This window comes from Shouchella oshimensis (assembly GCF_002019765.1).
GTDB classification, from domain to species: Bacteria; Bacillota; Bacilli; order Bacillales; family Bacillaceae_D; genus Shouchella; species Shouchella oshimensis.
Genome location: NZ_KV917380.1, coordinates 300,707 through 531,392, shown reverse-complemented (window position 1 = coordinate 531,392; position 230,686 = coordinate 300,707). Strand labels below are relative to the sequence as shown.

General features: G+C 40.7%; 224 protein-coding genes (1 of these 224 only partly in view). 67 read left to right on the top strand and 157 right to left on the bottom strand.

Features of this window, described 5'->3' with window-relative positions:
- A protein-coding gene (locus BK583_RS02535; RefSeq protein ID WP_055735359.1) for an extracellular solute-binding protein crosses the window boundary here: on the bottom strand, positions 1-1,142 show its 5' portion. Its footprint begins 154 nt before the window's first position; 1,142 of the gene's 1,296 nt are visible here — the first part of the coding sequence; it begins with the start codon at positions 1,140-1,142; the stop codon falls past the left edge of the window.
- Positions 1,143-1,334: 192 nt separating this feature from the next.
- On the opposite strand from BK583_RS02535, the gene BK583_RS02530 reads away from it, so the two are divergent.
- Entirely contained in the window at positions 1,335-2,516 is a 1,182-nt protein-coding gene (locus BK583_RS02530) for an ROK family transcriptional regulator (RefSeq protein WP_055735489.1), read from the top strand.
- Between the two features lie 159 nt (positions 2,517-2,675).
- Entirely contained in the window at positions 2,676-4,283 is a 1,608-nt protein-coding gene (locus BK583_RS02525; RefSeq protein WP_055735360.1) for a glycoside hydrolase family 43 protein, read from the top strand.
- 262 nt (positions 4,284-4,545) lie between these two features.
- Here the strand turns inward: BK583_RS02525 and BK583_RS02520 are convergent, their stop codons facing one another.
- The 3 genes from BK583_RS02520 to BK583_RS21245 form a co-directional block, all read right to left on the bottom strand.
- Complete coding sequence (locus tag BK583_RS02520) at positions 4,546-5,232, bottom strand: DUF1129 family protein (RefSeq protein ID WP_055735361.1); 687 nt, start codon at positions 5,230-5,232, stop codon at positions 4,546-4,548.
- Positions 5,229-5,561 carry a PadR family transcriptional regulator gene (locus BK583_RS02515; protein WP_139366156.1) on the bottom strand — a complete coding sequence of 111 codons (333 nt, stop codon included), beginning with the start codon at positions 5,559-5,561 and terminating at the stop codon, positions 5,229-5,231. The genes BK583_RS02520 and BK583_RS02515 overlap by 4 nt, the downstream gene beginning before the upstream one ends.
- A gap of 297 nt (positions 5,562-5,858) precedes the next feature.
- Positions 5,859-5,993, bottom strand: coding sequence for a hypothetical protein (locus BK583_RS21245; protein WP_269083159.1), 135 nt, complete (start codon positions 5,991-5,993; stop codon positions 5,859-5,861).
- A 95-nt stretch (positions 5,994-6,088) separates the two neighbouring features.
- Between BK583_RS21245 and BK583_RS02510 the strand changes: the two genes are divergently transcribed.
- The 6 genes from BK583_RS02510 to BK583_RS02485 all read left to right on the top strand — a co-directional run bounded on the left by BK583_RS02510 (position 6,089) and on the right by BK583_RS02485 (position 14,426).
- Positions 6,089-7,135 (top strand): LacI family DNA-binding transcriptional regulator, encoded by a 1,047-nt coding sequence (locus BK583_RS02510; RefSeq protein ID WP_038483817.1) that lies wholly within the window; start codon positions 6,089-6,091, stop codon positions 7,133-7,135.
- Positions 7,136-7,259: 124 nt separating this feature from the next.
- A complete protein-coding gene (locus BK583_RS02505; protein WP_055735363.1) occupies positions 7,260-8,522 on the top strand; it encodes an extracellular solute-binding protein in 1,263 nt (420 codons plus the stop codon).
- Positions 8,523-8,592: 70 nt separating this feature from the next.
- Entirely contained in the window at positions 8,593-9,525 is a 933-nt protein-coding gene (locus tag BK583_RS02500) for a carbohydrate ABC transporter permease (protein WP_078440008.1), read from the top strand.
- Between the two features lie 22 nt (positions 9,526-9,547).
- Complete coding sequence (locus BK583_RS02495) at positions 9,548-10,384, top strand: carbohydrate ABC transporter permease (protein ID WP_055735364.1); 837 nt, start codon at positions 9,548-9,550, stop codon at positions 10,382-10,384.
- 16 nt (positions 10,385-10,400) lie between these two features.
- Entirely contained in the window at positions 10,401-13,493 is a 3,093-nt protein-coding gene (locus BK583_RS02490) for a beta-galactosidase (RefSeq protein WP_055735365.1), read from the top strand.
- A 471-nt stretch (positions 13,494-13,964) separates the two neighbouring features.
- Positions 13,965-14,426 carry a hypothetical protein gene (locus BK583_RS02485; protein ID WP_139366155.1) on the top strand — a complete coding sequence of 154 codons (462 nt, stop codon included), beginning with the start codon at positions 13,965-13,967 and terminating at the stop codon, positions 14,424-14,426.
- 18 nt (positions 14,427-14,444) lie between these two features.
- Here BK583_RS02485 and BK583_RS02480 read toward each other — a convergent pair whose 3' ends face one another.
- The 3 genes from BK583_RS02480 to BK583_RS02470 form a co-directional block, all read right to left on the bottom strand.
- Positions 14,445-16,928, bottom strand: coding sequence for an N-acetylglucosaminidase (locus BK583_RS02480; RefSeq protein ID WP_139366154.1), 2,484 nt, complete (start codon positions 16,926-16,928; stop codon positions 14,445-14,447).
- A gap of 182 nt (positions 16,929-17,110) precedes the next feature.
- A complete protein-coding gene (locus BK583_RS02475; RefSeq protein WP_055735368.1) occupies positions 17,111-18,907 on the bottom strand; it encodes a glycosyltransferase family 2 protein in 1,797 nt (598 codons plus the stop codon).
- Positions 18,908-19,179: 272 nt separating this feature from the next.
- Entirely contained in the window at positions 19,180-20,940 is a 1,761-nt protein-coding gene (locus BK583_RS02470) for an N-acetylglucosaminidase (RefSeq protein WP_055735369.1), read from the bottom strand.
- 237 nt (positions 20,941-21,177) lie between these two features.
- Between BK583_RS02470 and BK583_RS02465 the strand changes: the two genes are divergently transcribed.
- Entirely contained in the window at positions 21,178-21,666 is a 489-nt protein-coding gene (locus BK583_RS02465) for an NUDIX hydrolase (protein WP_055735370.1), read from the top strand.
- A 127-nt stretch (positions 21,667-21,793) separates the two neighbouring features.
- Here BK583_RS02465 and BK583_RS02460 read toward each other — a convergent pair whose 3' ends face one another.
- The 7 genes from BK583_RS02460 to BK583_RS02430 form a co-directional block, all read right to left on the bottom strand.
- The gene (locus tag BK583_RS02460; protein ID WP_055735371.1) at positions 21,794-23,998 is read right to left on the bottom strand and encodes a sensor histidine kinase; all 2,205 of its coding nucleotides are present in this window, start codon (positions 23,996-23,998) and stop codon (positions 21,794-21,796) included.
- Positions 23,976-24,665, bottom strand: a complete 690-nt coding sequence (locus tag BK583_RS02455) for a response regulator transcription factor (RefSeq protein ID WP_055735372.1) — start codon at positions 24,663-24,665, stop codon at positions 23,976-23,978. Before BK583_RS02455 ends, BK583_RS02460 begins: the two co-directional genes overlap by 23 nt.
- Before the next feature lie 191 nt (positions 24,666-24,856).
- Positions 24,857-26,365 (bottom strand): tripartite tricarboxylate transporter permease, encoded by a 1,509-nt coding sequence (locus BK583_RS02450; RefSeq protein WP_055735373.1) that lies wholly within the window; start codon positions 26,363-26,365, stop codon positions 24,857-24,859.
- Between the two features lie 12 nt (positions 26,366-26,377).
- On the bottom strand, positions 26,378-26,836 hold the full coding sequence (locus BK583_RS02445) for a tripartite tricarboxylate transporter TctB family protein (RefSeq protein WP_038483851.1): 459 nt from the start codon (positions 26,834-26,836) through the stop codon (positions 26,378-26,380).
- Positions 26,837-26,847: 11 nt separating this feature from the next.
- Positions 26,848-27,849: a tripartite tricarboxylate transporter substrate binding protein gene (locus BK583_RS02440; RefSeq protein ID WP_055735374.1), complete on the bottom strand. Its 1,002-nt coding sequence runs from the start codon at positions 27,847-27,849 to the stop codon at positions 26,848-26,850.
- Between the two features lie 103 nt (positions 27,850-27,952).
- A complete protein-coding gene (locus BK583_RS02435; protein ID WP_078440006.1) occupies positions 27,953-29,593 on the bottom strand; it encodes an AMP-binding protein in 1,641 nt (546 codons plus the stop codon).
- Between the two features lie 300 nt (positions 29,594-29,893).
- Positions 29,894-30,502, bottom strand: coding sequence for a TetR/AcrR family transcriptional regulator C-terminal domain-containing protein (locus BK583_RS02430; protein WP_055735375.1), 609 nt, complete (start codon positions 30,500-30,502; stop codon positions 29,894-29,896).
- Between the two features lie 160 nt (positions 30,503-30,662).
- On the opposite strand from BK583_RS02430, the gene BK583_RS02425 reads away from it, so the two are divergent.
- On the top strand, positions 30,663-31,445 hold the full coding sequence (locus tag BK583_RS02425; RefSeq protein WP_055735376.1) for an SDR family oxidoreductase: 783 nt from the start codon (positions 30,663-30,665) through the stop codon (positions 31,443-31,445).
- Positions 31,446-31,597: 152 nt separating this feature from the next.
- Entirely contained in the window at positions 31,598-32,413 is an 816-nt protein-coding gene (locus BK583_RS02420) for a MurR/RpiR family transcriptional regulator (RefSeq protein WP_055735377.1), read from the top strand.
- Between the two features lie 37 nt (positions 32,414-32,450).
- On the opposite strand, the gene BK583_RS02415 is transcribed toward BK583_RS02420, so the two are convergent.
- From BK583_RS02415 to BK583_RS02360, 12 genes are all read right to left on the bottom strand, one after another.
- The gene (locus BK583_RS02415) at positions 32,451-33,137 is read right to left on the bottom strand and encodes an N-acetylmannosamine-6-phosphate 2-epimerase (RefSeq protein ID WP_055735378.1); all 687 of its coding nucleotides are present in this window, start codon (positions 33,135-33,137) and stop codon (positions 32,451-32,453) included.
- 5 nt (positions 33,138-33,142) lie between these two features.
- A complete protein-coding gene (locus tag BK583_RS02410) occupies positions 33,143-34,678 on the bottom strand; it encodes a PTS transporter subunit EIIC (protein ID WP_055735379.1) in 1,536 nt (511 codons plus the stop codon).
- Between the two features lie 139 nt (positions 34,679-34,817).
- Positions 34,818-35,480: a response regulator gene (locus tag BK583_RS02405; protein ID WP_307188666.1), complete on the bottom strand. Its 663-nt coding sequence runs from the start codon at positions 35,478-35,480 to the stop codon at positions 34,818-34,820.
- Positions 35,464-37,080, bottom strand: coding sequence for an ATP-binding protein (locus tag BK583_RS02400; protein ID WP_055735381.1), 1,617 nt, complete (start codon positions 37,078-37,080; stop codon positions 35,464-35,466). The genes BK583_RS02405 and BK583_RS02400 overlap by 17 nt, the downstream gene beginning before the upstream one ends.
- 131 nt (positions 37,081-37,211) lie before the next feature.
- Positions 37,212-38,054 (bottom strand): sugar phosphate isomerase/epimerase family protein, encoded by an 843-nt coding sequence (locus BK583_RS02395; protein WP_055735382.1) that lies wholly within the window; start codon positions 38,052-38,054, stop codon positions 37,212-37,214.
- Entirely contained in the window at positions 38,051-39,043 is a 993-nt protein-coding gene (locus BK583_RS02390; protein ID WP_055735383.1) for a Gfo/Idh/MocA family protein, read from the bottom strand. Before BK583_RS02390 ends, BK583_RS02395 begins: the two co-directional genes overlap by 4 nt.
- 18 nt (positions 39,044-39,061) lie before the next feature.
- Positions 39,062-40,078, bottom strand: coding sequence for a Gfo/Idh/MocA family protein (locus BK583_RS02385; RefSeq protein ID WP_038483866.1), 1,017 nt, complete (start codon positions 40,076-40,078; stop codon positions 39,062-39,064).
- A 28-nt stretch (positions 40,079-40,106) separates the two neighbouring features.
- The gene (locus BK583_RS02380; RefSeq protein ID WP_038483869.1) at positions 40,107-40,916 is read right to left on the bottom strand and encodes a carbohydrate ABC transporter permease; all 810 of its coding nucleotides are present in this window, start codon (positions 40,914-40,916) and stop codon (positions 40,107-40,109) included.
- Between the two features lie 21 nt (positions 40,917-40,937).
- On the bottom strand, positions 40,938-41,867 hold the full coding sequence (locus BK583_RS02375; RefSeq protein WP_038483871.1) for a carbohydrate ABC transporter permease: 930 nt from the start codon (positions 41,865-41,867) through the stop codon (positions 40,938-40,940).
- Positions 41,868-41,886: 19 nt separating this feature from the next.
- On the bottom strand, positions 41,887-43,143 hold the full coding sequence (locus BK583_RS02370; RefSeq protein ID WP_055735384.1) for an ABC transporter substrate-binding protein: 1,257 nt from the start codon (positions 43,141-43,143) through the stop codon (positions 41,887-41,889).
- A 24-nt stretch (positions 43,144-43,167) separates the two neighbouring features.
- Positions 43,168-44,376 (bottom strand): ROK family transcriptional regulator, encoded by a 1,209-nt coding sequence (locus BK583_RS21050; protein WP_269083160.1) that lies wholly within the window; start codon positions 44,374-44,376, stop codon positions 43,168-43,170.
- A 282-nt stretch (positions 44,377-44,658) separates the two neighbouring features.
- Positions 44,659-45,204: a phosphatase PAP2 family protein gene (locus BK583_RS02360; protein WP_055735386.1), complete on the bottom strand. Its 546-nt coding sequence runs from the start codon at positions 45,202-45,204 to the stop codon at positions 44,659-44,661.
- A 458-nt stretch (positions 45,205-45,662) separates the two neighbouring features.
- Between BK583_RS02360 and BK583_RS02355 the strand changes: the two genes are divergently transcribed.
- Positions 45,663-46,277, top strand: coding sequence for an alpha/beta fold hydrolase (locus BK583_RS02355; protein ID WP_055735387.1), 615 nt, complete (start codon positions 45,663-45,665; stop codon positions 46,275-46,277).
- A gap of 130 nt (positions 46,278-46,407) precedes the next feature.
- Here BK583_RS02355 and BK583_RS02350 read toward each other — a convergent pair whose 3' ends face one another.
- The 3 genes from BK583_RS02350 to BK583_RS02340 form a co-directional block, all read right to left on the bottom strand.
- Positions 46,408-47,226, bottom strand: a complete 819-nt coding sequence (locus BK583_RS02350; protein WP_055735388.1) for an STAS domain-containing protein — start codon at positions 47,224-47,226, stop codon at positions 46,408-46,410.
- A gap of 138 nt (positions 47,227-47,364) precedes the next feature.
- On the bottom strand, positions 47,365-47,832 hold the full coding sequence (locus BK583_RS02345; RefSeq protein ID WP_055735389.1) for a helix-turn-helix transcriptional regulator: 468 nt from the start codon (positions 47,830-47,832) through the stop codon (positions 47,365-47,367).
- A 290-nt stretch (positions 47,833-48,122) separates the two neighbouring features.
- Entirely contained in the window at positions 48,123-48,989 is an 867-nt protein-coding gene (locus BK583_RS02340; protein WP_038483883.1) for a helix-turn-helix domain-containing protein, read from the bottom strand.
- A 150-nt stretch (positions 48,990-49,139) separates the two neighbouring features.
- On the opposite strand from BK583_RS02340, the gene BK583_RS02335 reads away from it, so the two are divergent.
- A complete protein-coding gene (locus BK583_RS02335) occupies positions 49,140-49,748 on the top strand; it encodes a DUF1541 domain-containing protein (RefSeq protein ID WP_055735390.1) in 609 nt (202 codons plus the stop codon).
- Positions 49,749-49,788: 40 nt separating this feature from the next.
- Here the strand turns inward: BK583_RS02335 and BK583_RS02330 are convergent, their stop codons facing one another.
- The 4 genes from BK583_RS02330 to BK583_RS02315 form a co-directional block, all read right to left on the bottom strand.
- Complete coding sequence (locus BK583_RS02330) at positions 49,789-51,177, bottom strand: catalase (protein ID WP_055735391.1); 1,389 nt, start codon at positions 51,175-51,177, stop codon at positions 49,789-49,791.
- A gap of 84 nt (positions 51,178-51,261) precedes the next feature.
- Positions 51,262-51,735 (bottom strand): GNAT family N-acetyltransferase, encoded by a 474-nt coding sequence (locus BK583_RS02325; protein ID WP_055735392.1) that lies wholly within the window; start codon positions 51,733-51,735, stop codon positions 51,262-51,264.
- A gap of 21 nt (positions 51,736-51,756) precedes the next feature.
- Complete coding sequence (locus BK583_RS02320) at positions 51,757-52,488, bottom strand: nucleotidyltransferase domain-containing protein (protein WP_055735393.1); 732 nt, start codon at positions 52,486-52,488, stop codon at positions 51,757-51,759.
- A gap of 378 nt (positions 52,489-52,866) precedes the next feature.
- Positions 52,867-53,346: a hypothetical protein gene (locus BK583_RS02315; protein WP_169836822.1), complete on the bottom strand. Its 480-nt coding sequence runs from the start codon at positions 53,344-53,346 to the stop codon at positions 52,867-52,869.
- Between the two features lie 20 nt (positions 53,347-53,366).
- On the opposite strand from BK583_RS02315, the gene BK583_RS02310 reads away from it, so the two are divergent.
- On the top strand, positions 53,367-54,005 hold the full coding sequence (locus BK583_RS02310) for an SGNH/GDSL hydrolase family protein (RefSeq protein ID WP_055735395.1): 639 nt from the start codon (positions 53,367-53,369) through the stop codon (positions 54,003-54,005).
- A 23-nt stretch (positions 54,006-54,028) separates the two neighbouring features.
- On the opposite strand, the gene BK583_RS02305 is transcribed toward BK583_RS02310, so the two are convergent.
- Together BK583_RS02305 and BK583_RS02300 are read right to left on the bottom strand one after the other, a co-directional pair.
- The gene (locus BK583_RS02305) at positions 54,029-54,229 is read right to left on the bottom strand and encodes an acyl-CoA thioester hydrolase/BAAT C-terminal domain-containing protein (RefSeq protein ID WP_055735396.1); all 201 of its coding nucleotides are present in this window, start codon (positions 54,227-54,229) and stop codon (positions 54,029-54,031) included.
- 82 nt (positions 54,230-54,311) lie between these two features.
- The gene (locus BK583_RS02300) at positions 54,312-55,496 is read right to left on the bottom strand and encodes an MFS transporter (protein ID WP_055735397.1); all 1,185 of its coding nucleotides are present in this window, start codon (positions 55,494-55,496) and stop codon (positions 54,312-54,314) included.
- 269 nt (positions 55,497-55,765) lie between these two features.
- On the opposite strand from BK583_RS02300, the gene BK583_RS02295 reads away from it, so the two are divergent.
- The 4 genes from BK583_RS02295 (at position 55,766) to BK583_RS02280 (ending at position 57,815) form a co-directional block, all read left to right on the top strand.
- Positions 55,766-55,966, top strand: coding sequence for a hypothetical protein (locus BK583_RS02295; RefSeq protein WP_038483903.1), 201 nt, complete (start codon positions 55,766-55,768; stop codon positions 55,964-55,966).
- Positions 55,967-56,083: 117 nt separating this feature from the next.
- Complete coding sequence (locus BK583_RS02290; RefSeq protein WP_055735398.1) at positions 56,084-56,572, top strand: ferritin; 489 nt, start codon at positions 56,084-56,086, stop codon at positions 56,570-56,572.
- Between the two features lie 147 nt (positions 56,573-56,719).
- Positions 56,720-57,154 carry a MarR family winged helix-turn-helix transcriptional regulator gene (locus BK583_RS02285; protein ID WP_055735399.1) on the top strand — a complete coding sequence of 145 codons (435 nt, stop codon included), beginning with the start codon at positions 56,720-56,722 and terminating at the stop codon, positions 57,152-57,154.
- 13 nt (positions 57,155-57,167) lie between these two features.
- Complete coding sequence (locus tag BK583_RS02280) at positions 57,168-57,815, top strand: YczE/YyaS/YitT family protein (RefSeq protein ID WP_078440002.1); 648 nt, start codon at positions 57,168-57,170, stop codon at positions 57,813-57,815.
- 67 nt (positions 57,816-57,882) lie between these two features.
- Here BK583_RS02280 and BK583_RS02275 read toward each other — a convergent pair whose 3' ends face one another.
- Positions 57,883-58,464 (bottom strand): TetR/AcrR family transcriptional regulator, encoded by a 582-nt coding sequence (locus BK583_RS02275; RefSeq protein ID WP_055735401.1) that lies wholly within the window; start codon positions 58,462-58,464, stop codon positions 57,883-57,885.
- Positions 58,465-58,665: 201 nt separating this feature from the next.
- Between BK583_RS02275 and BK583_RS02270 the strand changes: the two genes are divergently transcribed.
- The 5 genes from BK583_RS02270 (at position 58,666) to BK583_RS02250 (ending at position 64,243) form a co-directional block, all read left to right on the top strand.
- Complete coding sequence (locus BK583_RS02270; protein WP_055735402.1) at positions 58,666-59,871, top strand: MFS transporter; 1,206 nt, start codon at positions 58,666-58,668, stop codon at positions 59,869-59,871.
- Positions 59,872-60,140: 269 nt separating this feature from the next.
- Positions 60,141-61,457 carry a sugar ABC transporter substrate-binding protein gene (locus BK583_RS02265; RefSeq protein ID WP_055735403.1) on the top strand — a complete coding sequence of 439 codons (1,317 nt, stop codon included), beginning with the start codon at positions 60,141-60,143 and terminating at the stop codon, positions 61,455-61,457.
- Positions 61,458-61,524: 67 nt separating this feature from the next.
- The gene (locus BK583_RS02260; RefSeq protein WP_055735404.1) at positions 61,525-62,826 is read left to right on the top strand and encodes a carbohydrate ABC transporter permease; all 1,302 of its coding nucleotides are present in this window, start codon (positions 61,525-61,527) and stop codon (positions 62,824-62,826) included.
- A complete protein-coding gene (locus BK583_RS02255) occupies positions 62,823-63,731 on the top strand; it encodes a sugar ABC transporter permease (RefSeq protein WP_055735405.1) in 909 nt (302 codons plus the stop codon). The genes BK583_RS02260 and BK583_RS02255 overlap by 4 nt, the downstream gene beginning before the upstream one ends.
- Positions 63,732-63,802: 71 nt before the next feature.
- Positions 63,803-64,243 (top strand): ferritin-like domain-containing protein, encoded by a 441-nt coding sequence (locus tag BK583_RS02250; RefSeq protein WP_236702341.1) that lies wholly within the window; start codon positions 63,803-63,805, stop codon positions 64,241-64,243.
- Between the two features lie 32 nt (positions 64,244-64,275).
- On the opposite strand, the gene BK583_RS02245 is transcribed toward BK583_RS02250, so the two are convergent.
- Positions 64,276-65,826 carry an alpha-amylase family glycosyl hydrolase gene (locus tag BK583_RS02245; protein WP_055735406.1) on the bottom strand — a complete coding sequence of 517 codons (1,551 nt, stop codon included), beginning with the start codon at positions 65,824-65,826 and terminating at the stop codon, positions 64,276-64,278.
- 233 nt (positions 65,827-66,059) lie between these two features.
- Here BK583_RS02245 and BK583_RS02240 point away from each other — a divergent pair, with 233 nt between their 5' ends.
- Positions 66,060-67,223: an MFS transporter gene (locus BK583_RS02240; RefSeq protein WP_055735493.1), complete on the top strand. Its 1,164-nt coding sequence runs from the start codon at positions 66,060-66,062 to the stop codon at positions 67,221-67,223.
- Between the two features lie 129 nt (positions 67,224-67,352).
- Here the strand turns inward: BK583_RS02240 and BK583_RS21365 are convergent, their stop codons facing one another.
- The gene (locus BK583_RS21365) at positions 67,353-67,505 is read right to left on the bottom strand and encodes an HIT family protein (protein WP_160319267.1); all 153 of its coding nucleotides are present in this window, start codon (positions 67,503-67,505) and stop codon (positions 67,353-67,355) included.
- A gap of 108 nt (positions 67,506-67,613) precedes the next feature.
- On the opposite strand from BK583_RS21365, the gene BK583_RS02230 reads away from it, so the two are divergent.
- On the top strand, positions 67,614-68,102 hold the full coding sequence (locus tag BK583_RS02230; protein WP_055735407.1) for an ASCH domain-containing protein: 489 nt from the start codon (positions 67,614-67,616) through the stop codon (positions 68,100-68,102).
- Between the two features lie 61 nt (positions 68,103-68,163).
- Positions 68,164-68,547, top strand: coding sequence for a GNAT family N-acetyltransferase (locus BK583_RS02225; protein ID WP_158318560.1), 384 nt, complete (start codon positions 68,164-68,166; stop codon positions 68,545-68,547).
- Between the two features lie 237 nt (positions 68,548-68,784).
- Here the strand turns inward: BK583_RS02225 and BK583_RS02220 are convergent, their stop codons facing one another.
- From BK583_RS02220 to BK583_RS02210, 3 genes are all read right to left on the bottom strand, one after another.
- On the bottom strand, positions 68,785-69,933 hold the full coding sequence (locus tag BK583_RS02220; protein ID WP_055735408.1) for an oxidoreductase: 1,149 nt from the start codon (positions 69,931-69,933) through the stop codon (positions 68,785-68,787).
- Positions 69,934-70,002: 69 nt separating this feature from the next.
- On the bottom strand, positions 70,003-70,464 hold the full coding sequence (locus BK583_RS02215; RefSeq protein WP_038483936.1) for a hypothetical protein: 462 nt from the start codon (positions 70,462-70,464) through the stop codon (positions 70,003-70,005).
- An 85-nt stretch (positions 70,465-70,549) separates the two neighbouring features.
- Entirely contained in the window at positions 70,550-72,295 is a 1,746-nt protein-coding gene (locus BK583_RS02210) for a glycoside hydrolase family 2 protein (protein ID WP_055735409.1), read from the bottom strand.
- 141 nt (positions 72,296-72,436) lie between these two features.
- Here BK583_RS02210 and BK583_RS02205 point away from each other — a divergent pair, with 141 nt between their 5' ends.
- The 5 genes from BK583_RS02205 to shc all read left to right on the top strand — a co-directional run bounded on the left by BK583_RS02205 (position 72,437) and on the right by shc (position 78,584).
- Entirely contained in the window at positions 72,437-72,961 is a 525-nt protein-coding gene (locus BK583_RS02205) for a tubby C-terminal domain-like protein (RefSeq protein ID WP_055735410.1), read from the top strand.
- A gap of 210 nt (positions 72,962-73,171) precedes the next feature.
- Positions 73,172-74,500, top strand: coding sequence for an ABC transporter substrate-binding protein (locus BK583_RS02200; RefSeq protein ID WP_055735411.1), 1,329 nt, complete (start codon positions 73,172-73,174; stop codon positions 74,498-74,500).
- 20 nt (positions 74,501-74,520) lie between these two features.
- Entirely contained in the window at positions 74,521-75,456 is a 936-nt protein-coding gene (locus BK583_RS02195) for a carbohydrate ABC transporter permease (RefSeq protein ID WP_055735412.1), read from the top strand.
- Positions 75,457-75,473: 17 nt separating this feature from the next.
- Positions 75,474-76,340, top strand: coding sequence for a carbohydrate ABC transporter permease (locus tag BK583_RS02190; RefSeq protein ID WP_038483947.1), 867 nt, complete (start codon positions 75,474-75,476; stop codon positions 76,338-76,340).
- Between the two features lie 360 nt (positions 76,341-76,700).
- Positions 76,701-78,584: a squalene--hopene cyclase gene (shc, locus tag BK583_RS02185; protein ID WP_055735413.1), complete on the top strand. Its 1,884-nt coding sequence runs from the start codon at positions 76,701-76,703 to the stop codon at positions 78,582-78,584.
- A 129-nt stretch (positions 78,585-78,713) separates the two neighbouring features.
- On the opposite strand, the gene BK583_RS02180 is transcribed toward shc, so the two are convergent.
- The 10 genes from BK583_RS02180 to BK583_RS02135 all read right to left on the bottom strand — a co-directional run bounded on the left by BK583_RS02180 (position 78,714) and on the right by BK583_RS02135 (position 88,770).
- Positions 78,714-79,118, bottom strand: a complete 405-nt coding sequence (locus tag BK583_RS02180; protein ID WP_055735414.1) for a gamma-glutamylcyclotransferase family protein — start codon at positions 79,116-79,118, stop codon at positions 78,714-78,716.
- 75 nt (positions 79,119-79,193) lie between these two features.
- Positions 79,194-80,705 carry a tripartite tricarboxylate transporter permease gene (locus BK583_RS02175; RefSeq protein WP_055735415.1) on the bottom strand — a complete coding sequence of 504 codons (1,512 nt, stop codon included), beginning with the start codon at positions 80,703-80,705 and terminating at the stop codon, positions 79,194-79,196.
- Between the two features lie 4 nt (positions 80,706-80,709).
- Positions 80,710-81,174, bottom strand: coding sequence for a tripartite tricarboxylate transporter TctB family protein (locus tag BK583_RS02170; RefSeq protein ID WP_055735416.1), 465 nt, complete (start codon positions 81,172-81,174; stop codon positions 80,710-80,712).
- A gap of 15 nt (positions 81,175-81,189) precedes the next feature.
- Positions 81,190-82,158: a tripartite tricarboxylate transporter substrate binding protein gene (locus BK583_RS02165; RefSeq protein ID WP_055735417.1), complete on the bottom strand. Its 969-nt coding sequence runs from the start codon at positions 82,156-82,158 to the stop codon at positions 81,190-81,192.
- Between the two features lie 243 nt (positions 82,159-82,401).
- Positions 82,402-83,094: a response regulator gene (locus tag BK583_RS02160; RefSeq protein ID WP_055735418.1), complete on the bottom strand. Its 693-nt coding sequence runs from the start codon at positions 83,092-83,094 to the stop codon at positions 82,402-82,404.
- Positions 83,091-84,641, bottom strand: a complete 1,551-nt coding sequence (locus tag BK583_RS02155; protein ID WP_160319268.1) for a sensor histidine kinase — start codon at positions 84,639-84,641, stop codon at positions 83,091-83,093. The genes BK583_RS02160 and BK583_RS02155 overlap by 4 nt, the downstream gene beginning before the upstream one ends.
- Positions 84,642-84,790: 149 nt before the next feature.
- Positions 84,791-86,401 (bottom strand): long-chain fatty acid--CoA ligase, encoded by a 1,611-nt coding sequence (locus BK583_RS02150; RefSeq protein ID WP_038483966.1) that lies wholly within the window; start codon positions 86,399-86,401, stop codon positions 84,791-84,793.
- A 160-nt stretch (positions 86,402-86,561) separates the two neighbouring features.
- Positions 86,562-87,335: a tyrosine-protein phosphatase gene (locus tag BK583_RS02145; RefSeq protein ID WP_038483969.1), complete on the bottom strand. Its 774-nt coding sequence runs from the start codon at positions 87,333-87,335 to the stop codon at positions 86,562-86,564.
- A 20-nt stretch (positions 87,336-87,355) separates the two neighbouring features.
- Positions 87,356-88,051 carry a CpsD/CapB family tyrosine-protein kinase gene (locus tag BK583_RS02140; protein ID WP_055735420.1) on the bottom strand — a complete coding sequence of 232 codons (696 nt, stop codon included), beginning with the start codon at positions 88,049-88,051 and terminating at the stop codon, positions 87,356-87,358.
- Between the two features lie 20 nt (positions 88,052-88,071).
- Complete coding sequence (locus BK583_RS02135) at positions 88,072-88,770, bottom strand: YveK family protein (RefSeq protein WP_038483976.1); 699 nt, start codon at positions 88,768-88,770, stop codon at positions 88,072-88,074.
- A 282-nt stretch (positions 88,771-89,052) separates the two neighbouring features.
- On the opposite strand from BK583_RS02135, the gene BK583_RS02130 reads away from it, so the two are divergent.
- Positions 89,053-89,973, top strand: a complete 921-nt coding sequence (locus BK583_RS02130) for an LCP family glycopolymer transferase (protein WP_038483979.1) — start codon at positions 89,053-89,055, stop codon at positions 89,971-89,973.
- A gap of 42 nt (positions 89,974-90,015) precedes the next feature.
- Here BK583_RS02130 and BK583_RS02125 read toward each other — a convergent pair whose 3' ends face one another.
- Positions 90,016-90,330, bottom strand: a complete 315-nt coding sequence (locus BK583_RS02125; RefSeq protein ID WP_055735421.1) for a DMT family transporter — start codon at positions 90,328-90,330, stop codon at positions 90,016-90,018.
- Positions 90,327-90,662 (bottom strand): DMT family transporter, encoded by a 336-nt coding sequence (locus BK583_RS02120; protein ID WP_055735422.1) that lies wholly within the window; start codon positions 90,660-90,662, stop codon positions 90,327-90,329. The genes BK583_RS02125 and BK583_RS02120 overlap by 4 nt, the downstream gene beginning before the upstream one ends.
- A 101-nt stretch (positions 90,663-90,763) precedes the next feature.
- Between BK583_RS02120 and BK583_RS02115 the strand changes: the two genes are divergently transcribed.
- Together BK583_RS02115 and BK583_RS02110 are read left to right on the top strand one after the other, a co-directional pair.
- Positions 90,764-91,351: a TetR/AcrR family transcriptional regulator gene (locus tag BK583_RS02115; protein ID WP_055735423.1), complete on the top strand. Its 588-nt coding sequence runs from the start codon at positions 90,764-90,766 to the stop codon at positions 91,349-91,351.
- A 76-nt stretch (positions 91,352-91,427) separates the two neighbouring features.
- Positions 91,428-92,075, top strand: coding sequence for an SDR family oxidoreductase (locus tag BK583_RS02110; protein ID WP_055735424.1), 648 nt, complete (start codon positions 91,428-91,430; stop codon positions 92,073-92,075).
- A 38-nt stretch (positions 92,076-92,113) separates the two neighbouring features.
- Here BK583_RS02110 and BK583_RS02105 read toward each other — a convergent pair whose 3' ends face one another.
- Positions 92,114-93,337 (bottom strand): FtsW/RodA/SpoVE family cell cycle protein, encoded by a 1,224-nt coding sequence (locus BK583_RS02105; protein WP_055735425.1) that lies wholly within the window; start codon positions 93,335-93,337, stop codon positions 92,114-92,116.
- 143 nt (positions 93,338-93,480) lie between these two features.
- On the opposite strand from BK583_RS02105, the gene galE reads away from it, so the two are divergent.
- The 3 genes from galE (at position 93,481) to BK583_RS02090 (ending at position 96,314) form a co-directional block, all read left to right on the top strand.
- A complete protein-coding gene (gene galE, locus BK583_RS02100; RefSeq protein WP_055735426.1) occupies positions 93,481-94,494 on the top strand; it encodes a UDP-glucose 4-epimerase GalE in 1,014 nt (337 codons plus the stop codon).
- Between the two features lie 188 nt (positions 94,495-94,682).
- Positions 94,683-94,952, top strand: coding sequence for a GNAT family N-acetyltransferase (locus BK583_RS02095; RefSeq protein ID WP_038483997.1), 270 nt, complete (start codon positions 94,683-94,685; stop codon positions 94,950-94,952).
- A 96-nt stretch (positions 94,953-95,048) separates the two neighbouring features.
- Entirely contained in the window at positions 95,049-96,314 is a 1,266-nt protein-coding gene (locus BK583_RS02090) for a hypothetical protein (protein WP_055735427.1), read from the top strand.
- Positions 96,315-96,327: 13 nt separating this feature from the next.
- Here BK583_RS02090 and BK583_RS02085 read toward each other — a convergent pair whose 3' ends face one another.
- The 5 genes from BK583_RS02085 to fabZ all read right to left on the bottom strand — a co-directional run bounded on the left by BK583_RS02085 (position 96,328) and on the right by fabZ (position 103,979).
- Positions 96,328-97,572: a DNA polymerase IV gene (locus BK583_RS02085; protein ID WP_038484001.1), complete on the bottom strand. Its 1,245-nt coding sequence runs from the start codon at positions 97,570-97,572 to the stop codon at positions 96,328-96,330.
- Between the two features lie 237 nt (positions 97,573-97,809).
- Complete coding sequence (locus tag BK583_RS02080) at positions 97,810-99,309, bottom strand: peptidoglycan-binding protein (protein ID WP_038484004.1); 1,500 nt, start codon at positions 99,307-99,309, stop codon at positions 97,810-97,812.
- 286 nt (positions 99,310-99,595) lie between these two features.
- A complete protein-coding gene (locus BK583_RS02075) occupies positions 99,596-100,546 on the bottom strand; it encodes an agmatinase family protein (RefSeq protein WP_038484007.1) in 951 nt (316 codons plus the stop codon).
- A gap of 96 nt (positions 100,547-100,642) precedes the next feature.
- The gene (locus BK583_RS02070; protein ID WP_055735428.1) at positions 100,643-103,321 is read right to left on the bottom strand and encodes a YhgE/Pip domain-containing protein; all 2,679 of its coding nucleotides are present in this window, start codon (positions 103,319-103,321) and stop codon (positions 100,643-100,645) included.
- 235 nt (positions 103,322-103,556) lie between these two features.
- A complete protein-coding gene (gene fabZ / locus BK583_RS02065) occupies positions 103,557-103,979 on the bottom strand; it encodes a 3-hydroxyacyl-ACP dehydratase FabZ (protein ID WP_038484013.1) in 423 nt (140 codons plus the stop codon).
- 129 nt (positions 103,980-104,108) lie between these two features.
- On the opposite strand from fabZ, the gene BK583_RS02060 reads away from it, so the two are divergent.
- Entirely contained in the window at positions 104,109-104,873 is a 765-nt protein-coding gene (locus BK583_RS02060) for an alpha/beta hydrolase (RefSeq protein WP_055735429.1), read from the top strand.
- Positions 104,874-104,924: 51 nt separating this feature from the next.
- Here the strand turns inward: BK583_RS02060 and BK583_RS02055 are convergent, their stop codons facing one another.
- From BK583_RS02055 to prfA, 38 genes are all read right to left on the bottom strand, one after another.
- Positions 104,925-105,551 carry an FMN-dependent NADH-azoreductase gene (locus tag BK583_RS02055; RefSeq protein WP_038484019.1) on the bottom strand — a complete coding sequence of 209 codons (627 nt, stop codon included), beginning with the start codon at positions 105,549-105,551 and terminating at the stop codon, positions 104,925-104,927.
- 103 nt (positions 105,552-105,654) lie between these two features.
- On the bottom strand, positions 105,655-106,731 hold the full coding sequence (locus BK583_RS02050; RefSeq protein WP_038484022.1) for a Ger(x)C family spore germination protein: 1,077 nt from the start codon (positions 106,729-106,731) through the stop codon (positions 105,655-105,657).
- Positions 106,728-107,825, bottom strand: a complete 1,098-nt coding sequence (locus BK583_RS02045; RefSeq protein ID WP_038484025.1) for a GerAB/ArcD/ProY family transporter — start codon at positions 107,823-107,825, stop codon at positions 106,728-106,730. The genes BK583_RS02050 and BK583_RS02045 overlap by 4 nt, the downstream gene beginning before the upstream one ends.
- A 16-nt stretch (positions 107,826-107,841) precedes the next feature.
- Positions 107,842-109,356, bottom strand: coding sequence for a spore germination protein (locus tag BK583_RS02040; protein ID WP_055735431.1), 1,515 nt, complete (start codon positions 109,354-109,356; stop codon positions 107,842-107,844).
- A gap of 169 nt (positions 109,357-109,525) precedes the next feature.
- Complete coding sequence (locus BK583_RS20385; protein WP_139366148.1) at positions 109,526-110,131, bottom strand: DNA-directed RNA polymerase subunit beta; 606 nt, start codon at positions 110,129-110,131, stop codon at positions 109,526-109,528.
- Between the two features lie 20 nt (positions 110,132-110,151).
- Positions 110,152-110,931, bottom strand: a complete 780-nt coding sequence (locus BK583_RS02030; protein WP_051667678.1) for a flagellar hook-basal body protein — start codon at positions 110,929-110,931, stop codon at positions 110,152-110,154.
- 14 nt (positions 110,932-110,945) lie between these two features.
- Positions 110,946-111,788 (bottom strand): flagellar hook-basal body protein, encoded by an 843-nt coding sequence (locus tag BK583_RS02025; protein ID WP_367576362.1) that lies wholly within the window; start codon positions 111,786-111,788, stop codon positions 110,946-110,948.
- Positions 111,745-112,749: a rod shape-determining protein gene (locus BK583_RS02020; protein ID WP_055735433.1), complete on the bottom strand. Its 1,005-nt coding sequence runs from the start codon at positions 112,747-112,749 to the stop codon at positions 111,745-111,747. The genes BK583_RS02025 and BK583_RS02020 overlap by 44 nt, the downstream gene beginning before the upstream one ends.
- A 163-nt stretch (positions 112,750-112,912) precedes the next feature.
- Positions 112,913-113,188, bottom strand: coding sequence for a sporulation transcriptional regulator SpoIIID (gene spoIIID / locus BK583_RS02015; RefSeq protein WP_035394300.1), 276 nt, complete (start codon positions 113,186-113,188; stop codon positions 112,913-112,915).
- Between the two features lie 189 nt (positions 113,189-113,377).
- The gene (gene spoIIQ, locus BK583_RS02010; RefSeq protein WP_038484034.1) at positions 113,378-114,196 is read right to left on the bottom strand and encodes a stage II sporulation protein SpoIIQ; all 819 of its coding nucleotides are present in this window, start codon (positions 114,194-114,196) and stop codon (positions 113,378-113,380) included.
- Positions 114,197-114,373: 177 nt separating this feature from the next.
- Entirely contained in the window at positions 114,374-115,393 is a 1,020-nt protein-coding gene (spoIID, locus tag BK583_RS02005) for a stage II sporulation protein D (RefSeq protein WP_055735434.1), read from the bottom strand.
- Positions 115,394-115,555: 162 nt separating this feature from the next.
- Entirely contained in the window at positions 115,556-116,854 is a 1,299-nt protein-coding gene (murA, locus tag BK583_RS02000; protein ID WP_038484040.1) for a UDP-N-acetylglucosamine 1-carboxyvinyltransferase, read from the bottom strand.
- Positions 116,855-116,895: 41 nt separating this feature from the next.
- Positions 116,896-117,651, bottom strand: a complete 756-nt coding sequence (locus BK583_RS01995) for a YwmB family TATA-box binding protein (protein WP_051667679.1) — start codon at positions 117,649-117,651, stop codon at positions 116,896-116,898.
- Positions 117,652-117,753: 102 nt separating this feature from the next.
- Positions 117,754-117,987 (bottom strand): DUF1146 family protein, encoded by a 234-nt coding sequence (locus BK583_RS01990; RefSeq protein ID WP_051667680.1) that lies wholly within the window; start codon positions 117,985-117,987, stop codon positions 117,754-117,756.
- Between the two features lie 386 nt (positions 117,988-118,373).
- Positions 118,374-118,775, bottom strand: coding sequence for a F0F1 ATP synthase subunit epsilon (locus BK583_RS01985; RefSeq protein WP_038484048.1), 402 nt, complete (start codon positions 118,773-118,775; stop codon positions 118,374-118,376).
- A 60-nt stretch (positions 118,776-118,835) separates the two neighbouring features.
- Positions 118,836-120,251 carry a F0F1 ATP synthase subunit beta gene (atpD, locus tag BK583_RS01980; RefSeq protein ID WP_038484051.1) on the bottom strand — a complete coding sequence of 472 codons (1,416 nt, stop codon included), beginning with the start codon at positions 120,249-120,251 and terminating at the stop codon, positions 118,836-118,838.
- Positions 120,252-120,278: 27 nt separating this feature from the next.
- The gene (gene atpG / locus BK583_RS01975; RefSeq protein WP_038484054.1) at positions 120,279-121,142 is read right to left on the bottom strand and encodes an ATP synthase F1 subunit gamma; all 864 of its coding nucleotides are present in this window, start codon (positions 121,140-121,142) and stop codon (positions 120,279-120,281) included.
- Between the two features lie 39 nt (positions 121,143-121,181).
- Positions 121,182-122,696, bottom strand: a complete 1,515-nt coding sequence (atpA, locus tag BK583_RS01970) for a F0F1 ATP synthase subunit alpha (RefSeq protein ID WP_038484057.1) — start codon at positions 122,694-122,696, stop codon at positions 121,182-121,184.
- A 27-nt stretch (positions 122,697-122,723) separates the two neighbouring features.
- On the bottom strand, positions 122,724-123,269 hold the full coding sequence (locus BK583_RS01965; RefSeq protein WP_055735435.1) for a F0F1 ATP synthase subunit delta: 546 nt from the start codon (positions 123,267-123,269) through the stop codon (positions 122,724-122,726).
- Positions 123,266-123,760: a F0F1 ATP synthase subunit B gene (gene atpF, locus BK583_RS01960; RefSeq protein ID WP_038484063.1), complete on the bottom strand. Its 495-nt coding sequence runs from the start codon at positions 123,758-123,760 to the stop codon at positions 123,266-123,268. The genes BK583_RS01965 and atpF overlap by 4 nt, the downstream gene beginning before the upstream one ends.
- 105 nt (positions 123,761-123,865) lie before the next feature.
- The gene (atpE, locus tag BK583_RS01955) at positions 123,866-124,096 is read right to left on the bottom strand and encodes a F0F1 ATP synthase subunit C (RefSeq protein ID WP_274273190.1); all 231 of its coding nucleotides are present in this window, start codon (positions 124,094-124,096) and stop codon (positions 123,866-123,868) included.
- A gap of 71 nt (positions 124,097-124,167) precedes the next feature.
- Entirely contained in the window at positions 124,168-124,914 is a 747-nt protein-coding gene (gene atpB / locus BK583_RS01950; RefSeq protein ID WP_038484066.1) for a F0F1 ATP synthase subunit A, read from the bottom strand.
- On the bottom strand, positions 124,911-125,327 hold the full coding sequence (locus BK583_RS01945) for an ATP synthase subunit I (RefSeq protein WP_051667681.1): 417 nt from the start codon (positions 125,325-125,327) through the stop codon (positions 124,911-124,913). The genes atpB and BK583_RS01945 overlap by 4 nt, the downstream gene beginning before the upstream one ends.
- The gene (locus BK583_RS01940; protein WP_051667682.1) at positions 125,317-125,553 is read right to left on the bottom strand and encodes an AtpZ/AtpI family protein; all 237 of its coding nucleotides are present in this window, start codon (positions 125,551-125,553) and stop codon (positions 125,317-125,319) included. The genes BK583_RS01945 and BK583_RS01940 overlap by 11 nt, the downstream gene beginning before the upstream one ends.
- A 654-nt stretch (positions 125,554-126,207) precedes the next feature.
- Entirely contained in the window at positions 126,208-128,481 is a 2,274-nt protein-coding gene (locus BK583_RS01930; protein WP_281248492.1) for a S8 family serine peptidase, read from the bottom strand.
- A 111-nt stretch (positions 128,482-128,592) separates the two neighbouring features.
- Entirely contained in the window at positions 128,593-129,222 is a 630-nt protein-coding gene (gene upp / locus BK583_RS01925; RefSeq protein ID WP_038484072.1) for a uracil phosphoribosyltransferase, read from the bottom strand.
- A gap of 179 nt (positions 129,223-129,401) precedes the next feature.
- Positions 129,402-130,655, bottom strand: coding sequence for a serine hydroxymethyltransferase (gene glyA / locus BK583_RS01920; protein ID WP_038484075.1), 1,254 nt, complete (start codon positions 130,653-130,655; stop codon positions 129,402-129,404).
- A 107-nt stretch (positions 130,656-130,762) separates the two neighbouring features.
- On the bottom strand, positions 130,763-131,305 hold the full coding sequence (locus tag BK583_RS01915; RefSeq protein WP_055735437.1) for a TIGR01440 family protein: 543 nt from the start codon (positions 131,303-131,305) through the stop codon (positions 130,763-130,765).
- The gene (gene rpiB / locus BK583_RS01910) at positions 131,305-131,751 is read right to left on the bottom strand and encodes a ribose 5-phosphate isomerase B (RefSeq protein ID WP_038484081.1); all 447 of its coding nucleotides are present in this window, start codon (positions 131,749-131,751) and stop codon (positions 131,305-131,307) included. The genes BK583_RS01915 and rpiB overlap by 1 nt, the downstream gene beginning before the upstream one ends.
- 53 nt (positions 131,752-131,804) lie before the next feature.
- Positions 131,805-133,124 carry a methyl-accepting chemotaxis protein gene (locus BK583_RS01905; RefSeq protein WP_055735438.1) on the bottom strand — a complete coding sequence of 440 codons (1,320 nt, stop codon included), beginning with the start codon at positions 133,122-133,124 and terminating at the stop codon, positions 131,805-131,807.
- Positions 133,125-133,144: 20 nt separating this feature from the next.
- Positions 133,145-133,576 carry a low molecular weight protein arginine phosphatase gene (locus tag BK583_RS01900; RefSeq protein ID WP_055735439.1) on the bottom strand — a complete coding sequence of 144 codons (432 nt, stop codon included), beginning with the start codon at positions 133,574-133,576 and terminating at the stop codon, positions 133,145-133,147.
- Between the two features lie 64 nt (positions 133,577-133,640).
- A complete protein-coding gene (locus tag BK583_RS01895) occupies positions 133,641-134,183 on the bottom strand; it encodes a manganese efflux pump MntP (RefSeq protein WP_038484090.1) in 543 nt (180 codons plus the stop codon).
- A gap of 147 nt (positions 134,184-134,330) precedes the next feature.
- On the bottom strand, positions 134,331-135,134 hold the full coding sequence (locus tag BK583_RS01890) for a ribonuclease E inhibitor RraB (RefSeq protein ID WP_055735440.1): 804 nt from the start codon (positions 135,132-135,134) through the stop codon (positions 134,331-134,333).
- Positions 135,135-135,340: 206 nt separating this feature from the next.
- Positions 135,341-136,363 (bottom strand): L-threonylcarbamoyladenylate synthase, encoded by a 1,023-nt coding sequence (locus BK583_RS01885; protein ID WP_236702342.1) that lies wholly within the window; start codon positions 136,361-136,363, stop codon positions 135,341-135,343.
- A gap of 223 nt (positions 136,364-136,586) precedes the next feature.
- Complete coding sequence (locus BK583_RS01880; RefSeq protein WP_055735441.1) at positions 136,587-137,033, bottom strand: GNAT family N-acetyltransferase; 447 nt, start codon at positions 137,031-137,033, stop codon at positions 136,587-136,589.
- A 55-nt stretch (positions 137,034-137,088) separates the two neighbouring features.
- A complete protein-coding gene (gene spoIIR / locus BK583_RS01875; RefSeq protein ID WP_038484099.1) occupies positions 137,089-137,694 on the bottom strand; it encodes a stage II sporulation protein R in 606 nt (201 codons plus the stop codon).
- A 79-nt stretch (positions 137,695-137,773) separates the two neighbouring features.
- Positions 137,774-138,613 carry a peptide chain release factor N(5)-glutamine methyltransferase gene (gene prmC, locus BK583_RS01870; protein WP_055735442.1) on the bottom strand — a complete coding sequence of 280 codons (840 nt, stop codon included), beginning with the start codon at positions 138,611-138,613 and terminating at the stop codon, positions 137,774-137,776.
- The gene (gene prfA / locus BK583_RS01865) at positions 138,613-139,683 is read right to left on the bottom strand and encodes a peptide chain release factor 1 (protein ID WP_038484105.1); all 1,071 of its coding nucleotides are present in this window, start codon (positions 139,681-139,683) and stop codon (positions 138,613-138,615) included. Before prfA ends, prmC begins: the two co-directional genes overlap by 1 nt.
- A gap of 155 nt (positions 139,684-139,838) precedes the next feature.
- Between prfA and BK583_RS01860 the strand changes: the two genes are divergently transcribed.
- The gene (locus BK583_RS01860; protein ID WP_055735443.1) at positions 139,839-141,158 is read left to right on the top strand and encodes an FAD-dependent oxidoreductase; all 1,320 of its coding nucleotides are present in this window, start codon (positions 139,839-139,841) and stop codon (positions 141,156-141,158) included.
- Positions 141,159-141,203: 45 nt separating this feature from the next.
- Here the strand turns inward: BK583_RS01860 and BK583_RS01855 are convergent, their stop codons facing one another.
- From BK583_RS01855 to BK583_RS01815, 9 genes are all read right to left on the bottom strand, one after another.
- Complete coding sequence (locus BK583_RS01855) at positions 141,204-141,629, bottom strand: membrane lipoprotein lipid attachment site-containing protein (RefSeq protein ID WP_038484110.1); 426 nt, start codon at positions 141,627-141,629, stop codon at positions 141,204-141,206.
- Between the two features lie 84 nt (positions 141,630-141,713).
- The gene (locus BK583_RS01850) at positions 141,714-142,286 is read right to left on the bottom strand and encodes a thymidine kinase (protein WP_038484113.1); all 573 of its coding nucleotides are present in this window, start codon (positions 142,284-142,286) and stop codon (positions 141,714-141,716) included.
- Positions 142,287-142,352: 66 nt separating this feature from the next.
- Complete coding sequence (locus BK583_RS01845; protein WP_035394274.1) at positions 142,353-142,595, bottom strand: type B 50S ribosomal protein L31; 243 nt, start codon at positions 142,593-142,595, stop codon at positions 142,353-142,355.
- 99 nt (positions 142,596-142,694) lie between these two features.
- On the bottom strand, positions 142,695-143,963 hold the full coding sequence (gene rho, locus BK583_RS01840) for a transcription termination factor Rho (RefSeq protein ID WP_038484117.1): 1,269 nt from the start codon (positions 143,961-143,963) through the stop codon (positions 142,695-142,697).
- 261 nt (positions 143,964-144,224) lie between these two features.
- Positions 144,225-145,190 (bottom strand): class II fructose-bisphosphatase, encoded by a 966-nt coding sequence (gene glpX / locus BK583_RS01835; RefSeq protein WP_035394268.1) that lies wholly within the window; start codon positions 145,188-145,190, stop codon positions 144,225-144,227.
- A gap of 29 nt (positions 145,191-145,219) precedes the next feature.
- Positions 145,220-146,506: a UDP-N-acetylglucosamine 1-carboxyvinyltransferase gene (murA, locus tag BK583_RS01830; RefSeq protein WP_038484120.1), complete on the bottom strand. Its 1,287-nt coding sequence runs from the start codon at positions 146,504-146,506 to the stop codon at positions 145,220-145,222.
- A gap of 84 nt (positions 146,507-146,590) precedes the next feature.
- The gene (gene fsa, locus BK583_RS01825) at positions 146,591-147,226 is read right to left on the bottom strand and encodes a fructose-6-phosphate aldolase (RefSeq protein ID WP_055735445.1); all 636 of its coding nucleotides are present in this window, start codon (positions 147,224-147,226) and stop codon (positions 146,591-146,593) included.
- 88 nt (positions 147,227-147,314) lie between these two features.
- Positions 147,315-148,178, bottom strand: a complete 864-nt coding sequence (fba, locus tag BK583_RS01820) for a class II fructose-1,6-bisphosphate aldolase (RefSeq protein ID WP_038484126.1) — start codon at positions 148,176-148,178, stop codon at positions 147,315-147,317.
- 229 nt (positions 148,179-148,407) lie between these two features.
- Positions 148,408-148,749: a response regulator gene (locus tag BK583_RS01815; RefSeq protein WP_038486291.1), complete on the bottom strand. Its 342-nt coding sequence runs from the start codon at positions 148,747-148,749 to the stop codon at positions 148,408-148,410.
- 146 nt (positions 148,750-148,895) lie between these two features.
- On the opposite strand from BK583_RS01815, the gene BK583_RS01810 reads away from it, so the two are divergent.
- Positions 148,896-149,408 (top strand): DUF2529 family protein, encoded by a 513-nt coding sequence (locus tag BK583_RS01810; RefSeq protein ID WP_055735446.1) that lies wholly within the window; start codon positions 148,896-148,898, stop codon positions 149,406-149,408.
- Positions 149,409-149,564: 156 nt separating this feature from the next.
- On the opposite strand, the gene pyrG is transcribed toward BK583_RS01810, so the two are convergent.
- From pyrG to BK583_RS01775, 7 genes are all read right to left on the bottom strand, one after another.
- Positions 149,565-151,175, bottom strand: coding sequence for a CTP synthase (gene pyrG, locus BK583_RS01805; protein ID WP_038484132.1), 1,611 nt, complete (start codon positions 151,173-151,175; stop codon positions 149,565-149,567).
- A 343-nt stretch (positions 151,176-151,518) separates the two neighbouring features.
- Positions 151,519-152,037, bottom strand: a complete 519-nt coding sequence (gene rpoE, locus BK583_RS01800) for a DNA-directed RNA polymerase subunit delta (RefSeq protein ID WP_055735447.1) — start codon at positions 152,035-152,037, stop codon at positions 151,519-151,521.
- Positions 152,038-152,177: 140 nt separating this feature from the next.
- On the bottom strand, positions 152,178-152,810 hold the full coding sequence (locus BK583_RS01795) for a TetR/AcrR family transcriptional regulator (RefSeq protein WP_236702343.1): 633 nt from the start codon (positions 152,808-152,810) through the stop codon (positions 152,178-152,180).
- Positions 152,811-152,874: 64 nt separating this feature from the next.
- Entirely contained in the window at positions 152,875-154,017 is a 1,143-nt protein-coding gene (locus BK583_RS01790; RefSeq protein WP_055735448.1) for an acyl-CoA dehydrogenase, read from the bottom strand.
- Positions 154,010-154,861 carry a 3-hydroxybutyryl-CoA dehydrogenase gene (locus BK583_RS01785; RefSeq protein WP_055735449.1) on the bottom strand — a complete coding sequence of 284 codons (852 nt, stop codon included), beginning with the start codon at positions 154,859-154,861 and terminating at the stop codon, positions 154,010-154,012. Before BK583_RS01785 ends, BK583_RS01790 begins: the two co-directional genes overlap by 8 nt.
- Positions 154,861-156,048, bottom strand: a complete 1,188-nt coding sequence (locus tag BK583_RS01780) for an acetyl-CoA C-acetyltransferase (RefSeq protein ID WP_055735450.1) — start codon at positions 156,046-156,048, stop codon at positions 154,861-154,863. The genes BK583_RS01785 and BK583_RS01780 overlap by 1 nt, the downstream gene beginning before the upstream one ends.
- 73 nt (positions 156,049-156,121) lie before the next feature.
- Positions 156,122-158,212 (bottom strand): (Fe-S)-binding protein, encoded by a 2,091-nt coding sequence (locus BK583_RS01775; protein WP_055735451.1) that lies wholly within the window; start codon positions 158,210-158,212, stop codon positions 156,122-156,124.
- A 139-nt stretch (positions 158,213-158,351) separates the two neighbouring features.
- Here BK583_RS01775 and cls point away from each other — a divergent pair, with 139 nt between their 5' ends.
- Positions 158,352-159,545 carry a cardiolipin synthase gene (gene cls / locus BK583_RS01770; protein WP_055735452.1) on the top strand — a complete coding sequence of 398 codons (1,194 nt, stop codon included), beginning with the start codon at positions 158,352-158,354 and terminating at the stop codon, positions 159,543-159,545.
- A 62-nt stretch (positions 159,546-159,607) separates the two neighbouring features.
- On the opposite strand, the gene BK583_RS01765 is transcribed toward cls, so the two are convergent.
- From BK583_RS01765 to speE, 5 genes are all read right to left on the bottom strand, one after another.
- Positions 159,608-160,090 carry a DUF456 domain-containing protein gene (locus tag BK583_RS01765; protein ID WP_055735453.1) on the bottom strand — a complete coding sequence of 161 codons (483 nt, stop codon included), beginning with the start codon at positions 160,088-160,090 and terminating at the stop codon, positions 159,608-159,610.
- A 2-nt stretch (positions 160,091-160,092) separates the two neighbouring features.
- Positions 160,093-161,763, bottom strand: coding sequence for an arginine--tRNA ligase (gene argS / locus BK583_RS01760; RefSeq protein WP_055735454.1), 1,671 nt, complete (start codon positions 161,761-161,763; stop codon positions 160,093-160,095).
- A gap of 71 nt (positions 161,764-161,834) precedes the next feature.
- Positions 161,835-162,269: a YwiB family protein gene (locus BK583_RS01755; protein ID WP_038484159.1), complete on the bottom strand. Its 435-nt coding sequence runs from the start codon at positions 162,267-162,269 to the stop codon at positions 161,835-161,837.
- A 181-nt stretch (positions 162,270-162,450) separates the two neighbouring features.
- Positions 162,451-163,329, bottom strand: a complete 879-nt coding sequence (speB, locus tag BK583_RS01750; RefSeq protein WP_038484162.1) for an agmatinase — start codon at positions 163,327-163,329, stop codon at positions 162,451-162,453.
- 12 nt (positions 163,330-163,341) lie between these two features.
- Positions 163,342-164,169: a spermidine synthase gene (gene speE / locus BK583_RS01745; protein WP_055735455.1), complete on the bottom strand. Its 828-nt coding sequence runs from the start codon at positions 164,167-164,169 to the stop codon at positions 163,342-163,344.
- A gap of 141 nt (positions 164,170-164,310) precedes the next feature.
- Between speE and BK583_RS01740 the strand changes: the two genes are divergently transcribed.
- A complete protein-coding gene (locus tag BK583_RS01740) occupies positions 164,311-166,413 on the top strand; it encodes a transglycosylase domain-containing protein (RefSeq protein WP_236702345.1) in 2,103 nt (700 codons plus the stop codon).
- Positions 166,414-166,456: 43 nt separating this feature from the next.
- Here BK583_RS01740 and BK583_RS01735 read toward each other — a convergent pair whose 3' ends face one another.
- Complete coding sequence (locus BK583_RS01735; protein WP_051667685.1) at positions 166,457-167,278, bottom strand: GNAT family N-acetyltransferase; 822 nt, start codon at positions 167,276-167,278, stop codon at positions 166,457-166,459.
- 681 nt (positions 167,279-167,959) lie between these two features.
- On the opposite strand from BK583_RS01735, the gene pepF reads away from it, so the two are divergent.
- On the top strand, positions 167,960-169,747 hold the full coding sequence (gene pepF / locus BK583_RS01730; protein ID WP_055735457.1) for an oligoendopeptidase F: 1,788 nt from the start codon (positions 167,960-167,962) through the stop codon (positions 169,745-169,747).
- A gap of 115 nt (positions 169,748-169,862) precedes the next feature.
- On the opposite strand, the gene BK583_RS01725 is transcribed toward pepF, so the two are convergent.
- Positions 169,863-170,408 (bottom strand): YwhD family protein, encoded by a 546-nt coding sequence (locus BK583_RS01725; RefSeq protein ID WP_055735458.1) that lies wholly within the window; start codon positions 170,406-170,408, stop codon positions 169,863-169,865.
- Between the two features lie 240 nt (positions 170,409-170,648).
- On the opposite strand from BK583_RS01725, the gene BK583_RS01720 reads away from it, so the two are divergent.
- The 3 genes from BK583_RS01720 to thmT are packed head-to-tail and all read left to right on the top strand — an operon-like array spanning position 170,649 to position 172,655.
- Positions 170,649-171,734 carry a processed acidic surface protein gene (locus tag BK583_RS01720; protein ID WP_055735459.1) on the top strand — a complete coding sequence of 362 codons (1,086 nt, stop codon included), beginning with the start codon at positions 170,649-170,651 and terminating at the stop codon, positions 171,732-171,734.
- 3 nt (positions 171,735-171,737) lie between these two features.
- Positions 171,738-172,415 (top strand): class D sortase, LPxTATN-specific, encoded by a 678-nt coding sequence (gene srtD, locus BK583_RS01715; RefSeq protein ID WP_078439997.1) that lies wholly within the window; start codon positions 171,738-171,740, stop codon positions 172,413-172,415.
- A gap of 54 nt (positions 172,416-172,469) precedes the next feature.
- The gene (gene thmT / locus BK583_RS01710; RefSeq protein WP_035394240.1) at positions 172,470-172,655 is read left to right on the top strand and encodes a 2-hydroxymuconate tautomerase; all 186 of its coding nucleotides are present in this window, start codon (positions 172,470-172,472) and stop codon (positions 172,653-172,655) included.
- A 310-nt stretch (positions 172,656-172,965) separates the two neighbouring features.
- Here thmT and BK583_RS01705 read toward each other — a convergent pair whose 3' ends face one another.
- The 3 genes from BK583_RS01705 to BK583_RS01695 all read right to left on the bottom strand — a co-directional run bounded on the left by BK583_RS01705 (position 172,966) and on the right by BK583_RS01695 (position 176,105).
- Positions 172,966-173,466: a hypothetical protein gene (locus BK583_RS01705; protein WP_055735460.1), complete on the bottom strand. Its 501-nt coding sequence runs from the start codon at positions 173,464-173,466 to the stop codon at positions 172,966-172,968.
- A gap of 11 nt (positions 173,467-173,477) precedes the next feature.
- The gene (locus BK583_RS01700) at positions 173,478-174,758 is read right to left on the bottom strand and encodes an HD domain-containing protein (RefSeq protein WP_055735461.1); all 1,281 of its coding nucleotides are present in this window, start codon (positions 174,756-174,758) and stop codon (positions 173,478-173,480) included.
- A gap of 111 nt (positions 174,759-174,869) precedes the next feature.
- Positions 174,870-176,105: a dicarboxylate/amino acid:cation symporter gene (locus BK583_RS01695; RefSeq protein WP_055735462.1), complete on the bottom strand. Its 1,236-nt coding sequence runs from the start codon at positions 176,103-176,105 to the stop codon at positions 174,870-174,872.
- 196 nt (positions 176,106-176,301) lie between these two features.
- Here BK583_RS01695 and BK583_RS01690 point away from each other — a divergent pair, with 196 nt between their 5' ends.
- Positions 176,302-177,129, top strand: a complete 828-nt coding sequence (locus BK583_RS01690) for a lipoate--protein ligase family protein (RefSeq protein WP_245804409.1) — start codon at positions 176,302-176,304, stop codon at positions 177,127-177,129.
- A gap of 36 nt (positions 177,130-177,165) precedes the next feature.
- Here the strand turns inward: BK583_RS01690 and pta are convergent, their stop codons facing one another.
- A complete protein-coding gene (gene pta, locus BK583_RS01685) occupies positions 177,166-178,161 on the bottom strand; it encodes a phosphate acetyltransferase (RefSeq protein ID WP_038484180.1) in 996 nt (331 codons plus the stop codon).
- 186 nt (positions 178,162-178,347) lie between these two features.
- Between pta and BK583_RS01680 the strand changes: the two genes are divergently transcribed.
- Both BK583_RS01680 and hemQ read left to right on the top strand, forming a co-directional pair.
- On the top strand, positions 178,348-179,097 hold the full coding sequence (locus BK583_RS01680; RefSeq protein WP_055735463.1) for an enoyl-CoA hydratase/isomerase family protein: 750 nt from the start codon (positions 178,348-178,350) through the stop codon (positions 179,095-179,097).
- 72 nt (positions 179,098-179,169) lie between these two features.
- The gene (hemQ, locus tag BK583_RS01675) at positions 179,170-179,919 is read left to right on the top strand and encodes a hydrogen peroxide-dependent heme synthase (protein WP_055735464.1); all 750 of its coding nucleotides are present in this window, start codon (positions 179,170-179,172) and stop codon (positions 179,917-179,919) included.
- 39 nt (positions 179,920-179,958) lie between these two features.
- Here hemQ and yidC read toward each other — a convergent pair whose 3' ends face one another.
- From yidC to BK583_RS01655, 4 genes are all read right to left on the bottom strand, one after another.
- Positions 179,959-180,753 carry a membrane protein insertase YidC gene (yidC, locus tag BK583_RS01670; RefSeq protein ID WP_038484191.1) on the bottom strand — a complete coding sequence of 265 codons (795 nt, stop codon included), beginning with the start codon at positions 180,751-180,753 and terminating at the stop codon, positions 179,959-179,961.
- Between the two features lie 44 nt (positions 180,754-180,797).
- Entirely contained in the window at positions 180,798-181,058 is a 261-nt protein-coding gene (locus BK583_RS01665; RefSeq protein ID WP_055735465.1) for a hypothetical protein, read from the bottom strand.
- Positions 181,059-181,142: 84 nt separating this feature from the next.
- The gene (locus BK583_RS01660; RefSeq protein ID WP_055735466.1) at positions 181,143-182,396 is read right to left on the bottom strand and encodes an ABC transporter permease; all 1,254 of its coding nucleotides are present in this window, start codon (positions 182,394-182,396) and stop codon (positions 181,143-181,145) included.
- Positions 182,389-183,291, bottom strand: a complete 903-nt coding sequence (locus BK583_RS01655; RefSeq protein ID WP_055735467.1) for an ABC transporter ATP-binding protein — start codon at positions 183,289-183,291, stop codon at positions 182,389-182,391. The genes BK583_RS01660 and BK583_RS01655 overlap by 8 nt, the downstream gene beginning before the upstream one ends.
- Before the next feature lie 344 nt (positions 183,292-183,635).
- Between BK583_RS01655 and BK583_RS01650 the strand changes: the two genes are divergently transcribed.
- Both BK583_RS01650 and gerQ read left to right on the top strand, forming a co-directional pair.
- The gene (locus BK583_RS01650; protein ID WP_038484203.1) at positions 183,636-184,067 is read left to right on the top strand and encodes a cell wall hydrolase; all 432 of its coding nucleotides are present in this window, start codon (positions 183,636-183,638) and stop codon (positions 184,065-184,067) included.
- 20 nt (positions 184,068-184,087) lie between these two features.
- The gene (gerQ, locus tag BK583_RS01645; RefSeq protein WP_055735468.1) at positions 184,088-184,594 is read left to right on the top strand and encodes a spore coat protein GerQ; all 507 of its coding nucleotides are present in this window, start codon (positions 184,088-184,090) and stop codon (positions 184,592-184,594) included.
- A gap of 294 nt (positions 184,595-184,888) precedes the next feature.
- On the opposite strand, the gene BK583_RS01635 is transcribed toward gerQ, so the two are convergent.
- Entirely contained in the window at positions 184,889-185,263 is a 375-nt protein-coding gene (locus tag BK583_RS01635; RefSeq protein WP_038484209.1) for a DUF423 domain-containing protein, read from the bottom strand.
- 107 nt (positions 185,264-185,370) lie between these two features.
- Between BK583_RS01635 and BK583_RS01630 the strand changes: the two genes are divergently transcribed.
- Positions 185,371-185,976: a GNAT family N-acetyltransferase gene (locus BK583_RS01630; protein WP_038484212.1), complete on the top strand. Its 606-nt coding sequence runs from the start codon at positions 185,371-185,373 to the stop codon at positions 185,974-185,976.
- Positions 185,977-186,040: 64 nt separating this feature from the next.
- Here BK583_RS01630 and BK583_RS01625 read toward each other — a convergent pair whose 3' ends face one another.
- The 4 genes from BK583_RS01625 to BK583_RS01610 all read right to left on the bottom strand — a co-directional run bounded on the left by BK583_RS01625 (position 186,041) and on the right by BK583_RS01610 (position 189,301).
- Entirely contained in the window at positions 186,041-186,334 is a 294-nt protein-coding gene (locus BK583_RS01625) for a YwdI family protein (RefSeq protein ID WP_038484215.1), read from the bottom strand.
- A 64-nt stretch (positions 186,335-186,398) separates the two neighbouring features.
- Positions 186,399-187,112: an exonuclease domain-containing protein gene (locus BK583_RS01620; protein WP_038484218.1), complete on the bottom strand. Its 714-nt coding sequence runs from the start codon at positions 187,110-187,112 to the stop codon at positions 186,399-186,401.
- Between the two features lie 12 nt (positions 187,113-187,124).
- Positions 187,125-188,000, bottom strand: a complete 876-nt coding sequence (locus BK583_RS01615; RefSeq protein WP_055735470.1) for a DUF294 nucleotidyltransferase-like domain-containing protein — start codon at positions 187,998-188,000, stop codon at positions 187,125-187,127.
- A gap of 20 nt (positions 188,001-188,020) precedes the next feature.
- Complete coding sequence (locus BK583_RS01610; protein WP_038484224.1) at positions 188,021-189,301, bottom strand: ammonium transporter; 1,281 nt, start codon at positions 189,299-189,301, stop codon at positions 188,021-188,023.
- 186 nt (positions 189,302-189,487) lie between these two features.
- On the opposite strand from BK583_RS01610, the gene BK583_RS01605 reads away from it, so the two are divergent.
- On the top strand, positions 189,488-190,126 hold the full coding sequence (locus tag BK583_RS01605; RefSeq protein WP_038484227.1) for a spore coat protein: 639 nt from the start codon (positions 189,488-189,490) through the stop codon (positions 190,124-190,126).
- 40 nt (positions 190,127-190,166) lie between these two features.
- On the opposite strand, the gene BK583_RS01600 is transcribed toward BK583_RS01605, so the two are convergent.
- From BK583_RS01600 to BK583_RS01585, 4 genes are all read right to left on the bottom strand, one after another.
- Complete coding sequence (locus BK583_RS01600; protein WP_055735471.1) at positions 190,167-191,201, bottom strand: AbrB family transcriptional regulator; 1,035 nt, start codon at positions 191,199-191,201, stop codon at positions 190,167-190,169.
- Positions 191,191-191,892, bottom strand: coding sequence for a uracil-DNA glycosylase (locus BK583_RS01595; protein WP_055735472.1), 702 nt, complete (start codon positions 191,890-191,892; stop codon positions 191,191-191,193). Before BK583_RS01595 ends, BK583_RS01600 begins: the two co-directional genes overlap by 11 nt.
- A 98-nt stretch (positions 191,893-191,990) precedes the next feature.
- A complete protein-coding gene (locus BK583_RS01590) occupies positions 191,991-193,343 on the bottom strand; it encodes a YjiH family protein (protein ID WP_055735473.1) in 1,353 nt (450 codons plus the stop codon).
- 60 nt (positions 193,344-193,403) lie between these two features.
- Entirely contained in the window at positions 193,404-194,792 is a 1,389-nt protein-coding gene (locus tag BK583_RS01585) for a methyl-accepting chemotaxis protein (protein ID WP_139366147.1), read from the bottom strand.
- Positions 194,793-194,930: 138 nt separating this feature from the next.
- Here BK583_RS01585 and pdxK point away from each other — a divergent pair, with 138 nt between their 5' ends.
- The gene (pdxK, locus tag BK583_RS01580) at positions 194,931-195,740 is read left to right on the top strand and encodes a pyridoxine/pyridoxal/pyridoxamine kinase (protein ID WP_055735475.1); all 810 of its coding nucleotides are present in this window, start codon (positions 194,931-194,933) and stop codon (positions 195,738-195,740) included.
- A gap of 26 nt (positions 195,741-195,766) precedes the next feature.
- On the opposite strand, the gene hutH is transcribed toward pdxK, so the two are convergent.
- Positions 195,767-197,254, bottom strand: coding sequence for a histidine ammonia-lyase (hutH, locus tag BK583_RS01575; protein ID WP_055735476.1), 1,488 nt, complete (start codon positions 197,252-197,254; stop codon positions 195,767-195,769).
- Positions 197,255-197,467: 213 nt separating this feature from the next.
- Between hutH and BK583_RS01570 the strand changes: the two genes are divergently transcribed.
- Positions 197,468-198,295 carry a hypothetical protein gene (locus BK583_RS01570; RefSeq protein ID WP_055735477.1) on the top strand — a complete coding sequence of 276 codons (828 nt, stop codon included), beginning with the start codon at positions 197,468-197,470 and terminating at the stop codon, positions 198,293-198,295.
- Positions 198,296-198,335: 40 nt separating this feature from the next.
- On the opposite strand, the gene glnA is transcribed toward BK583_RS01570, so the two are convergent.
- The 5 genes from glnA to BK583_RS01545 all read right to left on the bottom strand — a co-directional run bounded on the left by glnA (position 198,336) and on the right by BK583_RS01545 (position 203,549).
- A complete protein-coding gene (gene glnA, locus BK583_RS01565) occupies positions 198,336-199,694 on the bottom strand; it encodes a type I glutamate--ammonia ligase (RefSeq protein WP_055735478.1) in 1,359 nt (452 codons plus the stop codon).
- Positions 199,695-200,161: 467 nt separating this feature from the next.
- Entirely contained in the window at positions 200,162-200,635 is a 474-nt protein-coding gene (locus BK583_RS01560; protein ID WP_055735479.1) for a DUF4064 domain-containing protein, read from the bottom strand.
- A 127-nt stretch (positions 200,636-200,762) separates the two neighbouring features.
- Entirely contained in the window at positions 200,763-202,250 is a 1,488-nt protein-coding gene (cshA, locus tag BK583_RS01555) for a degradosome RNA helicase CshA (protein ID WP_139366146.1), read from the bottom strand.
- A 400-nt stretch (positions 202,251-202,650) separates the two neighbouring features.
- Positions 202,651-203,124, bottom strand: a complete 474-nt coding sequence (locus tag BK583_RS01550) for a thioredoxin family protein (protein ID WP_038484260.1) — start codon at positions 203,122-203,124, stop codon at positions 202,651-202,653.
- Complete coding sequence (locus BK583_RS01545; protein ID WP_038486311.1) at positions 203,121-203,549, bottom strand: disulfide oxidoreductase; 429 nt, start codon at positions 203,547-203,549, stop codon at positions 203,121-203,123. The genes BK583_RS01550 and BK583_RS01545 overlap by 4 nt, the downstream gene beginning before the upstream one ends.
- A 186-nt stretch (positions 203,550-203,735) precedes the next feature.
- On the opposite strand from BK583_RS01545, the gene BK583_RS01540 reads away from it, so the two are divergent.
- The 4 genes from BK583_RS01540 to BK583_RS01525 all read left to right on the top strand — a co-directional run bounded on the left by BK583_RS01540 (position 203,736) and on the right by BK583_RS01525 (position 207,415).
- On the top strand, positions 203,736-205,253 hold the full coding sequence (locus BK583_RS01540; protein WP_055735480.1) for an FAD-dependent oxidoreductase: 1,518 nt from the start codon (positions 203,736-203,738) through the stop codon (positions 205,251-205,253).
- A 97-nt stretch (positions 205,254-205,350) separates the two neighbouring features.
- Positions 205,351-205,530 carry a hypothetical protein gene (locus tag BK583_RS01535; RefSeq protein ID WP_055735481.1) on the top strand — a complete coding sequence of 60 codons (180 nt, stop codon included), beginning with the start codon at positions 205,351-205,353 and terminating at the stop codon, positions 205,528-205,530.
- Between the two features lie 253 nt (positions 205,531-205,783).
- Complete coding sequence (locus BK583_RS01530; RefSeq protein WP_055735482.1) at positions 205,784-206,359, top strand: histidine phosphatase family protein; 576 nt, start codon at positions 205,784-205,786, stop codon at positions 206,357-206,359.
- Between the two features lie 126 nt (positions 206,360-206,485).
- Positions 206,486-207,415, top strand: a complete 930-nt coding sequence (locus tag BK583_RS01525) for a hypothetical protein (protein WP_055735483.1) — start codon at positions 206,486-206,488, stop codon at positions 207,413-207,415.
- Between the two features lie 297 nt (positions 207,416-207,712).
- Here the strand turns inward: BK583_RS01525 and BK583_RS01520 are convergent, their stop codons facing one another.
- The gene (locus BK583_RS01520; protein WP_055735484.1) at positions 207,713-208,405 is read right to left on the bottom strand and encodes an RraA family protein; all 693 of its coding nucleotides are present in this window, start codon (positions 208,403-208,405) and stop codon (positions 207,713-207,715) included.
- Between the two features lie 14 nt (positions 208,406-208,419).
- The gene (locus BK583_RS01515; RefSeq protein ID WP_055735485.1) at positions 208,420-209,349 is read right to left on the bottom strand and encodes a hydroxyacid dehydrogenase; all 930 of its coding nucleotides are present in this window, start codon (positions 209,347-209,349) and stop codon (positions 208,420-208,422) included.
- 121 nt (positions 209,350-209,470) lie between these two features.
- Between BK583_RS01515 and BK583_RS01510 the strand changes: the two genes are divergently transcribed.
- The gene (locus BK583_RS01510) at positions 209,471-210,361 is read left to right on the top strand and encodes a LysR family transcriptional regulator (protein WP_055735486.1); all 891 of its coding nucleotides are present in this window, start codon (positions 209,471-209,473) and stop codon (positions 210,359-210,361) included.
- A gap of 40 nt (positions 210,362-210,401) precedes the next feature.
- On the opposite strand, the gene BK583_RS01505 is transcribed toward BK583_RS01510, so the two are convergent.
- From BK583_RS01505 to BK583_RS01495, 3 genes are all read right to left on the bottom strand, one after another.
- Positions 210,402-211,721: a 2-hydroxycarboxylate transporter family protein gene (locus BK583_RS01505; RefSeq protein ID WP_051667688.1), complete on the bottom strand. Its 1,320-nt coding sequence runs from the start codon at positions 211,719-211,721 to the stop codon at positions 210,402-210,404.
- A 445-nt stretch (positions 211,722-212,166) separates the two neighbouring features.
- Complete coding sequence (locus BK583_RS01500; RefSeq protein WP_055735487.1) at positions 212,167-213,267, bottom strand: response regulator aspartate phosphatase; 1,101 nt, start codon at positions 213,265-213,267, stop codon at positions 212,167-212,169.
- Positions 213,268-213,491: 224 nt separating this feature from the next.
- A complete protein-coding gene (locus tag BK583_RS01495; RefSeq protein WP_169836821.1) occupies positions 213,492-213,890 on the bottom strand; it encodes a DUF3021 family protein in 399 nt (132 codons plus the stop codon).
- A gap of 367 nt (positions 213,891-214,257) precedes the next feature.
- Between BK583_RS01495 and BK583_RS01490 the strand changes: the two genes are divergently transcribed.
- Together BK583_RS01490 and floT are read left to right on the top strand one after the other, a co-directional pair.
- Positions 214,258-214,776 (top strand): NfeD family membrane protein, encoded by a 519-nt coding sequence (locus BK583_RS01490; protein WP_055736448.1) that lies wholly within the window; start codon positions 214,258-214,260, stop codon positions 214,774-214,776.
- A gap of 19 nt (positions 214,777-214,795) precedes the next feature.
- On the top strand, positions 214,796-216,250 hold the full coding sequence (gene floT, locus BK583_RS01485; RefSeq protein WP_038484289.1) for a flotillin lipid rafts scaffold protein FloT: 1,455 nt from the start codon (positions 214,796-214,798) through the stop codon (positions 216,248-216,250).
- A 46-nt stretch (positions 216,251-216,296) separates the two neighbouring features.
- Here floT and BK583_RS01480 read toward each other — a convergent pair whose 3' ends face one another.
- The 3 genes from BK583_RS01480 to BK583_RS01470 form a co-directional block, all read right to left on the bottom strand.
- Positions 216,297-217,628 carry an alkaline phosphatase gene (locus BK583_RS01480; RefSeq protein ID WP_055736449.1) on the bottom strand — a complete coding sequence of 444 codons (1,332 nt, stop codon included), beginning with the start codon at positions 217,626-217,628 and terminating at the stop codon, positions 216,297-216,299.
- 146 nt (positions 217,629-217,774) lie between these two features.
- A complete protein-coding gene (locus BK583_RS01475; RefSeq protein WP_055736450.1) occupies positions 217,775-219,955 on the bottom strand; it encodes a DNA topoisomerase III in 2,181 nt (726 codons plus the stop codon).
- Between the two features lie 14 nt (positions 219,956-219,969).
- Complete coding sequence (locus tag BK583_RS01470; RefSeq protein WP_055736451.1) at positions 219,970-221,166, bottom strand: class I SAM-dependent rRNA methyltransferase; 1,197 nt, start codon at positions 221,164-221,166, stop codon at positions 219,970-219,972.
- A gap of 149 nt (positions 221,167-221,315) precedes the next feature.
- Between BK583_RS01470 and BK583_RS01465 the strand changes: the two genes are divergently transcribed.
- The 4 genes from BK583_RS01465 (at position 221,316) to BK583_RS01450 (ending at position 222,995) form a co-directional block, all read left to right on the top strand.
- A complete protein-coding gene (locus BK583_RS01465) occupies positions 221,316-221,495 on the top strand; it encodes a hypothetical protein (protein ID WP_055736452.1) in 180 nt (59 codons plus the stop codon).
- 99 nt (positions 221,496-221,594) lie between these two features.
- Complete coding sequence (locus tag BK583_RS01460; protein WP_038484299.1) at positions 221,595-221,882, top strand: DUF3817 domain-containing protein; 288 nt, start codon at positions 221,595-221,597, stop codon at positions 221,880-221,882.
- A gap of 138 nt (positions 221,883-222,020) precedes the next feature.
- Positions 222,021-222,365, top strand: a complete 345-nt coding sequence (locus BK583_RS01455; protein WP_038484302.1) for a YflT domain-containing protein — start codon at positions 222,021-222,023, stop codon at positions 222,363-222,365.
- 84 nt (positions 222,366-222,449) lie between these two features.
- Positions 222,450-222,995: a YpiB family protein gene (locus BK583_RS01450; protein ID WP_038484304.1), complete on the top strand. Its 546-nt coding sequence runs from the start codon at positions 222,450-222,452 to the stop codon at positions 222,993-222,995.
- A gap of 17 nt (positions 222,996-223,012) precedes the next feature.
- On the opposite strand, the gene BK583_RS01445 is transcribed toward BK583_RS01450, so the two are convergent.
- From BK583_RS01445 to BK583_RS01420, 6 genes are all read right to left on the bottom strand, one after another.
- A complete protein-coding gene (locus BK583_RS01445; RefSeq protein WP_038486323.1) occupies positions 223,013-223,903 on the bottom strand; it encodes a metal ABC transporter permease in 891 nt (296 codons plus the stop codon).
- Positions 223,903-224,826, bottom strand: coding sequence for a metal ABC transporter permease (locus tag BK583_RS01440; RefSeq protein ID WP_055736453.1), 924 nt, complete (start codon positions 224,824-224,826; stop codon positions 223,903-223,905). Before BK583_RS01440 ends, BK583_RS01445 begins: the two co-directional genes overlap by 1 nt.
- Positions 224,804-225,562, bottom strand: a complete 759-nt coding sequence (locus BK583_RS01435) for a metal ABC transporter ATP-binding protein (protein ID WP_055736454.1) — start codon at positions 225,560-225,562, stop codon at positions 224,804-224,806. Before BK583_RS01435 ends, BK583_RS01440 begins: the two co-directional genes overlap by 23 nt.
- A 40-nt stretch (positions 225,563-225,602) precedes the next feature.
- The gene (locus BK583_RS01430) at positions 225,603-226,544 is read right to left on the bottom strand and encodes a metal ABC transporter solute-binding protein, Zn/Mn family (protein WP_078439991.1); all 942 of its coding nucleotides are present in this window, start codon (positions 226,542-226,544) and stop codon (positions 225,603-225,605) included.
- A 238-nt stretch (positions 226,545-226,782) separates the two neighbouring features.
- Positions 226,783-227,577: a Cof-type HAD-IIB family hydrolase gene (locus BK583_RS01425; RefSeq protein ID WP_055736455.1), complete on the bottom strand. Its 795-nt coding sequence runs from the start codon at positions 227,575-227,577 to the stop codon at positions 226,783-226,785.
- A 149-nt stretch (positions 227,578-227,726) separates the two neighbouring features.
- Positions 227,727-229,109, bottom strand: coding sequence for a dipeptidase (locus tag BK583_RS01420; protein ID WP_180316893.1), 1,383 nt, complete (start codon positions 229,107-229,109; stop codon positions 227,727-227,729).
- Positions 229,110-229,199: 90 nt separating this feature from the next.
- Between BK583_RS01420 and BK583_RS01415 the strand changes: the two genes are divergently transcribed.
- On the top strand, positions 229,200-230,354 hold the full coding sequence (locus BK583_RS01415; protein WP_055736457.1) for a GNAT family N-acetyltransferase: 1,155 nt from the start codon (positions 229,200-229,202) through the stop codon (positions 230,352-230,354).
- Positions 230,355-230,686 lie beyond the last annotated feature (332 nt).

Here is a 230,686-nt window from a genome sequence, read left to right as displayed (position 1 = left end):
AAATCATTCAAGACGTCTACGTACATATCAGGTAAGTCTAGAGCATCACTGTCTACTGTTGTGGCAGGAAGTACGCCAGCTTCAGAAACTGCTCGCTCTCCCCATTGCTCTACAAAATACGTAGCAAACTGCTTCGATTCTTCTTTTACATCTGAGTCTTCACTGATAAACAAGCCAACGCCAGGACCACCTACATAGCTCTTTGGATCACCAGCACCCTCTACAGTTGGAAACGTAAAATACCCAACACTGTCTCTAAATTCTTGAGGAATGTCTTCATTTGTTGTAAAATTCGGTAAATCCCACGTCGCAATCATGTACATGGCTGCTTGCTCGTTCATAAACATACTCTTCGCTTCCTCATCCGCTAATCCGTTAAACCCACTTACAAATGAATCGTTCTCAACCAATTCTTGTATTTTTGCGGCTGCTTCGACAAGGGCTTCGTCTTCAAATGAACCAGAACGATCAATGGCGCTCGTCAAGGTCTCACTACCGCCAATTCGATCGGCAAAATACATGTACCACATAGAACCGGTCCAGCGATCGCCATTACCTAAAGCAATTGGATTCACATTCTCATCTTTTAATGTATGAATGACTTGTTCGAATTCTTCATACGTTTCAGGCACTTCTAACTGGTAGTCATCAAAAATGGATTTATTATAGTAAATGTACACTGTATTTAATTCAAGTGGTAAACCGTATGTTTCCCCTTCTTTTTCATAGGCTTCAAGTGTGCCTGCAACAAACTCTTCTCTTAATCCGTCGTCTAATAAGTCATCTAATGGTGCAAATTTATTTCCCTCAACAAAAGGGTCTAAATAACCTGCTGCCCATGTCATTCCAACATCTGGTAGGCTATTGGAAGCAGATAAGATCGTAATTTGATCTTTGTACTGCTCGTTACTTAGTACTTGCATATCAACAGAAATACCGCTCTCTTCCTCAAAATCAGCTACGATCTCATTGACAATACGATGATGTTCAGCGGAACTCCCTTGTGGCCATAGATGCATAAATTCAATTGTTTCCGAGCTCCCGTTGCTTGCTTCACCACCAGAACCATTTGAACACCCTACTGCAAGAAGTGATACTAAACTACAAGTCGATATTAATGTAATCGCTTTCTTTTTGTTCATGATCTTCCCCCTTAACGTATTTTGAGATGGTGGAACGAATGTCAAAATTAGAATAGCATGCAAAACTTAGTTTGTCTAGTAGATAAACTAAGTGTATAATGAGTAAACAAAGTATCCTAATGAATGGCGTTTCCTGTTTCAGTACTTTATAGTGTACCTAATAGTACACGATATCTTGAAGGGATTGATTTTTTGATTAAGACGTACAACCAGCATGTGGTGAAACAACGAAACAAATCCATTATTTTGCAACTCATTAAGGAATCTTCCCCGATTTCAAGGGCTGATATTGCAAATCAAACCGGCCTTAATAAAGGAACCGTCTCATCGTCCGTGAGTGAACTCCTTGATCATGAACTCATACTTGAACTAGGTCCGGGTTTATCAAATGGCGGTCGTAAACCCGTTATGCTCTTGTTTAATCAAGAAGCAGGCTACTCTATCGGGATTGATATTGGCGTAAACTACATACTTGCCATTCTAACGGACCTACAAGGAACAATTGTTTATGAAAAGCAAATTGATATTGACGAGTTCCCATTTCCAACGGCAACACAAGTCCTTTTCTCTTTAATTGATGAGTTACTCTCTGTTACGCCTAAAAGTCCGTACGGGGTTATTGGGATTGGGATTGGTGTCCCAGGCATGATAAACAAAGACGGTGAGATCTTACTTGCTCCAAACCTGAATTGGAAAAACGTCACAATTAGTAAACTCATTGAAGAGAAGTACAACATACCTGTTACGATTCATAATGAAGCTAACGCCGGTGCTTATGGAGAGAAACGATTTGGTGCTGGACAAGAGCATCGAGATGTTATTTATATCAGTGTAGGCATCGGGATTGGCGTAGGGCTCATCTTAAATAATCAGCTTTATTTAGGACAACATGGGCTTTCTGGTGAGCTTGGACATATGACCATTGATAAAGATGGGCCGATTTGTACCTGTGGCAATAAAGGATGCTGGGAACTATTCGCTTCCGAAAAAGCGTTAGTACGTAAAGGAAAAGAAGCGGGACTCACCCCTCTTAACAAAAAACCACTCTCACTTGAGACTATTGTCCAACTAGCTGAAAAAGGGGATCAACAAACAATTGAGCTTATCCAACTCATTGGAAAGAATTTGGCTATCGGTATTAATACCATCATTAATGTCTTTAATCCAGAGCAAATCATTATTGGGAACCGTTTAGCTGTTTTGCACAAATGGCTTTCAGATGACATTCAGAATCATCTCGAACAATCGTCTCTCTCTAATCAATCATCAGCTACCCAGCTACAATTTTCTAAATTAGAGAAGCGTTCAGCTGCGCTAGGTGTTGCTGCTTTTTCCAGTGAACATTTTATTAAACATTTTCTAGAACACAACTAATTCGTTTATCTAACATAACGGATGGAGGTGATGGATCGTTTTTTGCTATGAAAACAGAAGGAGTATAACTTGTTCATGCAGCAATGCATAGAGCTGGTTCATTCCTGTTACCCGTATTGTTAGCGCTTACAACTATTATGAAAAGGTGGCATGATCGCTATGACAACGATTCAAAACCCTATTTTAACTGGATTTAATCCTGACCCTAGTATTTGTCGAGCTGGAGATGATTACTATATTGCCGTCTCGACTTTTGAATGGTTCCCAGGTGTGGGCATTTATCATTCAAGGGACTTAAAAAACTGGAAGCTTGTTTCAAGACCCCTTAATCGATTATCCCAGCTAAATATGATTGGAAATCCTGATTCAGGCGGTGTATGGGCCCCTGCCTTGTCCTATTCTGATGGGACATTTTGGCTCATTTTCACAGATGTAAAGGTTGTAGCAGGACAATGGAAGGATTGCCATAATTACCTCGTTACGTGCGATACAATCGATGGTGATTGGTCTGATCCCATTCACTTAAACAGTTCTGGCTTTGATCCATCGCTGTTCCATCATGAAGACGGTAGAAAATATTTCGTTAACATGGTATGGGATCACCGTATACCCAATCATTCTTTCTACGGCATTGTTCTACAAGAATATGATCCAGTAAAACAGAAATTAGTCGGAAAAAAAGACGTTATTTTTAAAGGAACGGACATAAAACTAACAGAAGCTCCTCATCTTTATTTCATTAATGGCTATTACTATTTGTTAACGGCAGAAGGTGGGACGCGTTTCGAACATCAGGCAACGATCGCTCGGTCAAAAGATTTATGGGGTCCTTATGAAGTGCACCCAGAAAATCCATTACTGACGTCGTATCCATATCCTAAAAACAAGCTTCAAAAAGCTGGCCATGCGTCCATCGTCCACACCCATACGGACGAATGGTTTCTTGTTCACCTTACTGGCCGACCATTACCTAGGAATGGTCAACCCTTACTGGCACCGAGAGGCTATTGCCCGCTAGGAAGAGAAACAGCGATTCAACGCCTAGAATGGAAAAACGATTGGCCTTATCTGGTCGGGGGACATGAGCCCTCCCTTCAGATTGAAGGACCTGCTATGACGGAATACCCGTTTGAACAAGAAGACCAAACCGATCATTTTGACAAGGATACGTTACCTATGAATTACCAAACGTTACGCATCCCTCTAGACCAAAAGTGTCTTTCTCTGCAAGATCGTCCTGGACACTTGCGTCTGTATGGAAAAGAATCGTTAACATCAAAATTCACACAAGCATTTGTAGCAAGAAGATGGCAACATTTCCACTTTAGAGCTGAAACAAAAGTCCGTTTTCAGCCAGACACCTTTCAACAAGCTGCCGGACTTGTAAACTATTACAACACAGAGAATTGGACCGCTCTGCAAGTGACCTACCATGAAGAAAAAGGCAGAGTGCTTGCACTTACAGCCTGCGATAATTTTTCATTTTCACAACCATTAAGGAATCAAGAGATCCCCATCCCAAATGAAGTGGAAGATGTCTATTTACGTGTTACTGTCGAAACCGAAACCTATGCTTATTCTTACTCGTTCGATGGTGTTCATTGGAAGAAACTAGACATACTCTTTGATTCTTATAAACTATCGGACGATTATGTTCGTGGGGGAGGCTTTTTCACTGGCGCTTTTGTCGGAATGCAATGCCAAGATACATCAGGCGAGAGTCTTCCAGCTGACTTTGATTACTTCACTTATGAGCCACTCGACTAATAAAGTGGAAGAGGCTGGGACATAACGAAAAGTAGTAGTTGAAAAGACGAATAGTCTAAAATATGCTGAGTAGCACGGCTACAGGAGAATCCTTCGCTTTCCGGGGACACGGCCTCAGCCTCCTCCGTGGAAAACCACCACTCCAGAGTCTTCAGACACGTGCTGATCCCCCAGGAGTCTTCGGATTCTCCTTCCGCTCATTTTCATATAAAAAAAACGACGAACGTTCCTATTTTCAGGAATGTTCGTCATTTTGGTCTGTCTATCTACTTTTGTCCCAGCCTTTTATGAATTTTAGAATAAGGTACAAGAGACCACCGACTACGACATAAATCCACCAGTCTAAAGAGAGCTCAGGCCCGAAACTCGGAACAAATGTATAAAACAAAAACAGCGGGACAAACCAAACCATGCCATATAAGCCACCTTTTAGGATCATCCATGTATCGCTTTTCTTCTGGTCTGGTTTAAATAAAGACTGTCGAACGAAACCAAACACCATACTAATTGCCAAAGGAATCGAGAACCCTACATAGATGGCAATGACAAGTGCATTTCCAACTGAAATCGCCTGATTGTAGTCAAAAAAGAGTGGCAAGAGGCCATTCGCCGCAGCCTGTATGATTAAGATAAAGGCAAGTGTACTGAAGAAGGCATCAGCGACCACCGCTAGCTGATGCTTCTTTTTCTCACGCGGTAAATGAGCAATGAGTTCTTCTGCATAGGCTTTCGGATTTTCACCAAATAGATCAGAAGCGGTCTTTCCTTCTTTCTCCGCTTCTAGTAAATGATCTAATATATCCATTAACAATTCCTCTGCTTGCTGTTCAGCTATTCTTAAATCCGTTCGAAAATACAAGAGGAAATCTTCATAAACCTGTTGATTCCTTTCAGACAACGCTTCTCGCTTTTCGTTGTTCAGTTTAATTAATTCTTCTGTATACGTCATGTTTCATCCTTCCTTCCAAGAAGCTCGTTCACAGGGGTAACAATCGTGTTCCATTGTTGAATAATACTGTTCAATTCCTCTTCCCCCTCCTTCGTTAAGTAGTAATACTTTCTTTTTGGTCCTGATGGGGAATCTTTTAATTCACTAAAGATAAAGCCTTTCTTCTGTAGACGAAGCAGCACAGGATAAATGGTCCCATCGCTAATTTCAGGTAGCCCCACTGCTTGTAACCTCACTGCTAATTCGTAGCCATAAACCTCATCTTCTTTAATAATCGTCATTACACACGCGTCTAAGATTCCTTTTAGAATTTGTGTTCTTGACATCAAGTCACCTACTAACTACATGGTATAACCAAGTAGTAATGATTTTAGTAGCTACCCGGTATTACCAAGTAGCTGTCTTTATCTTATATGAGCGGATCAACATATGCAAGGAGAAGTTTGGTTTTTTACCTTTTACGATATAAGAAATGATTAAAGAGTTATCGTTCTTTTGTTTTTCACTCTCGCAAAATCGCAGTTACTCCTTCTATTCCCTTTTTTCTCTTTATGCAAATGCTTGCTTAAACCGATTAACTCTGCTATCTTCTAACTAAGTTGCGTCTATCGAAAGAACTAGTTTATCTATAAAGAGATTGGTAGAATCGGATCTACAGGCATCTGATTGTCCCAATGAGCGTAACCACCCTTCGATAGGGCAATCGATTCGGGGTGGTTCTTTTCTGCCTTTTTACCCCCATTTTGAAACAAATGACTCAACCTTTCGTTCTCCATTCCTACATATGAACAGCTAACAAAATTTGATATAATACTAACATAACTAACAAAATCAGACAGGTTCAGGCGGTGTAAATATGAGTCAACGGAAAGTTACAATGCAGGTCATTGCCGATACTGTAGGTGTGTCTAAATACGTAGTATCAAAAACATTAAATAATAAGCTTGGTGTAAGCGAGGCGACTAGACAGAAAATTTTATTCACCGCGAAACAACTCGGCTATTCTAAAGATGGCCCCTCAGAAGGTCCAAGTCTACCATTAGAGACGGAAATTGAAAATGGTTATATTCTAGTTGTGCTGCCAAACTATGAATACCAAAGCATCTCTTACACATATTGGGGCGCTGTATTCCAAGGCATATCCCTTCATATTCAAAGTAAGAAAGCTGGAATGATTGTCATTACAAGCGAAATGGATTTATCGAAAAAAGTGGATGTCCCAAATTTAATCGGCATCATTACAGTCGGAACAGTAGACGAGCAAACTTTACTTGCGTTATCCACTTACAACCTACCTATAGTTACTCTAGATCACGAAGCTAGAATCATTCGTGCCGACAGCATCTTTATGGATAATCTCGGCGGCATTGAACGGATGACCGATCACTTAATTGGTCTAGGACATAAACAGTTACTGTTTGTAGGGAATATCCATTATTCCCAAAGTTTTTACGAGCGTTGGATCGGTTTTCGTAACTCACTAGAAAAAGCAGATATCCCGCTTACACAAGGCAACCAGAAAATTCTAACCATCCCTTACGACGATAATATGGAAGCAAATCTCCAACAACACTTTGAAGAACTCAGAATTCATTCAACTGACTTCCCTACTGCTTTCGTATGCGCAAACGACCACATCGCAAGACGCATGATTGTTTTATTAGAACAGAACGGGTTGGCATGTCCAACAGATATTTCCGTTACCGGCTTTGACTCTCTCGAAGAGGATAAACATTTATCCCCTGCACTCACCACAGTTCAAGTCTTGAAACAAGTGATGGGTCGACGCGCTGTTGATCGCCTTGTCTGGCGTGCTAAAAATAGAGATTACCCATCTGAAAAAATCTTGATAGTCGGAGATATCACTTTTAACGAATCAATAGATGCACCGAAAAAACGATAAGCCTTGTCTTATCGTTTTTTTAATAGTTAGAAATAAAGCGTTTACATATTGATTAGGAAGTGATATGTTTAACAACAATAACAAAATAAACTAACAAAGATAACAATAATCTGGAGGGGTTTATATGGTTCGTTCTGTACTTAAATCTTTGGTAGCCGTTGGAAGTATCGGTTTGGTGGCAGCTTGTTCTTCCGGCTCTAGTTCAAGTGAGTCGACTGGAGGAGACATTACATTAACAATGTGGCTTTGGCCTGGGATGGGTTTTGCAGAAAAAGCTGCCCAATATGAAGACGAAAACCCAGGAATCAACATTAATATTCAAGAGGCTGAGTACGCTGATGCCCATCAGAACCTTATTACCGCACTTGCTGCTGGTTCTGGTGCTCCGGACATTTCTGGTGTTGATGAAGGGTATCTTGAGCGTATTAAAGAAAGCAGTCACTTGTTCTACGATCTATCCGACTATGGGGCTGCCGATTTAGAAGGCGACTATCTCGACTGGAAATGGAACCAAGCCTCTTCTGATGACGGTTCCGTTATCGGCATCCCTACCGATATTGGTCCAATGGCCATGGCCTATCGCGTCGATTTATTCGAGGAAGCAGGCTTACCTACAGATCCTGATGACGTTGCTGAAGCGATGGGTACATGGGACGATTACATTCAAGCTGGTAAGCAGTTAAAAGAAGAGACAGGGAGCTTTATGTTTAGCGATGTAGCAGATATGTATTCTGCGATTCGTGAGCAAGGGGATAAACAATATTTTGAAACAGACGGCACCTTAATCATTGATGATAGCCCTCAAATTTTAAAAGCGTGGGATAAGTCGATTGAAGCGATGGACATTCAAGCCAATATTGAACGGCAGACACCTGAATGGGGTGCAGCCATTGCAAATGGCGATTTTGCGACGGTCTTCCTTCCACCTTGGATGCTGCAAAATATTAAAAACGATGCACCTGATACAGCCGGTTTATGGGATATCGCCTTAATGCCTGAAGGCTCAGGGAATTGGGGTGGTTCTTTCTTAACGATTCCATCTCAAAGCGATCATCCGGAAGAAGCCTATGACTTTATTACTTGGCTCATGTCACCAGATAATCAACTCGATATTTTTGAAGTAAACGGGAACTTCCCTTCCACTCCTGGGATTTATGACGAACCAGCTGTGAAAGAACTCGATGACGGTTTCTTTATTCGTGATGATATTGGTGCTATTTTTGCAGAGGCCGCTACACTCGTTAAAGATGTATACCGGGCTCCAGATACCGCCCCAATAAACACAATCATGCAAGATGCTCTGGGTACTGTAGCCGATGGTGTAGCAGAACCTGAAGCAGCATGGGACAATGCCATTCAAGAAGTGAATCGTCAAACGTCGCGTTAGGTAACAGTGGAGACAGCGTAGGTCATCTTACGCTGTTTCTTATGAACATTCATCAGAAGGGATGGACTTTATGAGTACAGAAGTGCGCCAGCAATACCCACCTACACCACAGAAAAAACAGAAGAAATACAATCAGCGGACGAGAGATCGTATTTCGGGTTACCTTTACATTTCTCCTTTCTTTCTCTTGTTTGGTGTTTTCGGGATGTTCCCCCTTATTTTTACTGCTTATTTGTCTTTTCACCGTTGGAATATTCTTGGTGAAAGAGAATTTATTGGTTTCTCAAATTACATCGGTTTATTCACAAACGATCCTCTGTTTTGGAAAGCAGTTGGAAACACGTTTAGCATATGGGCGCTGTCCACCATTCCTCAGCTATTTGTCGCCTTAGTGCTCGCCTTTATTTTGAATCAGGCGTTTTTAAAAGGAAAAAGCTTCTTTCGCTTAAGTATTTTCATGCCCAACGTAACATCAATCGTCGCCGTAGCCATCGTCTTCTCTGCTATATTTGGTACCCAGTATGGAATCATCAACTACTTCCTTAGCTTAGTTGGTCTTGATCCTATTAACTGGAAGGGTTCTTACTTCGGCACGCATGTGGCGATCTCCTCCATGGTGATGTGGCGCTGGGTTGGCTATAACACCATTATTTATTTAGCTGGTCTTCAGAGTATTTCGAAAGACTTGTATGAGGCCGCTACAATCGATGGTGCGAATAAAATTCAACAGTTCTTTTATATAACCATTCCTATGATTCGCCCTATCATTATTTTCACTGTACTCCTTTCATCCATTGGAGGCATGCAAGTCTTTACTGAGCCACTCCTCTTTGGTGTTGGTTCCGATTCACAGGGCTTAACGATGACACTATACCTTTACCAGGAAGCATTTGAACGATTCTCCTTTGGTTATGCAGCCGCCATTGCATGGGTTCTGTTTTTAATCATTATGATTGTCTCACTCATTAACCTCATCGTTACACGTCGAATTAAATCAACCTAAAAAAGAAGGGAGACCGTTTGAAATGAAAGAAGTTGGTCAAAAGAAACTACCCAAGATCTTCTTGTATCTTTTTCTCATTGTGAGTTCACTCGTATCTTTATTTCCGTTCTACTGGATGTTCGTCATTGGGTCCAACTCCACGACGTCTGTCAATCAATTTCCACCTGCAATGATTCCAGGAACACAGTTTGTTGAAAACGCTAGAAACGTATTTGAGCGAATCGATTTCTTTGGCTCGATGTTTAATTCCTTTATTATCTCTGGGACCGTCACGTTGTCTGTGTTGTTTTTTTGTTCCTTAGCTGGGTTCGCATTTGCAAAACTAAATTTTGAAGGCAAAAATATGCTGTTCGTTTTCTTACTTGCTACCATGATGATTCCACCACAACTTGGGCTTATTCCTTCTTTTATGATCATTAGTCAGTTAGGCTGGATTGATACCCTTCAAGCAGTCATTGTTCCTGCTATGGTTAGTGCGTTCGGTGTGTTTTGGATGCGTCAATATATCTCATCTGCCATTCCTGATGAGCTCCTGGAAGCAGCAAGGATGGATGGATGTAGTACGTTTCGCACGTATTGGAACATTGTTCTTCCAACAGTCAAACCTGGTCTTGCTACACTCGGGATTGTTACGTTCATGAATACGTGGAACGATTTTCTATGGCCTCTTGTCGTATTAAAGGACCAAAGTGTTCACACGATTCAAATTGCCTTACGGACATTAAACGATGTGTTTTATACCGATTATTCCATGATTTTGGCAGGCACATTTATGGCTACTGTCCCTATCTTAATTGTCTTTCTCTTATTTAGCCGCTATTTCATTGCTGGTTTAACAGAAGGTGCTGTTAAAAACTAATACAAAGGAGCCCGTTATGTCTTATTTATTTTTTTACGATTCCACATTTCCATTTGATGGAGAGCGTCCATCATCTACACAACTAACCGCTCTCACTCAAGTAGTCGATGCAAACGAAGTAGAGGACGCACTAACTAGCGGACAATACGACACGTTTATTAATTTACATGGTTCTTATTTTCCTAAGGCTATGTGGTCATCTCTGCTCCGTTTTCTTGAAACAGGTGGTGGGCTTGTACATATTGGCGATATTCCATTCCGATACCCTGTCTACAAAGACAATCATGAATGGAAAATAGAAGTGGAACAAACCGCTTACCACCAGCAACTTCAAATACATGAAGCGTTAGCAGTTCGGACGGATCATGTCCAAACGCTCGTACCATCAAGCGAACGACCGCTTTTACAGCCGTTTATTAAAACCATCAGCATACAACCTACCTATGGATTTGTGCTTCACGTGACGAAACAGGATGATCATCCATTAGAGAACGGATCAAGTGGACCGATGGATGCTCACATCTATCCTCTTCTTGTAGGACAGACAGCTGATAACAGGAACGTTTCGGCACCTGTTGTCTTAATTGAAAATACGAAAGGCTCCTTCGCAGGCGGACGATGGATTTTCTTTAACCAACGAATTGATCAGTTGTTTTGGGACCAAGGAATGGATTTACTGAACAAGCTTGCTTGGTATACTGCTGAAGGGGTTACAGAAATTTGGGTTAAACCCGGCTATGCCAGTTACTACCCACAAGAGGTACCGACTCTGACCATTCAAGTACAAAGTCTTTCTTTGCATCATCGTCCTGATCAAAAGAAAGAGTGGACGCTTCACTTACGTGTAAATAAGGATAAGGATTGCCTGTACGAAGACGTTATCCATGTTACACAATCCCTTCACTTATCATTCCTAAAACGAACGCTTCCTTTTCAAGTTCAAGAAGGATTTTACACGATCGACGTGAAAGCGACATCCACCGCAGGAGAGAGCATTGAACTGAATCAAGGCTTTTGGGGTTTTTCAGAAGCTTTGCTAGCATCTGGTACGCCGTTAAAAGCCAATCGAGATTATTTTGAAAAAGACGGTGAACCGTTCCCGATTGTTGGGATGACCTATATGACGTCAGACGTCGCACGCAAGTTTCTATTCCTTCCTAATGCTCATGTCTGGGATCGCGATATGGAACAAATGAAGAACGCTGGAATTAACCATATTCGTTCAGGTATATGGACTGCATGGCGCCAAATCATGTTTGTCGACGGACATCCGTATGAAGAAGTCCTTCGTGCCATTGACGCCTTCGTACTAACAGCAAAAAAGCATGAACTTGATCTGTGCTTTACCTTTTTTGCCTTTACTCCTGAGACGTGGGAAGGAAGCAACCCATACTTAGATCCACGAAGCCTTGCAGCCCAAAAGCGATTTATTGCAGCGATCGCTTCGCGCTATTCAGAAGCGACTCATTTACACTGGGATTTAATTAACGAGCCTTCTATGTTTGATCCAAAGCGTATCTTTTCCGGACCACGTTCGGCACGGGACCCTTATGAGATAAAGGCTTTCCAAGATTGGACCCGAGAAAAATACGGAACGATCCGTCGTGTACAGGAAGCATGGAATTATTCATCAGCAGAACTACCTGATTTCCATCACATCGCAACACCGGAACAGGAAGAGATGAATATGGACGTTCAAGATATGCGTAACCCAAGTAAAAACCTAATTTGGCTCGACTATACGTTATTCACCATGGATATGCATAATCGTTGGGCCTCGGATTTATCGTCAGCATTGCATGCCATAAACCCAAATCGTTTAGTAACAGTTGGCCAAGATGAAGCATTGTGTTCACAACGACCTACACCATTCTTCTATGCATCAGCCGTTGACTATACGACGAATCACACTTGGTGGCAGCAAGATCATCTAGTCTGGGATGGAGTATTCACGAAAACAAGTGGAAAGCCAAATCTTGTGCAGGAAACAGGCATTATGTATCTCGAGCAACCTGACGGATTAGCGAAACGGACTGAAGATGAATTGCGCACTATTTTAGAGCGCAAGTATGCCTATGCCTTCTCTACTGGTGGAGCAGGAGCCGTACAGTGGCTGTGGAATACGAACTTCTACATGGACAACGTGAATGAGTCCAATATCGGAGCGCTACGTGCTGACGGAACCGAAAAACCAGAAGCAGATGTCTCTTATGACTTCGGAGCTTTTATTGCTGGTGCGAAATCGCTCTTTGTCGATCGAACTCTTGAAGAAGTCGCAGTAGTTTATCCGTATTCAAATGATTTTTCTACACGAAAACTTGCCTTTGCTGCAACGACGAAGGCCATACGTACGCTATCCTATGAATTAAACACTCACGTAAGAGGGTTGAGTGAATATCATTTACATGACTTAATGGAACATCCACCTAAACTCGTTATCGTGCCAAGCGCCCATAATTTTAGTGATGAAGCCTTTGAACAGCTCATCACTTACACGCAACAAGGAGGTACACTCCTCTTCTCCGGACCGTTACGGCTGAATGCAAGCTGGAAACATTCGGAGCGACTAACGAAAGCAATCGGACAAACAACACAACGTAATGTTCTACGTGAAGAAGCACTAACGATGAATGGCAAGACTTACCCAGTTAGCTTTGGCGCAAGACGCATTGCAGAATTAGTAAAAGAAAAGGTCGATGGTTTAAACAAAAACGAAGTGACATCCATTTCAATCGGACATGGAACCTTTATTTGGAGTCCCTTACCAGTTGAGTTAAACGATCGATCGGAAGTGATTGAGGCGCTTTATCGCTATGCTCTTCAACAGGCCAATGTGACGAGTGAACTTATTTGGCATAAAGGTGGAGAAAACCCCGGCGTCTATGGTCGCAAACTTTCATTTAAAGAAGGAGAACTATTCATTTTCGTCTCTGAATTTGCTGAAGATGTAGAGGTTGAAGTGACAAACCCTATTACAGGTAAAACTTATGCTTTCATCCTTGAACAAGAACGATCTGTTCTTTATCATACTGATTTAACAGGTACTATAATAAACAGCTATCGAGACGTTTCTATAAACAAACGAAGAACAACTGTCCACTCATCGTGATGGAAACAGTACGAATAAGTGTTGGAATGAGGCTGGGACAAAAGTAGATAGACAGACCAAAATGACGAACATTCCTGAAAATAGGAACGTTCGTCGTTTGTTTTATATGAACATAAGCGGAAGGAGAATCCGAAGACTCCTGGGGGATCAGCACGTGTCTGAAGACTCTGAAGTGGCGGTTTTCCACGGAGGAGGCTGAGGCCGTGTCCCCGGAAAGCGCAGGATTCTCCTGTAGCGGTGCTACTCAGCATATTTTAGACTATTCGTCTTTTCAACTACTACTTTTCGTTATGTCCCCGCCTCTTTTTGGATGAAATGAGAAAGAATGATCCACTAATTCTTAAGTTTTTCTAAACTCTTCGCCCGTCATATTGACGTCAATTTGCTCCATTGCTTATGATAAAACTATAGACTCTGCTCTTGATTCATTCATCTATATTAAAGAGCGTTGTGGTAATAGGAGCGTTGATTATGAAAAAGAAACGATTGTTCATCCCGTTAGCCATTCTCCTCACACTCAGTTGCTGGGTACTCATTTCCATTACCTTGCCACCTAAGTGGGTTGGCATGTCTGAAACAGAATTATGGGTGGCAGACTTCAATCAAGAACCTCTTGCAAAAACAGCTAACTGGTTTGGTCAGGTTTATTGGCATGGGCATTTGAACGTATCTCTTATTGGAGTTGAATTATACCATCACGGTAAGCTATTATCGGAGACACGTAAGAAGAATACATACCTTGGGCATAATGATGCCATTGACTATATGCATACAGCCGATGCTGCGTTTGATCGTGATGATCAGCTTGAATTAATTGTCAAATGGGAAGCCAATAGTCACGTGTACGAAGAATCAATCCCTCTTCAATCACGCAAACGCTTTTTTGCTCTTCCTTCATTTTTAAACCCAAAAACCTCCGCTTACAGTATGTAAACGGAGGTAGTACTTGATTTAGCCATTGTAGTCTGGGATATCAAGTGTTAAAGAATACGAACCGATTTCTTGGTAAAGGTTGTACATAGTGTGGACTTGTTTTGACGCCCAACCAATATCTGTAGCGTATTGGTGGGTTGGTCTACCATTGTTTACAAGGCCAGCAGGATTCCAGCGCATTTTGTATAAAGTGTTCTGTCCACTTTTTATATAACTGTTCCCTATAAAACTTGCCCCACCAACTATGGCTTTGTATGGAGTATCCCAACCTTGATCGTATGCATATTGAGAGCCACATTCGATTGGACAATGGTCACGGGCTCCTATACCGTACATGTTGTATACAACCGTCCCATTAACCTCAACGCCTCGGGCTAATGTAGATGTACCATGACCGGTTTCAAGCAGGGCATGTGACAATAGATAAATGTCATTTACACCATGTGTCATTCCAGCGTCTATAAAAGCCTGTCCTTGGTTACTTAAAGTCCCTTTTCCAGTTAAATAATTATTTAAGACATTGGCAGATGCACCACTAGGCTTAGATAAGTCAAGAAATTGAAAACGTTGGCGAGCATCGTCAAGAAAATTAAATGGATTCATGTAATAAGAAATATCTTCTTTTTTTGCATTTACCCACATTAATTGATACCAACCGTTTGTTGAACGTCGAATAGACAATCTCGTTCCTTGAACGAGCTGATCAACAACAGCATATGCTGTTCCAGGACCGCTACGAACATTTAATACCGGTGTGTCTACATAATAGAAACCGCCATTTGCACTTGAATAGCTAACGTGTTCTGCTGAAACATACTGTGTATATGTATCAGTAACTGCATATGGTCCAAATTGTCGATTAACAGCTTCTTCCAATGCAATATTGTAACGTGTGAAATTTTCAATCGGCACTACATCCGTCGTTACATGATTTGCTTGAATCCAAACTTGTTGACCCTCAATCGTGCCTCGATGCCACGTTGCATTTCCAACTCTTTCAGTAAGGTTGACCAAAAACTGTTTCCCTTTGCGGTTAGAAAGGTTGTAAACTAAGTCTTGAGAACCTCCCCACGCTTTCGAATAGGCATTTCCACTTCCAATAACATACATCGTACTGGCATTACGATTTACAAGGACGTGGTCACGCACACTTAAGTCTGAGGCTTTTGCCCAGCCTACCACTCCTGTTCCATTCCAATTTTTGCTCAATTCATAATAGCGTTCACCATTGTACGTCGCTTGTTTTTTCACATAGTACACCGCGTGCAACAAGTTGCTTGTACTAACTGTTTCAGTTTTTCCTAGTTCTTTATAAATTGTAGCTGTACGATTAATGTGCCCTAATTTATTCGTTGCTTCTTCCACTATCTTTGGTTTTTCTACATGCGTACTCTGTATCCAAACTTGTTGACCATCTAGTGTGCCTCGATACCATGTGTGATTTCCTACTTGTTCTGTTAAATTGATTTTAAAGATTGTTCCTCGTTTTCCAGAAAGGCTCGCTACCAAATCTTGAGAGCCACCCCACGCTTTCGTATATGCGTTTCCAGTTCCTTTTACTTGCATATCGAATTGGTCACGATTAATCAAGACGTGGTCACGTACACTTAAATCTGAAGCTTTTGCCCAGCCTACCACTCCTGTTCCATTCCAATTTCTGCTCAATTCATAATAGCGTTCACCATTGTACGTCGCTTGTTTTTTCACGTAGTACACCGCGTGCAACAAGTTGTTTGTACTGACTGTTTCAGTTTTTCCTAGTTCTTTATAAATTGTAGCAGTGCGATTAATGTGTCCTAGTTTGTTTACTGACTGTTCAGCAAAGGCTTGTATACCAGCACTCCAAAAAAGAGTTGATTCCAAATCTTCTTCTTTCTTTTCTTCACTTTTTTCTGTTTCTAGAGTGTCTTTTTCTAGTTCTTGCTCTTCTCTAACATCGTTCTCGTCGAGCTCTTCTGTACTGTCTTCTTCTTGCTCTTCTCTAGCACTGTCCTCTTCTTGCTCTTCTCTAGCATCGTCCTCGCTGAGCTCTTCTGTACTGTCTTCTTCTTGCTCTTCTCTAGCATCGTCCTCGCTGAGCTCTTCTGTACTATCTTCTTCTTGCTCTTCTCTACTGTCCTCTTCTTGCTCTTCTCGATTCTCTTCTTCCTGTTTTCCTAACTCTTCGTTTGATTCATTTACCGTCTCATATTCATCTTCATTCAATAATTCATTATTTGATTCGAGCTCTAGTTGTTTGTTCAATACTAAACAATCAACCAAAGATTGATGTTCTTCTTTGTGAAAATATTCCTTTACTCCATTAGTTTCTAGAAATTCTTTATAACTGAGCCCATACTCATCAATAAAGCATTTATCAACTAATTGGGTATCCTCCATAAGATCAATTCCGTTGTTCTCAAAGATATTATCTTCAGGAATGGTTTTTACAAATCCAACAGATGGAAGAGTCATGTTAATAAGAATTGTAAAAATAAGGGTTAACATACATATCCGTTTCACTCTATTCCTCCTAAAAATTTAATACTGACTACATAGATTTTAATAGATTTTACACTTTTTTCATAGTTTAATTTCATATATTAATAACAAATTCCGACAGTTTTCATGAAATTCCGCTAAAGTCCTTATTCATAGACAACGTAAAAAAGGGTTGGCATTCGTACCAACCCTTCTTAAAAAACTTATATAGTCACTTCAAACGCATGTGATTTCTCCCCTAATGCAATTTCAATTTTACAGTTGCCTTTCAGGTTGTTCACGTTATCTATTTGTAAATAAGCTGAACCGCCGTCCACGATAATGCTCGCTTTTGAATCAATAAACGCTTCTGTTTTATCATTATAAATGGATGCAATATAGGAGACTTCGCTTTGACCGTATGCATACACATTTTCTATGGGGATTAAGATTAACCCTTCTCGATTTTGAATGGCATCTAGATTAAGTGTAGCGACAGCTAGAAAATTATGAACGATTGAGTTTAAATCGATTGAAACTAATTCAGATTTGTTTTTGTAGACGACGTACGTATTTCCATTAATGATTGCAGCTTTTTTAAAGTTCTGCTTACTTGCTATTGCCCGGTGAGCCCCCAAATCCATGTAGTTAAATTTCGTAGAAAGGTCCCATGGTTGATGCGCATCATCGTAATCTTGAATAAAATCATCTAGTGTTAGTCTAAATGTAAGCTCGCCACGAACATTAAAATAGGAGTCATGCTGATCAAAGTGGAATTTAGAATCTATCACGTCTTGAACTTCCCAAGTAGTTCTTGTAAAACGTCCTTTTATAGAAGGTGAATATTGATTTCCCTTTGAATCTAATTCATTCATGTAAAGTAATGTTGAAGGTAAAACCGACTTAATTTCTTCTTCGCAATCAATTTGTACCTCGTTAGGACTTCCATTTAAATTCACAATTTTTTCTTCATCATACGTAACCGTTGCATCTGTAGTGATAATTAATGAACCTTCTTCAAACGCGAGATTCCTTAAATAACTTCTTGCTGTAGTCTCTGCCTTTGACTGGGAGAATTTTCTTACAAAATCTAACCGACCTTTTCCCAGCAAATAATCAATAATCTTATGTCGAGTATCTAGACGCTCCACAATCCGAGAATCAACAAAACGATCTTTCCACTCCATAGCTTTGTCGAACTCTATTTGTTGAGTATCTTTACTTTTTTTGTGGAAATTCCCTCTCAATGCCCCTAAGACTCTGGTTCTGTACCAATGAGTTATCATGTAATCCAAATCTTCACCTTCAAGGTTTTCTTTAAATGAAGACGCCACATTGTTAATCTGCTCCCACTTATATTCAAGATCTTTCCCAAAACCAGCAGAATGATTTTGTTCACGCCAATGGTAAACAGGATAATCGGCTAATATGCCTATTCGTGGTTTTTTGCTAAAGACGAGACAAGAGAACATTACGTCTTCCCACCAAACTTTATCTCCTTCATAGAAGTAAAGATTGTGCTGCTCAATAAACGTTCTTCTATATAATTTGGGTACCGTCATAGGACCCATTGCTTGTACACCTATTGTTTCAGCACCAACAACATTTTCTTTAAATTGTTCCCAACCCCAACCCCAACCTTTTGTGCGGATTACTTTTGGATTAACAACATCTAAGTCATTGTCTTTTGCAAAATTGTACATTCGCTCTAAAGCTTGAGGGAAAATAGTGTCATCATCATCGCAAAAGAAAACATACTCTCCTTCTGCCACTTTCGTACCTTTATTTCTCGGCCTACTTCCCCAACCGGATGGGGAAATTCTATGAACTTGATAATGAGTATACTCTCTTGTTTTTTCTTTTAATCGGCTGAATGCAGAAAAATCGTCCGACCCCTCATCTATAAACAGGACTTCAAACTCATTGGAACTTAATGTTTGTTTATTCAAAGACTCTACTATTCGGTTCAACTTATCTTCTTTGTTGTTATAAGTTGGGATGATGACACTCACTTTAATCATAACTTGGTCCTCCATGTTGTTCTATCCATTTATAAATCCTGTCCTCACAATATTCTCGAGTTTCCTCATCCTAACACATTTAAATTGAAAAGTTGAATGAAGATCGTGTTATATTTTTTTGATAAATAATGATGCTTTTCTATACATTGTCAAAATCAACTCGTTATTTTGTGAAAGAATAAGTCTTTTCTAAAAAAGCACATTTTATATGGTTACCCCAAAATGCATAAAGAAAACCTCCGCTTACAGTATGTAAACGGAGGTTTTCTGTACTATCCATCAAATCTTGGAATCTCTAATACGAGATTATAAGACCCAATTTCTTGATAAAGATTATACATGTTATTCACTTGCTTAAACGCCCAGCCAATATCCGTCGCGTATTGATGAGTAGGTCGACCATTCTCAATCAGCCCATCAATGTTCCAACGCATTTTGTACAGCGTATTTTGTCCTGCTTTTACGTAACTGTTTCCTATATAACCAGCACCACCAACAATCGCTTTATATGGTGAGTCCCAGCCTTCATTGTAAGCACGCTCTAGTCCGCATTCGTTTGGACATGCATCAACAGCACCAATTCCAAACATATTGTAGACAATTGTACCATTGTATTCATTTCCTGATGCAAGAAACGAAGTGCCGTGACCCGTTTCAAGTAGTGCATGAGAAAGCAGATAAATTTCATTCACGCCGTGCATGCGTCCAGCGTCAATAAATGCTTGACCTTGACCGCTTAGCGTTCCCTTTCCTTGCAAATACTGATTTAACACTTCTACCGTTACACCACTCGACTGAGCTAAATCAAGAAACTGAAATTGTTGTCTCTCATCATTTATAAAGTTATTCGGATTCATGTAGTACGTTATATCCTCTACAGATGCTCGAACCCAGTGGAGTTGGTACCATCCATTTTGCGGATTGCCACGAACCGTTACCCTTGTATCTCGTGTTAAACGATCCACCACTGCATAAGCCGTGCTTGGTCCACTTCGCACATTTAATACATCTGCATTTACATAGTAATAATTTCCAGTACTGTTATAAGAAATATATTCTGCCGAAACAAATTGACGATACGTATCCGTAACAGCGTAAACACCATGCTGACGCTGAGCCGCTTCTTCTAGGGAGATGTTATACGGAATATACGTATGATCGTTCACATTTTTTTCATTTATCCACACTTCTTGTTCTTTAAGCATCCCTTGATACCAAACCTCTTCACCTTTTTGCTCCGTTAAATGAACATCAAAGCGTGCGTTTTTATGACTATTAAGATCAAACAGCTTGTTTGCACTACTGCCCCAAGCTGTATCATACGCTGCACCTTGCCCACTAATGTAACGTACTTTACTCGTTCGATCAATCTGTACGTCAGGTTCAAGAGCAATGTCTTTATCATTTATGTCATCCGCTTGTTCATCTTCTTCTGGAGCTATCAACTCTACTTGAACTTCTTCGTTTTCAATCTTTTCCGATATATCTCCGTTTACTTCCTCTTCCTTAATAGTTTCATCTGTCGTGGTATCCACGTCTTCCTGGTTTGCTTCAGTTGTCGGTTTTTCAATCGTACCTTCTTCTACTCGTTGTTCTTTTTCGTCCTCAACAAAGTCCTTGTCTACTGCATCTTCGCTTGTTTCTTCTATTGCGTGATCAGTATTTAACTGTTCGTCGGAGATCAAATCATTTTCATCATTTGAAATAAGGTCATCTTCCTCTAAAAGGTTCTCTTCTTGATGGAAAGACAAATTCTCTTGTATGTACACTTTTAGCTGCTCACGGATTTCTGGTTCTTCCAAATCAAATTGGCTTATAAGAAAAGAAATGGATTGCTCTTCAGATAAACCTTCCGATTCAATGATTGTATATAGACAATCACTTGCTAAAAGCTGTTCAAATGATTCTTCCTCCCCCTCTGCTAGGCATTGTTTAATGACATGTGTACCTTCCTGCATCGCTAGAGTCACATACGGTAAAGTTAAATTTGACGTAAACAAAAGAATGAATAATACTAAACCGATTTTCTTCATTCCGATCTCCCTCATTTCTTTTTATTAGCAAAAAAGAGCGAGTTAATCACTCTTTTTTTACCTTTCCTACACTATTCACTTGCGCAAGTCCACATGTCTTTCCTGTAAGAACAACTTTTCACCACCCTATTTAATACTTTTTTCAGAATAATACGTTAAACTAAAAAAAGGAGGCGATAGAATGTCATCTATTCGTGATTTAACAGGAATGATTGAAGAGATAAAGCAGTTAAAGGAATGACTAGCTTAGACGTTTGTTGGGGGAATGGTTTCGTTCAGCTGACTTGGATACCAATGAGTGCTCTCCCTTTTGCTGAGAAGGTCACAAGTGCCCACGGATTTTGCTTTTATCAAAAACAGGCGATGCTCGTCTATTTAAAAAAGAGAGGCTGGGATTTACCTGGAGGACATGTGGAAAAAGGAGAGACACCAACAGCTGCTTTTCAACGAGAATGCTTTGAAGAAGGATATGTTTCAGGTGAATGCACATTAATAGGTTGCATTGAAGTGAATCATGAAAAAAATAGTGCTTGGAATGAAACAAGCCCGTACCCTAAAATCGGCTATCAAGCTTTTTATCGAATGAATGTATCAATACTCCACCCATTTAATGGAGATTTTGAAGCAACGAAACGAACGTTTGTGAACCCCAATCAATATGGAGATTGGCACCACGGCTGGCATCGTGTGTATGCGTCAGCGCTCATAGAAGCTCTACGAAACTGATGCCTGATCATGTCATCCGTTAAAAGAAGATGTGGTATTAGAAATTGTTTTGCCACTTGAATATAAAATTAGAGCGCATACGATTAGCGCTCTAATCAAAAGACATGGTTAAGTAAGTTAGGATTGCTTAAAGCGGAGGTAAGAGAACTGTCGCTTTAAATAGATCGCCGTCTACTTCAAGCTGCACATCTCCACCATGTAATTGGGCAATCGATTTAGCAATAGCGAGTCCGAGACCTGATCCTTCTGTTTGGCGTGATGAATCACCACGCTTAAACCGCTCAAATAATTCGTCTACATTATCCCCTAATTCATATTTTGTGACGTTTTTAAAACTGATTTTTATTCGATTTTCTTCTTTTCGTGCGTGTATATACACTCGGGTTTCAGGTAACGCATAACGCAGGATATTCGTCAGCAGATTATCAAACACACGCCAAAGCTTTTGCCCATCCACTTTTGCATATAATGGTTCGCTCTCCTCTTGTACGCGAAAATGGAGAGAAGAAGCTTCAATCGCTTGATTACTTTCCGCTAACGCTTGCTTAAGCAATTGATTTAAATCTATGGTTTCAGTTTTTAACTCTACGTTCCCACTCGCCATTTTTGATGCTTCGAATAAATCCTCTATTAACAGTTTTAGACGCTGTGATTTTCGATCAATAATATCAATATACGAAGCTCGTTCTTCATGGCTAAGGTTATCGTTTTTTAAAAGCTCTGTGTACGTGATAACTGAGGTAAGTGGTGTTCGTAAGTCATGGCTAACATTTGTAATTAATTCTGTTTTCAAGCGCTCACTTTTAAGTTGTTTTTGCTGTGAGTGCTGTAAGCCTTCTTTTAGTTGGTTAAGGGTTTGCGCTAACTCACTAAGCACAGCGCCTCCTTTAATTGGAAGGGGCTCAGTGGCTTCGCCTGCAACAATTTTTTTAGACTCTTTTATCAGGTTGTTTAAATAACCAACTCTTTTTAAAAGAAGGATAAACAGCGGCAATCCGACTAGTAACAATGCGATAAGATAGAAAAGAAGAAAACTAGCTTCTATAAAAAGGAGTGGCAACCCTACTCCAAATAAAAAAACTGTACCGAGTAATAAGCTCAATTGTATACTAACCGACCGATGTTCAAACGCCTCTTTTGTCACCGTAGTGAAACGGTACGTCATTGAACGCTTGGCTAATTCTTTAAGTGTACCCCGCTTCTTCATTGTCAAAAATCGATAGACGACGATGAAAAGCAGTCCAATGCTCAAAAGAAACATCGCTAGTGAAAAAAGAGTTGAAGCAGTTGAATACTCACTTAAATAGAGCAGATTGTTGCCTAACTGATCCCCAAAAATAACCAACAAGATACTTAAGATGATGGCAACTCCAAGTAAAAGATCTGTCGGAACACGTTCTAACTTTAACCTCTTCGTTGATTCAGCTAACTCGTTTTGAACCCTTCTAAACGATATGCCTGCTGTTGTGACCAACCCGACGCCTAAAAGAGCGAAACCTACTAAGGTAAGCTGTCTTTTTCTATAATCATCAGCCGCTGATGTTATGGCACTTGTTCGTTCAGATGGAATGCCAATTGCTCCTTCATAGCTCATGTTTGTCTCTTCATTAGTAGTAGCAGTAGCCTCACTTAAAAACCAGCCTTCAGAATTGTAGAACGGATAGTCACTCTCCATTAACCCATTCACATCCGCATAAGACTGGTACATTTCCATACTATCTTCACTGAACGATTCCTCCCAGCGACTTTTGACAACGTGATCCATATTCGTGTAGACATCACCTGTTCCGTGAGAAATAAAATAATAGTGAAAGGTTGATTCTAATCGAAGGAAAATTTGACGTTCTCTTTCAAGATAGCCAAAATGATCTTTTAACTGCTGTTCTTTTTCTGCTTGAATTCTAGCGGTAAGGATCTCATCATCAAAGATTTCACGGACTGTTGCAACGTCTTTATCTCGTTGTTCCCTTAAAACTTGAGCCATCTCACTATCTTCGTCAAGCTCATTCCACTCTAGTTCATCTTGGTAGTGCTGATGAATGGATTGAATGTCTCCAAACTCTGCCCCATACTCATAGCGGTACTCTTCCAAGTCTTCATCCGTCACTTTAATTGCTTCTATCTCTTCTTCCAACATACGGTCTTTAAATTCAAACTGAACCACTTTGGTCAGAAAATCATCCAATTCATGTTGAAATGTTGGTGTTTTATAATAGTTTTTATATGTATAGGTGTCGCTATAATAAAGAACAACAAACAATGATCCAATTCCTGCGCTGAGAAGAAAAAGCCAGCCAATTTGTTTCCATCTACTTTTCCATTTTGTAGCCAATACCCCATACCACCTTTATATACGTTGGATTTTTTGGGTCTAATTCAATTTTCTCGCGAATGCGACGAATATGAACAGCGACCGTATTTTCAGATTGGTAATGTGGTTCATTCCACACTCGTTCATAAATCTCTTCAATTGAAAAGACGCGCCCAACATAGGTAAGCAATAGTTCTACAATTCGAAATTCAATTGGAGTAAGTTTGATTAGCCGATCATCAACACATACTTGTTTTTCGCCTTTATCTAGTGTGAGGCCTCGTAAATGAAGGGCTTCACTCTTTATGTATTGATCGAATCTTACATAGCGGCGTAATTGTGACTTTACTCGTGCAACTAGTTCAAGGGGGTTAAATGGTTTGGTTACATAGTCATCTGCTCCAACCTGTAGTCCGAAAATTTTGTCTGTATCTTCACTTTTTGCACTTAATAGAATAATAGGGATGTGCTGCTTGTCTCGAATTTTTAGCGTCGTTTGTATCCCGTCAAGTTTAGGCATCATGATGTCTAATATAATTAAATGGATGGCTTTCTCTTCTAGTATTTGAATAGCCTCAAGTCCGTCACCTGCATGAACAACGTCAATGTTTTCATGTCGTAAATAAATGCTAATTGCTTCTCGAATTTCAACTTCATCATCCACTACTAGTACTTGATAACGATCCATTTGAATCTACACTCCCTTCCCTCTCTTAGTATAGCGTGTCTTTATTCTTAACGTTAGTATAGCTGGTAAATCTTACTACAAAGTGAGGTTTTTTCTTAAGAATTTCTTACGAAGCTGATGCCTCACCTTTTCTTGAAAGCTATCCCAATGGAAAAACCTTACGAGCTCAACGCTCATAAGGCTTTTCATTCCTACATTCCAATTGATTGATCATTGCTTTTGCGTCGTTTGATTGCATTTCTCCACGTCGGAATCACAAGCGAGAGGATCGTTAATACAATTAATGATAGAGCAAGCGGACTTTGTGCAAAGATTACTAATGAGCCATCCGAAATGGTTAAGGATTGACGCAACATTTGTTCCATCATCCCACCAAGAATAAAGGCTAAAATGAAGGGTGCTGCTGGAAAAGCAAAAATGCGCATAAGATAGCCAAGGATGCCAAACAAGACAAGCAAATAAAGATCAAACGTACTAAAGCTAACTGCGTACACACCCACTAAGCTAAAGATCACAACAAGTGAAATCAGCAATGGTCGAGGAACAGCTAAAATCTTCACGAAATATGGGATGAGGGGTAGATTTAAAATTAATAGAAAGACGTTCCCAATGTACATACTGGCAATAACACCCCAAAAAACAGTTGGGTTTTCTGTAATTAAAAGGGGTCCCGGCTGTAAGCCTAACACGAGAAATGCACCTAGCATGACAGCGGTTGTTCCTGAACCTGGAATCCCTAGTGACAGCAGCGGTACGAACGCACCGCTAGTAGCAGCATTATTGGCCGTTTCAGGTCCAGTCAGCCCTTTAATGGACCCCTTGCCAAACTCCTCCGGATTCTTCGCTAGCTTTTTCTCGGAAATATAAGCAATAAATGAAGAAATCGTCGCACCTGCTCCTGGTAAGATACCAAGGAGGAAACCGAGAAAGGATTGTCTTGTCATTGGTCCTTTCATTTCATTTAAATCTGATTTACTCAGCTTCAAACTGCCAATGTTTTTAAAACCACTCATGGATTCTCGTCGATTTAAAATGAGGAAACACACTTCAGCCAGAGCGAAAACGCCAAGGGCAATAATGAGGAAGTCTATTCCATCCAATAAGTTAACACTTCCAAAGGTAAAACGTGTTGTACCTGTCTGTGAATCAATCCCAATGGTTACGACCATGAAACCTAGAACAGCGGAAGTTAGTGCTTTTAACGTTGAGCCTTCGCTTAAACTGGCGATTGCCGTAAGCCCGAGCAACATAAGCGCGAAGTACTCAGGTGGTCCAAAATAAATCGCGACACTTGCAAGCATAGGTGCAAACAACATAAGTAAAATAACACTTACTGTCCCACCAACAAAGGAAGCGATTGCGGAGATCGCAAGAGCTTTTCCAGCTTTCCCTTGCTTCGCCATTGGATAGCCATCAAATGCCGCTGCTACTGTGCCCGCTACCCCTGGCGCATTTAACAAAATGGAAGAAGTCGATCCTCCATACATTGACCCGTAATACACACCTGCCATCATTACGAGCGCTATGGTAGGGTCCATACCGTACGTAATCGGAATCATGATAGCGATGGCACTAATAGGGCCAAGTCCCGGTATCATACCGATAATGGTTCCAAGCAGTACACCAACAAAAACAAACAAAATGCCTTCCCAACTAAAGGCCGCTGAGAACCCTTGCATTAATCCATCAAATGAACCCATTACACATCCCCCTTAAAACGGCAGGATTCCAGCCGGTAGGCGGATCGCTAAGCCATAATTAAACAAACTATAAACACCTACTGAGAAAATGAGTGCGGTTAAAACCGTCACAACCCATTTTCTGTAGCCAAGAATACGTGAAGAGATAAGAATAAATAAAGCCGTCATAATAACAAATCCAACTACTTCTAAAACAGTAATATACATAAGAACAAGCCCCATCATTCCAAACAGCATATAGGCCTCTTTTTTCGGGATCGTCCGCTTCTTTTTCTGTTCCTCCGTATCTACATCTTTCGCAAAGAAAAAACAAATGCCAAGCACTAGCAAGCTAGCACCGAGTAATTTTGGAATTAAGTCTGAATCAACAGGTACAAAAGCATACTCAGGTAGTTGAAACGCCATGATTAAATACGAAGCTGCAACAACAATTAATACAAGCGATATTCCGCGGTTTACGGTTAGTTTCATACGCGCTCCTCCTAATTTCCACCAAATCCAAGTTCATCTAATGCTGCTTGCAAGTCAACAGACTGCTCATCTAAGAATTCCTTAAATGCTTCATGCCCCATGTACAGTTCATCCCATCCGTATGCTTCTCGGACTTCAGCAAAAGAATCCGAGAGAGAGGCTTGCTCAAACACATCCTCATAATAGGCAAGTTGTTCGTCTGTCATGTCTGGCGGGCCAAACACGCCTCGCCACACGACAAATTCTGCGTCAATTCCTTGCTCAATCCCTGTTGGTAGGGTGGAGAGATAGTCACCTTCTAATCGTTCAGGTGCTGTAATGCCTAATATTTTCATCTTACCTGCCCGTGCCTGCTCAGCTGCTTCTGAAACACCTGTCGAAATCACGTCAACACTTCCGTTTAAGACTGATGTCATGGCGCCACCATCTTGATCTGACACATAACGAATTTTCGCAATATCCACGCCAGCAGCTTGTGCAAACAGAATAAACTGCATGTGATCCATACTGCCTGGAGAGGATACACCTATCGTTGTCACTTGTGATGGGTCTTCTCGCATATCAGCAAACAGTTCGTCTAACGTATCCCACTTTGCATCGTCTCGTACGGCAAAAGCACCATAGTCTGCTATTAAATTAGCAATCGGTGTAAAATCTTTGTAGCCGTACTGGGACTGTCCAGCTAACTCAACAAAGTGAAGTGGAGGCGAGCCAATAAAGATGTTGTGAGGGTCATTTCGCTTATGGATGTAGGCCCAGGCAACAGCTCCTCCACCACCTGGCTTATTGACAACCCCAAAACTTTGATTCGCAAGATCATTTTCATCAATCGTCTTTGAAAGCATTCGAGCTGTTGTGTCCCATCCTCCTCCAGCTGCGGCCGGAGCAATAAATTCAATGGGACGATCAGGCTTCCAGTTCCCACTCGCATCGACGGACCCATGTTGAACAGGCATGGAGCAAGCTCCTAAAAGAACCGTACACCCAAGCGGAAGTAGCCATGATTTTTTCATATGAAACACCCTTTCTACGATATAATAGGTCTGTAATAGCGATAATAGTTTTAGAAAGTCTATTGAATTGGTAGCTGCTTTGTCAAAAACAGCTACCGTTTCATTAAAGCGTTTTCATTTTGTTAATCGCTTGTTCCTTAAGTTTAAACTTTTGAACCTTTCCTGACGCTGTCATCGGAAATTCCTCGCACATTTCGATATATCGAGGAATTTTATAATGAGCAATCTTGCCTTTGCAATAAGCGATTAACGCTGATTTTTCGATTTCCATACCTTCTTTCACCCGAATCCAAGCCATCACTTCTTCCCCGTATTTCTCATCAGGAACACCGATGACTTGCACATCTAGAAGAGCAGGATGAGTATAAAGAAATTCCTCGACCTCACGGGGATAAATATTCTCTCCTCCACGGATAATCATATCTTTCAGTCGCCCTGTAATCGTGCAATTCCCAGCTTCGTCCATAACTGCTAAATCACCTGTATAGAGCCAGCCGTCTTCGTCGATTGTGTTATCCGTTGCTTCTTGATTTTTGTAATAGCCTTTCATGACATTATAACCACGACAACAAATTTCACCTTGTACACCTAGTGGTACCTCTTGTCGAGTCGAAGGGTCAACAATCTTCACCTCGATCTGTGGCATGGCTCGACCAACGGTCTGCACACGTACATCTAGTGAATCACTTGTGCGTGTTTGCGTAATACCAGGGGATGTTTCTGTTTGCCCGTAAACAATCGTTAATTCGTTTGCGCCCATATCATCTGATACTTTTTTCATCACTTCGATTGGACACGTTGAGCCTGCCATTATCCCTGTACGTAATGAGGATAAATCATAGGATGAGTAAGCAGGATCGTTTAATTCAGCGATGAACATTGTTGGTACTCCATGAACAGCTGTACAGCGTTCCTTTTCAATCGAGGTTAGCACATCCGCTACATTAAACTCTTGTACAGGGACCATCGTTGCTCCACTTGTGACACAAACCAATGTCCCTAATACACAACCGAAACAATGAAAGAAAGGCACCGGAATACACAAGCGATCTTTATAGGTGAAATTCATCCCTTCTCCAGCATGCTTGCCTGTATTAATAAGGTTATGGTGCGTAAGCATAACGCCTTTTGGAAAACCGGTTGTGCCTGACGTATATTGCATATTAATGACATCATTAGGGTCAAGCTGTTTGAGACATTGATCAAGCGTTGCATCTGTCACTTGATCTGCATACGAGAGGAGGTCTTGCCAATTGAGCATACCAGGGTAATGCTTCTCACTTAGAACAATGACGTTTTTTAAGTGAGGGAATGTTTCCGATTGTAGCTGTCCTGGTATCGCTGTTTTTAATTCAGGAAGGATGTCATAAATGATATCTAAGTACGATACGCTTTTATACGATTCCATTAAAATAAGCGTTTTTGAATCAGACTGCTTTAAGAGATACGCTAGCTCCCTTGCTTGATAATTCGTATTAACCGTAACAAGTACCGCACCCATTTTACCTGTTGCAAATTGCGTTGTCACCCATTCTGGCATATTTGACGCCCAAATAGCTACGTGATCTCCTTGTTTTACTCCGAGACCAATGAGTGCTTTCGCCACATGTCTGCACGTTTCATTAAACTCGCTATAAGACAGACGTAACCCTCGATCCACATAGACAAGTGCATCATTGTTTGGAATGTCTCTTGCTTTCGTTTCAAGCAACATTCCGATAGTCGTATTCATCAATTGGCTCATGCGTGTCATTCCACCTCTTTTTGAAGACTAAAAAGACAGCATCTAACTGAAAAGTCGGAAAATAAATGACCTTCCTTCACGTAAAGCTGCTCTCTTTTACCTTTTACAGTTCTCCCCTTACCCTTTAACTCCTTCTAGAAATAAGTAGTGAGAGTATTAAGATGATGAATGCACTTCATTTGCATGACTGAGTTTTATTTATCTTACACAAACTCCCCTTAAATGTAATCGTTTTCAATTTAATGTTCATTTTGTTCATAAAGTTCACACAAGTTGCAGAGGCAAAGGAAATACATCCCTCTAGCCTCTACTCGTTACTTTAAACTCTTTTGCAAATGATTCGAGTATATGGATAAGACGCTCAGCCATATCATTCGGACTAATAGGATATCCTTTTTCAATCCAATCGACTAATAAGCCTGCTGTACCATGAGCCATATATAGCTTATGTGCATCATAGTTAATATCTCGGTCTTGATTTACAGATACCAGCTGAAAATGTTCCTTCAACACCTCATAGATCGCTTGCGGCAAGCCGCGATGCAGGCTCGGTATTGTATCTTCAATGGTGTATAAGTTAAAAAAAGCCTGGTTGGCATACATGAAATGGGTCAATTCAAATGACCCAGCATGCATGGTACCTGTTGTCACGCTTTTTCCTTTTTCGTATTTATTCATACTCGTCTCTTTAATTTGTTGATACATCTGTGCTTTCAATTCATCTGAAAGACAATACTTGTCCTGATAATAAAGATAAAAAGTGGTTCGGTTGTAATCTGCTTTTTTCACAATATCTGTAACAGACACATGGCTGAATCCCTTTTCATGAACGAGAGTAATAAAAGCTTCCTTAAAGTTGTTTTTTGTCCGCTCACTTTGTTTTGACGAACGTTTTTCACTTGAAGTCATGTATGATTCCTCCAAAAATCAACATAATAACCAAAGGTGTAGATTCTATCGACAGATCCGACCTGATTAACGATTGTTGTACACAATGAATCCGTTTACACTCGAGATAGAAGTTCCTTCCCTTGTTTTTATTATAGCATCGCTAAAAGGAGACGTTTTTATGAATCGATTTGAAGATAAGGTCATTATCATTACAGGTGGTGGCTCTGGATTAGGAAGAGCAGCAGCGAAACAGATTGCATCAGAAGGAGCCAAATTAGTTCTTGTAGATTTAAATATGGCAGGTCTAGAGGAAACAAAACAAGTCATTTTAGACGAGTTCCCTCAAGTCACTGTGGAATTAGTCGAAGCAAATGTTGCAAAAGAGGATGACGTTAAGAAGTATGTTCAGTTCACCAAAGACACATTTGGACAAATTGATGGCTTCTTTAATAATGCTGGCGTTGAAGGAAAACAAAACCTTACAGAGGATTATGGCATTGAAGAATTTCAGAAGGTGGTTGACATTAACCTAAATGGTGTCTTCTACGGAATGAAGCACATCTTAAAGATTATGAAAGAACAAGGCTTTGGATCGATTGTGAACACAGCATCCGTTGGTGGTATTCGTGGTGTCGGTAACCAATCCGGCTACGCAGCAAGTAAACACGGAGTTGTCGGTTTAACAAAAAACTCAGGCATTGAATACGGTCAGTTCGGTGTCAGCATTAAAGCCATTGCTCCAGGTGCCATCATGACCGCTATGGTAGAAGGTTCTTTACGTCAAATTGGCGGGGATAACTGGGAAGACGCTGGTAAAGAATTTGTTAAAGCGAACCCTATGCTTCGCTTTGGTAAGCCAGAAGAGGTTGGTTACCTTGTTGCTTTTCTTCTATCACATCAAGCAGACTTTATTAATGCAACTGTTATTCCAATTGATGGTGGTCAATCATATAAATACTAACTGCGAGAACTAGTTAAAAACGAACCCATGAACAATCGTGTAGGTTCGTTTTCTTTTTGTTTCACCTATAGCTATGATTCCCATTACATTTCATTCCGTATCTATTTTCCTGTATGATAGAGAGAGAAAGATGTGAAAGGAATTGAGATCTTATGGCGTCAATTATCAATCACATTCAACTTGCTTATCACACGCTAAGTACCGCGGAAAAACAAATTGCCGATTATGTCACTTCTCATAAAGAAGAACTTGCCAACATTCATATTCGTGATTTGGCTAACAAAAGCAATACTTCCATTGCCACCATTACGCGTTTTTGTAAGAAGCTTGGTGTAAAAAGCTTTGTTGATTTTAAGATTCTGTTAAGGGATGAATTAATTAGAAGCGAAGCCAGTGACCACTTGATTGAGGAAATGGCGCACATGTATAAAGTCATTATAAACGGCAGTAATTCCCTTTTATCTGAAGCCCAAATCATTGGGGCTTGCCAGCTTATTGAGGCTGCAGAAAGGATTGAAATTTACGGAATTGGTAGTTCTTCACTTTCTGGACAAGAACTTAAGTTCCGTTTAATGCGCATGGGATTTCGGGTAGATGCACATTCCGATTCTCATACTATGTTGATGAACGCTTCTCTTCTTAGCTCAAAAGATTTAGTTATTGCGATTTCCAACTCTGGTCATACACAGGATATCATTGATGCTGCTGCACTTGCGAAAGAAAACAAAGCAAAAATTCTTTTATTAACAAATCATGAATCGACCCCACTTAGTAAATTGGCAGATTATTTACTGCTTAGCTATAGCCCAAAGGCTTTTTACAATAAAGGGTTTTTAAATGCACAACTATCAATCTTACATATCCTTGATCTAATAAGTATGGTTTTGCTTAAAGAGAAGGAACGAGAAGATAGTCGGATCAAAACGTTAGATGCACTGAACAAGTTAAAAAAACTTGGTCCATCTTAAAAAAGCGGACTCTCTAAAAAGGAGAGTCTGCTTTTTTTCATTTTAAACCATTTACAAAATTCCTTGTAATCTGTTGCGGTCGAGTGATAGCTCCTCCGACAACGACGCAATATGCGCCTGAATCTAGGGCTCGTTTCGCAAGTTCTGGCGTGTCCATTTTTCCTTCAGCAATAACTGGTTTACTCACAGCAGCTACGATTTCTTTTAAAACTAAGAAATCATCAGCCGCTGTAAGTACTCCCTTTGTGTATTCCGTATATCCGACAAGCGTAGTTGAAACACAGTCAAACCCAAGTTGTTCGGCATGAATTGCTTCTTCCACTGTTGATACATCCGCCATTAATGCTACGTTTGGATAAGTGGCTTTTATCTCCTTAACAAGTGTAGCAAGTGTTAATCCGCCAGGTCGCTTCTGCTTCGTCGCATCCATGGCAATCATGTCAGCTTCTGCCTCCATTAATTCATCAATTTCTTTCATGGTCGCAGTGATATAAACATTGCTATCGGGGTAATCTCTTTTTACAATCCCAATGACAGGCACATCCACGTGTGCTTTGATTTCTTCTATATCTTGTTTTGAGTTAGCTCGAATTCCCGCTGCTCCTCCTACTTGGGCTGCTATAGCCATCCGTCCCATAATATACGAAGAGTGGAGTGGTTCTGAATCAAGCGCTTGACAAGATACAACTAATTTTCCTTTTAAGTTTAACAAGATGTTGTGCATCCTTACTATTCTCCCATCCATTCATCAACTTCATTTCGAATGACCGTTACTTCAGGTCCATAGATTACTTGAACACCGTTTCCATTCACGATCACACCTTTTGCCCCGGTAGCTTTTAACTTTTCCTTGTTTACTTGATCGCCATTGTAAACGCTAATCCGAAGGCGAGTCGCACATGCATCAACGTCTTTAATATTTGCTTTCTCTCCAAGTCCAGCAACAATAGCTTTTGCTCGCTCTGTTCCTTTAATCGTAATGTTTGTTAATTCCTCATCTTCACGACCAGGCGTTTTAATGTCAAGCTTTGTAATGAGAAAACGAAAAGCAACGTAATAAAGGCAAAACCATACGGCTCCAATAATTGGTACGATCATCCAATTGGTTTTTTCATTCCCTTGCAAAACACCAAATAAGATAAAGTCAATGAAGCCTCCTGAAAACGTTTGTCCAATTGTTACTGAAAAGATATGAGCCAACATAAAAGCTAATCCATCAAATACAGCATGAACTACGTAAAGCAATGGTGCAACAAACAAGAACGAGAATTCAAGGGATTCTGTAATACCCGTTAGAAAAGACGTTAACGCTGCTGACAGCATTAACCCTCCAACGATTTTCTTGTTTTTTGGTTTTGCTGTATGGTATATGGCTAATGCTGCTCCCACTAAACCGAACATCATTGTAATAAACCGCCCAGACATAAAGCGAGATGTTCCTTCGTAGAAGCTCTCTACCGATGGATCGGCAAGCTGAGCAAAAAAGATGCGTTGCGTCCCTTCAACTAAAGTACCGTCAACAAGTAGTGAACCCCCTAAGCTTGTTGTCCAAAAAGGAATATAGAAAATGTGATGAAGACCAAAAGGTCCAAGTAGCCTTAAAATCGTTCCATAAATAAAGGTTCCGATATAACCTGTAGCCTCAACTATTCCTCCTAAAGAAAAAATTCCTGATTGAATAAAAGGCCAAATATAAAACAATAGAACGCCTAAAATCATGGCACCAAACGAACTAATAATAGGAATAAATCGAGAGCCACCAAAGAAACCAAGAAAACGAGGAAGCTCAATTTTATAATAACGTGCATGTAAAAGATAAACTAAAATACCAACAAGTACACCACCAAATACACCCGTTTCAAGGGTTTGAATACCTACGGCCATACCCTGTCCAGCATCAGATAGCTGACCTTCAGCCAAATCTCCCGTAATCACAAGCATAGCGTTAATTGTTGCATTCATCACAAAAAAAGCTACCATTGCTGCCAAACCTACTGTACCTTTATCGGCTCGTGCTAATCCAACTGCCAAACCTACAGCAAACAATAAAGGTAAATTAGCAAAGACGATATTTCCTGCTGAACTCATTATTGTGAATATAGCTTGGAGAAAAGCCTGATCTAAGAAAGGATATGCAATAATGGTATTTGGATTGCTTAATGCACCACCTATTCCCAATAGCAAACCTGCTGCTGGAAGAACCGCTATAGGGAGCATAAATGATTTACCAAATCGTTGAGCTTGTTCAAAGAAAACGTTTTTCATACAAACCTCCTTTAAGAAAACTATTTTCATAAGTATAACTAAACCGTTTACAATTTTCAACAGGTCATTTATTTCCATCTAATCAACAAAAACGCCTTTCACTTTGAAAGACGTTTACTATACTGTACGAATGATCACGCTACAGCTTCCAATATTTCCGCTCTGGCCTTCCTACTATGCCATACTCCAACTCTGCTTTCGCTTCATCTATTGAAATCAAATATTCTAAGTAACGGCGGGAGGTTGTTCGTGATGCACCAAATTCCTTGCCAAGGGCCTCCGCTGTTATCCCGTCTTGCTGTTTACTGAGAAGATGGCGAACCTTTTCTAATGTGAGCCTGTCAATTCCTTTAGGCAATTCACTTTCTTTGTCACTATTGTCTTTTACGCGGAGAAAAAAGGAGTCCGCGAGAGCTTGGGTTATTCGAGGGGACTGCTTTAATTGTTTACTCTGCGCCTGCGCTTTTTCAATGGCTTCCTTCAAGCGTTCAAAGGCAATCGGTTTGATGAGGTAATCGATCACTCCAAGGTGAAGGGCTTCTGTAAAGATGTCTTTTTCTGTAGCAGCTGTGATAAGAATAATTTGCACATGAGGGGCTACTTCATATAACTGCTCGACTACATCGACGCCTAATTGATCTGGTAGATAAACATCTAATAAAACTAAATCAGGTTGATACCGGTTAACGAGCTGAATGGTTTCATTAGCTGTCTGAGCTTTTGCAACGACATGGATGTCTTGGAGCTGTTGCAAAAACTTCTCGTGGATACCTGCTACATGATAATCATCTTCTGCTATCATTACGTTCACTTCGTTCTCCCACCTTTTCTTTTGGAATGTATAAACTCATAATTGTTCCTGATGGTTGATTGTCTTCGATTTCAAGTGTCCCGTTCAATTCTGTAAGCGCCGCTTTCACAAGTGCTAGACCATAACCCCTTTGACCACATTTTGTTGTCGTGCCTCGCTCGAATAACTGAGTTTGGATCGATTCAGCGATTCCTGATCCATTATCTGCCACTTCAACAATTAGTTCTCTGCCAATATCGGTTAAAAACACTTCCACAGTTGGCTTGTCACGTCCTATCACTGCATCAAATGCATTGTCAACAACATTCCCAATAATGGTCACGAGAGGGGCCGCTGCTTCTGCCGGCCATTGCCATTCAACTGTGCTCGAAGAATCAAGTGTAAAGCTAATTTTTTTCTCAGAAGCTTTTGAGCGTTTACCTATTAGTATGGCTTGAATAGTAGGATCTTGAATTTGTTCAAAAACAATCTGGTCATCACGCGTTTGGGTGCCTGTTTCTTCTTCAATAAAATCAATTGCCTCATCATAGTAGCCTAATTGAAGATAGCCAGATATAGCGTACAATTTATTCGTATATTCATGAGTTTGCGCCCGAAGATCCTTTGAATACTGTTGAATCTCCGATAAAGCGTTTACTAACTCCTGTAATTCAGTTCGATTTTGAAAGCGGGCGACTTTCCCTGCATATTGCCCATCTTCATTTATAATTTGATAATAAATAATAAGACGTTTTTCATTTACGATTACTTCGTTTTGACCTGTGGCTTCTTCGTCTTGTAAGACAGCCGCAATCTCTGAATTTGGCAAAACATGATGAATCTTCTGCCCGATGGCCTGCTCATCGATTTGAAGTACCTCTTTGGCAAGTGCATTTAGAAGTGTGACTCTTCCATCCTGGTCCGTTGCTAACAATCCTTCACTCACCGCTTCAATGACAGCATGACGCTCTTTATACAAACGTGCAATTTGATAGGGCTCCAACCCGAATGTATCGCGGCGAATACTTTTAGCAAGTGCATTACTCCCTACCATACCTATCAAGAAGATAACGAGAATGGCGGAGGCAAATACGGTAAATCCTTTTAAAAACGTTGCGTTTATGTATTCAACCATGTAGCCAACCGAGACCACTCCAATAATAGAGCCGTCTTCCCCACGAATCGGTGTTTTTCCACGTACCGCTTCACCAAGTGATCCCTGAGCCAGAGACGTATAGCTTCGTCCATAAAGGAGCGCATCATCGTTATCCCCACCTACCATCTCTTTGCCAATTTGTTCACGGTTTGGATGGGTTAAGCGTACGCCGTCACGATCACCAATGACAATATATTCTGCACCCGCATTACGTTGAATCTGATCAATCAGCTCTCTTACCTGTTCTCTATTTCCAGTACCACTTAATGCTTGTTTTACCTCTGGTATTTCTGCCACTGTTAAAGCGGTTGTTAGCGCTTGCTCGCCGATTAAGTTTCGTGCTTGCTCTCGTTCTAAATAGATATAAACAACTGTTATGAGTAGCATAATAAGAGCAATTAGCGCAGTGACGTACCTTCTAAACTTTTTTTCAAGGGTTCTTTTATTCGTTGTCATACTTTCACCTATTATCTTAAAAGTGATCCTTTTCCGTATAGTTTACTATAGATTCGAGTTGAATGACTCTCTTTTAAAGCGCTTTTTTGGAAAGGCCCCATTAAAAAAACGACCAGTATGGTCGTTTTTTCCTAAGTAGGATAAGGCGTTATTTGCGATGCTAACAAAAGATCCATCTGTCTAGACGTATCATAAGCAAGGGCTGCGGGATCGTAGGCATAGGGGGTTAATTCCGCTATCAATTCTCCATTATAGCCAATTTCCTGAAGTTCCTTCATCACAGCTTGCCAGTTGACGTCTCCTGCTAATAGATTTGTGAAGCCAGTAATCGTACCGACACTTGTTTTAAAATCTTTTACATGTACTTTAAAAATGCGCTCTCCTAATATCCGAATCCACTGCTCTGGGTAGCCAAATTGTAGTACATTTCCGACATCAAAATACGCACCTACGTGAGTTGAATTCACCTCATCAATATATTGGGCCATTTCAAGAGGTGATAACAAAAAGCGGTTCCAGACGTTCTCAATTCCAATTCTGACATTTACCTCTTCCGCTAAAGGGGCAAGCTCTTTCAGTGCCGCGATGCTGCGCTCATAACATTCATCGTACCGCACATCTTCCGTCACCATTCCTGGGACGACAAGGATCGTACTGACGTCTAAATCATGAGCGAATTCCAGCATTCTTCTTACAACGCGTTTCCCTTGCTCTCGAATTTTTTCATCGCCAGAAGAAAGGGGTGTTTGCCATAATAACGAGGTAGATAGGCTATCCATTTCCAGTCCTGCTGCTTTTATTTGCGTTTTTATCGCTTTAGCTTCTTCTACCGTTGTATCAAGGGTTAATCCCACTTCCCCTGGCTTAGCCACGTTTAATTCAATTGTTGAGAATCCGGCCTGTTTCGTCCATTCTAGCACGCGATCAAGTGGTGTTCCCTCTGGATAGCACCATTGGTTTATGCCCTTTTTCATCGCGCTACCTGCTCTCCCTCACCTATTGCAACAACGTCCCCTTTTGCTGCAGAAGCGTAAGCACCAATTGCTACTTCTAACGCTTTTAAACCATCGGTTCCTGTCACAGAAGAACTGCGCTTTTGTCGAACACTTTCAATAAAATCACGAACAAGGCTATCATCCATGTTGTCGCCCCAGAAATTGTACTGAAGACCACCACTATGGTAAAGATCCAATTTCTGCGCTTGTGCATCGACTTTCAATGTCCCTTTCGTTCCGATAAACTCTAGCGTAACATCTCCCCAAGTAGGGAAATTCGAATTTCTTGACCAGCTACAATCTAGTGTAGCAAAAACACCGTTTTGAAACGTTAGTGACAATATGCCTGCATCATCAATGGCTTTTGCTGAGAAATGTTGATCGATCTCAGCGTACACATCTGCAACGTCTTCTTGTAAAATCCAGCGCATTATATCCACAACATGGACAGTATGGTCAATAACAGCTCCACCACCTGCTAGCTGCTTATCATTAAACCAACCTCCAGGATTCTTGCCTCGGTTCGTCCCTTTCATTGCTAGGATATCACCAAATTCACCTGCATCAATACGTGCCTTTGCTCGTTTAATGGCTTCGTTAAAGCGGACTGGAAAAGCCGTTTGCAGGAGAACGCCAGCTTCTTCGCATGCAGCAATGATGGCCTGTGCGTCTTCAACTGTATGGGCAAGCGGTTTTTCACATAAAACGGCGGCTCCTGCTTTCGCTGCGGCTACTGCATGTTCTTTATGGCGGGCATTTTCGGAAGTCACAACGACTGCATCAAGCCCTTGAGCCAACAATTCATGGTACGATTGATAGTAGTCCGCTTGATACTGTTGAGCCGCTTCTTTGCCCCGCTTTTCATCATCATCCGCTATTCCCACTACTGTAACCCCATCAATGGCCACTAAACTAGATGCATACGCATGGGCATGACCATGGGCAAAACTAATTATTCCTACTTTCATAACGTCTCCTCCTTCAAATTAATGGGCTACTTTCTGAGAATGAATGGTGACAGGCTTCTTTTTCTTAATGGACTGTAAAGCAGCCATCCCAATTTCCACTGCTTTAAGCGCATCCTCCGCAGTCACGATCGGCTCTTTTCCTGATTGAATACACTGGATAAAGTGACTCAATTCCGTATAGTAAGGGGAGTTCTTTAAAGGACTTTCAGGAACCGCTACACCTGGCTTCCCATCTGGACTTGCTTTTTCCGCTACAAGCGCTTGGTTTTTTTGACTATCATAGTGGAGGATACCCTCTTTACCAGCAAGTTCAAAGGATGTACGGAAGCCTTCATGCGCCCACGTACCTTCAAGGTGAGCAATGACGCCGTTTACAAAACGAAGGGTCACAAGAGCGTAATCCTTTCGTTCTTCATTTATACCCGCGACACCTGCAAGATTCCTGGCATATACCCGTTCCACCTCTCCAAAGCACCACCGTAAGAAGTCAAAATCATGAACCAGTAAGTCAAGAACGAGTCCACCACTCCGGTCCGTGTTTGCATACCAATCTTCCGTCGCAACAGGATACGATCCTCCTCTTGTTGTTCGAACAACACCAACCTTTCCAACCACACCTTCATCCAATGCTTGCTTTGCTTTTTGATATTCTGGAAAGAAGCGGACAACATGACCCACGTAAAGGGCAACACCTTGTTTTCGGCAATAGGTAATCATTTCTTCTGCAGCTTCCAGTGAACGGGCTAATGGCTTCTCACAAATAATGGCTGCCTTTACATCGGCCGCTTTTTTCACAAATGCCGGATGAAGGTCTGTAGGGACACAAATTGAAATAACGTCAATATCCTCCCCTACTTCCTTAATCGCTTCATCAAACGAATAGAAAGACTTAGCGCCTGATTTCTCCCCCCATTCGTTTGCGCGTTCTTCTTTCACATCTACTACAGCTGTAAGCTCTGTTTCGTCCATTTCCACAAAACTAGAGGCATGGACCGCCCCCATCGTACCAAGACCAACCACCATAACTCGTACCATTTGATCCATCTCCTTTTTTCATATCTTATTATCTTCGCACTCCACCTAGGGCAATTCCTGCTATTAAATACTTTTGTAAGAAAAGAAACATAAGTAACATTGGTATAGTTGACATGAGCGCAGCTGCCATAAGTAATGGGTATTCTGTTGAATATTGCCCTTCAAAATTCGCTATTCCAACAGAAAGGACGCGCATATCAGCGGAGTTAGTCATAACGAGTGGCCACATAAAATCATTCCATGAAGCTAAGACGGTGAAAATGCCAAGAGCCACAAGCGCTGGCTTTGCATTTGGTAAAATGATGCGCCAATAGACACCCCATTTAGAACACCCATCCATTATGGCGGCTTCATCAAGTTCTTTTGGAATCCCCATAAAAAACTGACGTAGTAGAAACACACCAAATGCACTAAAAATACCGGGAACAATTAAAGCATAAAACGTATTAATCCAGCCGAACTGCGAGAGCAATGCATAATTCGGGATAAGAATGACTTGGATTGGGACCATTAAGACCGATAAGATCACAAGAAACAATGTATTCTTAAACGGAAAATCCAATCGAGCGAATGCATATGCTGCCATCGAGCAGAGAAATAATTGAGAGGCTGTTCGGGCAACTGTGACAAATATGGTATTGGCATAATACGTTAGGAAATCAGCACTCTCGAATACCCGTGCATAATTATCAAAGTGAAATTGCTCTGGAAAGAGTGTAGGTGGTATTTGCATCGACTCTAAATAGGATTTAAATGAAGTCGAAACCATCCAAAAGAAAGGAATAATCATGACAATTGCACCAACTAGTAACAATATATGAACCCAGCTTTTTCTCATACAACGCCACCCTTTCTAGTATTAACTATCATAATGGACCCATTTTTTCTGACCAGCGAATTGTAAAATCGTTATCCCGAGAATAAGTAAAAACAACACAAAAGCTTGCGCAGAAGCGTAACCCATCTGGGAAAACATAAAGCCTGATTCATACACACCGTACACGATCGTTCTCAGCGGACCAACAAGGGCGGTGGTATCTCCAATCATGACGAACAATAAATCAAATACTTGTAAAGAGCTAATCATCCCCGTTACCATAACAAAAAACAATGTAGGTGTAATAAGTGGTAACGTGATGGAGAAAAACTGCCTCATTTTTGAAGCACCATCTATTTCAGCAGCTTCGTAGTAACCTGTATCTACATTCTGAAGCCCTGCTAATATGAGAATGACATTATTACCTATTGTCATCCAAACGTAGACAGCAATGACGGAAAGAAGCGCAATAGACGGGTTGAACAACCACTCTGGCTGTGGTAAGCCTACCGCACCAAGAAAATAGTTAAACAGCCCATATTCGGTATTGTATAACCATTTCCATACCATCCCTACAGCAATTGGCATTGTAACGACAGGAAGAAAATACAGGGCTCGATAGACGATCATTCCTTTTATACGTTGATTCAGTAAAACAGCAATTAGGGTAGCTATTGCAATCGAAGCAGGAACAGCAACTAGCATAAAGACCAATGTGTTTAATAGCGATCGTAAAAAGATCGGACTAGTAAAAAGCGCAATAAGATTATCCATTCCAGCAAACGAAGGAGCCGTTAGTCCATCCCAATGCGTGAATGACAAAGCAAAGGAAGCCATCGCAGGTCCAATATAAAACGTCATTAACCCTAATACTGTTGGTCCAATAAACAAAAGTGCCCACCACGTATCGTTTGTCCATTTCTTCTTTTTGGTGGAAGATGTAGGCCTAACTGTCATTGAAACGCGCGCCATTTGCTTTCCCCCTTCTTCTTTACTCCTCTAATCCTTGATTCAACATTCGTTCCATTTCAAGACCAACTCGTTCAAGCACGTCTTCTATCGGTTCACCTGAAAGAAAGGCTCCTTGAATTTCAGTTGTCTCCATTCTCTGCCATTCCATTGTGTTTCGAGAGAGCGGGTAAGGAGAACCCGTTTCTTGAGCGTCAATGAAGACTTGTAAATTCATGTCCGGTAACGATTCCAACCATAAATCTGCTGCCGATCGTGCTGCTGGTGTCGAAAAACCGGTTTCTGCAATAATGGTGTTCCCTGTCTCACCGGTTAGTTCCTTCATCAATTCCCATGCAAGCTCCGGATGTTCAGCCCCTCTATTCATGGCCCAACTAATCCCATGCAAAATCGCTGTATCTTCTTTATAGCTCGGAAGTGGTGCAACATCTACTATCTCTCCAAGTTCTTCACGGTACATAACCGCCATAACCGATATAGCCGGCATCATTGCTAATTGGTTGGACATAAATAACTGATTATTGTCATTTTGAATTTGTGATTTGATATCTGGTGAAATCCCTTGCTCGATTAAACGCTCAACAAATCGAAATGCTTCAACTGCTGCATCCGACCGAAAGCCTGACTGAGTTTGGTCTTCACTCACAATGTCGCCTCCAGCTTGATGAATATAATTATAGTAACCCGATTGATTATGAACGACTGGAGCCAAATAGCCATAAATACCTTCTTCCTTATTCGTCAGTTCAGCTCCAACCCGCTCAATGTCTTCCCACGTCCACGATTCATTTGGATAATCCACACCAGCTTCATCAAAAATGTCTTTGTTATAATAAAGCCCAACAGCATCTACGAAGTAAGGCGCAGCATACAAATTGTCTTCATAACTATATAAATCGATCATACTTTCGTAATAATCACTTTTTTCAAAATCCGCATCTTCCTCTATAAACGGTTCTAAGTTTTGGATTAAGCCAGGCTGGGCATATTGATAAAAGTTAACTGCATTCATCCAAAAGAGATCCGGACCCGCTCCACCTCCAATACTTGTTCTCAAGGTTGTCCAATATTGTGAAAACGGGCTATATGTAACTGTTACATCAACATCTGGATGTTTTTCTTTAAATGAAGCAATGGCACCATCTATGGCATCACTTGCCTTTTCATCCCACAGGGCAATACTAATTGACTGGTTACCAGAATCATCATCATTACCACTACAGCCGATTAATCCTAATGCAACAACAGCAAGACTTACCCAATTCGCCACCCTTTTCACTATTTCGCCTCCTTGCCCATTTTGCTACCGTAAAAACACATTGTATTTTCCAACTTGCATTTCATCTTGAAGCAAAACCGCCAACGCTCCTAACAAATTCATATCGTTTCCTAATGCCGTTTGTTTCATTTCAAAATCCTTCTGAACGATCGTCATGGCTCTCTTTTCAATCTTCTCTCGCAATATCGCTAAAAGTGGTTCGTTATTAACCACATGCGCACCATTTAAAATGACTGCTTGGGGATTCATGAAGTGAAGCACATTTGTAATGGCTACGGCGATGTACTCCGCCATCTCCTCCACAATTTTTAATGCAAACGGATCTCCTTCACATGCTGCCTCTACAAAATGACTGGCCTTCACTTTTTCAGGAACAAAATCCGCTCTCGCCACAATGGCTTCTCCCTCTTGTTGAGTGAACCACCCTGATAGAATGCGAGCATAGATGGCTGGCCAGCTTACATAATTCTCTAAGCATCCCTGATTGCCACATGAACAGCCTATTCCTCCTGGAACAACAGACATATGCCCAATTTCTCCTGCACTACCACTATACCCTCGAAAAATATGATCATGGACAACAATCCCAGCACCAACTCCTTCATCAATAGAAAGATAGAGCAACTCCTGATAAGGTGCGTCACCAAACTGCTTCTCTGCAATAACAAGTGCATTTAGATCATTTTCAACAAAAACTTGAAGTCCAAATGCTTCTTCCACAAGGCGTTTAAGCTCGATCTTATACAAATCAAGTTTCGCATTATAGAGAATGACACCATTTTTGGCATCCACAACGCCAGGGCAAACGATAGAGATCCCAACTAATTTTGATTGACTCTCAAGGATGGGCTGCACAAAAAGAGAAAGGGATGTTAAGATGTGCTCGACATAGGCATGGCCTTTTACATTTTGAACGTGATAGACCATCTCGTTCTTTCGTTCACCTGATAAATTAAGAACCGCCATTTGAATAGAGGAATTGCGTAACGATACCGCAATAATTAATGCTTTATTCGGATTAAACCGATAAAGGACAGGCTTTCTACCACCAGTTGAGTCACCGATTCCTTCCTCCATCACATAGTCTTCCTTCATTAATTTAGCTAAAATGGTCGAAACCGTCGTTTGACTCACCTGCACGTTTTCAGCCAACTCTGCTTTTGACAAAGGGCCTTTGTTGCGAATAAGATTTAATACATTTACGCGGTTGACTTCATGTAATTTCGTTTTAATGCAATATCCCTCACTTCAAAAAGTATTTTTAAAAAGTTATGCGGTAAAAACAGTTGTTTATATGTTTATCAGCAAAATAACGAAGAAATCCTATGAAGTTCTTCCAATTGCTTTTAAATCTAGTTTACCTATAAAGAGACAATAAGTAAATGAATTTTCTAATAATTTTTTGTGTTCGATCGTATAAAAAAAAGCCTGTTGGGTTCTGTTGCCCCAACAAGCTCTTTCCTCTAGCTTGCCCTGATAATTTCAATTCCAGCTTCCTTATTTGTTCACGTACACCTATGAAACCCGCTTGGCGACATGGCGACGATCCCCTTTTTCTAATTTGTTCATGCCTTTCTTAAGTAGAAACACTACAAGAAGGGCAATGCTAAAGCCTGCAAAAACATCCAGCGGATAATGGTGTCCGAGATAAACACGTGATAGCCCAATAAGCGCGGCACCTAGAAGAAGTAAGCTACCTACTTTTTTATGAAAAAAGAAGATTCCAAGCCCAATGGCAAAAGCAGCAAGCGTGTGGTTAGAAGGAAAGCTGGAAGCCGTATTATGTATGATGAGTAAGTTTACATCATGTTCGACAAATGGTCTTGGTCGATAAAACAATCCTTTTATCACATACCCAATGCCCATTGAAATAATAAGAGCTGCCCCTGTAAACAATGCGGTTTTCATATATATTCTTTTCTTTAAACCAACTATAAAAAAACCAAACAGCGCGAATGCCAACAAAATCGTGACATACTCCGAACTCCATAACATGACCATATCAAGTAGCCTATAATGGCCAGATAAGTCGTTTATTAAACGAAATAGGTAATAATCCATGGTGCACTCCTTTATCTAGTAAACGTTCATATGAACTGAGAGTAGCACCTTTCATTTGATCGTGAAAGGTAAAAGATGCGGAAATGCTGTGTAAAAACATTTGTTTTACTACAAACGTATCAGTAAGTAAGAATCTATGGGGTCAGAAAACCAATTACATGAATTGTAGCTGTTATGACTAGCAACCACTTGGTATACTTAGAAAAACAGCTATAAAAAGGTGTGTTCACTATTGGTACCCTCTTCTTAATGATTGCTATAGCCATTAGCGGTATTCTTTTTTTAATGTATTCCTTTACGTCAAATCCAGATTCAGATCGTCAAGTGGAAGTTGCTGAATTGGTATATTTACTTCCTTTAGTACCAGTTCTCATTTATCTTGTATTCATTTATCATAAGTATAACAGAGGAGACAAATAGCTCTGAAAGGAGAGAAACGCGAGTGCACGTATTTGTACATGGTCTTGGGCAAAAGCCTTCAAGCTGGAATCACTCACACACTTCAAGGACTACCGGCAGCTGAAACTGTCAACTGTCCTATTTTAGTCTCGTTACTAAAAAGAGCAGATGCTACTTATGTAAACGTGTATCAACGTTTCGTTGACTGGTGCCATCAGTCAGATGAACCCCTTCATCTAACAGGTTTATCACTAGGTGGTATCCTTTCTCTTCATTACACAATTGATTACCCAGAAAGAGTGGCTTCCTTATGCTTAATCGGCACTCAATGCGTGATGCCAAAACGATTGTTACAGGTGCAATCTGCCATCTTCCATCTATTACCACGCCGTATCTTTCCTCAAGAAGGACTTCAAAAGCAGGATTTTATTACTTTAACCCGTTCAATGGAAGACCTCGATTTCCGCTCTTCTTTAGCCGGGATTGCTTGTCCCACTCTCATTATCTATGGTGGAAAGGATTATGTTAATAAGCGTGCATCTTTTCAGTTGACTAAAGCTATTCCTAACAGCAAGCTACTATGCATTCCTCATGCAGGTCATGAAGTGAATGAAGATCAACCATTACCTCTTGCAAATGCCCTCCAGTCTTTTTACAAAGATCTCATTCAGTGAAAAGACACGAAAGAAAAGCAGTGCCCTTTGACACTGCTTTTCTTTCCTTATTAAGGGTTGTTTGTACCCAATGAAGTGTATTTATACCAAATAGAGCTCTGTTTAAAAATAGCAACTCAGACGCTAGAAGCTATTGGTCGATTGAAATCTTTCCAAATGCTTGTCTTAACGAGCTATAGATTTTTAAATCTACTTTAATACCTAATGAAACCATTGTTTGAGCAATTTCGGGACGAACTCCACTAATCATTGTTTCGATTCCAATCAACTTAAGCGCATCAACAACTTTAAAGATCTGAGCAGCGACCATCGTATCAATGACGCTTACACCTGATAAATCAAGGATAATGTATTTCAACCCTAGCTGAGAACCTTTATCCAATGCATTCGTCATCAAATATTGCGCTCGCTTTGTATCGATTTCACCGATAATCGGTATGATTCCCACTTCATCGGTTAACTGCACAAGAGGAACAGAAAGTTCGTCAATCGCATATTTCGCCACTTCAATATTATTTGCATAATCTCTCATATACGTTTGGCTCACCTTTTGGATCGCCAAGTCTACAATTTGGTTAAATTTCGAAATAACGTCATACAAATGATTAAAGGAAAAGCCCTCTTCCTCTGCTTGGTCTTTAACAATGACACCTATTCGATCGCGGTAATAGGTTATTTCTTTTAACGCTACATCCAATTTTAAATCAAGAGATACTAACAAGCCTGCAACAGCTTCTCCCCAAATATCCATTGCTTCTTCTGATTCTTCTTTATCCTTTAAAAATGAATGTGCATAGACTTCAATAAGTTCGTGTCGCCACGGTTTTAGCCTTGAAACGAGCGTCGCTTCATCTATATGATCATGCGATGGAGGCATGTTCGCTAATGCCATTTTCTCAGCTAATATGGTTTCTGTAATTGGCTTTAAATAGTCTTTGGATTTGATCATATCTCTATCTTCTCCTGCATCTACATTCTACTATTCACTTGATCCTTACTATCCACTATAGAGTAACACAAACGTAGCAACATTACCCTTATGCCCTTGAATTTCCTATCTATTTCCTTTTCATTTCACCTACGAACCTTACCTCTTTTCATACCGTCCTTTTGCAAGATGTTCCAATGTTTCAAGAGCCGTTTCGTAACTAAATGTACTTTCTATTCTGTAATCCAAATCATCAATAATCCGATAATGTTGGCTTATCATGTTTTGTTGAAGCCTATAACTTCCCAATGTTTTAACGCTTTTCCACCAAATTTTACCACCTTTTGTTTTTTGCCGCACAATCGTTTCACGATCATGACTCAATAACTTAATTACTTCTAAAGGGTCACCACCAAATAACCGTTCAAGAATCTCACTTTCTTGAAAAATGGCACAAATCGCACAAACCAGCGTCCATCCTGCCCGGAGGTGACCTGACTCTAACTGAACGATGGTTTTCTTTGTGACGCCTAACGCATTTGCCATTTGTGTTTCAGTAAGATGACTTTCTTTCCTTAAGGCACCCACGTTTCGAGATACGACAATAATGACATAGTTACGATCCATCTTTGACACTCCACTTTTTTCTCATTATCTTACTCTACTTTCAATTATCTGACTATACAAGCTTCTGTTCTTTTTACTATTTTTTATCGATATTATAAGGATGTAGTAGCTCTCGCTTAAACCATTTCTTCTTAATTGTTATGTAAGTAAAACGTACACGCTTCCCTAGACGCACCAAATCTACATACTATTTCCATTTTATCTTCCTTCCGTTTAATATGCGAAAGGTTTTCGCCTTATTTTTATGATGTTAACTAAAAAGAAACCTCCCTACATAAGGGAAGGTCTCTTCAGTTATCAAAAGTGAGGTTCTGTGGCTCATCATCCAATTCAGATTGCCAATCAACATTTGTTGTAGGAACTGTCTTCTTTACTTCATGAAAGATTAAACTGTCTAACCATACTTGTCCGGGCCCCGATACGTTTAGACCAAAAGCAATCAAGTCACTCTCTTCCGGGATATCTAGAACGATACTATAGATGTTCCAATCGGTATCTCCTATAATTTTACGGTCAAACATATTATCAAATTGGAGAACATCATGTTGCTTATTATCCACTCTCATCCATAATCCACAATATTCTTGAATGCCATTCGTTTTCACAAATCCAGAAAGCTTCATGCGTTTTCCTACATACTTATCCGCTTTGAATTGTTGCATAAGTGTAACAAATCCTCCATTTGGTTTTGCCGTTACCCCCTTTATATAAGCTGACTGCTTTCCTTGGTGGACAACTTGCGTATCTAGCCCAACCTCATAATGCTGTGGTTCGTCCCCTGCTAACATCCATCCTTTTATCGATGTTCCTTCCATCGTTTGATCCCCTTCCTTTAATCCCTTTAATAGTGTACGGTATCTTCCCGGTGGTAGCCCGTATCTTTTTTGAAATGCTCGTGTAAACGACTCCTGACTCTCAAAGCCGACACTTAATGCAACTTCTATAATTCGTTTTCTTGTATGGATTAATAAAGATGAAGCATAAGCCAATCGTCTTTTTCTTACATACTCAACGAAACTCATCTTAAATTCAGCCATAAACTTACGATGAAAATGAGAGGGTGAATACCCCGTCCTTACCGCAATCGTTTTAAGTTGTGTTGGTTCAAACAGTATTTGTTCGATCTCTTGCATACACATTTGCGAGAATGTAGACATTTAACCTTTACTCACCTCCACTTCTTACGTACAGTATACGCTAGACTACATTGACAATATTTGATCAAACTTACTTTCTTTTTTAAGTCAAGCATGCTTTTAAGTAGATTGGAGAATCTAATAACACGACTTTAAAAAGGAGTGTTATCAATGCAATTGAACACATTCATTAAGCATACAGGCGTATGTTGTACGCTCATTATGCTTGTAACAGGTTGTGGCGTCCACCAAAATGGCGGTCAACCTCACCCTTTGAAGGAACACACTGACCATTTTCAAACATTACATGAATCAAAAAATCGCCAGGACATTGGTACCATTCAACAGCACTATTCGAATGAGGTTCCACCTCAACTGGAGGTAGCAGAAGACCCAACGTATCCAGTTGGTTCAAAAGCAATCATTCTGTATGATGCCGTTCCTGGAATGGCCTATGCAGTCGCAACAATTAAAGGAGCATATGAAACAACTGCATACGAAGTTGAGTATAAAGCGGCTAATGATTCTGAGCCCTTATCTTATAAATGGATCATTCAAGAAGAAATGTACGATGACGGGGAAACTTCTATAGAAAATGAGGCATTTGTTCAGCTTCATACACCTATTCCTCAACAAGAAGGAGAGAGGGTAAAAATTGTCGATCAACGGGAAACAACCGTTTATATGATTGATTTTATCTCTAATTCCAAAGAAGACGTTCAAAATTTCAAGTGGGTAACAGAAGAAGATTTAAAACCAATTAAACAGAAGAGCCGTTAAACTCTTCTGTTTCCTTTTCGCAATAAGACGAGGAAATGCCTTATCTCTCGTTGTTCATATTCTGTTTAATTCTTGAGGAAAGTTCCGGTGATACATTGTTCAGCTCAGCTAACACACTTACCTGTAATTCCTGTTCCACTTCCTTTAACTGGCTACCAATGTTTAGAATTAAATCCTCTTGTTCTTTTTCTGGTAACGCTTCAAAGAACAGTCGTGGTTGAGTGTAATCATTTTGTTTCTCAATGTCCGATCGTTGCATAATTCCTTCTATGTACCGGCCATCTCCACTCGTCACTAAATCACCTGGCGACCAGTTCGATTGCTGATTAACCGGTACTTTACGGAATTCGGAACCAATTCTGTGACGTTGTGAATCCCAATAAATGTTAGCACGACCTTGAAGCATCTTGTCGTCTGAGAGCTCTACCCCTTCTAGCAGATGACTCGGAGAAAAAGCGGCTTTTTCCACTTGTTCTTCAAAATTATCAGGGTTCTTATTAAGGGTCATTTTTCCAATTGGAAGAAACGGGAACTGTTGTTCATCCCACACTTTTGTATCATCTAAAGGGTCATACGGTAAGCCATTCGCAGCCTCCATATCCATTACTTGGGTATATAAGCCGTATTCTACTTTTCCACCGGATTTAATGGTGTCATACAGATCTTGTCCTGCCACATCAGGATTTTCACCAGCTAGACGAACCGCCTCATTGTTTCGAATGTAGCGTTCTCCTGCAAGTGGAAACCAAGCCAGCTTCACATAACGACGCTCTCCGTTAGCATTCTTCCATACGTAGGTATTCACGCTATGACCTGGGATATGGCGCAAGCTTTTGACAGTCCCCATATTCGAATATAAGCGAAGGACAAAATGTAAGGATTCTGGACTACGTGCCACAAACTGCCAAAAACGATTGGGATCTATTAAGTTATTTTCAGGTGAAGGTAAAAATGCCTTAATAGCCTCTGGAAAGCGAATCGTATCACGAACCGAAAATACGGGTATATGATTACATACTAAATCATAAATTCCCTCTTGCGTATAAAATTTCGTCGAGAATCCTCGAACATTTCTCGAAGTGTCCGGTGTTCCTTTTGTGCTAACAGCGAGAGAAAACCGGACAAAAACCGGTACTTGCGTTCCCGCTTGTTGCATAAAAGATAATGACGTATAGGAAGACATAGAATAATACGTTTCAAAGTATCCGAAGGCGCCAAATCCTTTTACATGAACAGGTCGCTCTCTTAGCTTTTCGTGAATAAACGTTTGCAACGTTTCATGTTCAATCGTATCTTGCTTTAAGATCGGTCCACGTTTGCCAACGGTTTGTGAATGAAGTCTTGCAGGTTGATCTTGCTCCCAATCATAGCTCCTATTTCCTGAAAATGGTGATGGAAACGGTTGAGTAGCAGAATAGTTATCAGTCATAGATACACGCTCCTTCATCTTACGTTTTCTTCATACCTATGAAGGAGCGGGAGAAATTAGCCTTTCAAATACTCTATTTATTTTTTACATAGCATCCCATCTATACGTCAACAAAACGTTCCCTTCCCCATATTGAGGTACAAGCTTTCTCTCAATTAGACTTGCGCCCATTCGCTCATAAAAAGACTTACTACTATTCGCTTCTAATACCTCAACGGTTGCCTTTTGATGACCAAGACTTGCTAGCTCTTTAAGGATGGTTTGTATGAGCAATTTCCCAATACCCTCCCCTTGATTGTCCTCTAAAATGTATATTGTCAAAATGAGAGCAGTTGATTGTCTTGCACTCGCAAAACCAACAATGTGACCATCACGTTCGTATACATAAATAAGCTGGTCCTTGTCCTTAACGTGATGCGACCAGCTTTTAGCTCGATTTTCAACTGACATACCAGCAAGGATTTCAGATTTAATTATGCCTGTGTATGTAGTGAACCACGCCTGGACATGTACAGACGCGATGCCATTTACGTCTGCTTCAGTTGCTTTACGTAGCATCGAGATCCTCCTTTAACTCGTTTATGTAGCGTAGTTGTTCTTCCCTAAAGAAACCCCATCGAATAACGGGCCTCCTGCTTCATCTAATACATGCTGAGTCAGCCCAATGACCTTTTCTTTCCGACCAGTTTGATAAAAATATTCAAATGCTTGATAAAAAGACTCCGCAAAATGGCTGTCGTATGCATATAAACACCGATAAAGCCATTTTGATTGACCAATCCAGTGACCATTCATACGCAAAACAAACTCTCCTAACTGTTCCATCAAATGGTTAACGATGAAGAACGATTCTCGCTTTCTATGTTCGCCTATTAGATCTTCTAACGTGTCTGTAAGAAAATAGCGCTTTTCCTTTTGCATTTGTGAAGACCAAGGGTCAGGCCCTTTTTGTAAAACCAATTCTGATTCAGCTTTTAATCGTTCATAAAAGTCATGAGTACGGTTGACTAACACCAATCCATCAACCATCATTCGTTGCATGGTAGGGCTCGCGCTTTGTTGATCAGCTTCAAACATAACCCGATACGAAGTGGCAGAATGAACAAACCACTCAACTGGCCAACTATCGCGATAACGCGACTCTCGAAAGGATGAAGACACATGATTATCAAATACAATCATATCTAAATCAGATGTTTTCGTGTGTTCATTTCGAGCAACACTCCCTGCCAATAAGGCTAGCTCACATGCAGGAAACCTATTAGCTACTAGCTCTTCTGCTGTTTTAATCGCTTTCGTGCGGTCAATCATTAGCGCCCCCCTCCCCCTAATTGTTAACGCTTCCATTTTTATAGAAAAGAAACACTGTCACTTCGAGTGTTCTTTCTTGTTTAATCCTTTTTCAATGAGCTGATAGACCGCTTTAGAAAAAGTCGATATATTGTGTTCGGTTTGATAGTTTTTTACCCTTCGAACAATTTCCTCAGGAAACTTTATTAGTTTCGGTATGCGATTCAACACCTGCATCTCCTCTGCATCCTATTCGCTCTAATATAGGAGATCATAGTGGTTTCCAATTTCATTGTCAACACCTGATTTTTCCCTTTGCCTCGGGGCGGTGCTTATAAATAAGAAGAAACTTTTTATACTCTTTTCATAGTTGGATGTTAGCTAATAATAAACTCTTCTTTATCCAATCTGGCTAGTATGGGCAATATAAGCTTTTAATTCGTTTATGAATTGCGCTTCTAACGCCTCTCCTTCTTTAAAGGGAGGTGGAATCATTAAACACTGTCCAATTATGCCTGGTGTCGTCAATCGTTTAAATCGAATTCGTTCTTCATCCATCACCCACATGTACGAGAATAGACGAAACGATAAAAACCGATAGCCCGATAGTTTCCCAAACAGTAGATGACCAGCTTCATGAATGAGAACATGAATGGGAATGGAGATAACTGCCACAATGAGCGCGATCACTAGATCTAACGGTGTGATGGTAACACCACTTATATACATGGGCAGGGAGAAACCGATAAAAGCGCCAACCATCATAAACAATGAACAAATTAGAACATGATATTTCCACATATAAAGAGCCCTCTTTTCTTTTTCAGTTGTACAAACAGTCGCCGTTGCTTTGCTTGCCTTTAAGAGTAAACTGTACAAAGGAGGTGAATCCACCCCTCATGTACACCTATCTCGCAATAGGGGATTCACTCACAACGGAAGATTCACTTAGCCATCAACAAAATGGACTGATCACTCCTTATTTACAGTATTTAAATAAAACCCTAAAAGAGCCGGTTTGTTTAAAACGTTTGGGTGAAGGGACTTTTACCGCCAGGAAACTTTACTGGTATGCATCAAACTACCAGCACGAACATCTCATTTATAACGCATCCATTATAACCATTACAGCTGGAGGAAACGATTTCCTAGACGCTTATGAGATGGCGAAGCTGATTCAATCGGATCGCCCATTCTTACAAGCGGAAATGGTAACCTTCCAAGCAATGGAAACACTTCTACGCTATATCTTGTCTATTAAAGAAGGCTCACGTCAGCCCTATTGTATACGAATCGTAAATGTATACAACCCGTACCCCCAAGAAGAAGAACTTGATCAAGCAATACAAAGCTACAACCACCGTTTGAAAGTGTTAGAAAACCGCGGTACCGTTCAAATTATCGATGCGTATCAAGCTCTACAAAAAAACACAAACCAACTACTCGCTATTGACCATGAACTTCCAAATGAACGAGGTTATCAAAAGTTACTTGCACAATTAATAGCGTCAGGCATTTCTCCTATAAACGAATCGTAAAAACAGGGCATGAGGACTGTTTCTTACGATTCTTTTTGTAGGTGTGTATGGAAGAATTGAATGACTGCCTTCCAAAATTCTATACTTGCCATTGCTGTTTCTCTTTTTCTACCACCTAGAGAAGAAGTAGCAAAAATAGGCAAGTAAGGAATTCCAATATCATGTCCCGCTTCTGGATACAAGATCGTCTTAACATATTCACATGTCTCTGTTTGCGTTAGCACCCCTTGCCTTCATTTTAATCTCCGCCATGTTCCTCTCCTCTCATTTTAAACCACTAAAAAAAGAGCGGATCACCCGCCCTTTTTACATTCGCTTCCATGTTTTGAGCCAGATAATAAAACAACCGCTCAGCAAGAGAGCTGAACCGATATAGACTACACGTATGTCCATGACATCCGCCAAAATTCCAACCAGAAAGGCTCCCATGCCGAAAGCAAGAGTCGACACAGCTCCTTGCACCGTATACACATATGCTAGTTTTTCTTCTTCAATTTGTTGTTGCAAGATCGTGTGTAAGGCTACACTTCTCATTTGTTCACAAACACCAACACCAGCTACCAGCAAAAGCGCAAGTAGCGGAATGGCATGCAAGGCAAAAACCGTCGTTAAAACTGCACCACCACTAAACCCGACTAAAAGCAACAGCGGTAGCCGCCTCTCACATACATGAGCCATTTTCACAAGTATTACGCCTGCGAGAATGAGGCCTGCAAAAAAACTGGCGTTCATGAACCCCCACCACGCTTGCGAAACATGGAGGACTTCATCAACAAACACGTATACAATTGCCGCAATCCATACTACGCCGGCAATGGCCTCTAATGCTGTTGTTGCCATAACCCGTCTGAGCCAAGGCGTTTCAAGAACTTTCTTCCACCCAATGCCCATACTTACTCTCCATTCAACCGATTGTGAATGTGGACGGCATTGCGGAGCATGTAAACCCACTAGTGAAAAGAAAAGGGCTGCAATGATGGAAAAGCCAATAACTGCAATAAATACGCCTTCTGCATGAAGCCACACTAATAGGATGCCACCAACTGGCCAACAGCTCATACTCACTGTCTCAAAGACAACAGATGAAGTGCTATTTGCCTTCATCAAATCTGTTTTGACGACGATTTGCGGCAGTAATGCCTGACTCGCTGGATCAGAGAGACCGTCCAAGAAGGCAACCATGCTTACAGCAAAAAATAGCAGGATCACGTTTTCAAACGAAATAAGGCTAACTAAACAAAGAAACAGAACACTTTTCGTCCATTGACTTCCTGCTAAAATGGTGGGTAGGGCATAGCGTCTTAACAATAAAGGTGCCACCAAACTAGACACAAAACGAGTACCTGTAATAACCACAGGAACCAAACTCATTATGAAAACAGAACCAGTCTGTTTCCACATAACGTCCATAAGGGCAATGATATACAGCACCATGACAGCACTATTATTGGCTTGCCCTATTAGCAACAAAAAAAACGCTTTTGAGCGCATGGCAAAAACACTCCTTCTTCCTATTCAGTTTTTGAAAAGCTGAAAAGAGAAAAAATGTTTACACGCCCTGTTCGCTCCAATCCATCTACTTATAGGAATAGTGTACCATTTCTAACTGAAAAAATTGACAAATTTTGTAGTAATTTTTTTTAAAATCGTAGGACCAGAATTCTTGAAATCATCCAGCTTCCTATGTTAGAAATAAAGAAAATCAAGTTTTCACTATCTCACTTACGGGAAAAAATGAATAAACGAAAGGAGCGATTGTCATGGCAGAAGAAACAAAAATACAAAACTTACATCGTGTCATCGTCACAAAGGGAGAGTTTAAAGACAAAAAAGCACATGTGATTAATATTTATGACAATACCATCTCTGTCGAATTTGATGACTATACCGGGCGTGACGACGAACTACAGCGTACAGTTATTAAACACGATGACTACGAGAAAATTGAGGATGAAGTGTAACAAGTAGGTTCCAAAACCATTCATATGCTATAGTGAAGAAAGTAGTAACGCTGTTTTGTTGTTGCTACTTTTTCAATCTTACCTACTACTCTTATGAGATAAGGAGCGATGCCAATTATGTTATCAGAAAATCTTGCTTCTGCACTTAATAAACAAATGAACATAGAATTCCAAGCGGCACATGATTACATGGCAATGGCAGCTTACTGCCACTCTATTAGCTATAATGGGTTTGCACAATTCTTTCTAAATCAAGCGGCTGAAGAACGGGAACACGGGATGAAAGTGTATACCTATCTAAATGACAAAGGTCATTTAGCCGTATTTGACGCCCTTGATGCACCAAAACGTGATTACGGTGCGTTAATTGATACATTCAATGCAGCATTAGCACAAGAACGAGCCGTAACCAAAAGTTACTACGAAGTCTATGCCATTGCTGAAAAAGAACGAGAATACCAAACCCTTTCGTTTTTAAACTGGTTCTTAGACGAACAAGTGGAAGAAGAAGCAACCTTTGAAACCCATATTGATTACTTAACCCGTATAAAAGACGATGCGAACGCTTTGTACAATTACGAACAAACCTTTAGCAGCGCTGAATAAGTGAAAGCAGATGAATGAAATCATTCATCTGCTTTTTTTAATCCCTAACTGAATGTCCATATAGTTGTCTCACAAACTACTTTGACAGCACTTCTTATTCTTGATATAGTTGTTGCACGAACTTTATGAAGAAGGAGTGTGATTCGTTTGGATTCATTCGACGAATCCATTGGGTTTGCAACGGCGCAAACCCATCGTATGATGTTTCGAGCCTTTACATCCTACTTAAGATCATTTGCTATTACACCAGAACAGTGGACAGTTATTAAAAGACTTTACACCAATGGCGACCTCACTCAAAAGCAACTAGTTATTGCTGCTGAAAAAGATAAAGCCACGCTGACGCGGATTATTGACTTGCTTGAAAAAAAAACACTTATAAGGAAAAAGCTTAACAATGAAGACAAACGTTCCCACTACATTTGTTTAACGGAACATGGTATTCAGCTGTACAAAGCGGTTCAACCTGGTACAGAGCAATTCTATAAAGATTTAGTAAAAGATATTTCAACGACTGATCTAGCTAATTACATGGACACGCTTCAGAAACTTCAAGAAGCATGTCGGTATCATATTGATTAAAGAAGGGATTCAATTGCACGTTTTTCAGCGCTATGTACTGTTTTTATTAGGCATCGTCTCTATGGGTTTAGGCATTGCCCTTACGACTCGATCTGATCTCGGAACAACTCCAATATCAAGCGTTCCATATGTATTGAGTCTTGCGCTTCCTTTGTCCCTTGGTACCTTTACTTTTTTAACATTACTGCTCTTTGTCTTTCTCCAAAAACTCATTCTTAAAAAGGATTTCCCTTTTATTCAATATGCACAACTTATGATTGCGCCTTTACTCGGTATGAGTGTTGATCTCGGTATGTATCTTACCTCGTTTTTAGAGCCTACGTTCTATTTAGAGAAAATCGGAATTGTGGTCATTGGCAGTTTTTTTGTTGCATTAGGGGTCACATTACAAATAGAAGCTAAAACCGTCATGAACGCTGGTGAAGCGATTGTTCATGTACTCGCCAATCGTTTACGGAAACCATTTAGCTCCGTAAAAATATACTTTGACTGGATGCTTGTTTTAACTGGCTTACTTCTATCTTTAGCGCTTCTTGGAGGGTTTTACGGCATTCGCGAGGGTACGTTAATTGCTGCCTTTCTCGTTGGCTTATTCGTGAAGTGGACTCACTTCTTTCGTACAATGATCCATCGTCGATTCTTTTTAAAGGGTTCGGAATAAAGGTCACTCTTCACATGATGAAAGGGAAGGAAATGACCTTCCCCCATCACGATCAAGTACCCATCAGCTATGCTCTAATACCCCGCCAATAGACGTTCCAAGACTCCTCTGCTTGCTTACTAATTTCATCTGGTGTATAAAAAACTACTTCTGTAACCAATCCTTCAATTAAAGCAAAGTACGTATATGCCATTGTTTCAGAATCAAGCTCTGTCGTTAAAATGCCTTGTTTTTGACCGTCTTTCATAACAACAGAGAAAAGAGCACGTACCTTTCTTTCACTCTCACTAAGCATCTCTTTTAATGGTTCTGCTAATTGTTGAGGTGGATACTGAAGAAAACGGCTGTAAAATTGATTGGCTGGGTTATCTTGGGTCCAGTCATGAACATACGTTATAAACGCTTGATAAAGCTGCTTCTCAATGGGAACATTCCCTTGTCCAAGAGAACCTTCAATAAATGTTACGTAATCCAGTGACATGTCCATTACTAGATCCAAGAATAGTGCCTCTTTGTTTTTATAATGGGCGTAGAGAGATGGTTTCTTAATTCCAACACGTTCGGCAATATGAGCCATTGATGTTCCCTCATATCCGAGAGTTGCAAACAGCTCCGTACTTTCGTGTTTAATTTTTTCTTTTGTGTGCATATCATTCTCCTTTACATCTTTAAACGTCTAGGTTATAATCCTTATCTACCGACCGATCGTTAGGTTATAGGTTCATTGTACTGATTTTTTTTTGTTCTGTAAAGCCAGCTTACCACTCAAACCTACCTAACGTTAGGTTTTGTACATGATAAACCTTTGTTCGGTCATACTATTCTTACTGTCTTAAAGGAGATCGACTCTATGGCACAAACACCATTAAGAAAAAATTCAACGTTCGTGCTCCTGCTCGTTGCAGGTATCTTCGCTGTTGTCGGCTTTAGTATGTTTTTAACGACAACAACGTGGTATGTTGTAACCATTCTTGGATCAGCAAGCTCACTTGGTATTGTCTTAATCGCTGCTACCGTCCCTCGTTTGCTCATGATGACTTTCGGCGGCGTTGTAGCAGATAAATATAAAAAAACCACCATTATGTTTGGAACCAACTTAGCTCAGGCCCTCTTACTGCTGACGATTTATCTACTTGTCGATTTGGATCAAATGACGTTTATTCTTTTGTTACTATCAGCTGCTGTTTTTGGTTCACTTGATGCATTCTTTGGTCCCGCCAGTTCATCAATGATTCCAAAAATTGTTCCAAAAGAACAACTGCAAAAAGCAAATGCGTACTTCCAAGGGGTTGACCAAATTTCTTTCATTATTGGTCCGATTGTAGCAGGTTTAATTATGGAAACTGGCACAGTAGCAACAAGCTATCTCGTTGCTACCATTCTTGTCTTTCTCTCGGCGATTGTCATTTTTCCACCTTTTATTAAAGAGGCACCTGTGGAAAACCGCATTAAACAAAGCCCACTAAACGATTTACGGGAAGGTTTCCACTATATTAAAAGCTCTAACTTCTTACTTGTTGGTTTAGCCGTATTGATTACACTGAATTTCTTTGTTTTCGGAGCCCTGCACATCGCCATTCCATTACTAGTCAATCTGCATGACGGGACACCCATTCATTTAAGTTATATGGAAGTCAGTTTAGGTGTCGGCATGGTGATTAGTACGTTCATTCTAAGTTCAATTCCAATCCGACGCAGGGGCTTCACCTCATTAATGGGGCTCTTTGCTGCTGTAGGAACTTTACTATTATTTAGTATGGCTCCTAGCTTGCTTCTACTCACAATCATTGTCTTTTTTATTGGTTTTTCAATGTCGTTCGTTTATATCCCTTTCTTTACAGCGGCACAAGAAAATACGGATGGTAGATTGATGGGTCGTGTCATGAGCATTATTTTCCTTGCTATGAATGGCTTTGATCCGATAGCTTATGGACTTGTCAGTGCATTAGTCGCTGCTGATGTTAGCATCCAGCTTATTTTGTTCGGTCTCGGGCTTGTCGGCTTACTAATCGCATGCATTGTAAAATGGAAGGCACCATACTATGCTAAATCTTAACAGTTGTCTTAAACACCTATCGGGATCACTGATGGGTGTTTTGCTTTTTTATTTTTTGTCGAAAAATATTTATAAGCACCGTATTTTACGACTCGGTGCAAGCGTTTGCGCTTACCGTAGAAGGATGTACAAGGCATATCGTCTTATCATTCTCGGCTAAAACATCTTCTAAGCATTGCTATGACTACTGTTACCCAACATAAACAGCTTGTTTTCCACATACACCTTTACTAATGAAAGATGCTTTCATTACTAAGGGGGAGTCAAGAATGGCGTTTAAAAAAACAATCGGTACACTTATTTCCGGGGCGCTGTTAACAAGCTTATTAGTTGGCTGTACAAATGGAAATGAAAAAGAGCCTGAGGAAGTGGCAAATGAACCAAATGAGCCACCAACAGAAGAAAGTTTATCACCTGAAGAAGGGGCACACCTCATACTCTGGGACAATGGAGATGAAGAGGCGGAGTGGGCGGCATACGTTGCGGAAACATTTGAAAAAGCGTATGGTGTTCCAGTCGAGTTACAAGAGGTAGGGCATACGGATGCACCAACGAAATTGGAAACCGATGGGCCTGCTGGTCTCGGAGCTGATGTGTTTAATGCCGCTCACGATCACCTTGGAAAAATGGTGTCGGCAGGACTTGTTTATGACAACTATTATGCAAGCGATTACAAAGAAGCATTTATGGATGCATCTGTAAGTGGGGCCTCCTACGTTGATCAAGATGGGCAATTAACAATGTATGGTTTCCCTCTTGCCATCGAAACGTATGCACTTTATTACAATAAAGACATTGTAGAAGAACCTCCAACCACATGGGAAGAGTTGTTCACTACAGCAAAAGCGTTCCAAGAAGAGTCCACAAATAGTGAGCGCAGGTTTGGCTTTATGATGGAGCCAGCAAACTTTTACTATACCCATGCGTTTATGGCAGGCTACGGCGGCTATGTATTTGGAGATCAGAATACAAATGCTAAAGACCTTGGCATCGATAATGAAGGTGCCATTAAATCAGGGCATTTCTTAGCGTCCATGCATGATGAGTTATTGCCGTTAGCTATTGAAGATATTACAGGTGATGTGATTTCTTCTTTCTTTAACGAGGGCAACCTTGCTTATCGCATTTCGGGTCCTTGGGATGTCCGCAATCACGAAAGCGCAGGGGTGAATTTTGGTGTGGCCCCACTTCCATTACTAGAAAATGGAGAAGCCCCACAATCATTTTCTGGTATTAAAGCGTATTACGTCAACTCCTATAGTGAGTATCCAAAGGCAGCTACATTACTAGCACAATTTGCATCAAGTGAAGAGATGTTGTTAAAGCGTTATGAAATGACTGGTCAACTTCCACCAATAAAATCACTGATTGAACATGAGCTTATTCAACAGGACGACATTTCAACTGCCTTTTTAGAGCAAGCCTTACAAGCTGTTCCAATGCCGAATATGCCAGAAATGATTTCTGTATGGGGTCCAATGCAAGTAGCCTATACGTCTATCTGGAATGATGGAACGGACCCTGAACAAGCATTAAAAGCTGCTCGGGAACAAATTGAAGATGCCATTGCGACGTTAAGTCCATAAAGCTTCATTAGCCAACTTCTTGAGAAGAAGTTGGCTTGCCATTCACGCTAGTAAAGGGGTGAGAACCGTGCGCAGTCATAAGAGCCTCGGCACGCTATTGTCAATTATCTTTATGGGGTTCGGTCAACTGTATCATCGTCAATTCGTAAAAGGCGGGCTTTTTATCGCTTTAGAACTTTATTTACTGTTGTTTTGGACATTACCTTTTCGAAATGCAATGTGGGGCTTATATACTTTAGGAGAGACCACTCAAACAAGAGTTGGTTTCACCATCGTTCAAGGCGACCACTCGATCTTTCTATTAATCGAAGGAATCATTTTTCTTATTTGTGGGTTACTCTTTCTATGGATGTATGTGCTAGCCATACGTGATGCACGCCGAGTCGGGTTTCAGCGAGATCAAGGAAAAAAAGCCAATACCTTTAAAGAAACATGGAGATTATTAACGGATAAGGGCTTTCCTTATTTTCTATTGATGCCTTCTGTCTTCTTTACAGCCTTTCTCACTATACTCCCACTTATTTTCGGAATTGCCATTGCCTTTACCAACTATTCAGCACCAAATCATATTCCACCAGCCTCCTTAGTTGATTGGGTTGGTTTCCAAACATTCATCGACCTGTTCAATATGAAAACATGGAATCGGACGTTTCTCGGTGTATTCTCTTGGACAATTATTTGGGCAGTGTTGGCAACTGTGACGACCTTTTTTGTTGGTTTATTTTTCGCTGTACTGTTAAATTCAAAAGGCATTCGATTTCGGAAATTTTGGCGTAGCATTTACATTTTGCCTTGGGCAATTCCTTCGTTTGTCTCCATTTTAATTATGCGTAATTTATTTAATGGAGAATTTGGTCCCATTAATCAATACGTTGAATTTCTAGGTCTTGCCGCCGTTCCTTGGCTTAGTGATCCGAACTGGGCTAAATTTACCCTTGTTCTTGTGAACATTTGGTTTGGCTTTCCGTTTTGGATGGTGTTAATGAGTGGGGTCATGACCAGCATTGATCGGGAGCTATATCAAGCAGCTGAGGTAGATGGCGCTAGCGGCCGTCAACGTTTCATAGGCATTACGCTTCCCATTGTTATGTTCTCTACAGCACCACTCCTCATTATGAATTTTGCAGGTAATTTCAATAATTTTAATTTGATTTATCTTCTTACACAAGGTGGACCTGTTAATATCGACTATTCTTATGCTGGTTCAACTGATATCCTCATTTCATGGATTTATAAACTGACATTAGAACAAAGTCAATTTGCGATTGCTTCTGTTATCTCAATCTTAATCTTTTTCGTTCTTGCTGCCGTATCGATTTGGAATTTCAGACGAACCCGGGCTTTTAAAGAGGAGGACACGATGCTATGAACCGCAAACAAAAAGATCGTTTCAGCTCGTTTTTTAAGCATCTTCTCTTAACCTTTGTTGCTATATTTACTGTTTATCCCGTGATATGGATTGTCATGGGTTCGTTTAATCCAGGAAGCTCCCTTTTTACCGCTCAAGTGATACCAGGAATGAACTGGTCTCTCTTTTGGGAAGGCATGCGACAGTTTGACTTTCACACTGTTATGGAATCCTTTCGTTCCATTCGATTGACGCTCACCCATTATAGTCATTTATTCCAAGAAACCAATTACCTGCTTTGGTATAAAAACACATTGAAGATCGCATTTTGGAATATGGTTTTGTCTACCTTTCTTGTTGTCACAGCGGCTTATGCGTTTAGTCGTTTTCGCTTTCCTGGTCGTAAGCAAGGATTAATGACCATGCTCGTCCTGCAAATGTTCCCGGGATTTATGGGGATGATTGCTATTTATATTTTATTGCTGCAACTGAATTTGCTAGATAATCATTGGGGACTAGTCCTCGTTTATGCCGGTGGATCCATCCCTTTCAATGCTTGGATTGTAAAGGGCTATTTTGATACATTACCAAAGAGTCTTGAAGAAGCCGCAAAAATTGATGGAGCAGGCAATGCAACGATTTTTGCTAGGGTACTTATGCCGCTCTCTGTCCCCATCCTCGTCTTTGTCGCTGTTTCAAACTTTATTGGCCCGTGGATGGATTTTATCTTTGCTCGACTAGTCTTACGTTCAAATGAAAATAAAACCCTTGCCATTGGTTTGTTTGAAATGGTTACAGGACGGGGCAATACGGAATTCACCCTATTTGCTGCTGGAGCCGTTCTTGTCGCTGTACCCATTACCATTCTCTTTATGATGTTTCAACGGTTTATGGTGGAAGGACTTAAAGCAGGAGCAAATAAATAATGGCAGGTGCATAGACTTCATGTAAATTCCATACTACTAAGAAAAAGGATGGTAGAAGGGGCTAACGCGCAATGCACATGGATGCACACGAAGTGAAAACATTAAATCAGTTGTTAGAAGGGCAGTATATGGGAATTCACTCATACGATCACTTTTTAGAACACCTTTCAGAAGAGTCATCCTTATACGACACGATGACTGCCATTCATCATGATTTGGAAAGACACGCTTCCTTACTCGCCGCCCGTATTGAAGCTCTTGATGGTGTACCTGTTAAAAGTGAAGGCACTATGGGAACCATTCAACGCTGGCTGGGTGAACTGTTTGATCGTCCCCATGGTGAGGAGGACATTCTTAAACACGCCATCAAAGGCGAAAATATGTACGGTATTCGGATGTCTGAAAAAATTGCCCGACAAGGTTTGGACGAAGAGAGTTTACAGCTCGTTCATCGTATCATTGATGAACAACGTGAGCACGTCGATCAATTAAAAAAGAAACTCCATCATTAAAAAACCAGCTACGAGTATGTAGCTGGTTTTTTTCATTGACTAAAGACGACGGTTGAATAAGGTGCCAACTGAACGCTTTGCCCATCCTGTTCCAAATCGCCATTCCGATAATATACATCTACCCATTGTTCTGGCAGTTGTACATTCACTCCTTCTCCTGTTAAGTTATGCATTACAAGGACGCTCTCTTTATCGAATACGCGCTCAAACGCAACAAGCCCCTCTTTTTTTATTTCAGAGACCTTCACCTCACCATCCATTAATAGAGGGTGACTTCGTCTTACTGCTATTATTTCTCTATAATGATGAAGCAAAGAATCTTCATTTTCCAGTTGAGCTTCTACTGCGACTTTCTCTCGATTCGTACTATAGCGACGTTCAATCCATGTTGTCTCTTCAGGACTTTTATCTTTCTTCCATATCATCGGCTCCCGAATATGTTCATCTGGCTTCATTCCTTCAAGCCCCACTTCTTCACCATAATAAAGATAGGGGTTTCCCGGCAGTGTGAGCAAGAGAGAAGCAGCCATTTTCGCGTGTTCTTCATTTCCGTTAAGCTGACTCATCACACGATCAATATCATGGTTCGTTAAAAAGGTACTATCTACATACCCTTCTGCAACAGATGAAAAATGATTTCGCACTTTTTCCAACCCTGAGGCAATTCCCGTATCCCTTTCTTGCTGAACAGAGGAAAGAATACGACTAGATAAATCAAAGTTAAACCCACTATCAAGCCCTTGTAGGTACTGTCCTACCACTGACGCACTATCCCATACCTCACCAACCAGCATGGTATGAGGTTTAATCCCTTTCACATGAGCATTGAAATCCTTCCATAAGGCAACGTTCTCTTCATGATGATCCTCCAATTGATAAGCACTATATAAGTATTTGGCTGCGTCTAATCGAAACCCATCGATCCCCACTTCCTCTAACCAAAATTGGCTTGCTTCTTTAAATTCATCCATTACCTGTGGGTTAGCGAAATTCATGTCAGGCATACCGTGCCAAAAAACACCTTCATACTTTGGCTCGCCCTCTCCATGCCAAACAGGCTGTTGCCAATCTCCTACTTGATTAAGATTTGTTGATTCGTCACTCCAAACATAATAATCACGATACGGCTCATCTCCTGCTAATGCCTTCTGAAACCATGGGTGTTCAGAGGAACTGTGATTCATAACGAAATCAATGATAACGTCAATGCCACGATTGTGGGCTTCCTCTACGAATGTTTTCATGTCTTCTACCGATCCATAATCAGGATGTACATCTGTATAATTCGTTACGTCATACCCATGATAACTCGGCGATGGATTAATAGGCATGAGCCATATCCCGTTTATGCCAAGATCTTGTAAATAATCAAGCTTATTCGTCGCTCCTTTTAAATCACCGATACCGTCTCCATCTCCGTCTGCAAACGCTCGCACAAATATTTCATAATATACCCGACTTTCTGCGTCTTCTACGAAAGGTGTTTCTTTTGACCACTTCATTGCCTCTTCCTCCCCAGGAAAAGCGTCCGTACAGCCGCTCATGAAAACGATTGGAGCGATCCATGCGATTCGTTTTCTCACGTTTAGCGCCTCCTACTTCATAAATCTGAACCTTTCCCTTGTATATATGAATGACTCACATCGTCTATACCTGTGCAAATGGTTTCCCAATCCTATCTTGAAAGCGATCTCATTTTAGGAGTCTCTCCTTTTTTAATCAAATGGCTAGACATTCCTCTTTTCTTCCTGTATCTTAGGAACTTGTTTGTGAGAAAAGAAAAGCGCGGGAGGAGTGAAGATTTATGTTACGTTTTATGAACAATCATCGCATTGTATTAACTATTTTTATGCTAGGTACTTTCGCCATAGGAATGACAGAATACGTCGTCACTGGTTTATTAACCGAATTCGCACGTGATTTAGACGTGGCTGTGTCGACAACTGGACTATTGTTAAGTGTATACGCCATTAGCGTAGCTGTCTTTGGGCCTCTCTTGCGCATCATTACCATTAAGTATCCACCAAAACCATTGCTTATAGGGCTAACGGCGCTTTTTGTTATTAGTAATATCATTGCCGCTACAGCGCCAACTTTTGAAGTATTGTTGTTATCAAGGCTACTGTCCGCTACCATGCATGCACCATTTTTTGGTCTTGCCATGATGATGGCTATTAACATGTCACTGCCAGAAAAACGAACACAGGCCATCGCCATTGTGCAAGGTGGGTTAACTATTGCCATTATGATTGGTGTGCCCTTTGGTTCCTTTATTGGCGGATTGGTAGACTGGCGCTTAGTGTTTTGGTTTTTAGTATTATTAGGAACACTCGTTTTAATAGGGTTGCTTCTTTTTGTTCCGAATGAAAAACAAACTGTCACACCTCATTTGAGATCAGAGTTAAAAGCATTGGCGAACAAAAACGTCTTATGGGTTCTTGCTATCATCGTCTTTGGCTTCTCCGGTGTTTTTACGGCATATACGTTTAAAGAGCCAATGTTACGTGAATTTGCTGGATTTGGCGTTCCTGGTGTGACACTCGGACTATTCTTTTTCGGTCTAGGAGCCGTTATCGGTAATTTCACATCTGGGCGTGTGTCTCCACGCTTATTAACAAAAACATTAATGGCTTCTCTCGTAGCACTAGCCGTCGTCTTATTTGCATTTACATTCCTTCTGCAAAGTCCTGTGCTTGCAATTGTAAGCTGCTTTCTATTCGGGGCCGGAACGTTTGGAACGACACCATTACTAAACGCAAAAGTGATTTTAGCAGCAAAAGAAGCACCGATGCTATCAGGAACAATTGCTGCATCGATTTTCAATGTTGCGAATGCTCTTGGAGCTAGCCTTGGTACCCTCTTCCTCAATATGGGATACAGCTTTACGATGATTACATTTGTAGCTGGTGGTATCATCCTGTTTGGACTTGTTTTAACCATCATTACTAGCAAAGTGGAAGATAAAGCATTATACGAATAAAAAGAAAGTCTACCGGAATTGCACAGCCGGTAGACTTTCTTTGTTAAAACGATTCTACAATCGCCATACCTACTTTTTTCGGGTTTAGCATGCTTTGAAGATGTCGACTTCGTTCTCTCAATACTTTCATCAAGTGGATGTCTCTAGTTGATGAATATCTGTCACATGTTCCTTCGGGATCACGAGGGTATGTCCTGGTTGTATCGCCAGGCAATGCTCATCTTCATAAATGATTTTAGCATCCTGACGACTCTGACTGATTTCACAAAAAAGACAGTTCATTAGGCACCCCTCTCTTTTCATCTGTCCTGTTTCTAATCACCGATCCATTCATGGTAAACTAAACCATATATACAATGGTCAAACACAGTTAGAAAGGGAGTTTTTGCGATGACTGAACATTCGTCTATTCAAGAAATGTGGAACGCTTTTACATCTCAACACCCTCAATTTTCTCAATCTACGTACATAGCGTGGGCTTTTGGCGATGGTACAAAAGAGATGGCAGATGACTTATGCAAGCTCGTGCTAGAAGGAAAGAAACAAGGTACTTCCTCTTATTATGACGCCTATGAAAAAGAAAATGAACCTTTACCAGTTAAAGGGCAGTGGAACATTATTTTAGATGGAAACGGTGTTGCTCAGGCAATTATGCAGACCATTAAAGTGGATATCCTACCTTATAACGAAATGACTGAGAAACACGCCTACGCAGAAGGAGAAGGGGATCAAACCCTTGCCTATTGGAAAGAAGTTCACGAACCCTTCTTTTCTCAGTTGGCACCTACGTTAGGGCTAACGTTTCAAGAGAACGATTTAGTTGTATACGAATGGCTAAAGCTTGTGTATAAAAACGAAGCAAAGGAGGTATCCGTTTAAACAAATGTTCACATTGAGTCAAAGTAGCTACTCAGATAAACCCTATTTAGCACAATTAAGAATGAACGTATTACAAGCGGATTTCGATCGGCTTCAACTCCCTTATGAACGTGTTTTTAAACGTTTTGAAGAGAACTTCCACCCTGAGCATATCTATTTAATTAAAGTAGATGAGGTAGGTACAATTGGATGTATTGGAATCATTGAACACAACGATTATGTTGAATTAAAGAACTTTTATATTGAACCATCGTTTCAAGGGAACGGAATGGGTCGTGCTGTTTTTCAGCATGTTGTTGAGCACTACAAAGACAAACGTGAGATTTCATTAAAAATTTTTAAAGGCAGTCGAGCTAAACCGCTCTATGAATCGTTTGGCTTTACAGTTAAAGAGCAAAATGAGCGAGTTGAAACCATGTCTTTAAATCGAAGCGTACACACGTAGAGGCTGGGACAAAAGTAGATAGACAGACCAAAATGACGAACATTCCTGAAAATAGGAACGTTCGTCGTTTGTTTTATATGAACATTAGCGGAAGGAGAATCCGAAGAATCCTGGGGGATCAGCACGTGTCTGAAGACCCTGGAGTGGCGGTTTTCCACGGAGGAGGCTGAGGTCGTTAAGGATTCTCCTGTAGCGGTGCTACTCTTTTCAAATACTACTGTTAGTTATGTCCCAGCCTCATTGTGTTACTTCTTCATTTTTAATTACGTCCATCTTCAATTCCTCTTCTGATATAGCAGCAGCCGGGGTTGTATTGTCGGATAATATGTGCTTCACATGACTCACTTCCATCAGAGGTTCTCCCTGATCAAAGCGATTCGGAAAATCAGGCTGAACAAGTGCTTGTCTACCTAATGCGATAAAGTCACACTGTTCAATGGCAATTAGCTTCGCAGCTTCAGCTGGATTTTCAAGACTTCCACACGCAATAATTGGCTTATTCGAATAGCGCTTCGCAACTTCTGACATAAGCATGGAGTCATTTCCAAATGCCGGGATTTTCGCATCACGCTCAGACAAATGAATATAATCAATGTCTGTTTCTCCTAAAGCTGAGAAGAGTGTAGCTGCCTCTGCCTCGCCGCCCTCCCATTTATAAGAAGGGTCCGTCGCTTTCATTTGTGAAATTCTCACGCCAAGCAACATCGTAGCTCCAACGGCTTCTCGAACTTCTGTAATCAGATCAACAATCAGTTTGAGCCGATTTTCAATAGAACCACCATAAGCATCCCCACGTTGGTTACTTCCTTCTGAAAGAAACTGATCAAGCAAATAACCATTCGCTCCATGTAACTCGATGCCATCAAACCCTGCTTCTTGCGCCCGTCGAGCAGCTTGAACAAATCCTTTTTTAATTTGCTCTATCTCCTCGATTGAAAGCGGGCGTGCCTCAGGGAAAGATCCTTGTCCACCATATAGAGCCACTTTATCGCTGGGTGGTGTGAATACGCTTGGGGCCACAGTCTCATTCGTATAGGCATTTCCTTGGGACTGAGCCCCTGCGTGCATGAGTTGAGCAATGAATAAGCTTCGATTTTCATGAATTGTCTCGACGATGGGTTTCCAAGCTTCCATTTGTTCATGAGTAGCTAAGCCAGGCTGGCACTCATACCCTTGACTATGTTCGGTATCTGGATAAATTCCTTCTGAAATAATGGCAGAGAACCCACCTTTTGCAAAACGTTCGTAATAACGGTGGACTGTCTCGTTTGGCTTTCCATTTTGAGAAGAGGACACACGTGTCATTGGCGCCACAATGTAGCGATTTTTGAAAATGTGATTCCCAATCGTTCCTTGATTTAGCAAGAGTTCTTTTTCATTTAACATCGACATCGACTCCCTACTTTCTAATAACGTTTGCTAACCTCCCTTTCCTTTTGTCGATTAATGTTAAACCTACTCTGGGTTCCTCTCTTTTTTCTTATCAACAAACTCAGCCAGCCATTTCATATCAATGGGTCCATTCGTGACTTGATACGTACCGTCATCCACTAAATGAACACCTGCTTCGCCTATAAAAGCAACAGAGGGTGTATGAGAATAATGACTGACAAAGATTTGTTGCTGTGTTCCATATAAGAGCTGCCTTTGGTAATGGTTTTGCGTCACACGCTTTACCTGATAAGTAGAAAGAAACGCCATTAACTCTTCCATTTGTTCACGATTTTCAAGGTAAAATTCATAGCCATTTGCTTGTTCACCCTTTGTTATGTCTGTGGTTACAGCTATAATCATCACATCATCTTCATTATAGTAAATGAGACTTTCTAACGAACGCTCGTCGTAGTAAAAGAATAGATTCATTGAGAGACATGCGAGCCCCCCAATAAAAGCAACAAGAAGCAGCCAGCGTTTCACCTGCATCACCCCTTTATAATAGGGTATACGGAACCTATTATCCTTACGACAAGATTTTGCGTCGATCGCAAACGTCCGTTTATTCTTATGCTTTATCGTTTAGCGCTTTTATTTTGTCCATTTTCATTTTTGGTTTTCGATTTTCATCAAGCAACCCGTTTACTTCCTGTTGGACATCGGTAATCTGGGTATAACAATAACCGCTTACATAAGGGAGGGCTTTTATAGCATCAGTTATACTTTCGTAACGAGCTAAAAAGTCTTTTTCAGACTTTACTTGATTTCCATATCCCCAGCCATCCTCTGTTGTAAAAGCAATGCCACCATATTCACTAATGATGACCGGTTGCCCTTTGTATTGATAACCTTCTGCAAACGCATATTTATCATTGTTATGAGGGTACGCGTTTCCTAAAACAGCGCTCTGATCTTGATAGCGCTTGATTAAACGGTCTGCAAATTCTTCATAGTCGTGAAGCGTAATAATGTCTGATACCGTATGCTCCCAGCCATCATTGACAATGACCGGTCTCGTCGCATCGATCGCTTTGGTTCCATAGTAAATACTTTCAGTGAAGGCTTGTTGCTGCGTATTTGTGAAGATTTGCCCAACACCCCATGACTCGTTAAACGGAACCCATGTCACAATAGATGGATAATGAGCGAGTTGCTCAACCACATCTAGCCATTCTTTAGTAAACGCTTTCACGGCTTTCCTTGAATAAGAATAAGAGGATGGCATTTCTGCCCACACAAGCAACCCTTTTTGGTCGCATAGAGCATAGAATCGTTCATCTTCAATCTTTTGATGTTTACGAATGCCGTTGAAACCTAATGCTTTAATCGCATCAATATCTTCTTCAAGAGCTTCAAGAGAAGGAGGGGTCAAATGACTATCTTTCCAATAACCTTGATCGAGAATGAGCTTTTGATAAATAGGACGATTATTTAACAAAACATGTCCATTTTTTATTGAAATTTTTCGAAGCCCAAAATAAGAGTGCACCTGATCTACCTCTTGTCCATCTTTTCGAACAACAAAGGCGACTTCATATAAATTTGGTTGCTCTGGTGACCAGACGGCTACACGCCATTCATGAATGGCTGACGCTAAATCAACGTTAAAGAGGGTCTCTTCTCGTTCAGGTGTCAACGTAAACCGTCGTACTTCATATCCTTTAAACGTGATGATCGTTTCAATTTCGATTCCTGCAACGCCACCACGAAGGTCGTATGCAAAGCTTACCGTTTGTTCATCTAAATCTGGCTGGATCTCCACTTTATTTAAATGGTGCTTGTTCACATATTCAATCCATACTGATTGCCAAATACCTGTTGTTTGAACATACCAGCAGCCAAAATTTTCACCAATCCAGCGCTGCTTCCCTCTCGGTTGGTCCGTACTCATACTATCTTCTACCCGCACGGTCACTTGCTGTGTATGTGCTTCTACTAAATAGGGAGTGATGTCAAACGAAAATGACGTGTAGCCGCCTTCATGCACTCCAGCATAGCAACCATTTATCCAAACCGTTGTTTTGTAATCGCTTGCTTGGAAATGAAGAAGAACCTGTTTCTTCTTATTCTCTTCAGCAATTTTTATATGACGCTCATACCAAACAACTGGATGAAACTGTTCGTCTTGAATTCCACTTTGTTTCGTTTCATACGTAAAAGGAACGGCAATCGTTTGATTTAGTTTATTTCCTTGAAACCATCGCTGCTTCAGACCTACATTTTCATCGTCAAAACCAAATGCCCATTGGCCATTTAGTAGCTCCCACTCTTGCCTAACAAATTTCGGTCTAGGACAATCCACTATCGTCTTCATCTACTCAGCTCCCTTTTGTTGACATACACTCAATCAATTAGATACGTTTTTCCTATCAAAGATTGTTTTAAAGGAAGTATGAGCAGTTTTTGCGGAATTGTCAAACTATTATTGATGAAAACGAGGGGAGGAATGCTTAGAATGAACATTCATTTTGATATACCTACTTATAAAGCAAGTCTAAAAGATATTCATGTAAAAAACGAGGAAGCAATCATTGGCACATTTCGTCGGTATTCTAAGAACCGTTTAAAGAGAACACTCGGACGTCACCTTTCTTCATCTTTCGTTTCAAATCTAACGATACAATCCTATAATTCTCAGTTTGACTTTAGATTGAACAACCAACTACGTGCATTTCTTTCCAATGCATCTTGGACACTTAAAGAACAAGGGGTGACCATTGGAGAAATCCGTGAACAACCTGTGGGGAGAACGTTAATTGTAACCACTGAACAAGGTGAACTGGAAGTGAAGTCAACACTTCTATCGTTGAGGGAAATTGAAATAAATCTGCGCTTAGATAAACCGGTAGCCATCGCTAAAGGAAAAAGAAAGGGAAGCATCCATAACCCAACGTTTGATCTAGCGCTACATCCCCATTCATTGACGTTTCCTCCTGCGTTTTTTGCTGCTCTTTGTTTTTTGCATATCCATCAAGGATAGGTCAAATAAGCTAACGTTTAGTCAGCTTACTATAAAAAATTTTTCTATTACTATGCTCATCTACCTCAAGACGCTTATTCGTTGCATTCCTATACCCTGCATATCTACTTCTCTGCATGCATATTGTACAAGAAATGAAGCAGGACTTTCTTTATTGATCAAGAAGAATTAATGAAAGCGCTTACCATATCTTCTCGTGGAGGGATTAGAATGAGGAAAAGAATTCAAGCAGCTTTACTTATCCCTATTGTGACAAGTGTATCTCTACTAGCGAGTTGTTCAGATGAACAAACCTCTGGAGGTGGAGATGTCGTACTCACTTGGCTTGTCCGTAGTGATCCGAACCTTATTGAATGGGAACATCGAGTCATTGAAGCATTCGAAGACGAAAACCCTGGCATCCGCGTCCAGTTACAGACGATTCCCCAAGGTGAAATTGATCAAAAATTGCAGACGATGATAGCTGGTGGCAACGTCCCAGATGTCTGGTCACCGAACTGGGCAGACTCAGGATTTGGCAGTTATTATGCAATGGGAGCACTGAAAGATTTAACGCCTTTTCTAGAAAAAGACCCCCATGTGCTAGATGGTATTGATGACACGTTGACTGATGTCTATAAAATGGAAGATGGGGTTTACGGCATTCCGATTTTATCAATGGGTTCCTTTCTTTATTACAATCGGGATCTTTTTGACGAAGCTGGCGTGCCTTACCCTCCGACTGATTGGAACGACGAAAGCTGGAATTATGACGCCATGATTGAAGCAGCACAAGCGATTACACAGAATGACCTTCCTCCTACCCAACGAGTCTACGGTGTCTTAGATGAAGATTCACCTAATAAAAACGCTTGGGCATTTGGCGGTGATTTTTTTGCAAAAGAAGATTATGAAACCGGTTTGTTAACAGAGCCTGTTATTACGGAAAACCCACGGAACCGTGAAGCGATTCAACAGCGTTCTGATCTCATTAACGTCCATGAAGTAATGCCACCACAAAGTGAAATTGCCGCTCTACAACAGCTAAGTGATCCGTTTTTAAGTGGACGGGTTGGTATGGTGATGAAAGGTGGTTGGGGCACAAAACAGTATGCCAACACCGACTTAAACTGGGGGCTAGCGGCTTATCCTTACACAAACGATGAGCGTCAAATTTCATTGTATGTCGACCCTTGGGCAATGAGTGAAGGCAGCAAGCATCCTGAAGAGGCTTGGGAATTTCTTAAATTTCTATTAGATCCAGATAAAGCGGCGAAATGGATGGTCGAGATGACTTTAGAGAGTCCTGCCCACTCTGATTTAAAGGAATTATGGTTCGAGCTTATCTCAGAAAGAACAGGCATACCGGTTGCTGACTTACGCATTGCAGAAGAAGGCGCATTGCAGTTTGGGCGACCAACTGATAACCATTTAATTTCAAACTTTGCACCAATTTTAAAACACCAGAACATGACAATCAATGCGATTTACGATCGTCGAAAAGGCGTTGATGAAGGCATAGAAGAACTTCAACAAAATATGACGTCACTCACCTACTAACGGGATGGAGGGGATTACGAATGGAAACGAACCCAGCGCCAAATCGAAGTCGAAAGCCACTTAAACATACGTCCATCGGAGCAAGGAGAGAAGAAAAATACTTCTGGCTGTTTATTTCTCCATGGTTAATCGGTTTTACTCTCTTTATTGCGGGTCCAATGGTCGCTTCGCTTTACTTTAGCTTTACCGATTATGCCATTATGGGTGAAGCTTCGTTTGTAGGCTTACAAAACTTTGTGAACCTCTTTTCAGATCCACTGTTTTACCGCTCCTTATTTGTAACGACCGCTTATGCTGCTCTCGCTGTTCCCTTCTCCATTGTTTTAGCCATTGGGCTTGCTTTGTTACTGAATGCCAAAATTAAAGGGCAGGCCTTTTTTCGAACTTTCTTTTATGCGCCTTCCATCATTTCAGGGGTGTCTGTTGCCTTTCTATGGATGTGGATTCTAAATCCTCAATTCGGGGTCGTCAATTCATTTCTATACGAGGTTTTTGGTCTGACAGGGCCTGGCTGGTTTACGGACCCTTATACTGTTATTCCTTCCTTTGTCCTTATGCAGTTGACTGCAGTCGGAAGTACGATGATTATTTTTCTCGCTAGTCTACAACAGCTTCCAAAAGAACTTTATGAAGCAGCAGCTATAGATGGAGCAAGCCCTTGGAGGCGGTTCCGAAACATTACAATTCCATTAATCTCACCGATTATTCTCTTTAATGTCATTATCTCCATCATTGCGTCGTTTCAAATTTTCACTCAAGCATACGTGATTACAGATGGAGGACCCGATTGGATGAGCTACTTCTATGTGTATTATTTATTTGAAACCGCCTTTTTCCAAAACCGGATGGGTTACGCTTCTGCTCAAGCTTGGATTTTGTTTTTAATCATCTTTGTTCTGACGTTTATCGCTCTTTACGTATCTCGTAAAAATGTTCACTACGAATATGACAAATAATCAAGGAGGTCAAGCACATGAAGCACCTATTTAATAAAACTCATTATTCCCCTGGCGAGCTATCTAAAGGTGGAAAAATGCTTACGTATACTGGTTTAGTGGCTTGTCTATCTTTGTTTTTGTTTCCAGTAGCTTGGATGTTTTTTACATCGGTTAAAAGCTTGGAAGAAATTGTTTCAAACCCACTCTCTTTTTTTCCTACTACCTGGAATTGGTCCAACTATCTTGAAGTCTTCCAGAACCATCCGTTTGCAACCTACCTCTGGAACACATCCTGGTACACCGTCGTCACGGTAGTCGGTACGGTTTTCTTTTCCGCTATGATTGCATTTGGTTTTGCTCGCTTTCGCGCTAGAGGGCAAACATTCTTGTTCGCGCTTGTGTTAAGTACGATGATGCTCCCACAACAAGTGGTTATGATTCCACAGTATTTACTGTTTAATTCGATTGGGTGGGTGGATTCGTATTTACCTTTAACCATCCCTGCCATAGCTGGAAGTGCATTCTTAATCTTTTTGTTACGTCAGTTTTATCTCGGCTTACCGAAAGAACTAGATGAGGCGGTAACCATTGATGGCGGCGGTTACTTAACGATCTTCTTTAAGATTATACTTCCTCTCTCTTTACCTGCGATGGCAACAGCTGCAATCATTGAATTTATGTTTCGCTGGAATGATCTAATGGGACCTCTTATTTATTTAAATTCTCAAGAGCTGTATCCCTTGTCTCTAGGATTAGCCAATTTCACTGCTGCGTACGCGGCTACACCTTGGCAGTTGCTTATGGCCGCCTCCGTAATGGCTGTGCTACCACCTCTCATTCTGTTCTTTTTCGCACAGAAATATTTTATCCAAGGCGTGGTGATCTCGGGTACAAAAGGCTAATTCAATAGACGAGAGGCTGGGACAAAAGTAGATAGACAGACCAAAATGACGAACATTCCTGAAAATAGGAACGTTCGTCGTTTGTTTTCTATGAAAATGAGCGGAAGGAGAATCCGAAGACTCCTGGGGAATCAGCACGTGTCTGAAGACTCGGAGTGGCGGTTTTCCACGGAGGAGGCTGAGGCCGTGTCCCCGGAAAGCGAAGGATTCTCCTGTAGCGGTGCTACTCAACATATTTTAGACTATTCGTCTTTTCAAATACTACTTTTCGTTATGTCCCAGCCTGTTTTTCTTTTATCGTCATGTCTGCTTTTCCTACTGAATAGATTGTAGAAGTAACTGTTCGGCGGGAGGGCTCGTATGAAGATTCAAGCAGCAATTGATACGTTAGTTTCAAAGCTTCGAGAAGATCAACTTGAAGATGGCTCATGGCAGTATCCGTTTGAAGCCGGAACGTTTACGGATGCTTATATGATTATTTTGTTACGTACATTGGAGAAGGACGATGAGACACTTATTCAAGCATTAGCCGAACGCTTGTTAAGCTTACAAGGTGAAAATGGCGCTTGGAAACTAGTTAAAGATGAGAACGAAGGGAACCTGACCACAACAGTTGAGTGTTATTATGCACTCTTATATTCTGGCTATCTGTCAAAAAATGATCAGCGCCTGCAAAAAGCAAAGCAATTTATTCTAACCAATGGTGGCATTGAACAAACAACGTTATTAACAAAGTTTGTTCTTCTGTTAACCGGACAATACAAATGGCCTTCTTTCTTTCCTATCCCTATTGAACTCATACTATTACCAGTTGCTTTTCCATTTAATTTATTTAGTATGTCTGTCTATGGGCGGGCTCACATGGTACCTCTCTTAATCGCTGCCGATCATAAATTACAAGTCACAACATCAAGAAGTCCTGATCTTTCTGACTTGTATAGCCAGTCAAGAAACGACCCCTTCTTAGATTGGGTGGATGGAGAGGCCTCTCGTAAACTTCACGGTACCATTCACTATTTAGTTAAAAAGGTCATTCCTGGCCCAACGAATATTCATCAACTTGCCATCAGTCAGGCAAAGCGCTATATGATGAACGCAACTGAACAAGATGGGACGCTCTTTAGTTACTTTACATCAACAATGTTTATGGTATTTGCTCTTCTTGCTCTAGGTCACCCCAAACACGATCCACTAATCGAAAAAGCCATGGAAGGCTTAAAGTCTTTTCAAACGACAGTGAATGGGAAACCTCATATACAATTTACAACGGCAACGATTTGGAATACGTCCCTCATTAGCTATGCCTTACAGGAAGCCAAGGTAAAGCCATCCGACGAGATGATTCAAAAAGCTTCAAGTTACTTAGTACAGAAGCAGCACAATACATACGGAGACTGGATTGTTCATAATCCAGGAATTCTTCCAGGTGGCTGGGGATTCTCTACCATTAATTCGATTCAACCGGATATGGATGATACAACCTCTTCACTTCGTGCCATCACTGCCCAAGCCGTAGAAAATGAAGAAATAAAGGAGGCATGGAAACGTGGTACGCTGTGGGTTACGTCTATGCAAAACCGCGACGGTGGTTGGGGCGCGTTTGAAAAAAACACCAACAGCCGGCTTCTTGCACTCCTTCCTATCCAAGAAAGTAAAGGCATTCTAACTGATCCAAGCACACCAGATTTAACTGGTAGAGTCATAGAGTTTCTCGGGAATTTCACTCATGTACCAAAAGATGAAAAGGTACTGAAAAGAGGCATTCGCTGGCTTAAAAGAAATCAACAAAAGGACGGCTCATGGGAAGGACAATGGGGTGTAAATTACATCTATGGTACGTGGGCAGCATTAACAGCTCTTGACGCAGCTGGAGTGTCTAAAGATGAACCTCATGTAAGGAAAGCAGTGAACTGGCTTAAAAGCATTCAGCATCAAGATGGAGGATGGGGAGAATCTTGTTTAAGCGATCGAAACAAGACATTCACCAAGCTACCTGCAAGCAACCTCACTCAAACAGCTTGGGCGATCGATGCACTTATTGCAACACTTGATTATCCTGAAAAATCGATTCGAGACGGGGTTCGTTATTTGCTTGCCCATCTTCATACTAGTTCAGACTGGACAAACGCGTATCCCGTTGGTAAAGGACTAGCTGACCGAATTTATTTTCACTACCATAGTTACCGGTATTTCTATCCGCTACTTGCTCTCGCTCATTACCAGAACAAATATAATCAATCGTAAGCTGCTTCATACTCATTAAAGAGCCCCATATGTGATTTCAGTCAAGCTACTTTTTAATTGCATCTAGCTGTCCTGTCAACGTTAGCGACGACGACAGGACTTCTGCCTGTTGCTTTCCTTTGTACATACTTATCGACCGCTTTGATTGGAACAATAAACCATCCAATCACCATTTGGTATTGGTTCGACAATGTGTTCAAAAAAATCGGTCGCTATATAACCAAACGCCTGAACCGTTTCCCCTTCTACCGTCACGTTCATTTTTACACGTTCATACTCATTCCCAGTGAATCGACCTTCTTTATAACCCTCTAATTCATCTATCATTTCCAATACTTTAGGAGTTACGCTGTAAAGCTCTCCACGTATGAACTGGCCTTTTTTAAACCGCGCAATTGGATAGCCATATGGAGTCGCATGCAGTTCTCCTTCTACATAACAATCGTTCTTCACACAAGTCGCCGATTCTAGATAATGTGCATTTGTGCCCCCTTTACGCAAGGTTCCATATACGAATAAGTAGCTATTTTGCATACTGGTCCACCTTTCTCTACGCTTTTACCCTATGATACGTATTTCATCGAATGCGTACAAGATAAGGTTTGATCGTTACATAGAAGCGCCTGTCCCTGTACCTTTTCTCCTTTTAAATAGCTTCAAAAGAAGAGGATAACTTAAGGAAAGCAACGTTAAGAAAAATAAAGTTGTCGCAATTGGTGAAGCAAAGAAAATCGCCTGTGGACTCTCATAAATAATAGAGGCTCTTCGCATATTTTGCTCCATTTCTCCACCAACAATAAGGGCTAAAATCATTGGCGCTACTGGGTAGTCTAATACACGCATAAGTAAGCCAAGTAAGCCTGCTACGATAAGCAAGTAGAAATCGATTGTACTGTACCCAAGTGTATAAGCGCCAATAAATGATAAAACAAGCACAATAGGATACAACACATTTGCAGGCGTTCGTAACACCTTAATTAACATGCCTACCATTAAAATATTAATAATGACTAAAATTAAATTCCCTATAAACATACTGTTAATAAGGGTCCAGACAAGATCCGGGCTATTCTCAAACAGTAATGGACCTGGTGTAATGCCGATCATGACTAACGCTCCAAGCATAACCGCAGTTGTACCGGACCCTGGAATACCCATTGTTAACATGGGAATAAGGGACCCTACAGCAGCTGAACTGTTCGCTGATTCTGGTGCAACAAGCCCTTCTACTGCCCCTTTACCGAATTCATCCTTTCGCTTCGATAGTTGTTTTTCGGTAGAATACGCAAGTAAGGAGGAAATTGTTCCACCAGATCCCGGTAAAACACCGAGAAAGAAACCAAGTGGACCACTGCGGAAAATTGGACCAAGCGATCGTTTCCATTGTTCTTTTGTAAACCACTTGCTCCCGATAGCCTGGTCCTTTTTCGGTTGCTGTCCTTTTTTCTTAGGAAACATATTGTATAAAACTTCTCCTAGCGCATAAATCCCAATAATGATAACGATGAAATTAATCCCATCTGTAAAATGTGGAACACCAAATGTGAATCGATGCACACCTGATTGCAAATCAATACCGACCGTGCTAATCGCAAGACCAGCAAACATGGCAACAAACCCTTTGATCATCTTTCCTGTTGAAAGAGCGACAACTGCTGATAAAGTAAAAAGAAAAAGCATAAAATACTCAGCTGGACCAAAGTTTAACGCAAATTGAGCAAGAGGGATCGCAAGAAAGATAAAACCAAAAATCGCCATAATACCACCGAACAATGACGCCATTGCTGCAATTGACATTGCTTGACCAGCTTGCCCTTTTAATGTCATCGGGTACCCGTCGAACGTAGCCGCAATGGATGAACCATCTCCTGGTGTATTAATAAGAATAGAACTCCTCGACCCGCCGAAAAGCGCACCGTAATAAATAGATGACATCAAGATTAATGCACTTACTGGATTCATTCCAAACGTTAATGGAATTAAAACCGCTACTCCCGTTGCAGGACCTAGACCAGGAAGAATTCCAACGATTGTACCTAACAAGGCACCAAAAATGAGCCACACCATATTCATTGGTTCAAGTGCGGTAAAAAGCCCATCGATAATGATTGACCATTCCATGCCTTTACCCTCCAAATCCCGGCAAACTAATTTCAAGCAAATCACTAAAAATAAACCATGTGCTGAACGAGACAATGCCTGTCACAAGTACATTCATAAGCCACTTCTTTAAACCGTTTAAATAAAAAAGCAAAGCAACTAAAAATAGAATGGTAGATAGCAGAAAACCTGCAAAATCAAACAACAACGTATACGCTATACAGAGTAAAATGACGACGCCGATCGTTAACAGTGTTGATTTTTGAACGAGTAGCTGTAAATCCTCTGTCGCATGGTCCCCTTTTTCCTTCAAAACTTGAATTAAATCAATGATGGCAAACAAAAATAGTCCGATACAAATGGCAAGTGGAAAATAAATCGGTGCTAACGGATCTCCCAATGTTGCTTGTGGTAGTTGTAAGATTAAGAGCGCGTAAGCCACGCTCAATACAATAAAAAATAGTGGCATGGATAATCGAACGACCTGCATATGTTCCCCTCCTCATTAAGGTGCGAGACCTGAGTCCACAATGATTTCTTCAAAAAATGTTGCTTGCTCTTCCATGAATGCAATCGTTTCTTGACTGTTCATATAAAAAGCATCTAAGTCATTATTTTCAAGAATGGTATTCCATTCCTCTGTTTCTACCATTGAGGCGAGCCATTCATCCCATTGTGCCACCTCTTCATCAGCCATTTCTGATGGTCCCATAATTCCACGCCAGTGCGGGAAAACCATCTCTGCTCCCATTTCTGTCCGCGTCGGGACGTCTGGAAATGCATCCAGTCGCTCTTCCGATGTAATCGCTAAAATGGAAACCTCTCCAACTTGATACTGTTCAGCAAACCCAGACACTGAATTTGTTGCAATATCAATGTGTCCGCCTAACAAAGCATTCATAATATCCCCACCACTACTATAAACAAGGAATTGTAGCTCCGTAGGGTCAACACCGTATGCAACAGCTGCTTGAACAAAAGCCAAATGGTTACCTGAACCAAGTGAAGGACTAACACCAATTGTCAGCGAAGTAGGGTTCTCTTTTAATTTCTGCATCACTTCCGCACCGTTTTCAAATGGGGCGTCAGACCTAGATGCTATGGCAAGCCATTCTGTCGAGAGCATCGCAAGGGGAGTAAAATCTTCGTACGATAAATCACTTTGCCCGAGCAGATTACTCGTAATTAACAAACTGGAATTTACCGCTGCATAATGACTGTCTTGCTGGTTAAGGTATTGCCAGCCTACCTCACCACCTCCACCAGGTTTATTTAAAACAGTGATACTTTCTTCTAGAAGTCCATCACTTACGAGCGAGCGTTGTATGGAACGTGCCGTCATATCCCATCCCCCTCCTGGCGTTGCAGAAGCAATAATTTCAACTGTCCGACCTGGAAAGTGCGCACTTGATTCTACATCTGTTGAACATCCAATCAAAACGATTATCGAACATGCCAATACCCATTTTTTCATCTCGATCCCCCCTGAAAGTAACCGCTTTCAATTTAACTATTTATGCACTATAGCATGCACGTGTTTCTTAAAACAAGCATACATCTTTAACATTCTTTATATCTTTTTCAGTCATTTCGTCCTTTCTGTTCACGGCGATAAGAAGCCCTAGTACAGAAAATAAAAAACGTTCGCGACTAGGATGCATAGCATCCACGCAAACGTCATTAATACAAGTAAGGAACAAGTTTTGTCACAAAGCTCTTAGGGATGTTTCAATCGATACCGCCGCTCAGGTCTACCGATCTCTCCATAGCTTAACTGTGTGTAACTAGTGTCCTCTCTTACAAGATGCTCTAAGTATCGCCTTGCTGTTGTCCGAGACACACCGAGCTCCTCACAGGTTTTTTCAATCGTTAACCCTTCTTCCGATTGATGAAGTAAATCATACACCCGTTGAAGCGTGATCGCATCAATTCCGGAAGGTAAGTCTGGATGTAGGGTCGAAGCAGCCTTTAACGACAGACTACCACCTAACACCCGTGCTCCATCTTCGTTAGAAAATGTCGCGTAAGGACGGTTAAAAAAAGATTGTTGCGCCGCATACGCTTCCAACGTTTGTTTAAACAATGCTGCATCTACTGGCTTTTGTAAAAAAGCAAACACCCCACATCGTTTAGCCTGTTGAAGAATAGCCATGTCATCTGATGCAGAAATAATGAGTATATCTAACTTCGGGTATTTTCTTCGTATATCTTGTAGTAGTTCAACCCTCTCAATATCAGGAAAATACAAATCTAGAAGCAATAAATCGACGTGCTCTTCTTCATCAAGTCGCTTAAACAATTCCTGTCCATTTAGGACATAGCCTACTAAATGAAAACCACTACATGCTAGGACATATTCTGAGTGAATCATCACTAGCCGATAGTCGTCTTCTGCTATTAATACATTCATCTCTTATCCCCTTCTGTTTTTGGAATATAGATCGAAACAACTGTACCTCCCACATGAGGCAAGCCATCGATTTCCATCACACCGTTCCACTTCTTCAATGCTTGCTGAACATTCGAAAGACCAAATCCTCGTCCTTCACCTTTTGTTGATACACCTGGTTGAAGAAAATGCTTCTGGTTTTCTTTAAAACCTTTTCCACTATCATAAATATCAATAACCCATTCATCCCCTGCGTCACTTGCAAAAAAGAGCACGTCTTTCTTTTCAGTGTGTACCACTGCTTCAATCGCGTTATCTAGCACATTTCCAATGATTGTCGACAAATCCGCTATAGGGATTCGCTCAATCGTATGCAATTCACTAGACTCCTCTATCGACAAATGAACATGTTTTTCTGCTGCTCTTGCCATTTTTGCAAGTAAAAGTGCCTGTACTCCGACGTCCGTGATTTTTTGAAAAAGCGGAATGGTCTGGGTCCGTTGTACACTTGTTTCATTCACAATAAACGACAGCGCCTCTTCTTGCTTTCCAAGCTGTAAAAGCCCCATTAACACATATAATTTATTGCGGAACTCATGGGTCTGAGCTCTTAAACCATCAGACTGTGCCTGCATTTGCGCCATCGTTTCTTTCACTTGCTTCATCTCTGTAAAATCTCTAAAACTACAAATAGCGCCAACCCTTTTTTTGTTTTCGTATATAGGGTGACAATTCACTACTAGCGATTTTCCACTAATGTTCCGCATATCATCAAAGAGCGATTGACCTTTATGTAAAGACTCAAACAATCCTAGCTTATGCAAAACGTCTTTATTCGCCTCGTCAGCAGATAAGATAAAAGCGGCTGCCGGGTTAAACAATGTAACATCGCCATGTTCATTTACAGCACAAATACCCTCATTTAGGGACTGAAGTAAAGCTTCTCTTTCTTTATAAAGCGTTGCAATAAGAGCAGGCTCGTGACCGAATGTATCACGCTGTATACTTGATGAAATGATTCCTGCACAAAGTAAACTTAATACCAATCCAGCTAGGCCGACCAACGCATTACGCCAAAGACGTTCATATAACACCTCGTGTATACTCTCTAATGGATAAGATACTCGAACAGCTCCTATTAGTTGTTCTGCATCACCTAGTTGATCATAGATTGGGGCTGTTGTTTGGATGACTTCTTCTCCATGTACAATCGTTCGCTCTGTCCGATATGACCCAAATACAAGTGTCGCCTGCAAACTATGGCGTGTCTCATCTTCCTTTCCAGACAACATATCTTTACCGTTATGATCAAGGACAAAGACTATCGGATTATTTGCTTGAAGTCGTACACGATCAATAATACCTTGCACTTCACTTACATCGTTTTCATGTAAAGCGTTCGCTAATGCAGGCATGAACGAGAGGGCATTGGCGGTTTGTCTTGATAATTGTTTATATTCTTGATTTAAGTTAACGCTTTCAAAATAAGCGTGAACAAGTGTGAATAATGAGATAAGAATGGCGACAAGAATAGAGAATACGAGTAAGACACGGGTTCTTATCGTCATACGTTTCTCTCCCATAAGATAATGCCGACTTTTGTTTATTGCGCATCCTCCTCCCCTCTCTTTTTAGTGTACCATGAGATGTCATAGGAGGTGGAGAGAAGCGATCCTAACGTACAGTTAATCAAAAAAAGACAATCGTAAGATTGCCTTCATGATTCCTTTTTTGCGCCTACTATTTGTTCACGCAATGCCCGCTTTAAAAACTTACCTACTGATGTGCGCGGAAGCTGTTTCATAAAGAGAACATCATCAGGCAACCACCATTTTGAAAATTGAGTAGCTAAGTATTCATTCAATTCTTCCTTCGTTACTACATGACCTTCTTTTAATACAACACACGCTACAGGACGCTCCTGCCATCTCTCGTGAGGAACGGATACAACCGCCGCTTCAAGTACAGCTTCGTGTCCCATAATAGCGTTTTCTAAATCAACAGAAGAGATCCATTCGCCACCACTTTTAATTAAATCTTTTGTTCGATCAACAATTTTAATAGCGCCTTCTTCATCAATTGTCACAACGTCCCCAGTGTGAAGCCAGCCATTACGAAAAGCTTCTTGGCTTCGCTCATCCTCGTGGTAGTGGTCAGCTACCCACGGACCACGTATAAGCAGCTCGCCCATTTCCTTCCCATTCCAAGCGATCTCCCCGTTTTCGTTCACCCCTTTTATGTCTATAAGTGGAACAGCCATTCCTTGCTTTGATCTTATTTGGTACCGCTCTTCCTCTGACCAGCTGTGTTGGTAACTTTTTAAGCGAGCGTAAGAAACGATAGGGGAAGTTTCAGTCATTCCGTAAGCATGAAAGAACGGGACGTTTAATGTTTTCTCGAAACGTTCAATCATACTTCTAGGAGCTGCTGAACCTCCGCATATGACCGCTCTAAGACTGCTTAAATCATAATTTCCTTTTTCAATGACTTGTAAGAGACCTAGCCAAATTGTCGGTACGCCTCCTGTAAAGGTAACGTTTTCACTTTCAATTAATTCTGCAAGCAGTTGGGGTGTAAACTGAGGTCCCGGGAGAACTTGTGTTGCGCCATAAAAAGTGGCGCTAAAAGGTAAACCCCATGCATTAACATGAAACATTGGCACTACAGGCATACAGACATCGTTTTCTGATAGAGCTGTTGTATCCACCATACCTTGTACCAGGCTATGAAGCGTAATTCCTCTATGTGTATATAACACACCCTTTGGTTTTCCAGTTGTGGCAGATGTGTAGCACATTGCTGCTGGTTCATTTTCATCAAGATCTTCGAGAAAAGCAAAGTTCGGATTCCCTTTCTCTAATAGCGCTTCGTACGAGTACAAAGGCTTAAGAGTTGAATGAGGCACTTCTTTTTTATCAGATAAAACGATATACGTGTGCACAGATGTCAATTGGTCTTTCACTGCTTCTACAATCGGTAAAAGGTCTTCATCAATGAGTAATATTCGATCTTCAGCATGATTGATCACATAAACGAGGTGATCTGAGGAAAGTCGCATATTAATCATATGCAACACAGCACCTATACCTGGGGCAGCAAAATAAGCTTCTAAATGGCGATGATGATTCCATGCAACCGTCCCTACACGCTCTCCACGCTTTAGACCAAACTCGGTCAGCACACTGGCTAAAGCTCTTGTGCGCCTACCAATCTCCCTGTACGATAATCGATGCATGTCATCCAATGTTCTTGAGATTACTTGCTTTGATGGGAAATAACGCTCCGCGCGTTCTAACATTGGCGGAATGGTTAAAGGTGTGTTCATCATTTGCCAAAAACCCCTCTCTAATTGTTTGCGCTTTCATTATGATTCTCTATTATTTTAGCAATCACATCTCGAACAAGCAAATTATTTTTAAAAGATTCTAAACTTTATTTATATAAAAAAAGAAACTCTACTATAGAGCTTCTCAAACTCAAATGAGATCTTAAAACAAACCAAATAACTTCTTTCTTTTTTTTGTAACTCGTTCAGGAGGCTCAAGGTAAATATGCTTATTTTCAACAATTAAGCGAGCATTTTCCTTGTATTCAAACAGTAATTGAGAACCAAATCGATCTTCTACAACTTGATATGCTTCCTGCATTCGTAACGTGCGATTCGATGTATTATGAACATCAGATGCAATGACATGAACAAGATTCGCTTCAATGAGTTGCTCGCTTAACGTTTGAATCTCTTTTCCAAAATATCCAGTTAAACTAGATGATGTTAACTGGGCGAGGGCACCGTTTTTAATGAGCTCATATAGTTTGTTTGGCGATTCCATAATCACCTTGTTCCGCTCTGGGTGTGCAATAATTGGAATATACCCTTGAGAACCCAGTTCATAGAACAAACGAGTTGCATAAACCGGTATATCATTTGAAGGAAATTCCACAAGAACATATTTGCTGTTTGCCAAACTTAAGCTAGAACCCGACGCAAGGTCGCTTAGCACATCCCCATACAAACGTATTTCCTGACCGGCCAAAACCGTTAAAGGTATACCTTGTTTGTTTAGCTCGTCATTTAACTCCGCCACCGCATCGTGTAAGAACGATCCATCTAGCAGAGTGAAATTCGGATGCTGATGATGAGGTGTTGCCACCATTGCTGTAATCCCTTCGCTTACTGCTTGCTCTGCAATTGCGATACTGTCCTCAATTGTCTTAGCCCCATCATCAAGCCCGGGTAAGATATGGCTATGAATGTCAATCATCCAGCTCTCCCCTTTTTCCTTTATTGATAATAGTAATACGTATTCTGATCGATTGGCTTGTTGTTAAGTACCACACCTAGTATGTTCGCTTTTGCTTTTACTAGATTCCCTTTTGTCTGCTCAAGCTGATCGCGGTCTGTTTTGCCACTTGATGTCACGATAATCGTGCCATCCACTTTACTAGATAAAATTTGAGCATCTGCTACAGCCATAACGGGCGGCGTATCAATGATAACCATATCAAAGTTCTCACATGCTTCTTTAATAACCATTTCCATCATTTTTGAGTTTAAAAGCTCAGCTGGGTTTGGCGGAACTGGTCCACACGTTAATAGGCTAACATTTTCAATGGACGTTTCCTGTGCTACATCCACTAGCTTCTGCTGCCTTGTTAGTACATTTGTTAAACCATGGGTGTTCATCAAGCTGAATGTATAATGAGCGGTAGGCTTTCTCATATCCGCATCAATTAATAAAACACGTTGTCCGTTTTGTCCCATAACAACTGCGAGGTTAGAAGCAGTCGTTGACTTCCCTTCTCCTGGACCAGCAGAGGTAATTAAAAGAGAATGTATATCTGTATCGATAGCAGAGTATTCAATATTTGTACGGATATTCCGATATTGCTCCGTTATTGGCGAGTGTTTATTTACATCTGCAATAAGCTGGCGTTTTTTTTGTCCTTGACCTTTTTTCGTGCGAGTTGACCTGACCATAAGTCACCTACTTTCTTAAGCTATGACGATTTCCTCGTCGGTTCAACAGCATCCATCGTTGAGACTACGCCGAGAACAGGCAGATCTAGGATCTTTTCAATATCCTTTTCTGATTTCACTGTTGTATCTAAGTATTCAAGTAAAAATGCTAACCCTACTGCTCCCATTAATCCAACTACAAACGCAATCGCCATATTTAAAATCGTATTAGGGCTTGATGGTGACGGATTTTCACCAACTACAGCCTCTGATAAGATCGTTACATTATCTGTGCTTAAAATATCTGGGATTTGCGTTTCAAATACAGTAGAAATTTCATTTACAATGGCTGTTGCTTCCTCTGGCTTGTCTGCTTCAACCGTTACGAGTAACACTTGGGAATTGTTTTGATTTGTCACAGACACCATATTTTGAAGTGTACTAAGACTATAATCCAAGTTTCCATTTTCAATCACATCATTTAAAATACGAGGACTTTTAATAATCTGCGTGTATGTACCGACGAGCTCTAAACTTGTTCGAACATCGTTTTGAGTTACGCCTTCCTCTGTACCTGCTTGATAAATTAATAATTCTGCAGAACGTTCGTATTTTGGAGTAAGGACAAAAACACTTACTAACGTACCAGCTAACATTGCTAACAACGGAATCGCAACGAGCAATTTCCAGCGTTGTTTTAATGTTTGAAAGATTTCTTTCAAACTTATCGTTTCTTCCATCTAATCGCTAACCTCCTAAACATATCCCATAACTCAAATCGAATTATATCATAATTTGACTAACAATATTGATAAATCATCGTCATTTTTATTGCTAATTCTACAGTTTCATACAGGATTAGACCGCATCTGTTGTATTTGTAGACCAGGAAAGCGAACTTTTCACTAAACATTACAACAAAATGTTCTTGTTCTTATGATCAGCTTCTTTTATTCTAATAAGAGAGAATGAATACATAGATCGTTATATTTACCATTTTAATAGTAGAAAGGCGTTTTTAAATGAAGAAAAAAACGGCATTAAAAGTAACCGCACTAATTTTTGGCATCCTTTTTTTAGTCGTCATTGGAGTTGGCCTTTATATCTTTAATGATATACGAACAACTGCTAATCAAATGTATGAGCCACTTGGTGATCGTCAAGGGTCTTCACCTATTCGTGAAAATGAAATTCAAGAAGGAGAACCAATTTCCATTTTACTAGCTGGCGTTGACCATACACCTGGTCGCGAAGAAGATGTCGTTGGACGTTCAGATTCCATTATCGTTATGACACTCAATCCAGCAGAACGATCAACGAAAATGTTGTCCATTCCGCGTGATACACGTGTGGACATTGTTGGTAGAGGAACAACAGAAAAAATTAACCATGCCCACGCATACGGTGGTGCAGAAATGTTAATTAACACAATTGAAGAAGCGTTTAACATCCCTATTGATCACTACGCCGGCATTAATATGGAAGGGTTCACTCGCCTTATTGATGCGTTTAATGGAGTTGAAGTCTACAATGATCTTTCCTTTACAATGGATGGCTCTCAATTTCCTGAAGGAACCATTGCATTGAACGGGGAGGAAGCACTAAAGTATACACGCATGCGCTATGACGACCCTCGCGGCGATGCAGGACGCGCCAACCGACAACGGGATGTAATCGAAGCATTAATGAATGAAGCTGCTTCCCTCAGTTCGATTACGAAAGCTGGGGATATTCTCGATGTATTAGGTTCTACTGTTCGAACTGATTTAGCATTAGGGGATATGTGGTCCTACCAGTCTGACTATATTGATGCACTTGACCAAGTGGAGCAAATTGAAGTGAATTATACAGGACAGACGATTGACGGCTTATGGTATGCCATTGTAAGTGAGGAAGAAAAAGCGCGTGTACGAGACGAAATGCGTAGCCACCTTGATTTATAAAGCAACACAAAAAAGGAGCGCATAATGCGCTCCTTTTTCCTTCTAAGATACTAACCGTAAACCTATAACGGCAATAACTACAAGACCGATAAAGAATAGCCTTAAGCGATCTTTTGATTCATTGTAAAAGAACATCCCAACTAGCGCACTACCGACTGTACCGATTCCAGTCCACACTGCATATGCCACACCGAGAGGGATGGTTTCCATTGCTAATCCTAAAAGGGTGAAGCTTATAATAAAGCCAACAATTAAGATACTAAAACCCTTTTTCTTTTCTCCTTTTGCAATCATCTGAATCCCACTCACGCCTATTACTTCAAAGATACCGGCGATGATTAACATGATCCAACTCATGCTTCATCCACCCCTTCAACCTTTTTAGTACCAGTGACAAGTTTTAATCCTAATACCCCTGCGAGTAAAACAACAATAAAAAAGAGCATCCATAGATTAAACGATGCACCAAATAGAAAAATATCAACAAATACTGTTCCAACGGTACCAAGTGCTACAAATATTGCGTATACTGTACTCGTCGGTAATACCGTTGCAGCACGGACAAGTAACGTAAAGCTGACGACGATTCCAATGGCTGTCAGCCCCCATTCAAACGGTGTACTTGCATACTTAAGACCCGTTGCCCAACCGACTTCAAAGATACCTGCTATAATTACGAACAACCACATATAAAGTCACGCACCTTTATCTATTCATTATACTAACTAACGGTAGTTAGTATACCACGCTTTAACTATATTGACAATCTTTTTTCCGAAAGGATGACACAATGAATACAAAAGCACGAATCATGAACGTCGCACGTCACTCTTTTTCAAAACATGGATATGAAGGAACCACGTTAGCTCAGATTGCAAAAGAAGTTGGCATTCAAAAACCATCTATGTACAATCACTTCAAAAGCAAAGCCGAGCTCTATTTACTTCTATGCGAACGAATTACAAACCAACTTGTTGATACCATTGCAACAACTGCAGCACAGTATGAAACGTCAGAGAGTAAAACAAGGCTTTATCATGTATTAAAAAATAGCTGTGATTTTATTATGTACGAACAAGAAGGTGCTATGTATAAACGATTCATGTTGTTTCCACCAGCTGATCTCAAACAAGACGTTCATTCCATTGTTTTAAAAGGAGATGAAGCAATTCACCGCACCCTTCACGAGCTTTTTCAACAAGGGCAAAAAGAAAAGCGGTTTAAACTTATACCTGAACAAATGTTTCGTTCAGCCTATTTCTGCCTGCTTGATGGGCTTTTTACCGAAAGTTTCATCTATGAAGACGATGACTTTCAACGGCGGTTTAAAGAAGCTTGGACGATTTTTTGGTACGGTATATCCACCGACTCGTTATAAACTTGGAGGTTTTAAAAATGTTCTCCTTGGGAATCCAATACACACATCAGTGAATACCTTAGGAGGAATAACACTCATGAACGTACTCGTTATAGGAGCGAATGGCCAAGTCGGTAAACACCTTATTCAACAATTGCAGGAAAGCGAACATACATCAATTGCCATGGTTCGAAAACAGGAACAAGTCGAGACGATGAAAGAGCTAGGAGCAGATAACGTCGTGATTGCCGATTTAGAAGATGATTTTAGTGAAGCATTCACACAAGCGGATGCGGTCATATTCGCAGCTGGTTCTGGTGGATCAACGGGAGCGGATAAGACGCTAACTGTTGATTTATGGGGTGCCATTAAAGCATTTCGTTACGCAGAAGACGCATCTATTAAGCAGTTTGTTCAGTTAAGTTCCATCGGGGCAGGGAATCCAGATGCCCAGCCAGACAAAATTAAACACTATATGGTTGCCAAAGCAGTCGCAGATCAAGTACTCATGTCAACATCATTATCTTATAGCATTGTACGTCCAGGAGTTTTAACAAACGACAAGGCAGCAGGCACTATTCAAGCTAAAGCTGCATTTGAGCAACTCTCAGATAGCTCTATATCAAGAGCTGATGTGGCAGCTGTATTAATTGAAGCATTAACAAATGAAGCTACTTTCGGTAAAGCCTTTGAAATCGTTGGAGGTAGTGAACAACGAACAGACGCATTATCTGCACTGAACTAATTTAAGAAGCTTGCTATGCCGTAGCATAGCAAGCTTCTTTATGCATGCCTTCCGTTTAACTCATTTAACTTGGCCGCCTCTTTGGAAGGTTCAAACATATAGCTCTTCTGTCTCATCCCAATATTTAAAACAATCCCAATGGCAATCATATTGGTCATCAATGCACTCCCACCGTAGCTTAAAAAAGGTAGAGCAATACCTGTGACTGGCATCAAACCCACTGTCATAGCGATGTTTTGAAAAATTTGAAACGTTAGCATCCCAGCAATACCTGCAATCATATAAGTTCCATATAAATCTTTACACGCCATCGCTAACATAATCATGCGGTAAATAAGCAGGAAAAACACACAAATAACAAGTGTTGAACCAACGAAGCCAAACTCTTCCCCTATTACGGCAAAAATAAAGTCTGTATGCATTTCGGGGATCGCAGCATTTGCTGCTTGCACACTGTTCAAGAAACCAACGCCTAGTAGTTGACCAGACCCAATACCGGTCGTTGCCCCTAGCGTTTGCATAGCGTAGCTCGTTGCATATTCTTCTGGATATAACCATCCATAGATGCGTACAAGTTGATGTGGTTCTAATAGTTCCCATTCGATAAGTAAATCGACATAGTTAAAAAATAAATAAAAGACAAGGGCAATAAAAGCTGTTGCCATACCCACTAATGTAAGAATAATCTTCATCGACATATTGGATACAAGTATGGCTACTGCCACAATTGACACGAGAACAAGGGCTGAACCAAGATCAGGTTGTTTTAATACTAAGAAAATAGGTGGCAAACTAACGGCTAAGATCAGTCCCAGTTTCATTAAGTCCGTTTTTAGGTTTTGCTCTTTAAAGCGTTTGTTCAAATACATAACAAGATGCGCTAATGCTAGCACTAATATAATTTTCATAATCTCTGATGGTTGATAGATAGGCGTATTATTAATTCCAATCCATCTCGTAGCTTCATTCCTTGACACCCCAAAAAATTCTACAATTAATAAGAGTATCATTCCAAAAGTATAAGCCGGAATCGTTAAATATTTAAAATATTCGTAATCTAAAAACATGATAATAACAATTAGCACTGCTCCAATAAGCATCCAACGCGCTTGCGATAACATGTATACATGCCGATAAGCCTCATCTACATATTGACTAGTCGTCCCTGCATAAATGGCCATTGCACTTATACATAAAAGCAAAAAAACAAGGAATAGCAAAGTATAATCAATCCGGTCATGCCATTGTTTCTCTCTTTCCATGACGGTCCCCCTTTATTTCCACTTCTTTCAATCTATCATACCATGTTTTTCCCTAACCGCGCATGAAATAGCTAGCTATTTTGTTGTTTCCTTTTCTTTGCTATACTGAACCTAATCTCATCTATTAAGAAGGAGTTTTGTTCATGTCGATTCTTGTTACAGGAGGCGCCGGTTATATAGGCAGCCATACATGTGTAGAGTTATTACAAGCTGGCTATGACGTCATTGTCGTTGACAATCTTGCAAATAGTCGTGAAGAGACGTTAAGGGAAGTTGAAGCGATCTCTGGTAAATCACTTACCTACTACCCAACAAATTTGTTAGATGCAAACGGTTTGGATCAAATCTTTGACAACCATACGATTGACGCAGTTATTCATTTCGCAGGCTTAAAAGCCGTTGGAGAATCAGTTGAAAAACCACTACACTATTACGAAACAAATTTGCTAAGTACGATTCAGCTATGTAAAGCGATGGAACGTCATGGTGTTTATAAATTGGTTTTTAGTTCATCTGCCACAGTATACGGTATCCCTGAACAAGTGCCTGTTCGTGAAAACGCACCTATTCAAGCACTCAATCCATATGGTCGTACGAAAATTATGATCGAAGAGATTTTGGGTGACCTTGCCGCTACAGATGAAAAATGGAGCATTTCGTTGCTGCGCTATTTTAATCCGATCGGCGCTCATAAGAGCGGTAAAATTGGTGAAGAACCGAGTGGCATTCCGAATAATTTAATGCCTTACATTACACAAGTTGCAGTTGGCATAAGAGAAGAGCTTTCCGTTTTTGGAGATGATTATCCAACTGAAGATGGTACATGTATTCGCGATTATATTCATGTGGTTGATTTAGCATTAGGTCATTTAAAAGCACTTGAAAAGCTTGAAGACACAAGCGGTGCTAACGCCTATAACCTTGGTACAGGGAATGGATACAGTGTATTAGAAGTTGTTACCGCTTTTGAAGAAGCATCAGGAAAAACCATTCCTAAGAAGATCGTGGAACGACGCCCAGGAGATGCACCTGTGACGTATGCAGACGCCTCAAAAGCAGAACGCGAGTTAGAGTGGAAAGCAGAGCGTGGGTTAGGAGAAATGTGTGAGGATTCGTGGAGATGGCAGTCTCATCGAGCAAGACAACTAGCAGAGTAACCGGTTAAGAGCTTTGGCATTGACGCCAAAGCTTTTTAGGTTTTCATGTATAGCCTGCATTTTTATCGTTGACACTATACTCGTACGATTAAATCATAGCCTGACGGGTATAAGAGATAAATACATATGTTAGCGAACTAGACTCTTATAGTGCATTGAAAAATCTAACTAAGAAAGAGTGACACGCCATGGAGATACAAAAGTCTACTAATCGCTATTGGATGGGAAAAGCAGCTTCACAACCAATTGCAGAACTCACTTTTACAAAAGAAAAAGAAGCTCTTACTATTACTCATACATTTGTCGATCCAGAGTACCGGGAACAAGGATTAGGAGCTAAACTCGTTTCATCTCTCGTGGACGATGCTCGTACACAGAAGCAGAAGATCGACCCAGTATGTCCTTACGCCAAAAAACAGTTTGATCAACACCCTGAATACAAGGATGTGCTTTTATAGCACGTACAAAATCTTTCATACTTTCGCATCCGTTTTCATGGTAAGATAGGAAAAGATTTTTAATACAAAAATTTGACTTAAACGGAGGAACTTTCGATGAAAACACCCTTCACTATTCGCGTGGTATTGCGACTTGTGAGTGTTCTTTTTGGTGTAATGGTGCTGGCTGCTTGCACAACACCCGAAAGTAGTCCTGCTCCAGCAAATCCTAATGATTCCTCTAATCCCTCTGCCATTGATGAAGGCAACGCTCAAGCACCTGTAGATCAAGAGGAGAATGTTCCTTATGACGAAATCGAAAATGAGCTTTCGTTCTCGGCTGGAAATGATACAAAAATATTATCTGCACAAGCTGTAACAGCACCTTTTGATGCGACCTATATCGTACCCGAAGGAATGGATGTATTAGCAAATGACCATTCTTTAACGTTTACGAATACACCTGACCTCCCGTATCATTTACAGGTCTCTGTTCGCACTGAATCACTTCCGTCTGATTTTGATCTTGCTCAACAACGGGACTACACATCGCTATCCTTGCGTTCAACGATTCATGAACCGAGTGATATTGATCTTGAACGCTTTCCGGAGCTACCATTCGACTACTATTACACCATTCAAACGACTAATGAAACCATTCATCGTCTCGTTCGCTTTGATGAACAAGCCGAGCATATGTATATTGCAACATTGAATACACCTGAATCGAGAGAAGAAGATCCAAATGCCTACGCAGAGGTTGTTAGTCTTTTTCATGCTATTCTGTCCTCCGCTAATGACCAAGAAGATGAAGTTGAAGTTGAAGCTGATACCGATGCTCTTCTTGATAAATTACAAGATCGCTCTTCTTATGACGAAAACGACCAGACTTTTGAAAAAGAACAAACCGTCTTCACAGCGCTGTACGAAGATGAGGAATTCGCATTCTCTGTTGACCATTTCACCCTTTTCAATACTTTTAGCATTTATTTACCTGAAGGCTATCAAAAGCGTTCTTTAGGAGAGCATTCTTATAGCTTTACGAATCGGGAAGATGCAGATTTTCAACCAATTACGTTAATTATTGGACTTACGCACCCTGATATTCCATTGGATTTGCATATTAGCGCTTTACGTTCTGCCAATGAAGAATTATCTGCTGAGGCGTATCCTATGTTTGATTTCTTTGACTATGTATTTGTCGAGATGAATGAAGACGACACATTTAAAAGTGCGACACTCATTAAAGAACGTGAAGATCAACGTATATTCGAAGCATCTATTCGTACAAGCGAAGAATACCTTGATGAGTTAACCTTTATTAAACTTATGACTGCTCTTTTGGAAGTTGAAGATCTTGTAGAAGAAGTGCCTGTTAAATAAAACAGGCACTTTTTTATTTGTAATGACCACCAATTTTTTTGCTTCGGTCTACTAATTGAGAAGCCTGTTTTAAAGATGAGGCTCGCTGAATCGCCACTTTCCCATATTTATCACGAATATGATCCATAACATAGCCAATTTGCGACAGCCGATCACGATTTTGATTATCGTCCAGTAAACTCATCTGCCAATTTTGGTCGCTTTGGAGATTTGTCATACCTACACTGACTCTCCTCACTGGAAACCCGTCCCAGTGTTGTTCAAGAAGTTGATTAACACCGTTAAAGACTTCCATCGTAATGTTCGTCTCAGTTGGAAGCGTCAATTGACGATGAAAACTTCGCTTCTCCACATGACTTGCACCATTTAATCCTAAACTTACTGTTGCGCCCATTTTTCCTGCGTGACGTGCTCTCGAACAGACTTCTTCACAAAGCTCTAATAAAACGACGTGTAGGTCTTCTTTCGTCGTATAGTCCCGTGGCAATGTCATGCCATTGCCAAACCCTTTTCTACCAGCATGGGCTGCTCGAGTAACAGGTGAATAATCAATACCATTTGCTGACATCCACAACACTTGACCATGTAAACCGAACTTTTCTTTTATACGAGACCCTTCTGTTTGAGCTAAATGACCAATTGTCCGAATGCCCATACTTTTAAAGTGAATAGCCATTCGTTTTCCTACGCCAAATAAATCACTAATAGGACGTGGCCAAATCTCTAACTCCATCATATCTTCTGTTAACGTATAGATACCACTCTTATTTTTCTTGGCAAATAAGTCACAGGCAAGCTTGGCAAGAACTTTATTTTCGCCAATTCCTACTCGGGCTCTTAAATTCATTTCTTCTTTAATACGTTCTTGAATTTCTGATGCAATCTCTTGAGGCGCTCCAAACAAGCGTTGACTCCCTGTGACATCCATAAATTGTTCATCAATGGAGTAAGGTTCAACCAAGTCCGTATACTCTCCTAATAGCTTAGAAATACGCAAAGACACGTCGACATATTTCTGCATGCGAGGCTTCACCACAACTATATCAGAACATTTCTGTTGCGCTTCATAGAGACGCTCGGCATTCTGAATGCCTTTTTCTTTCGCAAGGGGGCAGGCAGCCAAAATGACACCACTTCGCCGATTCGGGTCTCCTGATACAACAAGTGGCTTACCTGCGTACTGAAGGTTTTCCGCATGTTCAATCGAAGCATAAAAAGACTCCATATCCAGTAATAAGATTGCCTTTTCATTTTTCATCTGCCTACCTCCTTCCCCACATTATACCCGAATACACGTTCTACAACCAGTTAAAATACGTGCGTATGTTCGTTTTTTTCTGGGATACACTCCGAGGATTTCCAGCACGAGCGATTTTTTCCTAATATGAAAGGAAAGGAGAAGCTATAAAAAAAGGAAATCGTCTAATTATGTATGATCATATAAAAAAACGGGTATAGATGAAGAATCATCTATAACCCGTTTGTATCGTAACTTTTAGTGTAAACGTTTAGCGCCTAAATATCTTGGAGCCCAATAGGAGTTGTTTAAGTCTGAGACTTCTACACCGCGAGATGAGCCAGTGTGAATAAACTTATTATCCCCAATATAAATTCCGTTATGCGTTGGACCAGCTGCATATGTCTCAAAGAAGACAATATCGCCAATGCTTGGTGAACCTACAGATGTACCAGCGTTCCACTGAGCTGCTGCTGTACGAGGAAGTTCGATTCCATTTTGACGGAAGATATATTGAATCATTCCACTACAGTCAAATCCAGCAGGAGATGTTCCTCCCCATAAGTAAGGTACGCCAATAACAGATTGAGCTGAAGAAATCAAACCTGATACAACGTTACTTGAGCTTGAAGTAGACGTATTGCTCGTATTTGTATTCGTTACAGGTGCTGCATTATTTGTGTTTGTGTTTGTATTTGTATTCGTGCTAGGAGCCGGTGCTGCCGCTGTATTATTTGAACTTGTACTTTCAGAAGCAGTCGAATCATTTGAAGATGCGTTTGACTCCGTGCTAGTGCTCTCGTTTGAAGATGAGCTTGATTCCGTACTCGTGCTCTCATTAGAAGATGAGCTTGAACCAGTGCTTGCTGATGCCGGGCTGCCACTAAGTGTACGTACTGTAGCTGGACCAGCAATTCCGTCAACAGAAATACCATTCGTACGTTGGAATTCCATTACGGCTTTTTTCGTAATTTCACCATAATAACCAGTCGGTTCTGCATTAAAATACCCTAATGAACGAAGCTGTTGCTGTAGATCCGTAACATTCTCGCCACGAACGCCTACACGCATAGAAGAAGATGCTGGTGTTTCAGCTGGCGCTTGCTCTTTTTCTACTGTTTTCGTAGCTTCTTGTTTAGGCTCTTCCTTAGCTGGCGCACTTGTTTCTGTTGATGCCGTTTCCGAAGCTGCAGGCTTCGCGTCAGCTGTACCTAGTGCACTACGTGTTTCTGGACCAACAATTCCGTCTACTAAACGTAAATTTTGCGCTTTTTGGAAAGCTACAACAGCATCACGCGTAATGGAACCATAATAACCAGTAGAAGATTGGTTAAAATAACCTAGAGAACGTAATTCGTCTTGTAGATTTGTAACATCATTTCCTCTGCTACCAATTCTAAGTAAATTTGATTGAGTTGTTGTTGTTTCTTTTTTCTCTACTTTAGTAGTCGATTCTTTTCCTAAAAGTGAACCGAACGTTTCTGGTCCAGCAATTCCGTCAACGCGTAGGTTGTTTTCTTTTTGATAATCCAATACAGCGTCACGTGTATATGTACCAAAATAACCTGTTGCTTTATGGTATGTAAAAAACCCTTTTTCTTTAAGTATGTTTTGCAGTTCCGTTACATCCTGATGAGACATACCTTGTTTTAACGTTTGGTCACCTACTGCTGCTTCTGACACTTGTGGAGCAACTGCTACAACTCCAGCGACAACAGCTGAAGAGAATAAAAATTTGTTTAGATTCGATTTGCTCAAGAGAATGCCTCCTCAAAATTTTAAAATAAATCTAGTTTGTTATGACATGAATGATTATAATGAACGACTACATGATCTTCTTCGACAAGATTGACTAAATTTTACACGATATTTCGCTCTTAATCTATCAATGTAACAAAAATGTAATATTACATTTGTAATAGTACCGACAAAAAACGCATACTAGCAACCTATTGACGCAAAAAAAATTTCCAATTACTAGTTTACTAGGACAAAAAAATAAGCTTACATGCTCCTCGTTAAAAGAACATACAAGCTCATTCACTTACGTCCGATTTGTTTTTGCTTGAATATGACCCGCTAAAGCGTACAACACAAGGGTTGAAGCAAAATGTGAAGAAACATCGTTTGCATCTTGCTGAGGGTAAACCTCGACAAAATCCATTCCAATGACGCCTCTAGATGTAAATTCATGCACGAGCGTCAGTAATTCATAAGAGGTAAGACCATTTGTATCAACTGGTCCTCCAGGGTTAAATGCAACGTCTAATACATCACTACAAACCGATAGGTAAATCATATCAACCTCTTTTGAAGCTTCTTCATAGAGACGAGCTGCATAATCGCGTAAGTTCGTCGCTTCTTTTATATCCTTACTAGTAATGGTCTTTGCTCCTGCTTCATGTGCATATCGACCTGTTTCAGGCTTATTACGTGGTCCGTGTATGCCGATGTGTAGTAAACTCTCATTTCGTACTTGATCGAGCTCATACAAACGAGCAAATGGGGTAGAGCGTGCATACTTTTCCCCTTCGTGATGCGGCATATTATCGTAATGGGCATCTAGATGCAGGATGCCAATTTTTTTAGCTGGATACTGCTCGGCTAAACCAGCAAGAATGGGGTACGTAATGCCATGATCGCCACCTAAAGCAATTGGAAAAGCCCCCGTTTGCCAGACATTGCGTGAGAAGGTTTGAATTCGCTTCATCGTTTCTTCTACATCTGCCGGCACAACATCAATATCACCTAAATCAGCTAATTGTAGATGTTCAAACACGTCGATATGGTTTAACTCTGGTAAATACCCCGAATAACGTGCTGAAGAAAGACGCATCACTTTTGGGCCCAATTCGCACCCTGTATAATCCCCCCATGTCACCGCGCCTTCCCACGGAACCCCATATACGAGAACATCTGCATCCTTTATCCTCTCAACCGTTCCATTTTTAGCCCCTAAGAAAGGCGGCGTATTTCCATAAATAGGCTCTGTCATTTGCTCATCTCTCCTTTACACCCTTTTTCTTTTTCATTCCTGTTTTCATGAAAAGAAAACCTTTTTATATAAGGAGAGACACACGAAATAGCTTGTTCAATCAATCATGCGACTTGATTTTGATTTAGCCGTAGTCGCTTGCATCCGTTTTGCTAGTGGTTTTTTTAGTAATAAACCAAACGACAACGCTAGTACAAAGACAAGAAGTAGCACACCAATCATAGTAGCTGCAGTTGACCAAACAATTCCTCCAACAGCTTCCCTTAGCAAATTAATGGCATAGGTAAACGGTAAGAATGGATTAATTGCCTGAAAGAACGGTGGGGCCACTTGAATTGGAAATGTGCCTCCTGCGCCTGATAGCTGCAAGACCATTAAAACGATGGCTAGTGCCTTCCCAATATTTCCAAATACAGAAGCCAGCGTATACACGATGGTCATAAACACAAATCCAATTAACCATGTAAATAGAACGAAATAAACTGGATGAGCGGCGTATGTGCCTAATAGAAATAAGTTCCCTAGACTCACGATCGTTCCTTGTAAAAAACTTATGATTAAAAATAGTACTAAACGACCCAGATAAATGTGATGAACCTTATAGTCTTCCCGCATATCTTCAGGATGAACATCTGTTTTCAATAAGTTAACGAGCAAGAGAGAACCTACCCAAAGAGACAACGCCGTATAAAAAGGCGCATTAGCAGAACCGTAATTGGGTACTGGATAAAGCTGCTCTTCAACAAGCTTAACTGGCTCTCTAAAAAACGCACTTTCCTCTTCAATATCATTTCGAAGTAGCGCGACCATATCATTTAAATTATGGTTTTCATCAAAGTCACGAATTCGATCAGCCGCATTCCCAACTGTTTTTTCTAAATCTGGCAGTTGTTCATCTGCAAATGCTGCGACGTCTCCTAACGTTTCTTCGAATTGAGGAAGATTCGTTTGAATCAGCTGAATGACGTTTGACAACTCATCTTCTATCATCGGCAAATCTGTACGAACAAAATCTGCTGCACTATGAATGTTCTCTTCAATACGTGGAAAATCGGTTGCGAAAAACGCATTCACATTATGAATGAGCGTCTGAAGCTTCGGTAACTCCTCTTGAATAAAGTGTATACCTTCTTGCAATTGCGCTCGAACGTTTGGTAACTCATCTAGTAGGTATTGAATTTGTTCTTCTCCAGCCATTCGAACTTGATCTGCTTGATCAATAAGTTGTTCAAGCTGCGGTATACGATCCCGCTGCTGTTGAATGGTCTCTTCAGCACTTGTTACATCTGCTTTTAACTGCCCAATCCCCTCTTTAATCATGGTTGCTGCATCATTTGAGAAAAGTCCATTGGCGCGACTCGCACCTCCCTGTACGGTCGCAATGTGGTCGCGTAAGGATTGAAGCTGATTCTCTCCAATCGATCCAGATGATTTTAAAGCAGCAACCCCGTCATCAACTTGCTTTTGTAGCGCATTTAATTGTTGATTAAGAGATACTAATGGATCGATTAGCGATTTGGTGTCTGTATTTGGTGATAGTTCATTTACTTGTTCAAGAAACGTAATGGCATGCCCAATGGCCTCTTGATTTGATTGGAGCAACCGACTTGCTTGCTCTAATTGCGGGATGATTTTCTCAACGCTTTCACCTGATTCCACTTGCTCTAATGCAGCTAAAATAGAACGTGACGTTTGTTCAATGATCGTGGCTTGATTGGACATGAACTGAACAATTGGATCAACGGAGCGTTCCAGCTCATCTAGCACATCCACCATTTGGTGTGCATACTGCTCCATATTCCCACTTAATTCGGTTGCTTTAGGAAGTGCATCTTTAGCTTTCGTGAGCGCTTCTTCCGCAATCGTAAGCAATTTTACTGTTTGCGTCAGTTGACTTTCTATCTCATCTAATCGACCGTTTATTTCTTCCGCTTGAACAACAATGTCGTCTACGTCCGGTAGCACTTGTTCAACCTCGATTAATCGATCTGCTACTTGGTGAACCATCGGTAAATAACCTTCGACTTGGACAACAACATCTGCACCTTCATTAATGGCATCAAACTCTTCCTCCACAGCTAAAAAACGATCCAGCTTTTCTCTTAATTCTGGCCAGTCGTTTTGAAGTTCAATAACCGTTTCACCTAACTCATTAATCTCGGGGAAACGATCTTCTAGATCAAAAATCAGATTTTCAATTCGCCGAATGGTAGGCAATTCGTTTTCAAGCTCGATGCCAATGTCGTTCAGTTGAGTAAACAGAGATCTTGAAGCTTCTTCAAGGAATTGCTGACTAATTTCATCTACAACAGCCGATGCACCAGCAGAGGTCATCTTAGGGGCAATTGCATTCATTTTCTCGTTCACTTCATAACGAACTTCTGGTGCATGTGGATCCCCATTAATAACGCTCGTTAATTGCTCAGAAAACTCGGCATCAAGATACACACTAGCATAGTACTCACCGTCTCGTACCCCTTTCTCTGCTTGATCACGATCAACAAATATCCACCCCATCTTGTCGTTATCGGCTAAATTGTGAACCAGCTCGTCTCCAACATTAATGGGCTCTCCTTCTACAGTTGTTCCTTGATCCTCATTCACAATCGCCACTTTTATTCCCTCTGTATTACTATAAGGGTCCCAAGAAGCAGCAATATTAAACCATGCATAAAGAGCTGGTAAAAAAGCGAGTCCCACTAATAATAGCGCTACAAGTGGTACTCGTTTTACATTTTTAAAATCCTGTATGATAATGTCGCGTATTTGTTTCATAGCGTATCGGTCTCCCTTAAGGTTACTGATACATATCATACAAGAGAGTTTTATAATAGACAATGAATATCCATAAAGAGAACAATCTTACATATTTCCTTGTTTTACAAGGAGTTTTCCTATAAGGCTAGTCTTTTCTTTCATAAAAAAATATGTGAACTCTTTTTCACATAAAAAAAGGAGCGTAGGTTCCCCCACGCTCTAGTCGATACGCTCATTTTTTTTAAACCTACGCTTACTTAAAAGCAAATGTCATGTCAGCTTGAGCGGCAACTTTGCCATCTACGTAAGCAACACCAGTCGCTTTTGCAACAGGTCCTTTTATACGTGTAATTTCTATTTCTAGTCGTAGCTGATCGCCTGGGCGAACCGGACGTTTAAATTTGCATTGATCAATCGCTGCAAACAATCCAATCTTTGTTGTATCTTCTTGTGCTTTGGCTACTGCAATACCAGATACTTGAGCTAAAGCCTCAACAATTAACACACCAGGCATAACAGGATATTCAGGAAAATGACCATTAAAGAACTCTTCATTCACCGTCACGTTTTTTATCCCTACCGCTCGTTTTCCCGCTTCTAATTCAATAACCTTGTCAACTAATAAAAATGGATAACGATGGGGAATTAACGCTTTAATTTCTTCTATTGATAACAAGAACGCCGCCTCCTCTTTCTTTCTCGACTTATTTTATCATATTTCTCACCTTACTCTAAGCAAGAGGAGGAATTATACGATGAATAGCGAATAAGGATTGAGGAACCATTGTAAAAGGAGCGAATAGTCTTGGCACTCATTCATATGACAGTACATGCAACTACGATAGGTAAACAAATAGGAATTCAACTAATAGTACCTGATCATGCCACACCACCATATAGAACACTCTATCTTTTTCACGGTTGGAGCGATAATGAAACGGCTTGGTTACGTAATACTAACGTTGAACAGCTTGCAAATCAATATAATCTTGTCATCTGTATGCCTGATGTAGGATTAAGTTATTATAATGACATGACTTATGGTGGGAACTATTATTCCTTCATTCAAGATGAATTGCCAACAACGATGGAGAAGCATTTTTCTCTTTCTAGAAAAAGTGAACATCGTTACGTTGCTGGCTTATCAATGGGTGGTTTTGGTGCATTCAAGTTAGCATTGAACGAACCTGAACGGTTTCGAGCAGCAGCAAGTTTTTCTGGTGCCTTGCTCATCGAAGAATTAGTTACCCTCCAAGAGAAGAATCAGGATACAGAGAGAAAACCTTATATGCAAGCGATTTTTGGGCTTGAGCAGAACGTTACACAAACGAAGAATGATCTTTTATATAAACTGGACCAAGTTGACAAACAGGCTATATCTTTACCATTGTTTCAATACTGTGGGACAGAAGATTTTCTCTATCCGATCAATCAAACCTTTCGTCAGCAAGCTGAAATGACTTCTCTTCCCTATCAATACATTGAGGGACCTGGTGATCATACGTGGGCCTACTGGAATGATTGTTTAACTGATTGGTTAAAGCGACTAGAAGATTTGGAACTTTTATAGAAATAAAAAACGCATGAAAGGGGAAATCCCTCTCATGCGTAATGATTTCACTTAAAAACGTCCAGCAGCTGTCGCAACGCTTGTAAGTCCTTCTTCAAGAATGCGCTCTTTTTGATCTGGAGCCGCATTATGCCCTTCAATAACAATCTCTTCCGGGTTTACAATCCCCCATAAAGAGATAGTCTGACGAACTAGTTTCATTGCCATCTCAGCACTTTCCATCGGTGTACCTTCTGAATAAATACCACCACGAGCACTTAAAAGAACGACTTCCTTATCTCCTGCTAACCCGATCGGACCATTTTCAGTGTACTGGAATGTAAAACCAGCTTGAGCTAAATACGATAGATACGTAATAAGGGGAGCCGGTACTGTGAAATTCCAAAGTGGGAAAGCAATCATTAGTTTATCTGCTCTTGAGAACTGATCACGGTAATAGCTAATCGTATTTACCAATTCCTCTTCTTCCACCGTCATATCGACTTGTTGCGCTTTCTTTGTTAGTGCTACAATAGCCTTTTCACCGTAGTAAGGCAGGTTTGCTTCGAAAAGGTTCACCTCTTCAACTGTATCTTGCTTATGGGTTTCCTTATATGATTGAACAAATTGATTATACATTTTCACGCTGACGCCATGCTCATGACGATCACTAGCATTAATCATTAGTACATTAGCCATTATCTTTTCCTCCTACTAAAAAAATGAACGTCTTTCATTTTACCGCTACACGGTCATTTGTAAAGTAGGTACTTCAAGGAAATATAGTATAAAAAAGATACTGTCATTGACTAACTCCTGATTCAACAATCTTCACATCGACTGTAACGTCAACATCCATTTGTTGGAAGATGTCATACCACTCTTCCTCACTTATCTTTTCTTTTTCTAACTGCCTAGCACCAAGACCGATCGGATCGACCTGGTTTTCTTGCATTAACGAAACGATATCACGAATTCCAGAAGCAATATTGGCTTTAGCTGCTTCTACAATTTCCTTTACCTTTTCTTCTGTAATAAGCCCTCCTGAATATTCACTGATTCGACTCTTTAATGTTACGTCAAGGTGAATCACGTTTTTGTCCAGATCTGTTTTCAAATCTAAATTGGATCGTATTTCTCGTAGTACCGCAACTTTTTCTCCCTGATCCATGGCCACTTCAATTAAACCTCCATGCTGATAGCCATCTTGAATTAATTTCAAATAAAACGAATCGTTTAAATCAACTTCTGCCACAAACCGATCATCTTTAAAAAGAGCCATCCCCTCTACTCGCAACGCATTTTTTGTATACGATATTATCGGCATAATAGGGTCTTTGCCTTTTTCATAGTAAGCTCTCATAAACAAGTGCATATTCGTTAACGGTAAATTTCCATAGTCTACATTATGCGAAAGCATATCACTTAGATAAGTACCTATTTCTGTTTGCAAAGGAAACTCACGGTTTAACATCGTCTCTGCATTCCCTCTCGTTACACATAGATACGATCTTAGTGCAATGGTTGGGTCGCGATAATACGTATCCAAAAGGGAGAAAAGACCAGTCTTTGCAAGCTCGTCTTGAACAACGATGGCGGAGATTTTCCCACCATGGATAGGTCTTGAAGACATGGCATTCAGCTTTAAACGAAGTTCTCTCGTTGATGTGGACACTGCAGAAAGCGTCACATTATTCAATTCCTCTTCTATTGAGTAAGCAGTTAATGTTACCGTACCACGGAACTGCTCGTCTTCTGCCCGATCAAAGCCGACTATTGTCACAAGTTGAAGCTCGTCAATAATATTCGTACGTACGTTAGAAAAGAAAAGAAACACAACCATTACCGTTACTAAAAAAATAAAGAGCTTCTTTTTCATGCTGATTCTCCTCCTTTCTTTTTCCGTATGAAGCTTACAACTAAAAGGAATGGAATAAAGCCGAAAATGAATACTGGTCCAATATAATTAATACTTTCATTTAACATATTAATCGCATCACGAGTCGTAAATTGAATGGTTGCTATAAACACTAAAAGGAGTAAGAAGAATACCGTCTTTCTATGTGTTATACGAAACTGAAGCTTTAGAAGACGACTAGACGCCCAAATTGTTAAGATGATATTTGGAAAAATAACAAGTAACCATATGGCTATCCCGATGTATTCAACGCGTTCAATAAAAACAAAGGAAGCAATTTTCCATGCGCTTAAAGTCGGCCAAATTGTCAGCTTCAACTGCTCAGCGCTATAGTAAATAAAGGTTAAAAACGTTATCACTAAATAGGCAATAGTCGTTGCTAAACTACCTAGATGGGCATACTGCTGTGCTTTCTCCTTGTCTTGTAAGAAAGGATAATAAACAAAAATCAGCTCTGCTCCCGCAAAACTTAATGTTAAGATGAAACTAGCTTTAAGAATATCAATAAACGACGTCGTCATCATCGGATACAGATGATACCATTCGGCGTATTCAAGAACTGGCGCAATAGTAGGTGTTAACAGCAAAGGAAGAAACGAAAATAAAAAGGTCAATCCTGCTATAACACGAAACCCCTTTATAATTGCATAATAAGCAACAAGTAAAAAGGCGAGAGCGATTGACCACGTAGCTAGCTCTATGTAGATCCACACTTGGACGATCTCGATATAGGTGCGTAAAACAACAACAGCTAGAGTGGCAAAATAAAGGCTAAATAGAATCGTCATCATGCTACCTAGCCATTTTCCAAATAAAGTCTTGTTGACCATATAAAGATCAGGCTGTTGGGTTCGTTTAATTGTCTTAAATATCATCCAAATAATAAGTTGGTTGGCTGCACCTGCAATGATTACTGCAAGCCAAGATTGGTAACCTGCTATTTCAGCGATATAGCGTGAAAAACCTAATACTCCTACTCCAAATTGCGCGCCATGTACGAGGAAGAAAGCCATATAAGCAGGAACTTGTAGATGATTAGGGGGCGTTTGTGCCATTGCAATGCTCCTTTTTCTAATAACCGTCGTCAATATCTTTTTTCGGCTTAGAATGTCTATTAAACGGCCGCTTCTTTCTCTTCGTTTGTAGAAATCGTGGTCGAGTTCCTTGCATCGATTGGGGCAACCGTAATAGAGAGTCTTTCATATCTGTGAAGGAAAAAGGATAAATCGGTGCCATATAAGGTCTACCTAATGAAGTCAGTGATAATAGATGGCTCATACAAATAATTGAAACAAGTGCTATTGCAATTAATCCCCATGCTTGAGCGGCAATGATAAATGGAAATCGAACAAAACGAATGGTTGTCCCCATCCGGTAAACTGGAATCGTAAAAGACGCTAATGCAGCCAATGACACAATAATGAGCAAAACATTACTCGTTAAACCTGCTTCAACAGCAGCTGTTCCAATGACAATCCCCCCAACGATACCAATGGTTTGACCAACCTTCGTTGGAAGGCGCGCTCCAGCTTCTCTTAGTAATTCAATCGTTATTTCTAAAAAAAGCGCCTCCATAATGGGTGGAAATGGGACCGCCGTTCTTGAAACAACTAGACTTGAAAATAAATCTTGTGGAATGATTTCTGGATGATACGTTAATATCGCTACATACAGAGGCGTTGCAAAGATAGAAAAGAACACCGCCATAATACGTACTAAGCGTAAAGCAGAGGCCGTTTGCCAAGAGAGAAGATAATCTTCAAAAGCGGAAATAAATTGAAATGCCGTTACAGGTGTAATAAGGGCTTGCGGTGAACCATTTGTTAAGATGACAATTTTCCCTTCTAATAATGCCCCTGCCGATCGGTCAGGTCGTTCCGTATCTATGATCTGTGGAAAGATTGATCGTGTGTCTTCAATCACTTGTAGAAGCATGGAAGCGTCTTGTATTTGATCAATGTCTAACTCACTCATGCGCTTTTGAACCGTTGCCACATTTTCCTCATTCGCAATGGATTGACAGTAAACGACGTATACATCTGTTTTTGAATGACTGCCTACCGTATATTTTTTCATGTATAAATCTGAGGAAGGAATTCGACGTCTTAATAAATTAATATTGACTTCAACTGTTTCAATAAATGATTCTTTCGAGCCAAAAACACTGAACTCAATTTCTGGTACCGTTACTTCACGATCCTCTTGATGAGACAAATCCACTAACAGATAACTCGTTTTCCTGCTTTCTTCAACAAGCAATAGAATGGAGCCTTTTAAAAGCCCCTCATCCGCTTCTAACGCCGTATTACACCGCTTCATTTCAGTTGTAAACAACCGTTCTTTCAGTTGTTCGAATGTATAGTGCGTCAGCTTACTGATAGGATGCAAAACATGGGAAGGTAGCTTTTGCATATCAATCATGGATTCAAAATAAAACATCGTTAGTTTTTGTTTTGCAACTTGCCATTCTTCCCTTGTTATAAAATCATCAGACTGGCTTGCATGGGTCAAAACTTCTTCAATGGTTTGATAGGAAGCAACATGCTTTTTTGGTTGGTTTGGCGATTTTTTATTTGAAAAAACCATTGATTCCTATCCCTCCACATTTTTTTCTAGTATGTGAGACTAGTGTAAAATCATACATGGTTCCTCTATTTAAGAAGAGGACAAGTTAACATGTCAAAGTGTATCAACGAGAACTAAACGAACCAAAAAAGACACGGAAGGATTTTTCTTCATCCTTTCCGTGTCTTTATCATTGACCTCTTATGGTATCAATAATGTTGTACCACAGCTCTGGTTTTAATACTTCCCATGTATTGTCTTCGCCACCAATAACCGAAAAACCGATTACTAACCCCATTATGAGTGCAGCGCCCGCCAATACAGTTACAAGAATAATTCTTACCCATATTGGAATAAGCCTTATACGACCTCGTTTAACTGGTTCGTCTTCACGAGAGGCATTCTCTTCCTCTTGTTGTTTTCGCTTTCTTTCTTCTCTCGTCATTGACTCTTGGTTGTGAACAGGAGCAGCACCGACAGATTTTTCATCGGTCACCTCTTTTTCTGATTCAACCGTGTTCTCTTCACTTTCCTCATGTAAAAGAACCTGTTCAGGATTTTCTCCCTCTGCATGATCCCCTTCTTCTTGATCATGATCGTCATGATCTTGCACTGGTTCTTGGACATTTTCTTTCTCTAACGTCTCAGGATTGGCAAGTTGCTCTTGGTCACTCTTCTCGAGCATTGAATCTGAAGAAGAATCATGATTAGACTTCGTTTCAGACTCATTTGTTTCTTTCTGCATCGAGGACCCTTCTATTTCTTTATCCGAAGTGTCGTTGCTTCTATCACTCAAGTCCGCACCTCCCCCTCGCTTTAACGCCTAATATTGTTTACGAGGCCAGCCATGTCATCGGAAAATGAAAACGCTCTTGCTTGTAGCTGGATTTGCCTTTGTGTGGAAATAAGTTCAGTCATTTCTTGACTTAAATCCACATTCGATTGCTCAAGCGCCCTTTGTTTTACTTGATTTGCTTGGGCTTGTCCAAAAATAGCATCCTCTTGAAGGTAAACATATTGATTTTCCCCTACAGCTTCCAAAGCTTGAGGTCGGCCAATCTGTGTTAACCCAAATGTAGGGATGACTTGTTCTTGTCCGTCAGCAAGTTCTGCAATCAATCCAGCCTGCTCAAGTCTTAATGAAATCGTGGAAGCAGGTAAACGTATAGGTGCACCATTTTCATTAAGAAGTGTTTCTCCACTATTCGTTACGAGCGATAGTTCTCCTCCTGCTGTCTCAGAGAAATAAAACGTTCCGTCTCTCGTTAAACGCTGACCATCGTTTGTTGCTATTGTAAAGAAAAGAGAAGGCTCCGTCAAAGCAAAGTCGAGAGCTCGATCCGTTTCTTTCACATCCCCTTGTGCTGCAGAAAGAGAAGTAAGAGATGCTCTCGCTCCTGTTCCCACCCTTAATCCATGAGGTGTTAAACGGTTTTCATTAGGTTGATTGGTATATTCTGATGAAAGCACATCCGAAAAAGAAACAGAACGACTTTTGAACCCAACGGTATTTGAATTTGCAATATTGTTTGACAGCGTCTCTAGCTTTCTCTGTAACTGCTGAAGCGTTGCCGCGGAGCTATATCCGGATATCAACGTTCTATCCCTCCTTAGTTAATTCGCCCAACTTCATTCACTGTTTTTTCTAAGCTTTGATCATACGCTTGAATAACCTTTTGATTGGCCTCAAATAATCGATAAGCTTGTAACATCTCATTCATCGTACTTGTCACATCGACATTGCTGTTTTCTAATGCATATTGTTGCACTGAAAACGTTACGGTATCAACATTATAAGCGGATTGCATATCGGTTTGATCATTACGTACGTATCCGTTCCCCTCTTTTATGAGGTCATTTACATCGTCAGCGACGACAACTTCAAGAGAGCCAATTTCTTCTCCATCTACTACTACAATACCTGAAGGCTGAATCGTAAAGGATTCATTTCCTACTTGCAGAGGATTGCCGTCGGTTCCTAATACCCTTCCGCCACTAGCCGTAACAAGATTCCCATTCAAATCAACTTGGAAATTACCGTTCCGTGTATAACGGATACCATTTTCTGTTTCAACCGCAAAAAAAACAGCTGCGCCATCAGTTGCTCCACCTTGCACCAAAGCTAGATCTGTAGCTTGTCCAGTCTGTTGAATATCGCCTTGTTGAGCGTTCATCAAATGTTCTTGCAAATAAACTGCAGTAGGCAATTCACCGACAACTTGTCTATTAGGCGATTGATAAGCATTATTCGCCTGCATTAGCATCGTTGGAAACGAACGTGTTACCGACTGATCGGCTTTAAAACCAGGTGTATTGGAGTTAGCCAAATTGTTCGTTAACTGGTCTTGACGATCATCGAAAGCATACCACTCGTTGCAGTATAAAACCCTTTTAACATGAGCTACCTCCTTAAATATAAACCTTTTTGTTTGACATGCGATCAAGATTTTCAAGTAAGATACCCGTACCTGTAGCCACACAGTGCATTGGCTCTTCTGCAATTAAAACGGGGATTTTTAATTCCTCTGCTAACAACGTATCAATTCCATGCAAATATGCTCCTCCACCAGTAAGCATAACACCGCGATCAATAATATCTGCTGACAGCTCAGGAGGGGTTTGTTCTAAAACATGTTTTGCTGCTTGTACAATGTAGTCGACTGATTCTACAAGCGCTTTTTCGATTTCTTCAGAACGAATGGTGATGTTTCGTGGCAAACCTGACACCATATCACGCCCCCGAATATCCATTTGCTCATTTCTCGCTCCTGGAAATACTGTTGCAACTTGTTTCTTGATTTCCTCAGCCGTTCGTTCACCTATAAGAAGCTTGTACTCTTTTTTTATGTAAGATAGGATATCAGAATCAAATCGGTCACCTGCTACTTTAATGGAAGAGGCTGTAACAACATCACCCATAGATAGAACAGCGATGTCTGTCGTACCACCGCCAATGTCAACGACCATATTTCCACTAGGTTGAAAAATGTCCATTCCTGCTCCAATGGCTGCAACTTTCGGTTCTTCTTCCAAATAGATGTTTTTGCTACCAGTCTTCTCAACAGCTTCGCGTATCGCTTTCTGCTCTACTGATGTAATATTAGTCGGACAGCAAACTAAAATCCGAGGTTTAGAGAATAAACCTTTCACATTGATCTTGTTTAAGAAATGTTTTAACATCGACTCTGTCATCTCAAAGTTTGCAATGACACCGTCCTTCATTGGACGAATAGCTACGATATTTCCAGGTGTACGTCCAACCATGCGAAAGGCTTCTTCTCCTACAGCCAACACTCGTTTTGTCGTCGTATCAAGGGCTACCACTGACGGTTCATCTAGTACAATCCCTCGACCTTTAACATAAATTAATACATTCGCTGTTCCTAAATCAATTCCAATATCACGACCTAGCATGACTTTGTTCCCCCTTCTTTCTCGTTACAACTTATATGGTGATGTGCGCAAAACAACCGATTCTTATGTAATGTATACCTGATTCTCTATTTAAAGACGCACTTTTTACCTATTATAAATAGTAACACAAATTAGGGAGAAACGACTCATCTTGTCGAAATATTTATCTCTGAGTCTTGACAGCTGGTTGTTCGACTTTACGATACTTTACTTTTGTCGCTTCACCACCTCTTAAATGGCGAATCGACTTGTGATACTCAAGAATCTCTTTCACGTCGTTAGCAAGCTCTGGATTAATCTCAGGTAAACGTTCTGTGAGATCCTTGTGTACAGTACTTTTTGAGACTCCAAATTCTTTCGCAATCGTACGAACAGTCTTTTTCGTCTCAATAATGTACTTCCCTATCTTGATGGTTCGCTCTTTGATGTAATCGTGCACACGACTCGCCTCCCTATTTCTGTTAAGGTGATTGATAAAGTGTATTAGCAAGTCGCGCATGATATACCACATTTTCACAGAGTTTATCTGTTTTTCGAAAAAATCTGATTGACCTATATCCTTAACGCAAGTCCTATAAATGAGAAAAAAGCATAGCCCATTTAGCACGAGCTCTGCTTTTTTCAATTGTTATTCTGTTTCGCCTTCGAGTTCTTCATCATTAGATGGCTTGTTTTCTTCTGGCTTTTCATTTTCATCAGGCTTTTCGTTCTCGTCAGGCTTTTCGTTTTCTTCTTTTTCGTTCTCTTTTTCTTTTTCTTTCTTCTCACCTTGTGGAGCAAAAGCGGCTATATCTTCAACTGATTTCTCCATTGCATCAGTTGGATTCACTGCTACACCATCATGACGCACTTCAAAGTGAACATGAATTCCAGCCTCTTGATTATATGAATTCGATCCTGCCTCACCAATTACATCACCTTGTGAAACCTCTTTACCTTCTTTCACATCTAAAGCTGAAAGACTAGAATAATGTGTGACAACGCCATCACCATGATCAACTTCTACGACAAAACCTAATAACGAATCTTTCATCGCTTTTGTCACAACACCGCTCATTGAAGCCATTACAGGAAATGCTTCTCCATTCTTACTTGCAAAATCAACGCCTTTGTTCTCTACATACATGTTGTTAAAATAGACAATAGCTTGCTCTTGCTCTTCTACTTCTGCTTGTGCATCATAGAAGATTCCTACTCTATCAAAATCTGTTTCATTTTCAACAGGTAGGTGGAAGGATTCATTCGCAACGTTTACAGGAGCTGTTGGCTCTTCTGTTTGTTCAGGTCCTTCACTAATCTCTAATTCTCTTTCTGTATCTTCTCCGCTTTGAAGAAATAAAACCGTACTCAAAAGACCAGCAGCAGCAGCAAGATAAACACTCGGTAACACCCAACGCTTACGCATTAAATCTTGAATTTTGTTTGAAGAATTTTTTTCTTCTTTCATTTCTCATCACCTCTGCCAATCATTCTGAGCAAATTAATAGAAATATATACATGCATGCGAAAAAAATATTTTTTTATTTTATAGAAGCAGTAGAATCGTTCATAGCAAGGGTCTATCAAGGCTAAACAATCAAAAAAAAGACTGGCTCTTGCATTAAGAGAACCAGTCTTTTTGAATCTATCCCTCTATCTGTTCCATTGTTTCAATGGATACACCTGAATAGTAGTGTGAAACAATCTCTTTATATGTTTTCCCTTCTTTTGCCATTCCGTTTGCACCAAATTGACTCATTCCTACTCCATGGCCCCAACCTTTTGTTTGAATGACAACAGTATTTCCATTTATATACCAAGAGAAATCAGATGAGTCTAAGTTTAAGGCTTCTCGAATGTCCCGACCAGTAAACTGTTTATCTGCAATCTGAACAACCTCCACTCGCCCACCTTCTGTTCTTGATTGAATTTCACCAATTGAACCGTCACCCTTTAACGTTACGTCTAATTTCTCTTCAAACTCATCTATTGTCAGCGTCATTTCTTCATCAAACCGAGGAGAATCTTGATCCCAAGGACTTTCTACACTTTTTAAATAAGGAATTTCTTGCGCCCAATAATCCTCTGAATTCTCGGTATAGCCATTACTAGTCGAAAAAAAAGCAGCGGTGATAGGTTGCTCGTTATAGATAATCACTTCTCCTGCCGTCGCAAGAACCGCTTTTTCCACCTTTGCCCAGTTAGCATCAAAATTTTCTCCCCACTTCTTCTTCAATTCTTCTTTATTTTGATACACCTGATGCGTTACGGTATCTGTTACAAGCGCACCTTCAGGAACGTTGCGGCTTTCATCAGCCACATTTTTCTGCGCCATCAAATAAGTTTGAGCTGCTAATGATTGAGCTTTTAAAGCCTCTAGTTCGTATTCTACAGGCATCTCTGAGGCAACGACACCTATTACATACTCCGTTAAGGAAACGGTCTCTACGTCTTCCTTTTGTGAGCGATACACGTCAATTGTCTCTTCTTGTTTAACAACTTCTGATTGTACACTAGGCTCACTCGCTTGGCTTGTCTTCTCTAAAGGCGCGATTTTAAATGGTTCCTGAGCGCTTTGATTGCTACCATTTACACTTACCATTGCCGCAGGAATAAGAAGGATGACAACAATTAGAAGTATAGCTGGAATGAAAATCTGTTTCATGGCATTCCTCCTACATTAGACAATTACTTACTTTAAAGACTATGTACTCAAGTAATAAAAAAGACGTTCTTTCACAGCAAAAAAGCACACCAAATGGTGTGCTTCTTCGACTTAAATCCCAGCAAAACGACAAGAATTCACTATTTCCCCGGAAATACAGGCTTATAGCAATTCTGCTGTTTTTTCAAATTCATTCTCTAATTGCTCTTCCACTCGTTCAATATCAGCACCTAATGCTTTAAGTTTCTCCGTTAAACCAACGTAGCCACGATCTAAGTGCTTTAATTCTGTAACACGAGTATATCCATCAGCTACTAATCCTGCGATAACTAATGCCGCCCCAGCACGTAAGTCTGTTGCACCAACCTCTGCACCTTGTAAAGACGTAGGACCAGATACAATCGCAGAACGGCCTTCAATTTTAATATTTCCGTTCATTCTACGGAACTCTTCAACGTGCATAAAACGATTCTCAAAAACCGTTTCAGTTACTACACTTGTACCCTCAGCTCGGATAAGCAACGCCATCATTTGTGCTTGCATATCTGTTGGGAAGCCTGGGTGAGGCATTGTTTTAATATCAACAGCCTTAAGCACTTCAGGACCAATAACACGTAGTCCTGTTTCACCTTCTTGGATCTCTACACCCATTTCGCGCATTTTTGCTACAAGGGGACGCATATGCTCAGCAATGGCACCTTCAACAAACACATCTCCACCTGTAATAGCAGCAGCTACCATGAATGTCCCTGCTTCAATACGATCAGGAATAACTGAGTGAACCGCACCATGAAGTGCAGCTACACCTTCAATTTTAATAACGCCTGTGCCAGCGCCTCTTACTTTCGCACCCATTGCGTTTAAATAATTGGCTAAATCAACAATTTCCGGCTCTTCCGCGACATTCTCAATGATTGTTGTTCCTTCTGCAAGAACAGCAGCCATCATAATGTTTTCTGTTGCACCAACACTTGGAAAATCAAGATAAATCTTTGTTCCTTGAAGCTTTCCATCAATGCGCGCTTCAATGAAACCATTTCCAATTTCAACTGTTGCACCCATCGCCTCAAACCCTTTTAGGTGTTGCTCAATTGGGCGTGATCCAATGGCACATCCACCAGGTAATGCAATTCTTGCGCGACCAACACGTGCAAGTAAAGGACCCATTACTAGGAAAGATGCTCGCATTTTACGAACGTATTCAAATGGTGCTTCTGTTTTAAGCGTACGATCCGCATGAACAACGAAACGGCCATCTTCGTAATCAACTGCTACGTTTAAATTTGTCAAAACTTCTTTCATTGTATAAACATCTGTAAGAGATGGTACTTCCTCGATAACACTTTTTCCGTTTTCCGCTAGAATTGATGCTGCTATTACAGGTAGGACGGCGTTCTTTGCACCCTCTACCTTCACGGAGCCGTGCAGCTTGTTGCCGCCACGGACAATGATTTTTTCCAACGTATTCCCCTCCGCGTCTGATATTTGTCTCTTCTATATTATCAATATTCAGTCGTAATTATAGGCGTTCCAAAAGTTACTGTTGTTCTAGAGCCCAACTCTTGATTTTCGCGTAATGCGATTTGAACGTTCATCTCTTTATCATCATTTGTCGCAATACCATTGGTCCATCCTTTATGATATGCAGAGATAGATACAAACGTTTTTTCTTCTAGGCCCTCTAATGTGGTCGCGCCTAATTGACTTACGAAATGTTCAGCCTCAATCATTAAATCTTGAGGCGTATCGTCCAATTCTGCCTTTACTTCATAAAACAACATAGACGATTGTAAATCAAAACCTAATGTACTTAATCGATCTTTAAACAATTGTTGATTTTTGAGTTCACCATTTCCATTTGAAAGGAGCTCATACGTTTTTTCTATTTTGTAACCTTTTGTTGTTGACGACACTATCCATTTAACTTTTTCCAGTAACGTTTCCTCATAATCACCATTTATAAACGTGACATGAACATAATTTTTATTTTCTTCCAAAGAAGCACGTTCAAATTCAGGATATTCCTTCTCGAACTGGTCTAGCTGAGTATAAAAATTATCTACATGTTCGCTTTGATTTTTTATGCGGACTTGCCAATCTGTCATTGTCATTTTATTTTTCTCAACAAGGTCGTTAAAGGCATTCATTTGATGATAAAATGTATCTTCTTTTCCTAAAGTATCTTTCTCAAAAGCAAATAACACGCTACAGAAAACAACGATAAGCAATAGAAAACAGACAGAATACACTTTATTCATATCAACATTCCCCTCCAGGACCAAAAGGTTTTCTTACTACCATTTTTACCTGAAGCAGAAAAAGCATACATAAAAAACAAAGGTTCTTATGACTTTTTTTTACTAGAAAAGATAAGGTAGGTACCGAACAGCTTGGGCATACTCAATAAAAAAACGAGCAAGTAAATGTCCCAATGTAATTGCCACTAACACTTTTAAAACAGTGGCTTGGGTACTTTTTGGATTTTTCACGAACAAATCAAAGCGAAACGATTGTAACGCCCACCATGCTATGACTAAACCGAGGAGATTTAATAGAATATGTATAAATGCTTCCAAACCTAAATCGCTTGTCAACCTTATGACCTCATTTCCTATTCAATCCCGGGCAAACAAAAAGTCAAGCTAAAAGTTCGCAATCCATTTTCAATGATAACGGATTTACGCATAAAAAGCTACCGCTTTCGTTAAGGAATTCATTCCACTTTCATAACAAAAAATGAAGATTTGGTTACAGTTTAGAATGATCTTCATGTAAAGCGCATTCATATACACTTTACCCTTATCCGGTAGTTTTCTAACATCCTTTTTTTAACAAGAGTTTTTTTCATACAATACTGCGCACAATCTTCTTTTTGGAGTATATGCCTAATACGGTCATTTGTACAACTTCATGCTTACGATCGTATCAAACAAAAAAAATCACCATCTGTTGATGATCAACAGTCTGGTGATTTTTTTATTTATTTTGCTTTAGCAACACTAAGACGAGTAACAGCTCTCATTAAAGCCGCTTCTGCACGTGCTTTATCAATATGGGCACTGTCATCATTTAAGCGTTTTTCTGCACGATTCTTCGCTTTTTCAGCGCGTTCCGTATCAATTTGCTCTGGTGTTTCTGCAGTCTCGGCTAGTATGGTCACTTGGTCTGGACGAACTTCAATAAATCCACCGCTGACTGATACTTGGTCTTCTTTGCCGTCTTTCAAAAAACGAGCCCTTCCAACCGTAAGCGGAGAAACGAGGGGAATGTGCTTTGCTTTAATTCCAAGCTCCCCTTCTGTTGTCTTCACAACAACCAGCTCAGCATCACTTGAGTATACTGCACCGTCTGGAGTTACGACACTTACTTGCACGGTATTCATAGAACCCCTCCTCGTCGGCTAGCTTAGAAAAGGAAACGGTTTAACCGCTCCCTTTCTTTTTTACTGGGCCATTTCTTTTGCTTTTTCAACAACTTCTTCAATGCGTCCAACTAAACGGAATGCATCTTCTGGAAGATCATCGTATTTACCAGCAAGGATATCTTTAAATCCTGAAATGGTTTCTTTAACCGGTACATACGAACCAGGTTGACCAGTAAATTGCTCTGCTACGTGGAAGTTTTGTGATAGGAAGAACTGAATGCGGCGCGCACGGGCAACGATTAACTTGTCTTCCTCTGATAATTCTTCCATACCAAGGATGGCAATAATATCTTGTAACTCACGGTATTTCTGTAATGTTTGCTGGACCCCACGAGCTACACTGTAGTGCTCTTCTCCAACAACTTCTGGGGAAAGGGCACGTGATGTAGACGCTAATGGATCTACAGCAGGATAAATCCCTTGCTCCGTTAATTTACGCTCAAGGTTTGTTGTTGCATCTAAGTGAGCAAATGCTGTTGCCGGAGCTGGATCGGTATAGTCATCCGCCGGTACGTAAATTGCTTGAATAGATGTAACAGAACCTTTTTTCGTAGAAGTAATACGCTCCTGCAATTGTCCCATTTCCGTAGCAAGTGTTGGCTGATAACCTACCGCTGATGGCATACGACCAAGTAGTGCCGATACCTCAGAACCTGCTTGTGTAAAACGGAAAATATTATCAACAAACAAAAGTACATCTGCACCTTGTTCATCACGGAAGTATTCTGCCATTGTTAAACCAGAAAGGGCTACACGCATACGTGCACCAGGTGGTTCGTTCATTTGACCAAATACCATCGCCGTTTTCTTAATAACGCCAGCATCTGTCATCTCATGATAAAGGTCATTTCCTTCACGAGTACGCTCTCCAACACCGGCAAATACAGAAATACCACCGTGTTCTTGGGCAACGTTGTTAATTAATTCTTGAATAAGTACCGTCTTTCCTACTCCGGCACCACCGAATAGACCAACTTTACCTCCTTTAGTATAAGGAGCAAGTAAATCAACAACTTTGATTCCTGTTTCAAGAATTTCTGTCGTTGTTGTTAATTCTTCAAAGCTTGGCGCATCACGGTGAATAGGGTCACGGCGTGTTCCTGCTGGTACTGGTTCTTTTAAGTCAATCTCTTCACCAAGTACGTTAAATACTCGACCAAGTGTCTCTTCACCAACTGGTACAGAGATTGGTGCTCCAGTATCTACTGCTTCTGTTCCACGCATTAAACCATCAGTTGAACCCATGGCTACCGTGCGAACTGTATCATTCCCTAAGTGTAAAGCTACCTCTAACGTTACTGTTACTTGAACAGCGTTATGTGTATCACCTGATTGATTTACTCGAAGTGCACTATTGATTTGAGGTAGTTGACCACTTGGAAATTTAACGTCCACGACCGGTCCTGTAATTTGAATAATACGGCCTGTTGACATCGTTTTCCCTCCTAATTCACATACGTTCTATTCTAAAGCGGCTGCACCGCCAACAATTTCAGTGATTTCTTGCGTAATTGCAGCTTGTCTTGCTCGGTTATAAGAAAGTGTTAAATCATCAATAAGTGAAGAAGCGTTGTCGGATGCAGCACTCATCGCTGTCATACGTGCACCGAACTCACTTGCCTTTGCATCAAGCAAAGCCCCATAAATTAAGCTTTCTGCATAACGAGGAAGAACAGCTTCAAGTATTTCTTTCTCAGATGGCTCATATTCGTAAAGGCCGACGCTGGATCCTTGTTGCTCCCCTGTAGATCCTAGAGGAAGAAGCTTTTGTTCTGTAACGGTTTGCGTCATTGCAGATACGAAGTGGTTATACCAAACATATAGTTCGTCAAACACGCCATCGGCAAACATCTCAACAGATGTTTTGGCTAGTCCTTTAATATCCGAAAAACCAGGCTGATCAGGAATTTCAATCATTTCTTGAATAATCGGTTGATTTCGTGTACGTAACAGATCCCGTCCAATTTTACCCAAGACAATAATTGCATACTCATCTGTTGACGAATGCCTAGATTGAATGGTTTTCATCATATCTCTTAAAAGACTTGAGTTGTAACCGCCAGCTAAACCAGTATCCGATGAAATAAAGATATACCCTGTTTTTTTCACTGGACGTTCTTCAAGCATCGGATGACTAACGTCACTACCAGCCGCAGCCATGTTGTTTACAACCTCACGCATTTTACTTGCGTATACTTCATAGCTTTGTGCTTTTTCTTGGGCACGATTTAATTTCGCAGCTGATACCATTTGCATGGCTTTTGTAATTTGACGTGTTTTCTTTGTTGAGTTAATACGATTTTTTATATCGCGCAAAGAAGCCATTTGTTCACCGCCTTTCTAAGCAAAACTTAAGAAAATAACCTATTCATTCGATGGAACGAAACCTTTTTTAAAAGCTTCAATCGCTGCTTTGAATTCACTTTCTTCTGGAAGATTTCCTGTTGTGCGAATGTGCTCTAGCAATTCATTGTTATTGCTTTCAAGGTACGTAAACAATTCTGCTTCAAAACGTAGGCAGTCACTTACTGGGATATCGTCTAAGTATCCTTTTGTTAATGCATAGATAATTGCTACTTGCTTCTCAACCGGAAGTGGTTGGTTCAAGTCTTGTTTTAATAACTCAACTGTTCGCTGACCGCGATTTAAACGAGCTTGTGTTGCAGCATCTAAATCTGAACCAAATTGAGAGAATGCTTCTAGTTCACGGTATGCCGCTAAGTCTAAACGAAGCGTACCGGCTACTTTTTTCATTGCTTTAATTTGTGCAGATCCACCAACACGAGATACCGAGATACCTGGGTTAACGGCTGGACGCACACCAGAGTGGAATAAGTCAGACTGTAAAAATACTTGTCCATCTGTAATCGAAATAACGTTTGTCGGAATGTATGCTGATACATCCCCTGCTTGTGTTTCAATAAATGGAAGGGCTGTAATGGATCCGCCACCTAAATCGTCATTTAATTTCGCAGCACGCTCAAGTAAACGAGAATGTAAGTAGAATACGTCTCCTGGGAATGCTTCACGACCTGGAGGACGACGAAGAAGAAGAGACATCTCACGGTAAGCTGCTGCTTGTTTTGATAAATCATCATAAATAACAAGAACGTGCTTACCATCGTACATAAATTCTTCTGCCATTGAAACGCCTGTATATGGTGCTAAGTAGAGCATTGGAGCTGGATCAGATGCACCTGCAGATACAACAATCGTGTAATCAAGTGCGCCACGTTGACGAAGTGTTTCAACTACGCCTGATACCGTTGATTCTTTTTGTCCAATGGCCACATACACACAGATCATATCTTGATCTTTTTGGTTAAGAATTGTATCAATTGCAATCGACGTCTTACCTGTTTGACGGTCACCGATAATAAGTTCACGCTGTCCACGACCGATTGGAATCATTGAATCAATTGATTTAATTCCTGTTTGAAGAGGCTCATGTACCGATTTACGTGCCATAACCCCTGGTGCTCCACCTTCAACTGGGCGTGTCTTTGTTGTGTGAATCGGACCTAAGCCATCGATTGGTTGACCAAGTGAATTTACAACGCGTCCAAGAAGTTCAGTTCCAACTGGAACTTCCATAATACGTCCTGTCCGTTTCACTTCGTCTCCTTCACGAATGTTGTCATATGGTCCTAAAATGATAATACCAATACTATCTTCCTCTAGGTTCTGAGCCATACCCATTACGCCAGTAGAAAACTCTAAAAGCTCTCCTGCCATAACATTATCTAAACCGTAAGCGAAGGCAATTCCGTCCCCAACGCGAATAACGGTACCAACGTCTTGTACATCTACACTGGTTTCAAATTGTTCAATTTGCTGCTTAATAAGCGAGCTAATCTCAGTTGCTTTAATGCTTGCCATTCGTTTTCACCCCTAACTGACAAATTGTTACTTCCCTGCAAGAATCCCTTTTTCAAGGCGATCAAGCTGTCCTTTTACACTGCCATCGTATACACGATCGCCAATACGGACTTTTATTCCACCAACGAGTTGTTCTTGTACAACATTTGTGACCTCTAAAGAGCGTTTGCCTACTTTAGGTGCAAAAACAACTGCAACTTGTTCTTTTTCTGAATCACTGATTGGTTTCGCTGAGTAGACAGTTGCTTCAGCGATTCCTTTAAGTTCGTTATTTAATCTCTTATACTCTGAAAGTAGTTCTGGCATCGTGGTATAGCGATTCTTTTCGACTAGCGTCAGTAAAAGCGCTAACGTTGTCTCTTGTACATTTCCTTGAAACGACTGCTTGATGACCTGAGCCTTTTTCTCTTGAGAAAGTCCTGGTGTTTCAAGTACCTTTAGCAGTTCCGGTGTTTGAACAAACACGTCTCTTACTAAGGCTAAATCCTGTTCGTATTCATTCGCTTGACCTTTGGATACACCTAACTCAAAAAGAGCAACAGCGTAACGATTGGCTACCGCTTTGTTGCTCATAGCTCTTCGCCCGCTTGTTTAAGATAGTCTTGAACAAGCTTATCTTGTTCACTTGCATCCAGTTCTTTTTCAATCACTTTCTGCGCAATTAAGACAGATAAAGAAGCGACTTGTTCACGTAATTCCGTAACAGCTTGTTCTTTTTCATTACGGATTTCAGCAAGTGCTTGATGCTGAATCCGTTCTGCTTCAGCTTTTGCTTCGCGGACAAGGTCTTTGCCCTGCTGCTCGCCAACTTTTTTGGCGTTTTCAATCAATTCACGTGCTTCTACACGTGCTTGTTTTAGTTCCTCTTTTTGTTCCTCGATCATTTTCTCTGACTCTTTACGGTTGCGTTCAGCAGAATCAATTTGATCGTTAATCATGTCTTGACGCTTTTGCATAACACCAAGAAGCGGTCTTAATGCAAACTTCGACAGTAGCCATAAGAGTAGACCAAATCCAATAAGTTGGAAAAGGACCGTACCCCAACCAAAATCACCTAAGTTCATTTTTACACCCCTTATTCTCAAAAATCAGCCTTACATAAGGAAAGGCGAGAGGTTCTAGAAAAGAACGCTATCGCCTCTCAATGTTGAACGATTATTGACTTCTTGTTAACTAAAGATGAGGATTAATGACACAACGATTGCGATAATCGGTACGGCCTCCGCTAGTGGAACACCGATAAACATTAATGTTTGAAGAGTTCCGCGTTGTTCTGGTTGACGAGCAACTCCCTCAAGTACTGCTTTAACAATTAACGCAACGCCAATCGCGCCGCCAATTGCTGCTAATCCAGCTGCAAGTCCAGCTGCAAGATGAGTGTAACCAATTGGATCCATCATTCTAAAATTCCTCCTGTTTTGTGTTGTAGTTTTTATTTATAAATCGCCTCGGGAATAAGCCAAGGCAGGTATTAATGTGCTTCAACTTTATGAGCCATGTAAACCATTGCTAACATCGCGAAGATGTAAGCTTGAATGGACCCAATAAAGATACCAAACGCTTGCCATGCCATTGTGGGCACCATCGTAACAGCTGCTAAAATAACGCCTTGTCCAAATCCATACTCAAATCCCATAACTCCTAATCCAACAAGTAGAATCATAAGAATTTCTTTTGCATAGACGTTTCCGAAAAGTCGCATTCCAAGTGTAAGGAAGTTGGCTACTTCTTCAATAAGTTTAAACGGTAGCAAGAACCACTTTGGACTTACAAATGACTTTAAGTACGCTCCAGGACCAGCAATCATGACACCATAGATGTGGGTGAGTACAATGACTAAACCAGCCATCGTCAGTGTCAGTAACGGATCTGATGTTGGAGATCGCCACAATACGTAGTGATTTGAATCATTTGTTGCAAGCTCAAACGGAATTCCCATCATATTTGCAACAAATACATAAAAGAGTAAGGCGTAAGCTAACACGATAAATCGTCCGCCAACCTTCCAATCCATGTTCGCTTTAACAATTCCTCTACAGAAATCAAGAACCCATTCAATAAAGTTCTGCATTCCTGTTGGTCTCATCGCAAGCTTGCGGGCACCAATTACCGTCACAAGAAAAACAATAATGAATGCCACTGTCGACGTGAAAATGGTTGTCAGATTAAATGTTAAACCAATCCAAGGATCTTCCCATATAATATTTTTGTTATTCATTCTTTCACCTCTTTCGCCTTCATACTTTTCATTATCAAATCTACTAACATAACGAGATACATCAAGCTAAGACCAACAATCACAGCAAGAAGATGGAAGTGATCTGGAAATTGTAAGGAAAACCACACTGCGGCGAGGGCAAGAATAATTCTGAAAACGAATCCTAAACTTGCTAATAGCATCGAGGGCCATTTAGATGGCGAGTGGTTCCCGCCAATAATGCGTGCATTACGATAAGTTGTCCACAAATTCAAAAAACTAGCTGAAAACCCCAAAATTAGTCCTAAAAAAACGGAATGGTAAGGTGTCACGCTATAGCCTACAATCAAAATCCCAAGTATGACTAGTGCATACACAAGATATCCATTCATTCGTGCACGTATCAAGTGTGTGCGCTCTTCCTTATTTGGCATCTTCGTTATCGTCTCCTAAAAATGGCTGAACAACTTTGGAAATGCTGTATATACTCGTTAACATTCCAACTAATAGGCATATGATTAAGAAGACTGGGCTTGCGTTCAATAGCTTATCCAGCCATATCCCTAAAAATAAGCCTCCGACCGTACCTCCAATCACGCATGATAAAATGGTTGAAACTAGCATGAACGCTCGCATTGGATTCTTACTTTGTTTCGACAATGAAATAGCCCCTCTCATTAGAGTGAAAGCCACTACAATCGCATATGTAACCCTTATCATGGTAACCCTTAGTAATCGTACAATAGCTACTTTCCTCTGTCAACGAATTTTGAAAGAATCTCAAAAGAGTTTAAAAATGGGGATTGATTGTTCACATAACTGTCAAAAAAAACCGCGAAGTAGAGGAGAGTCGTTTAAGTACGGTACTTTGAGTATGTATTATATCTCTTTATCTTTACAAAACTTTTACCTTTCCTTAACATTAAAACCATTTCTACTAAGCATAAACATTGACTTTCTACTCCAGTTATGACCTTCTACTCGTCTATTCATTTGAATACAAACTCGCACAAGCGTAAGAAAGAGGCTGGGACATAACGAAAAGTAGTATTTGAAAAGACGAATAGTCTAAAATATGCTGAGTAGCACCGCTACAGGAGAATCCTTCGCTTTCCGGGGACACGGCCTCAGCCTCCTCCGTGAAAAACCGCCACTCCAGAGTCTTCAGACACGTGCTGATCCCCCAGGAGTCTTCGGATTCTCCTTCCGCTCATTTTCATATAAAACAAATGACGAACGTTCCTATTTTCAGGAATGTTCGTCATTTTGGTCTGTCTATCTACTTTTGTCCCAGCCTCTTCACTACACTCCTCATTACGGGCCAATCCATTCCTCTCCAATATGGATCATGGCTTCTAGAATATCTGTTTTTCCTTCATTCTTTGCATAAATAAGTGCTTTGTAACGACCTGGTGCTACTTGTAAATTGTCTATCTCACCATTTACCATTCCTCTGCTTTGATCTTGGTTTTCAATAATTGTCGCTACAAATTCCAATGTATCTGGGTCAAATAAATGAACACTTGATTCTTCTGCTCCACCTGGTAAATAGTATTCGTAATAGTAGCCGTTTGCTTTATCGCTGTGTGCCATTTGAAAGGCCATCACTCGAGGATAATTTGGTTCCTCAATAAAAAGCATGTACGGGAGATGAATATCTTCATCCTTATCCCGAACAGCAATGTAGCCTGTGTGTAACCCTTTTTGAATCGCATGTTGATCGATGGTTGCTTGAAGAGTAAATGCTTTTTTAGACTGACCCTTAACCGTTACTTTTTCTTCAAATTCCCAGGAAATACCGTCTACCTCACCAATTGGCGGATCAATGGTATACTCCTTTGTGGATTTGCTGATGTTTTCTATAGAGATGGTCACCTCTTTTTCCACCACACCCTCACCTTTTTCAAGTTCACCAAATGAGAGGGTTGCTGGTGATATAAGGGTACGAGTCTGAATGGCTTTATCCACTTGCAAACGACCTGCCCCTTGTTCAAACGGCAGATATTCTTTTCCTTGTTCATCTTGCAAACGCTTTGTAGAGTTAAGTAATGCAGATTTTACTTGCTCTGGACTCCAATCTGGATGTTGTTCAATCAACAAGGCTGCCGCTCCAGCCACATGTGGACTTGCCATGCTTGTTCCATTTAAATCTAAATAGCCTTTCGGAACGGTGCTTTGAATTGCTACACCAGGAGCAACAAGATCCGGTTTGATTTCCCATGTTTCTGTAACCGGACCTCTAGAGCTAAAAGGAGCCATTAAGTCTTGTTTCACTTTATACTGGGTATCCACTTTCACTTTATGCTTCCGTTGTTTTAATAGCGATCGAAGCGCCTCACCCTCCGTTTTCGATAGAGTTGCTCCTGTAATTGGGATAGGTTCTGTTACGGCTCCTGCAAAAGCTCCTTCTAAATTGTTGTAAATAAGAACTCCTTTCGCTCCAGCTTTTGAGGCAAGCGCTAATTTCTCTGCAAAATTTGAGCGCCCTCTTTTCATGAGCACAAGCTTGTCTTTAACATCTTTTCCTTTATAGTCTGTCAATAGTCCATGCCCGACATCCACCAGTTCAAAGCTCGCTTTTAGTTGCCAACTTTTCGCACCTAGAATTGGGGTTAACGTTAATTCATCTTTTAAGCCATTTACATTAATAACTGGCACTTCAACAGGTGGCAAAGAAGCACCAACAGAAATGGCTTTCGTAGAAGTCCCTGGCGAACCAACAGACCACATACTCGGTCCGCTATTTCCATTTGACGTTACTGCAACAATGCCTTTCTCTACGACTCGATCAAGAGCTAAACTCGTTGGCCAGTCAGGTCCATTAACCGTATTCCCTAATGACAAATTGATCACATCGACATCATCTTTAAACGCTCGTTCAATGGCTTCTAATATATGCTCTGTCGTTCCTTGCCCACCGGGTCCAAGAGCCCGGTATGCGTAAATTTCAGCTTCTGGCGCAACCCCTTTTATCCGTCCATTAGCAGCAATAATGCCTGCCACATGTGTGCCATGCAATGTCGGCTCCCCTTGTGATTTCTTTGTTTCCATCGGATCATCGTCTTGATCGACTATATCGTAGCCACCCCGATAGTTCGCCTCTAAATCAGGGTGCTTGTAATCCACACCTGTATCGATCACACCAACTTTTACGCCTTTACCAGTTAAGAGGCGCTCTTTCCCGTCTTGTTTATCCATTAAACGGTCCCCTGCACCGATAAAAGGGATACTTCCTTCAAGACTTGGCTGGTAATGAGCCACATCATCTACGCGGGCAATAACGCTTAATTGCTTTAGACGCTCAATGTCTTTTTCAGCGATTTCTAATGAGAATCCACCGTACACATTCTCATAAATATTTCTAATCGTTGCTGAAGAAATACGGTTTTCTACAACGTCAACAGCTCGATTCACATCACCAGACGCCGATACTATAACGACTCTTTTACTACTGTCTATAGTCGGTTGTTGGTTTTCCGCTGCCAAGGCTACTCCGTTCACCCCCATCGCCATACTCAAACCTTGCAAGAGTATAAGAACACTCAGGATTCCGAGCAATAACCGATACACTGTACCTCGTTTCGTCATACGTTACGTCTCCCCTACTGCTTGTCGTATCGATTAGTATGCAAATGAAGCTAGGTTTTTATACAAAAAAGAAGAGAGGACTAGCCCCTCTTCTTTTAACGGTTTTTTGTTTTATTTCGTACCAAATAGTCGGTCGCCTGCATCACCAAGCCCAGGTACGATGTATCCTTTTTCATTCAATTTTTCATCAAGAGCCGCGAGATAAATATCAACATCTGGGTGTTCTTCTTGTACATACTGAACGCCTTCAGGTGCCGCTACTAAACAGATCAAGCGCATATTTTTTGCGCCGCGCTTTTTTAAACTGTTAATGGCTTCGACGACAGAGCCACCTGTTGCCAGCATTGGATCGATTACTAGAAGTTCTCTTTCTTCGATATCATTTGGAAGTTTTACATAGTACTCGATTGGTTTAAATGTTTCTGGATCACGATAAAGACCTACGTGACCAACCCGAGCCGCTGGAATCATATTTAAAATTCCATCAGACATCCCAATCCCTGCACGCAAAATTGGAATCAAACCAAGTTTTTTCCCAGCTAGTTTTTTTACACGTGCTGGTCCTACAGGTGTTTCAATGTCTGCATCCTCTAACGGCAAATCTCTTGTTACTTCAAATGCCATTAACGCCGCCACTTCATCCACTAACTCCCGAAACTCTTTAGTGCCTGTTGTCTTATCTCGTATATACGATAACTTATGCTGTATTAGTGGATGATCAAGTACATGAACCTTACCCATTTTAGTCACTTCCTTTTTAAAAAATCGTCATTTCTCGACACACTCTGAACGATTTTACCTGAAAAGCACCTATTCATACAAGTGTTGAAAGAAAGAAACCTGTGTTAAATGTTCCCTTAACGAAAAAAATCATGTAAAAAACAGCAACGACGTGAATGTCGCTACTGCTTTTTATGTCCTTAAAGATTCGGGTACATAGGAAACTTAGCTGTTAAAGCCGATACACGCTCTTGAACTTGATTTAACACTTCTTCGTTCTCAACATTCTTCAATGTTAAAGCAATCAATTTCGCAATTTCATCCATATCGTCTACACCGAGCCCGCGAGAGGTTACGGCAGCTGTTCCGATACGAATACCACTAGTGACAAATGGCTTTTCTGGATCATATGGAATGGTATTTTTGTTTGTTGTGATACCAACTGAATCAAGTGCTTTTTCAGCAACTTTACCAGTCAACTGTAACGAACGAAGATCAAGCAATACAAGATGATTGTCTGTTCCGCCTGATACGATATTGACACCTTCTTCTTGTAAACTACGCCCTAAACGCTGTGCATTTTCAATAATCGCTTTACCGTATGCTTTAAAATCATTTGATAATGCTTCGCCAAAAGAAACCGCTTTTGCCGCAATGACGTGCATAAGTGGACCACCTTGAATGCCTGGGAAGATTGATTTATCAAGCTTCTTACCAAATTCTTCACCTGTTTCTTCATTACAAAGAATCATTCCGCCACGCGGTCCACGTAACGTTTTATGTGTTGTTGTTGTGACGAAATGTGCATGTGGAACAGGGTTTTGATGAAGGCCAGCTGCTACTAAACCAGCAATGTGTGCCATATCCACCATAAGGTAAGCACCCACTTCATCTGCAATCTCGCGGAATTTCTTGAAATCAATCGCACGTGGATACGCACTTGCTCCTGCTACAATTAATTTCGGCTTATGCTCGAGGGCAATTTGACGAACGACATCATAATCAATCCGCTGATCCTCTTCACGTACACCATACTCAACGAAATTGTATTGAACTCCACTAAAGTTCACTGGGCTACCATGAGTGAGATGTCCACCGTGAGATAAGTTCATACCAAGAACCGTGTCTCCATGCTCTAAAATAGTGAAATAAACGCCCATATTTGCCTGGGCCCCTGAATGAGGCTGAACATTTACATAATGCGCATCAAATAATTTCTTTGCACGATCACGGGCGATATCCTCAGCAATATCAACATATTCACATCCCCCGTAATAACGTCGGCCAGGGTAGCCCTCTGCATATTTATTTGTTAAAACGGAGCCCTGCGCTTCCATTACGGCTTCACTAACAAAGTTCTCTGAAGCAATTAATTCTATCTTGTCTCGTTGGCGACCAAGTTCTAATTCAATTGCTTCAAAAAGCGTTGGATCTTGTGTTTTTAAATTTGTCATCTCTTCTCCCGCCTTTGTTCGTAAATAATTTAATTTATTTATGATTTTAGCTCATTATAGATAAAAATAACAGCTTTTTCCGTAAATTAAGCAACTTTTTAAATAAATCATTCACCAATTTTATACTGTGCACGTTCTCCACCAATTAGTCTTGGTCGCGAAGTCGCTACCGTCACATGAGCAGAACCGATAGTCGTATAGCCAATTCTAATTGGAACGAGGACTGGTTTAATATGCATCCCAATAAACGTATCACCTATATCCATTCCGGCATCGGCTTGAACCGATTCAACTAAAACGGGGTCTTGTAGTTGGCGATATGCATACGTTGCCATGGCTCCTCCAGCATGACGGACAGGTATAGCACTTACTTCCGTTAAGCCTTTTTGCTCTGCTACACTTCTCTCCATTACTAACGCACGATTTAAGTGTTCGCAACATTGAAAAATAAGATGAACCCCTGACTGTTTTTGAAAATGGACAAATCCCCTGTACAACTCTTCTGCAATGTCCATCGAACCTTCTTTTCCAATTGGCTTGCCAGCTATTTCACTTGTGGATACACCAATAACAAATAGCTTGTTTTGCAAAGCAGGGACTTGCTTATGAAACGCATGTAATCCATCGATCAAACGCTCTTCAATCTTCATTAGCGATGCGTGTCTTCATAGCTAGTAATTTTGTCGATCCGATTTGCATGCCGTCCGCCTTCAAATGTTTCGCCTAGCCATGTCCGCACGATTTCTCCTGCCAATCCCGGGCCAATAACCCGTTCGCCCATTGAAATCATATTTGTATCGTTATGCTGTCTTGTTGCTTTTGCACTGAACACATCGTGTACAAGGGCACAGCGAATACCTTTTACTTTATTTGCAGCGATGGACATACCAATTCCTGTACCGCATACGAGAATTCCACGATCAAACTCTCCTGCTGCCACTTTTTCAGCAACAGGAAGGGCATAATCAGGATAATCAACGGACCCTTCACAATTACAACCAAAATCTTCATAAGAAAACCCTAAGTCTTTTATTACATTAATGAGTTCGTCTTTTAAACGAGTTCCACCATGATCGGAAGCAATAGCTATTTTCATCTCGTACACTCCTTCGTTTTTACCATTACAAAAAGCGCCTGTTTAGGACGCTTCTATTGGTTTGATTCTATTGTAAACTTTTCGATCGTTGTCTTCAATTCCTTGGCTTGATTTGATAAATCTTTAGATAATGTCTCAATCTCATTCAACGCCACAGTTTGTTCCTCAGTCATCGCTGTGACTTCTTGTGCACCAGCAGACGTTTGCTCTGCAATTGCTGCCACTTCCTCTGTTTTTACAGAACTGGCTTCAATGGATTCCTTCTGCTTGTCCGACAAAGTAGAAATGATCTTAATCATATCTGTAACGGTTTTGGCAGATGATTCCATCTCCAATAGCGCCGTTGTCGTTTTTTCACCTTGCTCTGTTTGGATTCTCGCCACATCTACTTGTTCTTCAATATTCTTAACAACTTGTTTCACTTCTTCTTGAATGGTCGTAATTAATTCGTTAATGGATTCAACCGCTTGTGTACTTTCGTCAGCCAGCTTCCGAACTTCACTCGCCACTACAGCAAATCCTCGTCCGTGCTCTCCAGCACGCGAAGCTTCAATAGAGGCGTTTAGCGCAAGTAAATTTGTTTGCTTGGCAATGGCACCGACGACAGCTGTAATCCCTTCTACTTCTTGCGCTTGTTCTTCAAGGCGATGAACTGAATCCAGCGAATGCTCTTGCTTTGTCGTTAGATCGCCTATCCCTTTTACAAGACTCGTCGTCATGACCCGACTTGTTTCAAGAAGCTGCCCCATCTCTGATGCTTGCTTTGACGACAAAGAGGCTTTCTCTTGCATCTCGTTGGCCATTTCCGTTGTCGTTTCAAGAGAGAAAACCGTTTCTTGAATGGCTTGTGCAGCATTTTCTGCTCCACTAGCAATTTCACCCATTGTAAAGCCAATTTGCTCTGCTTGAGATGAGGAAGTAGCTGTTGCTAGTCCTAATTGCTGAACACGCTCATCTGTTTCAACAAAGTTTCGATCGATTTCACGAACCATTCCATTTAAATTCGTAAGCATCTTATTATATGCGACACCTAATGCACGCAGTTCATCATCTGATTTTGAAAGCTCGACAGTTTGATCAATGACACCAGCTGCCGCTTCCGCAACGGCTTGTTCTAACTGAGCGAGAGGCTTCGTTATAATATTCGATAGAAAATAACCAAGTATCCCACTCCATACTACACCCGCTAGCAAAACAAGTAATGTGAGCCAAGTTGGATCTATATTAAGGAATGAAGCAAAAAAATCTGCTAAAAAGTACAGGATGATCGCACTGCTAGCAAACGTTATAACCGCAACAGCGCTAACCCCTAATACAATTTTCTTCCGAATACTGAATCTGTACCTTTTAGAGACACTTGTTTCTGCTTCCATTCCCATTCATCCTTTTCTATTTAAGATTGCCGCAGAAAGTCTTTAACGGCTTTTTTAATCATTTTTGCAGTTTGTTCATACTCCTCATCTGTACCACCAAAAGGATCCTGTATATCATGGCCTTCTTTTCCAGCCGCCTCTTGTAGTGTAGACACATTTTGATGAGGGTAACGTTCTTCTACAATTTGTTTATGAGTAGAAGACATGGTTAGTACTTCATCTGCCCATTGAATCAGTTCTTCTGATAGAGGTTGTGACGCATGATTCAGCTCTATTCCTTCTTTTTCCAATACTTTTTTAGAACCGTTAGAAATTGCATGTCCATACGCAGCACTTACACCTGCCGATTTAACATTCACGTGCTCACTTCCATATTTCTTTAAATAGGCCTCGGCTAATGGTGAGCGACACGTATTCCCTGTACAAACGACTAAAATATTCTTCTTATCCATGGTTCCACTCCTTCACTTTTCATCAATGTTTCACTAGTTTAGCACATGTGTACTAACTGATTCATTAAAGTGGAAGCATGATTTTTAAACCAAATCCAATTAAAATAACCCCGCCTAATAGTTCTCCATACGAACCAATGAGTTTATGAAATTTAGAGCCAATTAGTAAGCCCAACCAAGCTAATATCATACTGACAGCTCCAATACTTACTACCGTCAACATGACCTTCGTCCCTAAAATACCAAACGATAAGCCTGCTGAAAAACTGTCTAAACTTACACCTAAAGCAAACAAAAGCAATCCAATGCCTACTGGTTTTAGTTTTGAATGTTCTTCTTCCGAAAAAGAAGCTAGAAGCATTTGTACACCTATAATTAGAAGAAGTCCTCCACCTATGTAGGTTGCGATCACATCATACTTACCTGAAAGCCATTGGCCTGTTATCATACCGAGTAACGGCATAAAGACGTGAAAAGCACCGATCGTAAGACCAATGCGGAACACTTGCTTTCCCGTAAGACCGAGCATCCCCATTCCTAAGGTTACCGAAAATGCATCCATTCCTAAAGCTGCTGCCATAATCATTATCGTCACAATCTCGTGCATTGTTTAACTCCTCCCGTAAAAACATGCTATTCGAATGTATGCACGTCCGAGAGATTTTAGACAGGCTAATAAGATGGTCATATAAATGGGAACAGCAAATACCCTCTCATTTTATAAATGAGAGGGTCTTTTTAATGTTAGGTAGCCTTAATCGACCATCGCACCCCAACCATCTATTTTCACTTCATATCTTGCCGTTATTTCTTCTAGATCGTGTTGGTGCTTCACAATTTCAGCATGGGTGAGATGAATCACTTTCTTACACACCAAAACAAATTCTTCATGCTCTTCATCTTCGTCAACATCAACTTCATAGCCTTCGAGTTCAACTAACTTTGCTACTTTTCGAGCAGATCGTCGATTAGGACAAAGTAATATAAACTCCACTTCTCGTGGCTTACTCATATCAACACCTGAGTCTTTCAAACTCTGTAACACAGCGCCATCATCATCATTAGGAAAATCTACAGGTGTAATATAGGTCACATTGTAAAAGTAAAATGATTGGTGTTCTTCTTCTGAAGAAAGCATCTCTTCAAAGCCTAATTCCTCTAAAATCATGCAAAAACGCTCACTCTCAGGTTGAGTATGGGAAACGATAAAGCCAATATCTTTCACATTGGAGAGATAGAAATAGCGCTGCCATTGTTGCAACCAATCAGCAAATGCCTCCATTCGAATAAGGTCATCACGCATTTGAGGAAATACGACTACGGTATCGAGTAAACGATCTGATTCCGTATAAAAAAACTCAAGCATTCCCAATAAATCATTTACACCAGGCTTGTCTGCAAAAGAATCCTCGTCTACTGCGAATACTTCATCTGATATTACATAATATGGAACATCCGCTGCTTTTCGATCCGTCATCATTGTGACGTGACCATAAATGATCTCTGTTTCCGGATCCACTTCTGTTTTGTAAGAAAACACTTGTTTTGAACGCTCCATTTTTCGCTCCTTTTCATATGACGACGTTATTCTTTCTTCATGCAGATTCAGACGCATGTGCCACTAAACCGCGAGGCTGCTAGTGATTCTTTTCTTTCTACTTATCGGTAGACACTAGCTTGTTTGTTAATGTGTGTAAGCCAATCCTCTCCTACACTATTCACCTTGTCCGCAAACCATTCCTTTAATCTGAAGACTCTTCTTTTCTATATACGTTTTCCACCCGCTGCTTTTTCAAGCCGGTTCATTATAGCGGCCCCAACACCTTTTGTTGAAACGGCTTCGACTAAAATGACCGATACAGCTTTTTCATCAAATAAACGAAGTGAATAATAGAACGATTGGGCTAAGTCCTGTACGGAGTGAACCACAAACGATTCATCTGCTTCCTTATACAGCTCACTTGCCACTACACCTACCCGCTTACCGTTTGCTTTTGCCCGTTGAATAGCAGAATGAAATTGCTTTGGCTCTTCCACTATATACACATCTGCTTCAGGTGCATAATGGGTATACTTCATACCAGGTGATTTAGGTTGTTCCTTCGTGCTTAACAACGCTTTATCCACATCAATTGGTCCAATAACCTCTTCAATGTCCTCTTTCGTCACCCCTCCAGGACGATAGAGTACAGGAGTCTCTTCAACGATGCTTAATACGGTTGATTCTAACCCAATGCCTGTTTTCCCCCCGTCAATGATCCCATCAATCCTCCCGTTCAAATCCTGTAGAACATGGGCTGCTGTTGTTGGTGAGGGACGACCTGATTGATTTGCACTAGGAGCGGCAATAGGTAGCTGACACGCTTTTAAAAAACCTCTTGCCACCGGATTAGACGGCATTCGTATACCTACCGTTTCTAAACCTGCAGTGACATTAGTTGATAAGACCGGCTTTGCTTTAAAAATTAACGTAAGCGCCCCAGGCCAAAAAACCTGCATTAAACGATGGGCCACTTCAGGAATGTCCTCTACTAATTCGTTCAACTGTTCTTTCTCACCTATGTGGACAATAAGTGGATTGTCACTCGGTCTTCCTTTTGCATAAAAGATTTTGCTGACCGCTTCATCAGATAGCGCGTTTGCCCCTAAGCCATATACCGTTTCAGTAGGAAACGCAATAAGCTTATTATCCCTTATCCACATTGTCGGTTCTTGTAATAATAGGGGTTCCCCCTTCTTCATATCATCGTTATCCACATTCCAAATCTTTGTCTGTTTATAACTCACGATCTGTTCGCCTCTTTCATTCTAACGAAACTTTTTTATCCTAATCTTCAAATGCCTATTCTATAAAGGTTTACTCTATTTTATCAGACTAATCTATCGATTGCATCAAAAGAAAAAACAGTTTATCCACCGCTGTGGATAAACTGTTTATAAGTTGATAAATTCAGCTATAATTGAACTTTTCCGCGCTTATACACAATACTTATACACAAATCCACAAGTCTTACACAATATGCGAACAGTTATAAGACCATGCAATCGTGTCATCTATGCTCGATATATGTTGATAATGCTCCAATTGCTTGATTTCTTCAGGTATTAATCGTTTAGAAATTTGTTGGAAGCCTAATGGCTCAAATAAAGACGCCTTTCCGCTGCTTAGAGCATACACATGGTTTACGCCTTCAGAATGCGCAAACGCTAATGCTAATTGAATAAACTCAACAGCCGCCATAGCATGGGTTTTTTGACTGTCTATAACAAGGGTGCGTAACAGCCCTAGATCTAGCACTTTGTCTAACCCAACTGTGCCTACTAAAGTTCCTTCTTCATTTTCCACCACAACAAAACTATCTATTTGATTCGGCGTTTTAGCAGAGCCAACCCGTGCAAATAAATGTTGAACCGCCAACACGTCCGTTTCTTCCATTTTCCGAACCGTTAATGACATATGAGACGTCCTCCTTTTTGTTCATTTTATGAGGAGGCTTGTACAAATATGACTACTATCCAAATAACCGATCCCATACGGATTCAAACATATCTACTATAAAAAAAGATGTTTCGACTTCAAGATCGTCTTCATTGGATTCTGAATCTACTTCTTTTGCTTCTGCATTATCCATATCTAGAAAACATAATGGCGGGAATAATACACACCACCAGTTTTCGCCTTCTCCCTCTCCAATTGTCACGAGAACGGCTTGGTAGGCACCTGCAGGATAAACAAGGTCTCCATAAAGCTTTGTCGGAAACGAAACGTCTTCGTTAAATGCAACAGTATAATCTTGATTTTTGTTGTATTTGCTCAACTCACGTGCAACAATTGCTTCCATTTCATCCATGTTGCCTTCAATTATTGCTACTGCTTCCTCAAACGTTTTCACTTCTTGAACCCATTTTGTAATTTCTGCATTTATTTCATCACGGATATCCCGTTTTAACATTTGATCACTAACAGAATTGCTATTTGCTAAAATACGTAAGCGAATAGCCTCTTCTTCATTCACTTCTTGATGAAACTGACTAACCGCTTGTGCATTTTGTGATTCCCAACTCATTAGCCCTACAAATAAAGAGATTAATAGATAGATAATTGCTTTTGCTTTCATACCGAGCACCGCCCCTTCCCTCATAGCATGGACAGGGCAAGCACCGTTTAAACACAAAATCGTTCGACATTCTCTTTATCTATAATCGAACATCAATCAATACAATTCGATCTTTTTCATTAATATCAAAGCGAATTTCAATCGCGGCTTTTGGAAATTGCTCCTGAAATAACTGCTTTACCGCATTTCCCTGCCCTGTTCCAATTTCAAGAGCAATGAGAGAGCCATCACGGACATGCTCAAAAAGCTCAGTCGCTAAACGACGGTAAACGGCTAGTCCATCATCTCCAGCAAATAAAGCGAGCTCAGGTTCATACTCCCTCACTTGTTCAGCTAATGAAGCACGATCTCTTTCCGGTATATAAGGGGGGTTTGACACAATAACGTCAAAACACTCCCCTTTAACAGGCTGACACAGATCACCTTGTTTGAACCGTACTGTGGCACCTAATGTCTTTGCATTTTCTTGGGCAACGTTTAATGCTTTCTCTGAAAGATCAATCGCCGTTACTTCTGTACCGGGTGACTCTAATTGAAGAGTTATGGCGATGGCGCCACTTCCCGTTCCTATATCAACGATTCGTTCCGTTCCTTCTAACCTTTCAAGAACTGCTTCAACTAGTTCCTCTGTTTCTGGCCGAGGAATGAGGACATCCCCTGATACGCTAAAAACACGTCCATAAAACGACTCCGAGCCAATGATATGCTGTACGGGTATACCTGAAGGTAACGTCTCAACATCTGCTTTAAACGCGAGCCAAACGTCTTCGCTCATATCATCATGAAAACTGGCTAATAGCGCAGCACGATTTGTCTTCAGATGGTGGCGCAGCAACCATTCTCCTGCCGGTTCCTCGAGCCCATGACTTCGCAAAAAAGACGAAGCCCAGTTCAGAGCTTCGTATACTGTCTTCTTCATTACGATTCCGCATTCTTCATCGCTTCAGATTGCTCTTCCACAATAAGCGCATCAATAATTTCATCAAGTTGACCTTGCAAGATTTGCTCAAGCTTTTGAATCGTTAAGCCGATGCGATGATCTGTTACACGACTTTGAGGGAAATTGTACGTGCGAATTCGCTCAGAGCGATCACCTGTACCGATAGCGGTTTTACGCGCATCTGCGTATTCTGCCTGCGCTTCTTGCTGCACTTTATCAAAGATACGTGCTCGAAGCACTTTCATTGCTTTTTCTTTGTTTTTAATTTGTGATTTCTCATCTTGGCACGAAACAACTGTATTCGTAGGTAAATGAGTTAAACGAACGGCTGACATCGTCGTATTTACACTTTGACCACCAGGGCCACTTGAAGTGAACGTATCCACACGAATGTCTTTCTCATGAATATCGATTTCGACTTCTTCAGCTTCAGGCAATACAGCCACTGTTGCTGTAGACGTATGAATGCGTCCGCCAGATTCTGTCTTTGGCACACGTTGTACACGGTGAGCACCGTTTTCATACTTAAGCTTTGAGTAAGCACCTGTTCCGTTCACCATGAAGATAACTTCTTTATAGCCACCAATTTCATTTGCTTGGGCTTCAATTATCTCTGTTTTCCATCCTTGCATCTCCGCAAAACGATAGTACATTTTAAATAAGTCCGAAGCAAAAAGCTGGGCTTCATCTCCTCCAGCAGCTCCCCGAATTTCAACAATAACGTTTTTATCGTCGTTTGGATCTTTTGGTAAAAGCAAGATTTTCAAACGAGCTTCCAATTCTTCTTTTCGATTGGAAAGCTCATCAAGCTCTTCTTTGACCATTTGATACATCTCATCATCTAATTTATCTTCAAGCATGGCTTTTGCTTCATTTAATTGTTCGTGAACTTCTTTATAGTCACGGTATGCTTGAACGGTTTCCTCTATTTGTGCTTGCTCTTTTGAGTACTCACGTAATTTATTGGTATCACTAATTACATCTGGATCACTTAGTTGTTCGTTTAAAAAATCATAACGATCTTCAACAGATTGTAAACGATCTAACACGACGTCACCTCATCTTTATTTCCGCTACATATCCTTACTATTATAGTATATGGCACTTCTAATGGTCAATGCACCCTGTTCGAACGGTTTGCACCCATTCCTTGTTGGGAATACTACCTAAAATAGAACTGAGTTTTTAAAAAGGCGGGATACAGGTGAACTATGTCATTATAGGTGGCGATGCAGCAGGAATGAGTGCAGCAATGCAGCTTGTTCGAAATGATGCACAAGCCGACATTACAGTGCTTGAAAAAGGAGAATATTATTCTTATGCGCAATGCGGTCTTCCTTATTGGATTGGTGGCGATATCGAGAAGGAAGAAAAGCTCGTTGCCCGAGATGCCGAAACGTATCGTATTAAGCATGGCATCGACGCCCGAACAGAGCACGAAGTAACATCCATTAACGTGGACGAAAAGCGTGTCATCGGTAAGAATTTTGAGATCGGCTATGATAAATTACTAATCGCTTCTGGTGCTAGACCTTTCGTTCCTGATTGGAACAACAATCACCTAAAAGGCATCTATACATTAAAAACGATTCCCGACGCAAAGAAAATCATCCAGCGATTAAAAGAAAAACGAAGAAACATTACCGTTATTGGTGGTGGTTCCATTGGTCTTGAAATTGCTGAAAATGTATGTAAAGCAGGTCACAAAGTTCGAATTCTTGAACGTTCAGCTCGACTAGCGATGAACTTTGATAAAGAAATGACTGATCATATCCACGAGAAAGCCATTGAAGAAGGTATTCAGCTTGATTTAAATCATGACATTATCGGGTTTGAAGGAGACGAAGAAGGCAACGTTACATCTGTTATCACCAACCTGTCTACATGCGAAACCGATTTAGTCATTGTTGCTGTTGGCGTTCGTCCTAATACGGACTTTTTAACAGATACAGGCATACACCTCGATAAGCATGGTGCCATTAAAGTAAATCGTTATATGGAAACAAATTTGAAAGATGTTTATGCAGCTGGTGATTGCGCTACTCAATACCATCGTATAACCAATAAAGACACGTATCTTCCACTCGGTACGCACGCAAATAAACAAGGACGGATAGCAGGATTAAATATGTGCGGAAAGCCACGGGTGTTTAAGGGCATTGTCGGTACACAAATTTATCAGTTTTTCGACTTAACGTTGGCACGAACCGGATTATCTTCCCGTGAAATTGAAGAACTAGGATACGCCTACAAATGTGTCCAAGCGAGACTTCCTCACGTTGCTGCTTATTACCCTACCCACGAACCTCTTTTTATTCGTCTTCAATACAACGAGAAAACAGAAGAAGTATTAGGGGGGCAATTTATTGGTACAAAAGGTGTCGATAAACGATGCGATGTGTTAGCAACAGCCCTCTATCACGGGATGACGATGCAAGATCTAGAGGAACTAGACCTTGGCTATTCTCCACCATTTAACAGTGTCTGGGATCCACTTCAACAAACAGCAAGAAGACGGTCGTAGCCGCAAAAAGCCGACCCGAAGATGTACATCTCGGGTCAGCTTTTTTTAACGTAGATGAACTTGGTAGCGTGGAATGCCTCTCTCGAGCGCCTTCTCTAATTCTCTCTTATGCTGCTCTTGTTCCGCTTTATCCCAACTATTGTCTGGATGAGCTTTCGCATAGATATGGCCACCATTCACAATGGCAATGCCCGATCTGAATCCATGCTCCTCAATGATCTCTTCGACAAGCTGCCCATCTTCTTCTAACGTTCTGTGTTTGGCACTCGGATTCACATAACTTGCTCCAAGATTCGTTTGTCCTTGTGGGTATGAATCCTGTTCATGTTTCATATGCTCAAAGTTTAAAGGACCTGGTCCAAAGGCACCTCTGCCATGATCATGCTTCTCATGAACATCCGCTGCACCCATGTCACTTCCACACCCTGCCAAAATGACCAAAGCGACGAACCCAGTTGTGATCTTCTTCATGCTTCTCCCCCTTTTGCGCCGTACAGTTATACGGCTCCTTTAGGGTTCCACAAGAACTTTTTTTCCATACTCTAATGACTGAACTTACAAAGGCGGATTACGGTGACATTTGCGGCAGACAGGATAGTATTGATCATTGCCTCCAATTTGAATTTGATCTCCTGTATAAATAGGTTTTCCTTGTTCATCTACACGTAAATTCATAATCGCTTTTTTATGGCAAAACCAGCAGATGGTTTTCATTTCTTCAATTTTATCTGCTTGAATAAGCATTTGCTTACTTCCTTCAAATAATTCATTTTGAAAATCATTTTTCAGCCCAAAAGCCATGACTGGAATGGTCAATTCGTCTACAATTCTAGCTAATTGCAGCACATGTTCCTTTGATAAGAATTGAACCTCATCAATGAGTACACAATAGGGCTTTTGCTCAGCATGCTTCACAACGTCAAAAAGGTTTGTATCACTAAAAACAGAAATAGCCGCTCTCCTTAATCCTACACGACTTGATACATACCCGACTTCATCTCGTGTATCAATGCCGGAAGTAAATAACAAAACAGGCTTATTCTGCTCTTCGTAGTTCGAAGCCACCTTTAAAATCTCAAATGATTTTCCACTATTCATTGCACCATACTTAAAAAATAGCTGTGCCATTTGCCCCTCCTCATACGCTTATGTCATAAAAAAAGACAGGCACTATGACTGCCTGTCTTTTGTTGCTTATAGGTTGTATTTCTTTTTGAATTTATCAACACGGCCACCTGCATCAGCAAGCTTTTGCTTACCAGTGTAGAATGGGTGTGAATCCGAAGAAATCTCAACTTTAATAAGTGGATAAGTGTTGCCATCTTCCCACTCAACTGTCTCATTAGAACCACGAGTAGAACCAGTTAGAAACTTGAAGCCCGTGCTTGTATCTAAGAATACAACTTTTTGGTACGTTGGATGGATTTCAGCTTTCATTGCATTTCATCTCCTTTTGCCCTGAATCTATTCGAAACAGAGTTTTCCTCACATAATCGAAATTATATCAAGCCTACACCAAATTTGCAAGATCAACTTTTATGACCGTCGCTTGCCTGTCATTTCTGCCTGCATTTCCTCAAAGAACTCGACGTTCGTCTTCGTTTCCTTCACTCGGCGAATGAATTGATCGGTGAAATCTGGTGATTCATTCATCGTTTTACGAATTGTCCACAGCTTATCGAGCTGCGCTTTTGGCATAAGAAGCTCTTCTTTTCTTGTACCTGAACGACGAATATCAATGGACGGGAAAATTCTTCTTTCAGCAAGACGGCGGTCTAAATGAAGCTCCATATTACCCGTTCCTTTAAATTCTTCGTAAATAACGTCATCCATTCTTGAACCTGTATCGACAAGGGCTGTCGCTAAAATCGTTAAACTTCCGCCTTCCTCAATGTTTCTCGCTGCTCCAAAAAAGCGTTTTGGACGATGAAAAGCAGCTGGATCAATCCCTCCAGATAACGTTCGTCCGCTTGGTGGAATGACAAGATTGTACGCTCGAGCAAGACGAGTAATGGAATCCATTAAAATAACGACATCTTTCTTATGCTCGACAAGACGCATCGCTCTCTCTAATACAAGCTCAGCTACCTTAATATGGTTTTCTGGCACTTCGTCAAATGTTGAACTTACGACTTCCCCTTTGATTGAACGTTCCATATCGGTTACTTCTTCTGGACGCTCATCGATTAACAGGACAATTAATTCAACCGAAGGATGTTTTTCCGCTATACTATTGGCAACTTCTTTCATTAAAGAAGTCTTACCGGCTTTCGGCGGCGCAACGATTAGTCCACGTTGACCAAAACCCACTGGTGACACCATATCAATAATACGGGACGAAACACGACCGGGCTTTGACTCTAAATCAATCTTCACATCAGGATATAAAGGGGTAAGTGCTGGAAAATGAGGACGATCTCTTGACGTTTCCGGCGAATCACCATTAACCGCTTCTACGTGCAGCAGTCCGTGATAGCGCTCATTGTCTTTTGGCGGTCGAACCTTTCCAGAAACCTTATCTCCATTTCGTAAATCAAATCGACGTATTTGCGATGCAGAAATATAAATATCTTCCGTACTTGGCAAATAATTAATTGGTCTCAGAAATCCAAAGCCCTCACTTTGAATAATTTCTAATACGCCTTCCATAAATAAAAGCCCATCTTGCTCCGCTTGTCCTTTTAAAATAGCAAAAATAAGTTCTCGTTTTGTTAGTTTGCTGTAATAAGAGACTTTAAACGTTTTCGCTTGTTCATACAGCTCTTTTAACGTCATATTCTCTAATTCTGTTATATTTACGCTCATCAAAGTCACCACGCTTTATCATTATCGTTCTACTCATTCCTTTTTATAGACAATGAACGAAATTGTCTTGATACACTTATAAAATTTTCATTTAACGTTAGTCATGAATTTTTAACAGGGAAGGAAAATGGAGAAAAGTTATTATAGAAGGAAAGTAACTAAACTTTATTTTAACCACATTTAGTAGAATTAATCAATAAAAAAAGGGAGAAAACTCCCTTTTCACTATTCGACAAACATTCACTTTAAGGTATTGCTGTGTTAACGCATCACTAGATCTGGTTTCTTTTTCATACTATGTGTTCCCTCAACGAAACGAACTGTACCTGATTTCGCACGCATGACAATCGATTGTGTATTAGCTTTCGTCCCTTTATAACGTACGCCTGTTAGCAATTCGCCATCGGTTACACCTGTTGCAGCAAAAATACAGTCATCACCACGCACAAGGTCTTCCATACGAAGAATCTTGTTTACATCAGCGATGCCCATTTCTTTACAACGAGAAAGCTCAAGCTCTGATTGAGGCAATAATTTCCCTTGGAAGTCTCCACCTAGACATTTTAAACCTACCGCAGCCAAAACGCCTTCTGGCGCGCCACCTGAGCCCATTAAAAGGTCTACACCTGTGTCATCAAAGCCTGTATTTACAGCCGCAGCGACATCTCCATCAGATAGTAATTTAATTCGCGCACCAGCTTTTCGAATGTCATGAATTAATTTCTCATGGCGAGGTCGATTTAATAAAACAACAACTAAGTCTTCTATATCTTTATTTTTTGCTTTCGCAACAGCCTTTAGATTATCAAGAACCGGTGCATCAATATCGACATTTCCAACCGCTTCTGGACCAACGGCAAGTTTGTCCATGTACATATCAGGAGCATGTAACAAGTTCCCGTGATCTGCAACAGCAAGAACGGCAAGTGCATTCCATTGACCGTAAGCAAGAATGTTTGTCCCCTCAAGTGGGTCAACCGCTACGTCTACACGAGGACCATAGCCATTTCCTAATTTCTCTCCGATATAAAGCATTGGCGCTTCATCCATTTCACCTTCACCAATAACGACTGTACCCTTCATTGGTATCGTATCAAAAACATCTCTCATTGCTTCTGTAGCCGCTCGATCAGCTTCTTCTTTATTTCCTCTGCCCATCCAACGACCTGAAGCAAGTGCGGCTGCTTCTGTTACTCGGACAAGTTCCATTGACAAACTGCGTTCCATACTCTATTATCCTCCCGATTCTAAGACCCCTATGATTGATTCACTTGCTCAATTTCTTCTTCGTTTAACTCTTCGCGCCATACAATGGCACCTAAGTTTCGAAGTTTCTCTTCTAAATGTTCATAACCCCGATCAATGTGCTCAAGACCAGATATCTCTGTAATTCCTTCAGCCATCAATCCCGCTACGATAAGCGCAGCTCCTGCCCGTAAATCACTAGCACGAACATTAGCTCCTTGCAACGGAGAACGCCCATTCACAATGGCCGATCGGCCTTCCACTTTGACGTTAGCCCCCATGCGCCTGAGTTCATCTACGTGTTTAAACCGGGCATCATAAATCGTATCCGTTACTATGCTAGTACCCTTGGCACTAACTAGAAGGCTTGTAAATGGTTGCTGCAAATCCGTAGGAAAACCTGGATAAACAAGCGTCTTAATGTCGACACCTTTTTTATCCAACATTCCCTCCACAATCATTTGGTCATCTTTTTCTTCAACCTTCGTGCCCATCTCTCTAAGCTTTGCTGTGATGGAATCCAAATGAGTTGGAATAACGTTATCAATTTGCACCCGTTGTCCCATTGCCGCAGCCATTATCATATATGTACCGGCTTCAATCCGGTCTGGGATAATAGAGTGGGTACAGCCCTTTAAATGATTCACGCCTTCTATTCGAATGACATTCGTTCCAGCACCTTTAATTTTAGCACCCATGCTTGTTAAAAGTGTGGCTACATCAATAATCTCTGGTTCTTTTGCAGCATTTTCAATGATGGTTTGCCCTTTTGCTCTAACGGCAGCAAGCATAATATTAATGGTTGCACCTACGCTAACAACGTCAAGGTAAATCTTCGCTCCTTGTAGTTCATCCGCACGCAAATAAATGGCTCCCTGCTCATTAGTTACACGAGCGCCGAGCGCTTCAAATCCTTTTATGTGCTGGTCAATCGGCCTTGGACCTAAATTGCAACCACCAGGCAAGCCAATTACAGCTTTTTTAAATTTCCCTAGCATGGCGCCCATTAAATAATACGATGCGCGTAATTTTTTTACTCGTCCATTTGGCAATGGCATAGCAACCATGTTTTCTGGTTTAATTTCCATCTGTTGATCGTCCATTGTAACTTCACCACCAATCTCACGTAAAAGCTCTGCTAAAAGCTCAACGTCAGATATGGATGGTAAGTTATCAATTACAACTGGACTATCTGCTAGAATAGCAGCTGGAATAAGTGCAACGGCACTATTCTTTGCGCCACTAATCTGCACAGAACCTTCAAGGGTTTGCCCACCTTTTATTAGCAGTTTATGCATGATAATCCCTTCCTTTTATACCTAGTCCCCTTTGAATAAGTATGTTCAGAGTTAATCTTGATGCACAAATCCAATTTTCCCACATTATTTGTTCCAGTCAGAAAGAAACTGCTCAATGCCTTTATCTGTGAGTGGGTGTTGTGTAAGTTGTTTAATGACTTTAAGTGGAATGGTTGCAATATGCGCACCACGTTTTGCAGCTTCGTTTACATGGATTGGGTGACGAACACTGGCAGCGATAATTTGAGTATCCAAACCGTGAGTGTCAAAGATGGTACGAACATCTGTAATTAAATTTAGTCCGTCATGTCCAATATCATCTAAGCGACCTAAAAATGGAGATACATACGTAGCGCCTGCACGTGCCGCTAATAATGCTTGAGCAGCAGAGAAGATGAGCGTTACGTTTGTTTGAATTCCAGCTTCCGTTAATGCATGAACGGCTTTCAAGCCATCAACTGTCATCGGAACTTTAACGGTAATATTCTCTGCAATGGCTGCAAGCTCTTTTCCTTCACGAATCATTTCCTCTGCCTTTAATGAAATGACTTCTGCACTGACACTTCCTGGGACGACTGCCGCAATTTCTTTAATTCGATCATGGAATTCTACATTTTCTTTCGCTACAAGAGTAGGGTTTGTTGTTACACCGTCCAAAATACCAAGTTCGTGTGCTTCTTTAATTTCAGAAAGGTTTGCCGTATCGATAAAAAACTTCATGTCATATCCCCCTATTAAAAAAAACGTTTACATTCATAAATGGAAATAAAAGCAGTCGTAGACTGCTTTTATTAAATTTCGTCTCGCCTTACGCTTTATTTGAAGAACCAAATTCTCTCATTTTTCCAGCGACTGTTGCTTTAATCGCGTCACGAGCTGGTCCTAAATATTTACGTGGGTCATATTGCTCAGGTTGAGCTGCCAATGTTTCACGAACAGCTTTAGCTGATGAAATTTGACTTTCTGTATTTACATTGATTTTGGCATGACCAAATTCAATCGCTTTTTGGATATCCTTCGTCGGAATACCTGTTCCGCCATGTAGCACAAGTGGAATACCGACAAGTGAATCGATGGTTTTCATGTGATCAAAACCAAGATTTGGTTCACCTTTATACGGTCCGTGTACAGAACCAAGTGCAGGAGCAAAGCAATCAACATTTGTTGCTTCAACTAACTCTTTACACTCTTCAGGAATAGCATACGCCGCTTCTGCATCATCAACGATTAAGTCATCTTCTTGTCCACCAATACGACCTAGTTCTGCTTCAACAGAAACACCAAGCGCATGTGCAACTTCAACAACTTTTTTCGTTAACGCAATATTTTCTTCTAACGGATAGTGAGAGCCGTCAATCATGACAGATGTAAAACCAGCATGAATCGCTTCTACACATTTCTCAAAGCTTGAACCGTGGTCTAAGTGAATCGCAACTGGAACGGTAACTTTGTACTCTTCCATTAGGTTTTCTACTAATCCAACGATTGTTTTGAATCCACCCATGTAACGAGCCGCACCTTCAGAAACACCAAGAATAACTGGTGATTTCTCTTCTTCGGCTGCTTGCAGAATTGCTTGAGTAAACTCCAAGTTGTTTAAATTAAATTGACCAACTGCGTAGCTTTCCGCTTTCGCTTTGTTCAACATGTCTTTCATCGATACTAAAGGCATGATTGTCCTCCTTCATTTCTCTTACCATAGGTGGAATAAGTCCATCTTCATTTATTGTTAAAATAACCTTATATTCGAAAGTTATGTAAAGAAATAAATATAAAATAACTATTCTACCTAGGCACACGAATCTTTAATCGAATCTATTATAGCATATCTTTTTTCGATTTGACCTAGGAAAGAGTTAGAAATTAAATGTAAACGGATCCATTTTCAAACTTTGACACTTTTAGAGATTATGGCGAATCACTTGCCTTACATCTTCAATGTCAAACGGCTTGGCCATGTAACTAATCGCCCCGTTTTCCAATGCTTCGTTCACCATCTTTAACTCACCGTAGGCTGTCATCATAACGACTTTAATGGTCGGTTGGCGCTCTTTCATCTTCTTTAGTATTTCTACTCCGTCCATACCAGGAATTTTCATGTCTAACAGAACAATGTCGATCTTTTCAAGTTCTTGTATATCGAGCGCTTCTTTCCCGTTAGCAGCTTGGTACATTTGATAGCCATCTTTTTGCAAGATTTCCGTTAATAATACTCGTATTCCAAATTGATCGTCTACAATCATTACATTATGCACCGTTAACACTCCTCCTAGTCGTCCTCTCCATTGTAAACTTATTCGTGTTGTTTCGTGGGTTTCCTTTAATAATTTGCATTTTATCTTACAGGAAACTAGAATAATAACAAGTAATTCGTGAGAGAGGTACAGATATGGATAAGATTTACACTACTCAACTTATAGGGTTATTAAAAAAGATAAATGATACCCAGCTAGATGAACTTGAAAATGCCGCCAGACTCTTATCACAATCGATCATGGCAAATGGCACCATCTATGTCAAGGGGATAGCAGAACTTAAAGCACTTGAATATGCAACAACGGCAAGTTATGAATCGTTGCCAAATGGAGAAATCTACAGAAATCAGACCCTTTCTTCAGTCGATCGCTTCCTTCTCTTTTCACCTGATGCAAGCGACTCTGAAACAACAAAACTTCTAAAGGATTGCAGCGAAGCAGGCGTACCTGTCGTATTAATGATCACTGGGGATTGTATTGGTAACGAAATCGATGCTGATAGCGTAATAGAGCTTGGCCTCACAAAGGGCTTGACCCCTAACGAGCAAGGAGAACGGATTGGACACCCAGGCTTAATTGCCACACTCTATATGTACAACCAGCTCTATCTAAACACCCTTGATATTGTAAATGAACTAAAAGACTAATGGTTGAGCCATCACCTTTAGTCTTTTTTTCATAGGACGACATGAAAAGTAAATCTAAACTCACAGTCGTTGACTGGCTCTTACAAATCAAAAAAAGAGGCTACGCCTATAAAGGGATAACCTATCACCTTTTGGCGTAGCCTCTTGACTACTCTCTTATTGCTGTTCTTTTACTTCTAATGATTTCGCCACAAATTCTCTAAATAGCGGTTGTGGACGAGTTGGACGTGACACAAACTCTGGATGGAATTGACTGGCAATAAAATATGGATGATCGGCAATTTCAATAATCTCCACTAAACGTCCATCTGGGCTCGTACCAGAGAAAACAAATCCAGCCTCTTCCATTTGTTGACGATATTCATTGTTAAACTCATAACGATGACGATGACGCTCATAAACGACTTCTTCGCCGTATGCAGAACGGGCAAGAGAACCTTCTTTTAATTTACAAGGATATAAACCTAAACGAAGGGTTCCTCCTAAGTCTTCAACATCTTTTTGTTCTGGAAGTAAATCAATGACTGGATAGGGTGTCGTTGGATTTAATTCAGCAGAATGTGCTCCGTTCATCCCAAGAACCGTACGAGCAAATTCAACAGATGCAAGCTGCATGCCTAAACAAATCCCAAGAAACGGTATTTTATTTTCTCTCGCATAACGAGTAGCAGCAATTTTCCCTTCAACACCACGATCACCAAATCCACCAGGGACAAGAATGCCATCTGCCTCTTTTAAGCGTTCAGCCACATTTGCATCATTGACTTGCTCTGAATATACCCAGTCAATGTCAATATCAGCATCGACATTATAACCTGCATGGCGTAACGCCTCTGCTACTGAAAGATACGCATCCTGTAATTCAACATATTTACCAACTAAGGCAATACGAACTTTCTTACTTAAGTTGCTAACACGGTTAACAAGGGCGCTCCACTCATCCATATTTGCTTCTGGACATTGCAAGTGCAAGTGATCACAGACAATTTGATCAAGCTTTTGAGCTTGTAGATCAAGTGGAACCTGATAAAGGGTATCTGCGTCTCCTGCTTCAATTACGGCTTCTTTACGAATGTCACAGAATAACGCAATCTTATCTTTCATTTCTTGAGGTACTGGACGCTCTGTGCGTACTACGATGACGTTTGGTTGAATCCCTAACGAACGCAACTCTTTAACAGAGTGCTGAGTTGGTTTTGATTTCATTTCTCCAGCAGCTTTTAAATATGGAATGAGGGTACAATGTAAATAAAGGACATTCTCCATTCCCACGTCACTCTTAATTTGGCGGATTGCTTCTAGAAACGGCAAGCTTTCGATATCACCTACTGTACCACCAATTTCCGTAATGACAACGTCTGCACCCGTTTCTCTACCTGCACGGAGTACACGTTCTTTAATCTCGTTTGTTACGTGCGGGATAACTTGAACTGTACCGCCAAGGTAATCACCACGACGCTCTTTCTTTAATACAGTTGAGTACACTCTACCTGTCGTGACATTAGAATTTTGACTAAGGTTAATATCAATAAAACGCTCGTAATGACCTAAATCTAAGTCTGTTTCTGCACCATCATCAGTCACAAACACTTCTCCATGCTGATACGGACTCATTGTTCCTGGATCGACGTTAATATATGGATCAAATTTCTGAATGGTCACCTTCAACCCACGATTTTTTAGTAGTCTACCTAATGATGCAGCTGTAATCCCTTTTCCTAATGAAGAAACTACGCCACCTGTAACAAATATATATTTCGCTGCCATCCTACTTCCTCCTCTTCGCTTTTAAGGGGATCTTGCGCTAACATGCTCCTGAATCAATTTCACACATCATAAGTCACTTAGTAAATTTTAATGGCGTACAAAGTGAACACCTACTTTAAAATTTCTTAACGAACAGGTACGTGCGTTTTTCTATATCTTGTTCGTCTATTCGACTTCTTCGATCGTTATAAAATTGGCTCATCTATCAAAAAAAAAACAAAAGTGACACGTCGCCATAGGCATACTATGGGGCGCACTTTTGTTTATTATTTCCATTATATAAGCTCATGATAAGCCCAAAAATGATTTTACCGAGTTATCACGTAGAAGTCAAGCAGACTTTTTAATCTTCCTCTTCTTCACTTGATGATTCATCGTCATCGTCAAAATCACCTAAGTCTTCATCTTCGTCTTTATCCGTGAAATCATCATCTTCGTCTTCTTCTTCGTCATGATCTTCCTCATCCGCTAATTCATCGAGCTCATCTTCCAAGTCTTCAAATTCGTCCTCTTCAAGCTCATCAATAGCATCAAAGTCATCTTCATCTTCGTCCGTTTTACGACGCTTCGGTTTAACAGAGTGCGTAATCTCTTCTTCAGATTGCTCGTGGGGATACCAAGCTTTTAAACCCCATTGGTTATCTCCAAGCGTTAGGAAACGCCCATCAATATTTAAATCAGTATATAAGAAAGAAATTCTTGCCTCTGCTTCTGATCTTGACAACCCTTTTAATTTCGCTACTTCCTCTAGTAAATCATAGAAATTAAACGCCTTTTTCTGATCCACCATAATTGCAAACGCTGCTTCTACCATGGACATTTCATCAAGTTGTTCTTGATTCAAAGATTGCAAATCAACCATAATCGGGCACACCCTCCATCATCTTCATAAATCGTACCATCTATTAGTGTAAGCCATTTACTGCTAAAATCATACGTTCCATTATAAACAAGATTTACGTTTATTTCTAGCCATAATGAAAAACTCGCAGCAACCATTTACTACGAGTCTAACAAAACATGCGAAGAAAGTAACTGTTTAATTTGTAAATCACTGTATTCGTCAATATCTAACTGCTTTTGCATGGACCAGCGCCTAAACGTCCACATTTGTCCTAAAACGAGAATATTATGAGCTAATAAATGCTGTTGCTTCTCACTTATTTGCATATCTCCATTTTGCACACAAGCACCAATAAACGATTCCATCAGCGTTACCATCTCTAATTCTTTCTTTAGAACATAAGGCAACGTCTCCTTCGGGAGAGACTTTGTTTCTTGGTACATCACAAGTACTTCGTCTTGCTTTTCATCGACAACCGCTAAGTACGCACGAATGGCAATTTTTAAGCGGTCTAACGGGGTACCACTTTCATCAAGCAGCCGCTTCACACTCTCCATCACTTCATCGTAAATGGAGTCACAGACAAGATAAAGCACATCTTCTTTCGTTCCAATGTATTCATAGAGCGTGCCTATGCTGAATCCTGATTCTTTGGCAATCTCTCTCGTTGTCGTTCGATGGAAACCTTTTTCTATAAAAAGACTTACCGCACCTTTAATCATCTGTTGACGACGCTTTTTTATTAGTTTTTCATCTTTCACCATTGAAGGAATTACTTTTTTCCCAGCCACTTCACCCACTCCTGTCAATACGATTCTACCATTTTAACACGGAGGGAATAAGCGCAAATCGTTTTTACGAGGAAAGTTGTCTCGATATAACCATTTGCTGGATTTCACTCGTCCCTTCGTAAATCTCGCACACTTTCGCATCTCGGAAATAACGCTCTACAGGGTATTCTTTCATATACCCATACCCACCGTAAACTTGAATGGCTTTCGTAGCAACATCCATTGCCGCTCGAGAGGCAAATAACTTCGCCATGCTCGCTTCTTTTGCACAAGGAATCTCTTTGTCTTTAAGAAACGCCGCAGAATACGTTAATTGTTTGGCTGCCTCTGTATCTGTTGCCATATCTGCTAATTTAAACGCGAGCCCTTGATGCTGACTTAATTTCTTTCCAAATTGCTTTCGTTCATTAGCGTAATTTGTCGCAGCTTCAAGTGCTGCTTCTGCAATACCTAGAGATTGGGCTGCGATTCCAATGCGTCCTGAATTCAAGTTAGCAAGAGCAATTTTCAACCCTTCTCCTTCTTCTCCTAAGCGTTGATCCTTTGAAATTCGACATTGTTCAAGAATGATTTCTGTTGTGGATGAACCATAGAGACCTAGCTTCTTTTCTTTTTTACCAATAATAAGTCCAGGTGTGCCGTCTTCCACAATGAAACACGATATTCCTTTTGAGCCCGCCTTTGGGTCCGTTACCGCAAAAACAAGATAGGTTCCTGCCTCTCCACCATTGGTAATAAAGACTTTCGAGCCATCTAGTATATAGTCATCGCCGTCTTTTACTGCTCTTGTTTGTAACGCTTTTGCATCACTGCCTGCGTTTGGCTCCGTTAAACAAAACGCACCTATCCATTCCCCTGCTGCTAGTTTTGGGACATATTTTTTCTTTTGCGCTTCTGTTCCATATAAAACAATTGGAATCGTTCCAACTGAAGTATGCACACTCATAATTAAGCCAATACTTGCGCTTACCTTCGAAATTTCATGAACGGCAATGATATAGGAAACAAAGTCCATCCCTGCACCACCATACTTCTCAGGAACAGGCACCCCCATTAAACCTAGCTCCCCCATTTGCTTGAGAATATCACGCGGAAACCAATCTTCCTCTTCCATCTTTTCGACCTTAGGCGCAATTTGTTCTCGCGCAAACTCTTGCACCATTTTCTTCATCATTAATTGTTCTTCATTAAAAAAAACACTACTCATATTGGAAGAACCCCCTGCCTACTTTTTTTCCAAGCCAACCTGCTTGCACGTATTTTTTTAGTAACGGACACGGGCGGTACTTATCATCACCAAATCCTTCATGCAGCACGTTCATAATAGATAAACATGTATCTAATCCGATAAAATCTGCCAGCGTTAATGGACCCATAGGATGGTTCATGCCAAGCTTCATGACGGTATCAATATCTTCAGCTGTGGCAACACCTTCATAAAGAGTGAAAACCGCCTCATTAATCATTGGCATTAAAATACGATTTGAGACAAAACCAGGAAAATCCTCTGAGCACACAGGCACTTTATCAAGCTGGTAGGAGAGTGCTTCAATCGTTTGAAAGACGCCCTCACTTGTAGCTAAGCCACGGATAATTTCAACTAATTTCATCCTCGGTACAGGGTTCATAAAGTGCATGCCAATAACAGCTTCTGGTCGATTGGTTACACTTGCTAAGTCCGTAATTGGTAAGGAAGATGTATTCGTAGCTAGAATCGCGTCTGCTTTGGCATAGCGATCCATCTCCTTAAAGATATGCTTCTTAATATCAACGTTTTCTGTAGCCGCTTCAATAATAAGATCAGCCGATGCAGCTTGGTGCATATCCGATATTGGCGTGATTTGAGCGAGAGTTGACGTGACAGCTGTCTGCTCCATGTACCCTTTATTTACTAGTCGTTGCAACCTTTTTTCCATACCGTCCACAGCGGCTTGCGAAAGCTCTTGTTTTTGATCATGCAGCAGAACCACGTACCCTTTTGCTGCAAATACTTCCGCAATGCCAGACCCCATTTGCCCTGCACCGATTACCATTATCGTTTTTGTTTTCATTAAGCGTTCTCCTCTACGTACACTAGAACGGCATCACCTTGGCCACCGCCGCTACATATTGAAGCGATGCCATATCCACCACCAATTCGTTTTAATTCATATGCTAATGTAAGAATAATTCTAGCACCACTCGCACCAATCGGATGACCGTAAGCAACCGCACCACCATTAACATTTACTTTTGTTTCGTCTAACTCTGCTAATTGATTACTTGCAAGGGCAACAGCGGCAAACGCTTCATTGATTTCAAATCGCTTGATATCACTTAAAGACACAGATGCCTTTTCCAGAAGTTTGTTAATGACAAGACCCGGTGTTTTCGGAAAATCCTTTGGCTCTACAGCAATACGTTCATGGCAAACAATCGTTGCAAGTGGAGTCTTCCCTTCTTTTTTAGCACGTTCATCACTCATAAGGAGCATAGCGCATGCACCGTCATTTACACCCGGTGCATTTCCAGCCGTAATCGTACCGTCTCGCCCAAATACGGGTTTTAGTTGGTTGAGGCTTTCCACTGTTGTACCTTTACGTGGGCTTTCGTCTTGATCAATGATGGTCTTCTCGCCTTTTCGCCCTTTTACTTCGACAGAAACAATTTCCTCTTTCGTGATACCGCTTTCAATCGCTTTAACAGCTAATTCTTGGCTTCGTGCAGCCCAGAGATCTTGTTCGTCTCGTGACAGATTCAAATCTTCAGCAGTACGATTTCCATACACTCCCATATGAACATTTGTAAATGAACATGTTAACCCATCATAAACCATTCCATCAATAAGCGTGGTATCGCCCATCCTTGCCCCAAAGCGCGCTTTTGGCATATAGTAAGGCGCATTAGACATGGATTCCATCCCTCCTGCTAGAACCACTTCAGCTTCTCCAGAACGAATTGATAGATCAGCCATCGTTACTGCTCGCATACCGGATGCACACACTTTATTAATTGTCTCTGTTTTCACTTCCCAGGGAATACCCGCTGCATGCATTGCCTGTCTGGAAGGTAATTGCCCTACTCCTGCTTGCAGGACATGGCCCATAATGACTTCATCAACAGCTTCTGGGTCTAGCTGACTTCGAGTTAATGCCTCTTTTAAAGCAAATCCACCTAAATCGGTTGCTTTGAATGAAGCCAATGCTCCACCCATTTTTCCAATTGGTGTTCGTGCACCATCAATGATTACCGATTTCATAAGACACTCTCCTCATCGAGCGAACGCTCGGTCATTTTAGTAGCAGATAAGATTCGCTTTACGCGAATCTTATCTATGCTGGTTCTTCTAACGACTTCTCTAAAATTTCTGCAACATCCATTGTCTGTACATCATCTTCTTTTTCTAAAGCCTTCGTACCATCACTAAGCATGGTTAAGCAATATGGACAAGCACTACCAATTACAGATGGAGAAACGGCAAGAGCTTGCTCAGCCCGGGCAACGTTTACTCGTTGACCTTTATCTTCTTCCATCCACATCATACCACCACCAGCTCCACAACACATGCCATTTTCACGATTACGATCCATTTCTACAACATTCACACCTGGAATATACTTTAGAATTTCTCTCGGCGGATCATACACATCGTTATACCGACCTAAATAACAAGAATCATGGAACACAATTGTTTCATTTACTTCTTTCGTCGGTGACAGCCTTCCTTCCTGCAATAATGTTGCTAGAAGTTCTGTATGGTGATAAACTTCGACATCTTCCAACCCGAATTCTGGGTATTCGTTTTTCAATGTGTTGTATGCATGCGGGTCAATTGTAACAATTTTCTTCACATTATGCTTCTGAAATAACTCAATGTTAGCGCTTGCAAGTTCTTGGAACAAAAATTCATTTCCTAGTCGTCTTGGCGTATCACCAGAGTTCTTTTCTTTATTCCCAATAATTGCAAATGAGACACCCGCAAGGTTAAGCAGCTTCGCGAATGATTGTGCGACTTTTTGACTGCGGTTATCGTAAGCACCCATTGAGCCAGCAAAGAATAAATACTCAAACTCTTCACCTTTTTTACTTAATTCTTTAACTGTTGGGACATAAATATCTTCACGGCCATCACGCCAATTTTCACGTTCCTTACGGCTGATTCCCCAAGGGTTCCCCTGTCGTTCAATGTTTTGCATCGCACGTTGGGCATCGGGATCCATTTTTCCTTCTGTTAAAACAAGGTAACGGCGTAAATCAATAATTTTATCCACGTGTTCGTTCATCACAGGACATTGATCTTCACAGTTACGACATGTTGTGCATGCCCAAATTTCATCTTCTGTTATGACGTCTCCAATCAAACTGACATCATAACTAGCTGCTGCTTCTTCATGGCCTTTCGCCGCTAAAGAATTGGCAGCTGTGTTTGAAAATGCGTAGGAAGGCATCCACGGCGAGCGTGACGTTATAGCGGCACCTTTCTCGGTTAAATGATCGCGCATTCTTAATAATAAATCCATTGGTGACAGCATTTTCCCAGTTCCTGTTGCTGGACACATATTGGTACAACGACCACATTCAACACACGCATACAAATCAAGTAGCTGCTTTTGATTGAAGTCTTCGATTTTACCAACGCCAAAGCTTTCCGCATCCTCATCTTCAAAGTTTACTTTTGCTAATCTTCCTACTTTATGCGTCCGACCTAGAAAGACATTCGCAGGACCAGCAATTAAGTGCGCGTGTTTTGACTGAGGAACATAGACGAGAAAACTTAGTAAAAAGAGAAGATGCATCCACCAAAACACAAAGAATAGTCCGCCTGCAACCGTAATCGGAATCCAGTTCGTTGCAAACGCTACTGATGAGGCCAAGGGCTCAAAAAACGTTAAGTCTTTTCCAAGCCATATCATTTCCATCCCTTTTGCCATCGTCTTTGAAACCATTAATCCACCGATAAAAATAAGTACTAGCCCAGCTTTCCAATTTCGCTTAAGACGTACTATTTTTTCAACATAGCGTCTGTAAAAGGCCCATACGACGGCGATTAAAATCATTGCAACGACGAGTTCTTGGAATAAGACAAAGAACGGATAGATTGGACCTAACGGTAAATGACTACCGGGGTTTAACCCTTTCCATATTAAATCAATGGCACCGAGTTGAACCATTAAAAAACCATAGAAAAACATGAGATGAATAATGCCGCTCTTTTTGTCTTTCATTAACTTCTTATGTCCAAATACATTTTTCCAAATGGCTTGCATGCGTTCATTTAGCGTATGTTCAAATTCTGCTTTTTTGCCCAATTTAATAAATTTAATTCTCGTCCAGATGAGATTGGCAAAAAGATACACCGCGTAACCGGTTACAAGAAGAAATAAAACCCAATTCACCGTGAGTAGAGCTGTACTAACTCCCATTATATACCTCCTCAAGTTTCGTTAAGCGTAGTATATCACAACTTCAATGAATGAGCATTCAGTCAACAAACTTTTTTATTTTTTTGGATGATTTTCATTCTCTTCGGAAACGATAAAGAGGCAGAAAGGAGCTTTTCCTATGCTATTATTGCTCATAATTATCATCATTGGGTGTGCTATTTTTCTTTGGCTCCGGTTTGATTACCAGTTCGGATTAACCCATTTACGCAAGCATGAATCAAGTGAACTGACATCTTCCTATCCAAGCAAGGTATCGTTACTTTCAGACGGTGAGGCCTTATTCGCCTGTTTACTAGCAGACATTGCAGACGCAAAAGACCATGTCCATATTCAGTTCTATATTTTTAGAAGCGATGGTATTGGTAAACGCATGATACAGGCACTTTGTGAAAAAGCTGAACAAGGCGTATCTGTTCGACTACTCATTGATCAATTTGGTTGTAAACTTTCGAACTCCAATAAAAAAGCATTAAAACAAGCAGGGGTGCATTTTCAAACCTCTTCCAGAATACAAATGCCTTGGATCTTTTTTTCAATGAACCGAAGAAACCATAGAAAACTTGCCTGTATTGATGGCCGTATTGGCTACATAGGAGGCTTTAACGTCGGCGATGAATACTTAGGTCGCAATCCCTTTTTTGGCTATTGGCGAGATTTTCATATTCGATTAACTGGCACTGGGGTTCATGCGATTCAATCACAGTTTATGAGAGATTTTGAAAAAGTAGAAGCGGTCCCTAATCCATCTAGACTCCTCCCCTCATTAGAAGAAGGCTCTCAACACATACAGTTTTTAAGTACTCAAGGAGTCGGATTGGAAAAACGATATTTGGACCTTATTCATTCAGCAACGCAATCTATCGCGATTGGAACACCTTATTTTATTCCAACGAAAGCACTTCAAAAAGCGTTGGTTGAAGCTTGTCAAAGAGGCGTACAAGTAACGATTCTTCTACCTGAAAAGGCTGACCATCCTTTCGTTAAACATGCTGCTACACCGTTTATTATGACCATGATCGAAGCAGGGGCTCTTGTCCATCACTACTACCGTGGTTTCTATCACGTAAAGGTACTCGTTGTTGACCGTGCTACTTGTCTTATTGGTACTGCTAACTTTGATCAACGAAGCTTACACTTAAATAATGAAATGAGCTGTTTTACTAATGATGAATTATTTATTCACGATGTAGAAACACTTTTTCAACGTGACCTCGAACGATCCATTACTATAACAGCGGAAGCCTTAAAAAAGCGACCCCTATTGGATCGCTTAAAAGAAAAGGCTACAAAGCCTCTTATCAATTTCCTATAATAAAGCGCTATAGTCAGACACCTCAGACCTGAAGTCGTCGCCATAGCGCTTTTGCTTCTGTTTTAAGTTAACCAGACTTCAATAAAGAACCAAATGATCATCACCGTTTGAACAACGGCTTTAGCAAATGAGCCGCTTAAAAACGCAAGGAAGGAAGCAAATGCAATCTTGATAGCTTCGTTAAACGTTTTTTGCTGTAGCAATTCCACGGTCAAAACGAGTACAAAAGGCACGAGAATTAAACCGAACGGCGGATAGATAAATGCACCTATAATTACACCGACCAACGCCATCCGTTCTCCCCATTTAGTTCCTCCTGTTCGTTTCACAAAAAGAACATTTGCAAGAAAATCCACAACTAATAGGAAAATGGTCAACACTGCCATACCGACCCAAAACCACGTACTTAAACTTCCTGACAGTCCAAACAAGTAAATAAGGAAACCACCCCATAATACAAGGACGGATGGAATAATGGGTACAATTAGACCAACGTAGCTTGCAACGAAGAAGACGACAATCAGAAGCCACCAAAGGATTTCCATTGTTACATCTTCTCAGGTGCATGAACCCCTAAAAGAGCCAGTGCATTCTTAATCGTTAGTTGTGTTGCTTTCATGAGTGCCAGTCGTGCATAAGAAAGTGCTTCATTGTCCCCATCAACAACACGATTTCCGTTATAGAAACTGTGAAGTGTTTGTGCAAGATCATACGTATAATTGGCCATTCGTTGTGGATTTTGCTTTTTCGCTGCATCAGCAACAGCTATTGGAAAATCACCAATTACTTTTAATAACTCGTATTCTTTCTCACCATTTAGCTGTGTTAAATCTGCTTGATTGTAATCGGTCATACCTGCTTCTTCCCCTTGGCGAAGGATAGAAGAGATACGAGCATGAGCATATTGAATATAATAAACCGGGTTTTCATTTGATTTGGAAACCGCAAGATCCATATCAAAGTCCATGTGCGTATCAGCACTTCTCATTGCAAAGAAGTAACGCGTCGCATCAATTCCCACTTCATCCATTAAATCCCTTAGCGTAACCGCTTTTCCAGTACGCTTACTCATTTTCACTTTTTCGCCACCTTGGTACAAGCTAACCATTTGAATAATCTCAACATCAAAACGGGAGGCATTATAGCCTAATGCTTGAATAGCTGCTCGCATTCGTGGAATATAGCCGTGGTGATCGGCTCCTAGAATGTCAATTAAACGATCATGTCCACGATCATACTTATCGAGATGATAAGAAATATCTGGCGTCAAGTACGTATAGCTGCCGTCATTTTTCACAAGAACACGGTCTTTATCATCACCATACTCAGTTGAGCGTAACCATGTCGCCCCATCTTGCTCATAAGTCTTTCCTTTTTCTTTTAAGACATCAAGCCCTCTTTCTACTTGGCCTGACTCGTAAAGGGAAGTCTCTGAAAACCAATGGTCAAACGAAACTCGATACACGCTTAAGTCTTTTTTTATTTTCTCTAGCTCTTTGTTTAGACCGTAATGACGCAAAATTTCTAGTCTTTCCTGCTCTTCTAATGCTGCGTATTCATCGCCAACTTCTGCTTTTAACTGTGCCGCAATCTCAATGATATCGGCACCTTGGTACCCATCTTCCGGCATAGGAAAGTCATAACCAAGCGCCTGCATGTAACGAGCCTGAAGAGATAAGGCTAAGTTATCAATTTGGTTTCCAGCATCATTAATATAGTATTCACGAGAGACATTGTAACCGGCCTTTGCCATAATATTTGCTAAAGAATCGCCAACTGCTGCGCCACGGGCATGTCCTAAATGCAAATCACCTGTTGGATTAGCAGAGACAAACTCAATTAATACTTTCTCTTGTTTCCCAGAATCACTCTCACCATAACGCTCACCTGCAGCAAGCACCGTTGGGATAATCTCTCTTAAATAACTATTGTCTAAGAAGAAATTCACAAAGCCAGGACCGGCAATTTCTACTTTTTCAATTTTAGCTTTTTCTTTATTTAATTGCTCAGTAAAGCTTTCTGCAATTTGACGTGGTGCCTTTTTCGCAATACGAGCTAATTGCATCGCCACATTCGTAGCATAGTCACCATGTGCTTTCTCTTTTGGCACTTCCAAGAATATTTCCGGTACCTCTTCCTCCGTTGCTAGCCCGGCCTTTATAATGGCATGTTTAATTTCTGTTTGTAGCGACTGTTTCATTTGATCTAATGGGTTCATGTTAGACTTCCTTTCCTTTTTCACTCATAGAAAAGGCAAGGGAACAATCCCTTGCTCTTTTGGCTTGTCATTTATTCTTCTTTGCGCTCAATGGTCAATCGAATCTCATGCTCGCCTGTTGCTTGCCCTTGTAAGAAGAAATGGTAGCGTACATAAATCTTCCCTTTGCTTTTATTTGCTTTAGGAAGTTGCACAATAAGGGTTTCAGTAATCGCTTTTGTTTCCCATGAAGCTTCGGGTGTGACATAACGTCCAAACGTTTCTTGTTTCGGTGCAAAACTCTGACGCATAATAATCCCACCTTGTCGAATCAGCATCAGCTCTTCACCATCCCATTTCATTGTTGAATACACATCTTGTCCGTGAGTATGGGCTTCTTTAAAACGCAAATAAGAGGCGTTGTTTTTTATATAATAATCGCCTTCCGTTACAAAAGAGAAGGAATCAGGTGGCTGACCTTCTAAATATGTCATGGTTTGAAAAGAGATTTGGACTTTCCTCTTCATGATTTGTTCATTCCATTCTATTATTCATACAATCATTACTTCCTTATCCATTTTACTTCGTTTATATACGTCTTGCAATTGAATAGAGTTTCCATTCTCAAAAAAGGAACAATAAAATGAAAAAGCGCTAGCAGTAAGGTCCTCTGTCAAAAACCTACCTTTAGCACTTTATCAGGTGTATTTATCGTTTGTTTACCCATCCTAATAGCATTTCGCGTACAAATTTACTAGCTGCAATAGTTGTTTGTTCCGTTGGATCATAGGCAGGGGCTACCTCAACAAGATCTGCACCAACAATAGAAAGATCTGCTTTTGCTAAATGAATTTGCGCTTCCAGCAATTCTTTTGATGTAATACCGCCAGCCTCAGCAGTACCCGTACCTGGAGCATAAGCCGGGTCGAGTACGTCAATATCAATCGTGACGTAGACATGTCTTCCTTTTAGCTTAGGCAATACTCGCTTCAACGGCTCAACAACATCAAACTTAAATAGGTTCATTCCTGATTCCTTTGCATAAGCAAATTCTTCACGCATGCCCGAACGAATGCCAAATGAATAGACGTTTTCTGGTCCAATTAATTCACACGCCTTCCGAATGGGGGTGGAATGAGATAATACCTCTCCCTCATACTCCTCACGTAAATCTGCATGTGCATCAATATGAATAATGGCTAAATCTGGATATTTACGATACATGGCTTTAAAAATCGGCCACGATAACAAGTGTTCACCACCTAAACCGAGGGGGAACTTGCCGTCATTTAAAAGACCTTCCACGTATTCCTCAACCATGTCTAAACTCTTTGCTGCATTCCCAAATGGAAGAGGGATATCGCCAGCATCAAAATATGCAACCTCTTCTAAATGCTTGTCTGCGTAAGGGCTGTATTCTTCTAATCCAAGAGAAGATTCTCGGATGCGGGCTGGACCAAAACGGGAACCGGGACGAAAAGAGACGGTCCAATCCATCGGCATTCCGTAAATGACAGCATCAGCTTCTTCATAAGTTGCCCGACTCATAATAAAGACCTTGCCAGAATAAGATTCATCAAATCGCATACATGTCACTCCTTACTTCAATAGATCTTGCACAAATTTAGGTAATACAAAAGCAGCGTTGTGAATGTCTTTTGTGTAATATTTTGTGTCAATCTCATGGAAACGAGTTGCTTCCACTTTTAAAGGATCGTGTTTTTTTGAGCCGATTGTGAATGTCCACATGCCACTAGGATATGTAGGGATGTTGCATGTATACAAACGTGTAATCGGGAAAATCTCTTGTACATCTTTATATACATTTGTAATAAGGTCTTGATGGAACCAAGGGTTATCGGTCTGCGCTACGAAAATCCCATCTTCTTTTAATGCTTTTGATATCCCCTCATAAAAACCACGTTCAAATAACTTAGCAGCAGGACCAACTGGCTCGGTTGAATCAACCATAATGACATCATACTCGTTTTCTGATTTTGCAATATGCATAAATCCATCGTCTACTTGAACATCCACACGAGCATCCTCAAGGGCGCAAGCAATGGTTGGTAAGAATTTTTTTGAGTACTCAATCACTTTTCCATCAATGTCAACAAGAGTGGCTTTTTCAACTGATGGATGCTTAATGACCTCGCGAATCGCTCCGCCATCTCCACCACCTACTACTAATACATGCTTTGGATTAGGGTGTGTAAATAATGGAACGTGTGTCACCATTTCATGATACACAAACTCATCCTTTTCTGTTGTCATTACCATACCATCTAATAACAACATATTTCCGAATTCTTCTGTCTCCACCATATCTAGTTGCTGAAACGCCGTCTTTTCAGAATGCAGCGTGCGTTTAATTTTCATCGTAATGCCAAATCGTTCTGTTTGTTTTTCTGTAAACCAAAATTCCACTATTGTCACCTCATTTAGTTAAAACCATGTGTCCATGATTTCTTTGCTAAGAGCAAGTATAGCGGATGAGAGCGGAATTGCAACTCTTGTTTAAAAATCTGCTTTTTTTTCCAAACTAGTAAAGAGATGATGAACGAAAGGGTGAGCAAGTTGATTCCAGCAACAAGAGGCAACAAAAAACGCTTTAAACAAGTAAAATTGTTGACTAAATACTGCCTAATTGCGATTATGTGCATCATTATAAGCATCCTTGCGCTCTTATCCTATGCTAGAATGCAAGGTCCTCCACCAATTGAACTTGCTTTCCCTAATCAATTCTTAGCGAACGATGGTTCCATGATTGATCGTGAAGAAGCAGGTCAAAATCGAAAAACCGTCCCGTTAAACGAGGTATCACCCTATTTAATAGATGCTACAATTGCTGTGGAAGACCGGAAATTTTATTCCCATTATGGATTTGACCTTAAACGTATTGGTGGAGCGCTCCTAGCGAACCTGCAATCTGGTTCAAAAGGACAGGGTGCTAGCACAATCACACAGCAATACGCTCGTAACTTATACTTATCCCATGAGAAAACGTATGTGCGAAAGTGGAATGAGCTTGTTTATTCACTTCGATTAGAAATGAACTATTCGAAAGACGACATTTTGGCAGGCTACTTAAATACCATTTATTATGGACATGGTAACTACGGTATTGAAGCGGCTTCTTCTCACTTCTTCGGAAAAAATGCGAAGAACCTCTCTTTAGCAGAAGCGGCTATGCTAGCAGGTGTGCCGAAAGGACCCAGCTATTATTCACCATTAAATGACTTGGAGCGAGCGACGTCCCGCCAGCATACTATCTTAAACAGCATGGTGGAGGCAGGCTTTATTACAACCGAAGAAGCTTCCTTAGCGAAAGAAGAAAAACTCCAATTTACCGATCAAAAGGATCTTGAAGCACAAGAGCTTGCACCTTATTTTCAAGACCATGTAAAAGCCTTAATGAAAGACTACACTCAACTTACAGAACAACAGTTAAAAGTAGGAGGATTAAGCGTTCAGACAACACTGGATCCTACTCTTCAGCAACAAGCAGAAGATCTTATTGAGCATTATATGCCGGAAGGTGATTTGCAAGTGGCACTTGTTGCCATTGACCCTCGAACAAGCGAGGTGAAGGCACTTGTAGGTGGAAAAGAATATGAGGATAGTTCTTATAATCGAGCGACACAATCGAAGCGACATCCTGGCTCGACGATGAAACCGTTCCTTTACTATGCAGCACTTGAAAATGGCTTCACGCCAATGACAACATTTCTTAGTGAGCCAACCTCTTTCACATTTGATGAAGGTCGAGATTCTTACGAGCCTAGTAATTATAACGATATTTATGCGAACGATTTTATTACAATGCTCGAAGCGATTTCCTACTCTGATAACATTTACGCGGTGAAAACCCATTTGTCTATCGGGGAGGAAGAACTTGTAAAAGTTGCAGAAACCGTTGGCTTAGGTAAACTAAAACAACTACCCTCTCTCGCTCTTGGTGCACAGCCCGTATCCATTATTGATATGGCCAATGCGTATACACCACTTGCAAACGGGGGGAAAATCCATGCACCAGTGTTTATTCGTCATATTACGGATGGAGAGGGTAAGAAGATATATGAACCAACTAACTCACAGCAGCAAGTACTTCGAGCTGACACAGCGTTTATTTTAACGGATATGATGAAAGGTGTATTTGAACCAGAACTAAATAGCTATACGTCGGTAACTGGTGGCAGTGTAGCAAAGAAATTGACTCATCCGACTGCTGGTAAGTCAGGATCTACCCCCCGCGATAGCTGGATGATTGGTTACACGCCACAGCTTGTCACAGTTGTTTGGACTGGCTACGATGAGAAGAAAGACATTAATCAATTTACAGAAGGCCAAATTGCTAAACGGATCTGGGCAGATTTCATGCAGTCTGCCATGGAAGATGAACTGACGCTTCCGTTCTCTCGCCCTCCTGGGGTTGTTATGAAAACAGTCGATCCTCATACTGGATTGCTTACGAATGACTCTTGTCCTGGAGGAAGACCCACCGCTTTCTTAATGGGAACAGAACCGCTCGAATCCTGCAGTAAGCTGGAAGAATTAGAACCAATTGAAGAAGAACCAGATCAAGACAAGGGCATTTTCAGACGCTTCTTTCGTTGGATTGGTGGAAATGAAGTCGAAACAGATCAGTGGGAACGGCGAGAACAAGAATAAAACGACAAAGAGTATGGATCTAATTAAGATCCATACTCTTTATTCATGCTTTATAACGATAATATGCTTGGGCACCTTCTACAGTGAACCCACATTTTTTATATAATGACAACGCCTGCTCGTTTGACGTCACAACATCTAACCAAACTGTTTTTCCGTTTCGAACTTCACGATGGACAATATCCGTTAACACAGCTCGACCAATACCTTTGCCGCGCTCCTCTTTCTTAATGACAAAGCCGTAAATCCAACTCTCTTCTTTTTGACGCTGTACTCTTAATTTCCCAACTACTTCACCAGCAGCTTCAACAATATAAGTTCCATTTACTTCGTCTGGTCTCAAATGATTTGTTTCTTCCATAGATAATCCAAAACCCTCTTTATCTAAGCATTGAATGGATGCTTGATCACTTGAAACAGCTGGACGAATTCGAATGCCCTCCTTTGAACAAGGCATTGGTATTTCGCGACAAACCATCTGATGCTCAGAAAACTGATAGACAGACCCAACGGCCCGACAAAAAGCATGACCATTCGTAGCGTTTTCAGGAGTGTTAATCAGAAAAGATGCTGCCTGCTGTTGCCAATCGCTGAGCGCTTGAGTCATTAAATGGCGGGCAATGCCTCTCCGTCTGTATTCTGGGTCAACAAGACACAAGCATTCAACTTTTTTCCCAAATGGAAAAACTGCTAAATACCCAAGTAATGTACCTTTTTCATCATAATGAAAGTAATCTTCCGTTTTAGACTCAGAACGATTTTGTTGAGCAAGCATATCCCAATTCATTTTTAACTTCGTCTTATCATAATGTTCTACCTTCTGCTGCAGCGCATGAATTGCTTTTCGTTGCTCTGGGGCAAGCATCTTTTTCACCACCTTTTCTCATCAGTATAGCACAGAAAACGGTTATAATTTTCATTTTAATTACGTGTGATCGACTATTTTTTAAAAGCTTTGAATGTTTCCATATCTTTTGCCGAGAAATTTTATTTGCCTGGAATGTTGATTTCAGTAAGGCATACTTTGTTTACCCACTTCTTTGATCATTCACATTTTCTTTATGCGCATAGAAAAATAATGTGCCATACACTGGGATTACAGATATAAATATCATCATCCTATCTACTAATAATGCTATTACGAGTGAAATTACAAGTATTACTATTCCTAAGTAAGTATACATCTTTGCTTTAGACATTAATTATCACCCCTCTTTATAAAAATGAATAAGCCGTAAAAACACGAGAATGCAGCTAGAGAATATTCTTCTCACTGACCCAAACTTTTTATTCTTTGCTATGATTCACTTTCACTAGATATTTACGCACTCATAACATCTCTCGAACTTATTAGAAAGTTCACTATGTAACTCATTCAACGATAAAAAGTATAATCCTATCTAAAAATTCAATTGTCTAACGAAAAATATATTTTTTAAGCTGACAAATCACCTGAAATGTTTTTAAAATGTTAGATTCAAACATAATTTACCGCTTGCGTGCTACACTAGAACGAATACGCTATTAACTTCGAAGGGGTGTCTAGATGACGACATATTCAACACGAAAAGAAGTCCCTGATCACGAAAAGTGGGATTTGACCGATTTATTTAACAATGAACAGGAATGGCGCGCTAAATTAGAAGAATGCGAAAGCATCTGTGACAAATTACAAACATATGATGGCGCTATTTTAAATGGCTCCGATTTGTTAGCCTACTTAAAAACACAAGAAGAGCTTTCATTTCATTTGCGAAAAGTATTTGCCTATACCATGTTTTTAACCGACATTGATACAAGGGATTCCCATGCGCAAACGTTAAACGATCGCACAACAAAGCTTGGAGTGAAAGTTAGTGAATCAACGGCGTTTTTCATGCCATTCCTCTTAAGCTTGAACGAGGAGACGCTTCGTTCTTACTTAAAAGAAGAAAAAGAACTTGAGTATTTCGAAGACGAACTATGGAAATCGTTTCGTTTTAAAGACCATGTTCTTACAAAAGAAAAAGAAGAACTTCTTTCGCAACTGAGTGAATCGTTTCAAGCTCCTGGCGCAACATTTAGTATGTTGAATAATGCAGACATACAATTTGGTGACGTAACCAATGAAAAAGGAGAAAAAGTTCAGTTAACAAGAGGCATGTATGCAAAGTTAATTGAAGACGAAGATCGAAATAAGAGAAAAGAAGCGTACAAAGCTTATTATAAGCCGTACATTGAACTAAATAATACGATTGCTACAACCCTCGGTGCGGAAATTAAAAAGAATGCAACCATGGCGAAAGTACGCAACTATGAGTCGGCTCTGCAAAAAGCTCTTTTTGCGGACGACATTGATCCTGCTGTATACGATCAGCTAATTACGGCAGCGAGAAACCATATTCAACCATTACATGAGTACAGTCGATTGCGTAAGGAAAAGCTTGGTGTTGACGAACTACGTCAATACGACTTAAATGCATCCATTGTACCTGGTGTCAAAGCTGACATTCCGTATGAGGAAGCATACAGCACGATGATTCATGCTTTACAGCCATTAGGTGAAGAGTACGTTGAGCGTTTAAAAGAATTTAAAGATAAACGCTATATTGATGTAAGGGAAACACCTGCCAAGCGTTCAGGCGCTTACAATTTGGGCGTTTACGGTGTCCATCCATTTGTTCTCTTAAATCATCACGATGATTTAAACAGCTTATTTACACTTGTTCATGAAATGGGTCACGCACTACACAGTCATTATTCAAGCAAACATCAACCTCAAATAACTGCAAGCTATCGCATTTTTGTTGCAGAAGTAGCATCGACAGTAAACGAAGTTTTGCTGATTAACTATTTGTTAAATGAAACAACGGATGAGAAAATGAGAGCTTACTTGTTAAATCATTTCATTGAACAATTCCGCGGTACCTTTTTCACGCAAGTAATGTTTGCTGATTTTGAGAAGCAAACCCATGAAAAAGCAGAAAACGGTGAATCGCTAAATGCAGAAAACTTAAATACACTATATGAAGAGCTTTTCCGCCTTTATAACGGTCCAGATATTGTATTTGATGATGAGGTGAAATACGGGTGGTCTCGCATCCCTCACTTCTATCGTGCCTTTTATGTATACCAATACGCAACAGGATTCGCCTCAGCCATTCAAATTGCCACTAAGATTTTAGATGGCGATAAAGACGTCCTTGAATCGTATTTAACGTTCCTTAAAAGCGGAAGCTCAGCTGACCCACTTGAGCTCCTTAAAGCGGTAGGAGTCGATTTAACCACTCCTGAACCAATCGAAGCAGCAATGAAAAAATTCGCAGAGCTTGTAGACGAATTGAAAAAACTATAAAAAAACAGCCGAGGGGTATACGTACACCCTCGGCTGCTTTTTTGTCCTAGCACTAGTAAGCGTAAAACAAAGACATTAAAAGAACAATAGATCTTATCCTTTATTCACAATTTGTTCAAATTTTTAACGCTTCTTGCAACGTTGATGATGCATTCCAAATGTCTTCACTATGTCCTTTTAAGAAATCAGCTAACACTTTACGAGAAGAGGCATCCATATCTTCAACCGATACTTTTCCTTTTAATGCTTTGTCCATCTGATTCACATGCTCTGGCATGCTTTTATAGCCACGTTTTGCCCCTTTGTTTACTGTCATATAGCAGGCGGAAACGCCACTGTAATAAGGTTTTTTATCTTTTGTCTCAATTGTAATCCAAACTAGCCAATAACGCTTCATGCCTTCTGTTGGGACATCTTCGAGGGTTGGAATAAACTTCACCCGTTTTTCAACAGCAGAACGTGCATGAAGCGCCCCCATATCAACAAACGCCTCTTGTTCATCAATATTAATAAACAATGGCGTCATATGATCTAAGTTAATGAGACCAGCTCCGTATCCACCATGGCCATCTGTCGCATCAGAATCGTTACTAAGAATCGTAAAGTTTGAAGACTTCTTCGCCTTCTTCAAATTATTATTATTGAGCAAATCCACGATCATCCGCCCTCTCTAGTTTCATCATTCATGAATTCATTGTATCATAAGTTGATTTTCAGATCATTCACTATACCATGCACGAATAATTTGGAGCATTTAGAAGGATTTTGTCGCATTTCTGTGCATATACGAACTAATTCTAAAGTTTTTCTAAAATTTTCGATATTATGGTGACAAATGAAGGGATATCACTATATAATTACCTTGCAAGAAAAATATGACAACTGAATATAGGGGGAACACATGAAAAAATTATTGTCCTTATCACTTATTTTTACATTGCTTTTATCTCTTATTGCACCGAGTCTTAGTTTTGCCCACTCATTGGATCAGGACGAGCTAAATGAGTACTTAGCGTACATAGACATGACTGAAGAAGAGCTTGAAATATATTTAAATGATCGCTGGCAAACCGCTTTAGACGAGTTTAGTACAGTCGAAGAATTAGATGGTTTTCTAGGTGACTTATTAACTGAAGAAAGTTATTATCAACTGTTAGAAGATTACGGAGTTTCTGAAGATGACTTCTTAGCTTTAATAGAAGAGTTAATGATTTCAATGGATTACTTTATTTTCTATGATGACTTAGATATGTTCCTATGGGCACATTTTGGTGATGATGACTGGTATGAGTTTCCTGACTTATCGGGTTACTTAAAAGAGTTTAGCCTTAGTGATGAAGAATTATGGAACTTAATGATGCATTTCCTTGAAGTAAGAGAAACAAACCCACATTTATCAGCAGATTTGAACGCATTAAAAGAGCGTGGTTTTGCTTTCCGTGATGGCGCTTTTGAATCCATTACAGAATTAAACGCACAAGAAATCGCTGAACTTTTCGCAATTGGCGAAAAAGCAATTGATTTACTAAAATTACAACCAGCTTATTACGTTGACAAAGCTGGTCAAGACAAAAAACCAGTCGATTTAGCTGCTTTAGCGAAATCAGGTATTGAAAAAGAATATAAACTTCTTGTTGAATTGTATAATGAATCTGGCGACTTTTTAGCTGATTTTTATATCACTCCAGAGATGTTTAACTCCCATTTCGTTAAAGATATTTTAGATGATGTGAACAACATCGGTAAAGAAGTAGAAGAATCATTAAAAGAAACACCGAAAAACGGTGGCGAAGCACCAGCTAAAAAAGCGCCTACATCAGGTGGAGACAATAGTAGCGACACATCTAAAAAGCTGACAAAGACGGTTGATGGTGCGAAAATGCCTAAAACATCAAGCAACTACCCACTTTTCGCTTTACTTGGTCTTGGATTAATGGGAGCTGGCTTACTTGTATTCCGTCGTTCAATGAAGAAAGAGGCTGTATAAGTCGTGGCACGTTTTAAAAAGCGGAAACGAAACGTTAAAAAGACGATCTTAACGATTTTTGCTGTTCTGTTAATCGCTTTTGGTGCTTATCTTACAACAACTACAGGGTTTAAAATTCTACATGGCTATGCCCTTTACAAGTTCATGCCTACGGAAGAAACGTTGGTCGCCCACACCCTTTCAGGAAAAGGAGAGAGCGAGCCCGTTCTTGCCTCAACAATAAACCCTGAAGTGAGTGAGTGGCAGCCAAAAATCGGTGAAGTTATGGGGAAATTGACAATTCCTACGCTAAACTCAAGCTGGCCAATCATTCATGGCACTGGTGATGAGGAGCTTGATCGCGGGGTCGGTCATTTTGACGGGAGTGTCCTACCTGGTGAAAATGACAACAGCGTCTTATCCGGTCATAACAACACCGTCTTTCATCATTTAGGCGATGTAGGTGAAGGAGACGAGATTATCGTGGAAACAAAGAGCGGTGTGTTTACCTATCAAGTCCACACCGTTCGCATTGTTGATGAGGATGATCGGACCGTTATTGTTTCCACAGACGATGCGCAACTAACGTTAACGACTTGTTATCCATTTCATGTTGTTGGTTTTGCACCCGAACGTTATGTTCTTGTTGCAGACCTCGTTGATTCACAGTTTAATCAGTCTTTAGCCCTTTTTACTGAATAAAAGAAAACTCCTTTCTGGTATACTCAACGTATGCTATAAGAAGGGAGTTTTTTTATGCCAATCGTAACCATTCAAATGCTTGAAGGTCGCAGTGATGACCAAAAGCGAGCACTCGTGGAGCAAGTAACTGCAGCGGTCTCAGAAACAACACAAGCTCCAAAAGAGCGAATCTCGGTTATCATTGATGAAATGAAGCCGACTAATTTCGGAGTTGCAGGGGTTCGACAAAGCGATCAATAAAAGTAAAAAGGAGCGTTCCCATTACGGACACTCCTTTTTACTATGCGCATCTCTATGATGTTTGCGCACGTAGTGTGATATAAAAAACCAATTTAACAGAATGACCGCAACAACAGTCACTCCCATCATTGGTGATGATAAAATTAAGATTAGAATTAACGGGATGCCCACAGCGAACATAAGTAGCATGAATGTAAAGCTGAGCAAAGATGGCGCCACCTTTCTTCTCTTGTCATGGTGATCTCTTGCCTTTAGTGTATACAACGATACGCGCCATAACTACAAAACTGCTGTAAAATAAAATGTAAGACTATGAACCTTCATAGAATACTTGTCGTTCCCTTAGCGTTGTTAAGTAAGTTTCCGCATGGAGCCACTCTTGATCTGAATAGCGAGAGATAAGATGAGGATCACGAACACCATCACCTTCCATTTGCTGAAAATATAGCAGAGCTGCCATTTGTTCAAGGGTTGCTAGTGACTGTTCGTTTAATGCTTTATACATAGAAGTATAGCTGTCTTTTTCTTTCTTTGTCCGCAATGTATGTAAAAACTGTTCTCCCTCTTCTGTTAATACATAAACAGCATCAACATTGTGCTGTTCCTCTTGAAGAAAATGGAGATTGCACAGCTCTTCCAATCGTACAAATAAATCTTCCGAATAAGGACCTAACCGGTGATAGCGATATTTTTCAGCAAACGGAGCTCCAAAGGACTTAGCAATGTAAATGATTTTCTGTAGCTTCTTATGTTCAATCGTTTTCTCACATAAAGAAAAAAGGTTCAATACTTGTGCATGATGGGTTAGCACGTTACCCCTCCTCACATTTGTTCCAAAATAGATTCAATTTTAAGCCTAATCGTAGGGTCAAGTGTGGCAATCGTATCAGCCGGGTAATAGAGCTTATGATCCGTTCGTTTCTTTCCTGAGATGGATTCAACTACATCTGACTCGCTTGAGAGCTCCTTTAATTGGCCGTTTTTCATGAGCAGTTGAATCGGTACCCTCTGTTCTTCTCCGGGCCTGTATACGTCATATGGCAAGTCTGAGGAGGAATCCATTTCCAAATAGTAATCTGGGTCCATTCCAGCTTCCCAAAATAGTTCTTGTAGAGCCATTATATCGGTTATCCGCTCGTTTGGATGACATTCTACATACGCAAACAAACGTCGATTTAAAAACCGATGACATAAGTCTTCCAGAATTGAATCATCTTCTTTTTGCCAACACTGAAAATAATAGTGCATAACAGATTCATCTAATTGTAAATAATCTTCAATTGTCATTGCGTTCGAGAATATCGACTCAAAATGATGAGGAGGCTGTTTAAACGGATACCCCTCTTCGTGCAACACTTTTACCCGTTTAAGAATCTTACTAAGGATTACTTCAGAGCTTCTCGTAACCGGATGAAAATATACTTGCCAGTACATTTGATAGCGACTCATAATATAGTCTTCTACGGCGTGCATACCACTCGCTTTCACAACGACTTGATCGCCCATCGGCCTCATTACCCGCAAAATGCGCTCCAAATCAAATTGACCATAGCTCACACCGGTATAATAAGCGTCCCTTAATAAATAATCCATCCGATCTGCATCAATTTGACTTGAGATCATACTCGTTACAAGCTTGTTAGCAGACGTCTTCTCAATGACGGCGGCAACCTCTTTCGGGAAATCTGCATGTACGTGACGAAGCACCTCGTTCACTTCTGTGTCACCGAGAATAATCAACCTCGTCCATTCTTCGTGGTCCGTATCAAATACTTTTTCAAACGAATGGGAGAACGGTCCGTGCCCAATATCATGGAGTAAGGCTGCGCTAAGCGCTAAAAGTCGATCCTCATTATTCCACATCGGTTTATCGCTAAAGTTGGTGATTAGTCGCCTCATGATCTCATAAACACCGAGGGAGTGATTAAATCGGGAATGCTCCGCACCATGGAAGGTAAACGATGTCGTCCCTAATTGACGAACCCTTCGCAAACGCTGAAATTCACTCGTTCCAATTAAATCCCACAGCAACTTATCCTGCACGTGTATATAGCGATGAACAGGATCTTTAAACACTTTTTCTTCAGTCAGCCTTATGGACATGTTTCTCCCCCCTTTTTATCCCTCTTATTATAAAGTTTCTCCTTCTTTAAAAAAAGGCTTGATCTCATAAAAAACTCAAACCGATTCTTCGGTTTGAGTTTCGTTAATGAGTTAAGCAGAGATTTCGCCCCGTCGCTTTTCGTTTCGATCGACGATAACAGCTAAAGCGGCGTCTCCCGTAATGTTTACTGCGGTTCTCATCATATCAAGTAAACGGTCAATACCAATAATTAAACCAATAGCATCTGGCGGCAATCCTACTGAAGTTAAGACCATTGCGAGCATAATCATGCCGACACCAGGCACCCCTGCTGTTCCGATACTTGCCAATGTGGCCGTTAATACGATAATAAGCATTTGAGTGATCGTTAAATCGACCCCATACACTTGGGCAATAAAGACGGTTGCCACAGCTTGCATAATACCTGTACCGTCCATATTAATAGTCGCCCCGAGGGGTTGAACAAATCCAGACACTTGCTTGGAGACACCTAAGTTTTCTTGAGCAGATTTCATCGACAAAGGAAGCACAGCATTTGAACTCGATAAACTAAATGCCATTGTCATTGCTGGTGCAAAGCCTTTAAAGAACTTCACAGGGCTCATTTTCCCTAGGAAGTAGACAATTAATCCATAAACTACAAATAAGTGTATTAATAGCACTACGACTACTGTTAAAAAATAGGACAATAGGGAGCCTACTGCTTCCCATCCAGCTTCACCAAGAGCTGAAGCAATTAGTGCAAAGGCACCAATCGGAGCAAAGGCCATGACAAATGTAACAATCTTCATCATAATATCGTTTGCTTGTGTAAAGAATACTTTAACCGTTTCTACTTTCTTTCCAAGCATCGCCATAGCCAGACCAACAAAAATAGCAAAAGAAATAATTTGAAGCATTTCCATATTTGCCATTGATTCAATTGGGTTATTTGGAATAATATTGACTAGCGTATCCATAATGGGTACAGAATCAGCTACTTCATAATCCTCCGCAATGCCATCACCGAGAAGTCCTGGTGAACCTGGCTGAACAATTTGAGCGGCAACAATACCAATGGTTAATGAGATAGCAGAAGTAGCAAGAAAGAAAATAACCGTTTGGATACCCATTCGTCCGAGTTGCTTTGGGCTTCCTAAATCAGAAATGCCTATGACTAGCGAGAAGAATACAAGCGGAACAACAACCATCATAATTAATCGTAAGAATATACTACCAGCTGGATCTAAGAGATACTGATTTAACAAATTAAATACATCTTGCGAAAAATAAGGCAAAATAAGACCTAATAACGCACCAAATAATAAACCTAATAAAATATTACGTGTAAGTTTATTTTTATTCATTTTATTTCCCCCAAACCCATTTGACCTTCACTCTATTCAGTTTTCATTTTTTCATCCTAGCAAAGCAACATGTGAATCGCTTTCTTTTCCTAAAACTTTTTTCAGTATAACGGCTGGAATCAAATTGCGCAACTTCCTTTTTATAGGAAGACTATTTACATGGTATACTAATAGCGGCATGAAAGGAATGATTTTATTGGCTAACGTATCACCATTCCAGTCTAAGGTGAGCACATGGAAGCTTATTGATCACAGCAAAAAATATTTACAAACAAATGCATTGCATTCTTTTGCGTATGACGATTTGCTTTGTACCCTTGCAGGCAAAAAAGACCAACCTTCCCTTCGATTTTGGGTTCATCAAAACACAATCGTATTAGGGACACAGGACTCGCGTTTAGACTATATCAATGAAGCAATAACGTTTCTTAAAAAAAACAACTACCACGTTGTCGTTCGTAATTCTGGAGGCTTAGCCGTTTTGTTAGATGAGGGTGTTCTCAATCTTTCTCTTATTTTCCCTGGCGAAACAACTTCCTCTATTGATGGTGGATACGAGCGCATGGTTGCGTTAATTCGCGCCCTGTTTCCTCAAGCGACTATTCAAACAGGTGAAGTGGTGGGATCCTATTGCCCAGGAAGCTACGACTTGAGTATTGACGGCAAGAAATTTGCAGGCATTTCACAGCGGAGAATCCGTGGGGGAATTGCTGTGCAAATTTATTTATGTGTAACAGGCAGCGGAGCCCAAAGAGCTCACATGGTAAAACAAATGTATGAACATGGCATTGGGCAGTCGAAACCCTCTTATACAGTCCCCTCCATTGATCCAGCCGTCATGGGTTCATTAAATGAGTTACTAAATACGACCTATACAGTAGAAGAAATTGTTCAACGTACAATTGACACTGCGTCAACCTTTGGTATATCCCTTGAACCCCATATGCTTTCAGAAGAAGAAGATCTTCTTTTTGAAGCACAGCTTGAGCGGGTGACGCAACGTCAACATCGTTGTCTTCAATAAAAAAAAGCTTTCGGATTCTAAACCGAAAGCTTTTTCTTATGCTTTTTGCGTTTCTGTTTGCGTAATAGCTTGCATAGCGGTAATTAAGCTTAGCTTATACACATCGTCTACGTTACAGCCACGAGATAAATCATTAACTGGTTTATTTAAACCTTGTAAGATTGGTCCAATCGCATCGTAGCCACCAAGTCTTTGAGCAATCTTATAGCCAAGGTTTCCTGACTCTAAGCTAGGGAAGATAAAGACATTGGCTTCACCCTTTAATGGTGAATCTGGAGCTTTCTTCTGTGCAACTGCAGGTACAAACGCTGCATCAAACTGGAATTCTCCATCAATAACAAGGTCTGGACGGCTTTCTTGAGCAATTTTCGTAGCTGCAGATACCTTTTGCGTTTCTTGAGACGATGCAGAGCCAAGAGTTGAGAATGACAGCATCGCTACCTTTGGATCAATTCCAAACAATTTAGCCGTGTCTGCCGTTGCTGTTGCAATTTCAGCTAACTCTTCTTCATTAGGTGAAATATTAATCGCACAGTCACCGAACACGAACTTTTTGTCTTCCTTTACCATGATAAACACACCGGATGTGCGTTTAATACCAGGTAATGTTTTAATAATTTGTAAAGCTGGACGAACTGTGTCGCCAGTTGAATGGGCCGCACCGCTCACTAAGCCATCTGCTTTTTCCATGTAAACAAGCATCGTCCCAAAATAGTTTACATCCATAAGAAGTTCACGTGCCTGCTCTTCCGTTGCTTTCCCTTTACGTCTTTCAACGAAAGCTTCGACCATAGCATCAAGATGTGCATACGTCTTTGGATTATAAATGGTAACATCATCAATCTTTACGTTTATTTTATCAGCAAGAGACGCAATCTCGTCTGGATTTCCAATTACAATCGGTTCAACTACGTTATCCGCTGCAAGCTTAACCGCAGCTTCAAGAACACGTTCATCGGTTCCTTCTGGCAATACGATACTTGGTTTATGAGACCCTACCTGCTGCTTAATATCAGCAAATAAATTACTCACGTTAAATAACCTCCTTCAGTTTTCGTTCTTCTTCTATTTTAGGATACCCTGCTTTAGAAGAAAAGGAAACAGACTCCTATAAAGCGTTAATTTTAAAAATTGACACATTGATTACGCTTACACATAAATAAAGGGTTTTCATTTATTATAATCGAATTATGTAGAAAACCATTCTAGGAGGATTTTATGAGTGACCAACTAGTAAAACTAGCTATTAAGAACAATGTTGCAACGATTACTTTGAATCGACCAGAAGTAAAAAATGCCTTAAACGATGAGGCTCACGAACAACTTTATACAGCATTTGAAGAAGCGAACGAAGACAGTGAAGTTCGTGTTATTGTGCTAACAGGAAGTGGAAATGCCTTTTGTTCTGGAGCAGACTTAAAATCCATTGATCCCAACGATTTAGAAAATGTAAATTACGGAAGAATTTTAAGAGAAACATACAATAAATTAATTACCCTTATGGCTAACATTGGGAAGCCTATTATTGCTCATATTAATGGTGTTGCTGTAGGAGCAGGTCTTAGTATCGCACTCGCTTGTGATTATCGGGTTGCAGATCAAGGAGCCAGCTTTGGTTTAGGGTTTTTAAAGATAGGCCTTGTTCCTGATGCAGGAATGTCATATTACTTGCCTCGATTAGTCGGCTACCCTAAAGCGTTGGAGCTCGCTATAATGGATACCATTTCTAGCGAAAAAGCGTTAGAAATCGGGTTAATTAGTAGCATTGACGATATTGATAAAACGATACAAAACTGTTTAGCACTCCCACCAACAGCTTATCGGTTAATGAAAAACAATTTCAGAGAGAGCTTTGATCATCATTTAGCAGAGCTATTAGAGATGGAAGTTACTGCTCAACGAGAAGCCAGTGAATCAAAAGAACATCGTGTTGCACTTGACTATTTTGTGAATAAAAGTAAGCGATAACGTTTCTCACTCAGCATTTCCCCTTCCTTATGGTATAGTGTATAGAGAGATCATTAGAGGAGGATTTGTACGATGAATGAAGCAGCTAAAACCCTTGATGGTTGGTATGTGTTGCACGATTTTCGCAAGATTGACTGGAGCTCATGGAAGGCGGTTCCACAAAACGAGCGGGATGGTATGATTGAGGAATTTACGTCACTACTGAACCAATGGAACGATACAGAAGCAAATGGTAAAGGAAGTCACGCATTGTATTCCATCGTTGGTCAAAAAGCAGATCTTATGATTATGCTCCTTCGTCCAACAATGGAAGAATTAAATGAGATTGAACTTGCTTTAGATAAGTCTGGACTAGCCGATTACACGCTTCCGACTTATTCCTATGTTTCTGTTGTTGAACTAAGCAACTATTTAGCAAAAGAATCTGATGAAGATCCTTATGAAAATCCGTATGTTCGCTCACGCCTTTATCCAGAACTTTCCAAATGGAAGCATGTTTGTTTCTATCCGATGGACAAGCGACGTGAAGGCAACGATAACTGGTACATGCTGCCAATGGAAGAGCGTAAAGACTTAATGCGTAGTCATGGCATGATTGGGCGCAGTTACGCAGGTAAAGTAAAACAAATCATTTCCGGCTCTGTAGGTTTTGATGACTGGGAATGGGGCGTGACATTATTTTCTGACGATGTGCTTCAATTTAAAAAATTGGTTTATGAAATGCGCTTTGATGAAGTTTCGGCTCGTTATGGAGAGTTCGGATCGTTCTATGTCGGCAATCTGTTGGAGAAGGAAGCGCTCTCTAAGTATTTTAAGCTATAAGTAAAAAAAGTTCATCGCCACTGGCGATGAACTTTTCTTTTATGCACGATCTTTCTCAACATCTTCTTTATTCAAGTTCGGGCGTACAATGATAAAGTAAGTTTGAACAATCATGAAGATGTTACCGATTACCCAGTAAAGCGCTAATGCTGATGGCAAGGTCAATCCGGCAATGATAATCATTACTGGCATAATCCACAGCATGATGTTCATTGGATTTGGCATTCCTTCACCTAACGGATTAGCAGGCATTTGGCTCATCGACATTTTGAATTGAACAAACGTTGTTATACCAGCAATAAACGGAAGAACCGGATCCATTTGTCCAAGATTAAACCAAAGGAAATCACTTTCAGGTCCTTGCCCAATTGCTTCCGTTCGCATTATCGCAAAATAAAGCGCCATAACAATTGGAATTTGCACAAGTGCAGGTAAACAACCAGCGGCTGGATTAACGCCATGTTTTTGGTACATTCCAATCATTTCTGATTGCACTTCTCGTTGTTTCTCAGGATTCCCTTGCGCTTTTTTCATGCGCTCTTGAATCTCCTGCATTTCAGGTCTTAACGCCTGCATCGCTCGCGAACTTTTTTGTGATTTCAACGCAAGTGGCAGAATCAGCAAACGTATCAAGATGGTTACAATGACAATCCCCCAGCCAAAATGACCTCCAGTCAAGTCAGAGAAGAATTGGATTAAAAATGACATTGGATAGACAAAAAATGAATTCCAGAAGCCTTCAGAGTCAGCCGTTATAGGCTCGTCTATTCCACAGGCAGCAAGTACAACTGCCATAAACAATAAGCTTGTTGTTAAAAATATTTTTCTTTTCATACGTATCTCTATTTCCTCCTTTGTTGTCTCACATCGCTGTTTCTTTAGACAACAAAGTACAGTTCATCGTCATCTTGACAGCTCTTATCTCGAAAGTACGGAATCTTCGGGCGTACGCGAGCAGTAACTGGCGACGAAGGAAGATCAATCATTCTTCCTGTATTTAACGTTTTGCGAACAGGACGCTTCATCTTCACATGCATTCTGTGGAGCTTAATGTTCTCATATGCTAAACAAGCAAGAACAGGAAGCAATATACCAACATGAATCCATATAAACGATAGCTCTAGAAATAAATCAATCATCCTCCATCACCTCCTCCGATACCTTTTCACAATATTCCCATCTTACCATACTCACTGAGCAAGAACAAATCCGTTTTTCTGTATTTATTTTTCTTTTTTCGACACAGCCAGGGCTTGTTTAATATTCTTCTTAAAGGATAACTTCCCGTACATCAGTACGCCGCCTTTGTAAACACGAGCTGCAATGACATTGATGATAACTGCGCTAATGACCATGATGCCAATTAACAACGCAATTTCAAATGGAGCGATCGACCCTACACCCACACGTAAAATTAAAAGCTGAGGTGTGAAAAATGGGATATAAGAGGCCACTGTAACGAATGGGGAATCTGGTGAACCTTGACTGAATGACACAATAAAGAACCCAATCAATGCAAGAAAAATCAATGGCTGTACAGACTGATTGACCTCTTCCGTTCGGCTGACAAGAGCGCCGAGCATAGCGGCAATTCCACCGAAAATAAAGTAGCCAAGCACAATCGATACAATACCATAACCTATAAGTGTTAGATCAATAACATCAGAAGATAGAAACTCTGAAATGTTTTCACCAGCGATGGTCATACCAATCACAAACGCAATAAGCAACGTAAATAAGTTAACAACACCGGCTAGGGCAATTCCTGTTAATTTACCAAACATCTGGACAACTGGATTGACACTTGAAACGAGTAGCTCCATCACTCGTGATGACTTCTCCGTAGCAACCTCCGTTGCAATCATTGTGCTAAAAAGAATGACGATAAAGAAAATCACATACGTAATGCCAAAGACTGTAAAAAAGGAGGCCGCGCTTTCTTCTTCACTTTCTACTGCCTCGCCTTCTTCTAATGATAACTGTTCAAACGCAATTGGCTGATAGACCGCAGCAAGCTGTTCTTCGTTAATATCTAGCTCACTCGTCAATACACCTTCTTTTAAACGCTGAATCTGCTGTTCCACATCCATAGCCACAGTTGTAGAATCATTATATAAAGAAACATCTAACGAATCGGTTGTACCTTTTAGTTGCACAACCCCATCATATGTACCGTCCTCAGCTTCGTTCAAAGCGTCTTCTAGAGATTGATTATCCATTAGCACAAACGTTGTCTCTTCCTCGAATTCGCTCGGTCCGGTTAAGCTTTGTGCGATAATGCCTGCATCTTCACTATCATCCACAACGGCAATCTTCGTAGCGTTATCGCTATCTCCATCTGAAAATAAATCTATAATAGTTGTAATATTTGTTAAGCCAATAATAAGAAGCATCATAAATGCCGATGAAATTAAAAACGATTTCGTGCGGATTTTAGCGCTTAATGTATGTGCGACAATTGTACCGAAATTATTCATTTGCATCTCCCCCTACTTTGTCGATAAAGATATCGTGTAAGCTCGGCTCTTCCACTTCAAACTTACGAACAAACCCTTTGTCAGCAAGAATGGAAAAAATCTCTTTCGCAGCGTCTTCATTCTCCACTTGAATTTTCACACCATTCTTTGTTTCTGTGTACTGGGTAACCTGATTCTGTTCTTTTAGAAAACTCAAGTCATAATCAGCGGAGATAGAAACGGTTTTAATACCGTAACCGCGTTTAATTTCCGTTAAATTTCCTTGTAGAACCGCTTTACCACGTTTCAACATAATAATGTCTTCACACATTTCTTCTACATTATTCATCTGGTGACTAGAGAACACAATCGTTGTTCCTTGATCTTGAATATGGCGCACTGCTGCTTTCAACATATCTGAATTAACTGGATCAAGACCACTGAAAGGTTCATCTAATATGAGCAATTCCGGTTTATGTAAGACAGCTGCGATAAACTGAATCTTTTGCTGATTCCCTTTAGAAAGCTCTTCTACTTTTTTCGTTTCATATTCCGTCACTTTAAAGCGTTCTAGCCATAAACGCATTTCATCAATAATGACATTCTTTTTCATTCCTTTTAACTTTCCTAAATAAATCAGTTGGTCTCTAACTGTTAACTTAGGATAAAGTCCTCGTTCCTCTGGCAAATAGCCAATCAGATTTGTGTACTTGTACGATAGCTTTTGTCCGTTCCACGTCACCGTTCCGTTTGAAGGTTCTAATAAGCCAATAATCATTCGGAACGTCGTTGTTTTACCTGCGCCGTTTGCTCCGAGCATGCCAAACATTTGCCCTTTTTCTACACTTACTGAAATACCATCCACTGCTGTATGATTCCCAAACTGTTTTTCTACGTTATCAATGATTAACGTCATTAAAGTCAACCCTTTCTATTTCAGCTTCAGCTATATACCAACTAAACGGCTACCATTTATTAGCCTTTCTTTTTTTACGGTTCATCTTCTATAATGGTTTCACTCTCTTAAAATCCCTCCTGATTAACACTGCAAAATCGAAGATGTCTTTTTGACTAAAAATGGATTAGCCCTTTCTATTTTACAGACTATTCTTCTTTTTTTCTATCTTAAATCATTTTTAATCTCTTAACGAGTAGACATATTTGTTACCCACTATACATATGATGGAACGAACCTATATGTGGTTTGACTCGACTTCCACTAACGAACAACGTCAGTCTATCTTTGCGGAGGTGTAAAAAATGGCCGTTATAAAAGCAAATTCCAGTGATGTTGATGTATTAGCACGATTAATGCGAGCAGAAGCAGAAGGAGAAGGAGAAGAGGGCATGCTCATGGCGGGGAACGTGATGGTGAACCGTACAAGAGTGAGATGTTTAGACTTTGGAGGGGTTAATAGCATTCCCGATATGGCCTATCAGTCTCCAGGTGGTTTTGAAGCTGTTCAGAAAAGCTATTTTTACCAACGAGCTCGTGAACGAGATAGACGTTTGGCGAGAAGGGTTATTAATGGGGAACGCTTCTATCCAGCCGAATTTGCATTGTGGTTCTTTCGTCCTGATGGTCCTTGTCCAGCAGAATGGTGGGGGCAGTGGAACACAGGCCGTTACAAAGCACACTGCTTTTATCAACCAACACCAGCTGAATGCGAAGAAGTCTTTAATACGTTTTAAGATTAAAAAGGAGTGATCACATGTACCAAAATCAGTGGCAAAATCAAGGTGGGCAACAAGGCCAAGGGAGCGGGCAGGAACACCACCAAGGGCAGCCTATGCAAGGGCAGTCTATGCAAGGCCAACCGATGTATGGCCAACAATCTATGCAACAACAATCGCCTCAGCCTTACTTTTCTTCACAAAACTACCAGACGCCAGGCTTTGTTCAACAGCAGATGTCAGGTGTAGATGCAAGCATGTTGCCAATAGAACAGTCATTTATTGAAAATATTTTGCGTTTAAATCGCGGCAAACTTGTAACGGTTCATCAGACATTTGAAGGCAACAGTGAATGGAATGCGCGAGTGTTTCGCGGTCGCATTGAAGAAGCCGGACGCGACCACATTATTATTGGCAATCCAGAAACCGGAGAGTATTATTTACTTTTAATGGTGAATTTAGATTTTATTACGTTTGATGAACCAATTGATTATACATACCAATATGGGTATGAACCGAGTTTATCCCAGTATTCACCTCGCTAACTCAAAGAGGCTGGGACATAACGAAAAGTAGTAGTTGAAAAGACGAATAGTCTAAACTATGTTGAGTAGCACCGCTACAGGAGAATCCTTCGCTTTCCGGGGACACGGCCTCAGCCTCCTCCGTGGAAAACCGCGCCACTTCAGAGTCTTCAGACACGTGCTGATCACCCAGGAGTCTTCGGATTCTCCTTCCGCTCATTTTCATATAAAACAAACGACGAACGTTCCTATTTTCAGGAATGTTCGTCATTTTGGTCTGTCTATCTACTTTTGTCCCAGCCTCTTTTTGCTTATTTAAAAATGGCGCATAGCCGCAATTCCTAGCAATATCCAGCCAACAATAAAAGCAAGTCCGCCAATAGGTGTAATGGCACCAAGCTTCGTTATGCCTGTTAGCGCCATAACGTATAGGCTACCCGAGAAAAGAACAATACCTATTAAAAACGCCCAACCTGCTCCATGAATCATTTGATTGCCGAGCATTTTTACCGACAGTACCCCTACAAACAATAAACCGATACCGTGAATCATATGATACTGTACACCTGTCTGGTAATTTTTTAACATCCGCTCGCTAATACGCCCTTCCAAACCGTGTGCGCCAAATGCACCAATAGCTACAGCTAGCGCCATGACAATCGCACCAATGAAAATAAAAAGTTTTCCCATATTTGAGCACTCCTTCCATTTAACACTCATTCCTGTTAAATTCCCATCCATCGCGTTCCATTCAAGCCCGTGCTATGATAAGGTAAACGAAATTCGGAGGGAATGGTATGATACGCGTTCGTCCTTATACTTTAGCTGATTTTGATGGTTTATTACAAGTCCAAAAAGAAGCATTTCCACCGCCTTATCCAGGGGAACAACTTTGGAGTAAAGATGACATCTCAGCTCATGTAGACACCTTTCCAGAAGGCGCCCTTCTTGCTGAATACAATAACACCATCGTCGGTTCAGCTACATCTCTGTTAACAAATGCTGCCGACCATTCTCATTCTTGGAGTGACATAAGTGATAATGGAACCATTCGGCAAACCCATGACCCTAATGGTAAGACGTTGTATGGAATTGATTTATGTGTACATCCGACGTACAGAAATCTTGGAATTGCAAAAGCCCTTTATGATGCAAGAAAAGAAACCGTACGAACGTTACAGTTGCACCGCTATGCCGCGGGGAGTCGATTACCTGGTTATCATCACTATGCACAAACATTATCCATAGAAGAATACGTCGAGAGTGTACAAGCAGGTAAGAGAACGGACCCTGTTCTTTCCTTTATGTTAAAACAAGGATTAACCGTTGTTCGCATTGAAAAAGACTATTTACCAGACGTAGAATCAAACAATTATGGTGTACTTGTTGAATGGCGGCCTTGAATATCCTGTGTTTGAAAAAAAGGCGACCATCCATTTAAGGATAATCGCCTTTTGTCCATTTTGTCTAAAAATCAAGCAAATTTCGTTTTTCTTCTCGCTCATCTGCTTCTGTCGTTGACTGTTTGAGTACTGGTTTTTGTGGAGGCGGTTGAACAGGAGATTGCACAACTGGCTTTTGCAGTGTTGATGTTTGAAGTGGTTCATCTACTTGCTGACTGCCTTTTATCACATGACAGTAACTTTCAATAACGGATGCCGCTTCTTTTACATCTATCCAGCTGTCCCTGCTTGCCGCTCCTTTCATCTTTTCTATTTGTCTTTCCATTTGTTCAATAAGATGTTCAACTTTAATGAGCATAGTGTCCTCCTTTCGAACACAGCTCTATGATAGCACGCTTCAGCCGTTCAATGCGAGAGTGTGGTTACTTTTTAGCCGCAAGGGCTTTGTATAAGTCAGATAGTGTTGCATAACCTGCATGATCGGCAACCACTAGATGCTTCACCCATAATTGTGCAGCCATGTGGGCATCTGCAAGAGCATGATGTCGATTCCCTACCGCAATATCGTATGCATGACACCACTCTTCTAACTGTTCAAACGACTGATGCGCTGCTGTAAGTTGCGTCAGAAAAGATGTATCAATTAAACGATGGGTGAACGTTCGACCGAGTTCATGCCACGTTGCGTGGCGCATAAACCGTCGTTCATGGGCAGCATGATGAGCAATAAGAGTAGAGGAACCAACAAACTGGTAGAAAGCCAGTAAAACGTCCTTTAACGCTTCTGATTGTTCTAACTCTGCAGTAGTCAAACCGGTTAGTTGTAAAATTTCTGCAGAAGGCGTCTGTTTTGGCTTAATGGTTTTATAGAAATGTTCATGTAAAATGGAAGAACCTTTAATTTTCACCGCTCCGATTGAAAGAATCGAGTCACCATAATCTGGCTGAAACCCACTTGTCTCTAAGTCAAAAACCACCATTGGTAATTCACGCAGTGGTTCATCCAGCACATCCTTTTGCGCTTCCTTTTGATACTGACGAAAACGCGCCATTTGACTTGCTTGATCTGCACTTGAAGACGAAACACCTGGAGTGAATCTAGCCGAGATTTGCCGCATGATCGTTATTAAGTTCATACTACCACACGCCTATTCATGATTTTGTTGAATGCTCCGATAAAATGATCGTCCTTCTCGAATACATTTTTTAAGGAATTTCCGCTCTTCTTTTGTAAGGGTTTCCGGAAAAACATGTGTAAATGTTCCATGATTCTCTCCCCATAGCACACGTTTAGTTTGGATCTCTAAAAAAGATGCCATTACGTGTTGCTCACTATTGATAAACGCACTTTGCTGCATACGTTCCAATGTTGAAGCCGCATCAATTCCTTCCTGCAAGGCAAGTAATCGCATCCCGTTCACATAAGGAAAGAGCACCTGTTCTTTTAAATTGATTGTTCCTTGGTATTCACCATACTGTTCTTCCAACAATTGTCCAAATCCATTCAATCCTTTAGGAATTCTACCTGTATTTTCCGTAAAGCGACTCATCGGTATGCGCCCTTCCTTTATCTCTAAAAAAAGACGTTGCTTTAGGTGGGTGAGCCACTGACTGTCACCTAACACCGTTCTAGAATCAAAAAACGTTAATAAATAGCGGACATGCTCAAATTGATTTTCTTTTATCCAAAAGTCAAGTTGTTCATTCCATTCCTTATAGGATCGACACCAGCGTTTAGTTGAGGCCATAACCCCTCCTTCACACCTTTCATATCCCTTATCTTCAAGTGCTTTAACGATCTCTTCCCCTAAAGTAAGAAAGTATCGTTGACACGCTTCTTCTCCATCGTAAATGATGCCATGATCTTGATCGGTTTGATAGAGCTGTTCCTCTCTTCCGGCACTGCCCATAAAGAAAAACGCAAAGGGAGCAGGGATTTTTCCCAGCTCCTTCGTCGTCTTATCTAAAGCAACTTGTAAAGCATCCTTACGTTGCTGTTCTTGCTGATTTAAACGCTGCTTCATTAATTCTGATATCTCCACCATTATGAGCCTATATTCGAAGAACGTTCTTGTTCTTGCTGAACATTCTCAGGATAGCCGTATGAACCGTGTTCACTCATATCTAGACCAAGAATTTCTTCTTCTTCTGTTACACGCAGTGTACCGCCAACAAGACTCTTTGTAAGGAGAAGTAAGACGTAAGAAGCACCAAATGCAAACGCAGCACATACTACAACGCTTAAGGCTTGCACGCCTAATTGATCAATTCCTCCACCATAGAATAAGCCAGCTCGACCACCGTTTAATGCTGCAAGCTCAGGTGTAGCAAAAAAACCTGTCGAAAGCGTGCCCCAGACACCAGCCACTCCGTGTACACTAAGCGCAAAAATAGGATCATCGATTTTTAACTTGTCAAACATTCTCATACTAACTACTACTATTAGTCCACCGATCATACCGATCACAACCGCAGCCCAAGGATCAACGAAAGCACACGATGCAGTAATAGCAACAAGACCGGCTAATGCTCCGTTTAACGTTGTTGGGACATCGGCTTTGCCACTCATTGCCCAAACTAAGAATAATGCTGCAATCGTTCCTGCACCTGCTGCTAGCTGTGTATTTAAGGCAACAAAGCCAAAAAATGCTCCATCAAGCCCACCTGTTGAGCCTGCATTAAAACCAAACCAACCAACCCAAAGGATCAATACACCTAAAGCCGTATACACCTGGTTATGTCCAGATAAATCGTTTACTTTTCCGTTTTTACCATATTTACCGAGGCGAGGCTTTAATAGGATTGTCGCAGCAAGAGCTGCCATTGCACCTGTTAAGTGAACAACTGTTGAGCCTGCAAAGTCTTGCTTCCCTAAATCAGCAAGCCATCCCTGATCAGACCAAATCCAGTGTGCCACTAACGGATAGACAAATGCTGAAAATAGAACCGCAAAAATTGCGTAAGCCGCAAGCTTCCCTCTTTCAGCGAATCCACCAAAGGCAATCGTTAAAGCAATTGCTGCAAACGTTAATTGAAAAAAGAAATCGACAGAACCAATTCCATCCGTCGCACTACCATAAAAGAAATTAGAAAGACCTATAATTGCATTTCCTTCTCCATAAATAAATCCGTAACCCACTGCCCAGAATACTAACGAGGCGACCCCTACTGTAAAAATGGTCTTTCCAGCAATATGACCCGCATTCTTCATTCGGGTAGAGCCTGCCTCAAGAAGAATAAATCCCCCTTGCATTAATAGAACTAGGACGGCGGCAACCGTTAGCCATAAATTATCTACTAATACCAATGCTTCATCTCCACTCATCTACAATCCCCCTCGTATAAAATGGTTTATCTATATGGTCATTATAAGCGGATGTCGAAATTGTTCCATAAGTCCGTCAGTTTATCTGACAGTCTTTCTTCCTTTTTTTGACCAACATAGGATTCGTTTTGGATACATACACTATACTCGGCTTGATCAACACATTTTCGAATAGGGGGCATTTAAATGATGAATCAACAACCATCAGGACACGTTAACTCTTCACAGGTAGCTCCTACGTTAAACCACGGAGGACATGATTTATTCGACAGTCATGAAATTATAGCTGGAATGATCAATGTACTTGATCAATATATGATCTTTCGCACATTTATGTCGGACCAAGAGCTCATTTCTTTACTGGATCGTCAATATACATTTATTGAAAGCCAGTATAATGTTCTTGCTCAAGCGTTCTCCACAGGGCAACCACCAAGCCAGTCAACAGGTGTATACAAGATGACCCTTTCACATGATGTTCAGTTTGGTCTTACACCAAGCCAACCGAAAAAGCCAAACCGCAACATTTCAGAAGTGAAAGAAGCGGGTTTATCTGCCCATATGCTCGGTTTAATTAAAGGACAAGCATCACTCATGGGAATGGCTGCTTCTGAGATCACCAACCCGATCGTCCGTCGAATTGTAGCAGACACGGTACCGAACTTTATAGAATTAGCCTATGAAATTTTTCTGTACCAAAATAAGCATCAGTACTATCAAGTTCCACAGCTAAATGACCGCGATGCCCAAGCTATGACAAGTGCGTATCAGCCAGTTATTGGTCAAAAGGCAACAATGCCACAGCCAAAAACACCTATCCAGTAAAAAAACAGCTGCTTTTCGTATACGAAAAGCAGCTGTTTTGCTATGATTTTATTGGTTTCTTCGCAAACCACTTTAATAAAAAAGGTAAGGCTAGAAACAGGCCAAGCACTCGTAACATTTGCAACGTCGCCACTACGGTTGCATCTAGCTGTAATGTCGCAGCGGTAGATGCCATTTCAGCAGCTCCTGCCGGAACAATAGCAAGCAACGTTGTATAAAATGGGAGCGGGCTTAAAACGAAAAAAATTAAAGCCAATCCAATACTCATTAAGACATACAACAAAAGTGTCAACGCACTAGCTCCACCAATTCGCTTTAATTCTTTCACTGTTTTCCGGTCAAACCTCATTCCGATCAACGAACCAATTAACACTTGTGCCATCCCCATTACAACGTTTGGCATAGCATAGTCTGGAACAGCAAGTTGATGAGCAGTAAAGCCAAACAGAATCGCAACAAACATTGGCGCACCTGGAAAAGAAAGAAAACGACTAAGAAAGAACACCAGAATAGCTAAACCGAAGGCTAGCCCAATCAACCCTCCATCCGCCCACAGCCCTTGTGGCTCTTCTATTATAGGTACAGCATTGGCCCTTGAACCAACACCAACGATAAGGGGCACTGAAAACACAAATAAGGTAATGCGTGCTGTATGAAATGCAGCAACAATTCGCTGGTCAGCCTGGTACCGTTCACTAAGCGCAATCACTTCTGATGCGCCTCCTGGTAAACAACAAAAGAAAGCTGTATTCCCTTCAAGCTTCGTCCATTTACCAAACAGCTTCCCAAGAGCAATGCCACCAATAAGAGTGAGTACTAATGATAACAGGAAAGCCGGTAATAGTGTTCGATATGCCCAAACCTCTTCTGGAACAACCATAAACCCAATTACCACACCAACTAGAGCAAGGGATAACGTAAACAATTCGCTTCGAAAGATGAGCTTATCTATGAAAAAAGACCAAACCATTCCTGTTAACAAGGCACCCAGCAACCACCCAGCTGGTAGCCCTACCCATTGGAAAAACCAACCGATTAGAAACGAAGTGGTAAAAAAAAGCAGCTTACTCCCCATTTGATCCTTTCCCTTCAATCGTTAACGGCAGTTGCCAATCAATAGGTGTCTCGTCCATCGACGTAAGCCACTTATTGATTTTTGAAAATGGGCGACTTCCAAAAAAACCTCTATGGGCCGAAAACGGACTCGGGTGTGGCGATTGGACAATAAAATGCTTGTTCTCATCAACTAACGCTAATTTTGCTTGTGCATGCTTTCCCCACAATACAAAAGCTACTGGTTTCTCTCGTTCGTTTAGCGTCGCAATGACGTTATTTGTGAAAGCTTCCCATCCTTTCCCTTGGTGAGAACCTGGTTGCTTTTGACGAACGGATAGCACAGTATTTAATAACAATACACCTTGCTTCGCCCAGGACTCTAAATAACCGTGCGTAGGTGGTTGACAACCGATATCCTCTTCTAACTCTTTATACATATTTTTTAAAGAAGGCGGTGTTTTTACATCAGGCTTAACGGAAAAGCTTAATCCATGAGCTTGATTTGGTCCATGGTAAGGATCTTGACCAAGAATAACCACCTTTACGTCTTTATAAGGAGTAAGATGAAGCGCATTAAATAAATCATGCATAGGTGGATACACCACTTCATTTGCATATTCGTGCTTCAAAAATTCCCGTAGCTGGATATAATACTCTTTAGAAAACTCTTGACCGACATAGTCGTGCCAATCGTTCTGTAAAATCGTCATCTGTTTACTCCTTTGCTATCCGATTTCCTTCAATCATACGCCTCTCCGCATACGTTGACAAACAGAAGAGAACTGACGCGATCCGCCAGTTCCCTGTCTTATAAAAGCAAATGCCCCATTAACACAATAATTGGTAACGTAATAATGGTTCGAACCAAGAAGATCAAAACAGCATCTAGAAAAGTAATCGGTATTTTAGAGGCAACAAGAACGCCACCTGTTTCTGACATATAAATGAGCTGGGATACAGACAACGTCGCAATAACAAACAACGTTAATTCACTTGTAATGCCAAAGGACTCTGCCAAGATAGCAGGCAATAACATATCAGCAAACCCAATTAAAAGGGTTTGGCTAGCCGCAGCCGCTTCTGGCACGTTCATCCATTCCAAGATCGGTACGAACGGTATCGCTAACCATTCAAAGACTGGTGTGAAATTAGCCACACCTGCTGCAATTGTACCAATTGCCATAACAACAGGCAAAACGCCAAACCATAAGTCAAATACTGTTTTTACACCTGTTTGAATATTGTTCCCTTGCTTAAAACTTTCTTCAGCACGTAAGGATGCCTGAGCAAAGCCATTTTTTACGACGTTTTTTTCTTTTGGCTCTTCTTGACCTTCGCTACCATCAATATACGTATTGGCTTTACGCGATAACGGTGGAATCCTTGGCGTAATCACTGCCGCTACAAATCCTGCAATAAATAATGTTAAAAAGAATTGCCAGAACAAATGAGAAATCCCTAATCGACCTAATATCGAAATACTAAACGTAATGGAAACAACAGAAAAGGCAGTAGCAACGATAGCAGCTTCTCTCGCTGTATACTTACCTGATTCATACTGATTACTTGACATCATAATACCTACAGTACCATCCCCGACCCAAGAAGCCATTGAATCAATCGAAGCGCGACCTGGTAGACGGAACAGCGGTCTCATGACGTTTTTTAATAATGAGCCAAAGAATTCCATTAACCCAAAGTTCAGTAGCAATGGTAAAAGCAACCCTGCAAACAAAAAGATTGAAAAAAGGAAAGGAAGTAAGTCTGTTAACAATAACTGCCCTGTATCTTCCGAAATTAAGAATTCGGGCCCAACGTTCATAAACACAAGAATGGCTAGAATTGCCCCTACAATTCGGACGACTATCCAAACAGGTGATGTCGCAAAGATACTTATCCAAAATGACTCCGTTTGGCTTTGGTTTTTCACACGAGTGGCAATGATAGAAACAATAGCTGTCACAATGAGAAGTATGGTTACAATAATCGTAATAACCTCAACCGATAGCAACTCCATTAAGAAATCAGAAGCAAACATGACGGGTAGCTGTACAGATCGACCGTCCTCTGTATCAATAGGGATTGGTGTCATAAATAGAAAAATTCCAAGTATAGACGGAATGATAAACATTAATGCATTTTTAACTGTTACGTTATTCATAAATAGTCCTCCGACCGGATAATAATAAGCAATAATGAATCATTATACAGCTTCTTGTCTTTAAGCGCTATGGTAAATCTCATTATTAACGTTTTCTTTTTCTTCACTCTCTTCTGTCGATGTCTTTTTTAGTAATGTTGTCACCCTCGAAAGCTCTTCCACCGCCACCTCAATCGTCTTTACTTTTTTAATGACCTCTTCCATTATGCCTACTTGTTCATCCGCTAACGCCACGCCATTTTTTGATTCTTCTCCACTCGCTTCACTTGCTTTTTTTAACGAATCGATTTGCTCTACTAACGCTAGTGTACTAAAAGCAATTGATTGAGTAGAAGAAGAAACAGAATAAATATCACGATTTAAGCCAGTACACGCTAAATGAATCTCCCCTAATATCGTTTCGACTTCTGTATTAGCTGTCAGACCATGCTGTATACCTTCGTTCCCACGGCTCACTTCATCTAGCACAGTTTGAACATCTCCTTGAACCGTTTCAATAACGGTTCCCATTTGGCTTGCCGCTACTTGCGATTCAGCCGCTAACTTTCTCACTTCTTCTGCTACTACTGCAAATCCCCTCCCTTGTTCCCCTGCATGTGCTGCTTCAATTTCTGCGTTTAGTGCCAGTAAGTTTGTTTGGTTCGCTATTGCAGAGACAGTTTGTACCGTTTCATACAAGCGCTTTGAGCGCTCATACAGATGATGAACCACTTCATATGTGCGTTTATTATTTTCTGCAATCGCTCCCATGTATGAGGTGGAATCATTTGCCTTTTTGTTTCCATCCTCAACAAGGTTCCGCACCGATTCTGTCGCATTTTCAGCGGCTGCCAACGCTATTGTTATGTGTTCCACCTTTTCTGAAAGATCATCTGTAGAACGTACACTTTCTTGAGACGTTCGTACTTGGTCTTGTACCGCATGCATCATTCTTTGATTTCCTTTTTCAATAGAAGCGGCAGATTGTAACGTTTTGTTAGACTGGTCTGTCAGGTAAGTGGTAGAAGAAATAAGGGTTTGCGCTACAGTAGATGCTCTTTCCATTGTTCTTTTTAATTCTTCCGTCATCTGATTAAACGCATGAGTAAAATGAGCAAATTCATCCTCACCAACTATCGGAAGAGGTTTGTGTGAGAAATCACCTGTTGCTAGTTGATTTGCTCTTCTCACTAGACGCTTTAATGGAACAAGAATCATACGAGCTTGATGTCTCGCTATCCATGCACCGATGATGATGAACGCGACAAGAACGCCCCACATAAATAGCAGCTGTATGGATATTGATTGTTGCAACGTTGTTAATTGCTCCACGTGTTCACTTCCTACTTCCCCCGAAAGTTGCTCTAACGTTTGGTTCGTTGTTCTCATGAAAAATGTAACGAGTACACCAAACAAGATCATGAGTCCTCCTATCACACTGTACCCTTTCACTAATTTCTTCTGTATCAAGACGTCTCCTCCTTAATCTACTGTTCTTCTCCTATATATCGGAAAATTGATTGATCCTTTCCATATGAGTAACATACTTTCCCTGTTGTTTTTTTTCTACTATAATAGACACAACAGAGATAAAGGAGAGACGAAATCATGAAACGATACAAAGCGTTAACGATTGCAGGATCTGATACAAGTGGTGGAGCAGGTATTCAGGCCGACTTAAAAACGTTCCAAGAGTTACAAGTATACGGAATGAACGCCCTTACGACTATTGTTGCTCAAAATCCATTTGAAGGCTGGGCACACGAAGTCTTCCCACAAAATCCCGCTATTGTTGCTAAACAAATTGATACTGTGTTAAAAGGCATTGGCGTAGATGCAGTCAAGACAGGAATGCTTGGATCAATTGAGATTATTAACATCGTCGCTGAAAAAGTGGACCAATACGGCGTTGATCAACTCGTTGTTGATCCAGTAATGGTATGTAAAGGCGCTGACGAGGCGTTAAATCCAGAGACCGATGCATGCTTACGAGACGTGCTTGTACCAAAAGCATTTGTTGTGACACCGAATTTATTTGAAGCAACGCAATTATCCGGTGTAGCCATTTCGTCTCTTGAAGATATGAAAGTTGCAGCAAAGGCTATTCATGAGCTAGGTGCGAAGCATGTGGTTATTAAAGGCGGTAGTAAGCTTGAGTCCGCCCAGGCTGTTGATGTATGGTATGACGGAGAAGAGTTCCATCTCCTTGAATCAGATGAAATTAACACAACGTATACCCACGGTGCAGGCTGCACATTCGCAGCGGCAATCGCCGCTTCATTAGCGAAAGGAAAAGATGTAAAAGAAGCCATTTATACAGCAAAATCCTTTGTTACCGCCGCCATTAAACACGGAAGTCGTTTAAATGACTACGTTGGCTCCGTTGCTCACGGCGCTTACAACCTTGAACATAAGTAAGACTAGGAGAACGCATAGTGACATCATTATGCGTTCTTTTCTTCCTTAAGCCATGCAGCAAGAGCTTCAATGTCTTTAGCAAACATCCGATCTTCTGTAATGGCGGAAACGATCTTTCTCATTTGAACGTGCCACCTACAAGTAGCTGTCGCCATGTTCTCCGTACCGCGATAAGAAGTCGCCTCCATTGCACAAATCGCTTCAATCGCATAAACATGCCTCACATTCGCAACGACTTCCAATGCATGACGAGCTCCAATCGTCCCCATACTTACATGGTCTTCTTGATTTGCCGAAGATGGGATTGAATCGACACTTGCAGGATGAGCGAGCGTCTTATTCTCCGATACAAGAGCAGCCGCAACATACTGCATAATCATCGCACCAGACTGCAACCCAGGCTCCGGACTTAAAAAAGGTGGTAACGTATTAAGCTGTGGATTCACTAGCCGTTCAATTCGCCGTTCAGAGATATTCCCAAGTTCCGCCATCGCAATCGCCATAAAGTCCATCGCCAATGCAATCGGCTGACCATGAAAATTCCCTCCGGAAATGACTTTTTTCCCACCTTCAACTATAAGCGGATTATCAGTCGCTGCATTCATTTCGATGATGAGCTTCTCTTTTACATAGCCTAGGGTCTGCCATGTTGCTCCATGGACTTGCGGAATACAGCGTAACGAATAAGCGTCTTGAACTCGTTTTTCCCCTTGAGTGGTCACTAACCGACTATCCTTTAAATACGATCTTATTCGAGCGGCACAAGCCGTTTGCTCTGGGTATCCTCTAGCTTTATGAATAGATTCATCAAACGCATCTATAATTCCTTCTAATCCTTCTAACGTTATAGAAGCGATCTTCTCTGCATCATAGGCTAACTTTTCCGCTTCTAAATACGCTATCACACCTGTTGCAGTCATAGCTTGAGTACCATTAATAAGCGCCAAGCCTTCTTTAGCCTGTAACCGAATCGGTGCCATACCAAGCATTTGTAAAGCCTCAAGCGCGGATCTCTTTACACCTCTATACCAAACGTCGCCTTCACCAATTAACGGCAATGCTAAATGAGCCAGCGGTGCTAAATCCCCACTAGCCCCAAGGGAGCCTTTTTGGGGTACGCACGGATAGACATCCATATTAACAAAATCAAGGAGTCGCTGTATTACCTCTATTCGAATGCCTGAGTACCCCTTTACAAGTGCATTCGCCCGTAACAGCATCATCGTCTTTGTTACATCCTTCTCAAACAATGGACCGACCCCACATGCATGGGACACTAACAAATTACGCTGCAGCTCTTCTACATCCTCTTTTTCAATTCGGACATCACTAAACTTACCAAAACCAGTGTTTATCCCGTAAACCGTCCGCTGTTCCTCCACAATTTCCTCAACAGCTGAACGACTGTGATGAATGGAAGAGATACACGCAGAATCAATTGCCACTTGTTCGCTTTGCCATAAGATCTTTTTCACATCTTCCATTTCTAATGTTTTTCCAGTTAAATAAACCATAGCTTCACCCCTCTAGTTCATTAAAGCTATAAAAAAGAAGCCGCCCGCTGAAATGATCCTCATTTCAAAGCGAACAGCTCCTGATTCCTTATAACGAGATACCGACAAGACCGAACATTCATGTCTTTCACTCCATTTCGATCATTCTAATAACTAAAGTGTAGGGTTTCATGCTACAATTGTCAACGACTGACGTGAAAGGAAAAACGACTTATGACTCATTCAAAAAGACGCATTACACAACAACATCCTCACCAATTAACAAAACAAATACTTTCAATTGATTCTGCTTTACTCATTGCCTCTGCAACAATTCTCGGCTACTTAGTTGCTTACCGCTATCAAATGGGGCAATTTGACTATTACCAAATCAATGAAATCCTTTTTGGGCAGATTTATTTGAATCACATCATCATCGCCATGACTGCGGTTTTTATTTTTATTATTGCCATCTTGGTCATTCAAATTGTACTAAACTGGTATTATAAGCAGCTACCTTTTTTTTGGTCAAAAGTAGCAAGCCATATTCTACCTTGGTTTCTTTTTTATCCAGCTATTGCATTTTTGTACGACCAATCCATCTTTTACTTTGTTCCCTTTGCCATTGCTGCTTATTATTTCATCGTTCCTTTATTTTATGGGCGCATACAGCATTATAAAACCACCTTTTTAGAAAAATTGATAACGCCGTATGACAATTGGAACTGGCGCGATTATGTTCCATCCTTTATTAAAGATACAAAATTAGAAAAACAGCTCTTATTTAGCATCGTTATTCTAATCCTGCTCCCACAGCTTTCTTTTTTTATTGGTCATTATCTAGCTAGTAACCAGACAGACTACTTGTTATTTAATCATGAAGAAAGAACTCATATCGTTTTGACAACAACGAACGATTCTCTTATTGTCGCACCTTTCAATGCAGAGGACCTTACATTCGAGCAAGAATACACCATTGTTCCGTATAACGGCGTATCAGCGTCTTTGTATTCGTTTGATCCTGTCTCCTTAACTTCCGGAATTAAACCTCAGAGCGAATGAAAAAACCACTGACTCGGGTCAGTGGTTTCGTTACGCTGTCTTAAAACTTGCTTTGGTAAGCTGTAAGCTCCCATGCATGAACACTTGTGCGGAAATCATCCCACTCGCCACGTTTTAGCTCAATGTACTCACCAAACGCATGCTCACCAAATGTTTCCCGCCCAATTGAACCTGCTTCAAAACGATCAATAGCGGATTCAAGGCTTGTTGGTAGATTCTCAATTCCCCGCTCGCTAATTTCTGCCTCTGTCATGTTGAAAATATCTGCGTCAACAGAAGCAGGGCATTCTTTTTCATTTTCCACGCCATCTAAACCAGCTGCAGCTACAACAGCAAACGCAAGATACGGATTTGCAGATGGATCTGGACAGCGAATTTCTACTCGTGTTCCCGCTCCTCTTGTCGCCGGGATACGCACTAGCGCTGACCGGTTAGAAGCAGACCAAGCGATATAACAAGGCGCTTCGTAGCCAGGAACAAGACGTTTGTACGAGTTAACAAGTGGATTTGTTACCGCAACAAAGTCTTTTACGTTATCAAGCAATCCAGCAATAAAGTGATACGCTGTTTTGGATAGTGCAATTTTGTCGTCTTCGTTATAGAAGCTGTTCTCTTGCTTCTCGATATCAAATAGAGACATGTTCACGTGCATGCCATTTCCATTTTCCCCACCAAGTGGTTTAGGCATAAACGTTGCATGTAAACCGAACTGCTTTGCTACAGTTTTTACGACCCATTTATAGGTTGTCGCTGCATCGGCAGAGCCAAGAGCGTCAGAATATTTAAAATTAATTTCATGCTGTCCAATCGCTACTTCGTGGTGAGACGCTTCAATTGTGAAGCCCATCATACGTAGAGCTTTATAAATGGCTAAACGAACTTTCTCCCCATCATCTTTAGGTGACGGTTCAAAATAACCACCGACATCCTGTGTGCGAAGCGTTGGTTGACCAAATTCATCTGTATCAAATAAGAAAAACTCTAGCTCAGGCCCGACACTGATTGAATATCCTTTGTCTGCTGCACGCTTAACCGTCTTCTTTAAAATGTTACGAGGATCTCCATCAAAGTCAGAGCCATCAGGCTTTTTTACGCTACACAAAAATCTCGCCTCTGAATAGCCTTCTTCCTCTGTCCAAGGTAACACAGCAAATGTTGATAAATCAGGGTTTAAATAAAGATCTGACTGATTGATTGGTGTGAAACCCGTAATAGAAGAACCATCAAACATGGTTTCTCCGTTTACAGCTTGGTCCAACTGATCCGCTGTAATGGTTACATGCTTTAGCATACCTTCAATATCAACGAATTGCATATGAAGTAGCTCCACATTCTTCTTTTCAATTGTCTCCCGAATCGTCTCTAACAAACTTTCTCTCGTAGGCGCTTGAGTTGCCATCTCGAAACACTCCCCTAGATTAGTAGATGTTATGCTCATCTTTTTCTTACTACTACTCTATGACGGATATGACATGCGCGCAATCGTTTTGTAAGATAATCTGACACACTATTCGCTCTGTTAAGGTAAAGGATCGCTATTTAAAAAATTTATTCAATGCCCGTCATTAACGTTTTATTTATTTCATAGCTCGTGAACCTATGAATAAAGCCGAACGTTTCAAAAGTAAAAAATGCGGAAGCTTGCCTCGGAGATACGGGTAAGCCGTCGCCCCTCTTTCCGCGGGCGTCACCGCATTTTTTGCTTCAAGTTAAACCAAACAATGAAGAAAGAAAGAAATATTAATAATCATTCGTTCAAATCAGTTTTATGACTACTTATAAAGTTGACTCCTTTGCATTCAAAAAACGCTATAAGCCATTGGATTTTCAAAAAATCACCCGAGCTTATAGCGCTTTTTTCAAATATTAAACTTGATCTACTGGCTCTAACGGTTCTTTCGGCTTACGTACAAGCGCCATAATGCCCGCAATTAAATAAAGGATTAAAGGAATTGCTGGAAGAATTAACGCGATTAATAAGAAGCTCGTCGCTCCATAAAAAATTGCCGATCCTAAGAACAAAATACTGGCAACGATGGGCTTTTTCTTCACCATCACAACCGCTACGATACCAGCGATTGCTGGGATAAGAGATCCTGCCGTTAACAATCCGAAGTTCACCATTTCAAGCATTTCAATCGCTGCATTGGCTTCCTCTTCAGTTAGCGGCTCAGTGCCAGACTCCACAAACTCACTATTTTCATCTGTCATTTCAAATAGAAATTCCTCAAATAATCCCTGATCAGCTCCAACAGCTAGCGCACCCAAAAACAATGTACCTAGAAAAAATAAAACGATCCCTATAATACCAAGAACTCTTTCACCTGTTCGTTTAATCACTGTCATCTCTCCTTTTTCGATCCCCATGCTTATGTATGATATAAATTATGCTTTTATGATCGTATCATAATTCTCTATTGCTATACAGAAAAAACCTGCCGAAAAGAGACAGGTTTTTTTCATACTGTTAAGACGAGCGCTTTGCCCATTGGCGCTTTTGACCGCCTTTTGGCTGATCGCTTCTGCTACGCTTCTGGTTAAAAGCGTTACGACGATCTTTGCTACGTCCATCACGACGACGGTTTCCACCGTTTCCGCCATTTCCACCACGGCCATCATGACGCTTTTTCGAACGAAGTGGTGCTTCACTTGTTAGTGCAACAGGCGTTTCATTCGGCTCTTTTGTTAAAAGCTTCAATGCTGCTGATAAGGCAGTAACTGCGTCTGTTTCTTGTAATATTTCTTTTGCTTCCACACGGTAATGGTCCTGATCGCCTTCCATTGTTAACTCACGAAGCTGGTTGAGTACAAGTTGTTTCTGTCCAGCTAACGCTTCATCATACGTAGGTTTCGGACGTGCCGTCATACGCTTTTTGGAAACTTTTTCAATTAATTTTACGTGGTCACGCTCTGGCTTCGTTGAAAGAGTAATCGCAATACCTGATCTTCCAGCACGACCTGTACGTCCAATTCTGTGTACGTAACTCTCAGGATCCTGTGGTAAATCAAAGTTAAATACGTGGGTTACACCGCTAATATCTAATCCACGGGCAGCCACATCTGTTGCAACTAAGATGTCAATTAAGCCACTCTTAAATTTACGCAAGACGCTGTTACGCTTCGCTTGATTTAAATCACCATGTAAGCCCTCTGCACGGTAGCCACGCTTGATAAGTGCTTCTGAAAGCTCATCTACACGACGCTTCGTACGACCAAAAACGATTGAAAGTTCAGGTGTTTCTAAGTCAAGTAAACGACAGAACACATCAAACTTCTCACGCTCATGCACTTCAACATATTGCTGAGCAATGTTTTCCATTGTTACTTCTTTTGCTTTAACCGCAATACGTTTCGGGTTTTTCATAAATTTGCTTGCTAGTGACTCCATACGGCGAGGCATTGTCGCTGAAAACAAAAGCGTTTGTCTTGTATCTTGTGGCGTTTCCGCTAAGATTGTTTCAATATCTTCAATGAAGCCCATGTTTAGCATTTCGTCTGCTTCGTCAAGCACAACCGTCTCAATCGTTTGCAAACGAACCGTACCTCTGCGCATATGGTCCATTAAACGACCAGGCGTTGCAACAATGACATGCGGCTTTGCTTTTAATGCGCGAATTTGCTTCCCAAAGTCTTCTCCACCGTATACAACAACGGTACGAACCCCTTTTTCACGTCCAAACTGACGAATCGACTGCTCTACTTGATTCGCAAGTTCACGAGTAGGTGCTAGCACAAGCCCTTGTAAAACTGGTTGCGATGCATCAATACGATCCACCATTGGAATACCGAATGCGCCTGTCTTTCCTGTTCCGGTTTGCGCTTGCCCGATGACATCCTCACCGTCTTTTACAAGTTCTATTGTTTGCTGTTGGATAGGCGTAGGCTCTGTAAAGCCCATATTTGTGATGGCTTGAACAACACGTGTGTCCAGACCAAATTGATCAAACTGTGTCAAGTGTTAAAAACTCCTCATTTTTTTATATTTAAGCGCCTTACACGCATCGAAAAGGCTGTCTTGATGCAAAAAGCCAGTGAAGTCGGCTCGCTTTGAACATCGAGACAGCCTTAAAGCTCTCTTGATTGCTTAAAATCTACAACTATACATCATAGGCGCTCATCTGTACTCAAGCAAATATCTTACCATACTATTGAAGGTTCCGCAATAGCCGCTTTCCTTCTAATAATCAACTTTTACCGTTTGCGTGACTGATGTTTCCCTCGTACCATCGGTCCCTACACTTAGTTTAACCAATTGAAAAAAAATAATAACACGGTTTTACAGCACAAGCGTAACAGCCACCACTTAACGGTTCATAAAAAAGCATGTGCAACGATAGCGCATGCTTTATCATTTCTTATGAACTAGGGGCTTCCTCCCCATTTAAAAAGGCTCTGAATGTCTCTGGCGGCTGGTTTCCAACAACGCGACGTACTTCTTCACCATTTTCAAATGCAATTAATGTAGGTGTTGATTGAATGTTATACGCTGCTGAATCATATTCCAGCACGTTGTATTGGTCAACTGTTATGTCTTCGTCTCCTGCAACATCCATTAAGACTGGTGTTGCTTCTTTACAATAGCTACATACAGGAGAAAAGAAATAAACAATGGCATCTTCCCCATTTGCAAGTTTTTCTTCTAAATCATCTGGCATAATAATATTTTGATAGTTTGGATCATCAAGCTGATCAATCGTTGCTGAATCCAAATCGTCTGTGTCGTACTGGGTATTATTTTCAAGCTGCTGACTTTGCCCCATATTTTGGATGACAATCAAAATAATAAAGACGGCCACAACAGCGCCACCAATCCAAAGTAATTTCTTCACGCAACTTCCTCCTTACGTTTTTTAATCGTGTATAAACTTGTACTAAAAATAAGAATAAATGCGGTTCCTGCAAGAAATGGAATCGTAATAAAACCTAACCAGTTTATATATTCTCCTGAACAAGAGACAAGACCACAACCAAGCACATCGTCTTCATTTACCGGAAGTTTCTGAATGGCGTAATGGTAAATCGAAATGACCATACCGATTCCAGATAAAATAGCTGAATAGATGGCAACCCCTGTATCTTTACGAATAATGCCGACACCAATCAGAAGAACAAGTGGATACATAAAAATTCGCTGGTACCAACATAGCGCACAAGGCTCGAACCCTTTAATTTCAGAAAAATAAAGCGATCCAAGTGTTGCGACGAACGATACAAGCCATGCAAACAAAAGACTGTTTTCAATCTTCTTACTCACAAACATTCCGCCTCCCACGAACCAAACTTTCGTACAATTGTACTCCAATTAAAGCCACTATAACATGTCAAAATCCCGAACATTGAATTAGAATTCACTTTCCTCTACTGTTTTTCTTCTGTTTCATGTCTAAAATTAGTCAGACTGGTCAATTGTAATAAGAGAAAAAACTTTGGAGGCTCGAATATGAGTGAAATGAAACAACCATTAACATCCATTTGGCAACTTTCTTCTCATGATAAACCTTACCCCCATTTGGATTACAATATTGAAGTCGATATTGCGATTGTCGGTGGTGGCATAACCGGTTTAACCTCAGCTTATTTACTTGCTGAGGCCGGAAAGCAAGTGGCGGTTCTTGACGCCACCTCGTTCGGACGAGGTACTACGGGTCATAGCACAGCCAAATTAACTGTTCAACACGACTTCATTTACGACGAACTTCTTTCACATGTAGGAAAAGAAAAAGCACAGCAATACTACCAATCTCAAAACGACGCACTTGCATACGTTCGTAAGCTTGTGAAAGACAAGCAACTAGAGTGTGGATTCTCAGATGAAGACACGTATCTTTATGCAACTACACACCATGGCGAGCATCGGTTGAAACGTGAGAAAAAGGCATATGAACAGTTGGACATTCCACACGAATGGGTGACTGAATTACCAATCAATCTTACCATACGCGCTGCTTTAAAAATACCAAATCAAGCTCAATTTCACCCACTCGCTTACGTGTCCTTCCTATGCGATGAGCTGAACAAAAAAGGGGCCCAACTGTTTGAACACACCGTTTGTCAAAAAGTGACCCATGACAACGGTTCCGTTATCATACACACAAAAGATGGTCATACGGTAACCGCCAAAAAAGTCATTGCAGCTACACATTTCCCGTTTATTGATGGTGGCGGGCTTTATATGACACGATTGAAAGCGGATCGCTCATACGTGGTAGCCGGCACCACAAACGAACCATGGGCCGGTGGCATGTACTTAAGTGCAGAACAGCCGAAACGATCCCTTCGTAGCGTAGAATTGCATGGAAAAACCTACATTTTAGTAGGCGGTGATCATCATAAAGCAGGTCAAGGAATGGATGCCCGAAATCATTACGACGCTTTGCGCACCTTTGCAGATGAGCAATTTAGCCATTTCACAGCCGAGCAGGAGTGGTCTGCACAGGATTTAACGACTCTAGATAATATTCCATACATTGGTCAACTTTCCTCCTTGCAAAAGAATGTATTTGTCGCAACAGGTTATCGAAAATGGGGGATGACAGGTGGCATATGCGCAGCACAAGTACTCACTGATTTAATTGTCGATGGAAACAGCCTATATTCAGACTTATACAAACCAATGCGCTTCCATTCCGATCCAAGCATTAAGCACTTTCTGACTGAAAACGCAGATGTTGCCAAACACTTAATCCAAGGGAAAGTACAAAATGATTACGAAAACATCGCTGAATTAGAAAACGGCCAAGGGGCAGTCGTTAAACACGACGGCAAACGAGCTGGAGCGTTTAAAGATGAGCGAGGTGATCTTCACCTAGTCGATACAACGTGTACTCATATGGGATGTGAATGCAACTGGAATCATGCCGACCTTACATGGGATTGCCCATGCCACGGCTCCCGCTTTTCCTATAAAGGAGAGGTTATTGAAGGCCCCGCAAAGGAACCACTTAAAAAACTAGATTAAGCTGTGTTGCCAGTGGCACACAGTTTTTTCTTTTTTGCTTTTATTTACAATCTAAGTAGGGTATGGAAAACTACGACAAAAAATGGAGGTGCTCTCTATGGCCATTGGCGCTATCATACTGTCATTCTTATATTGGATTTGGCTGTTCGCACTTGCAATTACCGTTATTGCAGTAGGTGTTTATGTTGGCATGCAGACCCATTACCGAAAAGTTAAAAAGATCGAAGCACAAGAGCGTCACACATCACTTTTGCGTTCCGAAGGGGGAGAAAATTGAAAGCAAAAAACCCTTGATGCATTGAGACAGCTTTAATGAATATTCTCGAAGATAACCGAATGGGGATAAATTGAATAAAGAAACCTCATCTAGTGCGGTAAGTAGACACTGCGCTGGATTTCTCCAACTAGAAAACTGCGTATGTCTCCATTCAAAACCATTTTAATTGCACCACTTTAAAACCATTTTCGAAACCAGGTACAGTGGAAACGACTGAAAATGTTTGTCTAATGAATTCATAGGAGTGCTCATTTTGGAAACGCATATTTACATGATAAGACATTGTGAATCACCAAAACTAGGTGGTAGTGAAGAAAGAAGAGGCCTAACTCGAAAAGGAACAATGGATGCTAGTAAGTTAACTACATTGTTAAGGAATGAAGATATAGAGGTTTTTATTTCAAGTCCTTATACTCGTGCTCTTCTTTCAATAGAAGAATTAGCTACTGAATCTGGAAAGGAAATACTACTATGCGAAAACTTTAAAGAGTGTACATTTTCAAAAGGGGACAAAGTTGTACCTAATGAGCAAGTTTACCCACTTGTAAAAAAAATGTTCTCGAACCATGAATACGCAATACTAGGCGGCGAAACGTATGATCAGTGTTTAGATAGAGCGATATTTGGATTAGAAAGAGTACTAAGAAACTTTGAAGGAAAAAGAATTGCGATTAGTACTCATGGATTTGTAATGACAATAATGATTCGCAATTTTATTAAACATATCGGTTTTGACTTTCTCATGGAGACTACAAAGCCTGATGTCTTCCTATTGAAATTCGATGGAATGACAGTAACTGAGTTTACTAGAATTTGGCGAGAAGTTTAATGGAGCGGTAACTGTTTTTAAAAAATTATTAAATTTATTATTGGTCTAGTCTCAAATAAACGATTCCAGTTATTGGTTCATGAGGCATGATAGAATAGTTTTATCACAAATGAAAGGTTGGATTAGATGAGAAAGTTCTTGGTTTTATCTTTTGCATGCGGCTTTTTAGTTGCTTGCGGCGGAAATGCGAGTGAAGAAACAAACAGCGACAATGAAGAACGCTCCCATTCTACTGTTCGTGGATCAGAGGAAGAAGAGGTCACAAGCGATTCAAATCAATCAGACTCACAAACAACCACCGAAGATGATGAGAAAGAACCGACAGATGCATCAGATGAAGAGCTTAGTGAGAGTGAATTGGAAGCGCTTCGAATTCTAACAGTTCCGATGGACTCCCCCTATGATGAGGATGGCAACATGAAACACGAGCATACTCAAATTGAGATTGTAGAGGACTATATGGACGATAACGGTCGTATTTATTTTGATTTAGACGAAGATCCGGTACGAAACATTACAAACCCCGAGGACGAGAATATCGTCCAGGTCACCAATTATGCCGATGTTTTTATAAATATAATAGAAGCAGAGGCTTTTCAATTGGATGAGGAATTGCGTGAAGAAGCCTACAAATTCATCATGCTTTCACCACCACAAGAGCTTGAAGGAAAAGATCAATCAGAATACCGAACATGGGAGGAAGCGTCAAACTTAGAGAGAGGCGTCATGCAAATGATTTACCTCACCGCTGCACCTATTCATAACATAGACTATATCGTTCAGGAAGATCTGTATAACCATGATGCCCTCCCCATTCTATTAGAAGAATTTGAAAAGCTTGGCTCTCCGATGGTTCTCTTCCCTGCACCTCAAACGGTGTATGACATGCAATTATTTGAACTTATACAAGACCTGCATCAAATGTGGGGACAATTAGGGCAATTCGAAAACCCAGCCGAGAACAAAGAAGAATTTGAAGAGCTTTACTTTCAAGTTAGACAAGAAACGAACGACTTAATTGTCCGAATGAATTTCTTACTGAGTGAAGAGATGTAAGACAACGAATCACGTATTGTCCCTCGCTTTTTACATTTGCCGAGTTCTCTTTAATTAAAATCTTTGAATAGGGACTTGCTTTCGAAGAGGAATAGATACAAGGTTTCGGGAATGCTATCATGCAATCCTTTAATTGAACAAATAAACCCGATTGAACGGAAACGTCAATCGGGTTTTCTACATTCTAAGTAGCTTTATGGTTGGTTACCTATTCATTGCAAACCGGATAGAGCTCACTAATAAATTCGAAAGCAACGTATATCATCGGCCTTCATCAATTAGTGAATTGACGACCTCCTATTCATGAATAAATTTATACCCATTCTCTTCAAGGTGTTTTTCAATATTTTTTGCGAGCGCACTCTCTTCCCAATTGCCACTTTGTATGATTTCCATTGATTGGTTCTCGTTATTAAGTAACGTTTCAACTTTTGCCAAGATACCTTCAGCCTCTTGAGGTGGAATAACCACAATGCCATCTTCATCCCCTAGTATGATGTCTCCGGGATGTACAACCTGCCCTCCACAAGAAATATCTACATTTACTTCACCGGGGCCATTTTTATAAGGTCCTCTTCCTGTTACACCGGCAGCAAACACAGGGAAATCTTCCTTTTGAAGGTAATCAACATCACGAATACACCCATCAACAACGAATCCGGCAATATTTTTACTTTTTGCAATCGAATACATAATATCTCCACATATACTATGATTCATATCTCTTCCAGCCTCCACTACAATGACATCACCAGGCTGCGCCATAAGGAGTGCTTGGTGAAATAACATATTATCAGCAATGGATGCTTTGACAGTTAAAGCCTGACCTAATAGCCTTTTTTGTTTGCCGAATGGCTTGATATAGGCATTCATGCTATACAACCGTTCCATACAATCAGATACATTTGCTGAAGGATATTCCCTAAAGCGATCCACTAAAGTCGGATTCATATTCTCTCTATTTGTGTAAATTCGCTTCCCTACGCTCATAAACATTCTCCTTTTTAAAGAACACTATAATTTGGTTTTTCATCCCTCAATACAAGAAGCACTTCGTTCACAACGGTAGATCCCATAAGAGCCATTGCTTCATGGGTGTTGGCTCCAATATGAGGTGTAGCAACAAAATTATCCAAGCTTAAAAGCTTGTTCTCACTCGTTGGTGGTTCTTTTACAAAAACATCACTTGCTGCAGCGTAAATATGTTTATGAATTAAAGCGTTATAAAGAGCTTCCTCGTCAACTACTCCACCCCTAGATGTGTTGATAAGAATTGCACTTGGTTTCATTAATTGAAGCTTCGATTCATTTATTAAGTGCTTTGTATTCTCCGTCAATGGAACACTAATCGAAACGAAATCCGCTGAAGTCATCAATAAATCTAAATCAACTTTTTGAATACCTAATTGATCACACTCTTCTCTAGAAATGTATGGATCATAGGCAAGGACTTCCATATTAAATCCTTGTTTTGCAATCGTAGCTGCTATTCTACTAATTTTACCCGCACCCACAATACCAAATGTTTTTTTACTTAATTGATACCCCGTTAGTTCTTTTGGCGCGATTGTTTTATTTTTGTCTTGCTTTCCTCTTTCGAAGCTCAAACTCACATTACGAGCCATATTCATGGCTAACGCAATAATTAATTCACCTACAGATTGAATATTCGCTTGTGGGGTGTATACAACGTTGATGCCATATTCTTTTGCTGCTTTAATATCAATGGAATCGTACCCTACACCATGTTTTCCAATGACTTTTAAGTTTTTTGCTTTAGCAATCATATCCCGAGTGACTTTCTCAGCTCTAATAATAATACCGTCAACAACATCAATCTCATTAACATCCTGTGTAATGGTACAATATTCTTCAAGTGTTTTCATTGCGTTTACGTCAATATGCTCCGTTAAGAGAATTTTAAATGGTTTCACCTGTACACCTCGTCATCTTGATAGCGTTATCATTGTATTAAGTTTATCTAGTAGGTTTATTAATGTAAAATAGGTATTAAGCTTATTAAATAACGATAAATATGTTATAAGGTGGTCTGTTATGAATTTAAATTTTATAGAAACATTTTTAGCAGTTGTTAAAAAGAAGTCATTAAGTGCGGCAGCAAAAGAGCTGCATATCGCACAAACCACCATTAGCCAAAGACTGATGATCGCTGAGACAGAATTAGGATTTAAGTTAATAGAACGAGGAAAAGGGGTTAAAGAGATTAAGCTAACGCCTGCTGGAGAGGAATTCCTGAGATTAGCAGAACAATGGGATCACATTGATAAAGAAATGGATCTATTAAAGAAGCGTGGTCCTAAATCGGTTTTAAGCGTAGGTTCAGTTGATAGCTTCAATACTTTTTTTCTTCCAGAAGTTTATAAGGAGATTAGTACCCTCACATCTTCCTTGTTTTTATCAACGCATACCTTACATTCAAAAGAACTCTACGATGAAATTGAAAACCGTTCCATTGATGTTGGTTTTTCTCTAGCCATTAGAAACAGCCCAAACGTCAATGTAAGTAAATATTTCGAATCACCACTTGTTGTTATAAGCGCGAAGAAATACCTAGGTGGGAAAAGTTTAAATATTAGCGAGCTAGATTCAAAATATGAACTCTATATGCCGTGGGGAGAAGACTATAGAATGTGGCACGAATATTGGTGCGGGGAAATGATTCACCAGCAGTTCAAATTAGATAACATGAACATCCTACTCGGTGTACTGGAAAACTCAAAATATTGGGCGGTTGTTCCTGAATGGATAGCCCATAAGATCGCTATGGAAAGAAAGCTTTATAGCTATCAGTTGGAAAACAATCCGCCACCCTATATTTGTTATCAATTAACTCATAAAAAACCGTTCATCTCTAAAAAACATTCTCTTGAGCTATTTACTTATGTGTCTAAAAAAAACCTTGAAGAAACGAACATTCACAGGTAAAACAACACCCCCTGTCACAAAACAGGGGGTGTTTATTAAACTACGTTGCAGATAATAAACTCATAACGACAATGGTGAGAACGCCACCTATTCTCGTGGTAATCTGAAGAAATGGGAAGAGCTGCATTCGTTCACTTGCTTTTAACACTGCTACATCTCCTACTCCACCCATGTCTGCTAAAGCCAATCCTGAGATAATGGACGATTCCACGAAATAGAAACCAATAATCCACCCTGCAAAACCTGCAATGGTTGCAATAATCACCACGACCATTACTGTTACAAACATATTTGTTGGATTCGTTATTAAATCTAGTACACGATTTACGTCTATTAGGCTGGCACTTATCGCTACAAGGACGGCAGGAACCCATACTCTACTAATAAAATTAAACCACACTTCGGCCCCACTATTAATTTGATTCGGTAGCAAGTTCGTCAGTTTTAAAATGGCAGCTAAAACAATTAACCATACAAAGGTATGGAAGAAAGGAAAAAGCCCGTTTAGTAGGACACCTGACATGTAAAGACCGCCAGCTACCATTATGCCTATTCCTATATTTTTAATGGATTCAACTAAACGATTTCCTTCTTCCACTTTAAAAGAATCGTTTTTTACTCTTAATGGATTCCCATTTCCTGAAAAACCTTTAAAAGGTGTTTTCTTTCTTTTTCCGAGGAAATTAAGAATGGATGCTAATAAAATACAAATAATATTGGAGACCATGACGGCAGGTGCCAGAATATCAAAGAAATCAGAAGGTACACCACCCATATTGTCTGCATATATTTGCGATAATGGAATGGCACCCGTCGTTAAACCACTTGCCATAATGGGAGCGACAATCAATAATATTGTGTATTTAAAACCTAAACCAAATAACTGACCTAATAACCCACCTACTAATGCACCTAATAAAATGGTTGTCATAAGAGGAATAAGCATCTTCAAACCAACTGTAATTAGAACTTCTCTTTTAATACTTAAAATACTCCCAACAATTAATCCAGCTACGATAAAATCTTGAAATCCAAATCCACTATAAAAATTTTGAGCAATCTCTGACATTGATTCTGGCAAGACCCCAACAAATATGAGCACCGCAGGTAAAAAAATGCAGAGTAATGTACCTCCCCCAAACTCTGAAAATTTAGGAATCGAATCTCCAATCCATAGAAAAAGCCCACCTAATCCCATGGTAATCATTAATCCTGTAATAATATTTATTGGTAAAATATTTAAATACAAACAAAGAATTGCCGGAATCAATAGAGCCAAATATAAAGGCAACCTTATACCATAGATCTCATCCGTTAAGAATCGATTCCGTCCTGTTTCTTTTAATTTCAAATCACTCATTCCATATTCCCCCTGATTGGTAGCGCTTTCTTTATTGATAACTTATTCTAAGGATAATATTATTTTTCTTATTGTAAAGTAGCAAATTCACCTATTAAATAGCACAAATATAGATATTAAATGGATTTATTCCACTCTACGTATCATGATCAAAACCAAAAAAGCAGCCCTAATGGCTGCTCTCCATGCCTATCATGGCTACATTATAACTACAAAAAGAAAAGGACTCTAACAAGTTAGCAAACACAAGAAAGTATCCTAAGCGCCTATTTTTACATCAAAAAAAGACTGGAGCCTTTTACAAGGTGCAGTCTTTGATAAATTGAATATTAGTGACCAGCTATAGGCTGTACATACGTTTGAATGTCACCATCTGCTACTGGTTGATTCGTTGCTGACAATAAAGCAATAGATCCCACCATCATCAAAGCTATTAGAAATTTCTTCAATCTGACCCAACTCCTAACGTTAACGATTTTTGTTTGGCACGATAGGCACGCTGCATAAAACAAAGTGCCTTTTCCGTATCCTGCTGTTCCTGAAACATAGCCGATAACTCCTGAGCAAGTTCTTCGCAAGCATATAACATTTTCCGATCTTCTAATAAATCAAACTCATGTTCCAAATCCTTATAATTTTTTTCCACGTATATCTTTTGCAGGATTCTACATCTAATGAGAAATTCTTCGTTGTTATGTTTAGTTACTTCTTGGAAAGCTTTGTCTAGTTCTGTTCCTGCTTCTTTATGATTACCTTGTACAAACAGAACTCTTGCTAAACAATAGTGTGCTTGTGCGACTACAAAATAACCAGTAAACTCATCAGAGGATATATTCTGTTCAAAATAATTTTTTGCATTCTCGAAATCTTTTTCTCGATAAGCGTTAATGCCCATCGTATTAATAACTAATTGTTTAGCATACGGATAATCATTACTTAAAGATACATTTTCATTCATGATTTCCTTTGCCTCTTCATGCATATCTGATATTGAATAAATACCTGCTAAAATGTTAGTTGAGAAAATAATTCGCTCTGTATACCCTAATCGCTTAAATGTCACAATGGCTTCTTCTAAGTATGAGCAGGCATAAGCATTATGATTAATCCTTAATAACGCCAAACCCATATAGTATTGAAACTCAGCCTCTTCTGCCTCATCTTTCACATATTCGAGCAATCGCTCGGCTTTACGAAATAAGCGAATGGCAGAACGATAGCGATGGTGCATAAACTCATGTTGACCGCTTACAAAATAGTACATATACCTTAACAGATGGTCAAGAGATTCACTTACTGCTGGAGATACACGTTCGATCATCTCGTCTCCAGCTTTTTCATCTGTCGTTTGATCTCTCATCATCGTATATCGGTACTCTACAAGCGAATAATAAGCCAAAATGCTGTCACTAGGCTCCATCCTTTTTAGCATCTGCTTAATTTCCTCATGTAATAGAATGGCTTCATCCGTTGATCGTGCAATAATGCAACTATACCATTCTACAATTTTGGCACCGACTTCCTCTGATGGTATCGTTATTTGCATCCTACCACCTCCTTTTTGTTATTATGGTTCTATTTTACTGGTAAAATAGAACAAATGTAAGATAAGTTAGATATTTCCCAATATACATTTTGTTAATTTTTGTAACTATTTATGTTATCTGGTCTTCTACTTTTTCCATTCGTCATGTTTCTACATAATTCCTGTTTTTCTATACATTTGTATCTGATAGAAAATTGGCTCACAAAATGTGGTGAAGAATTTTATTACAACGTTTTATACTTTTCTTTAGAGGTATCAAACTTATTAAATACTCTAAAAATAATTAATGACGAAACAAATAAAATAAAGCCAACTTTGTTAAAATGAAAATATACCTTTAACACATCCATAAAAGTATTCAGTGGATAGGAACCGTATAGAAGCAAAACTGGAAAAACGGTAATCAGCATTGCCGCATAATGAACAATAATTTGCTTTAAAAAACTCCATTTTTTAATTTGATATATCACACTTAATGCCCCTACAAAAAAGGTTACTAAACTATAAAATAAAAAAATTTTTGCCAAGTCTGTTGATCCATTTAACATATTCCACATTGAAATCATTAATAGAATTACTAATGGGACTAACCCTCTAAGTAATCCTTTCAAAAAAAGTTTCATAACATTCCTCCATCCTTTTACCATAAGAACTGCACCATTTTCACTTCTAATATGACTGACATTTTTTAAAGTGTTTATTTTTAAAAATTTTACATAATTATTGCATAAATGAAAGGTTCAGTCAATTTTTGTATAAATAAGGAAATACCCAATCATGATCATCGTCTTATGTTCGTACTCGCCGCGCTAAACTGCTGGCACTCCTTTATCACTCCTCCATTTTACTTTTACCTCTTCATTATTTGTTTTTCTTTTTTTAGTTTTTGCTGTTGTCTTTATTCTCTACGAAATTTTAATTCATTTTCTTGAAACTTCTTCCCCTACTGGAGGCGTATATAAAGTAGACTTAGGTAAAGGAGGAATTTATATGGAGCTCACAACGATTTACTTCACAATCCTTCTAGTTAGTGGTGGGTTGACCGTTTTATATGTCTTGTTGTCAGATATATTGGATGGCATTTTTGACATTTTTGATGGCTGGCTCTCACCGACGTTAATCCTTTCTACACCTGCTTTCTTTGGGGCTTCTGCTTACATATTGGAGCGATTTTCACCTTTTGATAGCCTTGTAGCCGGTCTTATTGCTGCTGCAATTGCGTTAGGTTTGGCGACATTATTTAATTTGTTTATTTTGACGCCTTTGCAGCATACAGAAGAGTCTGTTGCTTATAGTGATGAAGACTTGGAAGGAAAGCAGGGCGAGGTAATTTTGACGGTTCCAGCAGATGGTTTCGGAGAGGTTGTCATTCGTAGCGACAGCGGAACCATTGCGAAAACAGCAGCCTGTCTGGATAATCAAGTTATTCCATCAGGTACTGAAGTTGTCATTGTCAAGATGGAAAATGGGATTGCCTATGTCACGATGTTGGCACTCGATGATCTTTAATTTTTAAGGGGGAATTGTTTTGGGTATGGAAATTATCATTATTGTTGGAATTGTCGTTGTCATTCTAGCTGTACTTGTAGGGGTGTTTGTTACAAGATACCGCACGGCAGGACCAGATGAAGCACTTATTGTAACAGGAAGTTATTTAGGTGGTAAAAATGTAAACATGGACGATGCAGGTAACCGTATCAAAATCGTTCGTGGTGGCGGTACGTTTGTAATGCCGGTTTTTCAACAAGCAAAGCCATTGTCATTGCTATCAAGTAAATTGGATGTCCAAACACCAGAAGTGTACACAGAGCAAGGCGTTCCGGTTATTGCCGATGGTACAGCCATTATTAAAATCGGTGGTTCCATTGGTGAAATCGCGACAGCAGCAGAGCAATTTTTAGGAAAATCAAGAGAAGATCGGGAACAAGAAGCGAAAGAAGTGCTAGAAGGTCATCTTCGTTCGATTCTCGGTTCTATGACAGTAGAAGAGATTTACAAAAACCGTGAGCGCTTTTCTCAAGAGGTACAAAAAGTGGCTTCACAAGATTTAGCAAAAATGGGTCTTGTCATTGTTTCCTTTACCATTAAAGATTTACGAGATACGAATGGATACTTAGAATCTCTTGGTAAGCCAAGAATTGCGCAAGTAAAACGTGACGCAGATATTGCCACAGCGGAAGCGGAAAAAGAAACGCGTATTCGTCAAGCGGATGCGAACACGCAAGCGAAACGTTCTGAAATTGAGCGGGCTACAGAAATTGCTGAATCTGAAAAGAATAATCAGTTAAAGGTAGCGGCTTATCGTAGTGAGCAAGAGCAAGCGAAAGCCCAAGCTGACCAAGCGTACCACTTACAAGAAGCACGCTCGAAACAAGAAGTAACTGAACAACAAATGCAAATTCAAATTATTGAGCGTCAAAAGCAAATTGAATTAGAAGAAAAAGAAATTGCGCGTCGTGAGCGTCAATATGATGCAGAAGTGAAAAAGAAAGCCGATGCGGACCGTTATTCTGTTGAACAATCAGCGGAAGCAGAGAAAAGTAGACACTTCGCAGAAGCCGATGCAGATAAATACAGGGTGGAAGCGATGGCAAAAGCGGAAGCGGAGAAAGTTCGTGTTGATGGTCTTGCTGAAGCCGAAGCGGTTCGTGCCCGCGGGGAATCAGAAGCGGATGTTATTCGTCTGAAAGGTCTTGCTGAAGCCGAAGCAAAAGAAAAGATTGCCGAAGCATTCGAGAAATATGGCGAAGCAGCTAAGCTCAGCATGATTATCGACATGCTACCTGAGTACGCAAGAGAAGTTTCTTCTCCATTATCTAATATTGATAAAATTACCGTTGTGGATACTGGATCTGGTGAAAATGGTGGTGCGAATCGTGTCACTGGTTACGCAACAGATCTCATGGCTGGCTTGCAAGAATCATTAAAGGCATCTAGCGGCATTGATATTAAAGAGCTTGTTGAAAATATATCGAAAAAATAATAATGATGAAAACCGCCTCTCCTAACAGACAGGCGGTTTCTTTCTTTTATAGTCCAGATAGACCAAGGGCTTCAAGCATTATTTTCGGAACATCGGTGTTGTCCATTGTGCCGTTGAATGATGCTGCTCCTGCCCCATAAGCGAAAAGTGGTACATCTATACCAGTGTGATCGTAGGAAGACCAACCAAAGCCTGTCTTCTCGCTGATCGCCCCGTTAATGGCAAGCTTTAACGATTCCGCTTCTTTTAAGTCATCCATTTCTTCTTCCGTCCATTCAAATGCTGTTTTCTCTTTAAGAACGTCCTCTAGATTAGCGTAATCGTGGGTAACTGCTTCAGCCATATCCTTACCTAATGAATGGACTTGGTTTAACATCGTTGGGTGTGCTTCTTCAGAGGCATGAACAGCCATTCCACCTGTATCGTGGTCGCCTACCATGACAACTAACGTATCTTCATGGGTGTCTGCGTAGTCTACCGCTATCTTTACGGCTTCTTCAAAGGCTTCTGTATCCGTCATCGCATAGAGAGGATCGTTGTCGTGACCAGCCCAGTCAATTTGGCTGCCCTCCACCATTAAGAAGAATCCCTCTTCATCTTTTGATAAGAAATCAATGGCTGTGTTCGTCATCTCCGCTAGGCTTGGCTCGTCCGTTCGTTGGTTAAGAGACGGCTCTAATGCTTCCTCTGCAAATAATCCGAGTACTTTATCACCTTCGCCCTCCCATTGCATAAGCTGTCTTCGGGTTTCTAAGTATGTATAGCCACTTTCCTCTGCATATGTCACTAAGTTTCGATCATCGTCACGAATACCCCCTTCGCTCTCCGGTAAAAATTCGGTTCTCCCCCCACCGAATAGTAAATCAACGTTTTCGTTTTCCATCATTTGTTTCGCAATCTCTGTGTAGCTTCCTCGAGATTCTACTTTTGCTGCAAAGGCAGCGGGGGTCGCATGGGTAATCGTTGATGTTGCTACTAGACCTGTACGTTTTCCATTTTCTTTTGCTATATCGAGGATGGTCGGGAGTGACTCGCCATCTGACCCTAAACCGATCACACCATTATCTGTTTTATGACCTGTTGCTAAAGCTGTTCCTGCTGCAGCAGAATCTGTAATGACCGCATTATTAGACCCCGTTTTTACCATAGCAGCAAACATCTCTTTTTCTTCCCATATCGGAAGAGCATCTTCTTTATAGAACCTGTAGCTACTTGCATAACTTTGGGAGAAACCATCGGGTATTAAGAAAATGACATTTTTGGCGGGTCCGTGACTTGGTATACTTCCATCGTCACTGGCAGAAACACCTGTTGTTGTAGCGATTAACCCGATTGTCATTGCGCCAACCAAACCATATGTAATGAACTGTTTTTTCATTTATCATCCACCCCTTGTCCAATTTTATTTCCTACACTTTTACCTTATAGGAAAATTGTAAAGCGCACATTATGCTCCGATGAAGGTTTATAAACAAAATGTAAACGGCGCAAAAAGCCCACTGATGTGAATCAGTGGACGGTGACCTACTTCTCTTTATTTAACCCTAATTTCGCTAATTGATCTGCTAGTGCAGAGTTTGCAAAATCGTCTTGCTTGTTTTGTTTCTTCATATAATTATTTACTTCACGCTTCGAAACATTTTTGTTTTTACTTTGTTTACGGCGTTCCTCAAATTGAGCTTTCTTTTCTCGATGGCCACACACACAAGCGAAAACTTGAGCGTCTCCCTGCCCTCGAAGTTCCAGTTTCTTTTTACATTTTGGACAGCGTGCATTTGTCGTCATCGCAATATTTTTACGGTAGCCGCATTCACGATCTTGGCACACACGCATTTTGCCCTTCTTCCCGTTCACTTCAAGCAAGAATTTACCACACTCTGGGCATTTTTCCCCTGTTTTATTATCATGACGGAATTTCGTTGTGTCGGCTTTTACTTGTCCAACAACGGAGTGAGCATATTTTTTCATATCGGCAATAAACGCACTCTTCTGCTCTTTCCCTTGCACAATTTTCTCAAGACGTTGCTCCCATTCAGCAGTTAGCGCTGGCGATTTGAGCTCTTCTGGTACAAGATCAAGTAGCTGCTTCCCTTTTGACGTCACAAAAAGGTCTTTGCCTTTTTTCTCAATTAAGAAGCTAGAAAAGAGCTTCTCAATGATGTCTGCTCGGGTTGCTACCGTACCAATTCCACCAGCTTGCGCAAGGGTTTTAGAGATTGTTGCGTCTTTTTCTTCCATAAATTGAGCTGGCTTTTCCATTGCCGTCAACAAGGTTGCTTCATTAAAACGGGCAGGTGGCGTTGTTTCACCTCGCTTTAATTCTGTATGGTTAACCGACAACTTCTCTCCTTCAGTTAATTTAGGAAGCTTGCTTTCTTTTGCTTGATCTTCGTCTTCATTTTGACGCCAACCAAGAGAAATCATACGCTCTCCTTTTGTGCGGAGTGTTTCGTTTGCAATCTCTGCTTCTACAACCGTTTGCTCTGATTCACTTGCTGGGAAAAAGTTTGCTAAAAAGCGTCGCACAATCAAGTAATAAAGCTTCGTTTCTTTATCATTCATAGCACTTATTGGTGGTGCTTGTTCGGTTGGAATTAACGCGTGGTGATCCGATACTTTCGCGTCGTTAACCATTTGTTTTTTCGCATGTTGTGTGCCTAGCTTTGATGCTTCAAGCACTGTTTTGCGGAATGGCTGCACATCAATGGCTTTTAAACGGTCTTTGAATGTATCAACAAGATCAGAAGAAAGAAAGCGCGAATCGGTTCTTGGATACGTGACTGCTTTATGCTGTTCGTACAGCTTCTGCAAAGCACCGAGAGTTTCTTTTGCCGAGTAACCGTAACGTTTATTGGCTTCACGCTGCAACTCTGTTAAATCGTAGAGGTGAGGTGCAGGGGTAAATTTTTTCTTCGCTTTCACGCTTGTAATAGCGACGGCTTTTCCTTTTATCTTCTCTTTCAAGGCTTTCGCTTCTGCTTCATCGAAAATCCGCTCATCACCAGATTTCTGATTATACCAGCGGAACATTGCACCGGCATCTACACTTACTTGCAGCGTGTGATAAGGCACCGGCTTAAAGGATTGAATAGCTTTTTCTCGTGCCGCCAGAATCGCAAGGGTTGGCGTCTGAACGCGACCACAAGAGAGCTGTGCATTATGCTTTGTTGTGAGTGCGCGTGTACCGTTAATGCCTACATACCAGTCGGCTTCTGCTCGGGCTTCTGCTGCGGCAAACAAGTTCTCATACTGGCGACCATCTTTCAGCTTCTTAAAACCGTCTTTTATCGCTTTATCTGTAACAGATGAAATCCATAATCGCTTAATTGGCTTTTTCACATGGGCTTTTGCAAGAATCCAACGAGCTACAAGCTCCCCTTCTCTTCCTGCATCTGTTGCGATAATCACTTCACCAACATCTTGACGATTCAACACTTTTTTCACCGTATGGAATTGCTTAGAGGTTTGTTTAATGACAACGAGATCAAGGCGCTTCGGTAGCATCGGTAGCTCCTCTAATCGCCACGTTTTATACTGTTCTCCATAATGCTCAGGATCAGCATGCGTGACAAGATGCCCTAATCCCCACGTCACAATAACATCTTTGCCTTCAAAAAATCCGTTTCCTTTTTGGTTTGCGCCTAGAACGCGGGCAATGTCGCGACCAACAGACGGTTTTTCTGCTAAAATGGCTTTTTTCTTCATCTAATCATCCTTTTTTATTTACGTACTTGTATCATTAAGACCTTTAAATAACTTCCTTTTGGATAGGCACGGGTTGTTGCAAAGTCTGCTGGTACCCGGTGCTCTTCTACCACCTCATAGTGGACCCCTGTCGCTTCAAATGCCTCATCTACAAAGCGCTTAAATTGCTTCGTTGTAACATTTGCAGCATTGGTAGAAGCGATCATAACACCGTCTTTACTTACTAACGGAATGGCTTCTTCTAAAAGCTTCGAATAGTCCTTTGCTGCACGGAACGTTATCTTCTTAGACCGTGCAAAGCTCGGTGGGTCTAACACGATTAAGTCATATTCTAGCTCTTTCTTTTTCGCATAAGAAAAGTAGCGAAACGCATCCATTACAACGATTCGCTGTTCTTTTGGATCGAGTCCGTTAACCGCAAATTGTTCTTCTGTTTTTTCCCTACTGCGGTTGGCTAGATCAACACTTGTTGTTTCACTTGCGCCTCCCATTGCCGCTGCAACTGAAAACGCACCAGTGTAGGAAAAAAGATTTAATACACGTTTTCCAACAGCATACTGATCCATAATCCGTTTACGCACGAGACGTTGATCTAAAAAGATTCCAGTCATTGGACCATCATTCAAGTAAGTAGCATATGTGATTCCATTCTCTTTAATAAGAAGCGGAAACTCGCCTCGTTTTCCTTCCACGTAATCATCTTCACCTGTATAAGAACCATCTTCTGCGAATCGCTTCTTTTCATATATGCCTTCATAAGACACTAGCTTCCTAACACTGTCTAACACCCATTCTCGAAACGTATAAATTCCCTCACTATACCAAGTAATGACAATGTAACCAGCATAATAATCGATTTGTAATCCACCTATTCCATCACCTTCACTATTAAATAAACGAAAAGCTGTCGTATCTTCTGACCGAAAATAAGCCTGACGTTTTTCAATAGCCTCTGTCAATTTCCCCTTAAAAAAAGCAAGATCGATTGGCTCTTGTTGATCTGTTGATAGAACCCAACCGTTTCCTACATTCTGCTTGCCGACATACGCCTTGGCAATAAAACGATTGGAATGATCCTCTATGGTTAAAAGTGTCCCTTCTTGCAGGTCCTCTGTAGAAAACCAGTCTTTTTCAAGAAGTGGATAGCCGTTCTTTAGTTGTTTAGAAACCTTCTCATTCACTACTTGTTTGCTTTCCGTACGATTGTGCATGCTTTCACCTCAACAGTAGTATAGCATATCGTTTTTTCAACAGTGAAATGAGCTACGGTCCCGTTGATTCACGGGGAGAATAGATGAAATCTCTATCTATTTATTTATAAAAAGCGCATAATAAAACAAAGTCCCTTAGGAGTGATGACATGTTTAAATTGATCTGTACAATAAATGGAATAACGAAAACTCTTAAGGTCGACAATAGTGAAGAGGATGCCATTTTCAACGATTTATTCGAGGCTGAACTGTATGCAGAACAATTAAATAAAGATCGTTCCTACTCATGTCATTGGATACCTGAACCACTTTCAACCCAACAATTGTGAAGAACCTTTGACTTTTGCTTTTAACGAGCTGAAAATGTACGCTTCCCCCACATATTGTATAGAAAGATTGCTATACTAGAGAGGGAAGGTGGGATAAGAATGTTTAAATGGGTTAGCTATATTGAAGGAATATCTTTACTATTATTACTTTTTCTTGCGATGCCACTTAAGTATATCTGGAACATTCCAGAGTTTGTTAGTGTGATTGGAATGGCCCATGGTGTACTCTTTATTATGTACATGCTTTTCGTTGCAAATTTCTTCTTTAGTAAACAGTGGAATTTAAAAACATCGGTCTTTGCTACGATTGCATCAATCGTACCATTCGGACCATTTATTTTAGAAAAACGGATCATTAATCAAAACGAACGCCCTCCAGCTGTTTAATAGGCTTGAGGGTTTTTTCATGAATAAAGCTGCTAGTACATCTTTTTTTGATGAACTTTTTTTGATTCTTATGACCTATTTATTGGATGTTTCATTCAAAATTGTCGAGGGTACTTAAGTACACAGGAGGCGATATCAATGAAACCTGTATACAGAGAATTTTATAACGATGAAGAAGTCGTGAATGTAGTGAAGGCATTAAAGCAAAAGAACATCATGGAAGACGATATTTACGTTATCACCCACGATGATGATCGTACAGATCGTGTGGCTGATAATGCAGACGCTAATACGATTACAGCATCCGAAACAGGTCTTGGTACATCCATAAAGAACACGTTCCGCAGTAAAGGGGACGAGCTTCGTTCTAAGTTTGAGGAGTTAGGATTCTCCGAGCCTGAAGCAGAACAGCTCGAAGAAGAACTAGACCAAGGAAAAATCATAGTCGCTGTTACCAATCAAAATGAAAGCTTCACATTTTAATCATCTGCCAAACAGCCGTCCTCTTCACTAGAGATGCGGCTGTTTTCGTGTTTTAATAGAGAAAGGAGAGGAGGGCTGCGCTACATGAGTGATCTCATAAAGAAGCAATTTTTGCAATGGTTTGTGAATCATCATTATTTAAAAAATCGTGGTGCACGAGCGCTTCTTGTTCATATTCAGTCGTCACCGCATTTGTTAGCCAAGTTACGGTTTACAGAAACAATTGATCCAAAAAGACGAACACTCATTGTTGCGAGTACCCAGTCGGATGAAATTGGATTTCTATACGTGAATCAAGGAAAAAAGACCGAGGATGTAGCAAAAGCACTTGATGACATAATGACTCACCCCTCAAACCCTATTTACCTGATTGTTCATTTTTATGGACGTGACATTCATCACACGTATCGTCAGCTCGTTGAGACACCTGTTCATAAATCCTACCGTCAATACAAACAAAATCAAAAAGACGAACAAGAAACAAACGCTTTTCTTCAGTATATCGACACTGAGAATGAACGATCTCGTTTGCGTGCAGCTATTGATAAAGCACTTGATGATCGTAACCATGATGAATTCGCCAGGCTTTCTAAAGAGTTGCGTCAGCTTCAAGAAAAGCTAGCCCAATAAAAAAGAAAAAGCTCACGTTACGCATGAGCTTTTTCATCGTTTTTCTTCTTATTTGGCCGAATCCATTTCGCCACCAACCCATGTGTAGGTGAGAAAAGGAAACTAAGCAGAAACACAACACCAGTCATCATTGCCATCGACCCCGAAATCGAACTGTCGATCCAATACGCTACATAATAGCCACTGATTGCTGAAAGAGCACCAAACGATGCACTTAGCATAATCATCACGGACAGTCGTTCCGTCCATAAATAGGCTGAAGCGGCTGGCGTTACTAACATCGCTACGACCATAATGGCTCCAACAGCGTCGAATGAGGCAACCGTTGTAATGGAGACTAACCCCATAAACAAATAATGCAGAAATAACACAGGCAATCCAAGGCTTAACGCAAGTCCCGCATCAAAAGCTAATAGCTTCCATTCTTTATAGAGAAGGAGAATAAATCCAAGTACAATGACAAAGACAACAACTAACATCAATGTAGCTACTGGTATCTCCAAACCAAAAAGATTCGTTGTATTAAAAGGAATAAACGCAATTTCCCCCATTAAAGTGTGTTGAACGTCTAAATGAACATTTCCGACTGAAGTAGAAATTAAAATAACGCCAATCGCGAACAATGAAGTGAAGACGACTCCAATGGACGCATCATGCTGTACCCCTTTTGAATGAAACCATTGTACAAGGAATGTTGTTAATAAACCTGCAAGTGCAGCACCGATTAGCATATGAATGCCATCTAATCGTTGAGTAACGAGAAATGCAAGTACGATACCTAATAAAACCGTATGACTAATGGCATCAGCCATCATCGCCATTCGTCGTAAAATTAAATATGCACCTACAATTCCACAGGTCATACCAACTAACGCACCGGTAATAAGAATCCAGCCTTCATATGAAATCATTTATGGCCACCTTCTTTCAATACGCCAGGTGCTTCATTCTCACTAAGTGCTTGCCGTTGCTGAGCACGAAACTCCATTTTTTCTGCAATGAACCCTTTTTCTTTTCCAAAGAACAAAGAAAAAACAAAGAAGATAGACGCAGATAAAACGATAAACGGTCCAGTCGGCCAACCTGCACCTTGCGCACTTAGGAAAGTACCAATGGCACCAGACAATCCGCCGAATATCCCTGACAAGAGCAACATAACTTTAAACGATTGCGTCCAGTATCTTGCACTCACAGCCGGAATAATTAACAATGCCGCCATTAAGATGACTCCTACAGCTTGAATACCGATTACAATAGTCGTCACAAGTCCAATCATATAAGCTATATCCATTCCTCTGGACGATAAACCAATGCCTCTTGCAAATTCAGGGTCGAATAAAAACAGCTTCCATTCCTTGTATGCAAAGGTAATGAGGACAATAATCGCGATTGCAAGGACCACCATCGTATACACATCTAGGCGCACCATGCTTGCCGCCTGACCAAAGATAAATGTGTCTAACCCACTTTGGCTTCCGCTACCTGACCGATTAACAAGTGTCAGTAGAACAATTCCTGCTCCAAAAAAGACAGAAAGAATAATCCCCATAGCTGTATCTTCTTTAATCCTAGACGAAGAACGGATTACGTAAATAAACCACGCGCCTAATAATGCACTAAGAGCAGCCCCTAAAATAAGGATGAAGAAATTTTTCTCATTAATGATCATAAACGCAATCACAACACCAGGGAGAGCGGCGTGAGAGAGCGCGTCACTCATCAGGCTCTGTCGTTTCCAATATGCAAGGGTACCAAACATTCCGGCCGCTATTCCTAAGAATGTCGCACTTAGGAGCACCCACTGGAAGTTAATCGACGCTAGAATCGCCATCGACAAGCGCCTCCTCTTTTATGATGTGCACAGCTCCCCCATACGCTTTCGTAATGTTGCTTGCCGTAAAGATTTCTTCTGTTTTACCATGTGCAATAATGGTTTTGTTTAGAAACAGTACGTGGTCAAAATAATCCTTAACTGTCTGCAAATCATGGTGCACAACAAGAACCGTTTTTCCATCTGCTCGTAATTGCTTTAAAATGGTCATGATCGCTCTCTCTGTTGCAGCATCGACCCCGGCAAATGGCTCATCCATAAAATAAAGGTCTGCATCCTGCACAAGTGCACGTGCTAGAAAAACACGCTGTTGTTGCCCACCAGAAAGCTGGCTAATCTGTCTTTTTGCATAATCTTCCATACCAACTTTTCTTAAAGCGTCCATTGCTTTTTCTTTATGTTTCTTTTTCGGCCACTTCAGCCAACCGATACGGCGGTAAAGTCCCATTAACACAACATCGAGCGCATTTGTTGGAAAATCCCAATCTACTGAGCCTCTTTGCGGTACATAGCCTACGCGAGATTTTTGTCTTTTTAATGAAGAATCAAAAAAATATACTTGGCCATTTAAAGGTGGGTGCAGGTTAAGCAATGTTTTAATTAACGTTGACTTACCTGCACCGTTTGGTCCAACAATCCCTGTCAATGAACCTTTTTCTACAGTAAAGCTTACATTTTTCAAGACTGTATTTCTGCGATAGGCTGCACTGATGTTTTCGACATGCAGTACGCTCATGGTCATTCATCTCCTTGTTCTGCCTTACACGTCATCGAAGTTATTCGGAGGCTGTTAATGCTGAGTAAATCGTATCAACATTATGTCGATACATTCCAATGTACGTTCCTTCTTCTGTACCTGCATCACCCATAGCGTCTGAATACAGCTCGCCGCCTAATTCAATGGAATGCCCGGCTTGATTAGCGCCTTCAATGACTGCTTGAATCGTTGAATCGTTCACACTACTTTCAACAAAGACAGCCGGAACTTCTTTTTCTACAATCGTATTAATTGTTGACTGGATATCTGATATACCTGCCTCAGACTCTGTACTTAAACCTTGTATGCCCATTACGTCTATATTGTTCATTTCACCAAAATATTGAAATGCATCATGTGCCGTTACTAAAATACGCTGTTCTTCTGGAATTTGTGCTAACGTATCTACAGCATACATGTGTAATTCTTCTAATTCAGCAAAATAGGCTTGTTTATTTTCTTCTATTTCATCTGCGTGATCAGGAAGTAATACTTTTAATTCCTCAACTGCAGCATCTAATGCTTGTTCCCATAATACTACATCAAACCAGATATGTGGATCATCCATACCTGCATCTTCTTCATCCTCTAACAGACTTCCTGCATCTACTTTTTCACCAATTGCATGGGCGTTTGTCTCTACACTATTAAACACATCTGAAAGCTGGGCCTCTAAATGTAATCCGTTGTAAAAGATAATATCCGCCTGTTGAAATAAACGAATATCTCCTTGAGATGCCTCGTAAATATGGGGATCCACTCCTGGACCCATTAACGTCTCGACGTTAGCAAAGTCACCAGCGATAACAGATAGAGGCTCCCCAATTTGAGCAATCGTTGCTACAACGTCAATTGATCCGTCTGCTGAATCTCCTCCACCAGTTTCATTCCCGCTATCATTACAGGCAGAGAGTAACACGGCTGCAGAGACAGCTGTCAATCCGAGAGTATGCTTTAACATGTTTTGTTCCTCCTTCATCCACTCATTATCTTTATTTGTATGCATCAATCAGGATTTATTTCCTGTCCACAATAAAGTTTCTCTAATGCAACTTTAATTCCCTTGTCCAATATTGTCAAGAATTTTTCCCTCGTTCCTTTTTTTCGTCCCTCTACCCTCTCTTAGCTTTTCGATTCTCTCTTCCATTTATGTAAAAAAAAACGCCACGCTTATCAATGAGCGTGACGTTTTCTTTCGTTTACATACCATTTTCATTTGGCTTCTCTCGCGTTCCTTCTTTTCTCGGCAATGTGACCCATCGATGAATGGCTGCAGCAACACCGTCATTTGCGTTTGTAGCTGTTATCCAGTCTGCTTTACGCTTAACAAGGTCTTGAGCATTTCCCATCGCAACCCCTATTCCAGCTTCTTGTATCATGGCAATATCATTTAAGCTGTCTCCAACAGCCATCACATGCTTCATATCAATGTCCAGTTCATCACAAACCATTTTTATCGCATTTGCTTTATTAATTCCGATTGCATTAACTTCAATGTTTGTGGGACTCGAATTTGTAATTTCTGTAAGACCATGTTCTGTTAGCTCAGCAATAATGTCTTTACGCACTTGATCGTCAGTCGTATCGAAACCAAATTTCAACCAATTGTAATTATGACGATCTTCGGGCAAATCTCCACGAAAAAGTCCATTAGAGGAAGCTGCCCATACATGAGCGCCATATCGTTCTCTTAATTCATAAACATGATCCACAGCATCTTCGTGTAAGTGGGTTGCGTGTATTAACACACCGTCTTTATTATAAATTTCTCCACCATTTGCAGTGACTAAAAATGTCTGTAAACCTAATGACTGAGCGTAACTTCCGCATGTTGCCCGCGTTCGTCCAGTCGCAATCATAACAGGAACATTTAATTCTCGCGCTTCCATAATGGCTTCTCGATTCCCAGCAGATATCTCATGATTTTCGTTTAATAATGTACCGTCCATATCAAGAGCAATTAACTTAATGACTGGTCTTTCTACCGTTGACATGATACCTGACCCCTTCCAGAATGCACTCTTTCCTTTCTTAGTGTACTACAAAATGAAATGAAATGTCGTGTCATGAATATTCAGCTTGCATTCCTATCGTTGCCAATCAACAGATGAAAAAAAGGAGGGGGCTATCCCCATCCCTTTTACTAGCTTAATTGACTGTATTCTTGCCAAAAAGCTAAAATCGTTTCGAGCCCCTTGTCAAAATTTTCTAGATGGAAATGTTCATTAGGCGCGTGGAAGTTTTCACTTGGCAGGCCAAAGCCCATTAGCACAATCGGAACATGAAGCTGAGCATCAAATGTTTCCACAACTGGAATCGATCCTCCCATACGTGTATAAGCAACTTCTGTTTTATACACCTTTTCATACGCTCGTGCAGCCGCCGCAAAGGCAGGATCTGTCACAGGAGCCGCAAATGGTTTACCAGTGTCATGACGATGTGTAGTGACCGTCACTCCTTTTGGTGTATGGGCATTAATGTGTTTCTCGATTTTGTTTAAAATATCATCTGGGTCTTGTCCTGGGACGAGGCGGCAAGAAATCTTTGCTGTAGCTTCCGCTGGAATGACTGTTTTGACGCCTTCTCCTTGAAAGCCTCCGAATACACCATTTAGCTCAAGAGTAGGACGAATCCACGTCCGCTCACGCGATGAATACCCTTCTTCACCTACAAGAGCGGATACACCGGTCTCTGCCTTCATGCTGTCATCGCCGCTTCCGAGAGCCGCTAAACTCTCTTTCTCTTCATCAGCTAGCGCTTCAATGCCATCATAAAAGCCCGAAATCGCAATCTCACCAGCCTCATTTCGAAAACTAGCTAAAAGCTCAACTAATGCGTGAAGGGAATTAGGAACGGCTCCCCCATATAAACCGGAATGCAAGTCCCCTTTTGCGCCTCTTACTGTAAGCTCCATTGCAGCTAACCCTCTTAAGCCAGTACAGATAGCAGGTCGTCCAGCTTCTAGCATCGGTGTGTCTGAAATGACTAGTACATCTGCTGCCAATCGCTCTTTTTCTTTCTCGACAAACGCATCTAAATTAGGCGAACCGATTTCCTCTTCACCTTCAATAAGAAATTTGATATTAAACGGTAGCGCCCCTTCTGATTTGAGCATCGCTTCAACTGCTTTTATATGCATGAAGGTTTGACCTTTATCGTCACTCGCTCCTCTTGCATAAAGCTTGTTTTCTCGAATCGTTGGTTCGAATGGGTCTGTTTCCCATAAATGAACCGGATCTACAGGCTGCACGTCATAATGACCATACACTAAAATGGTTTTCGCATCGTTTCCTGCCTTTAACCACTCTCCATAGACAACTGGATGTTTAGCAGTTGGGATAATCTCTACTTTTTCTAACCCAGCATGAAGCAATTGCCCCTCTAACCAGCTTGCCGCTTCCGCAACATCTTGTTTATGTTCAGACAGGGAACTAATGCTTTTAATTTTCAAAAACTCATTTAATTCATTTAACATTGCCTCTCGATGAGCTTGTACATAATCAACCGCTTTACTTGTCAACTTCATCACTCCAAATTATTCTTTTTTTGATTGTATCATAGTCTCCTATTCATCACGACTCATGGTACACTTAATAGAAAAAAGGGAGGGAATCATGTGGTCATTCAGACATTGAACGCTCGTCATTTTGATGAGGCGTTCGCATTAAGCTGTTATGCCTTTCAAGCAAAACCTACTAGTGAACAAACAGAAACCGCTCGAACACACTGGTCTCATCATAATGCTACGCATTTTGCTTTAATGGATGATAACCAGCTTGCATCGAAACTAACGTTACTGTCTTTATCTATTCAGTTATTTGGCAGAACTGTACCCATGGGTGGGATTGCTAGCGTTGCCTCTTATCCTGAAGCGAGACGCCAAGGCGGTGTTCGAAAGCTGCTTCACCATAGCTTAGAAACTATGAAAGAAAAAGGACAAGTCCTTTCTTATTTGGCCCCCTTTTCAGTATCCTTTTATCGGAAATTCGGCTGGGAGATATTATGTGATGAAGTGACTTATACCCTTGAAAAAAATCAACTCCCCCGTCCTCTAGCAACGCTTGAAGGTACTTTAACCCGTGTCCCCTATCAAGATAACCGCATAAAAGATGTCTATACTAACTGTTTACGTCACGGGATGTTAGAACGAGATGACGAGTGGTGGGGGAGAAAACAAGAAGAAAACAAAGAGTACCACACAGTGCTTTACGAAGATGCTGAAGGTACTCCAAAGGCGTATATGGTTTATCGCTTTTCTGAATCAAAATGGACAACTCAAGAAATGATCTATTACGATCAATCTGCCTTAAAAGCATTGTTACACTTTGTTGGGCAACATGATTCTATGCTAGATGAAGCAACCATAACGGTTCCTGGTTCTAGTGCGCTTCATTACTACTTACCAGATCCACTCACAAAAGCGACAACAAAACCCTATTTCATGGCGCGAATTGTTGATTTTCAAGCCTTTGTCGAGACTCATCCTTTTCTTGCAGATGGACAGTTTACAATCCGTATTCAAGATGACTTCGCAACGTGGAACAATACTATATTTGCCCTGTCAATTAAAGACGGGCATGCCCAATGCGTTCCAACAACGGATCCACCTTCTCTTTTTATGACGATTCAGACGGCTTCCAGCTTATTCATGGGTTATAAGCGTCCAACTTTTTATAAGCACGCAGACCTTGTGACTGGAAACGAAGAAGCAATTGACCAGTTTTTAAGAACACTCCCTGATCAAGAGCCTACGCTACATGACTTTTTCTAACATAAACATACTAAGATTAGTGGGTAAGATCATCGACGGATGAATCTTACCCACTATTTTTCGTTTAGGCGTATAGTGAGAGGTGAAAGAAAGCTCGACCTAAGCCTCAAGGATCTAGAATCCGTATTAAAAACCGAGCTTCTTCACTTTCATTACTGAATCAGGTTTAAGTATGTTGGGGCCATTGAGCTCGTGTAGAGGAAATTAGAATCGGAATGATTAAGTGAAGACCTTTCAATGCTAAATGAAAAGAGGAACAATGATGGAGTTTGTAGTCGCTTTAGATGTATCAATGGGGAAAAGTTACTCGGTCATTTATCAAGACCAAAGAT

What these genes read in the sequence shown, in the direction of transcription:
- BK583_RS02155 (WP_160319268.1), bottom strand. Translation starts at nt 84,641, where the DNA reads ATGACGATAAGAACCCGTGTCTTACTCGTATTCTCTATTCTTGTCGCC.
- BK583_RS02300 (WP_055735397.1), bottom strand. Translation starts at nt 55,496, where the DNA reads ATGCGCTCAAAAGCGTTTTTTTTGTTGCTAATAGGGCAAGCCAATAAT.
- BK583_RS02445 (WP_038483851.1), bottom strand. Translation starts at nt 26,836, where the DNA reads ATGAAACTAACCGTAAACCGCGGAATATCGCTTGTATTAATTGTTGTT.
- spoIIQ (WP_038484034.1), bottom strand. Translation starts at nt 114,196, where the DNA reads ATGAAAGAAGAAAAAAATTCTTCAAACAAAATTCAAGATTTAATGCGT.
- BK583_RS02435 (WP_078440006.1), bottom strand. Translation starts at nt 29,593, where the DNA reads ATGAGCCAATTGATGAATACGACTATCGGAATGTTGCTTGAAACGAAA.
- fba (WP_038484126.1), bottom strand. Translation starts at nt 148,178, where the DNA reads ATGCCTTTAGTATCGATGAAAGACATGTTGAACAAAGCGAAAGCGGAA.
- BK583_RS02430 (WP_055735375.1), bottom strand. Translation starts at nt 30,502, where the DNA reads ATGACTTCAAGTGAAAAACGTTCGTCAAAACAAAGTGAGCGGACAAAA.
- pyrG (WP_038484132.1), bottom strand. Translation starts at nt 151,175, where the DNA reads ATGGCAGCGAAATATATATTTGTTACAGGTGGCGTAGTTTCTTCATTA.
- pdxK (WP_055735475.1), top strand. Translation starts at nt 194,931, where the DNA reads ATGAAACGATACAAAGCGTTAACGATTGCAGGATCTGATACAAGTGGT.
- BK583_RS01510 (WP_055735486.1), top strand. Translation starts at nt 209,471, where the DNA reads ATGAATTTAAATTTTATAGAAACATTTTTAGCAGTTGTTAAAAAGAAG.
- BK583_RS01520 (WP_055735484.1), bottom strand. Translation starts at nt 208,405, where the DNA reads ATGAGCGTAGGGAAGCGAATTTACACAAATAGAGAGAATATGAATCCG.
- BK583_RS02175 (WP_055735415.1), bottom strand. Translation starts at nt 80,705, where the DNA reads ATGGAATGGTCAATCATTATCGATGGGCTTTTTACCGCACTTGAACCA.
- BK583_RS02395 (WP_055735382.1), bottom strand. Translation starts at nt 38,054, where the DNA reads ATGAAAAAGGGCATAAACCAATGGTGCTATCCAGAGGGAACACCACTT.
- BK583_RS02195 (WP_055735412.1), top strand. Translation starts at nt 74,521, where the DNA reads ATGGAAACGAACCCAGCGCCAAATCGAAGTCGAAAGCCACTTAAACAT.
- BK583_RS02230 (WP_055735407.1), top strand. Translation starts at nt 67,614, where the DNA reads ATGACTGAACATTCGTCTATTCAAGAAATGTGGAACGCTTTTACATCT.
- BK583_RS02490 (WP_055735365.1), top strand. Translation starts at nt 10,401, where the DNA reads ATGTCTTATTTATTTTTTTACGATTCCACATTTCCATTTGATGGAGAG.
- BK583_RS02105 (WP_055735425.1), bottom strand. Translation starts at nt 93,337, where the DNA reads ATGGAAAGAGAGAAACAATGGCATGACCGGATTGATTATACTTTGCTA.
- BK583_RS02470 (WP_055735369.1), bottom strand. Translation starts at nt 20,940, where the DNA reads ATGAAGAAAATCGGTTTAGTATTATTCATTCTTTTGTTTACGTCAAAT.
- BK583_RS01845 (WP_035394274.1), bottom strand. Translation starts at nt 142,595, where the DNA reads ATGAAAGCTGAAATCCATCCAACGTACCAAAAAGTTGTATTCTTAGAT.
- spoIID (WP_055735434.1), bottom strand. Translation starts at nt 115,393, where the DNA reads ATGAAACAGATTTTCATTCCAGCTATACTTCTAATTGTTGTCATCCTT.
- BK583_RS01450 (WP_038484304.1), top strand. Translation starts at nt 222,450, where the DNA reads ATGAGTGATCTCATAAAGAAGCAATTTTTGCAATGGTTTGTGAATCAT.
- BK583_RS02135 (WP_038483976.1), bottom strand. Translation starts at nt 88,770, where the DNA reads ATGGAAGAAACGATAAGTTTGAAAGAAATCTTTCAAACATTAAAACAA.
- BK583_RS01465 (WP_055736452.1), top strand. Translation starts at nt 221,316, where the DNA reads ATGTTTAAATTGATCTGTACAATAAATGGAATAACGAAAACTCTTAAG.
- atpE (WP_274273190.1), bottom strand. Translation starts at nt 124,096, where the DNA reads ATGATGGATCCAATTGGTTACACTCATCTTGCAGCTGGACTTGCAGCT.
- BK583_RS01720 (WP_055735459.1), top strand. Translation starts at nt 170,649, where the DNA reads ATGAAAAAATTATTGTCCTTATCACTTATTTTTACATTGCTTTTATCT.
- BK583_RS02240 (WP_055735493.1), top strand. Translation starts at nt 66,060, where the DNA reads ATGAACAATCATCGCATTGTATTAACTATTTTTATGCTAGGTACTTTC.
- BK583_RS01470 (WP_055736451.1), bottom strand. Translation starts at nt 221,166, where the DNA reads ATGCACAATCGTACGGAAAGCAAACAAGTAGTGAATGAGAAGGTTTCT.
- BK583_RS01850 (WP_038484113.1), bottom strand. Translation starts at nt 142,286, where the DNA reads ATGGCACAGCTATTTTTTAAGTATGGTGCAATGAATAGTGGAAAATCA.
- BK583_RS02295 (WP_038483903.1), top strand. Translation starts at nt 55,766, where the DNA reads ATGGCAGAAGAAACAAAAATACAAAACTTACATCGTGTCATCGTCACA.
- BK583_RS02310 (WP_055735395.1), top strand. Translation starts at nt 53,367, where the DNA reads ATGTACACCTATCTCGCAATAGGGGATTCACTCACAACGGAAGATTCA.
- BK583_RS02410 (WP_055735379.1), bottom strand. Translation starts at nt 34,678, where the DNA reads ATGAAAAACGTTTTCTTTGAACAAGCTCAACGATTTGGTAAATCATTT.
- BK583_RS01480 (WP_055736449.1), bottom strand. Translation starts at nt 217,628, where the DNA reads ATGAAAAAACAGTTCATTACATATGGTTTGGTTGGCGCAATGACAATC.
- BK583_RS01535 (WP_055735481.1), top strand. Translation starts at nt 205,351, where the DNA reads ATGGCCATTGGCGCTATCATACTGTCATTCTTATATTGGATTTGGCTG.
- BK583_RS02505 (WP_055735363.1), top strand. Translation starts at nt 7,260, where the DNA reads ATGGTTCGTTCTGTACTTAAATCTTTGGTAGCCGTTGGAAGTATCGGT.
- BK583_RS02160 (WP_055735418.1), bottom strand. Translation starts at nt 83,094, where the DNA reads ATGAATGTATTAATAGCAGAAGACGACTATCGGCTAGTGATGATTCAC.
- BK583_RS01525 (WP_055735483.1), top strand. Translation starts at nt 206,486, where the DNA reads ATGAGAAAGTTCTTGGTTTTATCTTTTGCATGCGGCTTTTTAGTTGCT.
- rpiB (WP_038484081.1), bottom strand. Translation starts at nt 131,751, where the DNA reads ATGAAAATAGCTATTGCTTCCGATCATGGTGGAACTCGTTTAAAAGAC.
- BK583_RS01775 (WP_055735451.1), bottom strand. Translation starts at nt 158,212, where the DNA reads ATGGGAGTTAGTACAGCTCTACTCACGGTGAATTGGGTTTTATTTCTT.
- BK583_RS01785 (WP_055735449.1), bottom strand. Translation starts at nt 154,861, where the DNA reads ATGAAAACAAAAACGATAATGGTAATCGGTGCAGGGCAAATGGGGTCT.
- BK583_RS02165 (WP_055735417.1), bottom strand. Translation starts at nt 82,158, where the DNA reads ATGAAAAAATGGGTATTGGCATGTTCGATAATCGTTTTGATTGGATGT.
- BK583_RS02380 (WP_038483869.1), bottom strand. Translation starts at nt 40,916, where the DNA reads ATGAGAAAAAGCTGGGTTCATATATTGTTACTAGTTGGTGCAATTGTC.
- BK583_RS01895 (WP_038484090.1), bottom strand. Translation starts at nt 134,183, where the DNA reads ATGCACGAGATTGTGACGATAATGATTATGGCAGCAGCTTTAGGAATG.
- BK583_RS01625 (WP_038484215.1), bottom strand. Translation starts at nt 186,334, where the DNA reads ATGCTCATTAAAGTTGAACATCTTATTGAACAAATGGAAAGACAAATA.
- BK583_RS02110 (WP_055735424.1), top strand. Translation starts at nt 91,428, where the DNA reads ATGAACGTACTCGTTATAGGAGCGAATGGCCAAGTCGGTAAACACCTT.
- galE (WP_055735426.1), top strand. Translation starts at nt 93,481, where the DNA reads ATGTCGATTCTTGTTACAGGAGGCGCCGGTTATATAGGCAGCCATACA.
- BK583_RS02520 (WP_055735361.1), bottom strand. Translation starts at nt 5,232, where the DNA reads ATGACGTATACAGAAGAATTAATTAAACTGAACAACGAAAAGCGAGAA.
- BK583_RS02420 (WP_055735377.1), top strand. Translation starts at nt 31,598, where the DNA reads ATGGCGTCAATTATCAATCACATTCAACTTGCTTATCACACGCTAAGT.
- BK583_RS01945 (WP_051667681.1), bottom strand. Translation starts at nt 125,327, where the DNA reads ATGCCAAATAAGGAAGAGCGCACACACTTGATACGTGCACGAATGAAT.
- cls (WP_055735452.1), top strand. Translation starts at nt 158,352, where the DNA reads ATGCTATTATTGCTCATAATTATCATCATTGGGTGTGCTATTTTTCTT.
- BK583_RS02090 (WP_055735427.1), top strand. Translation starts at nt 95,049, where the DNA reads ATGAAAACACCCTTCACTATTCGCGTGGTATTGCGACTTGTGAGTGTT.
- rho (WP_038484117.1), bottom strand. Translation starts at nt 143,963, where the DNA reads ATGAGCGTAAATATAACAGAATTAGAGAATATGACGTTAAAAGAGCTG.
- BK583_RS02250 (WP_236702341.1), top strand. Translation starts at nt 63,803, where the DNA reads ATGCACATGGATGCACACGAAGTGAAAACATTAAATCAGTTGTTAGAA.
- BK583_RS02210 (WP_055735409.1), bottom strand. Translation starts at nt 72,295, where the DNA reads ATGAAGACGATAGTGGATTGTCCTAGACCGAAATTTGTTAGGCAAGAG.
- BK583_RS01700 (WP_055735461.1), bottom strand. Translation starts at nt 174,758, where the DNA reads ATGTCCATAAGGCTGACTGAAGAAAAAGTGTTTAAAGATCCTGTTCAT.
- BK583_RS21365 (WP_160319267.1), bottom strand. Translation starts at nt 67,505, where the DNA reads ATGAACTGTCTTTTTTGTGAAATCAGTCAGAGTCGTCAGGATGCTAAA.
- BK583_RS01765 (WP_055735453.1), bottom strand. Translation starts at nt 160,090, where the DNA reads ATGGAAATCCTTTGGTGGCTTCTGATTGTCGTCTTCTTCGTTGCAAGC.
- atpG (WP_038484054.1), bottom strand. Translation starts at nt 121,142, where the DNA reads ATGGCTTCTTTGCGCGATATAAAAAATCGTATTAACTCAACAAAGAAA.
- BK583_RS02290 (WP_055735398.1), top strand. Translation starts at nt 56,084, where the DNA reads ATGTTATCAGAAAATCTTGCTTCTGCACTTAATAAACAAATGAACATA.
- BK583_RS02275 (WP_055735401.1), bottom strand. Translation starts at nt 58,464, where the DNA reads ATGCACACAAAAGAAAAAATTAAACACGAAAGTACGGAGCTGTTTGCA.
- BK583_RS02120 (WP_055735422.1), bottom strand. Translation starts at nt 90,662, where the DNA reads ATGTGGTTGTTCGTAATTATAGCAGGTATCTTTGAAGTCGGTTGGGCA.
- BK583_RS02340 (WP_038483883.1), bottom strand. Translation starts at nt 48,989, where the DNA reads ATGTCTACATTCTCGCAAATGTGTATGCAAGAGATCGAACAAATACTG.
- BK583_RS02140 (WP_055735420.1), bottom strand. Translation starts at nt 88,051, where the DNA reads ATGGTCAGGTCAACTCGCACGAAAAAAGGTCAAGGACAAAAAAAACGC.
- BK583_RS02350 (WP_055735388.1), bottom strand. Translation starts at nt 47,226, where the DNA reads ATGATCAAATCCAAAGACTATTTAAAGCCAATTACAGAAACCATATTA.
- BK583_RS01735 (WP_051667685.1), bottom strand. Translation starts at nt 167,278, where the DNA reads ATGCTTGCCCCAGAGCAACGAAAAGCAATTCATGCGCTGCAGCAGAAG.
- BK583_RS01475 (WP_055736450.1), bottom strand. Translation starts at nt 219,955, where the DNA reads ATGAAGAAAAAAGCCATTTTAGCAGAAAAACCGTCTGTTGGTCGCGAC.
- BK583_RS02190 (WP_038483947.1), top strand. Translation starts at nt 75,474, where the DNA reads ATGAAGCACCTATTTAATAAAACTCATTATTCCCCTGGCGAGCTATCT.
- BK583_RS01590 (WP_055735473.1), bottom strand. Translation starts at nt 193,343, where the DNA reads ATGAATAACGTAACAGTTAAAAATGCATTAATGTTTATCATTCCGTCT.
- spoIIR (WP_038484099.1), bottom strand. Translation starts at nt 137,694, where the DNA reads ATGAAAGCAAAAGCAATTATCTATCTATTAATCTCTTTATTTGTAGGG.
- BK583_RS01620 (WP_038484218.1), bottom strand. Translation starts at nt 187,112, where the DNA reads ATGAACTTAATAACGATCATGCGGCAAATCTCGGCTAGATTCACTCCA.
- atpF (WP_038484063.1), bottom strand. Translation starts at nt 123,760, where the DNA reads ATGAACTTAGGTGATTTTGGTTGGGGTACGGTCCTTTTCCAACTTATT.
- BK583_RS02405 (WP_307188666.1), bottom strand. Translation starts at nt 35,480, where the DNA reads ATGATAGCAGAAGATGATTATCATGTAGCAGGTATCCACGAGAAGTTT.
- BK583_RS01600 (WP_055735471.1), bottom strand. Translation starts at nt 191,201, where the DNA reads ATGGGGAGTAAGCTGCTTTTTTTTACCACTTCGTTTCTAATCGGTTGG.
- BK583_RS01655 (WP_055735467.1), bottom strand. Translation starts at nt 183,291, where the DNA reads ATGACGTTAATCATTGATAACGTAGAAAAACAGTTTGGGAATCATACA.
- BK583_RS02455 (WP_055735372.1), bottom strand. Translation starts at nt 24,665, where the DNA reads ATGGATCGTTATCAAGTACTAGTAGTGGATGATGAAGTTGAAATTCGA.
- BK583_RS02170 (WP_055735416.1), bottom strand. Translation starts at nt 81,174, where the DNA reads ATGCAGGTCGTTCGATTATCCATGCCACTATTTTTTATTGTATTGAGC.
- BK583_RS02495 (WP_055735364.1), top strand. Translation starts at nt 9,548, where the DNA reads ATGAAAGAAGTTGGTCAAAAGAAACTACCCAAGATCTTCTTGTATCTT.
- BK583_RS02040 (WP_055735431.1), bottom strand. Translation starts at nt 109,356, where the DNA reads ATGGTTTTTTCAAATAAAAAATCGCCAAACCAACCAAAAAAGCATGTT.
- BK583_RS01435 (WP_055736454.1), bottom strand. Translation starts at nt 225,562, where the DNA reads ATGAGCGTACTGCATGTCGAAAACATCAGTGCAGCCTATCGCAGAAAT.
- BK583_RS02325 (WP_055735392.1), bottom strand. Translation starts at nt 51,735, where the DNA reads ATGCTACGTAAAGCAACTGAAGCAGACGTAAATGGCATCGCGTCTGTA.
- BK583_RS01650 (WP_038484203.1), top strand. Translation starts at nt 183,636, where the DNA reads ATGGCCGTTATAAAAGCAAATTCCAGTGATGTTGATGTATTAGCACGA.
- BK583_RS02355 (WP_055735387.1), top strand. Translation starts at nt 45,663, where the DNA reads ATGGTCTTGGGCAAAAGCCTTCAAGCTGGAATCACTCACACACTTCAA.
- BK583_RS01995 (WP_051667679.1), bottom strand. Translation starts at nt 117,651, where the DNA reads ATGAATAAAGTGTATTCTGTCTGTTTTCTATTGCTTATCGTTGTTTTC.
- rpoE (WP_055735447.1), bottom strand. Translation starts at nt 152,037, where the DNA reads ATGGTTGATTTGCAATCTTTGAATCAAGAACAACTTGATGAAATGTCC.
- BK583_RS02095 (WP_038483997.1), top strand. Translation starts at nt 94,683, where the DNA reads ATGGAGATACAAAAGTCTACTAATCGCTATTGGATGGGAAAAGCAGCT.
- BK583_RS02075 (WP_038484007.1), bottom strand. Translation starts at nt 100,546, where the DNA reads ATGACAGAGCCTATTTATGGAAATACGCCGCCTTTCTTAGGGGCTAAA.
- atpA (WP_038484057.1), bottom strand. Translation starts at nt 122,696, where the DNA reads ATGGCAAGCATTAAAGCAACTGAGATTAGCTCGCTTATTAAGCAGCAA.
- BK583_RS01610 (WP_038484224.1), bottom strand. Translation starts at nt 189,301, where the DNA reads ATGAGTGGAGATGAAGCATTGGTATTAGTAGATAATTTATGGCTAACG.
- prmC (WP_055735442.1), bottom strand. Translation starts at nt 138,613, where the DNA reads ATGAAGAAGACAGTATACGAAGCTCTGAACTGGGCTTCGTCTTTTTTG.
- BK583_RS02415 (WP_055735378.1), bottom strand. Translation starts at nt 33,137, where the DNA reads ATGCACAACATCTTGTTAAACTTAAAAGGAAAATTAGTTGTATCTTGT.
- BK583_RS02220 (WP_055735408.1), bottom strand. Translation starts at nt 69,933, where the DNA reads ATGTTAAATGAAAAAGAACTCTTGCTAAATCAAGGAACGATTGGGAAT.
- BK583_RS02225 (WP_158318560.1), top strand. Translation starts at nt 68,164, where the DNA reads ATGAACGTATTACAAGCGGATTTCGATCGGCTTCAACTCCCTTATGAA.
- atpB (WP_038484066.1), bottom strand. Translation starts at nt 124,914, where the DNA reads ATGAATAACAAAAATATTATATGGGAAGATCCTTGGATTGGTTTAACA.
- BK583_RS01880 (WP_055735441.1), bottom strand. Translation starts at nt 137,033, where the DNA reads ATGTCATTAACGGTTCGGAAAATGGAAGAAACGGACGTGTTGGCGGTT.
- BK583_RS02450 (WP_055735373.1), bottom strand. Translation starts at nt 26,365, where the DNA reads ATGGGTTCATTTGATGGATTAATGCAAGGGTTCTCAGCGGCCTTTAGT.
- BK583_RS01595 (WP_055735472.1), bottom strand. Translation starts at nt 191,892, where the DNA reads ATGACGATTTTACAGAACGATTGGCACGACTATGTCGGTCAAGAGTTT.
- glyA (WP_038484075.1), bottom strand. Translation starts at nt 130,655, where the DNA reads ATGACAAATTTAAAAACACAAGATCCAACGCTTTTTGAAGCAATTGAA.
- BK583_RS01695 (WP_055735462.1), bottom strand. Translation starts at nt 176,105, where the DNA reads ATGAATAAAAATAAACTTACACGTAATATTTTATTAGGTTTATTATTT.
- BK583_RS01490 (WP_055736448.1), top strand. Translation starts at nt 214,258, where the DNA reads ATGGAGCTCACAACGATTTACTTCACAATCCTTCTAGTTAGTGGTGGG.
- BK583_RS02205 (WP_055735410.1), top strand. Translation starts at nt 72,437, where the DNA reads ATGAACATTCATTTTGATATACCTACTTATAAAGCAAGTCTAAAAGAT.
- BK583_RS01425 (WP_055736455.1), bottom strand. Translation starts at nt 227,577, where the DNA reads ATGTCAACGGTAGAAAGACCAGTCATTAAGTTAATTGCTCTTGATATG.
- BK583_RS02145 (WP_038483969.1), bottom strand. Translation starts at nt 87,335, where the DNA reads ATGATTGACATTCATAGCCATATCTTACCCGGGCTTGATGATGGGGCT.
- BK583_RS02125 (WP_055735421.1), bottom strand. Translation starts at nt 90,330, where the DNA reads ATGAGTTGGATCATGTTAATCATCGCCGGTATCTTTGAAGTAATAGGC.
- BK583_RS01605 (WP_038484227.1), top strand. Translation starts at nt 189,488, where the DNA reads ATGATGAATCAACAACCATCAGGACACGTTAACTCTTCACAGGTAGCT.
- BK583_RS01755 (WP_038484159.1), bottom strand. Translation starts at nt 162,269, where the DNA reads ATGAAGAGGAAAGTCCAAATCTCTTTTCAAACCATGACATATTTAGAA.
- BK583_RS02360 (WP_055735386.1), bottom strand. Translation starts at nt 45,204, where the DNA reads ATGGATTATTACCTATTTCGTTTAATAAACGACTTATCTGGCCATTAT.
- BK583_RS01900 (WP_055735439.1), bottom strand. Translation starts at nt 133,576, where the DNA reads ATGGATAAGAAGAATATTTTAGTCGTTTGTACAGGGAATACGTGTCGC.
- BK583_RS02465 (WP_055735370.1), top strand. Translation starts at nt 21,178, where the DNA reads ATGACTAGCTTAGACGTTTGTTGGGGGAATGGTTTCGTTCAGCTGACT.
- BK583_RS01965 (WP_055735435.1), bottom strand. Translation starts at nt 123,269, where the DNA reads ATGAGCAACAAAGCGGTAGCCAATCGTTACGCTGTTGCTCTTTTTGAG.
- BK583_RS02085 (WP_038484001.1), bottom strand. Translation starts at nt 97,572, where the DNA reads ATGAAAAATGAAAAGGCAATCTTATTACTGGATATGGAGTCTTTTTAT.
- upp (WP_038484072.1), bottom strand. Translation starts at nt 129,222, where the DNA reads ATGGGTAAGGTTCATGTACTTGATCATCCACTAATACAGCATAAGTTA.
- BK583_RS02130 (WP_038483979.1), top strand. Translation starts at nt 89,053, where the DNA reads ATGAAGAAAAAAACGGCATTAAAAGTAACCGCACTAATTTTTGGCATC.
- BK583_RS02055 (WP_038484019.1), bottom strand. Translation starts at nt 105,551, where the DNA reads ATGGCTAATGTACTAATGATTAATGCTAGTGATCGTCATGAGCATGGC.
- BK583_RS01500 (WP_055735487.1), bottom strand. Translation starts at nt 213,267, where the DNA reads ATGCAAATAACGATACCATCAGAGGAAGTCGGTGCCAAAATTGTAGAA.
- BK583_RS02500 (WP_078440008.1), top strand. Translation starts at nt 8,593, where the DNA reads ATGAGTACAGAAGTGCGCCAGCAATACCCACCTACACCACAGAAAAAA.
- BK583_RS02440 (WP_055735374.1), bottom strand. Translation starts at nt 27,849, where the DNA reads ATGAAAAAATCATGGCTACTTCCGCTTGGGTGTACGGTTCTTTTAGGA.
- BK583_RS02390 (WP_055735383.1), bottom strand. Translation starts at nt 39,043, where the DNA reads ATGAAAGTAGGAATAATTAGTTTTGCCCATGGTCATGCCCATGCGTAT.
- pepF (WP_055735457.1), top strand. Translation starts at nt 167,960, where the DNA reads ATGACGACATATTCAACACGAAAAGAAGTCCCTGATCACGAAAAGTGG.
- BK583_RS01495 (WP_169836821.1), bottom strand. Translation starts at nt 213,890, where the DNA reads ATGAAACTTTTTTTGAAAGGATTACTTAGAGGGTTAGTCCCATTAGTA.
- glnA (WP_055735478.1), bottom strand. Translation starts at nt 199,694, where the DNA reads ATGGCAACTCAAGCGCCTACGAGAGAAAGTTTGTTAGAGACGATTCGG.
- hemQ (WP_055735464.1), top strand. Translation starts at nt 179,170, where the DNA reads ATGAATGAAGCAGCTAAAACCCTTGATGGTTGGTATGTGTTGCACGAT.
- BK583_RS02345 (WP_055735389.1), bottom strand. Translation starts at nt 47,832, where the DNA reads ATGGATCGTAACTATGTCATTATTGTCGTATCTCGAAACGTGGGTGCC.
- BK583_RS02475 (WP_055735368.1), bottom strand. Translation starts at nt 18,907, where the DNA reads ATGATTAAAGTGAGTGTCATCATCCCAACTTATAACAACAAAGAAGAT.
- BK583_RS01420 (WP_180316893.1), bottom strand. Translation starts at nt 229,109, where the DNA reads ATGAAGTTGACAAGTAAAGCGGTTGATTATGTACAAGCTCATCGAGAG.
- thmT (WP_035394240.1), top strand. Translation starts at nt 172,470, where the DNA reads ATGCCAATCGTAACCATTCAAATGCTTGAAGGTCGCAGTGATGACCAA.
- BK583_RS02335 (WP_055735390.1), top strand. Translation starts at nt 49,140, where the DNA reads ATGCAATTGAACACATTCATTAAGCATACAGGCGTATGTTGTACGCTC.
- BK583_RS02045 (WP_038484025.1), bottom strand. Translation starts at nt 107,825, where the DNA reads ATGGCACAAACGCCCCCTAATCATCTACAAGTTCCTGCTTATATGGCT.
- BK583_RS01905 (WP_055735438.1), bottom strand. Translation starts at nt 133,124, where the DNA reads ATGGAAGCAGAAACAAGTGTCTCTAAAAGGTACAGATTCAGTATTCGG.
- BK583_RS01630 (WP_038484212.1), top strand. Translation starts at nt 185,371, where the DNA reads ATGATACGCGTTCGTCCTTATACTTTAGCTGATTTTGATGGTTTATTA.
- BK583_RS02050 (WP_038484022.1), bottom strand. Translation starts at nt 106,731, where the DNA reads ATGAAAAAGAAGCTCTTTATTTTTTTAGTAACGGTAATGGTTGTGTTT.
- BK583_RS01540 (WP_055735480.1), top strand. Translation starts at nt 203,736, where the DNA reads ATGAGTGAAATGAAACAACCATTAACATCCATTTGGCAACTTTCTTCT.
- BK583_RS01855 (WP_038484110.1), bottom strand. Translation starts at nt 141,629, where the DNA reads ATGAAGAAGATCACAACTGGGTTCGTCGCTTTGGTCATTTTGGCAGGG.
- yidC (WP_038484191.1), bottom strand. Translation starts at nt 180,753, where the DNA reads ATGAAAAGAAAAATATTTTTAACAACAAGCTTATTGTTTATGGCAGTT.
- BK583_RS01680 (WP_055735463.1), top strand. Translation starts at nt 178,348, where the DNA reads ATGAGTGACCAACTAGTAAAACTAGCTATTAAGAACAATGTTGCAACG.
- BK583_RS02115 (WP_055735423.1), top strand. Translation starts at nt 90,764, where the DNA reads ATGAATACAAAAGCACGAATCATGAACGTCGCACGTCACTCTTTTTCA.
- BK583_RS01440 (WP_055736453.1), bottom strand. Translation starts at nt 224,826, where the DNA reads ATGGCGATTCTAGCGTCGATTAACTTCCAGTGGGTGCTCCTAAGTGCG.
- argS (WP_055735454.1), bottom strand. Translation starts at nt 161,763, where the DNA reads ATGAACCCATTAGATCAAATGAAACAGTCGCTACAAACAGAAATTAAA.
- speB (WP_038484162.1), bottom strand. Translation starts at nt 163,329, where the DNA reads ATGCGATTTGATGAATCTTATTCTGGCAAGGTCTTTATTATGAGTCGG.
- BK583_RS02320 (WP_055735393.1), bottom strand. Translation starts at nt 52,488, where the DNA reads ATGATTGACCGCACGAAAGCGATTAAAACAGCAGAAGAGCTAGTAGCT.
- BK583_RS01930 (WP_281248492.1), bottom strand. Translation starts at nt 128,481, where the DNA reads ATGACGAAACGAGGTACAGTGTATCGGTTATTGCTCGGAATCCTGAGT.
- shc (WP_055735413.1), top strand. Translation starts at nt 76,701, where the DNA reads ATGAAGATTCAAGCAGCAATTGATACGTTAGTTTCAAAGCTTCGAGAA.
- gerQ (WP_055735468.1), top strand. Translation starts at nt 184,088, where the DNA reads ATGTACCAAAATCAGTGGCAAAATCAAGGTGGGCAACAAGGCCAAGGG.
- atpD (WP_038484051.1), bottom strand. Translation starts at nt 120,251, where the DNA reads ATGTCAACAGGCCGTATTATTCAAATTACAGGACCGGTCGTGGACGTT.
- BK583_RS01790 (WP_055735448.1), bottom strand. Translation starts at nt 154,017, where the DNA reads ATGAGTAGTGTTTTTTTTAATGAAGAACAATTAATGATGAAGAAAATG.
- glpX (WP_035394268.1), bottom strand. Translation starts at nt 145,190, where the DNA reads ATGGAACGCAGTTTGTCAATGGAACTTGTCCGAGTAACAGAAGCAGCC.
- BK583_RS01665 (WP_055735465.1), bottom strand. Translation starts at nt 181,058, where the DNA reads ATGATTGATTTATTTCTAGAGCTATCGTTTATATGGATTCATGTTGGT.
- BK583_RS01615 (WP_055735470.1), bottom strand. Translation starts at nt 188,000, where the DNA reads ATGAAGCAGCGTTTAAATCAGCAAGAACAGCAACGTAAGGATGCTTTA.
- BK583_RS01810 (WP_055735446.1), top strand. Translation starts at nt 148,896, where the DNA reads ATGGATAAGATTTACACTACTCAACTTATAGGGTTATTAAAAAAGATA.
- BK583_RS02270 (WP_055735402.1), top strand. Translation starts at nt 58,666, where the DNA reads ATGGCACAAACACCATTAAGAAAAAATTCAACGTTCGTGCTCCTGCTC.
- BK583_RS02020 (WP_055735433.1), bottom strand. Translation starts at nt 112,749, where the DNA reads ATGCTAGGTCGTGATATTGGAATTGATTTAGGAACAGCGAATGTATTA.
- BK583_RS01660 (WP_055735466.1), bottom strand. Translation starts at nt 182,396, where the DNA reads ATGAATAATTTCGGTACAATTGTCGCACATACATTAAGCGCTAAAATC.
- BK583_RS01570 (WP_055735477.1), top strand. Translation starts at nt 197,468, where the DNA reads ATGACTCATTCAAAAAGACGCATTACACAACAACATCCTCACCAATTA.
- BK583_RS02180 (WP_055735414.1), bottom strand. Translation starts at nt 79,118, where the DNA reads ATGCAAAATAGCTACTTATTCGTATATGGAACCTTGCGTAAAGGGGGC.
- BK583_RS01890 (WP_055735440.1), bottom strand. Translation starts at nt 135,134, where the DNA reads ATGGAGCGTTCAAAACAAGTGTTTTCTTACAAAACAGAAGTGGATCCG.
- BK583_RS01635 (WP_038484209.1), bottom strand. Translation starts at nt 185,263, where the DNA reads ATGGGAAAACTTTTTATTTTCATTGGTGCGATTGTCATGGCGCTAGCT.
- BK583_RS02070 (WP_055735428.1), bottom strand. Translation starts at nt 103,321, where the DNA reads ATGAAACAAATACGCGACATTATCATACAGGATTTTAAAAATGTAAAA.
- BK583_RS01985 (WP_038484048.1), bottom strand. Translation starts at nt 118,775, where the DNA reads ATGAATACCGTGCAAGTAAGTGTCGTAACTCCAGACGGTGCAGTATAC.
- BK583_RS01915 (WP_055735437.1), bottom strand. Translation starts at nt 131,305, where the DNA reads ATGAAGATTGAAGAGCGTTTGATCGATGGATTACATGCGTTTCATAAG.
- BK583_RS02200 (WP_055735411.1), top strand. Translation starts at nt 73,172, where the DNA reads ATGAGGAAAAGAATTCAAGCAGCTTTACTTATCCCTATTGTGACAAGT.
- BK583_RS02485 (WP_139366155.1), top strand. Translation starts at nt 13,965, where the DNA reads ATGAAAAAGAAACGATTGTTCATCCCGTTAGCCATTCTCCTCACACTC.
- hutH (WP_055735476.1), bottom strand. Translation starts at nt 197,254, where the DNA reads ATGGTTTATTTAACTGGAAAAACATTAGAAATGGAAGATGTGAAAAAG.
- BK583_RS02375 (WP_038483871.1), bottom strand. Translation starts at nt 41,867, where the DNA reads ATGGCGCGCGTTTCAATGACAGTTAGGCCTACATCTTCCACCAAAAAG.
- fsa (WP_055735445.1), bottom strand. Translation starts at nt 147,226, where the DNA reads ATGAAGTTTTTTATCGATACGGCAAACCTTTCTGAAATTAAAGAAGCA.
- BK583_RS02255 (WP_055735405.1), top strand. Translation starts at nt 62,823, where the DNA reads ATGAACCGCAAACAAAAAGATCGTTTCAGCTCGTTTTTTAAGCATCTT.
- BK583_RS02385 (WP_038483866.1), bottom strand. Translation starts at nt 40,078, where the DNA reads ATGGTACGAGTTATGGTGGTTGGTCTTGGTACGATGGGGGCGGTCCAT.
- BK583_RS02330 (WP_055735391.1), bottom strand. Translation starts at nt 51,177, where the DNA reads ATGACTGATAACTATTCTGCTACTCAACCGTTTCCATCACCATTTTCA.
- BK583_RS01725 (WP_055735458.1), bottom strand. Translation starts at nt 170,408, where the DNA reads ATGATCGTGGATTTGCTCAATAATAATAATTTGAAGAAGGCGAAGAAG.
- BK583_RS01455 (WP_038484302.1), top strand. Translation starts at nt 222,021, where the DNA reads ATGAAACCTGTATACAGAGAATTTTATAACGATGAAGAAGTCGTGAAT.
- BK583_RS02510 (WP_038483817.1), top strand. Translation starts at nt 6,089, where the DNA reads ATGAGTCAACGGAAAGTTACAATGCAGGTCATTGCCGATACTGTAGGT.
- BK583_RS02525 (WP_055735360.1), top strand. Translation starts at nt 2,676, where the DNA reads ATGACAACGATTCAAAACCCTATTTTAACTGGATTTAATCCTGACCCT.
- BK583_RS01780 (WP_055735450.1), bottom strand. Translation starts at nt 156,048, where the DNA reads ATGAAATCGGTAATCATTGATGGTGCACGAACACCAATTGGAAAAATG.
- BK583_RS02150 (WP_038483966.1), bottom strand. Translation starts at nt 86,401, where the DNA reads ATGATGAACACACCTTTAACCATTCCGCCAATGTTAGAACGCGCGGAG.
- BK583_RS02265 (WP_055735403.1), top strand. Translation starts at nt 60,141, where the DNA reads ATGGCGTTTAAAAAAACAATCGGTACACTTATTTCCGGGGCGCTGTTA.
- BK583_RS01430 (WP_078439991.1), bottom strand. Translation starts at nt 226,544, where the DNA reads ATGTTAAAGCATACTCTCGGATTGACAGCTGTCTCTGCAGCCGTGTTA.
- BK583_RS02425 (WP_055735376.1), top strand. Translation starts at nt 30,663, where the DNA reads ATGAATCGATTTGAAGATAAGGTCATTATCATTACAGGTGGTGGCTCT.
- BK583_RS01815 (WP_038486291.1), bottom strand. Translation starts at nt 148,749, where the DNA reads ATGATTGTAGACGATCAATTTGGAATACGAGTATTATTAACGGAAATC.
- BK583_RS01460 (WP_038484299.1), top strand. Translation starts at nt 221,595, where the DNA reads ATGTTTAAATGGGTTAGCTATATTGAAGGAATATCTTTACTATTATTA.
- murA (WP_038484120.1), bottom strand. Translation starts at nt 146,506, where the DNA reads ATGCATAAACTGCTAATAAAAGGTGGGCAAACCCTTGAAGGTTCTGTG.
- BK583_RS01505 (WP_051667688.1), bottom strand. Translation starts at nt 211,721, where the DNA reads ATGAGTGATTTGAAATTAAAAGAAACAGGACGGAATCGATTCTTAACG.
- BK583_RS02400 (WP_055735381.1), bottom strand. Translation starts at nt 37,080, where the DNA reads ATGACAACGAATAAAAGAACCCTTGAAAAAAAGTTTAGAAGGTACGTC.